216 protein-coding genes and 1 riboswitch are annotated in these 222,177 nt (G+C 72.9%); of the genes, 112 read left to right on the plus strand and 104 right to left on the minus strand.

The window, feature by feature from the left end; translation table 11 throughout:
- Positions 1-383: 383 nt before the first annotated feature.
- Positions 384-965: a hypothetical protein gene (locus tag AC3X7R_RS08350; RefSeq protein WP_489965143.1), complete on the plus strand. Its 582-nt coding sequence runs from the start codon at positions 384-386 to the stop codon at positions 963-965.
- A gap of 123 nt (positions 966-1,088) precedes the next feature.
- Here AC3X7R_RS08350 and AC3X7R_RS08355 read toward each other — a convergent pair whose 3' ends face one another.
- From AC3X7R_RS08355 to AC3X7R_RS08375, 5 genes are read right to left on the minus strand one after another with little or no spacing between them, the layout of a single operon-like run.
- Positions 1,089-1,859, minus strand: coding sequence for an ABC transporter ATP-binding protein (locus AC3X7R_RS08355; protein WP_489965144.1), 771 nt, complete (start codon positions 1,857-1,859; stop codon positions 1,089-1,091).
- Positions 1,856-2,830, minus strand: coding sequence for a FecCD family ABC transporter permease (locus AC3X7R_RS08360; RefSeq protein WP_489965145.1), 975 nt, complete (start codon positions 2,828-2,830; stop codon positions 1,856-1,858). The genes AC3X7R_RS08355 and AC3X7R_RS08360 overlap by 4 nt, the downstream gene beginning before the upstream one ends.
- 11 nt (positions 2,831-2,841) lie before the next feature.
- Positions 2,842-3,831: a FecCD family ABC transporter permease gene (locus AC3X7R_RS08365; protein ID WP_489965146.1), complete on the minus strand. Its 990-nt coding sequence runs from the start codon at positions 3,829-3,831 to the stop codon at positions 2,842-2,844.
- Entirely contained in the window at positions 3,824-4,648 is an 825-nt protein-coding gene (locus AC3X7R_RS08370; protein ID WP_489965147.1) for a siderophore-interacting protein, read from the minus strand. The genes AC3X7R_RS08365 and AC3X7R_RS08370 overlap by 8 nt, the downstream gene beginning before the upstream one ends.
- An 8-nt stretch (positions 4,649-4,656) precedes the next feature.
- Positions 4,657-5,673 (minus strand): TroA family protein, encoded by a 1,017-nt coding sequence (locus AC3X7R_RS08375; protein ID WP_489965148.1) that lies wholly within the window; start codon positions 5,671-5,673, stop codon positions 4,657-4,659.
- Positions 5,674-5,728: 55 nt separating this feature from the next.
- Here AC3X7R_RS08375 and AC3X7R_RS08380 point away from each other — a divergent pair, with 55 nt between their 5' ends.
- A complete protein-coding gene (locus AC3X7R_RS08380; RefSeq protein ID WP_489965149.1) occupies positions 5,729-6,532 on the plus strand; it encodes a helix-turn-helix domain-containing protein in 804 nt (267 codons plus the stop codon).
- Here AC3X7R_RS08380 and AC3X7R_RS08385 read toward each other — a convergent pair.
- The 6 genes from AC3X7R_RS08385 to AC3X7R_RS08410 form a co-directional block, all read right to left on the minus strand.
- Positions 6,520-7,398, minus strand: coding sequence for a hypothetical protein (locus AC3X7R_RS08385; protein ID WP_489965150.1), 879 nt, complete (start codon positions 7,396-7,398; stop codon positions 6,520-6,522). The genes AC3X7R_RS08380 and AC3X7R_RS08385 overlap by 13 nt on opposite strands.
- 99 nt (positions 7,399-7,497) lie before the next feature.
- Positions 7,498-8,769 carry a serine/threonine-protein kinase gene (locus AC3X7R_RS08390; protein ID WP_489965151.1) on the minus strand — a complete coding sequence of 424 codons (1,272 nt, stop codon included), beginning with the start codon at positions 8,767-8,769 and terminating at the stop codon, positions 7,498-7,500.
- Between the two features lie 72 nt (positions 8,770-8,841).
- Entirely contained in the window at positions 8,842-10,242 is a 1,401-nt protein-coding gene (locus tag AC3X7R_RS08395) for a dihydrolipoamide acetyltransferase family protein (protein WP_489965153.1), read from the minus strand.
- Positions 10,243-10,254: 12 nt separating this feature from the next.
- Positions 10,255-11,226 carry an alpha-ketoacid dehydrogenase subunit beta gene (locus AC3X7R_RS08400; RefSeq protein WP_489965154.1) on the minus strand — a complete coding sequence of 324 codons (972 nt, stop codon included), beginning with the start codon at positions 11,224-11,226 and terminating at the stop codon, positions 10,255-10,257.
- A complete protein-coding gene (gene pdhA / locus AC3X7R_RS08405) occupies positions 11,223-12,386 on the minus strand; it encodes a pyruvate dehydrogenase (acetyl-transferring) E1 component subunit alpha (RefSeq protein WP_489965156.1) in 1,164 nt (387 codons plus the stop codon). Before pdhA ends, AC3X7R_RS08400 begins: the two co-directional genes overlap by 4 nt.
- A gap of 91 nt (positions 12,387-12,477) precedes the next feature.
- Complete coding sequence (locus tag AC3X7R_RS08410; protein WP_489965157.1) at positions 12,478-13,479, minus strand: AraC family transcriptional regulator; 1,002 nt, start codon at positions 13,477-13,479, stop codon at positions 12,478-12,480.
- An 18-nt stretch (positions 13,480-13,497) separates the two neighbouring features.
- On the opposite strand from AC3X7R_RS08410, the gene AC3X7R_RS08415 reads away from it, so the two are divergent.
- Genes AC3X7R_RS08415 through AC3X7R_RS08425 form a run of 3 tightly spaced genes read left to right on the plus strand, consistent with a single transcriptional unit; the run spans position 13,498 to position 16,150 of the window.
- Positions 13,498-14,415: a cation diffusion facilitator family transporter gene (locus tag AC3X7R_RS08415; protein ID WP_489965158.1), complete on the plus strand. Its 918-nt coding sequence runs from the start codon at positions 13,498-13,500 to the stop codon at positions 14,413-14,415.
- Positions 14,412-15,425, plus strand: a complete 1,014-nt coding sequence (locus AC3X7R_RS08420) for a family 43 glycosylhydrolase (protein WP_489965159.1) — start codon at positions 14,412-14,414, stop codon at positions 15,423-15,425. The genes AC3X7R_RS08415 and AC3X7R_RS08420 overlap by 4 nt, the downstream gene beginning before the upstream one ends.
- Before the next feature lie 17 nt (positions 15,426-15,442).
- Positions 15,443-16,150: a hypothetical protein gene (locus tag AC3X7R_RS08425; RefSeq protein WP_489965160.1), complete on the plus strand. Its 708-nt coding sequence runs from the start codon at positions 15,443-15,445 to the stop codon at positions 16,148-16,150.
- Here the strand turns inward: AC3X7R_RS08425 and AC3X7R_RS08430 are convergent.
- The gene (locus AC3X7R_RS08430) at positions 16,060-16,902 is read right to left on the minus strand and encodes a DUF72 domain-containing protein (RefSeq protein WP_489965161.1); all 843 of its coding nucleotides are present in this window, start codon (positions 16,900-16,902) and stop codon (positions 16,060-16,062) included. The genes AC3X7R_RS08425 and AC3X7R_RS08430 overlap by 91 nt on opposite strands.
- Positions 16,903-16,934: 32 nt before the next feature.
- Between AC3X7R_RS08430 and AC3X7R_RS08435 the strand changes: the two genes are divergently transcribed.
- On the plus strand, positions 16,935-18,254 hold the full coding sequence (locus AC3X7R_RS08435) for a glycosyltransferase family 2 protein (protein ID WP_489965163.1): 1,320 nt from the start codon (positions 16,935-16,937) through the stop codon (positions 18,252-18,254).
- Here AC3X7R_RS08435 and AC3X7R_RS08440 read toward each other — a convergent pair.
- The 4 genes from AC3X7R_RS08440 to AC3X7R_RS08455 are packed head-to-tail and all read right to left on the minus strand — an operon-like array spanning position 18,251 to position 21,575.
- Positions 18,251-19,228 (minus strand): glutathione S-transferase family protein, encoded by a 978-nt coding sequence (locus AC3X7R_RS08440; RefSeq protein ID WP_489965164.1) that lies wholly within the window; start codon positions 19,226-19,228, stop codon positions 18,251-18,253. The two genes, AC3X7R_RS08435 and AC3X7R_RS08440, sit on opposite strands and share 4 nt — an antisense overlap.
- A 5-nt stretch (positions 19,229-19,233) precedes the next feature.
- The gene (locus tag AC3X7R_RS08445) at positions 19,234-19,860 is read right to left on the minus strand and encodes a DUF402 domain-containing protein (protein ID WP_489965165.1); all 627 of its coding nucleotides are present in this window, start codon (positions 19,858-19,860) and stop codon (positions 19,234-19,236) included.
- Between the two features lie 57 nt (positions 19,861-19,917).
- Positions 19,918-21,003 (minus strand): histidinol-phosphate transaminase, encoded by a 1,086-nt coding sequence (hisC, locus tag AC3X7R_RS08450; RefSeq protein ID WP_489965166.1) that lies wholly within the window; start codon positions 21,001-21,003, stop codon positions 19,918-19,920.
- 14 nt (positions 21,004-21,017) lie between these two features.
- Complete coding sequence (locus AC3X7R_RS08455) at positions 21,018-21,575, minus strand: VanZ family protein (RefSeq protein WP_489965167.1); 558 nt, start codon at positions 21,573-21,575, stop codon at positions 21,018-21,020.
- A 32-nt stretch (positions 21,576-21,607) separates the two neighbouring features.
- On the opposite strand from AC3X7R_RS08455, the gene AC3X7R_RS08460 reads away from it, so the two are divergent.
- The 4 genes from AC3X7R_RS08460 to AC3X7R_RS08475 are packed head-to-tail and all read left to right on the plus strand — an operon-like array spanning position 21,608 to position 24,347.
- Positions 21,608-22,555 (plus strand): EamA family transporter, encoded by a 948-nt coding sequence (locus AC3X7R_RS08460; RefSeq protein WP_489965168.1) that lies wholly within the window; start codon positions 21,608-21,610, stop codon positions 22,553-22,555.
- Between the two features lie 19 nt (positions 22,556-22,574).
- Positions 22,575-22,964: a phage holin family protein gene (locus tag AC3X7R_RS08465; RefSeq protein WP_489965169.1), complete on the plus strand. Its 390-nt coding sequence runs from the start codon at positions 22,575-22,577 to the stop codon at positions 22,962-22,964.
- Position 22,965: 1 nt separating this feature from the next.
- Positions 22,966-23,481, plus strand: coding sequence for a low molecular weight protein-tyrosine-phosphatase (locus AC3X7R_RS08470; RefSeq protein ID WP_489965170.1), 516 nt, complete (start codon positions 22,966-22,968; stop codon positions 23,479-23,481).
- Entirely contained in the window at positions 23,478-24,347 is an 870-nt protein-coding gene (locus tag AC3X7R_RS08475) for a fructosamine kinase family protein (protein WP_489965171.1), read from the plus strand. Before AC3X7R_RS08470 ends, AC3X7R_RS08475 begins: the two co-directional genes overlap by 4 nt.
- Positions 24,348-24,354: 7 nt before the next feature.
- Here AC3X7R_RS08475 and AC3X7R_RS08480 read toward each other — a convergent pair whose 3' ends face one another.
- Complete coding sequence (locus tag AC3X7R_RS08480; RefSeq protein WP_489965172.1) at positions 24,355-25,572, minus strand: glycoside hydrolase family 6 protein; 1,218 nt, start codon at positions 25,570-25,572, stop codon at positions 24,355-24,357.
- 102 nt (positions 25,573-25,674) lie between these two features.
- Between AC3X7R_RS08480 and AC3X7R_RS08485 the strand changes: the two genes are divergently transcribed.
- Genes AC3X7R_RS08485 through AC3X7R_RS08495 form a run of 3 tightly spaced genes read left to right on the plus strand, consistent with a single transcriptional unit; the run spans position 25,675 to position 28,348 of the window.
- Positions 25,675-26,376, plus strand: a complete 702-nt coding sequence (locus AC3X7R_RS08485) for a response regulator transcription factor (RefSeq protein ID WP_489965173.1) — start codon at positions 25,675-25,677, stop codon at positions 26,374-26,376.
- Positions 26,373-27,749: a HAMP domain-containing sensor histidine kinase gene (locus AC3X7R_RS08490; RefSeq protein WP_489965174.1), complete on the plus strand. Its 1,377-nt coding sequence runs from the start codon at positions 26,373-26,375 to the stop codon at positions 27,747-27,749. The genes AC3X7R_RS08485 and AC3X7R_RS08490 overlap by 4 nt, the downstream gene beginning before the upstream one ends.
- A gap of 35 nt (positions 27,750-27,784) precedes the next feature.
- Complete coding sequence (locus AC3X7R_RS08495; protein WP_489965175.1) at positions 27,785-28,348, plus strand: DUF2231 domain-containing protein; 564 nt, start codon at positions 27,785-27,787, stop codon at positions 28,346-28,348.
- Here the strand turns inward: AC3X7R_RS08495 and AC3X7R_RS08500 are convergent.
- The 6 genes from AC3X7R_RS08500 to AC3X7R_RS08525 form a co-directional block, all read right to left on the minus strand.
- Positions 28,341-29,582 carry an anthranilate synthase component I family protein gene (locus tag AC3X7R_RS08500; protein ID WP_489965176.1) on the minus strand — a complete coding sequence of 414 codons (1,242 nt, stop codon included), beginning with the start codon at positions 29,580-29,582 and terminating at the stop codon, positions 28,341-28,343. The two genes, AC3X7R_RS08495 and AC3X7R_RS08500, sit on opposite strands and share 8 nt — an antisense overlap.
- Positions 29,579-30,157, minus strand: a complete 579-nt coding sequence (locus AC3X7R_RS08505) for an anthranilate synthase component II (protein ID WP_489965177.1) — start codon at positions 30,155-30,157, stop codon at positions 29,579-29,581. The genes AC3X7R_RS08500 and AC3X7R_RS08505 overlap by 4 nt, the downstream gene beginning before the upstream one ends.
- Positions 30,154-30,795 (minus strand): NeuD/PglB/VioB family sugar acetyltransferase, encoded by a 642-nt coding sequence (locus AC3X7R_RS08510; RefSeq protein WP_489965178.1) that lies wholly within the window; start codon positions 30,793-30,795, stop codon positions 30,154-30,156. The genes AC3X7R_RS08505 and AC3X7R_RS08510 overlap by 4 nt, the downstream gene beginning before the upstream one ends.
- Entirely contained in the window at positions 30,788-31,411 is a 624-nt protein-coding gene (locus AC3X7R_RS08515; protein WP_489965179.1) for a sugar transferase, read from the minus strand. Before AC3X7R_RS08515 ends, AC3X7R_RS08510 begins: the two co-directional genes overlap by 8 nt.
- Before the next feature lie 11 nt (positions 31,412-31,422).
- The gene (locus AC3X7R_RS08520) at positions 31,423-33,120 is read right to left on the minus strand and encodes a sulfatase-like hydrolase/transferase (RefSeq protein WP_489965180.1); all 1,698 of its coding nucleotides are present in this window, start codon (positions 33,118-33,120) and stop codon (positions 31,423-31,425) included.
- A 112-nt stretch (positions 33,121-33,232) separates the two neighbouring features.
- Positions 33,233-35,182 (minus strand): anthranilate synthase family protein, encoded by a 1,950-nt coding sequence (locus AC3X7R_RS08525; RefSeq protein WP_489965181.1) that lies wholly within the window; start codon positions 35,180-35,182, stop codon positions 33,233-33,235.
- Between the two features lie 120 nt (positions 35,183-35,302).
- Between AC3X7R_RS08525 and AC3X7R_RS08530 the strand changes: the two genes are divergently transcribed.
- The 3 genes from AC3X7R_RS08530 to AC3X7R_RS08540 are packed head-to-tail and all read left to right on the plus strand — an operon-like array spanning position 35,303 to position 38,969.
- On the plus strand, positions 35,303-36,994 hold the full coding sequence (locus AC3X7R_RS08530; protein ID WP_489965182.1) for a glycosyltransferase: 1,692 nt from the start codon (positions 35,303-35,305) through the stop codon (positions 36,992-36,994).
- Complete coding sequence (locus AC3X7R_RS08535; RefSeq protein WP_489965184.1) at positions 36,991-38,355, plus strand: O-antigen ligase family protein; 1,365 nt, start codon at positions 36,991-36,993, stop codon at positions 38,353-38,355. The genes AC3X7R_RS08530 and AC3X7R_RS08535 overlap by 4 nt, the downstream gene beginning before the upstream one ends.
- Complete coding sequence (locus AC3X7R_RS08540; RefSeq protein WP_489965185.1) at positions 38,352-38,969, plus strand: YveK family protein; 618 nt, start codon at positions 38,352-38,354, stop codon at positions 38,967-38,969. The genes AC3X7R_RS08535 and AC3X7R_RS08540 overlap by 4 nt, the downstream gene beginning before the upstream one ends.
- Here AC3X7R_RS08540 and AC3X7R_RS08545 read toward each other — a convergent pair.
- Genes AC3X7R_RS08545 through AC3X7R_RS08575 form a run of 7 tightly spaced genes read right to left on the minus strand, consistent with a single transcriptional unit; the run spans position 38,955 to position 47,612 of the window.
- A complete protein-coding gene (locus AC3X7R_RS08545) occupies positions 38,955-40,127 on the minus strand; it encodes a hypothetical protein (protein WP_489965186.1) in 1,173 nt (390 codons plus the stop codon). The genes AC3X7R_RS08540 and AC3X7R_RS08545 overlap by 15 nt on opposite strands.
- Positions 40,120-41,142, minus strand: a complete 1,023-nt coding sequence (locus AC3X7R_RS08550) for a glycosyltransferase (RefSeq protein ID WP_489965187.1) — start codon at positions 41,140-41,142, stop codon at positions 40,120-40,122. Before AC3X7R_RS08550 ends, AC3X7R_RS08545 begins: the two co-directional genes overlap by 8 nt.
- Positions 41,139-42,341 carry a hypothetical protein gene (locus tag AC3X7R_RS08555; RefSeq protein WP_489965188.1) on the minus strand — a complete coding sequence of 401 codons (1,203 nt, stop codon included), beginning with the start codon at positions 42,339-42,341 and terminating at the stop codon, positions 41,139-41,141. The genes AC3X7R_RS08550 and AC3X7R_RS08555 overlap by 4 nt, the downstream gene beginning before the upstream one ends.
- A complete protein-coding gene (locus AC3X7R_RS08560) occupies positions 42,338-43,492 on the minus strand; it encodes a glycosyltransferase family protein (protein WP_489965190.1) in 1,155 nt (384 codons plus the stop codon). The genes AC3X7R_RS08555 and AC3X7R_RS08560 overlap by 4 nt, the downstream gene beginning before the upstream one ends.
- Complete coding sequence (wecB, locus tag AC3X7R_RS08565; RefSeq protein WP_489965191.1) at positions 43,489-44,682, minus strand: non-hydrolyzing UDP-N-acetylglucosamine 2-epimerase; 1,194 nt, start codon at positions 44,680-44,682, stop codon at positions 43,489-43,491. Before wecB ends, AC3X7R_RS08560 begins: the two co-directional genes overlap by 4 nt.
- The gene (locus tag AC3X7R_RS08570; protein ID WP_489965192.1) at positions 44,679-45,827 is read right to left on the minus strand and encodes a DegT/DnrJ/EryC1/StrS family aminotransferase; all 1,149 of its coding nucleotides are present in this window, start codon (positions 45,825-45,827) and stop codon (positions 44,679-44,681) included. Before AC3X7R_RS08570 ends, wecB begins: the two co-directional genes overlap by 4 nt.
- Entirely contained in the window at positions 45,828-47,612 is a 1,785-nt protein-coding gene (locus tag AC3X7R_RS08575; protein WP_489965193.1) for a polysaccharide biosynthesis protein, read from the minus strand.
- Between the two features lie 119 nt (positions 47,613-47,731).
- Between AC3X7R_RS08575 and AC3X7R_RS08580 the strand changes: the two genes are divergently transcribed.
- From AC3X7R_RS08580 to AC3X7R_RS08595, 4 genes are all read left to right on the plus strand, one after another.
- A complete protein-coding gene (locus AC3X7R_RS08580; protein ID WP_489965194.1) occupies positions 47,732-48,499 on the plus strand; it encodes an enoyl-CoA hydratase-related protein in 768 nt (255 codons plus the stop codon).
- 39 nt (positions 48,500-48,538) lie between these two features.
- The gene (locus AC3X7R_RS08585; protein ID WP_489965195.1) at positions 48,539-49,072 is read left to right on the plus strand and encodes a SigE family RNA polymerase sigma factor; all 534 of its coding nucleotides are present in this window, start codon (positions 48,539-48,541) and stop codon (positions 49,070-49,072) included.
- Positions 49,069-50,391 carry a hypothetical protein gene (locus AC3X7R_RS08590; RefSeq protein ID WP_489965196.1) on the plus strand — a complete coding sequence of 441 codons (1,323 nt, stop codon included), beginning with the start codon at positions 49,069-49,071 and terminating at the stop codon, positions 50,389-50,391. Before AC3X7R_RS08585 ends, AC3X7R_RS08590 begins: the two co-directional genes overlap by 4 nt.
- 80 nt (positions 50,392-50,471) lie before the next feature.
- Entirely contained in the window at positions 50,472-52,712 is a 2,241-nt protein-coding gene (locus AC3X7R_RS08595; protein ID WP_489965198.1) for a HelD family protein, read from the plus strand.
- On the opposite strand, the gene AC3X7R_RS08600 is transcribed toward AC3X7R_RS08595, so the two are convergent.
- A complete protein-coding gene (locus AC3X7R_RS08600; RefSeq protein ID WP_489965199.1) occupies positions 52,696-53,235 on the minus strand; it encodes a GrpB family protein in 540 nt (179 codons plus the stop codon). The two genes, AC3X7R_RS08595 and AC3X7R_RS08600, sit on opposite strands and share 17 nt — an antisense overlap.
- A gap of 59 nt (positions 53,236-53,294) precedes the next feature.
- Between AC3X7R_RS08600 and AC3X7R_RS08605 the strand changes: the two genes are divergently transcribed.
- The 7 genes from AC3X7R_RS08605 to AC3X7R_RS08635 all read left to right on the plus strand — a co-directional run bounded on the left by AC3X7R_RS08605 (position 53,295) and on the right by AC3X7R_RS08635 (position 58,407).
- Positions 53,295-54,800: a molybdopterin-dependent oxidoreductase gene (locus AC3X7R_RS08605; RefSeq protein ID WP_489965200.1), complete on the plus strand. Its 1,506-nt coding sequence runs from the start codon at positions 53,295-53,297 to the stop codon at positions 54,798-54,800.
- 107 nt (positions 54,801-54,907) lie between these two features.
- A complete protein-coding gene (locus AC3X7R_RS08610; protein ID WP_489965201.1) occupies positions 54,908-55,585 on the plus strand; it encodes a fasciclin domain-containing protein in 678 nt (225 codons plus the stop codon).
- 32 nt (positions 55,586-55,617) lie between these two features.
- Entirely contained in the window at positions 55,618-56,208 is a 591-nt protein-coding gene (gene sigK / locus AC3X7R_RS08615; protein ID WP_489965202.1) for an ECF RNA polymerase sigma factor SigK, read from the plus strand.
- The gene (locus AC3X7R_RS08620; RefSeq protein ID WP_489965203.1) at positions 56,205-56,906 is read left to right on the plus strand and encodes an anti-sigma factor; all 702 of its coding nucleotides are present in this window, start codon (positions 56,205-56,207) and stop codon (positions 56,904-56,906) included. Before sigK ends, AC3X7R_RS08620 begins: the two co-directional genes overlap by 4 nt.
- Before the next feature lie 5 nt (positions 56,907-56,911).
- Positions 56,912-57,457, plus strand: coding sequence for a protein-L-isoaspartate O-methyltransferase family protein (locus AC3X7R_RS08625; protein WP_489965204.1), 546 nt, complete (start codon positions 56,912-56,914; stop codon positions 57,455-57,457).
- A gap of 102 nt (positions 57,458-57,559) precedes the next feature.
- Positions 57,560-58,114: a sigma-70 family RNA polymerase sigma factor gene (locus AC3X7R_RS08630; protein ID WP_489965205.1), complete on the plus strand. Its 555-nt coding sequence runs from the start codon at positions 57,560-57,562 to the stop codon at positions 58,112-58,114.
- Complete coding sequence (locus tag AC3X7R_RS08635) at positions 58,111-58,407, plus strand: zf-HC2 domain-containing protein (RefSeq protein WP_489965206.1); 297 nt, start codon at positions 58,111-58,113, stop codon at positions 58,405-58,407. The genes AC3X7R_RS08630 and AC3X7R_RS08635 overlap by 4 nt, the downstream gene beginning before the upstream one ends.
- Before the next feature lie 102 nt (positions 58,408-58,509).
- Here AC3X7R_RS08635 and AC3X7R_RS08640 read toward each other — a convergent pair whose 3' ends face one another.
- From AC3X7R_RS08640 to AC3X7R_RS08700, 13 genes are all read right to left on the minus strand, one after another.
- A complete protein-coding gene (locus AC3X7R_RS08640) occupies positions 58,510-59,679 on the minus strand; it encodes an acyl-CoA dehydrogenase family protein (RefSeq protein ID WP_489965207.1) in 1,170 nt (389 codons plus the stop codon).
- On the minus strand, positions 59,676-61,688 hold the full coding sequence (locus tag AC3X7R_RS08645) for an acetyl/propionyl/methylcrotonyl-CoA carboxylase subunit alpha (protein WP_489965208.1): 2,013 nt from the start codon (positions 61,686-61,688) through the stop codon (positions 59,676-59,678). The genes AC3X7R_RS08640 and AC3X7R_RS08645 overlap by 4 nt, the downstream gene beginning before the upstream one ends.
- Positions 61,689-61,696: 8 nt before the next feature.
- Positions 61,697-63,304 carry an acyl-CoA carboxylase subunit beta gene (locus tag AC3X7R_RS08650; protein ID WP_489965209.1) on the minus strand — a complete coding sequence of 536 codons (1,608 nt, stop codon included), beginning with the start codon at positions 63,302-63,304 and terminating at the stop codon, positions 61,697-61,699.
- Positions 63,301-64,470 carry an acyl-CoA dehydrogenase family protein gene (locus AC3X7R_RS08655; protein ID WP_489965210.1) on the minus strand — a complete coding sequence of 390 codons (1,170 nt, stop codon included), beginning with the start codon at positions 64,468-64,470 and terminating at the stop codon, positions 63,301-63,303. The genes AC3X7R_RS08650 and AC3X7R_RS08655 overlap by 4 nt, the downstream gene beginning before the upstream one ends.
- Positions 64,467-66,239, minus strand: a complete 1,773-nt coding sequence (locus tag AC3X7R_RS08660; RefSeq protein WP_489965211.1) for an acyclic terpene utilization AtuA family protein — start codon at positions 66,237-66,239, stop codon at positions 64,467-64,469. Before AC3X7R_RS08660 ends, AC3X7R_RS08655 begins: the two co-directional genes overlap by 4 nt.
- Positions 66,236-67,012, minus strand: coding sequence for a TIGR03084 family metal-binding protein (locus tag AC3X7R_RS08665; RefSeq protein WP_489965212.1), 777 nt, complete (start codon positions 67,010-67,012; stop codon positions 66,236-66,238). Before AC3X7R_RS08665 ends, AC3X7R_RS08660 begins: the two co-directional genes overlap by 4 nt.
- Before the next feature lie 3 nt (positions 67,013-67,015).
- A complete protein-coding gene (locus AC3X7R_RS08670) occupies positions 67,016-67,651 on the minus strand; it encodes a TetR/AcrR family transcriptional regulator (RefSeq protein ID WP_489965213.1) in 636 nt (211 codons plus the stop codon).
- Between the two features lie 32 nt (positions 67,652-67,683).
- Positions 67,684-68,382, minus strand: a complete 699-nt coding sequence (locus AC3X7R_RS08675) for a response regulator transcription factor (RefSeq protein ID WP_489965214.1) — start codon at positions 68,380-68,382, stop codon at positions 67,684-67,686.
- Positions 68,379-70,907, minus strand: a complete 2,529-nt coding sequence (locus AC3X7R_RS08680) for an ATP-binding protein (protein ID WP_489965215.1) — start codon at positions 70,905-70,907, stop codon at positions 68,379-68,381. The genes AC3X7R_RS08675 and AC3X7R_RS08680 overlap by 4 nt, the downstream gene beginning before the upstream one ends.
- Positions 70,908-70,911: 4 nt before the next feature.
- Positions 70,912-71,496: a potassium-transporting ATPase subunit KdpC gene (gene kdpC, locus AC3X7R_RS08685; RefSeq protein ID WP_489965216.1), complete on the minus strand. Its 585-nt coding sequence runs from the start codon at positions 71,494-71,496 to the stop codon at positions 70,912-70,914.
- Positions 71,497-71,500: 4 nt separating this feature from the next.
- Complete coding sequence (gene kdpB / locus AC3X7R_RS08690) at positions 71,501-73,420, minus strand: potassium-transporting ATPase subunit KdpB (RefSeq protein WP_489965911.1); 1,920 nt, start codon at positions 73,418-73,420, stop codon at positions 71,501-71,503.
- A 119-nt stretch (positions 73,421-73,539) separates the two neighbouring features.
- The gene (kdpA, locus tag AC3X7R_RS08695) at positions 73,540-75,198 is read right to left on the minus strand and encodes a potassium-transporting ATPase subunit KdpA (RefSeq protein WP_489965217.1); all 1,659 of its coding nucleotides are present in this window, start codon (positions 75,196-75,198) and stop codon (positions 73,540-73,542) included.
- Positions 75,198-75,287 carry a potassium-transporting ATPase subunit F gene (locus AC3X7R_RS08700; RefSeq protein ID WP_489965218.1) on the minus strand — a complete coding sequence of 30 codons (90 nt, stop codon included), beginning with the start codon at positions 75,285-75,287 and terminating at the stop codon, positions 75,198-75,200. Before AC3X7R_RS08700 ends, kdpA begins: the two co-directional genes overlap by 1 nt.
- 169 nt (positions 75,288-75,456) lie before the next feature.
- On the opposite strand from AC3X7R_RS08700, the gene AC3X7R_RS08705 reads away from it, so the two are divergent.
- Positions 75,457-76,875 (plus strand): M1 family metallopeptidase, encoded by a 1,419-nt coding sequence (locus AC3X7R_RS08705; protein WP_489965219.1) that lies wholly within the window; start codon positions 75,457-75,459, stop codon positions 76,873-76,875.
- Between the two features lie 4 nt (positions 76,876-76,879).
- Here the strand turns inward: AC3X7R_RS08705 and AC3X7R_RS08710 are convergent, their stop codons facing one another.
- Genes AC3X7R_RS08710 through AC3X7R_RS08725 form a run of 4 tightly spaced genes read right to left on the minus strand, consistent with a single transcriptional unit; the run spans position 76,880 to position 81,877 of the window.
- Complete coding sequence (locus AC3X7R_RS08710) at positions 76,880-77,908, minus strand: LLM class flavin-dependent oxidoreductase (RefSeq protein WP_489965220.1); 1,029 nt, start codon at positions 77,906-77,908, stop codon at positions 76,880-76,882.
- 53 nt (positions 77,909-77,961) lie between these two features.
- Positions 77,962-80,592, minus strand: coding sequence for an ABC transporter permease (locus AC3X7R_RS08715; protein ID WP_489965221.1), 2,631 nt, complete (start codon positions 80,590-80,592; stop codon positions 77,962-77,964).
- Complete coding sequence (locus tag AC3X7R_RS08720; protein WP_489965222.1) at positions 80,592-81,299, minus strand: ABC transporter ATP-binding protein; 708 nt, start codon at positions 81,297-81,299, stop codon at positions 80,592-80,594. The genes AC3X7R_RS08715 and AC3X7R_RS08720 overlap by 1 nt, the downstream gene beginning before the upstream one ends.
- Positions 81,296-81,877 (minus strand): PadR family transcriptional regulator, encoded by a 582-nt coding sequence (locus AC3X7R_RS08725; RefSeq protein ID WP_489965223.1) that lies wholly within the window; start codon positions 81,875-81,877, stop codon positions 81,296-81,298. The genes AC3X7R_RS08720 and AC3X7R_RS08725 overlap by 4 nt, the downstream gene beginning before the upstream one ends.
- A 176-nt stretch (positions 81,878-82,053) precedes the next feature.
- Here AC3X7R_RS08725 and AC3X7R_RS08730 point away from each other — a divergent pair, with 176 nt between their 5' ends.
- Positions 82,054-82,500 (plus strand): DUF4282 domain-containing protein, encoded by a 447-nt coding sequence (locus AC3X7R_RS08730; RefSeq protein WP_489965224.1) that lies wholly within the window; start codon positions 82,054-82,056, stop codon positions 82,498-82,500.
- A gap of 68 nt (positions 82,501-82,568) precedes the next feature.
- Positions 82,569-83,354 carry an SDR family oxidoreductase gene (locus AC3X7R_RS08735; RefSeq protein WP_489965225.1) on the plus strand — a complete coding sequence of 262 codons (786 nt, stop codon included), beginning with the start codon at positions 82,569-82,571 and terminating at the stop codon, positions 83,352-83,354.
- Between the two features lie 10 nt (positions 83,355-83,364).
- Here the strand turns inward: AC3X7R_RS08735 and AC3X7R_RS08740 are convergent, their stop codons facing one another.
- The 4 genes from AC3X7R_RS08740 to AC3X7R_RS08755 all read right to left on the minus strand — a co-directional run bounded on the left by AC3X7R_RS08740 (position 83,365) and on the right by AC3X7R_RS08755 (position 89,177).
- Entirely contained in the window at positions 83,365-84,912 is a 1,548-nt protein-coding gene (locus tag AC3X7R_RS08740; RefSeq protein WP_489965226.1) for a hypothetical protein, read from the minus strand.
- Positions 84,896-85,615 carry an ABC transporter ATP-binding protein gene (locus AC3X7R_RS08745; RefSeq protein WP_489965227.1) on the minus strand — a complete coding sequence of 240 codons (720 nt, stop codon included), beginning with the start codon at positions 85,613-85,615 and terminating at the stop codon, positions 84,896-84,898. Before AC3X7R_RS08745 ends, AC3X7R_RS08740 begins: the two co-directional genes overlap by 17 nt.
- A 108-nt stretch (positions 85,616-85,723) precedes the next feature.
- Positions 85,724-87,928 (minus strand): 3-hydroxyacyl-CoA dehydrogenase NAD-binding domain-containing protein, encoded by a 2,205-nt coding sequence (locus AC3X7R_RS08750; protein WP_489965228.1) that lies wholly within the window; start codon positions 87,926-87,928, stop codon positions 85,724-85,726.
- Positions 87,929-87,965: 37 nt separating this feature from the next.
- Positions 87,966-89,177, minus strand: a complete 1,212-nt coding sequence (locus AC3X7R_RS08755) for an acetyl-CoA C-acetyltransferase (RefSeq protein ID WP_489965229.1) — start codon at positions 89,175-89,177, stop codon at positions 87,966-87,968.
- 155 nt (positions 89,178-89,332) lie between these two features.
- Between AC3X7R_RS08755 and AC3X7R_RS08760 the strand changes: the two genes are divergently transcribed.
- Positions 89,333-90,049: a MerR family transcriptional regulator gene (locus tag AC3X7R_RS08760; protein ID WP_489965230.1), complete on the plus strand. Its 717-nt coding sequence runs from the start codon at positions 89,333-89,335 to the stop codon at positions 90,047-90,049.
- 10 nt (positions 90,050-90,059) lie between these two features.
- Here the strand turns inward: AC3X7R_RS08760 and AC3X7R_RS08765 are convergent, their stop codons facing one another.
- The gene (locus AC3X7R_RS08765) at positions 90,060-91,178 is read right to left on the minus strand and encodes a carboxylate-amine ligase (protein WP_489965231.1); all 1,119 of its coding nucleotides are present in this window, start codon (positions 91,176-91,178) and stop codon (positions 90,060-90,062) included.
- A gap of 130 nt (positions 91,179-91,308) precedes the next feature.
- Between AC3X7R_RS08765 and AC3X7R_RS08770 the strand changes: the two genes are divergently transcribed.
- The gene (locus tag AC3X7R_RS08770; protein WP_489965232.1) at positions 91,309-92,133 is read left to right on the plus strand and encodes a class II glutamine amidotransferase; all 825 of its coding nucleotides are present in this window, start codon (positions 91,309-91,311) and stop codon (positions 92,131-92,133) included.
- 9 nt (positions 92,134-92,142) lie between these two features.
- Here AC3X7R_RS08770 and AC3X7R_RS08775 read toward each other — a convergent pair whose 3' ends face one another.
- Complete coding sequence (locus AC3X7R_RS08775) at positions 92,143-92,574, minus strand: pyridoxamine 5'-phosphate oxidase family protein (protein ID WP_489965233.1); 432 nt, start codon at positions 92,572-92,574, stop codon at positions 92,143-92,145.
- A gap of 52 nt (positions 92,575-92,626) precedes the next feature.
- Here AC3X7R_RS08775 and AC3X7R_RS08780 point away from each other — a divergent pair, with 52 nt between their 5' ends.
- Positions 92,627-93,520 (plus strand): NAD(P)H-binding protein, encoded by an 894-nt coding sequence (locus AC3X7R_RS08780; protein WP_489965234.1) that lies wholly within the window; start codon positions 92,627-92,629, stop codon positions 93,518-93,520.
- Here AC3X7R_RS08780 and AC3X7R_RS08785 read toward each other — a convergent pair.
- The 5 genes from AC3X7R_RS08785 to AC3X7R_RS08805 all read right to left on the minus strand — a co-directional run bounded on the left by AC3X7R_RS08785 (position 93,517) and on the right by AC3X7R_RS08805 (position 99,404).
- Positions 93,517-94,203, minus strand: coding sequence for a CPBP family intramembrane glutamic endopeptidase (locus AC3X7R_RS08785; RefSeq protein ID WP_489965235.1), 687 nt, complete (start codon positions 94,201-94,203; stop codon positions 93,517-93,519). The two genes, AC3X7R_RS08780 and AC3X7R_RS08785, sit on opposite strands and share 4 nt — an antisense overlap.
- A gap of 47 nt (positions 94,204-94,250) precedes the next feature.
- On the minus strand, positions 94,251-94,910 hold the full coding sequence (locus AC3X7R_RS08790; RefSeq protein WP_489965236.1) for a DUF5701 family protein: 660 nt from the start codon (positions 94,908-94,910) through the stop codon (positions 94,251-94,253).
- A 130-nt stretch (positions 94,911-95,040) separates the two neighbouring features.
- Positions 95,041-96,513: a DEAD/DEAH box helicase gene (locus AC3X7R_RS08795; protein ID WP_489965237.1), complete on the minus strand. Its 1,473-nt coding sequence runs from the start codon at positions 96,511-96,513 to the stop codon at positions 95,041-95,043.
- Between the two features lie 228 nt (positions 96,514-96,741).
- Positions 96,742-98,232 carry a flavin-containing monooxygenase gene (locus AC3X7R_RS08800; protein WP_489965238.1) on the minus strand — a complete coding sequence of 497 codons (1,491 nt, stop codon included), beginning with the start codon at positions 98,230-98,232 and terminating at the stop codon, positions 96,742-96,744.
- Positions 98,233-98,252: 20 nt separating this feature from the next.
- On the minus strand, positions 98,253-99,404 hold the full coding sequence (locus AC3X7R_RS08805; RefSeq protein WP_489965239.1) for a CaiB/BaiF CoA transferase family protein: 1,152 nt from the start codon (positions 99,402-99,404) through the stop codon (positions 98,253-98,255).
- Between the two features lie 138 nt (positions 99,405-99,542).
- Here AC3X7R_RS08805 and AC3X7R_RS08810 point away from each other — a divergent pair, with 138 nt between their 5' ends.
- Positions 99,543-100,097 carry a PadR family transcriptional regulator gene (locus AC3X7R_RS08810; protein ID WP_489965240.1) on the plus strand — a complete coding sequence of 185 codons (555 nt, stop codon included), beginning with the start codon at positions 99,543-99,545 and terminating at the stop codon, positions 100,095-100,097.
- On the plus strand, positions 100,094-102,094 hold the full coding sequence (locus AC3X7R_RS08815; protein WP_489965241.1) for an FAD-dependent oxidoreductase: 2,001 nt from the start codon (positions 100,094-100,096) through the stop codon (positions 102,092-102,094). Before AC3X7R_RS08810 ends, AC3X7R_RS08815 begins: the two co-directional genes overlap by 4 nt.
- A 9-nt stretch (positions 102,095-102,103) precedes the next feature.
- On the opposite strand, the gene AC3X7R_RS08820 is transcribed toward AC3X7R_RS08815, so the two are convergent.
- Entirely contained in the window at positions 102,104-102,676 is a 573-nt protein-coding gene (locus tag AC3X7R_RS08820; RefSeq protein WP_489965242.1) for a hypothetical protein, read from the minus strand.
- Positions 102,673-102,807, minus strand: a complete 135-nt coding sequence (locus AC3X7R_RS08825; RefSeq protein WP_489965243.1) for a hypothetical protein — start codon at positions 102,805-102,807, stop codon at positions 102,673-102,675. The genes AC3X7R_RS08820 and AC3X7R_RS08825 overlap by 4 nt, the downstream gene beginning before the upstream one ends.
- Positions 102,808-102,907: 100 nt before the next feature.
- Here AC3X7R_RS08825 and AC3X7R_RS08830 point away from each other — a divergent pair, with 100 nt between their 5' ends.
- Positions 102,908-104,059, plus strand: coding sequence for a nucleotide sugar dehydrogenase (locus AC3X7R_RS08830; RefSeq protein ID WP_489965912.1), 1,152 nt, complete (start codon positions 102,908-102,910; stop codon positions 104,057-104,059).
- An 8-nt stretch (positions 104,060-104,067) separates the two neighbouring features.
- On the opposite strand, the gene AC3X7R_RS08835 is transcribed toward AC3X7R_RS08830, so the two are convergent.
- Positions 104,068-104,835 (minus strand): N-acetyltransferase, encoded by a 768-nt coding sequence (locus tag AC3X7R_RS08835; protein ID WP_489965244.1) that lies wholly within the window; start codon positions 104,833-104,835, stop codon positions 104,068-104,070.
- 91 nt (positions 104,836-104,926) lie between these two features.
- On the opposite strand from AC3X7R_RS08835, the gene AC3X7R_RS08840 reads away from it, so the two are divergent.
- From AC3X7R_RS08840 to AC3X7R_RS08850, 3 genes are all read left to right on the plus strand, one after another.
- Positions 104,927-106,423, plus strand: coding sequence for a hypothetical protein (locus AC3X7R_RS08840; protein WP_489965245.1), 1,497 nt, complete (start codon positions 104,927-104,929; stop codon positions 106,421-106,423).
- A gap of 13 nt (positions 106,424-106,436) precedes the next feature.
- Positions 106,437-107,288 (plus strand): SCO6745 family protein, encoded by an 852-nt coding sequence (locus AC3X7R_RS08845; RefSeq protein ID WP_489965246.1) that lies wholly within the window; start codon positions 106,437-106,439, stop codon positions 107,286-107,288.
- A gap of 156 nt (positions 107,289-107,444) precedes the next feature.
- Positions 107,445-108,245: an endonuclease/exonuclease/phosphatase family protein gene (locus tag AC3X7R_RS08850; protein WP_489965247.1), complete on the plus strand. Its 801-nt coding sequence runs from the start codon at positions 107,445-107,447 to the stop codon at positions 108,243-108,245.
- On the opposite strand, the gene AC3X7R_RS08855 is transcribed toward AC3X7R_RS08850, so the two are convergent.
- The 5 genes from AC3X7R_RS08855 to AC3X7R_RS08875 are packed head-to-tail and all read right to left on the minus strand — an operon-like array spanning position 108,246 to position 115,070.
- Entirely contained in the window at positions 108,246-109,820 is a 1,575-nt protein-coding gene (locus tag AC3X7R_RS08855; protein ID WP_489965248.1) for a glycosyltransferase family 2 protein, read from the minus strand.
- Positions 109,820-111,634, minus strand: a complete 1,815-nt coding sequence (locus tag AC3X7R_RS08860; protein WP_489965249.1) for a hypothetical protein — start codon at positions 111,632-111,634, stop codon at positions 109,820-109,822. Before AC3X7R_RS08860 ends, AC3X7R_RS08855 begins: the two co-directional genes overlap by 1 nt.
- Positions 111,631-112,608, minus strand: coding sequence for a hypothetical protein (locus tag AC3X7R_RS08865; RefSeq protein ID WP_489965250.1), 978 nt, complete (start codon positions 112,606-112,608; stop codon positions 111,631-111,633). The genes AC3X7R_RS08860 and AC3X7R_RS08865 overlap by 4 nt, the downstream gene beginning before the upstream one ends.
- On the minus strand, positions 112,598-113,665 hold the full coding sequence (locus tag AC3X7R_RS08870) for a sulfotransferase family protein (RefSeq protein ID WP_489965252.1): 1,068 nt from the start codon (positions 113,663-113,665) through the stop codon (positions 112,598-112,600). The genes AC3X7R_RS08865 and AC3X7R_RS08870 overlap by 11 nt, the downstream gene beginning before the upstream one ends.
- 37 nt (positions 113,666-113,702) lie before the next feature.
- The gene (locus AC3X7R_RS08875) at positions 113,703-115,070 is read right to left on the minus strand and encodes a GH1 family beta-glucosidase (protein ID WP_489965253.1); all 1,368 of its coding nucleotides are present in this window, start codon (positions 115,068-115,070) and stop codon (positions 113,703-113,705) included.
- A 17-nt stretch (positions 115,071-115,087) separates the two neighbouring features.
- On the opposite strand from AC3X7R_RS08875, the gene AC3X7R_RS08880 reads away from it, so the two are divergent.
- Complete coding sequence (locus tag AC3X7R_RS08880; protein ID WP_489965254.1) at positions 115,088-115,795, plus strand: pirin family protein; 708 nt, start codon at positions 115,088-115,090, stop codon at positions 115,793-115,795.
- On the opposite strand, the gene AC3X7R_RS08885 is transcribed toward AC3X7R_RS08880, so the two are convergent.
- The gene (locus AC3X7R_RS08885) at positions 115,755-116,702 is read right to left on the minus strand and encodes a diacylglycerol/lipid kinase family protein (RefSeq protein WP_489965255.1); all 948 of its coding nucleotides are present in this window, start codon (positions 116,700-116,702) and stop codon (positions 115,755-115,757) included. The genes AC3X7R_RS08880 and AC3X7R_RS08885 overlap by 41 nt on opposite strands.
- On the minus strand, positions 116,699-118,339 hold the full coding sequence (locus AC3X7R_RS08890; RefSeq protein ID WP_489965256.1) for an FAD-binding oxidoreductase: 1,641 nt from the start codon (positions 118,337-118,339) through the stop codon (positions 116,699-116,701). Before AC3X7R_RS08890 ends, AC3X7R_RS08885 begins: the two co-directional genes overlap by 4 nt.
- A gap of 17 nt (positions 118,340-118,356) precedes the next feature.
- On the opposite strand from AC3X7R_RS08890, the gene AC3X7R_RS08895 reads away from it, so the two are divergent.
- On the plus strand, positions 118,357-118,965 hold the full coding sequence (locus AC3X7R_RS08895) for a TetR/AcrR family transcriptional regulator (protein WP_489965258.1): 609 nt from the start codon (positions 118,357-118,359) through the stop codon (positions 118,963-118,965).
- Positions 118,962-120,575 (plus strand): glycerol-3-phosphate dehydrogenase/oxidase, encoded by a 1,614-nt coding sequence (locus AC3X7R_RS08900; RefSeq protein WP_489965259.1) that lies wholly within the window; start codon positions 118,962-118,964, stop codon positions 120,573-120,575. Before AC3X7R_RS08895 ends, AC3X7R_RS08900 begins: the two co-directional genes overlap by 4 nt.
- On the opposite strand, the gene AC3X7R_RS08905 is transcribed toward AC3X7R_RS08900, so the two are convergent.
- The 3 genes from AC3X7R_RS08905 to AC3X7R_RS08915 all read right to left on the minus strand — a co-directional run bounded on the left by AC3X7R_RS08905 (position 120,554) and on the right by AC3X7R_RS08915 (position 124,339).
- Positions 120,554-122,023 carry an NAD-dependent succinate-semialdehyde dehydrogenase gene (locus AC3X7R_RS08905; RefSeq protein ID WP_489965260.1) on the minus strand — a complete coding sequence of 490 codons (1,470 nt, stop codon included), beginning with the start codon at positions 122,021-122,023 and terminating at the stop codon, positions 120,554-120,556. The genes AC3X7R_RS08900 and AC3X7R_RS08905 overlap by 22 nt on opposite strands.
- A gap of 201 nt (positions 122,024-122,224) precedes the next feature.
- On the minus strand, positions 122,225-124,033 hold the full coding sequence (gene glmS, locus AC3X7R_RS08910) for a glutamine--fructose-6-phosphate transaminase (isomerizing) (RefSeq protein WP_489965261.1): 1,809 nt from the start codon (positions 124,031-124,033) through the stop codon (positions 122,225-122,227).
- 27 nt (positions 124,034-124,060) lie between these two features.
- Positions 124,061-124,339: a hypothetical protein gene (locus AC3X7R_RS08915; protein ID WP_489965262.1), complete on the minus strand. Its 279-nt coding sequence runs from the start codon at positions 124,337-124,339 to the stop codon at positions 124,061-124,063.
- Positions 124,340-124,518: 179 nt separating this feature from the next.
- Between AC3X7R_RS08915 and AC3X7R_RS08920 the strand changes: the two genes are divergently transcribed.
- Both AC3X7R_RS08920 and AC3X7R_RS08925 read left to right on the plus strand, forming a co-directional pair.
- Positions 124,519-125,115 carry a YceI family protein gene (locus tag AC3X7R_RS08920; RefSeq protein ID WP_489965263.1) on the plus strand — a complete coding sequence of 199 codons (597 nt, stop codon included), beginning with the start codon at positions 124,519-124,521 and terminating at the stop codon, positions 125,113-125,115.
- A gap of 264 nt (positions 125,116-125,379) precedes the next feature.
- On the plus strand, positions 125,380-128,019 hold the full coding sequence (locus tag AC3X7R_RS08925; protein WP_489965264.1) for an amidase: 2,640 nt from the start codon (positions 125,380-125,382) through the stop codon (positions 128,017-128,019).
- A 100-nt stretch (positions 128,020-128,119) separates the two neighbouring features.
- Here AC3X7R_RS08925 and AC3X7R_RS08930 read toward each other — a convergent pair whose 3' ends face one another.
- Positions 128,120-129,910 carry a DEAD/DEAH box helicase gene (locus AC3X7R_RS08930; RefSeq protein WP_489965266.1) on the minus strand — a complete coding sequence of 597 codons (1,791 nt, stop codon included), beginning with the start codon at positions 129,908-129,910 and terminating at the stop codon, positions 128,120-128,122.
- A gap of 117 nt (positions 129,911-130,027) precedes the next feature.
- Between AC3X7R_RS08930 and AC3X7R_RS08935 the strand changes: the two genes are divergently transcribed.
- Entirely contained in the window at positions 130,028-130,951 is a 924-nt protein-coding gene (locus tag AC3X7R_RS08935; protein WP_489965267.1) for a GNAT family N-acetyltransferase, read from the plus strand.
- On the opposite strand, the gene AC3X7R_RS08940 is transcribed toward AC3X7R_RS08935, so the two are convergent.
- Positions 130,938-132,173: a sulfite oxidase gene (locus AC3X7R_RS08940; protein ID WP_489965269.1), complete on the minus strand. Its 1,236-nt coding sequence runs from the start codon at positions 132,171-132,173 to the stop codon at positions 130,938-130,940. The genes AC3X7R_RS08935 and AC3X7R_RS08940 overlap by 14 nt on opposite strands.
- 109 nt (positions 132,174-132,282) lie before the next feature.
- On the opposite strand from AC3X7R_RS08940, the gene AC3X7R_RS08945 reads away from it, so the two are divergent.
- The 12 genes from AC3X7R_RS08945 to AC3X7R_RS09000 all read left to right on the plus strand — a co-directional run bounded on the left by AC3X7R_RS08945 (position 132,283) and on the right by AC3X7R_RS09000 (position 144,953).
- Positions 132,283-132,531 (plus strand): glycine zipper domain-containing protein, encoded by a 249-nt coding sequence (locus AC3X7R_RS08945; protein ID WP_489965270.1) that lies wholly within the window; start codon positions 132,283-132,285, stop codon positions 132,529-132,531.
- A 91-nt stretch (positions 132,532-132,622) separates the two neighbouring features.
- Positions 132,623-132,835 carry a glycine zipper domain-containing protein gene (locus tag AC3X7R_RS08950; protein ID WP_489965271.1) on the plus strand — a complete coding sequence of 71 codons (213 nt, stop codon included), beginning with the start codon at positions 132,623-132,625 and terminating at the stop codon, positions 132,833-132,835.
- Between the two features lie 24 nt (positions 132,836-132,859).
- Entirely contained in the window at positions 132,860-133,381 is a 522-nt protein-coding gene (locus tag AC3X7R_RS08955) for a metallophosphoesterase family protein (protein WP_489965273.1), read from the plus strand.
- A gap of 87 nt (positions 133,382-133,468) precedes the next feature.
- Positions 133,469-133,861 carry a hypothetical protein gene (locus AC3X7R_RS08960; RefSeq protein WP_489965274.1) on the plus strand — a complete coding sequence of 131 codons (393 nt, stop codon included), beginning with the start codon at positions 133,469-133,471 and terminating at the stop codon, positions 133,859-133,861.
- A gap of 48 nt (positions 133,862-133,909) precedes the next feature.
- Complete coding sequence (locus AC3X7R_RS08965) at positions 133,910-135,448, plus strand: hypothetical protein (RefSeq protein ID WP_489965275.1); 1,539 nt, start codon at positions 133,910-133,912, stop codon at positions 135,446-135,448.
- Between the two features lie 30 nt (positions 135,449-135,478).
- Positions 135,479-137,956 (plus strand): excinuclease ABC subunit UvrA, encoded by a 2,478-nt coding sequence (locus AC3X7R_RS08970; protein WP_489965276.1) that lies wholly within the window; start codon positions 135,479-135,481, stop codon positions 137,954-137,956.
- A 224-nt stretch (positions 137,957-138,180) separates the two neighbouring features.
- A complete protein-coding gene (locus AC3X7R_RS08975) occupies positions 138,181-139,383 on the plus strand; it encodes an SIR2 family protein (protein WP_489965277.1) in 1,203 nt (400 codons plus the stop codon).
- Positions 139,380-141,080: an ATP-binding protein gene (locus AC3X7R_RS08980; RefSeq protein ID WP_489965278.1), complete on the plus strand. Its 1,701-nt coding sequence runs from the start codon at positions 139,380-139,382 to the stop codon at positions 141,078-141,080. The genes AC3X7R_RS08975 and AC3X7R_RS08980 overlap by 4 nt, the downstream gene beginning before the upstream one ends.
- A 107-nt stretch (positions 141,081-141,187) precedes the next feature.
- Entirely contained in the window at positions 141,188-142,579 is a 1,392-nt protein-coding gene (locus AC3X7R_RS08985; RefSeq protein ID WP_489965279.1) for a Shedu anti-phage system protein SduA domain-containing protein, read from the plus strand.
- Positions 142,580-143,605: 1,026 nt separating this feature from the next.
- Entirely contained in the window at positions 143,606-144,181 is a 576-nt protein-coding gene (locus AC3X7R_RS08990) for a tyrosine-type recombinase/integrase (protein ID WP_489965280.1), read from the plus strand.
- Between the two features lie 21 nt (positions 144,182-144,202).
- Entirely contained in the window at positions 144,203-144,478 is a 276-nt protein-coding gene (locus AC3X7R_RS08995) for a tyrosine-type recombinase/integrase (RefSeq protein ID WP_489965913.1), read from the plus strand.
- 160 nt (positions 144,479-144,638) lie between these two features.
- A complete protein-coding gene (locus AC3X7R_RS09000; protein WP_489965281.1) occupies positions 144,639-144,953 on the plus strand; it encodes a hypothetical protein in 315 nt (104 codons plus the stop codon).
- Positions 144,954-145,057: 104 nt separating this feature from the next.
- On the opposite strand, the gene AC3X7R_RS09005 is transcribed toward AC3X7R_RS09000, so the two are convergent.
- Positions 145,058-145,246: a hypothetical protein gene (locus AC3X7R_RS09005; protein WP_489965282.1), complete on the minus strand. Its 189-nt coding sequence runs from the start codon at positions 145,244-145,246 to the stop codon at positions 145,058-145,060.
- Between AC3X7R_RS09005 and AC3X7R_RS09010 the strand changes: the two genes are divergently transcribed.
- The 4 genes from AC3X7R_RS09010 to AC3X7R_RS09025 all read left to right on the plus strand — a co-directional run bounded on the left by AC3X7R_RS09010 (position 145,245) and on the right by AC3X7R_RS09025 (position 147,917).
- Positions 145,245-145,772 carry a hypothetical protein gene (locus AC3X7R_RS09010; RefSeq protein ID WP_489965283.1) on the plus strand — a complete coding sequence of 176 codons (528 nt, stop codon included), beginning with the start codon at positions 145,245-145,247 and terminating at the stop codon, positions 145,770-145,772. The genes AC3X7R_RS09005 and AC3X7R_RS09010 overlap by 2 nt on opposite strands.
- Positions 145,773-145,966: 194 nt before the next feature.
- Positions 145,967-146,263: a hypothetical protein gene (locus AC3X7R_RS09015; protein ID WP_489965284.1), complete on the plus strand. Its 297-nt coding sequence runs from the start codon at positions 145,967-145,969 to the stop codon at positions 146,261-146,263.
- A 156-nt stretch (positions 146,264-146,419) separates the two neighbouring features.
- On the plus strand, positions 146,420-147,196 hold the full coding sequence (locus AC3X7R_RS09020; RefSeq protein ID WP_489965285.1) for a DnaB-like helicase C-terminal domain-containing protein: 777 nt from the start codon (positions 146,420-146,422) through the stop codon (positions 147,194-147,196).
- Positions 147,197-147,284: 88 nt separating this feature from the next.
- Entirely contained in the window at positions 147,285-147,917 is a 633-nt protein-coding gene (locus tag AC3X7R_RS09025; RefSeq protein WP_489965286.1) for a DUF6308 family protein, read from the plus strand.
- A gap of 297 nt (positions 147,918-148,214) precedes the next feature.
- On the opposite strand, the gene AC3X7R_RS09030 is transcribed toward AC3X7R_RS09025, so the two are convergent.
- The 3 genes from AC3X7R_RS09030 to AC3X7R_RS09040 form a co-directional block, all read right to left on the minus strand.
- Complete coding sequence (locus AC3X7R_RS09030; protein ID WP_489965287.1) at positions 148,215-148,877, minus strand: hypothetical protein; 663 nt, start codon at positions 148,875-148,877, stop codon at positions 148,215-148,217.
- A 117-nt stretch (positions 148,878-148,994) separates the two neighbouring features.
- Positions 148,995-150,410, minus strand: coding sequence for a hypothetical protein (locus tag AC3X7R_RS09035; RefSeq protein WP_489965288.1), 1,416 nt, complete (start codon positions 150,408-150,410; stop codon positions 148,995-148,997).
- A gap of 124 nt (positions 150,411-150,534) precedes the next feature.
- Positions 150,535-151,365, minus strand: coding sequence for a nuclease-related domain-containing protein (locus tag AC3X7R_RS09040; protein WP_489965289.1), 831 nt, complete (start codon positions 151,363-151,365; stop codon positions 150,535-150,537).
- Between the two features lie 126 nt (positions 151,366-151,491).
- On the opposite strand from AC3X7R_RS09040, the gene AC3X7R_RS09045 reads away from it, so the two are divergent.
- Complete coding sequence (locus AC3X7R_RS09045) at positions 151,492-151,965, plus strand: VOC family protein (protein WP_489965290.1); 474 nt, start codon at positions 151,492-151,494, stop codon at positions 151,963-151,965.
- Between the two features lie 44 nt (positions 151,966-152,009).
- On the opposite strand, the gene AC3X7R_RS09050 is transcribed toward AC3X7R_RS09045, so the two are convergent.
- The gene (locus AC3X7R_RS09050; protein ID WP_489965291.1) at positions 152,010-152,531 is read right to left on the minus strand and encodes a hypothetical protein; all 522 of its coding nucleotides are present in this window, start codon (positions 152,529-152,531) and stop codon (positions 152,010-152,012) included.
- 293 nt (positions 152,532-152,824) lie between these two features.
- Entirely contained in the window at positions 152,825-155,572 is a 2,748-nt protein-coding gene (locus tag AC3X7R_RS09055) for an ATP-binding protein (RefSeq protein ID WP_489965292.1), read from the minus strand.
- A 399-nt stretch (positions 155,573-155,971) separates the two neighbouring features.
- Here AC3X7R_RS09055 and AC3X7R_RS09060 point away from each other — a divergent pair, with 399 nt between their 5' ends.
- Positions 155,972-156,481 carry a DUF6924 domain-containing protein gene (locus tag AC3X7R_RS09060; protein WP_489965293.1) on the plus strand — a complete coding sequence of 170 codons (510 nt, stop codon included), beginning with the start codon at positions 155,972-155,974 and terminating at the stop codon, positions 156,479-156,481.
- A 92-nt stretch (positions 156,482-156,573) separates the two neighbouring features.
- On the opposite strand, the gene AC3X7R_RS09065 is transcribed toward AC3X7R_RS09060, so the two are convergent.
- Positions 156,574-156,753 carry a hypothetical protein gene (locus AC3X7R_RS09065; RefSeq protein ID WP_489965294.1) on the minus strand — a complete coding sequence of 60 codons (180 nt, stop codon included), beginning with the start codon at positions 156,751-156,753 and terminating at the stop codon, positions 156,574-156,576.
- 29 nt (positions 156,754-156,782) lie between these two features.
- On the opposite strand from AC3X7R_RS09065, the gene AC3X7R_RS09070 reads away from it, so the two are divergent.
- Together AC3X7R_RS09070 and AC3X7R_RS09075 are read left to right on the plus strand one after the other, a co-directional pair.
- On the plus strand, positions 156,783-157,487 hold the full coding sequence (locus AC3X7R_RS09070) for a hypothetical protein (RefSeq protein ID WP_489965296.1): 705 nt from the start codon (positions 156,783-156,785) through the stop codon (positions 157,485-157,487).
- Positions 157,488-157,563: 76 nt separating this feature from the next.
- Positions 157,564-157,905, plus strand: a complete 342-nt coding sequence (locus AC3X7R_RS09075; RefSeq protein WP_489965297.1) for a hypothetical protein — start codon at positions 157,564-157,566, stop codon at positions 157,903-157,905.
- Positions 157,906-157,951: 46 nt separating this feature from the next.
- Here the strand turns inward: AC3X7R_RS09075 and AC3X7R_RS09080 are convergent, their stop codons facing one another.
- The 3 genes from AC3X7R_RS09080 to AC3X7R_RS09090 form a co-directional block, all read right to left on the minus strand.
- On the minus strand, positions 157,952-158,899 hold the full coding sequence (locus AC3X7R_RS09080) for a class II glutamine amidotransferase (protein WP_489965298.1): 948 nt from the start codon (positions 158,897-158,899) through the stop codon (positions 157,952-157,954).
- Between the two features lie 123 nt (positions 158,900-159,022).
- Positions 159,023-159,478, minus strand: coding sequence for a hypothetical protein (locus AC3X7R_RS09085; protein ID WP_489965299.1), 456 nt, complete (start codon positions 159,476-159,478; stop codon positions 159,023-159,025).
- Positions 159,479-159,608: 130 nt separating this feature from the next.
- A complete protein-coding gene (locus AC3X7R_RS09090) occupies positions 159,609-160,175 on the minus strand; it encodes a hypothetical protein (protein WP_489965300.1) in 567 nt (188 codons plus the stop codon).
- Between the two features lie 238 nt (positions 160,176-160,413).
- On the opposite strand from AC3X7R_RS09090, the gene AC3X7R_RS09095 reads away from it, so the two are divergent.
- From AC3X7R_RS09095 to AC3X7R_RS09105, 3 genes are all read left to right on the plus strand, one after another.
- The gene (locus AC3X7R_RS09095; protein WP_489965301.1) at positions 160,414-160,872 is read left to right on the plus strand and encodes a hypothetical protein; all 459 of its coding nucleotides are present in this window, start codon (positions 160,414-160,416) and stop codon (positions 160,870-160,872) included.
- An 80-nt stretch (positions 160,873-160,952) separates the two neighbouring features.
- Positions 160,953-162,251: an oxygenase MpaB family protein gene (locus AC3X7R_RS09100; protein WP_489965302.1), complete on the plus strand. Its 1,299-nt coding sequence runs from the start codon at positions 160,953-160,955 to the stop codon at positions 162,249-162,251.
- 56 nt (positions 162,252-162,307) lie between these two features.
- Entirely contained in the window at positions 162,308-162,814 is a 507-nt protein-coding gene (locus AC3X7R_RS09105) for an alpha/beta hydrolase (RefSeq protein ID WP_489965303.1), read from the plus strand.
- An 11-nt stretch (positions 162,815-162,825) separates the two neighbouring features.
- On the opposite strand, the gene AC3X7R_RS09110 is transcribed toward AC3X7R_RS09105, so the two are convergent.
- Positions 162,826-163,878: a tocopherol cyclase family protein gene (locus AC3X7R_RS09110; protein WP_489965304.1), complete on the minus strand. Its 1,053-nt coding sequence runs from the start codon at positions 163,876-163,878 to the stop codon at positions 162,826-162,828.
- Positions 163,879-164,000: 122 nt separating this feature from the next.
- Here AC3X7R_RS09110 and AC3X7R_RS09115 point away from each other — a divergent pair, with 122 nt between their 5' ends.
- Positions 164,001-165,539: a hypothetical protein gene (locus tag AC3X7R_RS09115; RefSeq protein ID WP_489965305.1), complete on the plus strand. Its 1,539-nt coding sequence runs from the start codon at positions 164,001-164,003 to the stop codon at positions 165,537-165,539.
- Positions 165,540-165,556: 17 nt separating this feature from the next.
- Here the strand turns inward: AC3X7R_RS09115 and AC3X7R_RS09120 are convergent, their stop codons facing one another.
- On the minus strand, positions 165,557-166,249 hold the full coding sequence (locus AC3X7R_RS09120; protein ID WP_489965306.1) for a GAF and ANTAR domain-containing protein: 693 nt from the start codon (positions 166,247-166,249) through the stop codon (positions 165,557-165,559).
- Between the two features lie 149 nt (positions 166,250-166,398).
- Here AC3X7R_RS09120 and AC3X7R_RS09125 point away from each other — a divergent pair, with 149 nt between their 5' ends.
- Positions 166,399-168,009, plus strand: a complete 1,611-nt coding sequence (locus AC3X7R_RS09125; RefSeq protein WP_489965307.1) for a hypothetical protein — start codon at positions 166,399-166,401, stop codon at positions 168,007-168,009.
- Between the two features lie 71 nt (positions 168,010-168,080).
- On the opposite strand, the gene AC3X7R_RS09130 is transcribed toward AC3X7R_RS09125, so the two are convergent.
- Positions 168,081-168,788 (minus strand): 4a-hydroxytetrahydrobiopterin dehydratase, encoded by a 708-nt coding sequence (locus AC3X7R_RS09130; protein ID WP_489965308.1) that lies wholly within the window; start codon positions 168,786-168,788, stop codon positions 168,081-168,083.
- Between the two features lie 162 nt (positions 168,789-168,950).
- Positions 168,951-169,418, minus strand: coding sequence for an SAM-dependent methyltransferase (locus AC3X7R_RS09135; protein ID WP_489965309.1), 468 nt, complete (start codon positions 169,416-169,418; stop codon positions 168,951-168,953).
- Positions 169,419-169,444: 26 nt separating this feature from the next.
- On the opposite strand from AC3X7R_RS09135, the gene AC3X7R_RS09140 reads away from it, so the two are divergent.
- Positions 169,445-169,591 carry a hypothetical protein gene (locus AC3X7R_RS09140; protein WP_489965310.1) on the plus strand — a complete coding sequence of 49 codons (147 nt, stop codon included), beginning with the start codon at positions 169,445-169,447 and terminating at the stop codon, positions 169,589-169,591.
- Positions 169,588-169,725 carry a hypothetical protein gene (locus tag AC3X7R_RS09145; RefSeq protein ID WP_489965311.1) on the plus strand — a complete coding sequence of 46 codons (138 nt, stop codon included), beginning with the start codon at positions 169,588-169,590 and terminating at the stop codon, positions 169,723-169,725. Before AC3X7R_RS09140 ends, AC3X7R_RS09145 begins: the two co-directional genes overlap by 4 nt.
- A gap of 74 nt (positions 169,726-169,799) precedes the next feature.
- Here AC3X7R_RS09145 and AC3X7R_RS09150 read toward each other — a convergent pair whose 3' ends face one another.
- Positions 169,800-171,107, minus strand: coding sequence for a flagellar hook assembly protein FlgD (locus AC3X7R_RS09150; RefSeq protein ID WP_489965313.1), 1,308 nt, complete (start codon positions 171,105-171,107; stop codon positions 169,800-169,802).
- 163 nt (positions 171,108-171,270) lie between these two features.
- Between AC3X7R_RS09150 and AC3X7R_RS09155 the strand changes: the two genes are divergently transcribed.
- A complete protein-coding gene (locus tag AC3X7R_RS09155; RefSeq protein WP_489965315.1) occupies positions 171,271-172,725 on the plus strand; it encodes a hypothetical protein in 1,455 nt (484 codons plus the stop codon).
- Here AC3X7R_RS09155 and AC3X7R_RS09160 read toward each other — a convergent pair.
- On the minus strand, positions 172,687-173,139 hold the full coding sequence (locus AC3X7R_RS09160; RefSeq protein ID WP_489965316.1) for a hypothetical protein: 453 nt from the start codon (positions 173,137-173,139) through the stop codon (positions 172,687-172,689). The genes AC3X7R_RS09155 and AC3X7R_RS09160 overlap by 39 nt on opposite strands.
- A 58-nt stretch (positions 173,140-173,197) precedes the next feature.
- Positions 173,198-174,184 carry an LLM class flavin-dependent oxidoreductase gene (locus AC3X7R_RS09165; RefSeq protein ID WP_489965317.1) on the minus strand — a complete coding sequence of 329 codons (987 nt, stop codon included), beginning with the start codon at positions 174,182-174,184 and terminating at the stop codon, positions 173,198-173,200.
- Positions 174,185-174,317: 133 nt separating this feature from the next.
- Between AC3X7R_RS09165 and AC3X7R_RS09170 the strand changes: the two genes are divergently transcribed.
- Both AC3X7R_RS09170 and AC3X7R_RS09175 read left to right on the plus strand, forming a co-directional pair.
- Positions 174,318-174,989 (plus strand): DUF2238 domain-containing protein, encoded by a 672-nt coding sequence (locus tag AC3X7R_RS09170; protein WP_489965318.1) that lies wholly within the window; start codon positions 174,318-174,320, stop codon positions 174,987-174,989.
- A gap of 24 nt (positions 174,990-175,013) precedes the next feature.
- Complete coding sequence (locus tag AC3X7R_RS09175) at positions 175,014-175,712, plus strand: sulfotransferase family protein (RefSeq protein ID WP_489965319.1); 699 nt, start codon at positions 175,014-175,016, stop codon at positions 175,710-175,712.
- On the opposite strand, the gene AC3X7R_RS09180 is transcribed toward AC3X7R_RS09175, so the two are convergent.
- The 4 genes from AC3X7R_RS09180 to AC3X7R_RS09195 form a co-directional block, all read right to left on the minus strand.
- Positions 175,681-176,970, minus strand: a complete 1,290-nt coding sequence (locus AC3X7R_RS09180; protein ID WP_489965320.1) for an RNA polymerase sigma factor — start codon at positions 176,968-176,970, stop codon at positions 175,681-175,683. The genes AC3X7R_RS09175 and AC3X7R_RS09180 overlap by 32 nt on opposite strands.
- A gap of 39 nt (positions 176,971-177,009) precedes the next feature.
- A complete protein-coding gene (locus AC3X7R_RS09185; protein WP_489965321.1) occupies positions 177,010-177,372 on the minus strand; it encodes a YciI family protein in 363 nt (120 codons plus the stop codon).
- A gap of 154 nt (positions 177,373-177,526) precedes the next feature.
- Positions 177,527-178,237, minus strand: coding sequence for a CPBP family intramembrane glutamic endopeptidase (locus AC3X7R_RS09190; protein ID WP_489965322.1), 711 nt, complete (start codon positions 178,235-178,237; stop codon positions 177,527-177,529).
- A 55-nt stretch (positions 178,238-178,292) separates the two neighbouring features.
- Positions 178,293-179,213 (minus strand): excalibur calcium-binding domain-containing protein, encoded by a 921-nt coding sequence (locus AC3X7R_RS09195; protein WP_489965323.1) that lies wholly within the window; start codon positions 179,211-179,213, stop codon positions 178,293-178,295.
- Positions 179,214-179,297: 84 nt separating this feature from the next.
- On the opposite strand from AC3X7R_RS09195, the gene AC3X7R_RS09200 reads away from it, so the two are divergent.
- The 10 genes from AC3X7R_RS09200 (at position 179,298) to AC3X7R_RS09245 (ending at position 185,897) form a co-directional block, all read left to right on the plus strand.
- On the plus strand, positions 179,298-179,672 hold the full coding sequence (locus AC3X7R_RS09200; RefSeq protein WP_489965324.1) for a VOC family protein: 375 nt from the start codon (positions 179,298-179,300) through the stop codon (positions 179,670-179,672).
- A gap of 54 nt (positions 179,673-179,726) precedes the next feature.
- Positions 179,727-180,107 carry a PadR family transcriptional regulator gene (locus AC3X7R_RS09205; RefSeq protein WP_489965325.1) on the plus strand — a complete coding sequence of 127 codons (381 nt, stop codon included), beginning with the start codon at positions 179,727-179,729 and terminating at the stop codon, positions 180,105-180,107.
- The gene (locus AC3X7R_RS09210) at positions 180,104-181,114 is read left to right on the plus strand and encodes a hypothetical protein (RefSeq protein ID WP_489965326.1); all 1,011 of its coding nucleotides are present in this window, start codon (positions 180,104-180,106) and stop codon (positions 181,112-181,114) included. The genes AC3X7R_RS09205 and AC3X7R_RS09210 overlap by 4 nt, the downstream gene beginning before the upstream one ends.
- Before the next feature lie 25 nt (positions 181,115-181,139).
- Positions 181,140-181,685 carry an MOSC domain-containing protein gene (locus AC3X7R_RS09215; protein WP_489965327.1) on the plus strand — a complete coding sequence of 182 codons (546 nt, stop codon included), beginning with the start codon at positions 181,140-181,142 and terminating at the stop codon, positions 181,683-181,685.
- Between the two features lie 229 nt (positions 181,686-181,914).
- Entirely contained in the window at positions 181,915-182,529 is a 615-nt protein-coding gene (locus tag AC3X7R_RS09220; protein ID WP_489965328.1) for a winged helix-turn-helix domain-containing protein, read from the plus strand.
- On the plus strand, positions 182,526-183,326 hold the full coding sequence (locus AC3X7R_RS09225; protein WP_489965329.1) for an SRPBCC family protein: 801 nt from the start codon (positions 182,526-182,528) through the stop codon (positions 183,324-183,326). Before AC3X7R_RS09220 ends, AC3X7R_RS09225 begins: the two co-directional genes overlap by 4 nt.
- A gap of 66 nt (positions 183,327-183,392) precedes the next feature.
- Positions 183,393-183,974 (plus strand): DinB family protein, encoded by a 582-nt coding sequence (locus AC3X7R_RS09230; RefSeq protein WP_489965330.1) that lies wholly within the window; start codon positions 183,393-183,395, stop codon positions 183,972-183,974.
- A gap of 37 nt (positions 183,975-184,011) precedes the next feature.
- Complete coding sequence (locus AC3X7R_RS09235; RefSeq protein ID WP_489965331.1) at positions 184,012-184,521, plus strand: DinB family protein; 510 nt, start codon at positions 184,012-184,014, stop codon at positions 184,519-184,521.
- Positions 184,522-184,530: 9 nt separating this feature from the next.
- Positions 184,531-185,124, plus strand: coding sequence for a dihydrofolate reductase family protein (locus AC3X7R_RS09240; protein ID WP_489965332.1), 594 nt, complete (start codon positions 184,531-184,533; stop codon positions 185,122-185,124).
- Between the two features lie 95 nt (positions 185,125-185,219).
- A complete protein-coding gene (locus tag AC3X7R_RS09245; protein ID WP_489965333.1) occupies positions 185,220-185,897 on the plus strand; it encodes a superoxide dismutase family protein in 678 nt (225 codons plus the stop codon).
- A gap of 27 nt (positions 185,898-185,924) precedes the next feature.
- Here AC3X7R_RS09245 and AC3X7R_RS09250 read toward each other — a convergent pair whose 3' ends face one another.
- The gene (locus AC3X7R_RS09250; RefSeq protein WP_489965334.1) at positions 185,925-186,800 is read right to left on the minus strand and encodes an AraC family transcriptional regulator; all 876 of its coding nucleotides are present in this window, start codon (positions 186,798-186,800) and stop codon (positions 185,925-185,927) included.
- Between the two features lie 142 nt (positions 186,801-186,942).
- Between AC3X7R_RS09250 and AC3X7R_RS09255 the strand changes: the two genes are divergently transcribed.
- The 7 genes from AC3X7R_RS09255 to AC3X7R_RS09285 all read left to right on the plus strand — a co-directional run bounded on the left by AC3X7R_RS09255 (position 186,943) and on the right by AC3X7R_RS09285 (position 194,442).
- Positions 186,943-188,322 carry an APC family permease gene (locus AC3X7R_RS09255; protein WP_489965336.1) on the plus strand — a complete coding sequence of 460 codons (1,380 nt, stop codon included), beginning with the start codon at positions 186,943-186,945 and terminating at the stop codon, positions 188,320-188,322.
- The gene (locus tag AC3X7R_RS09260; protein ID WP_489965338.1) at positions 188,319-188,711 is read left to right on the plus strand and encodes a hypothetical protein; all 393 of its coding nucleotides are present in this window, start codon (positions 188,319-188,321) and stop codon (positions 188,709-188,711) included. The genes AC3X7R_RS09255 and AC3X7R_RS09260 overlap by 4 nt, the downstream gene beginning before the upstream one ends.
- Before the next feature lie 30 nt (positions 188,712-188,741).
- A complete protein-coding gene (locus AC3X7R_RS09265) occupies positions 188,742-189,200 on the plus strand; it encodes a DUF350 domain-containing protein (protein WP_489965339.1) in 459 nt (152 codons plus the stop codon).
- Entirely contained in the window at positions 189,200-190,465 is a 1,266-nt protein-coding gene (locus AC3X7R_RS09270) for a glutathionylspermidine synthase family protein (RefSeq protein ID WP_489965341.1), read from the plus strand. The genes AC3X7R_RS09265 and AC3X7R_RS09270 overlap by 1 nt, the downstream gene beginning before the upstream one ends.
- A 103-nt stretch (positions 190,466-190,568) precedes the next feature.
- Positions 190,569-191,240 (plus strand): Type 1 glutamine amidotransferase-like domain-containing protein, encoded by a 672-nt coding sequence (locus tag AC3X7R_RS09275; RefSeq protein ID WP_489965343.1) that lies wholly within the window; start codon positions 190,569-190,571, stop codon positions 191,238-191,240.
- A 52-nt stretch (positions 191,241-191,292) separates the two neighbouring features.
- Positions 191,293-192,636, plus strand: coding sequence for a hypothetical protein (locus AC3X7R_RS09280; RefSeq protein ID WP_489965344.1), 1,344 nt, complete (start codon positions 191,293-191,295; stop codon positions 192,634-192,636).
- 88 nt (positions 192,637-192,724) lie between these two features.
- A riboswitch (ZMP/ZTP riboswitch) is annotated at positions 192,725-192,802 on the plus strand.
- A 23-nt stretch (positions 192,803-192,825) separates the two neighbouring features.
- Positions 192,826-194,442 (plus strand): benzoate/H(+) symporter BenE family transporter, encoded by a 1,617-nt coding sequence (locus tag AC3X7R_RS09285; protein WP_489965346.1) that lies wholly within the window; start codon positions 192,826-192,828, stop codon positions 194,440-194,442.
- 27 nt (positions 194,443-194,469) lie between these two features.
- On the opposite strand, the gene AC3X7R_RS09290 is transcribed toward AC3X7R_RS09285, so the two are convergent.
- Positions 194,470-194,988 carry a MarR family winged helix-turn-helix transcriptional regulator gene (locus AC3X7R_RS09290; protein ID WP_489965347.1) on the minus strand — a complete coding sequence of 173 codons (519 nt, stop codon included), beginning with the start codon at positions 194,986-194,988 and terminating at the stop codon, positions 194,470-194,472.
- Between the two features lie 91 nt (positions 194,989-195,079).
- On the opposite strand from AC3X7R_RS09290, the gene AC3X7R_RS09295 reads away from it, so the two are divergent.
- The 6 genes from AC3X7R_RS09295 (at position 195,080) to AC3X7R_RS09320 (ending at position 201,099) form a co-directional block, all read left to right on the plus strand.
- Positions 195,080-195,721 (plus strand): FMN-dependent NADH-azoreductase, encoded by a 642-nt coding sequence (locus tag AC3X7R_RS09295; RefSeq protein WP_489965348.1) that lies wholly within the window; start codon positions 195,080-195,082, stop codon positions 195,719-195,721.
- Between the two features lie 18 nt (positions 195,722-195,739).
- Positions 195,740-197,893, plus strand: coding sequence for an LLM class flavin-dependent oxidoreductase (locus tag AC3X7R_RS09300; protein ID WP_489965349.1), 2,154 nt, complete (start codon positions 195,740-195,742; stop codon positions 197,891-197,893).
- The gene (locus tag AC3X7R_RS09305) at positions 197,890-198,786 is read left to right on the plus strand and encodes an LLM class flavin-dependent oxidoreductase (protein ID WP_489965350.1); all 897 of its coding nucleotides are present in this window, start codon (positions 197,890-197,892) and stop codon (positions 198,784-198,786) included. Before AC3X7R_RS09300 ends, AC3X7R_RS09305 begins: the two co-directional genes overlap by 4 nt.
- Positions 198,787-198,860: 74 nt before the next feature.
- Positions 198,861-199,865, plus strand: coding sequence for an NAD-dependent epimerase/dehydratase family protein (locus AC3X7R_RS09310; protein WP_489965351.1), 1,005 nt, complete (start codon positions 198,861-198,863; stop codon positions 199,863-199,865).
- 4 nt (positions 199,866-199,869) lie between these two features.
- Entirely contained in the window at positions 199,870-200,313 is a 444-nt protein-coding gene (locus AC3X7R_RS09315; protein WP_489965352.1) for a GNAT family N-acetyltransferase, read from the plus strand.
- Positions 200,314-200,619: 306 nt separating this feature from the next.
- On the plus strand, positions 200,620-201,099 hold the full coding sequence (locus AC3X7R_RS09320; RefSeq protein ID WP_489965353.1) for a DUF305 domain-containing protein: 480 nt from the start codon (positions 200,620-200,622) through the stop codon (positions 201,097-201,099).
- Here the strand turns inward: AC3X7R_RS09320 and AC3X7R_RS09325 are convergent.
- Both AC3X7R_RS09325 and AC3X7R_RS09330 read right to left on the minus strand, forming a co-directional pair.
- Positions 201,096-201,542 carry a hypothetical protein gene (locus AC3X7R_RS09325; protein WP_489965354.1) on the minus strand — a complete coding sequence of 149 codons (447 nt, stop codon included), beginning with the start codon at positions 201,540-201,542 and terminating at the stop codon, positions 201,096-201,098. The genes AC3X7R_RS09320 and AC3X7R_RS09325 overlap by 4 nt on opposite strands.
- 3 nt (positions 201,543-201,545) lie before the next feature.
- Positions 201,546-201,887, minus strand: a complete 342-nt coding sequence (locus AC3X7R_RS09330) for a DUF2200 domain-containing protein (RefSeq protein WP_489965355.1) — start codon at positions 201,885-201,887, stop codon at positions 201,546-201,548.
- Positions 201,888-202,435: 548 nt separating this feature from the next.
- Between AC3X7R_RS09330 and AC3X7R_RS09335 the strand changes: the two genes are divergently transcribed.
- Complete coding sequence (locus AC3X7R_RS09335; RefSeq protein ID WP_489965356.1) at positions 202,436-203,113, plus strand: ANTAR domain-containing protein; 678 nt, start codon at positions 202,436-202,438, stop codon at positions 203,111-203,113.
- Positions 203,114-203,131: 18 nt separating this feature from the next.
- Positions 203,132-204,139 (plus strand): GNAT family N-acetyltransferase, encoded by a 1,008-nt coding sequence (locus AC3X7R_RS09340; protein ID WP_489965358.1) that lies wholly within the window; start codon positions 203,132-203,134, stop codon positions 204,137-204,139.
- Position 204,140: 1 nt separating this feature from the next.
- Here AC3X7R_RS09340 and AC3X7R_RS09345 read toward each other — a convergent pair whose 3' ends face one another.
- Positions 204,141-206,282 (minus strand): APC family permease, encoded by a 2,142-nt coding sequence (locus AC3X7R_RS09345; protein WP_489965359.1) that lies wholly within the window; start codon positions 206,280-206,282, stop codon positions 204,141-204,143.
- Positions 206,283-206,387: 105 nt separating this feature from the next.
- Between AC3X7R_RS09345 and AC3X7R_RS09350 the strand changes: the two genes are divergently transcribed.
- The 3 genes from AC3X7R_RS09350 to AC3X7R_RS09360 are packed head-to-tail and all read left to right on the plus strand — an operon-like array spanning position 206,388 to position 210,319.
- A complete protein-coding gene (locus AC3X7R_RS09350) occupies positions 206,388-208,901 on the plus strand; it encodes an ATP-binding protein (RefSeq protein WP_489965360.1) in 2,514 nt (837 codons plus the stop codon).
- A complete protein-coding gene (locus AC3X7R_RS09355; RefSeq protein ID WP_489965361.1) occupies positions 208,898-209,563 on the plus strand; it encodes a response regulator in 666 nt (221 codons plus the stop codon). Before AC3X7R_RS09350 ends, AC3X7R_RS09355 begins: the two co-directional genes overlap by 4 nt.
- Before the next feature lie 48 nt (positions 209,564-209,611).
- Entirely contained in the window at positions 209,612-210,319 is a 708-nt protein-coding gene (locus AC3X7R_RS09360; RefSeq protein ID WP_489965362.1) for a lysoplasmalogenase, read from the plus strand.
- On the opposite strand, the gene AC3X7R_RS09365 is transcribed toward AC3X7R_RS09360, so the two are convergent.
- Positions 210,316-210,552 carry a hypothetical protein gene (locus tag AC3X7R_RS09365; RefSeq protein WP_489965364.1) on the minus strand — a complete coding sequence of 79 codons (237 nt, stop codon included), beginning with the start codon at positions 210,550-210,552 and terminating at the stop codon, positions 210,316-210,318. The genes AC3X7R_RS09360 and AC3X7R_RS09365 overlap by 4 nt on opposite strands.
- Positions 210,553-210,723: 171 nt before the next feature.
- Between AC3X7R_RS09365 and AC3X7R_RS09370 the strand changes: the two genes are divergently transcribed.
- Both AC3X7R_RS09370 and AC3X7R_RS09375 read left to right on the plus strand, forming a co-directional pair.
- On the plus strand, positions 210,724-211,224 hold the full coding sequence (locus tag AC3X7R_RS09370; protein ID WP_489965365.1) for a SigE family RNA polymerase sigma factor: 501 nt from the start codon (positions 210,724-210,726) through the stop codon (positions 211,222-211,224).
- On the plus strand, positions 211,217-212,470 hold the full coding sequence (locus AC3X7R_RS09375; protein WP_489965366.1) for a hypothetical protein: 1,254 nt from the start codon (positions 211,217-211,219) through the stop codon (positions 212,468-212,470). The genes AC3X7R_RS09370 and AC3X7R_RS09375 overlap by 8 nt, the downstream gene beginning before the upstream one ends.
- A 12-nt stretch (positions 212,471-212,482) precedes the next feature.
- On the opposite strand, the gene AC3X7R_RS09380 is transcribed toward AC3X7R_RS09375, so the two are convergent.
- Complete coding sequence (locus tag AC3X7R_RS09380) at positions 212,483-213,259, minus strand: hypothetical protein (protein ID WP_489965367.1); 777 nt, start codon at positions 213,257-213,259, stop codon at positions 212,483-212,485.
- Between the two features lie 184 nt (positions 213,260-213,443).
- Between AC3X7R_RS09380 and AC3X7R_RS09385 the strand changes: the two genes are divergently transcribed.
- Positions 213,444-214,790, plus strand: a complete 1,347-nt coding sequence (locus tag AC3X7R_RS09385) for an HNH endonuclease signature motif containing protein (RefSeq protein ID WP_489965368.1) — start codon at positions 213,444-213,446, stop codon at positions 214,788-214,790.
- Positions 214,791-214,837: 47 nt separating this feature from the next.
- Here the strand turns inward: AC3X7R_RS09385 and AC3X7R_RS09390 are convergent, their stop codons facing one another.
- A complete protein-coding gene (locus AC3X7R_RS09390) occupies positions 214,838-215,305 on the minus strand; it encodes a hemerythrin domain-containing protein (RefSeq protein ID WP_489965369.1) in 468 nt (155 codons plus the stop codon).
- Between the two features lie 214 nt (positions 215,306-215,519).
- Between AC3X7R_RS09390 and AC3X7R_RS09395 the strand changes: the two genes are divergently transcribed.
- Entirely contained in the window at positions 215,520-217,013 is a 1,494-nt protein-coding gene (locus tag AC3X7R_RS09395) for an SDR family NAD(P)-dependent oxidoreductase (protein WP_489965370.1), read from the plus strand.
- Between the two features lie 21 nt (positions 217,014-217,034).
- Here the strand turns inward: AC3X7R_RS09395 and AC3X7R_RS09400 are convergent, their stop codons facing one another.
- Positions 217,035-217,439: an antitoxin gene (locus AC3X7R_RS09400; RefSeq protein ID WP_489965371.1), complete on the minus strand. Its 405-nt coding sequence runs from the start codon at positions 217,437-217,439 to the stop codon at positions 217,035-217,037.
- Between the two features lie 72 nt (positions 217,440-217,511).
- On the opposite strand from AC3X7R_RS09400, the gene larB reads away from it, so the two are divergent.
- Genes larB through AC3X7R_RS09425 form a run of 5 tightly spaced genes read left to right on the plus strand, consistent with a single transcriptional unit; the run spans position 217,512 to position 222,112 of the window.
- A complete protein-coding gene (gene larB, locus AC3X7R_RS09405; protein WP_489965372.1) occupies positions 217,512-218,219 on the plus strand; it encodes a nickel pincer cofactor biosynthesis protein LarB in 708 nt (235 codons plus the stop codon).
- On the plus strand, positions 218,216-219,445 hold the full coding sequence (larC, locus tag AC3X7R_RS09410) for a nickel pincer cofactor biosynthesis protein LarC (protein WP_489965373.1): 1,230 nt from the start codon (positions 218,216-218,218) through the stop codon (positions 219,443-219,445). The genes larB and larC overlap by 4 nt, the downstream gene beginning before the upstream one ends.
- Positions 219,446-219,449: 4 nt before the next feature.
- Complete coding sequence (locus tag AC3X7R_RS09415; protein WP_489965374.1) at positions 219,450-220,067, plus strand: TMEM165/GDT1 family protein; 618 nt, start codon at positions 219,450-219,452, stop codon at positions 220,065-220,067.
- Positions 220,068-220,071: 4 nt separating this feature from the next.
- Positions 220,072-220,848 carry a GNAT family N-acetyltransferase gene (locus tag AC3X7R_RS09420; RefSeq protein ID WP_489965375.1) on the plus strand — a complete coding sequence of 259 codons (777 nt, stop codon included), beginning with the start codon at positions 220,072-220,074 and terminating at the stop codon, positions 220,846-220,848.
- A 10-nt stretch (positions 220,849-220,858) separates the two neighbouring features.
- Positions 220,859-222,112, plus strand: a complete 1,254-nt coding sequence (locus AC3X7R_RS09425) for an arginine deiminase (protein ID WP_489965376.1) — start codon at positions 220,859-220,861, stop codon at positions 222,110-222,112.
- Positions 222,113-222,177: the final 65 nt, after the last annotated feature.

Genomic DNA, 222,177 nt, shown 5'->3' on the forward strand with positions numbered 1-222,177 from the left:
AGTGTCACCACCAAGCACCCCGGTTGTGTCACCGATGTCCTGATACAGAACCGTCACCTACGTCCTGCGACATCACAGTCTCGGCGTCCCAGCACCGCACCATGGTCTCGATCATGTGTTCGATAATAGTCGTCACCGCCGACACTGCTGCTCGTCCTCCACAGGCAGCCCGGTCTCACGGAGTGTGTCTCGCGTCAAACGGCGGGCTCACCTTCCACGACCGAGGTGGTCCCTACGGGCGCACCAACGCCACTACGCTGCGCCATCTGTCCCGTGGGCCTTGCCGCCGAGGCCCGGTCGCGCTCGCAGCTTGACCGATGGAACCGTTCAATCGGACGTAGCGTCCTACTGACGACCGGGAACCGCGCAGATGGGATGGCTAGATGAGCCGCGTCGCCTTGACTGGAGCCTGCCTTGCGCTCCTAGCCGCCGTAAGCGCTTGTGCCGGCGAGGGGACCGCCAGCGACACTGGGGCAGCCAGTCAGGAGGGTGACGCTCGAGTCCTCGACGACTCTGGCCGTGACGGATCGCAGAATCCCACAGTGGATCGTCGCGGACCGCTCCCTGAGGGAGGGGCTGCCTCGTGTGTGGAGTCATACGATCCGAAAACCGTCACGGGGCGCGCGTTCGCGTTCGATGGAGTGGTGGTGGCAGTAGGTGATTCGGTTTCCGACCGCGGTGACGAGGCGGACCTGGAACTACCTGGCGTCACCTTTGAGGTTCGAGAGTGGTTCTCCGGTGGCCGCGGCGACACGGTCACGGTTGACGTGCAACCCCCGACCATCGGTTCCACGGACCCGTCTGACCCGGCGTACGCCTACGGCGTCGGGTCACGGCTACTCGTGAGCGGTGAGGCCCGGTGGGGCGGTTCCCCGCTCGAATCTCCCATCGCCTGGGGCTGCGGGTTCAGTCGGTACTACGACCCTGAAACCGCCACGGCTTGGCGTGACGCCCTCCCGCGCTGAACCGCGACCTGGGAACGTCGTCACGATGGCATCCACGTCAGCGCCGCGGCGTACCTCCCCCGGGCGGTCGAGGGGTTGAGGCCCAGCAGCGCACCCACGCCGGCGCTCATGTCCACACGCTCCCTAGTGCGGCACCACCATCGGCGTCCCGGCGACCGGGTCGGGCACCACGGTGCAGGCGAGCCCGAAGACCTCCTGGATCAGCGCGGCGTCCACCACCTCGGCCGGGGCCCCCTGGGCCACGATCCGCCCCGCCTTCATCGCCACCACGTGGTCGGCGAAGCGGCACGCCTGGTTGATGTCGTGGAGGACGGTGACCACGGTCCGCCCCTCGTCGCGGAGCCGGGCGAGCAGGCCGAGCAGCTCGTACTGGTGGGCGATGTCGAGGAACGTGGTCGGCTCGTCGAGCAGCAGGTACGGCGTCTCCTGGGCCAGCACCATGGCGATCCAGACCCGCTGGGCCTGGCCGCCCGAGAGCTCCTCCACCTGCCGGTCCGCCAGGTCGTCGACCCCCGCGGCCGCCATCGCGGCGACGACGGCCACCTGGTCCTCGGCGGACCAGGCGGAGAGCAGCGACTGGTGCGGGTAGCGGCCGCGGCGCACCAGCGCCTCCACCCGGATCCCCTCCGGCGGGACGAGTCCCTGGGGCAGGAACCCCAGCTCGCGGGCGACGGCGCGCGGCCGCAGCCGGCGCACGTCGGTGCCGTCGAGCTCGACCCGCCCGGCGCGCGGCTGGAGCAGCCGGACGAGCGAGCGGAGCAGCGTCGACTTGCCGCAGGCGTTGGCGCCGACGATGGCGGTGAACGCCCGGTCCGGTACGGCGAGGGAGAGGCCGCTGGAGACGGTCCGCTCCCCGTAGCCGAGGGTCAGGTCGTGGGCCTGCAGACGGGTCATCGTCTCACTTCCTTGACGAGCAGCCAGATGAGGTAGAGCCCGCCCAGGGCGGTGGTGACGACGCCGACCGGCAGCGGCACCGGCCGGGTGAGCACCTGGGCCAGGAGGTCCGCGGAGACCAGGAGCAGGGCGCCGGTGAGCGCGGCGGGCACGAGCGGGACGCCGGCGCTGCCGGTGAGCCGCCGGCCGATCTGCGGTGCCGCCAGCGCGACGAAGACGATCGGCCCGGCGGCCGCGGTGACCGTCGCCGTGCAGGCCACCCCGATCGCCACCATCGCCAGCCGGTGCCGGCCGAGCCGGACCCCGGTGGTGACCGCGACCTCGTCGCCGAGCGCGGCCTGGTGCATGGCCCGGCCCTGGGTGAGGAGCAGCAGCGCCAGCACCCCGACCGCCGCGAACGGCAGACGTGCCTCGTCCCAGTCCATGCCGTTGAGCGACCCGGCGCTCCAGGCGGTGGCCGCGATCGCGACCTCGAGCTCGGCGCGCAGCACGATCCAGGAGTTGACCGCGGTCAGCATCGCGTTGACCGCGATCCCGATCACGATCAGCCGCAGCCCGCTGAAGCCCTGCTTGAGGGAGAGCAGGTAGATGACCAGCGCCGTGGCCGTCGCGGAGATGACCGCGCCGGTCGCCAGCTGGCCCGAGGTGCCGCCGAGCAGGGCGACCACGACGAGCGCCCCGGTCCAGGCACCGGCGTCGAGCCCGATCACGTCCGGGCTGCCCAGCGGGTTGCGGGTCAGGTTCTGGAAGATCGCACCGGCCAGGCCGAGGGCCACGCCGAAGACGACGCCCGCGGCGACCTGCGGCAGCCGCCACTGGGTGATCACGAACGACTTGTCCCCGCGCCCGAGGAGGCCGGCGAGCGTCTCCGACGGGGTGGTCCAGGTCGATCCCTGGCAGAGCGCGGTGAAGGCGACGGCCACGATGGCCGCCGCGATCAGCGCGCAGGCCACCGCCTCGCGTCGCGTCATGCCGGTCGCGATCACAGCGCCACCGCGCCGTACCGGCGGACCACCCAGATGAGCACCGGGCCGCCGAGGAACGCCGTCACCAGGGCGACCGGGACCTCCCCGGTGGGCAGCAGCACCCGCGCCACCACGTCGGAGAGCAGCACGAGCGCCGGGCCGAGCACGAGCGTCAGCACCATCAGCCAGGCGATCGAGCCCCGGGCCGCGCGCCGCGCGAGGTGGGGGACGATCAGCCCGACGAAGCCGATCGGGCCCGCCACCGCGGTGGCCGCCCCGGCCAGCAGGGTGACCAGCGCGATGGTGAGCACCCGGGTCCGCACCACGTGCGCCCCCAGGGTGTGGGCGAGGTGCTCGCCCAGCGCCACGGCGCCCAGGGCGCGGACCAGCAGCAGCGCCCCGACCAGCCCGGCGCCGATCGCCAGCAGCGGCAGGCCGAGCGCGACCTGCTCACGACCGGCGAGCGAGCCCACCGACCAGAAGCGGTAGCTGTCGAAGACGTCCGGCATCGCCAGCCGCACCCCCAGCGTCACCCCGGCCAGCACCGCGGAGAGGGCGACGCCGGCGAGCACCAGGCGCAGCGGCGAGGAGCCACCGACCGCGTAGACCACCACGGTGGCCACTGCCGCGCCGACGAAGGCGGCGAGCAGCATCGCGGCCTGGGAGTCGACGCCCCAGAGCGCCACCGCCATCACGATCGCGAACGACGCCCCCGCGGTGACTCCCAGGATCCCCGGCTCGGCCAGCGGGTTGCGGGTCAGCGTCTGGACCAGCGCCCCGGAGACGGCCAGCGCCGCCCCGACGGCCAGGGCGAGCAGGGTGCGGGGCAGGCGGACGTCCCGGACGACGACGTGGTCGTCGGTGCCGGCGTAGTCGGTGAAGGCGGTCACCACCTCCGAGAGGGGCACCGCACGCGACCCGACGCACAGGCTGAGCACGGCCAGCGCCGCGAGCAGCAGGACCGCTCCCAGGAGCGCCGGGACCCTCAGGCGCGGGGTCTCACTCATCCAGCCCGGCGACCCCGCGCTTCCAGTAGCCGGTGACCAGCGCGTCCGTGGCGTGCTCCTTGCCCCAGGCGCGCAGGGGCTTGACGTCGCCGGCCTCGCCGGCCGCAAAGAGGAAGGTCCGCCCCCGGTCGGAGAGGTCCAGCGCGCCGACCTCCTCGGCCAGCCGCGACCCGGTGCTGCGGTCGAGCCAGCGCACCTGTACGCCGTCCCGCGCGGCCAGCGGGTAGTCCCGCTCATGGGCGTGGTCGACGTCGACGAAGGCGTCGGCCGACACCTCGGCCGGCGACTCCTCGAGCCAGCGGGCCAGCGCCGGGAGCGCGGTGGTGTCGACGGCGAAGACGTAGTGGTCGTAGGTCTGCGCGAAGGCCTTCGCCCCGGGCGGGCCGGCCACCACGACGTCGTCGCCCGGCCGCACCGCCCGCACCCAGTCCGAGGCCAGGCCGCCGTCGTGGACCACGAAGTCCAGGTCGAGCTCGAGGGACTGCGCGTCCCAGCGCCGCACCGTGTACTTCCTCGTCGGCGGCAGCGGCCGCGGCCAGTCCAGCTCGGCGTCGGCGTTGGCGACCGGGTCGTGGCGGGTGCCGTCGGGCATCGCGAAGACCACCTTCACGTGGTCGTCGGCCTGGTAGGTGTGGAACCCGGCCAGTCCGGCGCCGCCGAGGGTGAGCCGCAGCATCGACGGCGTCACCTCCTCGACGCGCACGACCTGGGCGGTCCGCACCCCGATCGGGTAGCCGATCCGGGTGACGCCGTCACCGGGCGCGGGGCGCGCCCCGTGGTGGGCGGCGACCCGCTCGGCGGCGCGGTCGCGTTCCATCGCCCGGCTCACGAGAGCAGCGGCTCGAGCGCGGCGTCGAGGGAGTCGAGCGCCTTGAGCGCGGAGCCGAAGGTGACCGCCTCGGTGTAGCGGATGCCGAAGACGTTGCCCTCCTTGACGGCCGGCAGGTTCTTCCACAGCGTGTGCTCGAGCACGTAGGCCACCGCCTCGGCCGGCTTGCCGTCGGGCCCGACGGTGTAGGTGATCGCGTCGGCCTCGCCGAGCTTCTCGGGGAGCTCCTCGATCGAGGGATACTCGGTGACCGCGTCGGCGCCCTCGCCCGGCTCGCTGGGCTCGCCGTAGTAGTCGACGCCCATGTCGACCGCGATGTTGGTGCCCCACGAGCCGGCGTACTCCCGGTGGAAGCTGCCCGCCGAGACGTCGCCGTAGGCGCCCACGTGGCCGAACTGCAGGTCGGCCAGCACGTCGCCGTACTTCTCGGAGAGCTCCTGGGCCCGCTCCTCGTAGGTGGCACGGGTGGCCTCGAAGCCCTCGCTGGCGCCGGCCGCGTCGGCCTGGCGCTCGGAGAGGTCGCGCCAGGAGTCGGGGGCGGTCGGGCCCAGCACGACCACGGGGGCGATGTCCTCGAGCCGGTCCATGTCGAGGTCGACCAGCGCGGGCGCGGGGACGCCGATCACGATCAGGTCGGGGGACACCTCGGCGATCGCCTCGTAGTTGGTCTCCGCGGCGCTCTCGCCGGCGACCTTCTCCAGCTCCTCGTAGGTGGCCAGCTGCTCGTCGGTCATCATCGCGGTGCCGCGCGACCACTCCGAGATGCCGACGAGGTCGGCGTCGGACTCGATCAGCACGGGCACGGCGTAGCCGGTGGCCACCACGCGCTGCGGGTCGGCGGGGATCTCGATCTCGCCGTTGTCGGCGCTGAAGGTGCGCGTCCCGGACTCCGCCTCGGGGCTCTCCTCGGCACCGTCGTCGCCGCACGCGACGAGGCCCAGGGCGAGGAGTCCGGTGAGAGCGGCGGCGGTGGAGGTCCGCGCCAGGGCGCGACGGAGGGGACGGGCAGTCATGAGGTCTAAGGTAAGCCTTACCTACCGTGGAACCGTGTCGAGGAGAGGACACCTGATGTCGCTCACAGGACACCTTGACAGCTGGGTCGAGGAGTTCGGCCACGGGCTGGGCCCGCCCACCGGTGTCCTGGTGCTCCGCTACCCGTCGACCTGGGGGGTCCCCCACTTCCCGGAGTCGCGCGACGACCTCCGGCACCAGCTCTTCTGGTCCCCCGACGGGGTGCTCGCGGTGCGCCGGGGGGGCCGACTGACCCACATCGCGCCCGGTCAGGCGTTCTGGGCCCGGCGAGGCTCGACCCTGGAGGTGAGCGGCTGCGAGCGGCAGACCGTCCACGTGGTCTGCCTGCGGCAGGCCCCTGCACACCTCATGGAGGTGGCGGCCGCGACCGTCCCGTTCGGCGAGGAGGCCGCCCGGGCCGTCCACACCCTGTGCCGCCCCGGCCTCGACCAGGGACTGGCCATGGAGCTCAAGGAGCAGCTCCTCGCCGGCCTCGGCACCCCGGTGCCGCTGGAGCACTCGGCGCGCGGCACCGGGCTGGCCCGCCAGGTGGCCGCGGCTCTGCTCAGCGACCCCGGCGACCCCACGGAGCTGGCCGCCTGGGCCGAGCGCCTGCACGTGGCGACCAAGACCCTGCAGCGCGACTTCGTCCGCGAGTACGGCGTCCCGTGGTCGACGTGGCGCACCCGGATGCGCCTGGAGGCCTCCCGGGCCCTGCTCGGGCTCCGACCGGTGGGCGAGGTGGCGCGCCGCGTCGGCTACGCGAGCGCGTCGGCCTTCGTCAGCGCGTTCCGCCGCGAGTACGGCGAGACCCCGGCACGCTGGGCGGCCCGGTCAGGCCACCGGGCTCAGCTGCCGTAGCTGAACTCGCAGACCCGGCCGTCGCCGTCCGGGTCCCAGAACCACGACCGGCTGATCTTCACCCAGTAAGCGTGGACGACCTCGTAGCTGTAGCCGGCACGCTTGAGGCTCAGGCAGGTCTGGCCCGACAGTCCGGCCGCGATCTCGGCCGCCGTCTTCGGCGTCGGGGTGGGGGTCGCCGGCGGCGTCGGCTCGGCCGGCGAGGTCGGGGCGGTGGTCGGGGTCGGCGCCTCGGTGGGGGGCGCCGGCGTGGGTGACGGGGTGGTCGGCGGCTCACCGGGCGTCTGGGTGGGCGGCCCCTGGGACGGCGTCGGGGTCTTGGGCGCCTTCGGCTTCGGCTTGCGCGTCTTGGGGGCCTGGGGCGTCGGCTGCGCCGACGGCGTGGGCTGGGCCGACGGGACCGGCGCGGCGCTCTCGCTGGGCTCCTCGGTGGGCTCTTCGGTGGGCTCCTCGGTGGGCTCCTCGCTGGGCTGCGCAGTGGGCGCAGTGGGGGAAGGTGCGAGGGCGGCCTTCCGCGTCTCCCGGCGGTCCTGTCGTCGCGCCTTCCGGTCCTCGGGGCTCTCAGCCGGCGAGCCGGCTGACTCGTCCGGGGAGGGCACCAGGCCGAAGGGCTGCGGCGGAGCGCCGTCGGCCGCGACCTCGTCGTCGCTGGGAGAGATGCCGATCAGCACCATCCCCGCGACGAGCACCAGCACGGCCATCAGCGAGAGGACCCCGGTCCGGGAGGCTCCCGCCGCGGGCCGCGGCACGGGGGTGCCGGCGGTCGCCAGGAGCGAGACGCGCCCGGCCAGCGGCGGGTGGAGCTCCGGCACGAGCTGCTGGAACCCGCAGTCGGCGCACCACTGCGTGCCGCCTCGCACCTGCATGCCACACCTGGGACACCCCATGACGAACCCCCTCCGAAGACCGTGAGCCCGGTCACCCTAGCGCCCCTTGCTACTGGACGGTAACGATTCGGCTCAGTCTCAGGAGAGGCACTCCTGGGTGGCGGCGCCCAGGGACGCCTTGATCTCGGGGTCGACGCGCTCGAGGTCACGCTCCCGGTAGACCATCTCGCCGTCGAGGAAGCCGGCGGCGATGAGCCTGCCCACGCCGACCTCCTCCACCCAGCGCCCCGCGATGCACCGGGCGTTCCCGGGGTCGACCAGGAGCTCGTCGACGAAGGACGCGGCGACGCTGTTGACGGCCCGGGCCTCGGGATTGAGCGCCGTGCCGTCCGAGGCACGCACCCCCACCGAGGCGACCGGCGCGGCGGAGGACTCGCGGTCGATCAGGAGCAGGGTGCCGACGACCCCGACGGCCACGGCCGCGGCCAGCCCCGCTGCGGCCGCGAGGCGCGAGCGCCACGAGCGCCCTCCGGCCTCCGGCGGTACGGCGGCACCGCCGGCGGCGGGGACCGCCACCACCCGGCGCTCGGGCCCTCCCGCCAGCGAGCGAGCCCGGCGCAGGACGTCGACGACCTGGCGGGCGGAGGCCGGACGGCGTCCCGGCTCCTTCGCCAGGGTCCGCTGCAGCAGCGCGTTGAGCTCCAGGACCAGCGGCGAGCCACCGGCGAGCTGGCGCGGCGGCTCGTGCAGGTGGGCGGTGGCCTGCTGGAAGTCGGTGGTGCCCGCGTACGGCGGTCCCCCGGTCAGCGTCGCCCACAGCAGGCACCCGAGGGAGTAGAGGTCCGAGGCCTTGGAGGGGGACGCGCCGTGGTGCAGCTCCGGAGCGGACCAGCGGGCACTGCCCGGGGCGATGGGCAGGTCGCCGTGGGCGGTGCCGAAGTCGGTCAGGCAGGCGCGGAAGGCCTCACCCTCGCGGCGCAGCATCACGTTGGCGGGCTTGAGCGAGCCGTGCACCAGCCCCGCGGCGTGGGCGTCGACCAGCCCTTGGGCCACCTCCAGCACCAGCTGGAGGGCGAGGTCGAGCGGCGGCGGCCCGTGGACGCGGAGCATCCGCTCCAGGTCGCCGTCGGGCACCAGGTCGCTGACGACGTAGAGCTGCCCGGCCTCCTCCCCGAAGCCGCGGACCGGCAGCACGTGCGGCGACTCCAGACCCGCGAGCGTCCGCGCCTCCCGGGCGAACCGGGCCCGGAACTCGCGGTCCCGGGTGAGCTCGCCGGGGAGCAGCTTGAGCGCCACCTCCGGGCCGCGGCCGGAGCGCTCGGGCACCGCCGCGTGGACGATCCCGACGCCCCCGCGACCAAGCTGGCGCCCGACCACGTAGGGGCCGATGCGCGGAGATGACAGGGTCACGCGCGCCTCCTACCCGGGTGGGTGAAGCCGAAACCATTCCGCGGTGAAATTTTCTGCGGGCTCCCGGAGCGCTCAGAAGACCAGGGCGCTGCCGGGGTCGGCGAGGATCCCGGCCACGTCGGCGAGGAACCGCGAGCCCTTCTCGCCGTCGATGTGGCGGTGGTCGAAGGAGAGCGCCAGCGTGGTCACGTCGCGGGCCACGATCTCCCCCGTCCCCTCGTCGACCCAGGGACGGCGGTTGACCGCCCCGAAGCAGAGGATCGCCGACTCGCCGGGGTTGATGATCGGCGTGCCGGCGTCGACCCCGAAGACCCCGACGTTGGTGATCGTGAAGGTGCCGCCCGTCATCTCGGCGGGCTGGGTGCGGCCCTCGCGCGCCGTCGCGACCAGGTCGGCCAGCGCCCGTCCCAGCTCGGCCAGCGACATCGCGTCGGCGTCCTTCACGTGGGGCACGACGAGACCGCGCGGGGTCGCCGCGGCGATCCCGAGGTTGACGTAGCCCTTGTAGACGACCTCCTGCGCGTCCTCGTCCCACCAGGAGTTGATCTCGGGGGTGCGCCGCATCGCGAGCAGGCACGCGCGGGCCAGCACCAGCATCGGCCCGACCCGGACGTCGCTCAGCTCGGGGCGCGCCTTGAGCCGCTCCACCAGCCGCATCGTCTCGGTCACGTCGACGGTGATCCACTCCGTGACGTGCGGGGCGGTGAAGGCGGAGTGCGTCATCGCCTGCGCCATCACCTTGCGCACGCCCTTGACCGGTTCGCGGGTCTCGCGCGCGCCGGCCATCGGGGCGACGCCCGGCCGCGCCGGGTCGGCGGTGGCCGCGGCCAGCACGTCGTCGCGCGTGACCGTGCCGCGCGCGCCGGTGGGAGTCACCTGGGTGAGGTCGACGCCGCGCTCCTTGGCGAGCTTGCGCACCGGGGGCTTCGCCAGGGCGCGCACCCGGGCGGGAGCGGTCTCGGGGACCGGCGGCTCCGGGGCGGCGGTGGTCGCCGGCACCGCGGGCTCGTCGGCGGGCGCCACGTCCTGGGACTGGGCGCCACCGGGGGCGAAGGCACCCTGCAGCTGGAGCTGGGCCTGCGCGCCGGCCTCGGAGGAGGGGGAGGCGGAGCCCTTCCGGGCCCGCCGCTGCGGGCCCCGCTCGGCCTTGTTGCGCCCCACCAACGACTCGCCCTCGCCGCCGCCGCTGGCGGCGGGGTTGGAGAGGTCGATCTCCATCTCGGGCGCCGGCGCGGCGCCGGCCTCGCGGATCGAGATGATCGGGGTGCCGACGTCGACCGTCTCCCCCGCGGCGACCATCAGCGCCAGCACCGTCCCGGCGAAGGGGGACGGCAGCTCCACGATCGACTTGGCGGTCTCGATCTCGCAGATCACCTCGTTGATCTCGACGGTGTCGCCCTCCTTGACCCGCCAGGAGACGATCTCGGCCTCGGTGAGGCCCTCCCCGACGTCGGGCAGCTTGAACTCGGGCATCGGGTCGGCTCCTCAGAAGTCCAGTGAACGGTCGACGGCGTCGAGCACCCGGTCGAGGTCGGGGAGGAACTCCTCCTCGATCCGCGACGCCGGGTAGGGGGTGTCGAACCCCCCGACCCGCAGGACCGGCGCCTCGAGGGAGTAGAAGCACTCCTCGGTGATCCGGGCCGCCAGCTCCGACCCCATGCCGAGGTTGACGTGGGCCTCGTGGGTGACCACGGCCCGGCCGGTGCGGCGCACCGACTCCAGCACCGGGCCCATGTCGAGCGGCGAGAGGGTGCGCAGGTCGATCACCTCCAGCGACCTGCCCTCCCCGGCGGCCGCCTCGGCCGCGGCCAGCGCCGTCTTGACGGTGGGCCCGTAGGCCAGCAGCGTGAGGTCCTCGCCGCGCCGCACCACCCGGGAGGTGAAGAGCGGGTCGGGGGTGAGCGACTCGTCGAGCCGAGCCTTGTCGGCGTGGTACTGCCGCTTGGGCTCGAGGAAGATGACCGGGTCGTCGCAGGCGACCGCCTGCTGGATCATCCAGTAGCCGTCGACCGGGTTGGAGCAGGCCACCACCTTGAGGCCGGGGGTGTGCGCGAACTGTGCCTCCGGCGACTCGCTGTGGTGCTCGACCGCGCCGATGCCGCCGCCGAAGGGGATCCGGATCACCATCGGCATCTTCGACCGCCCCCGGGAGCGGTAGTGCATCTTGGCGACCTGGCAGACGATCTGGTCGTAGGCGGGGTAGACGAACCCGTCGAACTGGATCTCGACGACCGGGCGGTAGCCACGCAGCGCCATCCCGACCGCCGTCCCGACGATCCCCGACTCGGCGAGCGGGGAGTCGATCACCCGGTCCTCGCCGAAGTCCTTCTGCAGGCCGTCGGTGATCCGGAAGACGCCGCCGAGCTTGCCGACGTCCTCGCCCATCACCAGCACCTTGGGGTCGTCCTCCATCGCCTTGCGCAGGCCCATGTTGAGCCCCTTGGCCAGGGTGATCATCGGCGCGCCCCCTCCTCGAAGGTCTCCAGGTAGGCCGCGTAGCCCTCGCGCTGGGCGCGCAGCTCCTCGGTCTCCTCGGCGTAGACGTGGTCGAACATGTCCAGCGGCTGCGGGTCCGGCATCGCCTTGCACCCCTCGCGCAGCCGGTGACCGAGCTCGTCGGCCTCGGCCATGAGCGCGTCGACGAAGTCGTCGTCGACCAGACCGTTGCGGCGCAGGTAGACCTCGACCCGGGAGATGGGGTCGCGCAGCTTCCACCGCTCGACGTCGTCGGAGAGCCGGTAGCGGGTCGGGTCGTCGGTGGTGGTGTGGGCGCCCATCCGGTAGGTGTAGGCCTCCACGAAGGTGGGCCCCTGGCCGTCGCGGGCGCGCTGCAGCGCGGCCTGGGTGACGGCGTACGTCGCGAGCACGTCGTTGCCGTCCACCCGGACGCCGGGGAAGCCGAAGCCGAGGGCCCGCTGGTAGAGCGGGATCCGGGACTGGCGCTCGATCGGCTCGGAGATGGCCCACTGGTTGTTCTGGCAGAAGAAGACGACCGGCGCGTTGTAGGAGGCCGCGAAGATGAACGCCTCGTTGACGTCCCCCTGGCTCGACGCGCCGTCGCCGAAGTGCGCGATCACCGCCGCGTCGCGCGCGGGGTCGCCGGTGCCGACCACGCCGTCGCGCTGCATGCCCATCGCGTAGCCGGTCGCGTGCAGCGCCTGGGCGCCGATGACGATCGTGTAGAGGCCGAAGTTGTGCTCGGCCGGGTCCCAGGAGCCGTGGTCGACCCCGCGGAAGAGCCCCAGCAGCTTGAGCGGGTCGATCCCGCGGCACCAGGCGACCCCGTGCTCGCGGTAGGTCGGGAAGACGTGGTCCTGGGGGCGCAGCGCGCGGCCGGCGCCGATCTGCGCCGCCTCCTGGCCCAGCAGCTGGGCCCAGATGCCGAGCTCACCGTGGCGCTGGAGCGCGGTGGCCTCGGTGTCGATCCGCCGGGTCAGCACCATGTCGCGGTAGAAGCCGCGGAGCTCGTCGGCGCTGAAGTCGCGGTCGAACTGGGGGTGGTGGGTGCGCTCGCCCTCCGGGGTGAGCAGCTGGACCAGCTCGGGCCCTCCGTCGGACTGGGAGGGTCCGAACACTTCGACCAGGTCCGGTCCGAAACCATGGTGGCTCACGTGCACTCCTTCGTGTCGCGCGACCCTCCGGGGTCTCCGCCGGGTCACTCGCCAAGGGTGCCGGTCGGGGTGTGACCCGCACCACAGTGCTCGTAACCTACCGGGGCGGTCCAGCCGAGGACCAGCCGGGTCGGGTGCGCAGCGTCTCGCTCGGCAGCACGCCGAACGCCTCCCGGTAGTGCGCCGCGAACCGGCCCGCCTGGCTGAACCCCCAGCGGGCCGCGACGTCGGCGACGGTCACCGGGCCGTCGGGCTCGGCCGCCGACAGCTCGCGGTGCGCCCCCTCGAGGCGGACCCGACGCAGGTACGCCGTGGGGCTGGTGTCGTGGTGGCGGGCGAACGCCTGCTGCAGCGCCCGGACGCTCGTGTCGGCGGCCCGGGCGATCTCGCCGACCCGCAGCGGGTCGCCCGCGTGGGCCTCGATGAAGGCCACCGCCCGGGCGACGGGGTGCTCGGCGTCCATGCCGCCCGGCGCGTCGAGCTCGGGAGCCGGCTGCACGCGGAAGGTGGTCAGCGCCGCCAGGGCCAGGCGGAGCGCCACGTCGTCGAGGGAGTGGGTGCCGTCCCGGAGGTGCTCGGTGATCTCCCGGTTGGCGCGGCGCACGGCCTGGCGCCACTTCTCGGTGGCCGGCCCGGAGACGACCGGACGACGGGGCAGGGCCAGCTCGTCCACCGGGACGCCGGCCGCCTGCGCCAACAGCTCGCGGCTCAGCGTGACCACCCCGACGTTGACCGACCTGCTCACCGAGAGTGGGCTGCTGGCCTCGTCCAGCACGACCACGTCGCCGGGGATGAGCCGGGTCAGGTCGTCGCCGTCTTCCAGGGTGATGGTGCCGCCGAGCACCTCGACCACCTGGACCGGGCCGGGCACCGGGGTGGTGGTGAAGCGCAGGCTCGAGGTGTGGGCGAGCCGCTCCACCCGGAAGTCCTCGGACCGCACGCCGTTGACCTCGAGGGAGAAGCGCGGGCCGAACTCGACTCGGCCCAGGCTGCCCCAGCGGTCCCGCAGGAACTCCTCCGCGCTCGCCGGGTCGCTGGTCGCGAAGCGGTGTGGTCGGACCTCCATGTCCCGCGCGTACCCGAGGGCGCGAGCCGGCATGCCCTCTACCCTGCTGTCATGGGCTGGGGACACGGGCACGACGGGGGACACGGGGGCGCTCCGGGTCACGCCGGCGCCCGGCACCGCTGGCGCCTGGCCGCCGCGTTCGGCCTCATCGCCACCTTCTTCGTGGTCGAGCTGGTGGCGGGACTGGCCGCCGACTCCCTGGCCCTGCTCTCCGACGCCGGCCACATGGCCGCGGACGTGGTCGCCCTGGGCGCCGCGCTCGCCGCGACGCGGATCGCGGTCCGCCGCGACCGCAGCGGGCTGCGCACCTACGGCTCCTACCGGGCGGAGGTCTTCGCCTCCGGCCTGACCGTGCTGCTGATGCTGGGGGCCGCCGCCTACGTGGCGGTCGAGGCGCTGCGGCGGGTGGGGCGTGACGTCGAGGTCGCCGGCGGCCCGATGCTGGTGGTGGGCGCGCTCGGCCTGGCGGCCAACCTCGTCGCCCTGGCGCTGCTCCGCGGGGGCGCCGGGGAGTCCCTCAACGTGCGCGGCGCCTACCTCGAGGTGGTCGCCGACACGGTGGGCTCCGTCGGCGTCCTGGTCGCCGGCGCGCTGGTCGCCACCACCGGCCGGGCCGGCTGGGACACCGCGGTCGCGGTGGGGATCGCAGCCTTCGTCACGGTCCGCGCCGTGCTGCTGGGCCGGGAGGTCCTGGCGGTGCTGGGCCAGCACGCACCGGCCGGCATGGTGCCCGCCGAGGTCGAGTCCGCCCTCGCCGGGGTGCCGGGCGTGGAGGAGGTGCACGACCTCCACCTGTGGACCCTGACCTCGGGGATGAACGTGGCCACCGCCCACCTCGTCGCCGCCCACTCCCCCGCCGACACCGTGATCGGCGCGGCACGCTCGGTGCTGCTCGAGCGCTTCGGGGTCGAGCACGCCACCCTCCAGGTCGAGACCGACGCCTCCGGCTGCCGCGAGGTCAGCTGGTGAGAGCGCTCCTCCTGGCCGTCCTGGTGACGGCGTCCTTCCTGGTGCCCGCGGCTCCGGCCGCCGCCGGGACGCCGCGCCCGGTCCTGCCGGGCAACTTCGCCGACCCGGCCGTGGAGCGGTTCGGGGGCGGCTACGTCGGGTTCGCCACCGGGGAGCGCGCCCCCCGCGCCTGGACCAGGAGCCGCAACGGGACCTGGCGTCCGCACGGCCCGGCGCTGACCCGGCTGCCGTCGTGGTCGCGACGCGGCGACATCTGGGCCGCCGACGTCAAGAAGGTGCGCGGCTGGTGGGTCCTCTACTTCTCCGCGCCGGTGCGCGGCCTCGGCGAGTACGGCCGCTGCATCGGGGTGGCCCGTTCCCGTCACCCGCTGCGCGGCTTCAAGCCGGTGGGGGAACGCCCCCTGGTCTGCCCGGCGTACGTCCGCCAGGTGCCGACCGCGGGCGACCCGCTGCTGCCCCGGGACCCCACCCTGCCCCGCGCCGGGGTGATCGACCCGTCGCTGCACCTGGGCGAGGACGGACCGGTGCTGCTCTACAAGACCGACCGGATCCCGTCGTCGATCCGGGCGGTGCCGCTGAACCGCCGCGGCACCGCGGTGAAGCGCGCGGCGGTGAGCGTCGAGCTCTACCGCTACCCGGGGGTGGTGGAGAACCCGGTGCTGGTCCAGCGACCGGAGGGATGGGTGCTCCTCCTCTCCGAGGGCGACTTCACCCGGTGCAGCTACCGCACCGTCTGGCTGCGCTCCGCCACGCCCACCGACTGGAGCGCCGCGGAGTCCGGGGTGCTCCTCGACCGGGAGACCACCGGCCTCTGCGGGCCCGGCGGCGCCGACATCGCCGGCAAGCGCCTCTTCCTGCACGGGTGGGTCTGCCACGGGAAGCCGAAGCCGTGCGCCTCGGGCTTCGACTGGTCCAAGAAGGAGCGGCAGCGCGGCGTGCGCGCCATGTACGCCGCCCGCCTGCGCTGGGTCGGCGGCCTGCCCACCGTCACCGGCTGGCTGCGTCGCTGAACGGGTACCCACCCGGCATGGACCTCGTCGCGCCGCTGGCCGCCGCCGCCCGCACCGCCTTCCGGCTCGGCTCCAGGGCCCGCTCGGCCCGCTTCTTCCACCCGCGCGGCGTGACCCTCGGGGCCCGGCTCCGGGTCCGCGGCGAGGGTCCGCTCCCCGTCGGCGAGACCGACTGCCTGGTGCGGATCTCCAAGGCACTCGGCACCCCGGGCGACGCCCCCGACATCCTCGGCCTCAGCCTCCGCTACCAGGGCCGCGAGGGGCCGGTGGACGTCCTGGTCGCCAGCAGCGCCGGCACCCGGGGCTGGCGGCGCTCCACCCTGTGGCCGGCCGCCACGTGGGGCGCGGTGAGCCTGACCTCGCTGCTGGCCTGGGAGTCCGGCGACGGGGTCCGCGCCCGGGTCCTGATGGAGTCGGACGACCCGCGGCTCACCACCCCCGACGTCCGCGACGTCGTCGCGCTCCTCCCCGCCCTGCTGCAGGTGCGGGTCGACGGCGGGGACGGCGTCCTGCAGCGCGGGGAGCTGGAGCTCACCGGTCCGGAGCGCGCGGCCGTCGACTTCGACCCGGTGCTCCACGAGCCGCCAGGGTGGCACTTCGTGCCGCGCTGGGTGGCGCGGGTGCGGGTCGCCTCCTACGCCGGGAGCCGGGAGGGACGCGCGAGCCGCGCCAGCAGCGCCGTCGCGTCGTGCGGGGCGAACCCCTTCGCGTCGTTGTCGAAGTAGACGAAGACGTCCTGCCCCGCCTCGGACCAGTCGCGGCACCGGCGCGCCCAGGCGTCGAGCGCCTCGGCCGAGTAGCCGCTGGTGTAGAGCTCGGCGTCGCCGTGCAGCCGGACGTAGCGGAAGTCGGCGGTGTCCTGCTCGACCTTCGGCCACCGGCCGGCCGTGTCGGCGAGCACGCAGGCCACGCCGTGCTCGCGCAGCACGCCGTAGGCCCGCTCGTCGACGAAGGTCCGGGAGCGGAACTCCAGCGCGTGCCGCACCGGGAGCTCGGCCTCGGCCACGGTCAGCGCCCGGTCGTCGGCGAGCTTGTCGTCGTGCCGGGCGGCGAGCCGCGCCACCTCGGCCGTGGTCCGCGGCAGCCGGGAGAGGAAGTCGTCGAGCAGCTCGGCGTCGAAGGCCAGGTTCTCCGGGAGCTGCCAGAGCACCGGACCCAGCTTGGGCCCCAGCGCCAGCAGCCCGGAGGCGAAGAAGTTGGCCAGGGCGGAGTCGACGTCGCGCAGCCGCTTCAGGTGGGTGATGAACCGCCCGCCCTTGACGGCGAAGACGAAGGCGTCAGGGGTGGCCTCGCGCCATGCGGCGTAGGAGGTCGGGCGCTGGAGGGAGTAGAACGAGCCGTTGATCTCGATCGAGGTCAGCCGGGAGGCGGCGTGCTCGAGCTCGCGCCGCTGCGGCAGCCCGGCCGGGTAGAAGTCGCCGCGCCAGCCGGCGTACCGCCAGCCGCTGATGCCGATCCTGAGCTCGCCGTGTCGCATGACGTGCCTGTACCCCCGTTACCCTCGCCGCCATGACCCCGGCACCTCCGCGCAGGATCGCCCTGGCCGCCATCGCCAAGGATGAGGGCCCCTACCTGGCGGACTGGATCTTCCACCACCTGCGCGTCGGTTTCGACGAGATCGACCTCTTCCTCAACCAGACCAGCGACACCTCGGTGGAGATCCTGGAGGCGATCCGCGCCGTCGAGCCCCGGGTGCACTACCGGCACGCCGACCAGATGCTGGAGAAGTGCCTGCGGACGGGGCGGAACTTCCAGCACCGTGCCTACGCCCAGCTCGCCCGGCGGGCCGAGGAGCGGGGCGCCACCCACCTGGGGTTCCTCGACCTCGACGAGTACTGGGTGCCACGCGACCTGACCGCGCGCATCGGGGAGTTCGTCGGCGACGACGAGGAGGTCAACGTCGTCTCCTTCCCGTGGTGCCTCGACGTGCCCGACCCCGACGCCGTCCCCTTCCGGCATCCCTTCGAGAGCCGGCCCGACCTCCAGCTCGACCCGCACGTCAAGTCCGTGGTGCGGCTCGACGACCGGATCCGTCAGCTCCGCACCCACACCGCGCGCACCCACACCGGCCGCCGGCTGCTGGTCCGCGACCCCTTCCCGCTGCGCGACGAGCAGGCCCAGCAGTGGGGCAGCCTGCTCCCCGCGGAGTGGCTCGCGGAGCACTCCGGGGCCCTGCCCGAGGCCTTCGTGCTGCACGCCGTGCACCGCTCCCCCGTGGAGTACCTCGGCTCGCTCGCCCGCGGGCTCCGGCAGACGGGCAGCGAGATCGCGGTGAAGGCGAACCGCCCCGGGTTCGTCGCCAGCGGGGCGCCCCGACTCCGGTTCCCGGACCTCCCCGGCCCGCGGGCCGACCACGCGGCCGCGCGCGCCGCCTTCCGGGCGCGGGTGGGCGCCGAGGCCGCGATCGCGCAGGCGCAGCGGCAGGCGGTGGCGCGGGCCGACGTGCTGGTCCGGGCCGCCGTCGCCGACACCGAGGTGCTGCAGCAGCTGCGGGGTCCGGCCCGCGGGCTCTCCCTGCCGCTCCTCGACGAGCACCGTCCGGGGTGGGACCGCCGCCTGCCCTGGTGCGTGGACGCCGTGGCGGGGACCGTGGTCACCGGGTGGGCCTACGACGAGCAGGGCCGACCGGTCGAGCTCGCCGTCCGCTCCGCCGGCTCCACGCGCCGGCACCCGGTGACGGCGGCGTCGCTGCCGCGACCGGACGTGGCCGCGGCCCACCCGGGTGCGCCGGCCGACTCCGGGTTCGCGGTGCAGCTGCCCGACGTCGCCGACCCGGTGCTGCTGGCGCGACCGGTCGGCGGCGTCCTCTGGGAGGAGTGGCCGCTCTAGAGCCGCTCGCGCCCGTGGGCGCTGTGCCAGGAGTCCAGCTCGGGTCCCTGGGGGATGATCCCGGAGGGGTTGATGTCGGTGTGCACGACGTAGTAGTGCGCCTTGATCTGCTCGAAGTCGACCGTCTCGCCGAAGCCGGGGGTCTGGAAGAGGTCGCGGGCGTAGCCCCACAGGTTCGGCATCTCGGTGAGCTTGTTGCGGTTGCACTTGAAGTGGCCGTGGTAGACGGGGTCGAACCTGACCAGGGTGGTGAAGAGCCGCACGTCGGCCTCGGTGATCGCCTCACCCATCAGGTAGCGGCGGTCGGCCAGCCGCTCCTCCAGCCAGTCCATCGCGGTCCAGAGCCGGTCGTAGGCGTCGTCGTACGCCGCCTGGGAGCCGGCGAAGCCGCAGCGGTAGACGCCGTTGTTGACCTCGGTGAAGACCCGCCGCATCACCTGCTCCATCTCCTCGCGGAGCTCCTCGGGCCAGAGGTCGGGGGCGCCCGGGCGGTGGTGCTCGCGCCACTCGAAGAAGAGGTCGTGGGTGATCGAGGGGAAGTCGTTGGTCACGACCTGCCTGGTCTCCACCTCGACCATCGCCGGGACGGTGATCCCCTTGGGATAGTCGGGGAACCGGGTGAGGTAGGCCTCCTGGAGCCGCTCGATCCCGAGCACCGGGTCGCGCCCGCCGGGGTCGCGGTCGAAGGTCCACGAGCGCGCGTCGTGGGTGGGGCCGGGCTTCCCGACGCTGATCACGTCGGTGAGGCCGAGCAGCTCGCGGACGATCAGCGACCGGTTGGCCCAGGGGCAGGCGGGCGCGGCGACCAGCCGGTAGCGCCCCGGCTCGACCGGCCAGACCCGGACGCCCTCGGCGAGCTCGTCGTGCGGGTCCCGCGGACGCTCCCCGGCCAGGATCCGGTCGGGGATGTAGTCCATGTCCCGCTCGAACGCCTTCCCCTTCTCGGTGTACGTCGGGGTCAGGTCGTCACTCATGGGTCTCAGCCCGCGGCGCGGGAGCGGGCTCCGCTCTCGGCCCAGCCGCTGGGGAGGGTGGTCGCCGCCCAGCCGGCGGGAGGCGTCCAGGAGGTCCAGGAGCGGTCCCACCACTGGTTGCGCCACGACAGCATCGACTTCACGCCGGCCGCGGTGGCGCGGATCCGCTCCGCCTGGGCCTCGTCGTAGCGACCTTGGGCGACGCGCTGCTCGAAGGTGGTGTCCGGCAGCTGCTTCCAGGTGCCGTCGGGGGCCATCTCGAAGTCGAGTCCGTGGCCGAGGGTGTCGAAGCCGCGCGGGTGGCGGCGGATCGGGTCCTGGAGGAGGATCCGCCAGCCCTCGAACGCGCGCTCCGGGCCCTTCCAGGAGAGCTCCACGGCGTAGGCGTCGTCGGGGCGCTGCAGCACCAGCTTGCCGTGCCCGCTCCACGCCCGGCGGCCGGCGGCCTTCCACGGGTGCTCCCAGCCGAGGGTCTCGGCGCCGCCGAAGCCCAGCTCGGAGCCCGACGGCAGGAAGACGGCGAGCAGGTCGAAGGTGTCCTCGACGACTCGCACCGACCAGCCGACCCACGGCTGGCCGCGCAGCACCTCACGGCGTACCACGACGTCACCGGGCTTCCACGAGGCGTTCATGGCATGACCGTAACCCGCAGGGTGGGCGCGAGGCGAGGCCGGACCCGTACTGACGGGTCACATGCCGGTCCGGGGAGCGACCCGCCGGGCCAGCTCGACGACCCGGTCGCACGCCTCCGCCTCGCCGATGCTCACCCGGACCCCGTCGCCCGCGAAGGGCCGCACCGTGATCCCGATCTCCTCGGCCGCGGCGGCCAGCTCGAGCGCCCGGTCACCCGCGGGGAACCAGACGAAGTTGCCCTGCGTGTCGGGCACCTGCCAGCCGGCCGCCCGGACCCCCTCGACGACCCGCTCGCGCCGGGCGACCAGCTCGTCGACCCGCGCCATCAGCTCCGGCTCGGCGGCCAGCGACGCGATCGCCGCCGCCTGGGCGACGTGGCTCACCCCGAAGGGCAGCGAGACCGCCCGCAGCGCGGCGGCCAGCGGCGGCTGCGCCACGGCGTACCCGACCCGGAAGCCGGCCAGGCCGTAGGCCTTGGAGAAGGTGCGGGTGGTCACCACGTGGGGGTGGCGGCGGACGCACGCGACGCCGTCGACCGGGTCGTCCATCCGGACGAACTCGACGTAGGCCTCGTCGACCACCACCAGCACGTGCGGGGGCACGGCGGCCAGGAAGGCGTCGAGCTCGGTGCGGCTGACCGCGGGGCCCGTGGGGTTGTTGGGGGTGCAGACCAGCACCACCTTGGTCCGGTCGGTCACCGCCGCCGCCATCGCCTCGAGGTCGTGGTGGCCGTCGGCGGTCAGCGGCACCGGCACCGCGGTGGCCCCGGCGACGGCGATCGCGATCGGGTAGGCCTCGAAGGAGCGCCAGGCGTGCACCACCTCGTCGCCGGGGTCGCAGAAGGCGCTGAGCAGCTGGTAGATCAGCCCGACGCTCCCGGTGGCGCAGGCCAGGTGGTCGGCCGGGACGTCGAGCTTCCGCGAGAGCGCCTCGTAGAGGGCCGCGCTGCCCATGTCGGGGTAGCGGTTCATCTGCGCCGCCGCCTCCGTGGCGGCCTCCAGCACGCCGGGCAGCGGCGGGAAGGGGTTCTCGTTGGAGGAGAGCTTGTAGGTCGTCAGGCCGGGCCGGGCGGCGGGCGGCCGGCCGGCGACGTACGCCGGGACGGCGGCGACGGCGGCCCGCGGCAGAGGGGTCCTCGTCATGCCCCTCACCCTAGTCAGCGCCGACGGCGACGCCGCCAGGGCTGCAGGATGAGCGCCAGGGCGAGCCCGACCGCGGCGCCCAGCACCGCCCCGGTCGAGTTGTCGACCACGTCGGTGACGTCGCAGGAGCGGTCGATGCGGGCGAGCTCGAGCTGGGTCAGCTCGATGAGCACCGAGTAGCCGGCCAGGCCCGCCAGGCCCATCGGGACCAGCACCCAGGCGGCGCGCCACCGCGCCAGGCCGAGCACCAGCAGCGCCCCGGCGGGCACGAAGAGCGCGGTGTTGAGCATCCGCTGGGTGCCGCTGAAGATCCAGAACCCGTCGGGCGCCGGCCCGCCGTAGTCGGTGGAGCAGGTGTCGCTGCGGGCCTCGGCGGGCACCAGCGTCGTGGCGCCCGACGGCGGCACCAGGGTGACCAGGGCGATCACCACCAGCGCCCAGACGAAGCCGGTCAGGGCGAAGGCCGTCACCGGCCCCAGCCACCGGGAGAGGAGGAGGCCGACCAGGCCCAGGAAGAGCCCCGAGACCGCGGCCCCCCCGACCATCAGTCCCGCGGCGCCCACCTCGATCATCTTGCCGAGGCTACCTGCGCGACAATGCGCCCATGGCAGCCCCGCGCCGGGTCGGCGTCTCCCTCGTCGTCCTGGGCGCGGCCCTCTTCATCGTCAACTCCGGCGTCTCCCGGATCGCCCTGCGCAACGGCATCGAGTCGCTCGAGCTGACCTCGCTGCGGGTCACCGGCACCTTCCTCACCCTGCTGGTGGTCGCGGCACTGTGGCAGCGCTCCGCGCTCCGGGTGCCGCGGGGCCGCCAGGTGCCGCTGGTGCTCGGGCTGGGCCTGGTCGGGGTGGCCCTGCTCCAGCTCTGCTACTTCGTGGCACTCGACCGGCTGACCATCAGCCTGGCGCTGCTGCTGGAGTACCAGGCGCCGATCCTGGTGGCGCTGTGGGCCAAGTTCGTCCAGCGCGCGCCGGTCACCGCCCGGCTCTGGTGGGGTCTGGGCCTGGCGGTGGCCGGGCTGGCGGCGGCCACCGAGATCTGGGAGGGCGCCTCCTTCGACTCCCTGGGCGTGCTCGCGGGGCTCGGCGGCGCCGTCTGCTTCGCGGCGTACTTCCTGCTCGGCGAGGCCTGCCACGAGGCCGGCATGTCGTCGGTGCAGGTGATGCTCTGGGGCTTCGGCGTCGCCACCGTCGCGATGAACGTCGCCTCGCCGGTCTGGCGCGTGGAGGCCGACTACGCCGCGTCGGTCTCGCTCCAGGGCAACCTCGACCACCTCTCGCTCCCCCTGTGGGTGGTGCTCGCCTGGGTGGTGCTGCTCGGCACCCTCGCCCCGTTCGGGGTCGAGCTGGTGGCGCTCCGCTTCATCCCCGCCACCCTGGTCACCGCGATCGCGATGCTGGAGCCGGTGGGGGCGGCCGCCCTCGGCTGGGCCTGGTACGCCGAGTCGCTGAGCGCCGTGGCCGTCGCCGGCTGCGTGGCCGTGGTCGCCGGCATCCTGCTGGCGCAGACGGCGCGGGCCACCCACCCCGAGGACCCGGTGGCGCTCACCTGAGCCACCCTAGGGTGTGGGCATGCGCTTCCTGACCTGGCTCCTGGCCACGGCCGTCGCGGTGGCGACCGCTGCGTGGCTCTTCGACGGCATCTCCTTCGAGGGCGCCTCCGCCCCCTTCAGCACCGAGCTGAAGGAGAAGATCGGCCCGCTCCTGGCCGTCTCGGTGCTCCTGGGCGCGGTCAACATCGTGGTGGGCAAGCTGCTCAAGCTGCTCTCGCTCCCTTTCATCATCCTGACCCTCGGGCTGCTGCTGATCGTGATCAACGCCTGGCTGCTGATGCTCACGGCGTGGCTGGCCGACGGGCTGGGCCTGGGCTTCGAGGTGAACGGCTTCTGGACCGCGGTGGGCGGGTCGGTGGTCATCTCCCTGGTGGGCTGGTTCTTCGAGACGGCGCTGAGCGACGACTGAGATGCCCCGTCCTCCCCGCCCCCGCACGCCCGGCCGCTACCGCATCGCGGTGGTCTGCCTGGGCAACATCTGCCGCTCCCCGATGGCCCACGTGGTCCTGGAGCAGCAGGTCGCCGAGGCCGGGCTCTCCGGGCGCGTCGAGGTCGTCAGCGCCGGCACCGCCGGCTGGCACGTCGGCAAGTCGATGGACCCCCGGGCCGCCGCCACCCTGACCGCCGCCGGCTACGACGCCACCCGGCACCGGGCCCGGCAGTTCGAGGCCGGCTGGTTCGACGACCTCGACCTGGTCCTGGTGATGGACCGCAGCAACGAGACCGACGTGCGTGCCCTGGCCGACGAGGAGACCACCGCCCAGGTGCGGATGTTCCGCGACTTCGACCCCGTCGATCCCGGCGGCGAGGTTCCGGACCCGTACTACGGTGGTGACGAAGGCTTCACGGAGGTGTTGCGGATGGTCGAACGCACGAGTGCCGCCCTGGTCGAGGCCGTCGGCGACGAGCTGGCGTCCGGACCATGACCCGGCTGCCGGCAGTCGCCCGGCGCGCCGAGGCCCTGCTCGGCGCCGCCGTGGTGAGCACGGCACCCGTGGCCGGGGGCGACATCGCCACCGCGACCCGGCTGCGGCTCAACGACGGCTCGACCGCGCTGATGAAGAGCCTGCCGCACCCGCCGCCCGACTTCTTCGTGGTCGAGGCCCAGGGGCTGCGCTGGCTCGGTGAGGTGGCGGACGGCGCACCGGCCGCCGAGGTGCTGGCCGTCGACCAGGACTGCCTGATCCTCCGGTGGATCGAGCCGGGGCGGCCCAGTGCCGACGGCGCCGCCGACTTCGGCCGGCGGCTGGCGACCACCCACGCCGCGGGGGCCGACGGCTTCGGCGCCAGCGGTGCCGGCCAGCGCGACGGGTTCATCGGCCGGCTGCCGCTGCCCAACCGGACGACGCCCACCTGGGCGGAGTTCTTCGCCACCCGCCGGGTGCTCCCCTACCTCAAGCTCGCCCAGGACCGCGGCGCGATCGAGCCCGACGACGTGCGCAGCGTGGAGGCCCTGGTCGGCCGGCTGCCGGCGCTCGTCCCCGAGGAGCCGCCCGCCCGGCTGCACGGCGACCTGTGGAACGGCAACTGCCTGTGGGGCAGCGACGGGCGGGTCCACCTGATCGACCCGGCCGCCCACGGCGGCCACCGCGAGAGCGACCTGGCGATGCTCGCCCTCTTCGGCCTCCCCCACCTGGCGCGGGTGACCGCCGCCTACCAGGAGGTCGCCCCGCTGGCCGACGGGTGGGAGGACCGCCAGGGGCTGCACCAGCTCTTCCCGCTGCTGGTCCACGCCTGCATGTTCGGCGGCGGCTACGGCTCCCGCGCCGGCGAGGTCGCGCGGCGCTACTAGTGCAGGGCTAGAGCAGCGGGCCGGGCCAGGGGGTGGAGCGGCCCATCTCCACGGCCCGGGAGAGCACGAACGGGTCCGCCTGGTAGTGCAGCCAGGGCCGGCCGAACCAGACGAAGCCGTCGACGTGGCGCCGGGCCAGCCGGCGGATGTCGGCCGGCAGCCCCCACCGGTCGTCCGCGGTCCGGACGGTGGGCGGGATGCCGAGCGTCACGCAGCGGTTCATCCGGTGGCTCCGGCAGGTGCGGGCGTTGTCGTTCTCCTCGCCCTCCGCCGCCGGGACGACCTGCGGCCACATCGTCGGCCGGCCGGACTTGGCGGTGTCGATGATGAAGTGCTTGTGCCCGAAGCCGCGCTTGCGCAGGATCCGCGCGATCTCGCTGCCGTGGAGGATGTTCTCCACCGGGCCGGTGTAGTGGGTGGAGTCCAGCGCGAAGCCGCGGGCGTGCTGGATACCGACCCGGGTCAGCAGGTCGGCGCAGTGCTCGGGCTGCTGCCCGGTGCCCTTCTTGCACCAGTCGGCCGCGCCGGCGTCGAGGTAGACCTCGGTGCGGGGCAGCTCGCTCAGGATCCGGGTCGCGTAGGCGAGGAGCCGGGCCTTCGCGCCCCGGTCGGGAGTGCACCAGAAGAACGGCATGTCCGGCTGCATCACCACGAGCGCCGGCGCGGAGCCGATCCCGGCCGCCACGTTGCGCATCCAGCTCTTGTAGCTGCTCCGCTCCTCGGGGGTGGAGCGCCGCTCGCACGCCTCGTTCTCCCAGGGTGACATCCGGAAGAGCGCCATCTGCACCAGCGCCTCCGGGTCGCCCGCCTGGGAGGTCTCGACGTAGCTCGCGACCTTGGTGGTGATCTCCTCGTCCGGGATCCAGCCCCCGAACCACTTCGTCCGGGGCCGCTGCGCGATCTTGGCCAGCTGCGCCTGCTCCTCGCCGGTGGCCGCGAGGTAGGGGTAGTAGACCTGGTCCTGCGGACCGAGGTAGACGCCCCAGCGGCGGCCGGCCAGCGGGTTGGACGGGTTCTGGGGGTACGCCGCCTCCGGCGTCTGCCACACCTCGGTGGCGGGCAGCAGCCCCGCGCCGGCCTCACGCTGGTCGTAGCCGGCCGCCTGCCGGGTGTAGTCGCGCGTGGTGCTGGAGGAGTCGGGCCCCGCGGCGAGAGTGGCCGGCGCCAGGCCGGTCAGCCCTGCCAGGACGGCCAGGACGGCGACGGGGTGCAGGAGGCGGATCACCCGTCGAGGGTATGGAGGGGGCGCCCCGGTTGTCCCGGATTTCCTCCGAAGCGCCCCGTCGTCGTTCAGCCGGCGCTCAGGAGCGGCTGGCACAGTGGTGCCGTGCAGAACGCCTCCACCCGCCCCCGGGTCCTGGTCGTCGACGACGACCGGGCCGTCCGTGAGTCGCTGCGCCGCTCCCTGGAGTTCAACGGGTACGACGTGTCGCTCGCCTCCGACGGCGCCGAGGCGCTGGCCAGCATCGCCGCCGCCGCACCCGACGTGGTGGTGATGGACGTGATGATGCCCCGCCTCGACGGCCTGGAGGCGACCCGCGCCCTGCGGACCGCGGGCAACGACCTGCCCATCCTGGTGCTGACCGCCCGGGACGCGGTCGGCGACCGGGTGGAGGGCCTCGACGCCGGCGCCGACGACTACCTCACCAAGCCGTTCGCGCTGGAGGAGCTGCTCGCCCGGCTGCGGGCGCTGCTGCGCCGGGTCGGCTCGGGGGACGAGGGCGCCGACGAGGTGCTGACCTTCGCCGACCTGTCGATGGACGTCGCCACCCGGGAGGTGCGGCGCGGCGCGCGGCAGATCGAGCTGACCCGCACCGAGTTCGCCCTGCTGGAGATGTTCCTGCGCCGGCCCCGGCGGGTGCTGGAGCGCTCGTTCATCCTGGAGGAGGTGTGGGGCTACGACTTCCCCACCAGCGCCAACTCGCTGGAGGTCTACGTGGGCTACCTGCGGCGCAAGACCGAGGCGGGCGACGAGCCGCGGCTGATCCACACCGTCCGCGGCGTCGGCTACGTGCTCAGGGAGGCGTGAGCCGGGGTATGGGCGGGTTCCACTACCGGCGCTCGCTGGCCAGCCGGGTGGCTCTGCTGACCACCATGGCGGTCGGCGTCGCGATCGCCTTCATGGCGGCGGGTGCCTTCCTCACCGTGCGGATGCAGCTGCAGTCGAGCCTGGACGACTCCCTCCTCGACCGGGCCACCCGGGCCGCCTCCTACAGCACGCTGGCGGAGATGACCTTCCGTGAGGTGCCCCCGTGGATGCTGGGCGCCGCCGACGTCCGCATCGTCTTCATCACCTCCGACCGGCAGTGGTACACCGCCGACAACGACGGCCCGGCGTTCACCCTGGGCGCCTCGGAGCTGGAGGTGGCCAGCGGCGAGCGGCCCACGTCGGTCCGGACGCTCCGGGCCGAGGGCGGAGTCCGCTACCGGGTGGCGACCGTGCCCGCGGGGCCGGGCCAGGCGCTGGTGCTGCTCCAGCCGATGGCCGACACCGACCGGACCCTGCGCGGGGTCGGCACCGTGATGTCGATCTTCGGCGGCACCGGTGTCCTGGTGGCCGCCCTGGCCGGCTGGCTGGTGGCGCGCAACGGACTGCGCCCGGTGCGCCGGCTCACCGGCGCGGTGGAGCGGATCGCGCGCACCCAGGACCTGCGGCCGATCCGGGTCGAGGGCGACGACGAGGTGGCCCGGCTGGCCCGCGCCTTCAACGAGATGGTGCAGGCGGTCTCGGCCTCCCGGGACCGCGAGCGCCGGCTGGTCGCCGATGCCGGCCACGAGCTGCGCACCCCCCTGACCAGCCTGCGCACCAACCTCGACCTGCTCAGCCAGGCCGGCGACGGGCTGCCCCCGGAGGCCCGGGCCGAGCTGCTCGACGACGTGCGCGCACAGATCGAGGAGCTCTCGACCCTGGTCGGCGACCTGGTCGAGCTGGCCCGCGACGAGCCGCTCTCCCCCGTGGTCGCCGAGTTCGACCTGGCGGAGGTGGTGCTGCGGGCGGTCGCCCGGGTGCGCCGCCGCTCGGCCGCCGAGTTCGCCGTCGAGGTCGAGTCGTGGCCGGTGCGCGGCGAGGCCGCCGCGCTGGAGCGTGCGGTCACCAACCTGCTCGACAACGCCGCCAAGTGGAGCCCGCCCCACGGCACCGTCACCGTCCGGCTGGCCGAGGGCGTGCTCACGGTGGACGACGAGGGGCCGGGGATCGCGGAGGAGGACCTGCCCCACGTCTTCGACCGCTTCTACCGCTCCGACGACGCCCGGGCCCTGCCCGGCTCCGGTCTCGGCCTCTCGATCGTGCGCCAGGCGGCCGAGCGGCACTCCGGAGCGGTCCGGGCCGACACCTCGCCGGCCGGCGGGGCCCGGCTGGTCATGTGGGTCCCCGGGGTCGCCGCGACCCCACCGGACTGACGCTTCGCGACGTCTCCTGGTGGGTACCGGGTGCCATGGCCACCACCTCCTCGAACCCGTTCGTCCGAGCGACCCAGGCGCTGGAGCGCAGCCCGCGCCTCGACCCCCTCGTGGGGCTCTACCAGCCGCTGGTCGACGCCCTGGTCGCCAGCGAGGGGCGACGCCGCCTCCTGCAGGGCGAGTGGCTCGGGCACGCCGTCCATCCCCTGATGACCGACGCGCCGATCGGCATGTGGATGTCGGCGACCGTGCTCGACCTCGTCGGCGGGGAGAGCGCCCGCCCCGCGAGCCGGCTGCTGCTCGGCGGCGGCCTCGCGGCCTCCCTGCCCACCGCGCTCGCCGGCTGGGCGGAGTGGCACCGCACCGGGACGGCGGAGAAGCGGGTGGGCGTGGTGCACGCGATCTCCAACGTCGTCGCGATGGGGCTCTACGGTGCCTCGCTGGTGGCGCGGCGCCGGGGCCACCACGCGCGGGGCGTCGCGCTCGGGCTGGCGGGCGGCACCGCCCTCGGCGTCAGCGGCTATCTCGGCGGCCACCTGGTGGCCGCGCGCAAGGTCTCGAGCCGGCACCCCGACCTCGAGGCCGACGAGCTCACCTGAGCGCCGCCAGCAGCCGCTCGGCCTTCCAGACGGTCTCCGCATGCTCCTCGGCGACCTCCGAGCGCACGGTGATGCCGCCGCCGGTGCCGACCCTCCAGCGTCCGTCGCCCGGGGTGGTCAGCGAGCGGATGACGACCCCGAGGTCCGCGCGGCCGTCGGCGGCCAGCCAGCCGAAGGCGCCCGCGTAGGCGCCCCGCGGAGTCGTCTCGACCGCCTCGATGATCTCCATGGTCCGCAGCTTCGGCGCCCCGGTCATCGAGCCGGCCGGGAAGAGCGCGCGGAGCGCTGCCACGGTCGAGACGTCGTCGCGCAGCCGACCGCGCACCGTGGAGACCAGCTGGTGGACGGACTCGTAGGACTCCACCTCCATCAGCGTCGGGACCTCGACGGTCCCCACCACGCAGACCTGCGCCAGGTCGTGGCGGAGCAGGTCGACGATCATCAGGTTCTCGGCGCGGAACTTCGGCTCCGCCGCCAGCCGCTGGCGCGACTCCTCGTCCTCGGCCGCGGTCGCGCCCCGCGCGGTGGTGCCCTTGATGGGCCTGGTCTCCAGCACCCGGTCCGCGGTGACCAGGGCGTAGCGCTCGGGTGAGGAGCTGAGCAGCCAGGCGCGGTGACCCGCCACGTCGTGCTGCAGGAAGCCGGCGTACGGCGCCGGGTTGAGCTCCCGCAGCCGCAGGTAGACCGCGGCCGGGTCGAGGCCGGAGGCGACCTCGAGGCGGTGGGTCAGGTTGACCTCGTAGGAGTTCCCGGCGTGCAGCTCCTCCTGGACCCGCGCGAAGGCGGCGGCGTACTCCTGCGGGACCGGGCCCGCGCTCCCGGGTCGCGGAGCCCGGGCCCGCCGCGACGGGGGGTCGTGGCGGAAGGCCCGGACGTGGCGCGGGCGCATCCAGACCGCGTCGGGCTGGTGCGGGTCGGGCCGGGCGGGCAGGTCGGGCCGGCTGGCGGCACCCAGGTAGCCGAACCACTGGGCGTCGGCGGGACCGGTGGCCAGCTCGTGGGCCAGCACCGCGAAGACGTCGTCGCCCACCGCCTCCGACCGGGCCGAGGCCCCGGCGCCGGTGTGCCGGTGCACCACCCCGGCGGTCGCGTCGTAGGTCAGGGAGACGTCGTCGGGGTCGAGCCAGCCGATGACCGACCGGCGACCCGACCAGGCCCGCGCCCCGCCGCCGTCGAGCCAGAAGGAGCGCGGCTGGGCCGCCGCGACCTCCGCGAAGGTCTCCTCCGGGGTCACCGGGGCGTCCTGCCGCCGGCGCCCAGGAAGTTGGCGACGAGCTCCTGCCCGTGCTCGGAGAGGATGGACTCCGGGTGGAACTGGACCCCCTCCAGCGGCAGGTCGCGGTGGCGGACCCCCATCACGGTGCCGTCCTCGGCCCAGGCGGTGGCGACCAGCTCACGCGGGACCTCGAGGGCGGCGAGCGAGTGGTAGCGGACGGCGGCGAACCCCTGGGGCAGCCCGGTGAAGACCCCGGCGCCGTCGTGCTCGACCCGGGCGACCTCGCCGTGCGCCGGCCGCACCCGGCCCACCCGCCCGCCGAAGGCGGTGACCAGTCCCTGCATCCCGAGGCAGACGCCGAGCACCGGCCGGGTCCCGGCGCGGAGCACCTGGGCGCCGACGGCGAAGTCGCGGACGCTGTCGGGCCGGCCCGGTCCGGGCGAGAGGACCACGTGCCCGTGGGCCAGCACCTCCTCGGCCGCGACCTCGTCGTGCTGCACGACGCGGGGCAGCACCCCGGTGACCGCGGCGACCAGGTGCACCAGGCTCCAGGTGTAGGAGTCGTGGTGGTCGACCACGACCACGTCGGTCATCGGGCCGGGACGCCCTTGACGACGACCCCGGGAGGCACGTCGCGGACCACGCAGGCCGAGCCGCCGACGGTCGAGCCCCGCCCCAGGGTGAGGCCGTTGAGGATGACGCCCGCGACCCCCACCAGCACCTCGTCCTCCAGGACGCAGTCACCGGAGATCGAGGCGAGCGGGTTGGCGCTCACGTAGTCGCCCAGGGTCGTGTCGTGCCCCACCGTGACGTTGAGGTTGAGGTGCACGTGACGGCCCAGCCGGATGTGGGTGGTCAGCCGGACGCCGGCGCAGAGCACCGATCCGGCCCCCACGCTCACGTCGAACCCGGTGGTGACGCTGGGGTGCACCAGGGTGGCGGGCGTGAGCCCGGCGGCGTCGAGCCGCTCCGCGATCAGCCGCCGCGTCGCCGGGCTGCCGATCCCGACCGCGTAGTGGGGGGCGTCGAGCCCGCCGAGCTCGGCGGTGGTGCCGAGGTAGGCGACCCCGCGCCGGGCCAGCAGGGCGAGGTTCTGCTCGGTGGGCGAGTCGTCGGCCACCCCGGCCACCGTCCACACCGGGGTGCCGGCCGCCGCGTTGACCGCGTCCACCACGTCGAGCACCTCGCGGCCGAAGCCCCCGGCCCCGACCACCACCAGGGGCTCAGGCACGACCGGTCTCCGCCCCGACGCCCTGGAACTCGGCCATCGTCGCCTCCCCGTCGGCGGAGATCCCGTCCCGGCGGACGACCTGGGCCAGGGTCCGCCACAGGATCCAGGCGTCCAGCCGCAGGCTGCGGCGCTCGACGTACTCCACGTCCTTGGCGAACTTGGCGTCCCAGGTGATCGCGTTGCGCCCGCTGACCTGCGCCAGGCCGGTGACGCCGGGGCGCACCTCGTGCCGTCGTCGCTGCTGCGGGGTGTAGCGGTCCAGGTAGCGCACCAGCAGCGGACGCGGACCGACCAGGCTCATGTCGCCGCGGACCACGTTGACCAGGCTGGGGAGCTCGTCCAGGCTGGTCGAGCGCAGGAACGCCCCGAAGGGGGTGAGCCGCTGCGCGTCGGTGACCAGGCCGCGCTCCTCGTCGACCTCGAGCATGGTGCGGAACTTCACCAGCTCGAAGACCTTCTCGTCCTTGCCGGGACGCGGCTGACGGAAGAGCACGGGCGAGCCGAGCCTGGCCCGCACCACGGCGGCGAGGCCCAGCTGCAACGGCAGCGAGAGGACCAGGGCGACGCCGCCGACCACCAGGTCCAGGGCGCGCTTGAGCGGGTCGTAGGGCTTCACGGTCGAGCAGTCTAGGGCTCGTCCCGCCCCTCCCCGGTCAGCCGGCGGCACCGCGCGGGGACCGGGGCGTCGCCCCGGAGCTGGGCGCACCGGTCGAACCGCCGCAGCCGGCGCATCAGCGCGGCCTGCTGCTCGGCGTACCTGCGGACCCCGAACGTGTTCTTCTTCTCCCACGGGTGCTTGTCGTAGGAGTAGAACTCGTAGCCGTGCCGGGTCCGGCCCTCGGCCGGGTCGAGGTCGTGGCGCACCAGCAGGGCGTCGCGGGTGCGGACGGCGACGTAGCTGGGGATCCGCATCAGCTCGCCGCCGGTGAAGGCCCGGTCGGGGTCGCCGCCGGCGGTGCCCGTGGTGTGCTCGAAGAAGACGTGGGTCCGGGTGCGCAGCTGCGGGTCGGTGAGGCTGGGCACCAGCGAGGTGCCCGAGCGGTACGGCGCCGGAGGGAGCCCGGCGAGCTCCTCGAAGGTGGGCGCCAGGTCGATGTTGCTGGTCATCTCGCGTCGCGGGCCGGGGACCACCCCCGGGCCGGTCACCAGGAGAGGGACCCGCACGTCGGTGTCGTAGGCGGTGCCCTTGCCCATCCCCAGGCCGAGCTGCCCGAGGTGGAAGCCGTTGTCGGAGGTGAGCACCACCATCGTGTCGTCGTCGACGGCGCGCAGGATGCGGCGCACCGTGCGGTCGACCGACTGCACCATGCGGGCCCGGTCGCGCAGGTGGGTGACGGCCTCCCGGGCGGGGGTGGTGCGGATGGTGTTCCACGGCCGCGTCCGCCTGCCGCCGCGGGTGCGCGGCACGTTGTCGCGCCGGTCGTCGCCGAAGCCGGGGAGGTCGCGGGTGGTGAGGGAGCCGCAGGCGACCGGCCCGCAGTCGCCGGCCGCCTTCGTGCCGCCGGGGCGGTCGGCGAAGGCCGGCGGGAAGAGGGGGTCCCCGGGGTAGGCGCCGTCGGGGTTGGTCCGGTTGTGCGGGGCGTACGGCGCGACCTGGAGGAAGTAGGGCTGGTCGGAGTCGCGCTGCTCGGCGATGAAGTCGAGCGCGTAGTCCTCGATGACCTGCCCGGCGTAGGCCCGGTCGAGGACCTCGGCCGAGGAGCCCGCGGCGGGTGCCGGGTGGTGGCGCACCTCGGCCCGCCCGTCGACGATCTCGGTGCTGTCGAAGCCCCAGCCGTCGTAGGCGGAGCCGAAGAGCACGTGGAACTGCGACCAGCCGGGCGGCACCGGGGGCATCTCCCGCACCCCGGCGACGTACTCGAACTCGTTGAGGTACTTGCCGACGAAGCCGGTGGCGTAGCCGACCTCCTGCAGCCGCACGTTGAAGCTGCGCGGGCCGTTGCCGTAGCGGTCGAAGGCCGGGTAGCCGCCGTAGGGCAGGGCCCCCTCGGAGGTGTTGGTGCGCACCCCCGTCTGGTGCGGGTACTGCCCGGTCATCAGGCTCGCCCGGGAGACGCAGCACAGCGAGTCGACCGCGAAGTGGTCGTAGCCGGCGCCGGTGCGGGCGAGCCGCGCGGCGCTGCGCATCGTCTGGAGCAGGTCCATGGAGAAGTCGTCCATCAGGACCATGACGATGTCGGGGCGCGAGCCGGCGAGGCCCGGCGCCGCGATCTCGCGGGGCGCCTCGGGCGCGTCGCTCTCCTCGCCGACGGCGGCGCCGCAGGCCGTCAGGGCCACGAGTGCGAGGGCGCTGCCCAGCAGCGTCCTCCAGCGGGATGTGCGCACTCGCACTCGTGACCTCCCCCGGGCTGGTCCACCACCACGGTGGGGACAGCCTAGGAGACGTCCCGGAGGCCCCCGGGGTTGCCGCACCGCGGGAAGTCGGGACGAAGGTCCCTCAGCCGCGGTCGTCCCCCAGCAGCAGGTCGGAGACCAGCTCGTTGATCAGGTCGAAGCCGCGCTCGGTCAGGATCGACTCGGCGTGGAACTGGATGCCCCGGTAGTGCGGCCCCCGGAGCAGGTGCACGTCGCCGCTCTCCTCGTCGGCCTCGACCGTGACCCCGGCCGGCAGTCCGGCGTCGCCGACCCGGCCCACGAAGGTGTTGTAGAAGCCGACCCGCTCGGCCCGGTCGCGGATCCTGACCTCGGCCTGGGTGCCCTGGAAGACGATGTCCTTGAAGGCCAGCGGGACGCCGACCGCGTGGCAGAGCGTCTGGTGGCCGAGGCAGACCGCGAGGAACCGCTGCTCGCGGGCGAGCAGCCGGTCGACGACCGCGCGGACGACGGCGATCTTGGGGTCGTCGCCGTCCCGGGGGTCGCCGGGTCCGGGGCCCACGATCACCAGGTCGTAGTCGTCGAGGTCGCCCTCGCGGTAGGCGTCGTGCCGGACCACCTCGCTGGTCATCCCCATCACCGCGAGGAGGTGGCGCAGCATGTTGACGAAGTCGTCCTCGGCGTCGAGGATCCCGACCCGCAGGCCGGCCAGCGCCGGGTCGGGGGTGGAGCCGGCCTGGTCGGTCAGCCAGAAGGTGGAGAGTCGGCGGTTGCGCGACTGCAGGGCGATCAGGACGTCCTCGTCGCGGGCCAGCTCGGCGAGCCCCTCGGAGGGAGAGCCGGCGGCCGGCACCAGGCCGAACGCCGAGAGGATGCCGCCCGCCTTGGCGTGGGTCTCGGCGACCTCGTAGGCCGGGTCGGAGTCGCGGACCAGGGTGGCCCCGGCCGTCACCTTCATCCGCCCCTGCGGGTCGACGTCGGCGCTGCGGATCACGATGGGGCTGTCGGCCGTCGGCCGGCCCTCGTCGTCGCGGCCCAGCAGCGCGAGCGCCGCGCCGTAGTAGCCGCGGCCGCCCTCCTCGTAGCGGTTGATCAGCCGGACGGCGTTCTCCACCGGGCTGCCGGTCACGGTGGCGGCGAACATGGTGTCGCGCAGGATCTCGCGGACGTCGCGGCGCGACCGGCCGGCGAGGAGGTACTCGGTGTGCACCAGGTGGGTCATCGGCTTCAGGAACGGGCCGAGCACCATGCCCCCCTCGTGGCACAGGTCGCACATCATCTTGAGCTCCTCGTCGACGACCATGAAGAGCTCGTAGATCTCCTTCTCGTCGCGCAGGAAGTCGAGGAGCGCCGGCTTCATCTCGGCCGCGGTGCGCCCGCCCACCCGGAAGGTGCCGGAGATCGGGTTCATCCGCACGTCGCCGCCGTGCACGCTGACGTGACGCTCGGGGCTGGCGCCGACCAGGAAGCGGTCGCCGGTGAAGAAGGCGTAGGTCCAGTAGGCGCCGCGCTCGCGCTCCAGCAGCCGGCGGAAGACGGTGAGCGCCTTGTCGACGCCCCAGTCGGCGACCACCGCCCGGTAGTGGCGGCCGATGACCAGGTTGGCCCCCTCGCCCTGCCCGATCTCGTCGCGGATGATCGCCTCGACGATCTTGGCGTAGTCCTCGTCGGAGGTCTCGAAGCCGCCCCGGTCGGTGAACTCGATCCCGGTGTCGTCGAGGGCGGCGAGCACGTCGGCGACCGGGTGGCGGCGCTCGAGCTCGATGTCGACCACCACCAGGGGCGCGCCGTCGTCGTGGGCCTCGAAGCCGCGCTCGCGGACCTGCCGGAAGGGCACGGCCAGCAGCCGGTCGAACCGGCGCCCCGGCGCCGGCACGCCGTCCTCCAGCGGCACGTCGAGGAGCGACTCGACCTCGCTGCGCGCGCCGCCGACGAAGGTGACCACGTCGGCGTCGCCGGGCTCCTTGCGCGCGAGTCGGATCACGGCCCACGCCTCGTGCCCCTGGAGCTCGGCGAGCGTGGCTCGCACCTCCTGGAGTCGCGCCCCGTCCGGGGCCGGCGTGGGCTGGCTCATGGGGGAACCCTAGTTCGGGGCCCGACCCGTCCGGTACGGCGTCCCAGCCGGCGACCCGGCGCCTAGACTTCGATCCGGCGTTCGCGCCCCACCCGACCCGATCGCCCCCCGAGGAGTCCCATGGCACCGGCCGCCATCACCGTGCAGCTGACCGGGGATCCCTCGTTCTTCACTCAGTCCCACCTCGAGCCGTGGGAGGAGTCCGCCGCCGCGGCGCGGGCCCGGGGGCACGAGGTCTCCGTGCGGCACCTCCCGATGGGCCCCGGCGCCCTCTGGTCCCCCTGGGCCGACGACCACCGCAGCCACCGCGCCCAGGGTGGCGACGACGACGTGCTGGTCCTCGCGCGCCCCCAGGACCGGCCCAGCCGCCACCTGCTCGCCCACCTGACCGAGGCCGTGGTCGCCGGCGCCGCGGCCGCAGCCCCTCGCCCGCTGCCGCTGGCGGCCGGGGAGACCGGCGCGCTCGCGCTGCGGGCGTCCACCCTGCGCTCCCTCGGCGACCTCGGCGACGTCCGCGACCACGACGCCGCGCTGGCGGCCGTCCGGGCGCACGCGGCCGACCGGCCGGGCGGCACCCGGGTCGTCGGGGAGGCGACGCTCTTCCGGGACCGGCGCCTGGGGCCCGACGCGCAGCTGCGCGAGCCCCGCGCCGCGGAGCTGCGGCTCCTCGAGCCGGCGCCCGGCCCGCTGCCCACCGGCCACCCCGGCACCATGCCGGCCACCGCCCTCGCCGGGCTGCTGCGCCAGGTGGGCCTCGACCAGGCCGCCCGGGAGACCCTGCACGAGCCCGTGGTCCGGCCGGGGACGCCGTTCCTCAGCGTGGTCACCCGGACCAGGGCGTCCCGCCCGTTGATGCTGGCCGACACCCTCGCCTCGCTGGCCGCGCAGACCGACCGCGACTTCGAGGTGCTGCTGGTCTGCCACCGGGTGGACGCCGCGGGCCGGCAGGCCGTGCGCGACGTGGTGGCCGACCAGCCGGGCTGGCTGCGCGACCGGGTGCGGCTGCTGGAGTCCGAGCGCCCCGGCCGCAGCGCGCCGCTCAACGACGGGCTCGAGGCGGCCACCGGCCGCTACCTGGCCGTCCTCGACGACGACGACACCGTGCTGGGCCACTGGGTGGCGACCTTCCGCGACCTGGAGCGGCGGGCTCCCGGCCGGGTGCTGCGCGCTGCCACCGCCCGCCAGCACCACACCCAGGTGGGCCCCGACGGCGACCCCGCGGGCACCGGCCTGCCGGTGGCGACCGGGCCGGTGGAGCTGGCCTGGCCGCTGGAGTTCGACCTCGTCTCCCACCTGCACATCAACTCCACCCCCAACATGTCGGCGGCGTTCCCGCGCGGGGTGGTCCACCAGCTCGGGCTCAGGTTCGACGAGTCGCTGCCGACCACCGAGGACTGGGACTACCTGGTCCGGGCCGCGGCCCTCACCGGTGCCGTCGACAGCCCCGAGGTGACGGCCGTCTACCGCTGGTTCACCGCCGGCTCGTCGCGCGAGGAGCACGAGACGGCCGTCTGGGAGGCCGGCCACCGGCGGGTCCGCGAGGGCTTCGACCGGATGACCGTGCTGCTGCCCCCCGGCGGCGTCCGGCACGTGTCGGCCACCCAGGAGGAGCTGCACAAGCTCAAGGTGGAGCTCGGAGAGGCGAACGACCGGCTCTGGCTCATCGAGGGGGCGCCCGACGAGGACCTCGACCAGCACGACGAGGCCTCGCTGGCGGCCACCGCCTCCCGGCTGGCGGCGACCGTGAAGCGGCTCGAGGCCCGGCTGGGGGAGGTCCAGGAGCGCCTCACCGGCCGGCGGGGCGGGGCATGAGCCAGCACGCGCCGACCCTCCCCGGCCGCCGGCGGAAGGAGCCGGAGAACACCTGGCGGAGCCGGGTGCGCGCGGCCCGGCTCGCGCTCGGCCCCGAGCTGCACCGCTGGCGGGCGGTGCCGCCGCCCGGCCGCTCCGGCACCTGGTCGGGCCCGATCTGGGTGGTGGCCCTCGGGGTCGCGTTCTTCTACTTCTCCAACCCCCTGGTCTTCGAGCCGTCCTTCCCCTACGCCTTCGACCGGGCGATCCAGGCGATCCTGGTGGCGGTGCTGCTCACCCTCCCGCGGCTGCGGTTCCCGTCGCTGCCGTGGAGCATCGTCCTCTTCCTGGCGCTGTGCGCCCTCTCGATGACCTGGTCGGTCACCCCGTGGGCCACCGAGGACGCCTTCCTGCTCTACCTGCAGATCGCCTTCCTCGGCGTGGTCGCCGGCTCCAACGTCGACGTCCAGGTGGCCTCCTGGGGGCTCGCCCTCGGCGGTGTGATCACCCTGGCCGCCTCCGAGTACGCCTTCGCCGCCGAGCTCCCCGGCGCGGTCTTCTACGGCTTCGACGGGCCGGTGCTGACCGGGGTCGGGACCAACCAGAACATCCTCGCCTACACCCTCGCCCTCGCCCTGGCGGGCGCCTGCGGGGTGGTCCCGCGGCGGCGCTGGTCCCAGGTGCTGCAGCTCGGCACGATCGCCGTCCTGGTCTACGGGCTCTTCCGCGCCGGCTCGGCCACCGGGCTGCTGACCGGCGGGTGCGTGCTGGCGGTCGCCGGCCTCGCCGTGCTGGCCTCCCGCTTCTCGCTCTCGCGCCGCGCACGGCGGGGCATCGGGGTGCTCTTCGTGGTCGGCCTGGTCGCGGCGCTCTTCCTGGTCGACGTGGTGCTCGGCAAGGACTCCGCGAGCTTCTCCGGGCGGGTCCCCCTCTGGGAGGCCGTCCTCTCCGTGGCCCGCGAGCGCCCCCTGCTGGGCAACGGGTGGGGAGCCGTCTGGGGCCACCCGTGGCAGCCGGCGCCGGTCAACGACGTGGCGAACGAGATCTACGGCGAGGCCGGCCTGGTGCTGACCCACGGGCACAACAGCCTCATCGACGTGCTCCCCGAGCTGGGCGCGGTCGGCGTGCTCCTGGCCGTCGGGATCCTGCTGCAGGTGCTGCGCCGCGCCAGCCGCTCCACCACCCAGGACGGTCGCCTGCTGCTGCCGCTCCTGGTGGCGGTGGTGGTCTTCGGCATCACCGAGCCGCTGCTCACCATCCCGCTCGGCTGGTGGCTGCTGACCGTCGCCCTCACCGCCAGGCCCCGGCAGGCCGGAGCGGCGGACGCCCTAGACTTCGACGCGCCCTCCACCCCACCCCCGCCCCCACGAGGAGACCAGTGACTCTCAGGCAAAGCTGGCAGGCTGTCGCCCGCGGCTGGAAGATCGTTGCCGCCCTGACCGTGGCCGGACTCCTGGTGGGACTCGTGATGGGCCTGGTCGCCGAGCGCACCTACGTCTCCCACGCCCGTCTCTTCGTCGCCGCGGCGGCCGAGGCGGAGGACGCGGAGGAGCTCTTCTACCGCAACCAGGTCGCGGGTCAGCGGATCTCCAGCTATGTCGAGCTCGCCACCGGCGACGCGGTCGCCGCGGAGGCGCTGGCGCTGCTCCCCGACCACACCTTCGACGAGAGCAACGAGCCCAAGATCTCGGCGACCACCATCCCGGGGACGGTCCTCATCGACCTGCAGGCGACCGACACCAGCCCCGAGGACGCCCAGGCGCTGGCCGCGGCCTACGCCGAGGCGCTGCCCAAGGTGATCTCCCAGGTGGAGCGCCTGGAGTACGGCGACCTCGCGGTGCCGGTCGCCCTCACCGTCGTGGACGAGGCGTCGCCCGGCGTGCCGGCGAACCCCGGCCCGGTGCGCAACGTGCTGCTCGGCGGCCTGCTCGGGCTGGTGCTGGGCGCGGTGATCTGCGTGCTCCGCGCCGCGATCCGCGGCTCAGACCCCGCCTGACTCCGGCCGCGGCTCGTCGGCGCTGCGGACCACCAGCAGCCAGATCAGCAGCGACGCCGCCGACATCACGGCGAACGCGACCATCACCCCGGAGAGCCCCGCGACGGCGTACCCCACCAGGATGGCGACCAGCTGGAAGGCGCTGTCCACGACGCGGCCGACCATCAGGTCCCGCGGGCGCGCGTGGCTGCGGGCGACCACGTAGACGAAGCTGCTGAGGAACTGCAGGAGACCCATCACGGCGAGCACCACCGCGTAGGGGCGCAGCGCGGGGAGCACCCCGCCCTCGGCCACGGCCAGCGACGCCAGCACGTGCACCATCACCACGATCGAGGCGCCCAGGACGAGGCCGAAGGCCACGAGCCGCACGGCGAAGGCGGGGACGAAGAGCGTCTGCGGGCTGCGGTGGCTGATCCACCCGCGCAGCGGGCCCAGCACCAGGCGGACCGGGATCAGGGCGCTGGAGGCCGCCCGGACCACGGCGAACTCGGGGGCGACCATCAGCCGGGCCAGGATCAGCGGCGGCACCGCGACGGCCACGTCGAGCACCGCCGACTCCGCCCACAGCGTGGAGATGACCCGGCGGCGCTCGCGGATCCACTCCCAGCCACCGCCGCCGCGGACGACGGCCGTCAGCACCGGCAGGGAGGCCGCCAGGGAGCCCAGCGCCAGCGGCCACCAGACGCTGGTCCACTCCGAGACGCCCGGGTCGAGCAGGAAGACCGCGCCGAACCCGGCGAGGAAGAGCACGTCGGAGAGGAGGGCGGTGCCGGCGGAGTCGCGGGCGACGAGGAAGAGCCTGACCGTGTGCCGCAGCTGGCACAGCAGCAGACCCAGCGCCACCACCAGGACCTCGCCGCCGCCGACGAAGCCGAGGGCCCACGGGACCAGTGCCCCGACCACCGAGAACGTGGGCGCGGAGAGCCGCAGCGCCGCGTAGGGGGCCGGGTGGACCCGAGCGCCGTCGCGCAGCCAGGGGTCGACCACCACGGAGTTCTGGGCCGAGTAGGCCAGGCCCAGGGCGATGAAGAGCAGGCTGAAGATCGCGTACTCGGCGACGGGCAGCAGCAGCAGCGCCACCGCCTGGGGCAGCAGCGTGGCGACGGCGTTGGTGCCGACGCCGGCCACCAGCAGGGCGCCGCCCCGCCGGTCAGCCAACGACCTCCTCCAGGTGACCGACGAGCGAGGCCGCGACCCGGGAGCTGCGCAGCCCGGCGAGTCCCGCGGGGTCCAGGCTGGTCAGCCGCGGGGCCTCCTCGGCCACCAGGCGGGCCAGCGCCTCGGCGTCACCGTCGGGGGCCAGCAGCGCGTGCGGGACGTCGCGCACGCCCTTGACGTCGAAGGCGAACGCCCGGCGGCCGGTGACCACGCCCTCGAGCAGGATCCGCGGCAGGCCCTCCCAGGAGGCGGTGTGGAGCAGGGCGTGGGCGCTGCGCAGGTGCGGCTCGACCGGGCCGCGCCCGGGCAGCTCGACGTGCCCGTCCAGCCCCAGGCTGCGGGCGGCCTCGCGGGTCACCTCGTGGAGCGCGCCGTCGCCGAGCATGGTGAGCGACACCTCGACGCCGCGGTCGAGGAGCAGCCGGACCACCTCCAGGGCGAGGTGGGGACGCTTGCGCTCGGTGAAGTCGCCGGCCCACACGAGCCGCAGCCCGCCGGCGCCGGGCTCACCCGGCAGGGGCGGCAGCTCGCTCCACGGGAAGCGGTCCTCGGGGACGCCGACCCCCTCCCGGAGCAGGCGGACCCGCGAGTGGCGGGCGGACATCCAGGCGTGGTCGTCGGAGTTGATCGTGATCACCGACTCCGTGCGCCGCAGCAGCAGGCGCTCCACCACCTGCGCCGGGTGCCAGGCGTCGTTCCAGTGGAGCCCGTGGCAGAAGTAGACGACGGGGCACGGCATCGGCGCCAGCCTCACCAGCGTGGAGGCGGTGGCGGTGTTGGTGAGCACCACGTCGAGCTCACGGTCGCGCGCCCAGTGCGCCAGTCGGCCCGGGACGGCGGCGTTGCCCGGCGACGGGCGCTGGGTGAGGCCGGGCACGACGTCGGTCGCCATGGTGGCGGCCGGGGTGCCGGAGGCCGGGAAGACCTCGTGACCGGCCGCCTGCCAGTCCGCGACGATCTCGGTGAAGAAGGCGTCGAGGGTGCGTCCGACGCTGGTGAGCAGGCCGATCCTCATGCTGGGGTGGACTCCTTCTCCGTCGAGGGTGCCGGCTTGCGGACGGCCGGCAGCACGCCCCAGACCAGGGGCAGCACCGCGACCACCAGCGTGGCCCGGATCCGCACGACGATGCCGTAGTTGGTGAGAGCGAGGGCGAGGCCGGTCACCAGGACCAGCGAGAAGACCATCACCGCGACGGTGGCGGCGTTGCTCCCCGCGCGGCGGACGGCCAGCCAGGAGAGCGCCAGGACGACCAGCCAGTAGAGCGAGTTGGCCAGGATCCAGCCCCAGACCAGGGCCGGGCGGTACTCCCAGGGCAGCGGGCCCAGGCCGACCCGCACCAGCGAGACCACCAGGCCCACCGGGTGGAAGGGGTCCGAGGGCGCGAAGCCGGTGGTGGAGCTGTCGGCCAGGTAGTCACGGGTGACCGTGAGCACCTCCGGGCCGTAGCCGAAGTAGTCCAGGACCAGCCGGACGAGTCCCTGGGCGGCGAAGGCCCCGCCGACCACGGAGACGAGGGCGGCGGTGCTGCCGAAGCGCCGCCAGACCCAGCTGATCACCACGGCCGCCAACGTCGCCCCCAGCAGGATGCCCGCCAGGGGCGCCCGCATCCAGAAGGCGAGCGCCATCCCCAGCAGGGCGACCGCGGCGCCGCGCCACCACCGCCGCTCGACCAGGGAGAGGAGCCCGTGCAGGGTGATCACCACTGTGAGCCAGGCCCAGGCCTCGCGCAGCAGCGACGGCCCCAGGATCAGCAGGGCCGGGGAGGCCACCAGGAAGGCGCCCAGCCACGGGTTCCAGGACCGTGGACCCCAGATCCGCTGGCCGGCCGCGGCGATCAGGAGCAGCGTGAGGAAGGTGACGACCGCGTTGATGACGAGGCCCAGGTAGGGGTTGTCGTCGCCGGTCAGGAAGTAGGAGGTGCCCAGGATGGTCGGCCACCCCGACTTGCCGCCGGTCAGGTCGAGGTAGTCGGGGTCGTAGCCGCCGGTGAGGATCAGCGAGAGCCGCACGGTCCGGGCCTGGTCGTGGTAGATCACCTCGTCGGTGCCCGAGCCCAGCGGGCGGTCCAGGAAGGCCACCGCGGTGACCACGACCAGGAGCACGCCGGCCGCCCACGGCACCACGCCCGCGATGCCGGGGAAGAGCCCGCACAGCCACCGGGCGAGGCCGGCGCCGACGGCCAGCACCGCCACCACGAGCGCCACCTCGGTCATGCCCGGTCGCCGTCCTCGACGCCGGTCACCCGGGCGTAGACCTCGGCCAGCCGGGCGGCGTTGACCGCCCAGGAGTGGTCGGCGGCGTAGCGGGCGGGGCCCTCCTCGGCGCAGCGGGCGAGCAGCTCGGGGTCGCCGAGCACCTTGGCCAGGGCGGCCATGAACTCGTCGGCGTCGTAGTCGATGACGACACCGAGACCGGTCTCCTCGACGAGCTCGTCGATCGCGGTGCCGCGGCAGACGAGGAGCGGCTTGCCGAGGCCCAGCGCCTCGGCGAACTTGTTGGGGGCGCTGAACCGGTGGTTGGCGACCCCCGGGTCGTAGGTCGCGAACATCACCCGGGAGGCCCGCAGGATGGCGAGGGCCTCGGGGCCGGCGACCTTGCCGACGTAGTCGATGTGCGGAGCCGACCGCGCGATCCGGGCGATCGGCTCCTCCAGCGTCCCGAAGCCGGCGATCCGCATGCTCACCGCCGGGTTCGCGGCCACCTTCTCCACGATCTCCAGGAGCAGCCGGTTGCCGGCGAGGATGCCCACGTAGGCCAGGTCGACCACCGGGAGGTCGGCCCGGTCGGCCCGGTCGAGGCCGCTCAGGTCGGGCGAGTTCTCCACGATCGTGAGCCGCCGGGGGTGGGCCGGCTCGATCTGCGTGCGCCGGGTGCCGGCCGGCAGGATCACCTCGTCCGCGGCCTCCAGCACCCGCGTCTCCAGCCGGCGGACCAGGGGCCGCAGCCGGCCCGGCACCGGGAAGGAGTCGGCGTAGTAGTCGAAGACGTCGTAGACCAGCGGCACCCGCAGCAGGCGGGCCAGGAGCAGACCGGTGAGGCCGGTGGAGAGGTCGCAGGCGTGGATCGCGGCCAGCTCACGGCGCCGGCGGAGCACCCGCACCACCAGGAAGAGCTGGAAGGCCACCAGCCCCGCCAGGTTGGCCAGCCCCCGGCCGTGCGCCGCGCGCAGCCCGAAGCGGACCACCGGGTAGTCGGCGCCGTCGGCCGCCCCGGGCTCGGAGACGTGGCCGTCGCGGTCCCAGCCGAGCACCTCGACCCGCAGGCCGTGGTCGAGGGCGACGTGGGCGGCGCGGTCGACCCGGGGGTCGGGCGCCACGTGGCTGGCGCGCAGGACGACGAGCAGCCGCCGTCCCCGCCGGCTCACGACCCGACCTCGAGCCGGTCCTGCAGGTCGGGGTCGAAGTCGGCGATCCGGGCACCCACGCCGAGCAGCTCGGCGATCGCGGCCACCGACCGCGGTGCCGCGAAGCCGTCGCCGTAGGGGTTCACGGCGCGGGCCATCTCGTCGTAGGTGGCCCGGTCGGTCAGCAGCTCGCGCAGGGCCGCCTCGACCACCTCGGTGCGGGTCCCCACCAGCCGGACGGTGCCGGCGTCGACCGCCTCGGGGCGCTCGGTGTTGTCGCGCATCACCAGCACCGGCTTGGCCAGGCTCGGCGCCTCCTCCTGCACCCCTCCGGAGTCGGTCAGCAGCAGGTGCGCGCGCTCCATCACGTGGCAGAACTCGTGGTAGTCCAGCGGCTCGGTGAGCCGGACCGTCGGCACGTCGCCGAGGCAGTCGGTGATCACCTCGCGCACCACGGGATTGCGGTGCATCGGCACCACCCAGGAGAGGTCGGGGAAGTCGGCGGCCACCCGGCGGACGGCGGTCATCGCCGCGCGCATCGGCTCGCCCCACGACTCGCGGCGGTGGGCGGTGACCAGCACGGTGCGCCCCTGGCCCCGGGCCTCCTGCGCGGCGATCGCCGACAGCACCTCGCTCTCGTGGCCCAGCGGACGGCGCAGCGCGCCGTGCAGGGCGTCGATCACGGTGTTGCCGACGACGGGGACGGTCGCGGGGTCGATCCCCTCGCTCAGCAGGTTGTCGCGGGCCACGCTGGTCGGGGCCAGGTGCAGCCTCGCCAGCCGGGTCAGCATCTGCCGGTTGGCCTCCTCGGGGAAGGGGCTGAGGATGTCGTGCGACCTCAGGCCGGCCTCGAGGTGGACCACCGGCACGCCGCAGTAGAAGGCCGCCAGCGCGCTGACGAACGCGGTCGAGGTGTCGCCCTGGACGACGACGGCGTCGGGACGCTGCTCGCGGATGCACTCGGTCGCGGCGGTCAGCGCCCGGGCGGAGAGCTGGTCGAGGGTGGCGCCCGGGATCATCAGGTCGAAGTCGTGGTCGGGGACGATGCCGAAGAGCCGGTTGACCTGGTCGAGCATCTCCCGGTGCTGTCCGGTCACCACCGGCAGCACGTCGAAGAGCGGCGACTCGCGCAGCGCCATGACCAGGGGCGCGACCTTGATCGCCTCGGGCCGGGTGCCGTAGATGACCATGACCCGCTTGCGCACGCTCATCCCCGCCTCCGCAGGAAGTCCTCGATCGCGCCGGTGACGGCGCCGAACTGCTCCTCGCTCAGCGCCGAGCCGCTCGGCAGCGAGAGCCCGGTCCGGAAGAAGCGCTCGGAGACGCCGTTGACGTAGGCCTGTGCGTCGGCGAAGGCCGGCTGCAGGTGCATCGGCTTCCACAGCGGGCGCGCCTCGATGTCGAGCGCGGCGAGGTGCTGGCGCAGCTCCTCCGAGCTCCACCCGGCCACGTCGGGGTCGACCAGCACCGAGGTGAGCCAGAAGTTGTCGTGCTCCGACGCGTCGTCCACCCCGTCGTCGCCGCCGAAGGGCACGACTCCCGGCACGTCGGCGAAGAGCTCCCGGTAGCGGCGGCGCCAGCCACGGCGACGCTCCAGCATCTCGGGGAGCCGGGCGAGCTGGGCGCGGCCCAGCGCGGCGAGCAGGTTGGACATCCGGTAGTTGTAGCCGATCTCCTCGTGCTCGTAGTGCACGACCGGCTGCCGGGCCTGGGTGGCCAGGTGCCTGATGCGGGCCGCCATCGCGGGGTCGTCGGTCAGCAGCGCCCCGCCCCCGGAGGTGGTCATGATCTTGTTGCCGTTGAAGGAGACGACCGAGGCGGTGCCGTCGGCGCCGGCGGGCCGGCCGGAGCGCACGGCGCCGAGCGACTCGGCGGCGTCCACCAGGTGCGGCAGGCCGTGCCGGGCGGCGAGCCGCCCGATCTCGTCGTGGTCGGCGATCTTGCCGATCAGGTCGACCGGCACGATCGCGGAGACCTGCTCGCCGCGGGCGACCAGGTCGTCGAGCGCCTCGGCCAGCAGCGCCGGGTCCATGTTGCCGGAGTCGTCGGAGTCGACGAAGACCGGGCGCGCCCCGGTGTAGGTGATGGCGTTGGCGGTGGCCGCGAAGGTCATCGTGGAGGTGAGGACCACCGAGCCGGGGGTGACGCCGAGGCAGAGCATCCCCAGGTGCAGGCCGGCGGTGCCGGAGGAGAGCACCACGGCCTCCCGGCGACCGGTGAACTGCGCCAGCTCCGCCTCGAAGGCGTCCACCTCGGGACCGAGGGGGGCGACCCACCCGGACCTGATGGCGCGGACCAGCGCGGCCTCCTCGTCATCTCCCACATCCGGGGACGAGAGGTAGATCCGTGGGCTCACCTATTCTCCTCCGTGACTCTGCTCGGCGGCCTGGGCCGCCTGGGTGCGCATCTGCTCGGGTCCCTCGAGGGCGTGCGGCGCCACCGGCGGGACGGGCACGCTGCGGATCATCTCGTGCTCGGTCGGGGAGGCGACCTCCCCGTCGCTGAAGAGCACCTCGTGCAGCTTCTCGCCGGGACGCAGGCCGGTGAAGACGATCTCGACGCCGTGGGCGCCGGAGTGCCGGATCATCCGCTTGGCCACGTCGAGGATCAGCACCGGGGCGCCCATCTCGAGCACCATCACCTCGCCCGCGCTGCCCATCGAGCCGGCCTGGATCACCAGCTCGCAGGCCTCCGGGATGGTCATGAAGTAGCGGGTGACCTCCGGGTGGGTGACGGTCACCGGGCCGCCGGCCGCGATCTGGGCGTTGAAGGTGTGCAGCATCGAGCCGCGGGAGCCCAGCACGTTGCCGAACCGGACGCTCATGTAGGGCCGGCCCGTCTTCTCGGCGTGCCAGGCGGTCAGCTGCTCGGCGAGCCGCTTGGTCGCCCCGAGCACGCTCGTCGCGTCGGCCGCCTTGTCGGTGGAGACGTTGACGAACCGCTCGACGTCGTGCTCCGCGGCGAGGGTGAGCAGGTTGAGGGTGCCCAGCACGTTGGTCTTCCAGCCCTCGGCCGGGAAGCGCTCGAGCATCGGCAGGTGCTTGAGGGCGGCGGCGTGGAAGACGACCTCGGGCCGGTACTCCTCGAAGATCTTGCGCAGGCTCTGCTCGTCGCGGATGTCGACCAGGACCGTCTCGGGCCCGTCGAGCAGGCCGTGGCCGTGGACGGCGAGCTGCACCGCGTGCAGCGCCGACTCGTCCCGGTCGAGCATCGTCATGGTGGCCGGGCCGAAGGCGTGCACCTGGCGGGCCAGCTCGGAGCCGATCGAGCCGCCGGCACCGGTGATCAGCACCCGCTTGCCGGTCAGGTAGCCGGCGATCGAGGCGAGGTCGGTGGAGACCTGGTGGCGGCCGAGCACGTCGCCGATCTCCACCGGGCGGATCGAGGTGACGTCGACGCTGCCGCCGAGCAGCTCCGCCACACGGGGCAGCACGAAGAACTCCAGGCCGGCGGCGGCGGCGTCGTCCTGGACCCGGCCGATCAGCTCGCCGGGGGCGTTGGGGATCGCCAGGATCACCGCCCGGGCGCCCACCGCCTCCGCGGCCTCGGCGAGGTGCGCCCCGTCGCCCACCACCGGCACGCCCTGGATCCGCAGGTTGCGCTTGCCGGAGTTGTCGTCGAGGAACCCGACGGGGCGCAGGTTCATCTGGCTGCCGCGCTCGGCCCGCAGCAGGTGCAGCACCTGGCGGCCGGCGTCGCCGGCCCCGTAGACCAGCACCGGGGTGGCCCCGCGCTCGTCGAGCGGGTCACCCGCGCGGCTGCGCAGCGACCGGTAGAACCAGCGGCCGGCGGCGGCGAAGAGCAGGGCGATCGGCGGCACCAGCACCGGGACGCTGCGCGGCAGGCTGTCGTTGACCAGCGGCCCGGTCACCAGGGTGACGAACCCGACGACCGCCATGTGGACGGCGAGCCCGAAGGCCTCGTCGAAGGAGCCGACCAGGAACCGGCCGCGGTAGAACTTGGTCGCGTAGCCGACGGCCACCAGCAGGATCGCGCTCAGCACCCAGTAGAGGAGGACCGACTCCCACTGGACCTCGCTGATCGTGAAGTCGTGCCGGACTCCCAGCACCACGGCCGTGGCCAGTGACCAGCTGAGGATGTCGAAGGCGGCCAGCGCTCCGCGCCTCATCCATGGAGACATGCAGCTACTCCCCCTCGGCGGCGTTTCCGACGCACCCGCTTGACGTGACCCGCGATGGTAACGCGCCCGCGCCACCACCCGGAAAGCGCGGGGCGGAGCCGCCACGGCAGACTGTGCGCATGTCCTCGAGCCCCGCCACCGACGCCCCGTTCGTCACCGCCGCGACTGCCGACGGCGTGGCCACGATCACCCTCGACTCCCCGCACAACCGCAACGCGCTCTCCCGCAGGCTGGTGACCGAGCTCCACGACCACCTGGAGGCCGCGGCGGCCGACGACGCCGTCCGGGTCGTCCTCATCCAGTCCTCCGGCAAGGTCTTCTGCTCCGGTGCCGACCTCTCCGAGGCGGCCACCACCAGCATGGAGGAGGGGACCCGCCGGATCATCGCCCTGCAGCGGCTCGTCGCGACCATGCCCAAGGTGGTCGTCACCAAGAACCTGGGCGCCGTCCGCGCCGGCGGCATCGGCCTCGTGGCCGCCGCCGACATCGCGGTCTCCGCCGAGGAGGCGACCTTCGCCCTCACCGAGGTGAAGCTGGGCCTGGCGCCGGCCATCATCAGCCTGACCGTCTTCCACCGGATGAGCCCGCGGGCCGCCGCACTGACCGCGCTGGGCGGCGAGGTCTTCACCGGCGCCCAGGCGGCGGAGTTCGGTCTGGTGACCCAGGCGGTGCCGGCCGCGGAGCTCGACGCGGTCGTGGCGCGCCTCTGCGCCGACGTCGCCACCGGCGCCAACCAGGGCATCCGGGAGACCAAGGGGATCCTCAACGCCGACCTGGTCGCCCGGATCGATGCCCAGGCGGACGACATGTCCGCCCTGAGCACCCGCCTCTTCGGCTCCGACGAGGCGCGCGAGGCGATGACCGCCTTCCTGAGCCGCAAGAAGTAGCAGGCAACCCTTCCCCCCTCCCACCCGGTAGTAGGGGGCATGACTGTCCTGTCTGCCCACGCGACCCGGGAGGGGCCGGTGCCCGAGCCCGTCGACTTCGACGACTTCGTCGCGGCCCGGTCCCCCCACCTGCTGCGGACCGCCTACCTGCTGACCCGCGACCACGCCCTGGCCGAGGACCTGCTCCAGACGGCTCTTACCAAGGCGTGGTTCGCGTGGCGGCGGATCGACGGGCACCCCGAGCCCTACGTCCGGCGCATCCTGGTCACCACCTACTCCTCCTGGTGGCGCCGGCGGTGGAACGACGAGCGACCCACCGGCGAGCTGCCCGAGAGCGGCACCCCGGACACCACCGGAGCCTCCGACGACACCCACGACCTGTGGAGCGCGATGGGCCGGCTCCCCCGCCGGATGCGGGCCGTCGTGGTGCTGCGCTACTTCGAGGACCTCTCCGTCGAGGAGACGGCGGCGCTGCTCCAGTGCTCGGCCGGGACGGTCAAGAGTCAGACCAGCAAGGCGCTCGCCAAGCTGCGGATCGACCCTGCCCTGGACCTGAACGGAGACCCGGCATGAACACTCTCGACGAGCTGCGCACCTCGCTGCGCACCCACGCCCACGACCTCGACCACAGCTCCCCGCTCGACGCGGGCACCCGGACGGCACAGCTGCGCGGCCGGGTCCGGACCGTCCGCCGTCGGCGCGCCGCGGGCGCTGCGGCGGCCGTGTTCGCGGCGGTCGCCCTCGCCGCCGGAGTGCCGGCCCTGGTGACCGACGACCCGCGCCCCGGCCCGGCCGCCGTCCCCGACGAGGAGCTCGCCGGGCACCCGGTGCCGGAGACCATCGAGGCCGCGGGCTGGACCTACCAGTACGCCGGCTCCGTCACGGGCACCGACCAGGTGGAGCTCGACCTGGAAGGCTTGGGCCACCCGATCGTGATCGCCTGGGCCAACGAGGCGGCCCCACCGCCGGGTGAGCTGGAGGCCTGGAAGGTCGCGGAGCCCGACGGGGACGTCTACCAGCCGACGGCGGCGGACTTCTCGCAGTACTGGCGGGCGGACGCGGGCGAGGAAGGGACCTTCGAGTTCCACGGACCGGGCGTGAACGCGCTGGCCTTCTACGAGCTCTCCGACGAGCGTCCGCCCGGCGTGACCGTGGAGGGTCTCACCTTCCGCGACCGGGTCGCCGGTGACCGGTTGATCGTCGCCGACGCGGTGCGGGGGCAGGAGTCGCTGCGGCTCCCCGTGGAGGTGCCCGACGGCGCTCTGCGGTTCGGTGCGGTCTGCTCAGGCACCGAGGAGTCCGTCCAGTACGAGCTCCTGCTCGAGGGTGAGCCCATGGTCTCCGGCGGCAGCTGCACCGACGAGGTCACCTTCGACCCCGGCACCGTCACGTTGGCCACCCTGACCGACGGGGTGGAGACCGAGGCCGGCCGGCTCGCGCCCGGCGAGATCGTGCAGGCGGAGGTGCGGCTCGTCGATGCCGACGGTCGCCCGGTGGAGGGATCCGACGCCCTGCTCGCCGCGGGGTTCTACGAGGTGGCCGAGCCGGCCAGCCTGCTGGAGCCTGCCGGGGTGCCGTTGCCCGAGCTGGTGGAGGTGGACGGGGTGACCTGGACGCTGGCACAGGCCAGCAGTGGCGACCTCGGAAGGCTCCGGACCCGGACCGGGACCGTCGACGAGCCGTCCATGGGATACGCGTTCGCCTCCGGGATTCCGAGGAGGTCCAAGGCCGTCGTCACCGTCGACGGTGAGATCCGAAGCACCATGCAAGGAGGCGGCGGCATGGGTCCCTTCTTCCTCCCCGCGGGCAGCCGGATCGACGTCCGGGTCGATGACCTCCCGGCGGGCGAGAACTCCACCCTGGGTACGGCGGTCTACACCCGGACGCCCTGACGCCCCGCGGGCGCGGGGTCGGTAGTCTTGACGACTTGCCGAAACCGCGTCCGCGGTCGCACAGGAGTGAGGAAGCCGAGTTGTCCGAAGAGCTGGTCGAGCGGGAGATCGCCACCGAGCAGGCGTTCGTCGACCGGGTGTACGTGCAGCTGGAGAAGTCCACCTCCGCCGCCCAGCAGCTGGCCAAGGAGGGCCACAGCCGGGCCCACCTCGGCCACGAGGGCGGACTCGTCGAGCGCGACGCCATGGTCTTCCAGGCCGCCCGGCGGATGGCTCAGCTCGACGCCGCCCACGAGGGGCTGGTCTTCGGCCGCCTCGACCTGCGCGACGAGCTCGACCCGGAGCCGCGCTACGTGGGCCGGATCGGCCTGCGCGACGAGCACCGCGACTCGCTCCTCATCGACTGGCGCGCCCCGGCCGCCGCCGTCTTCTACCAGGCCACGGCCGCCACCCCGCAGGGCGTCATCCGCCGCCGGGTGCTCCGCTCCGACCACCACACCGTCGTCGGCGTGGAGGACGAGCTGCTGGACGCCGAGGCGCTGGCGGAGTCCGGGCGCGACCTGCCCATCGTGGGCGAGGGGGCCCTGATGGCCCAGCTCTCCCGCGCCCGCGACCGCTCGATGCACTCGATCGTGGCCACCATCCAGGCCGAGCAGGACCGCGCGATCCGGGCCCCCGGCAAGGGCGTGGTGGCGATCTCCGGCGGCCCCGGCACCGGCAAGACCGTGGTCGCCCTGCACCGGGCCGCCTACCTGCTCTACTCCGACCGCCGCCGCTACGAGACCGGCGGGGTGCTGGTGGTGGGCCCCAGCGGCGTCTTCATGCGCTACATCGAGCGGGTGCTGCCCTCGCTCGGCGAGACCGCTGTGGCGCTGCGCTCGCTCGGCGAGGTGGTCGACGGGGTGCGCGCGACCCGGCACGACGTGCCGGAGGTCGCCGCGGTCAAGGGAGCGGCCCGGATGGCCGAGGTGCTGCGCCGCGCGGCGCGGCAGCAGGCCCCGGGCAGCCCTCGGGAGTTCCGGATCTTTTGGCGTGACGACACCCTCCACCTCGACGCCGCCGTCCTGCGGCGGGTGCGCGGCCAGCTGATGGGCCAGGGGCGCCGCAACCGGCAGCTCCCCCGGGTCGCCAGCGCCCTGCTCGACGCGATGTGGCGTCAGGTCCGCGGCGAGCGCGGCCGCGAGCGGGGACGCGAGCACTTCGACGACGACCTGCTCTCCACCCCCTCGTTCGTCGACTTCGCCGCCGCCTGGTGGCCGCCGCTGGAGGCCCGCGACGTGCTGGGCTGGCTGCGCGACCCGGCGTTCCTGGCGCGGGTCGCCGAGGGCGTGCTCAGCGCGGAGGACCAGAAGCTGCTGCTGAGGTCCTGGCAGGAGGCGGACCCCGAGGGCCGCGGGCTGCTGCCGACGCGCCCCGGCGCGTCCGAGCCGCTCAGCGTCGAGGACGTCGCGCTCCTCGACGAGCTCCGCTACCTGCTCGGCGACGTGCCCCAGCGCAGCGACGCCGACCACGACCTCGACGACACCCTCGCCTACCGCGACGGCGGCGTCGACCTGCAGGAGCTGACCACCGCCTCCGACCGCGAGTACGCGCCCCGCGGCCGCGCCTGGACGCCGCCGCTGCACCGGCTCGACGACGACCCCTTCGCCCACGTGCTGATCGACGAGGCCCAGGACCTGACCCCGATGCAGTGGCGGATGGTCGGCCGCCGGGGCCGGGCGGCGTCGTGGACGATCGTCGGCGACCCGGCGCAGTCCTCGTGGCCGGTGCGCGAGGAGGCGGACGCCGCCCGCACCGCCGCCCTGGAGGGCAAGCAGGTGCACGCCTTCCACCTGTCGAAGAACTACCGCAACTCCGCCGAGATCTACGACTACGCCGCGGCGTACGCCCGGCGGGCCGGTCTCGGCGCCGACCTGCCGGAGGCGGTCCGCGCCACCGGGGAGGCACCGGTGGAGCGCGAGGCCGGGCCCGACCTGCGCGAGGCCGTGCGGACGGCGGTCGGCGAGATCGCCGCGCGGGTCAGCGGCACGGTCGGCATCGTGGTGCCGGCCGCACGACGCTCGCTGGTCAACGAGTGGCTGGCCTCGTGGCCGGAGTTCGAAGCCGACGCCAAGGGGGCGCGCGCGGCCGTCGCCCCGTCGGTGCCGCCCTCGGGGGACGACCGGGTGGTGGTGCTGACCGGGCTGGACACCAAGGGCTTGGAGTTCGACGGGATCGTCGTGGTGCGCCCGCAGGAGATCGAGACCGAGTCGGCCACCGGGCGCGCGACGCTCTACGTGGTGCTGACCCGAGCCACCCAGCTGCTCACCGTCCTGCGTTGAGCAGCCAGACGGCCCGCCGCTCCTCCAGCGTCAGGTCGGACTCCTCGAGGACCTTCTGCAGCACCGTCGACTTGCCGGCCACGTAGGTCTCGACGTCCATCTCCGGCTGGGCGGCGAGCATCCGCTTGGTCGCGGCGTACTCGTCGCGCAGGTCGTCGCGGGCCCGGAGCACCTCGCGCACGGCGAGGTGGTTGCGCAGGGCGAGGGTGCCGGTCAGGCAGACGTAGACGTTGCGCCGGGGGTCCTGGTCGGGCGCGCTGAACGCCTCCCGCCCGGTGACCCCGAGGTCGCCGCGGTGGAGGTAGCCGATCGACTCCAGGGCGTCGATCGCCGCCTCCGCGTCCGGCCCGTCGACCACCACGTCGACGTCGAGGACCGGTTTGGCGGCCAGGCCCGGCACCGCGGTGGAGCCGACGTGCTCGACCCGGGCGGAGGGCACCTCGCGCAGCGCCTCGCGCAGCACGGCCGCGACCTCCTCGAACTGCACGGCCCAGGCGGGCGACCACGGCACGACCTCGATCATGGCGCCATCCTCCCCTCTCCCCCACCAATCCAGCGAGGCCTCGGCGCCGAACACCTGCCATGTCCCCGTCCAGCCGCGCCCGCTGCGCCCTCGCGGGGGTCCTCGCCGCGCTCACCGGCGCCGCCGCCGGTCACCTCGCCGCCGCCCTCACCGATCCCGCCACCTCGCCGGTGCTGGCGATCGGCTCCCAGGTCATCGACCTCACCCCGACCCCGGTCAAGGAGTGGGCGGTGGCCCGGTTCGGCACCGCTGACAAGCCGATCCTGATCGGCAGCGTCCTGGCCGGCACGCTGCTCCTGGCCGCGCTCGCCGGGGTGCTGGCCGGGCGCCGGCTCCGGTGGGGCGTCGCCGCCCTCGGCGTCCTCGCCGCGATGGCGGGCTGGGTCGCCGTGGCCCGCCCGGGGCAGGGGCCGCTCGCGGTCTTCCCCGCCGTGGTCACGGCCGCGGTGGGGATCCTGGTCCTGGTGCGGCTCACGCCCGCCCCGGCCGGAGCCACCTCGCCGGGCGGGGCGGGACGCCGGGCCTTCCTGGTCGCCGCCGGCGTCGCGGTGGCGCTGGCGGCCGGCGGGGAGTGGCTGGCCCGGGCGCGCACCCGGATCGCCGACGTGGTGCTGCCCGCCGCCGGCCGCCGCGCTCCCCCGCTGCCGGCCGGGCTGGAGGGAGAGATCCCCGGCCTCTCGCCGTTCCGCACCCCCACCCGCGACTTCTACCGGATCGACACCCGGCTCACCCTGCCGGTCGTCGACCTCGACGCCTGGCGGCTCACGATCGACGGCGACGTCGGGCAGCAGGTCGAGCTCTCCTTCGACGACCTGCTGGCGATGGAGCTGGTCGAGCGGGACATCACCATGACCTGCGTCAGCAACGAGGTGGGCGGCCGCTACGTCGGCGCCGCCAGGTGGCTGGGCGTACCGCTGCCGCGACTGCTGGCGAGGGCGGGGGTGCGCCGGCTCTCCGACACCGGGGCCGACCAGCTCCTCTCCACCGACGTGGACGGGTTCACCATCAGCACCCCGCTGGAGGTGGTGCTGGACGGCCGCGACCCGCTGGTCGCGGTGGGCATGAACGGCGAGCCCCTCCCCCGTGAGCACGGCTTCCCCGCTCGGCTGGTCACCCCCGGCCTCTACGGCTACGTCGGGTCCACCAAGTGGCTGACGCGGCTGACCCTCACCTCCTACGCCGACGACGAGGCCTACTGGACCGAGCGCGGCTGGGCCACCGACGGCCCGGTCAAGGTGTCCAGCCGGATCGACACCCCCCGGCCGCTGGCCGAGGTGCCCGCGGGGCAGACGGTCGTCGGCGGGGTCGCCTGGGCGCAGCGGCGCGGCATCGCCCGGGTCGAGCTCCGCGTCGACGGAGGCGCCTGGCAGGAGTGCGAGCTGGGACCCGACGCCGGGGTCGACTACTGGCGCCAGTGGTTCTTCCGGTGGGACGCCGCCCCCGGCTCCCACATGCTGGCGGTCCGCGCGACGACCGTCGACGGGGAGGTGCAGACCGCCGTGCGGGCCGCGCCCTTCCCGCAGGGGTCGAGCGGCGTCCAGGAGATCGCGGTGCGGGTCGGCTGAGCCGGCCGCGAACTTTCCCCGGATCCGACCAATCCGCCCCGCCGTCCGCCCCGAATCCCTCCCGACACCGACCGAGAAGGTCATCCCCCGACCAAAGGACGAGCATCATGCGCACCACCACCCGCTCCATGACCCGCACCGGCGGGCTGGCCGCACTGGCCCTCACCCTCTCCCTGGGCCTGGCGGCCTGCGGCGACTCCGACGACGACAGCGACAGCAACGCCAGCGACACCACCACCTCCGAGACCCCGATGGAGTCGGAGTCGGCGATGGAGTCCCCCAGCGAGTCGATGTCCGGCTCCGCCATGGACGAGGACGTCGCGTTCGGCGAGGCCTGCGCCTCGCTGCCGACCGAGGGCCCCGGCTCGGTCGTCGTGATGGCGGAGGAGCCCGTCGCCACGGCGGCCTCCGGCAACCCGCTGCTCAAGACGCTGGTCACCGCCGTCACCGAGGCCGGCCTGGTCGACACCCTCAACAACGCCGAGGAGCTGACGGTCTTCGCCCCGACCGACGACGCCTTCGCCGCGATCCCGAAGAAGCAGCTCAACGCCCTGCTCAAGGACAAGCAGGCGCTGACCCAGGTGCTCACCCACCACGTGGTCGAGGGCGAGCTCGACCCCGACGAGGTGGCCGGCGAGCACACCACCCTCAACGGCGACACCATCGAGGTCACCGGCGAGGGCGAGATGTGGCAGGTCGGCGACGAGATGGCCCAGGTGCTCTGCGGCAACGTCGAGACCGCCAACGCCAAGGTCTACGTCATCGACACCGTGCTGATGCCCTGAGCGGTCACCGGACCTGCGGTTACATGGATCCCATGAGTCACCTCTCGCCCGTCCCCTCCGGTCCGCCGGGGGGGACGGGTGTCGACCTCGCCGCCTGGCTGCACCGGGCCGCCCGCGGCGACGAGCAGGCCTTCGCCTCGGTCTACGACGCCACCGCGCCGCGCGTGCACGGACTGGTGCTCCGGGTGCTCCGCGACCCGGCGCAGTCGGAGGAGGTCACCCAGGAGATCTACCTCGAGGTGTGGCGCACCGCGTCCCGCTTCGACGCCTCCCGCGGCTCGGCCCTGGCCTGGCTGATGACGATGGCCCACCGCCGGGCGGTGGACCGGGTCCGGGCCGCCGAGGCCAGCACCCGGCGCGAGACCTCGTACCACGAGCAGAACCAGGAGGTGGCCCACGACGCCACCTCCGACGCGGCGACCGCCGCCCTGGACGCCCGCCGGGTCCGGCAGGCGATGGAGTCGCTCACCGACGTGCAGCGCGAGGCCGTCGGCCTGGCGTTCTTCGGTGGCTACACGCACACAGAAGTGGCCAAGCTGCTCGACCTGCCGGTCGGCACGGCCAAGACCCGCATCCGGGACGGACTGATCCGGCTGCGCGACCAGATGGGAGTGGCCTCATGAGCGACATCCACGCCCTCTCTGGTGCCTACGCGATCCACGCCGTCGACGAGCTCGAGCGGGCGCAGTTTGAGCGGCACCTCGAGGGGTGCCCCGAGTGCCGGGCGGAGGTGGACTCGTTCCGCGAGGCCGCCGCCCTGCTCGCCGGGCCGACCGCCGTCGCGCCGGCCACCGAGCTGCGGGACCGCGTGCTCACCGCGACCCGCACCGTGCGGCCCCTCCCCCCGGTCACCGGGCGCCCGGCCGCCGCCGCCCGCTCGCGCTGGATCCCCGCCCTGGTCGCCGCGGCCGCCGTGCTCGCCGTGGGCGTGGGGGTCACCGTCTGGCCCCAGGACGACGCCCCCGGCACGTCGGTGGCGCTGACCGCCAGCGAGCGGGTGCTCGCCGACAGCGAGGCCGACCGGGTCGAGGTGGAGGTCGGCGAGGCCCGCGCCACCCTGGTCCGCTCCCGCGAGCAGGGCCGGGCGGTGCTGGTCACCGAGGCCATGCCGCCGGCTCCCGAGGGCAAGGACTACGAGCTGTGGTTCCAGTCGCCCGAGGGTGAGATGGTCCCCGCCGGGCTGATGCCGCGGCGCAGCGACCAGACGGTGCTGCTGGAGGGCGACGCCACCGAGGCCACCGCGGTCGGGATCACCGTGGAGCCGGAGGGCGGGTCGAAGCAGCCGACCAGCGAGCCGATCGTCCTCTTCGAGCTGGGCTGAGCCGCATGGACGCGGTCGAGCAGGCCTTCGCGGCGTGGCCCCGGGAAGGGTTCCTGCCGCCCGAGGTGCGCGACCGGGCCGGGTACGACGGACCGCTGGTGATCGGCGCCGGGCAGACCAGCTCGCAGCCGCGGACGGTGGCCGACATGCTCCGCCTCCTCGGCGTCTCCCCCGGGCAGCACGTCCTCGACGTCGGCGCGGGCTCCGGCTGGACGACCGCGTTGCTGGCGCACCTGACCGGACCTGGCGGGCGGGTCCGCGGGCTCGAGGTGGTGGACGACCTGGTGGCCTTCGGCCGGGCCAACCTGGACCGCACCCAGCAGCCGTGGGCCACCATCGAGCCGGCTCGCCCCGGGGTGCTCGGCCTCCCCCACCACGCGCCGTACGACCGGGTGCTGGTCTCGGCGATGGCCGAGGAGCTGCCCGCCGCGTTGCGGGCGCAGCTGGCCGAGGACGGGGTGATGGTGGTGCCCGTGGCGGGCCGGATGCTGCGGGTCACGCCGGACGAGGTCACCGAGCACGGCCGCTACCGGTTCGTCCCGCTCGTGTAGGCCGCGCCGGTCTGGACCACCTCGCCGGCGTGCTCCCTGAAATCGGTGATCTGGGGGCCGCGAACCCCCACTCGCCCTTCCGCTTCTCCATGATGGGCGATCATGACGAGGACCCATCCCACCACCCCGTCGGTGGCCGACCTCTTCGGTCGGGTCGAGTACCTGCTGGCGCGCTGCGCCCAGCGCGACCCCAAGTCCCTGGTCCACCTCTACGACCTCACCGCCGCCCGGGTGCTCGGACTCGCCGCCCGCGTCGCAGGTCCCGGACCGGAGGCCGAGGGGGTCACCGTCGAGGTCTACCGCACCCTGTGGCAGGGGGAGCAGGAGATCCCGGAGCGGGCGAGCCTGCCGTGGCTGCTCCAGCTGGCGCACCGGCACGCGGTGGCGCGCTCCCGGACCCGCATCCCGCAGCAGCGCGGCGCCGGCGCCGTCCGTGCCTTCCCCCCGGACCGCGGCTGGCTGCCGGGGCTCGAGGAGGACGAGCGCGAGGCCCTCTCGGAGGTCTACCTGCGCGGTCACAGCGTCGAGGTCGCCGACCAGCGGCTCGGCTGGCCCCGCGGCACCACGGTGGCCACCCTGCACCGGGCCATGCTCCACCTGGCCGAGCTCCACAGCGGTGCGCTCCTCACCGGCGCCGACCGCGAGGTGCCGGCATGAGCATGGTCCACGACATGTCCGTCGCCTACGCCCTGGAGGGCCTTGAGGGGATCGAGCGGCTCCGCTTCGAGGGTCACCTGGCCCAGTGCGGCGAGTGCCAGGAGGACGTGGCCGACCTGCACGACGCCGCCGAGCTCCTCTCCGAGGGCATCGAGCTCACCCCACCGGCGGCCCTGCGCGAGCAGGTGGCCGCCCTCACCCAGCTCCCGGTCACGCCTGCCGCGGTGACCGAGGACGCCCCCGACGAGTCGCCGGCGCCTTCTCGGCGCCGCCGCTGGTTCGGCGGGGGTTAGGCGGGAGCGCCCGCCGGGGATCCACTGGTCCGGCCCCGGCCACGCCTCCTGCCCACGCAGACGGGCCCGCAGCCACCGGCTGCGGGCCCGTCGTCGTCGCGTTCAGTAGGACTTCGGCAAGCCCAGGGAGTGCATGGCCACGAAGTTGAGGATCATCTCCCGGCTCACCGGGGCGATCCGGCCCAGCCGCGCGGCGACCAGCATGTTGGCCAGCCCCAGCTCGGTGGTCAGGCCGGAGCCGCCGTGGGTGTGGACCGCGACGTCGGTGGAGTTGCACGCCACCTCGCCGGCGGCGTACTTGGCCATGTTGGCGTACTCGCCGGCCCCCATGTCGTCGCCCGCGTCGTAGAGCGCCGCCGCCTTCTGCTGGAGCAGCCTGGACTGCTCGAGCTCGATCTTGATCTTGGCCAGCGGGTGGGCGATGCCCTGGTGGCTGCCGATCGGCCGGTCGCGCCAGACCGCGCGGGTCTTCGCGTACTCGACCGCCTTGGCGAGGGCGAAGCGCGACATGCCGTTGGAGTAGGCCGCCCCCATGATCCGCTCGGGGTTGAGCCCGGCGAAGAGCTGGAGGAGGCCGGCGTCCTCGTCGCCCACCAGCGCGTCGGCGGGCAGCCGGACGTCGTCGAAGAAGAGGGTGAACTGCTTCTCCGGGGCGTCGAAGGTCATGTCGATGACCTGCTTCTCCAGGCCCGGGGCGTCGGTGGGCACCACGAAGAGGCACGGCTTGAGGTTGCCGGTCTTCGCGTCGGCCAGGCGACCCACCACCAGGATCCCCTGGGCCTCGTCGACACCGGAGATGTAGGTCTTCGACCCCTTCAGCACCCACTCGTCACCGTCGCGGGTCGCGGTGGTGGTGATGTTGTGGGAGTTGGAGCCGGCGTCGGCCTCGGTGATCGCGAAGGCCATCGTGTAGGAGCCGTCGGCGATGCCGGGCAGCCACCGCTGCTTCTGGTCCTCGGTGCCGAAGCGGCCGATCACCGAGCCGCAGATGGCCTGGGAGACGACCATCATCAGCATCGGGGCGCCCGCCGCGGCCGCCTCCTCGAGGACCGCCGCGAGGTCGCCGATCCCGCCGCCGCCACCGCCGTGCTCCTCGGAGATGTTGACGCCGAGGAAGCCGTGCTTGCCCATGTCCTGCCACAGCTCGGTGACCTTGCCACCGGTCTTCGCCTTCTCGGCGACGTAGCTGTGGCCGTACTTGCTGGCGAGCGAGAAGACCGCCTTGCGCAGCTCGCGGCGCTCCTCGGACTCGGTGAACGGGTTCTCACTCATGACTCTTCCCCCTCCGCGCCGTCGACGACGGCAAGCACGTCCCCGGCCCCGACCTGGGACCCGGTCTTCACGTTGATCTCCGAGACCACGCCGTCGGTCGGCGCGCTCACGGTGTGCTGCATCTTCATGGCCTCCATCACCAGGATGGTCTGGCCGGCGGTGACCTGCTGCCCGAGCTCGACGGAGACGCTCAGGACGCTGCCCGGCATCGGTGCCAGCAGCGAGCCGGTGGCGACCTGCTCCGAGGGGTCCACGAAACGCGGTACCCGGGTGAACCTCACGTAGCCCAGCGGCGAGTCGACGTGCACGACCGGGGCGGTGAGCGAGCTGCTGGTGTCGACGACCACGGCGTACGTCGTGGCGACGCCGTCGTGCTCCAGGGTCACGCTCGTCGAGGAGGCGGCCAGCACGGCGACGTCCCCGTGGGCGTCGCGGTAGCCGTCCCGACCGCCGAACCACTCGACCCGGACCGGGTCCTCGGCGCCGTCGAGGAGCAGCTCGGTGACCTGGGGCGCGGAGACCACGTTGCGCCAGGCGACCGGGATCCCCCGCTGGACCGTCCGCGCCTCGCGGGCCACCTCGGCCAGCGCCACCGTGGCGGCGAACGCCGACCGGGCCACGGCGGTCTCGTCGACCCCGGCGCCGCGGGTGGCGAGCTCCTGGGTCTCGAAGAAGTCGGTCGACACGTCGCCGGCCACGAAGACCGGGTGGCGCAGCACCTCGACCAGCAGGTCGCGGTTGGTGGTGAGGCCGTGCACCTTCGACTTCGCCAGCGCGCCGGAGAGCCGGCGCAGGGCCTGCTCGCGGGTGGGGGCGAAGGCGATCACCTTGGCGAGCATCGCGTCGTAGTGGGTGCCGACCTCGGACCCGGCAACGAAGCCGGTGTCGAGGCGGATCCCGCCGCGAGCGGAGTCGAGGTTCTCGAACTCGGCCTTGACGCCGGGCACCTCGAAGGAGGTCAGCGTGCCGGACTGGGGCTGCCAGTCGTTGGCCGGGTCCTCGGCGTAGAGGCGCACCTCGACGGCGTGGCCCTGGGGCTCGCCGGGCAGGTAGGGCGTGACCGGACGGCCCTCGGCCACCGCGATCTGGGCCTCGACCAGGTCGACCCCGAAGATCGCCTCGGTGACCGGGTGCTCCACCTGGAGGCGGGTGTTCATCTCCAGGAACCAGAAGCGGCTCGGGTCGTGGGCGTCGACCAGGAACTCGACCGTGCCGGCCCCGACGTAGTCGATGGCCGCGGCGGCGTTGCGGGCCGCCTCGTGGAGTGCGGCCCGGGTCTCGTCGGAGAGTCCGGGGGCCGGGGCCTCCTCGACGACCTTCTGGTGGCGGCGCTGGATCGAGCAGTCGCGCTCGCCGTAGACGGCCACGGTGCCGTGGGTGTCGCCGACGACCTGGACCTCGACGTGGCGGCCGTGCTCGACGTACGGCTCGACGAAGACGGTGCCGTCCCCGAACGCCGACGCCGCCTCGGCCGACGCCTTCTCGACCTCCGACGGGAGGTCGGCCAGCGACCGGACGATCCGCATGCCGCGGCCGCCGCCACCGGCTGACGCCTTCACCAGCAGCGGCAGGTGGTCTTGCGTGGCGCTCTCGCCGAGGTCGGCCAGCACCGGGACGCCGGCGGCCTCCATCAGCTTCTTCGACTCGATCTTGGAGCCCATCGAGACGATCGAGGACGGGTCCGGACCGATCCAGGCGAGCCCGGCGGCCGTCACCGCGGCGGCGAAGTCGGCGTTCTCGGAGAGGAAGCCGTAGCCGGGGTGGACCGCGTCGGCACCCGCCTTGCGGGCGGCCTCGATGACCAGGTCGGCGCGCAGGTAGGTCTCGGCGGGGGTGTTGCCGGGCAGCCGCACGGCGGCGTCGGCCTCGGCCACGAAGGGCAGCAGGGCGTCGGCATCGGAGTGGACGGCCACGGTCTCGATGCCCAGCCGGCGGGCGGTGGCGAAGACGCGACGGGCGATCTCGCCGCGGTTCGCGACGAGGATCCTGTTGATGGTGGTGTTGGTCATGGAGTCACTCACATCCTGAAGACGCCGAAGCGGTCGGTGCCCTCGACGGGCACCGTGTCGATGGCTGAGAAGGCGATCCCGAGGATCGTCCGGGTGTCGCGCGGGTCGATGACGCCGTCGTCGTAGAGCATCCCGCTCAGGACGTAGGGCAGGGACTGCTCCTCGACCATCTGCTCGACGAAGGCGCGCATCCCGGCGTCGCCCTCCTCGTCGTACTCCTTGCCCTTGGCCTCGGCGGCGGCGCGCGAGACGATCGACAGGACACCGGCGAGCTGGGCCGGGCCCATCACCGCGGACTTGGCGTTGGGCCAGGTGAAGAGGAAGCGCGGGTCGTAGGCGCGCCCGTTCATGCCGTAGTTGCCGGCGCCGTAGGAGGCGCCGATCAGCACCGAGATGTGCGGGACGGTCGAGTTGGAGACCGCGTTGATCATCGCCGCGCCGTGCTTGATGATGCCGCCCTGCTCGTACTCCTTGCCGACCATGTAGCCGGTGGTGTTGTGCAGGAAGAGCAGCGGGGTGTCCTTGGCGTTGGCCAGCTGGATGAACTGGGTGGCCTTCTGGGCCTCCTCGCTGAAGAGCACGCCCTGGGCGTTGGCGAGGATGCCGATCGGGCGGCCGTGCAGCTGGGCCCAGCCGGTGACGAGCGAGGAGCCGTAGAGCGGCTTGAACTCGTCGAAGGGCACCTCGTTGCCGCTGCTGACGCCGTCGACGATCCGGACGATGACCTCGCGCGGGTCGAAGGGCTCCTTGAGGTCGGTCGGGATCAGGTCGAGCAGCGTCTCGGGGTCGTGCTCCGGCTCCGCGTAGGTGCGCTCCCCCTCGGGACGGGCCTTGCGCCAGTTGAGGCGGGCCACGATGCGGCGCCCGATCCGGATGGCGTCGCGCTCGTCCTCGGCGAGGTAGTCGGCGAGCCCGGAGGTGCGGGCGTGCATCTCGGCGCCGCCCAGCTCCTCGTCGTCGGTCTCCTCACCGGTGGCCATCTTGACCAGCGGCGGGCCGGCGAGGAAGACCTTCGCCTGCTCCTTGACCATCACGGTGTAGTCGGAGAGGCCGGGGACGTAGGCGCCGCCGGCGGTCGAGTTGCCGAAGACCAGGGCGATGGTCGGCTGGCGGCGGCCCGAGGCGCGCGCCAGGTCGCGGAAGATCTTGCCGCCCGGGATGAAGATCTCCTTCTGGGTCGGCAGGTCGGCACCGGCCGACTCGACCAGGGAGACCATCGGGAGGTTGTTCTCACTCGCGATCTGCGCCGCCCGGAAGGTCTTCTTCAACGTCCACGGGTTCGAGGCGCCCCCCTTCACGGTGGGGTCGTTGGCGCTGATCATGCACTCGACGCCCTCGATGACCCCGATGCCGCAGACGGTGGAGGCGCCAACGGTGAAGTCGGAGCCCCAGCCCGCCAGCGGGCTCAGCTCGAGGAAGGCCGAGCCCTCGTCGATCAGCAGCTCGATGCGCTCGCGGGGCAGCAGCTTGCCGCGCGTGTGGTGGCGCTCGATGTACTTCTCGCCACCCCCCGCCACGGCCTTGGCGTGCTCGGCGTCGAGGTCGGTCAGCTTGGCGAGCAGGCTGGTGCGGCGCTGCTCCTCCACGGTCGTCTCTTCCACGGTCGTCTCAGTCACTTCGTGTATCCCAACAGCTTGGCGGCAAGGTCAGTGAGTACTTCGGTGGCTCCGCCCCCGATGGGCAGCAGCCGGGCGTCGCGGTAGTGCCGCTCCACCTCGGTCCCGTGCATGTAGCCCGTCCCGCCGTGCAGCTGGACGGCCTGGTCGCAGACGTAGGTCGCGGCGTTGCAGGCGGTCTCCTTGGCCATGCAGGCGGCGGCGATGACGGCCTCGTTCGGTCCCCCGGCCGCGACGTACTGCGCGGCGACGGCGTGGGTGTAGGCCTTCGCGGCCTCCACCTGCCTCCGCATCTCCACCAGCTTGTGGCGCACCACCTGGCGCTTGATCAGCGGCTCCCCGAAGGTGCTGCGCTGGCGGCAGTAGTCGACGCTGAGCTCCAGGGAGCGCTCGGCGATCGCGTAGCCGTGGATGGCCAGCGCCATCCGCTCGACGACGAACTGCTCGGCGATGTACCAGAAGCCGGCGTTCTCGTCGCCGACCAGGTTGGTCACCGGCACCCGGACGTCGACGTAGCCCAGCTCGGCGGTGTCGGAGCTGTGCCAGCCCATCTTGGCCAGCTTGCGGTCGACGGTGAAGCCGGGGGTGTCGGTCGGCACCACGATCAGCGAGATGCCGCCCGCGCCGGGGCCTCCGGTGCGGACCGCGGTGGTGACGAAGTCGGCGCGGGTGCCGGAGGTGATGAAGGTCTTGGACCCGTTGATCACCCACTCCTCCCCGTCACGCCCTGTCACTCTCTGGGCGGTGGTGGCGATGTTGCCGACGTCGGAGCCGCCGCCGGGCTCGGTGATGCCCAGCGAGCCGATCAGCTCGCCGGCCAGCGTCGGGCGCACCCAGCGGTCGACCAGCTCGGGGCTGCCGTGCGCGGCGATGTGCGGACAGGCGATGCCGTGGGTGAAGAGCGCCGACATCAGGCCGCTCGAGGCGCCTTCGGAGAACATCCCCTCCTGCAGCGCCACGGTGTCGAGCAGGTCGCCGCCGCTGCCGCCGACGGACTCGGGGAAGCTGACGCCGAGCAGGCCGGCGGCCCCCGCCTTGCAGTGGAGCTCGCGCGGCAGCGCGCCGGCGTCCTCCCACTCCTGCAGGTGCGGGGCGATCTCGCGGCGGGTGAAGTCGGCGGCCATCTTCCGCAGCGCGTCGCGCTCCTCGGCGCTCGATCCGGTCACAGCAGGTCTCCTTGGATGTGGACGTGACGGGCGCGGACCCACTCGCCCAGGGCCTTGGCCTGGGGGTCGATCCGGGTGGAGGCGGCGACCCCGGCGCCCAGCAGCCCGTGGATCAGCACGTTGACCGCGCCGAGCTTGGGCAGCGCGAAGACCTCGACCTCGAGGTCGGCGGCCTCCGGCAGCAGCTCCTTGATCCGGGCGGGGGTGACGAACGCGGTGAGCCACTCGACCCGGGCGCGGTGCTTCTCCTCGTCGGTGGAGGCGTCGTCCCGGGCGACCCAGAGACCGAGGTTGGCGTTGCCGCCCTTGTCCCCGGAGCGCGCGTGCACGAAGGTGCCGAGCGGCACCTTGCGGGTGACGGTCTCGGGGGGCGCCTCGGGCGACCCGGTGCTGAGACCGGCCCGCGGCACCGCGGCGAGCTCGTCGGCGGCGAGGTACGTCGCCGGGTCGGCGATCACCTCGCGGGTGCCGTCGGCGTGCACGACCGTGTGCTCGACGGCCGCGCGGTCGACGTACTCCGGGCGGTAGATGCCGTACGGCGTCGCCGGTCCGGGCGGGGCCATCAGGGTCAGGCCGGGGAACGAGCCGAGCGCCACCTCGACCGCGGGGGCGGTGAAGCCCTTGCCCGCGACCTTGGGGTCGGCGTCCAACGCCATCACCCGGAGCACGCAGGAGGCCAGCTCCTGGGAGTCCGGGTCCTCGACGGGCGGTGCGGAGCGGGACCAGGCCACCGTGGCCGGGGCGTTGTCGCCCCAGGCCGCGACCATCTGCTCCTTGACCCACGCCTCCTTGGCGTCGATCTCCAGCCCGGTGAGCAGGATCTCCATGCTGTTGCGCCAGCCGCCGAGCTCGTTGACGCAGACCTTGAGGGTGGCCGGCGGGGCCTCGCCGCGCACGCCGGAGACCGCGACCCGGTCCGGGCCCTGCTGGGTGAGCTCCACGGTGTCGAGCCGGGTGGAGACGTCGGGGTTGAGGTACGTCGTGGACTGGATCTCGTAGACCAGCTGCGCGGTGACGGTGTCGACGGTGACCGCACCGCCGGTGCCCTCGTGCTTGGTGACCACGAACGAGCCGTCGGCGGCGATCTCGGCGAGCGGGAAGCCCAGGGGCTTGGCCCGCAGCGCCGGGTCGATCCCGGTGAACCCGGAGAAGTTGCCGCCGGTGGCGTGCGTGCCGCACTCGATCACGTGGCCGGCGACCACGGCGCCGGCGAGCTCGTCGTGCTGCTCGGGGGTCCAGCCGTGGTGGAAGGCCGCCGGGCCCACGATCACCGAGGCGTCGGTGACCCGGCCGGTGACGACCACGTCGGCGCCGCCGCGCAGCGCGGCGACGATGCCGAAGCCGCCCAGGTAGGCGTTGGCGGTCAGCGCGTTCGGGAAGCCGAGCTCGGCCGCCCTCGGGCGCAGGTCGTCGCCCTCGACGTGGGCGATCCGGGCGTCGAGACCCAGGCCCGTGGCGACCTCGCGGAGCTTCTCGGCCAGCCCGGCGGGGTTGAGCCCGCCGGCGTTGGCGACGACCTTGACGCCCTTCTCCAGGGCCAGCCCCAGGCACTCCTCGGCCTGGCGGACGAAGGTCCGCGCGTAGCCGAGGCTCGGGTCCCTCATGGTGTCCTTGCCGAGGATCAGCATGGTCAGCTCGGCCAGGTAGTCACCGGTCAGGTAGTCCAGCTCCCCTCCCTCGAGCATCTCGCGCATCGCGGAGAGGCGGTCGCCGTAGAAGCCGGAGCAGTTGCCGATCCGCACGGGCTGCTGTGTGGGGGAGGCCGTCATCGGGCGGCCCTGCCTTCCCCGGCCGGGCCGGCGAAGCACTGGGCGAGGTCGAGCCACCGGTCGGCGTCGGCACCGGTGGCGACCAGCGCGGTGTCGGCGCGGTGGATCCGCTGGGTGGCCAGCAGGCAGAGGTCGTACGCCGGACCGGTGACGGTCTGCGCGGCGTCCTCGGGGCCGTAGCTCCAGGTCTCCCCCGACGGCGAGACGAGCTCGACGCGGAACTCCTCGGCCGGCTTCTCCAGCCCGTGCTGGGCGAAGGAGTAGTTGCGGGTGCGGACGGCGAGGTGCGCGACGTGCTTGATCCGGTCGGTCGGCTCGGGCTCGGCGCCCAGCGCCTGGTGCACGTCGAGGGAGTGCGCCCAGGTCTCCATCAGCCGGGCGGTGGCCATCGAGGTCGGCGACATCGGCGGCCCGAACCAGGGCAGCTTCTGCCCCTCGGGGACGTCGCGCAGGGTCTGCGCCAGCGCGGCCCGGGCGGTGCGCCAGCGGGCGAGCAGCTCGGCGGGGTCGACGGCGCCACCGGTGAGCGCCCTCTCGTCGACGTACCCCTCGGGGTTGCCGATCGCGCCCATCACCTCGGCGTCCCAGGCCTCCTTGTCGGTCGCCGCCTTGACGGCGACCTCGTCGGTCCAGGCGAGGTGGGCGACCTGGGTGGCCACGTCCCAGCCGGTGGCGGGCGTGGGGGTGCGCCACTGCTCGGGGGCGAGCGGGGCGACCAGCGCTTCGAGCCGGTCACCCTCCGCGGTGAGGTCGGCCAGAACGTCGTCCAGCAAGGGTCAGGCTCCTTCGGTGGTGGGGTCGGTGGTGGGGGCGGCCAGCGCGGCGTCGAGGGTGACCGCCCACTGGTCGAGGATCCGCTCGCGACGACGGGTGTCGTCGGAGAAGGTGCTGGCCAGGCCCAGGCCGCGCAGCAGGTCGAGGGTCGCCTGGACCAGCTCGCGGGTGCCGGGCGCGCTGCCGTCGACGCCGAGCGCCGCGGCGGTCAGCCGGTGGGTCTCGCGACCGACCCGCTGCTCCAGCGGCTGGACGGCGGCGAGCAGCTGCTCGTCGGTGCGCGCGGCGACCCACAGCTCGAGGGCCGCGGCGAAGACCGGTGAGGTGAAGTGGTCGGCGAGGATGCCCAGGACCGCGCGGGTCCCGTGCTCGCGGCGCGCGTCCTCCCCCAGGACGGCGGCCAGCTCGGAGGCGCGCTTGGCGGTCAGGTGCTCGACGGCGGCGACGACCAGGTCGTTCTTGGTCGGGAAGTGGTGCAGCTGGGCGCCGCGGGAGACCCCGGCGCGCTGGGAGACCAGCGTGGTCGAGGTGCCGGAGAAGCCGCGTTCGACCAGGCACTCGACCGTCGCCTCCAGCAGGCGCGCCCGCATGGCGCGGGTCCGCTCCTCCTGCGGGACGCGGGTCGGCTGGTCGGTCATGTGCTCAGCCTGCGGCACGAACTAACAAACAGTCAAGCCTGACTTTTTGTTGCTTCCTGGATGACGAAGCGATAACCCATCCCCGGCTCGGTGAGGAAGAGCTGCGGATGCGCGGGGTCACGCTCCAGCTTGCGGCGGATGCTGGACATGTGGACCCGCAGGTAGTTGGTCTGCCGGTCGTAGCGCGGGCCCCAGACGGCGTGCAGCAGGTCGCTCTGGCGCACCAGCCGCCCGCGGCGACGGACGAGGTGCTCGACGATCCGCCACTCGGTCGGGGTCAGCCGGACCTCCTGGCCGTCGCGGCGCGCCACGCAGTCGCTGACGTCCAGCGCCAGTCCGTCGACCTCCACCCGGAGCGCCGGGGACTCGGCTCCGGCCCGGCGGGTGGCCGCACGCACCCGGGCCAACAGCTCCTCGATCGAGAAGGGCTTGGTGATGTAGTCGTCCGCCCCGAGGTCGAGCGCTTCCACCTTGTCGTCGGACTCGGTGCGCGCCGAGACCACGATCACCGGCACCTCCGCCATCGCGCGCAGCCGGCCGAGCACGGTCACCCCGTCGAGATCGGGCAGGCCGAGGTCGAGCAGCACCACGTCGGGCACCTGCTCGTCCACCGCCTGCAGGGCCGAGCGGCCGTCTCCGGCGGTCTCCACCTCGTAGCCTCGGGCCCGCAGGTTGACCCCGAGGGTACGGCGGATGGCAGGGTCGTCGTCGACCACCAGGACACGGGTCACGAGAGCTCCTCCTCGAGGTCGGGTGACAGGGCGGGCAGCTCCAGCACGAAGGTCAGGCCGCCGCCGGGGGTCTCCTCGGCGCTCAGCGTCCCACCCATCGCCTCGGTCAGGCCGCGGGCCACGGCCAGCCCCAGCCCCACCCCGTCCTCCCGGGGCACGTCGCCGAACCGCTGGAAGGGGTCGAAGAGCCGGTCCCGGTCGCCGGAACCGACGCCCGGCCCGGTGTCGGCGATCCGGAGCACCACCCGGTCGCCGGCGAGGGCCGTCGCGTCGACCCGGATCCCCGCCGTCGCGGCCGTGTGCTTGAGCGCGTTCTCGCAGAGGTTGGCCAGCACCCGGTCCAGCAGCCCGGGATCGGCCAGCGCCACCAGCTGCTCGTCGACCGCGACCTCGACCCGCGCCGACCCCGGCAGCGGGGCGAGCGCGTCGTGCACGGCGTCCGCGAGGACCACCTCGGCGCTCCGTGGCCGGATCGACCCGGTGTGCACCCGGCTCATGTCCAACAGGTTGGTGACCAGGCCGATCAGCCGGTCGGTCGCCTCCTGGATCGTCGTCAGGAGCTCGCGCTCGTCCTCGGGCGACCACTCCACGTCGGGGCTGCACAGGCTGTCCACCGCCACCTTGACCGCGGCCAACGGAGAGCGCAGGTCGTGCGAGACCGCGGAGAGCAGGGCGGTCCGGGTCCGGTCGGCCTCGGCCAGTCGCAGCCGCTCCCCCTCCCCCTCGGTGGCGCGGCGGCGGTCGGCCATCACGCCGGCGTAGGCGGCGTAGGCGTTGAGCAGGCTGCGCTGGGAGGCGGGCAGGTTGGAACCGGCCAGCGCCAGCGTGCTTCGCTCGTCGATGGCCGCGGTCACGTCGGCGGCCTCGCGGTCCCGCGGCGCCCTCCCCCAGGTGGCCACCGCCACCTCCGCCGTGCCCGTGCCGTCCTCACGCCGGAAGATCGCCGCACCGTCGGCGTTCAGGAGCTCGCACGCCGAGGCGAGCAGCCCGTCGGTGTCGTCGGTGGCGTTGAGCAGGCTGTGGGCGAGCACCGTGAGCGCGTCGGCCTCGGCCCGGGCCCGGGTCGCCTGGGCCGAACGGCGGGCTGCGTCGCCCACCACCGTGGCCACCGCGATGCCCACCATCAGGAAGAGCGCGATCGTGACCGCGTTCTCCGGCTCCGCGATGGTCAGGGTGTCCACCGGCGGGGTCAGCAGCAGGTTGAGCAGCAGGCCGCTGGCGAGGGCGGAGACCAGGGCCGGCGCCAGCCCGCCGATCAGGGCGGTCGCCACCACCACGACCATCAGCACCATCGCCTCGGTGGGCAGCGCGTGCAGGTCCTGGGTCCAGCGCAGCAGCAGGCTCACCAGCAGCGGGACGAGGATCCCGAAGACCAGGCCCACGGCTCTGCGTCGACGTCCCAGGCCCTCGGGCGGGTGCGACCTCGCCACTCCCTGGCGGGCGTGCTCGTGGGCGACGATGTGGACGTCGATGTCGCCGGAGCCGGCGACCACGCGCTCGCCGACCCCGGGGCGCAGCAGCGTGGAGACCCGGCCGCGCCGGCTGGCGCCGATGGTGATCTGGGTGGCGTTCTCGGCGCGGGCGAAGTCCAGGATGGCCTCGGCCGGATCGTCCCCGACCACGGTGTGGAAGGTGCCGCCGAGCTCCTCGGCCTTGCGTCGCAGGCTGATCAGCGTGTCGGGGGAGACGCCGGTGAGACCGTCGTTGCGGGTGACGTAGAGGGCACGCCAGCCCGCCCCCGAGGAGCGCGAGGTGATCCGGGCGGCCCGGCGCATCAGGGTGGTGGACTCCGGTCCGCCGGAGACCGGGACGACGATCCGCTCGCGGGTGGCCCACGTGGAGTCGATCTGGTGCGCGTCGCGGTAGCGCTCCATTCCCTCGTCGACCCGGTCGGCGAGCCAGAGCAGGGCCAGCTCGCGCAGCGCGGTCAGGTTGCCCTCCCGGAAGTACTGCGAGAGCGCCGCGTCGACCCGGTCGGCGCTGTAGATGTTGCCGTGCGCCATCCTGCGCCGCAGCGACTGGGGGCTCATGTCGACCAGCTCGATCTGGTCCGCGGAGCGCACCACGTGGTCGGGCACCGTCTCCCGCTGGCGGACGCCGGTGATCGACTCGGTCACGTCGTTGAGCGACTCCAGGTGCTGGATGTTGACGGTGGTGACCACCTCGATCCCGGCATCCCGCAGGGCCTGCACGTCCTGCCACCGCTTCTCGTGCCTGCTGCCCGGCACGTTGGTGTGCGCCAGCTCGTCGACCAGGGCCACCGCCGGGCGTCTGGCCAGGACGGCGTCCAGGTCCATCTCCTCCACCACGGTGCCCCGGTAGCCGATCGCGCACCGCGGCACCACCTCGAGTCCCGCCGCGGCCTCCGCGGTGCGGGGCCGCCCGTGGGTCTCCACGTAGGCCACCACCACGTCGGTGCCGCGCTCGACCCGGCGGTGACCCTCGTCGAGCATCGCGAACGTCTTGCCCACCCCGGGCGCGGCTCCCAGGTAGACCCGGAGCCTCCCGCGTTCGCCAGGCCTCATGGCGTCAGTCTCCACCCTCGTCCGCCCGCAGCACCGCCAGGTTGAGCTCCAGCACGTTGACGCCCGGCTCGCCCAGGAATCCCAGGCTGCGCCCGTCGGTGCTGGCCTCCACCAGGTCACGCACCTGCTGCACGTCCAGGCCTCGAGCCGCCGCCACCCGGGGCGCCTGGATCGCGGCGTACTCCGGCGAGATGTGCGGGTCCAGGCCGGAGCCGGAGGCGGTCAGCGCGTCTGGCGGTACGTCGTCGGCCTGCACCGACTCCCGCGCCGCGACCTCGGCGCGACGCTCCTCGATCAGGTCGAGCAGGTCGGTGTTGCTGGGTCCGAGGTTGCTGGGAGCGGAGGCCAGGGTGTCGTAGTCGTTGGCCGAGGGACGGGAGTGGAACCACTCCTCTCCCTCGAACTGCTGACCCAGCAGGCGGGAGCCGACGACCTGCCCGTCGTGGCGCAGCGGCTGCCCCTCGGCCCGGTCGCCGAGCGCCTGGCCGGCCGCCCAGACCGTCACGGGGTAGGCGACCCCGAGGATCACGGTGAAGACGAGCAGGGCCCGCAGGGCGGTGAGTGACTGGCGTACGAAGTCGGTGTTCATGTGATCAGCCAATTCCTGGGATGTGGGAGACGACGAGGTCGATGAGCTTGATGCCGACGAAGGGGACGAGGACGCCGCCCAGCCCGAAGACGAGCATGTTGCGACGCAGCACCTGGGTGGCCGAGGCCGCCCGGAACCGGACGCCGCGCAGGGCCAGCGGGATCAGGAAGACGATCACCAGGGCGTTGAAGATCACCGCCGACAGGATCGCCGACTGCGGTGTCGCCAGGCCCATCACGTTGAGGGCGTCCAGGGAGGGGTAGGCGGCCACGAACATGGCCGGGATGATCGCGAAGTACTTCGCGACGTCGTTGGCGATGGAGAACGTGGTCAGGGCGCCGCGGGTGATGAGCAGCTGCTTGCCGATCTCCACGATGTCGATGAGCTTGGTGGGGTCGGAGTCCAGGTCGACCATGTTGCCGGCCTCCTTGGCCGCCGCGGTGCCGCTGTTCATCGCGACCCCCACGTCGGCGGCGGCCAGCGCCGGCGCGTCGTTGGTGCCGTCGCCGGTCATCGCCACCAGCCGTCCCCCGGACTGCTCACGGCGGATGTAGGCCAGCTTGTCCTCCGGAGTCGCCTCGGCGAGGAAGTCGTCGACCCCGGCCTCGTCGGCGATCGCCCGCGCGGTGAGGGCGTTGTCGCCGGTGATCATCACCGTGCGGATGCCCATCGAGCGGAGCTCGGCGAACCGTTCGGCCATCCCCTCCTTCACCACGTCCTTGAGGTGGATGACACCCAGCACCCCCGAGTCGGTGCCCGCACCGCAGCGAGCCACCACCAGCGGGGTGCCCCCGGCGCGGGCGATCTCGTCGACCACGTCGGCCATCTCGGCCGCGGGCCCGGCGCCCAGCCACGCCGCCACCGCGGAGCCCGCCCCCTTGCGGATCTGGGTGCCGTCGGCCAGGTCGACCCCCGACATCCGGGTCTGCGCGGTGAACTCGACGAACGTCGCACCAGCCGGCAGGTCCCGGTCGTCGGCGCCCAGGCTCAGCGCCAGCTCGACCACGGACCGACCCTCCGGGGTCTGGTCGGCGAGGCTGGAGAGCCGCGCCGCGGCCAGCAGCTCCGCCTCGCTCACCCCCGGAGCGGGGATGAACCGGGCGGCCTGCCGGTTGCCATAGGTGATGGTGCCGGTCTTGTCCAGCAGCAGCGTGGAGACGTCGCCCGCTGCCTCGACCGCGCGGCCCGACATGGCCAGCACGTTGACCCGCACCAGCCGGTCCATGCCGGCGATGCCGATCGCGGAGAGCAGGGCGCCGATGGTGGTGGGGATCAGGCAGACCAGCAGGGCCACCAGGACGACCAGGTCCTGGGGCGCCCCGGCGTACTCGGCCATCGGTGCCAGCGTGGCGACGGCGGCCAGGAAGACCAGGGTCAGGCTGGTGAGCAGGATCGAGAGGGCCACCTCGTTGGGCGTCTTGCGCCGCGAGGTGCCCTCCACCAGGGCGATCATCTTGTCCAGGAAGGTCTCCCCCGCGGCCGCGGTGATCCGCACGACGATCCGGTCGGAGAGGACCCGGGTGCCGCCGGTCACCGCGCTGCGGTCCCCTCCGGCCTCGCGGATCACCGGCGCGGACTCCCCGGTGATCGCCGACTCGTCGACGCTGGCGATGCCCTCGACCACGTCGCCGTCGCCGGGGATCACCTCACCGGCCTCCACCACCACGCGATCCCCGACGAGCAGCTGGGTGCCGGGCACCGCGGTCTCGTGGCCGGCCGCGTCGAGTCGCCGGGCGACCGTGTCGGTCCGGGCCGCCCGCAGCGAGGCGGCCTGGGCCTTGCCGCGGCCCTCGGCCACGGCCTCGGCCAGGTTGCCGAAGACGACGGTCAGCCACAGCCACACCGCGAGCGCCGCGGTGAAGACACTGGGCTCCACCACCGCGGCCACCGTGGTCACGATCGATCCCAGCCAGACCAGGAACATCACCGGGGAGCGCCAGAGGTGGCGCGGGTCGAGCTTGCGCAGCGCCTCGGGGAGCTGCGCCAGGCCTTGGGCGACCAGCTGGCGGCCGGAGACGGACTGGGCGGTGGACTGGGCGGTGCTCATGCGAGTGCCTCTGCGATCGGTCCGAGGGAAAGGGCTGGGAAGTAGGTGAGCGCGGTCATGATCACGATCACGCCGACCACGAGGCCCACGAAGAGCGGCTTGTGGGTCGGCAGCGTGCCGGCGGTGGCCGGGACCTTGCCCTGCTCCGCCAGCGATCCGGCGAGCAGCAGGACCATCACGATCGGCACCAGGCGGCCGAGCAGCATGGCGAGCCCGAGGGTGATCTGGAAGAAGTCCGAGGTCACCGTGATGCCGCCGAACGCGCTGCCGTTGTTGTTGGCGGCGGAGGTGTAGGCGTAGAGCACCTCGCTGAACCCGTGCCCGCCCGGGTTGCCCATCGCGTCCGGCGTGGAGTCCAGCGAGATCGCGAGGCCGGTGCCGACCAGCACCAGGGCGGGGGTGGTGAGCGTGTAGAGGGCGACGTAGGTCATCTGCCGCGAGCCGATCTTCTTGCCGAACAGCTCAGGGGTGCGGCCGACCATCAGCCCGGCGACGAAGACCGCGAGGATCGCCATCATCAGGATCCCGTAGAGCCCCGTCCCGACGCCGCCCGGGGTCACCTCGCCGAACATCATGTTCATCAGCACCATCCCGCCCCCGAGCGGGGTCAGCGAGTCGTGGCTGGCGTTGACCGCGCCGGTGGAGGTGCCGGTGGTGGCGACCGCGAAGAGCGCGGAGGCCCATTCGCCCAGGCGGGTCTCCTTGCCCTCCATCGCGGCGCCCGCCGCCTGTGCGGCGTCCGACCGGGCGCCGACCTCGGCGGCGGTCACGACCACGAGCGAGAGGGTGACCAGCACGCCCATCGCGCCGAGCACCGCCAGACCCTGGCGACGGTCGCCCAGCAGGGTGCCCATGGTGCGGGTCAGGCAGACCGGGATGAGCAGGATCAGGAAGATCTCCAGCAGGTTGGTGAACCCGCTGGGGTTCTCGAACGGGTGGGCGGAGTTGGCGTTGTAGAAGCCACCGCCGTTGGTGCCGAGCTCCTTGATCGACTCCTGGCTGGCCACCGGTCCGCCGGTCAGCACCTGGCTGTGGCCGGCGAGGGTCTCCATGCCGGTGTCGGAGAAGCTCTGCACCACTCCGCCGAGGATCAGCAGCAGCGCGCCGACGAAGGCGATCGGCAGCAGGATCCGCAGCGTGCCCCGGGTCAGGTCGACCCAGAAGTTGCCCAGCGACCCGCTGCGCACCCGGACGAAGCCGCGGATCAGGGCGACCGCGACCGCCATGCCGACAGCCGCGGAGAGGAAGTTCTGCACCGCCAACCCGGCCATCTGCACGGTGAAGCCGAGGGTCGACTCGCCGGCGTAGGACTGCCAGTTGGTGTTGGCGACGAAGGAGGCCGCGGTGTTGAAGGACATCCAGAGGGGGACTCCTGGCAGGTCCCTGCTCATCGGCAGGTGCGCCTGGGCCATCTGGATGACCATCAGCAGCGCGACCCCGACCAGCGAGAAGCCGAGCACGCTGACGGCGTAGGAGCGCGGGCTCTGCTCGACGTCGGGGTTCACCCCGGTGAGCCGGTAGACGCCGCGTTCGGCCCGCAGGTGCCGGGCCCCGTCGTAGACGCGGGCCATGTAGTCGCCGAGGGGGACGTAGAGGAGGGCGAGCAGCCCGAGGAGGGTGGCGATCGAGAGGAGGCCGGAGACGGTGTCGGACACTAGAAACGCTCCGGGAGGATCAACGCCGTGAGCAGGTACGCCGCGATCGCGAGGACCGCCGCGATCAGGAGGCCGGTTGCAAGACTCATGCGACCAGCCAAGCCGCGAGCAGAGCTCCGGGCGCCGATGTTGACGCGATCTTGACGCCTCTTGACGCAGTCTTGTCGAGTCACTCCGGCGACCCTGTCGCCGGGCCGCGGACAGGGCTACCGTCGAATCCTCGGGCGTCGTCCACCGGCGTCGGGCAGGAGGCTGGAGATGTCCGTCCGTCACAGGCGCACGATCGTGGGAGCCGTGGTGGCCGCCCTGCTGGTCACGCTGCTGGCCACCCGCAGCGCAGCCGAGTCCCCCGGCGGCCCCGGCGCGGGCGACCCGTACTTCCCGCTGGCAGGCAACGGCGGCTACGACGTGAAGCACTACGACCTGACCCTCGACTACACCCCGCCTCGCGCCGCCCCCGGGCGGCTCAGGGGCCGGCTGGACGCCGTGGCCAGGATCCGGATGGTGCCGACCGAGCGGCTCACCCGGTTCAACCTCGACCTGCGGGGCCTGCAGGCGCGGTCGGTCGAGGTCGACGGCCGCCCGGCGCGGTTCCGCCAGGTCCGCGACCACGAGCTGGTGGTCACCCCGCGCTCCTCGCTGCGCCCGAGGCAGCGGCACACGGTGGTCGTGCGGTACGGCGGCACGACCGGCCGTCCGAGGGACATCGAGGGTGCCCTCTACGGCTGGGTCACCACCCGCGACGGCGCCATCGTGGTCAACGAGCCGGACGGCGCTCCCACCTGGTTCCCGGCCAACGACACGCCTCAGGACAAGGCCACCTACCGCTTCGAGGTCACCGTGCCGAAGGGATTGGCCGTCGCGGCCAACGGGCTGCTGGAGAGCCGCCGCACCCACCACCGCCGGACCACCTGGGTCTGGGACGCCCCGGACCCGATGGCCTCCTACCTGGCCACCGCCACGATCGGTGACTTCCGGATGAGTCGCTCCACCGTCTCCGGCGGCCTGCCGGTGATCGACTTCCTCGACCGGGACCTCCCCGCCGACGACCGGCGGGTGAGCCGGGCGACCCTGGCCCTGACGGGTCCGATGGTGAGGTTCTTCGAGGCCCGGTTCGGCCGCTACCCGTTCGTCGCCTACGGCGCCACCGTCGACGACGACTCGGTCGGCTACGCGCTGGAGACCCAGACCCGGTCGGTCTTCAGCGAGGTGGCACGCGAGTCGACCGCCGCGCACGAGCTGGCCCACCAGTGGATGGGGAACCAGGTCGGCCCGCGCCGCTGGTCCGACATCTGGCTCAACGAGGGCTGGGCGGAGTACGCGTCGTGGCTGTGGACCGAGGCCCGCGGCACCACCACCACGCAGGAGGCGTTCGACGAGGTGCTGGCCAGGCCGGCCGACGACGACTTCTGGACGACCGTGGTCTCCGACCCGGGGCGCGACGACCTCTTCGCCGACGCGGTCTACGAGCGCGGCGCCGCCACCCTGCACGCGTTGCGCCAACGGCTCGGCGACGAGACGTTCTTCCGCCTCGCGAAGACCTGGCTCCGGACCCACGGGGGCGACGTCGCCACGACGGAGCAGTTCCGCCGGCTGGCGGCCCGGGTCAGCGACCAGGACCTGGAGGCGTTCTTCGACACCTGGCTGGACACGCCCGCCAAGCCGACGACCTGGTGAGGCGTCAGCCGACCAGAAGCCGCAGCGTCTCCTCGCGGGCCGGGGTCGCGTCGGCAGGCGTGCCGGCGTAGGAGCCGGCGACCGGGTGGACCATCACCTCGTCGACGCCGAACTGCGCGGCGAGGTCGGCGATCCGGGTGCGCGCGGTGGCGGCGTCGCCGATCACCCACCGGTTCATCATGCCGCGGGCGATCCCCTGCTGGCCCTCGGCGAGCTCGACCTTCTCGGCCTCCTCGACCAGCGCCTGCGGGGTGAGTGTCCCGCCGGTGACGATGGCGAGCATCTGCAGCACCTGCGGGCGCACCAGCCGCCGAGCCTCCTCCTCGGTCTCGGCGACACAGGCGTTGACGGTGAGGAAGGTGCGCGGCTCGGGGAACCGCTCGGAGGGCTGGTAGGAGGTCCGGTAGAGCTCGAGCGCCTCGGCCGTGCCCTGCCCGGAGAAGTGGTGGGCGAAGACGTAGGGCAGCCCGCGGGAGGCGGCCAGCCGGGCGGAGTAGTCGGAGGAGCCGAGCAGCCAGATCGGCGCGACCGACGCGGCCTTCGGCGTCGCCTTGAGCGGGTGCTCGCGGCCCTTGAACGCCATCGCCGCGCCCTGCTCGGACATCAGCACGCCGATGTCGTCGACGTACCGCGGGAACTCCGCCACCGGGTCCTCGCCGCCGGCGCCCTGGCGCAGCGCGTAGCGGGTCAGCTGGTCGGTGCCCGGCGCCCGGCCGATGCCGAGGTCGATCCGGCCGGGGTACGCCGCCTCGAGCAGCGCGAACTGCTCGGCGACCACCAGCGGGGAGTGGTTGGGCAGCATCACGCCGCCACTGCCGACCCGGATCCGCGTGGTCGCGCCGGCGACCATCGCGATCAGCAGCGGCGGGTTGGTCGCGGCGACCGCCGGCATGTTGTGGTGCTCGGCCAGCCAGTAGCGGGTGTAGCCGAGCTCGTCGGCCACCTTCGCCAGGGAGAGCGTGGCGTTGATCGCATCGCCGGTGGTCTGGTCGCTGCGCACCGGGACCAGGTCGAGCACGGACAGGGCAGGCATGGCGGGGTCGGTCACCCCGGGTCAACCCCGTGGACCCGGGGTGACATTCCCCCTCACTCCAGCCGCGCCACCATCGGCAGGCGTGAGCGGGCGCAGAGCCCGACCACCGCCGCGGTCAGGAGCGGCAGCGCCACCACGACGGCGGCGATCATCAGCCACGGGACCTCCACGAACGGACCCACGGAGACCTCCCCGGTGGCGCCGTAGGAGCGGGTCAGCGGGAAGGCGACCGCGATCCCCGGCACCAGCCCGACCAGCGCCCCCAGCACGGCGCCGACGAGCCCGACCACCAGGGCGTACGACGCCGCCACCGCCCGCCGGGTCCGGGGTGCGGCGCCCACCGCCGCGAGCGTCGCGAGGTCGGGGCGCGCGTCGCTGAGGGCCAGGAAGGTGACGGTGAGCGTGCCGCCCACCATCAGCACCCCGCCCAGCGCCGCGAGCACCCAGACGACCCAGCGCTCGGCAGGATGTGGCGCGTAGCCGCGCTCCACGTAGAACCCGGCGTACTCGCCCGTGGCCGCGACCGCCTCGTCGAGGTCGGCGGCGGTCTGCTCCGGGATCGGCGCCCCGGTGACGTGCAGGGCGACGGTCGACACCTCCATGCCCAGCTGCTCGGCCACCTCGGTGGGGACCACGGCCGGGACCGGGTATCCGCGGGTCTCCACCTGGACGAAGGTCGCCGGCAACGTCTCGGGGCCGAAGATCGTCGTCTGCTCCATGGCCTGGTCGTCCCACACGCTGCCCTTGACCCGCACCTGGTCGGCGTCGACCGGGTCGGCCGTGAAGACGACGACGCGCCCCGCGGCCAGCGCCCGGTCGCCGCGCTCACGCTCGGCCCCGCTCAGGTCGCGCAGCACCGCGGGCAGCTCGTCGGCGACCAGGCCCGACGTGCCCAGGTTCCCGCCCGTCCACTCCAGGAACCAGTCCGATCCGCGCTCCCCGGGCAGCCGGTACCCGACCTCGACGTAGCCCTCCATCAGCTCGGGCACCCCGACCACCGGGGTCACCGTCGCCGCCGGCAGCTCCCGGCGCACCACCTGCTCGAGCTGCTGCCACACTGCGGGCGTCGACTCGACGGCGGTGACGATCCCGTCGCCGTGCGGCAGCTGCGGGGCGTAGGTCGCCTCGTTCTCGCGGGCGTCGCTGCTGGTGCTGATGCCCAGGGCCACCACGCCGCAGACGGTGGCGGCGACCGCGGCCACTGCGGGCACGGTCCTGGTGCGGTGACGCACCGCGTCGCGCACGGCGTACCGCAGGGGCAGGGGCAGCCGCCCGCCCACCCGGGAGAGCAGGCCGAGGACCACCGGCACGATCAGCACCATGCCCAGGACCGAGACGATCGCCGACCCCGCGATGAAGGCCTCGCCGCCGGAGTCCTTCCCGGCACCGACGACGGCGCCGGCCACGCCCGCGCCCAGCAGCACCACCCCGAGCAGGGGCGAGCGCGTCGAGGGCGCGGCGTCGCCACGCCGGCCGGCGAGCACCGCCACCACGTCGGTCCGGGAGGCCAGCCAGGCGGGCGTCGCGGCGGCGAGCAGAGCCGCCAGCAGGCCGCAGCCCGCGACGACCGCCACCAGCAGCCACGGCACGTCGAAGGGTCCGAGCCAGGAGCCGCTGTAGTGCTGCACCACGGGGAGGATGCCGCGCGCCAGCGCGATCCCACCCAGCGCCCCGACGGCGGCGGCGAGGCTCCCCAGGACCACCGCGACCGCCAGGATCGCGCCGCGCGCCTGGGCGGGGGTGCCGCCGACGGCGGCCATCAGCGCCAGCGTCCGCGACTGGCGACGGGCGGTCACCGCGAAGGCCGGGCCGGCGAGCAGCACCACCTCCAGCAGCACCATCACCACGACCAGCACCAGCACCGTCATCGCCTCGTCGCCGCTGCCTCCGCGCACCTCGGAGGCGACCGCGGAGTCCGGCGGCGGGTCGTGCAGGACCGCGCGGGAGAGGACCCTGGCGCCGCGCTCGTTGACGGCCCGCACCTCCTCCCACGTCACCTCACCGGCGTCGACCAGCCAGCTGACGGGAGTTCCGGTCGCGGACGGCGGCGCCTCGGGCGTGAAGAACGTCGGGAACTGCTTCGTCACCGCGTCCTCGCCGACGCCGACCACCTCGTAGGTGGTGCCGTCGGCCAGGGTGAGCGTCTCGCCGAGCCCGGGGCCCCGGTCGGCGAGGGCCCGGTTGACCAGCGCCTCCCCAGCCGTGGCGGGCAACCGGCCCTCCTCGAGGGTGGCCAGCCCCTCGGTGAGCGGATCGGCCAGGTCGAGGTAGGAGGCACCTGCCCGGACGACACCGCGGTCGGTCTCCACCCGGAGCTGGGTGCGGCGCCACTCCACGGCCCGGACGTCGCGGTCGAGCACCTGCTCCAGGGTGCCGAGGGTGAACCCGACCCCCTCGCCGTGGCCCTCGCCTGTCCCCATGCCGGTGTCGGGATCGGGGGTCTGGCTGACCCGGGAGGAGTAGCCGTCGAACTCGACCAGCGCGTCGGCCGCGCCGAGCCGGCGCTCCAGCGCCTCGGTCCCGGTCACCTGTGCGGTGGCGGTCAGCACCAGCGCCGTGGTCACCGCGAGCACGGGCAGGGCGATCAGCACCAGCACCAGGGCGCTGCGCGCCCGGGCTCGTCGTACGTCGCGCCAGGCCAGCCGCAGCAGGGGTCGCCAGCTCCGCAGCCACGAGCCCGGCATCAGCGGACCTCGACCAGGTCGGCGGCCGACTCGTCGACGACCATCCCGTCGCGGAGGAAGACCACCCGGTCGGCCCAGGCCGCGTGCCGGGGCTCGTGGGTGACCAGCACCCCCGCGGCGCCGGCGTCGCAGCGCTCCCGCAGCAGGCGCAGGATCTCCTCCCCCGTCTCGGTGTCCAGCGCCCCGGTCGGCTCGTCGGCGAGGATCAGCCGTCGCTCGCCGACGATGGCGCGGGCGATCGCGATGCGCTGCTGCTGGCCGCCGGACATGTCGTCGGGGAAGCGGTCGGCGACCTCGAGGACGCCCACCTCCTCCAGCGCGGCCCGGGCCTGCCGGCGGGCCTGCGCGGAGCGGACCCCGCCGAGCTCGAGGGGCAGGGCCACGTTCTCGGCCGCGCTCAGTGCCGGGATCAGGTTGAAGTCCTGGAAGACGTAGCCCACCGACGTGCGCCGGAGCCTGGCCCGGCCGGCGAGGTCGAGGTCGGCCAGGTCGACGCCGTCCACGGTCACCGTGCCGCCGGTGGGCTGGTCCAGCCCACCCGCGACGGTGAGCAGGGTGGACTTGCCGGAGCCGGAGGGTCCCATCAGCGCCACCAGCTCGCCCGCCTCGGCGTGGAAGCTGACGCCGCGCAGCGCCTGCACCTCGGCGGCGCCGGTGCCGTGGACGCGGGTGACCGCGTCGAGTCGCAGGAACGGTGCGTTGCTCATCTGGTCCCCCGGGTGGTCGGTGCGGCACTGGTCGTGGTGCTGGTGGCGATCCGCCGGAGGCGGGCCTCGCAGTGGTCGAGCCAGCGGATCTCCGCCTCGGCGGCGAAGACCAGCGAGTCCAGGACCAGGCTCCAGGCGAGGTCCTCGGGCGCTGTCGGCTGCGCGGCCCGCCCGCCGCGCTTGAGCCGGGTGCGCTCCTGGAGGGCGGCCATGGTGGCGCTCCGCTGCTGCTGGATCAGGGCCGTGACGTCGACGCCGGGCAGGGTGACGGCGATCGCCAGCTTGATCGCCAGCTCGTCGCGGGGCGGCGGCTGCTCGCGCGGGACCGGCGTGGTGAACCAGTCGCGCGCGGTCTCCCGCCCCTCCTCGGTGATCGTGTAGACCACGTGCCCCTCGTCGTCGGCGGCGCCGTCGCTCTCGACGAGGCGGTCGCGCTCGAGGCGGGCGAGGGTGGTGTAGACCTGCCCGATGTTGAGCGGCCAGGTCGCGCCGGTGCGCTGCTCGAACTCCGTGCGGAGCTGGTAGCCGTACATCGGCCCCTCCTCCAGCAGCGCGAGCAACGCCTGTCGGACCGACATCGCCGTCCTCCCCTCCGTGTGCCTACTGAGTATGCATACCACGTATGCAGAGGCGCGCGGTGAGCCATGAGCGGCGCGTTTCAGCCCGGATGTGCCGGGGCAGGAGGCCCCGCGACCACTACGCTGCGCGCAGCCACATCAGCAGTCCCGGCACCCCGGGGGAAGAGGGAGCATCGATGTCCACCTACGGAAACCCGCCCGAGAACCCGTACGGCCAGGGCGACCCGCAGGGCGGCCAGCCCTACGGCGACCAGCCCACCGCGCCGTACGGCGCCCAGCCCGCCGACCCCTATGCCGGCTACGGCGGCTACGGCGGCGACCCCAACCTGCCGCAGGGCCAGTCGGACAAGGGGTTCTTCGGCAGTCTCTTCGACTTCTCCTTCACCAGCTTCATCACCCCCAAGGTGGTCAAGGTCGTCTACGCCCTGGCGGTGGGCCTGATGGTCCTCTTCTGGCTCTTCTTCGTGCTCGCGAGCTTCGTCCAGAGCGCCGGTGCCGGCCTGGCCGTGCTGGTCCTGGGACCGGTCGTCCTCATCTTCTACCTGTGCCTGATCCGGATGACGTTGGAGTTCTACGTCGCCATCGTCCGCATGAGCGAGGACATCCACGAGCGCCTGCGCTGAGCCGCGGGACGTCCCGGCCCGCGAGTCCCGAGGGGGCCGGGACGTCCCGGTTTGTCACACTGGCGCCCATGACCCAGGCGCGCAGCACCCCGAGGCCCACCCTGATCACCGGCGCCAGCAGCGGTCTGGGCGCCGAGATGGCCCGCCAGCTCGCCGACCGGGGCCACCCGCTCGCCCTCTGCGCCCGCCGCACCGACCGGCTCGAGGAGCTGCGCGACGAGATCCGGGCCGCCCACCCGGGCCACCCCGTCCACCTCCGCGCCCTCGACGTCAACGACCACGACCAGGTCTTCGACGTGGTCCGCGGGTTCCGCGACGACTTCGCCGCCGAGGGCCTGACGCTGGACCGGGTGGTGGTCAACGCCGGCATCGGCAAGGGCGCCCCGCTCGGCACCGGCCGCTTCGACGCCAACCGCGAGACCGCGATGACCAACTTCGTCGGCGCCCTGGCCCAGACCGAGGCCGCGATGGAGCTCTTCCGCGCGCAGGGCAGCGGCCACCTGGTGGTCGTCTCCAGCGTCTCCGCGGTCCGCGGGATGCCGAAGTCGATGACCACCTACGGCGCCACCAAGGCGGCGGTGGCGCACCTCGCCGAGGGGCTGCGCGCCGAGCTCCACGGCACGCCGATCAAGGTCACCGTGCTCTACCCCGGCTACATCGCCTCGGAGATGAACCCGACCGGCCCCGGCTCCACCCCGCCGCCCCTGCTCGCCTCGACCGAGCGCGGGGTCCGCTCCATGGTCTCGGCGATGGAGGCCGAGCGGGCCTCCGCCTACGTGCCCGGGCTGCCGTGGGAGCCGCTGGCGCGGGTGCTGCGGCACGCACCGCTGCCGCTCTTCCGCCGGCTGGTCTGAGCCGGACGCCTCAGGCGGCCACGGTGGTGACCACCAGGGCCCGCGTCGGGGCATCCGCCCACCGGGCCGCCGCGCGGCGCCACCTGACCCCCGACCAGGCCAGGAGCGGGACCGCCACGGCGACGCTCACCCAGCCGGGCGCCGTCCACGACAGCGCGGAGAAGACCATCGCGGTGACCGTGGTGCTGGTCGCCAGCCGGGCGGAGTAGCCGACCATCACCACCGGAGGGGCGGGCGTCGCGCGCGCCGAGCGCAGGTCGACGGAGAACGGCCGCCGGATCGACCAGGTCATCGCCACCGCCACCACCTGCGCGGTCACCACCAGCAGGGCGCAGAGCAGCGCCGTCACCTCGGCGCCGGTGGGAGGGCCCGCGCGCAGGGACGCGAGCAGGACGGTGACCAGCGCCGCGCACAGGAGCCACTCGACCATCACCTGGCTGCGGGCCCGGAAGACCAGGGCCGGCTCCACCGGGAGGCTCTCGCGCCACAGCCCGCCTCGCCCGTCGAGCGACCAGGCGTTGACCCCGAAGAGCAGGACGCCGCCGCTGACCACCAGCCCCGGCAGGATCACCACCATGTCCCAGGAGAGCGCGCCGGCGAGCGCGACCAGGCCGGGGCCGACAGCCAGCACCCCGAGGCCGCGGCGCATCGGGACCGCCCGCCAGACCGAGGCACGGTCGATCCGCACCAGCATCCCCAGCTCGGAGCGCGGGGTGCGGCGGGCGGGAAAGCTCGCGCTCTCGACGCGCTGCTCGTCCCGGGCCTGCCGCCGGGCCGTGGCGTGCGCCGGAACCGCGCCGAGCACCACGGCCAGCACGACGACCGTCGCCTCGAAGGCGACGGCGGCGAGCCACTCCAGGGACCAGCCGCCCACCCCCGCCACCACCAGGGTCAGCGTCGGCAGGGCGTCGAGCACCGGTCCCCACAGGTCCGCGAGCTGGAGCCAGAAGGCGACGCCGGCCACCCCGGCGCCGAGGGCCCGGACCACGCCGACGCCGTGGGGGCGGCGCCGCAGCGCCTCCGTCGTCCAGGCCAGCACCTGGGCGACCGCGGTGGCCAGGGCGAGCCAGAGCAGCAGCACCAGCTGGAGCGGGAGCAGCCCGTCGGGCCCCTTGCCCCAGGCTGCGGCCCCGAGCAGGAACCAGGCCTGGATCAGCCAGGCGATGTTGAGCGGCGCCTGCAGCAGCGCGCCGAGGTGGTCGGTGGTGGGGCTGACCGGGAAGGCGACGGCCTGCGCGTGCGGCAGCAGCTCGCGGCCGCCCCCGGAGGCGACGGCGGAGACCACGGCCAGGGCCAGGAAGCCGGCCATGAAGGTGGGCAGCAGGAGCAGCACGTCGAGGCTGCGTCCCGCCTCCCGGCCCGCGCCGGGGGCGAAGGCGGGGACGACGAGGACCAGCGCGGTGATCCCGAGGAGCACCGTCCAGCCCAACCGCATCGCGCGGGGACGGCGTACCCCGGCGGCCCGGAAGCGGACGAGGTGGCGGGCGTCGGCCACCGGACGGACCACGAGCTCGTCCCAGGCGGCCGCGACCGGGCGGGCCTCAGTCGAGGAGCGCACGGTAGGCATCGGCGCCGACCTCCCCGAGGAGCTCCCCGGCGTCCAGGGTGGCGACCCGCTCGCCGCCGCGCAGCACCAGCGCCGAGCTGCAGACCTCGACGGCGAGCTCACGCAGGTGGGTGGAGAGGAGGACGCTCGCGCCCCGCGCCCGGGCGTCGGCGACCACCTCGAAGGTGGCCTCCACCCCGATGGGGTCGACCCCGTCGAAGGGCTCGTCGAGCAGCAGCACCTCGGGGCGGTGGAAGGCGGCCAGGATCACCGAGAGCCGGCGCCCCATGCCGTGGGAGAAGCCGGCGGTCACCCGGTGGGCCACGTCGCCGAGCTCGAAGCGCTCCAGCAGCTCGCGGGCCCGGGGCTCCCAGTCGGTCATCCGCCGCAGCCGGGCGGCGAGCTGGAGGTGCTCCCAGGGTGTGGCCCGGGGCACCAGGCCACCGACGTCGGGGCAGTAGCCGACCGCCCGCTTCACCGCGAGCGCCTCGCGCGCCACGTCGTGCCCGGCGACGACGACCCGGCCCTGGGTCGGGGGGACGACCCCGGCCAGCACCCGCATGGTGGTCGACTTCCCGGCGCCGTTGCGGCCGAGCAGGGCGGTGGACTGCCCGGCGTACGCCGCGAGCGAGACGCCGGCGACCGCCTCGACCTCGCCGAAGCGGACGTGCAGGTCCTCCACGAGGACGGCGGGCTGGGGGACGGCGTCGGTCACCCGCCGATTCTCACCGACCGCCGCCTCCGGCGTGGCAAAACATGGGACATGCGCGAGGGGAAGCGGGAGCACCGCTCCCGCTTCCCCTCGGCGCGGGTCAGGCGGGGGTCAGGCGGGGAAGGAGTCGCCCTGCTCCGCCATCTCCCGCAGCCGGGCGGTCGGCGCGAAGCGCTCGCCGTACGCCGCCGCGAGCTCGTCGGCGCGAGCCACGAACGCCGCCAGCCCGACGCTGCCGTCGGCGCCCTCGTACCCGGTCATGAACTGCGCCGCCCCACCGGTGCGGGCCGGGAAGCCGATGCCCATGATCGAGCCGATGTTGGCCGCGGCGGCGGAGGTGATGACGTCCTCCTCGAAGCACCGCGCGGTCTCCAGCGCCTCGATGAAGAGCATCCGGTCCTGCACGTCGCGGAACGGGATCTGCTCCGGGGCCGGCGGGAAGGTCTCGGCGAGGCCGGACCAGAGCCCGGCCCGCCTGCCGTCGGCGTACTCGTAGAAGCCGGCGCCCTTGAGCTTGGAGGAGCGGCCGAGCTCCAGCATCTTCTCCACCACCTGGGTCGAGGGGTCGGCGGAGACGTCCTTGCCCGCCGCCTTCCAAGCCGCCTCGTTGGCGATCCGGATCTTCTTCATCAGCTCGAGGTTGAGCTCGTCGCTGATCTGCAGCGGGCCGACCGGGAAGCCGGCCTGGGTGGCGGCCCGCTCCAGGGTCATCGGGCGGACGCCCTCGCCGAGCATCCGCAGCCCCTCGTTGATCTGGGTGCCGATCACCCGCGAGGTGTAGAAGCCGCGGCTGTCGTTGACCACGATCGGGGTCTTGCGGATCTGCTGGACCACGTCGTAGGCCTTGGCCAGCGTCGCGTCCGAGGTCTCGCGACCCCGGATGATCTCCACCAGCGGCATCTTGTCGACCGGGGAGAAGAAGTGCAGGCCGATGAAGTCGGCCGGGCGGTCGACCCCCTGGGCCAGCTCGGTGATCGGCAGGGTGGAGGTGTTGGAGCAGAGCAGCGCGTCGCCGTTGACGTACGGCGCCACCTCGGCGAAGACCTTCGCCTTGAGCGAGGCGTCCTCGAAGACCGCCTCGATCACCAGGTCGCAGCCGGCCAGGTCGGCGGGGTCGGCGGTCGGGGTGATCCGGCCGAGCAGCTCGTCCGACTTCTCCTGCGTCAGCCTGCCCCGGGAGACGGCCTTGGCGTTGAGCTTCTCGCTGTAGGCCTTGCCCTTCTCGGCGTTCGCCTGCTCCACGTCCTTGAGCACGACCTGCATGCCGGCGCGGGCGCAGACGTAGGCGATGCCGGCGCCCATCATCCCGGCGCCCAGGACGCCGACCTTGGTCGCCTTGAACTTCTCGATCCCCTGCGGCCGCAGCGAGCCGGAGTTGATGGCCTGGAGGTCGAAGAAGAACGCCTGGATCATGTTCTTGGAGTTCTGACCGGTGATCAGGCTGGTGATGTAGCGCGACTCGATCCGCGAGGCGGTCTCGAAGTCGGTCATCGCACCCTCGACCGCCGCGGCCAGGATCGCCTTCTGGGCCGGGTAGTCGGCGCCCTTGAGCTGCTTGCGCAGCAGCGCCGGGAAGGCGGGCAGGAACGCCGCCATCGCGGGCGACTTCGGGTTGCCACCGGGCATCTTGTAGCCGGGGCGGTCCCAGGGCTGCTTCGCCGCGGCGTCGTCGTCCTTGACGCCGGCCAGCCAGGCGCGCGCCGCCGGGAGCAGCTCGTCCTGGGTGGCGACCAGCTCGTCGACCAGGCCCTTGGCCTTGGCGTCGGCCGGCTTGAACTGGGTGCCCTGGAGCAGCACGTCCATCAGCGCGGTCTGCAGGCCGAGCATCCGCACGGTGCGGGTGACCCCGCCGCCGCCCGGCAGCAGGCCCAGGGTCGCCTCGGGCAGGCCGATCTTGATCCTGCTGTCGTCGACGGCGATCCGGTGGTGGGTGGCCAGCGCGATCTCCAGGCCACCGCCCAGCGCGGCGCCGTTGATCGCGGCGACCACCGGGCGGGGGAAGGTCTCCAGGCGGCGCAGGGTCGCCTTCATCGCCTCGACCTCGGCGAAGATGGCGGCGGCGTCGTCCTTGGTCGCCTGGCTCATCATCTTGAGGTTGCCGCCGGCGAAGAAGGTCTTCTTGGCGCTGGCGATGATCACGCCGGTGACGGAGTCCACCTCGTCGTGCAGGCGGCTCACGGCCGCCTCCATCGAGCGCTGGTAGAGCTCGTTCATGGTGTTGGCGCTCGACGTGGGGTCGTCGAGGGTGAGGGTGACGACGCCGTCGGCGTCGCGGTCGTAGCGCACGGCGCTCTGGTCTGTCTGGGTGCTGCTCATGTCAGTCGTGGTTCCTTCGCGGAGAGAGTGGGGGAGGTCAGACCAGCTCGACGATGGTGGCGATGCCCATGCCGCCACCGACGCAGAGCGTGGCCAGGCCGCGACGCTGACCACGGCGCTCCAGCTCGTCGATCAGGGTGCCGAGGATCATCGTGCCGGTGGCGCCGAGCGGGTGGCCCATGGCGATGGCGCCGCCGTTGACGTTGGTGATCTCGTCGTTGATCCCCATGTCGCGCATGAAGCGCAGGGCGACCGCGGCGAACGCCTCGTTGATCTCGAAGAGGTCGATGTCGCCCACCTCGAGGCCGGCCTTGGCCAGCGCCTTGCGCGCGGCCGGCGCGGGACCGGTCAGCATGATCACCGGGTCGGCCCCGGAGACGGCCGCGGCGATGATCCGCGCGCGGGGGGTGAGCCCGAGCTCCTGGCCCACCTGCTCGGTGCCGATCGCCATCAGCGCGGCGCCGTCGACGATCCCCGAGGAGTTGCCCGCGTGGTGCACGTGGTCGATCCGCTCCAGCCAGTGGTACTTCTCCAGCGCCACGTCGTCGAAGCCGGCGTCGGCGCCGATCTGGGCGAACGACGGCTTGAGGCCCGCCAGGCTCTCCGGCGTGGTGCCGGGACGGATGGTCTCGTCGCGGTCGAGCACCACCAGGCCGTTGAGGTCGCGCACCGGCACCACGGCACCGTCGAAGTAGCCGTTGGCCCACGCCTTGGCGGCCCGCGCGTGCGACTGCGCGGCGAAGGCGTCGACGTCGGCGCGGGTGAAGCCCTCGACGGTGGCGATCAGGTCGGCGCCGATGCCCTGGGGCACGAAGCCGGACTTCATCGCGGTGGCCGGGTCCTGGGCCCAGGGGCCGCCGTCGGAGCCCATCGGGACGCGGCTCATCGACTCGACGCCACCGGCGAGGATCAGGTCCTCGAAGCCGCCGCGGACCCGGGAGGCCGCCTGGTTGACGGCCTCGAGGCCCGAGGCGCAGAAGCGGTTGAGCTGGACGCCGGCGACGTGGTCGGGGTAGCCGGCCGCGAGCGCGGCGGTCTTGGCGAGATCGGCACCCTGCTCGCCGATCGGGGAGACGACGCCCAGGACGACGTCGTCGACGCGGCCCGGGTCGAGGCCCGGGTTGCGCTCACGCACCGCGTCGAGCAGCCCGACCGCGAGATCGATCGGCTTGACCTCGTGGAGGGTGCCGTTGGCCTTGCCCTTGCCGCGGGGGGTGCGGATGTGGTCGTACACGAATGCTTCTGCCATGACCGTCCTTGCTGGTGCCGTGGTGCCGCTCGGCTCGCCGTACGGCGTCCGTCGTGGCTGGGTGTGCTGCGATTGTGACACTCTTGCTGTCACAATCGTCAAGAGGCGGGGCCTTCCCTGTCCACTGTGATCCACACCACGCGAGGAGCGACCGCATGGAGAGCACCGTGCCGGACCTGCTCACCCTCGAGGAGCTGACCGCCCGGGTGGGCATGAGCGTGCGCAACGTGCGCTTCTACACCACCCGTGGGCTGGTGCCGCCGCCGATCAGGCGGGGTCGGTCCGGCTACTACACCGCCGACCACGTGGCCCGGCTCGAGCTGGTCCAGGAGCTGCAGAGCCACGGGCTCACCCTCTCCGCGATCGAGCGGTACGTCGCCTCGATCCCCGCGACCGCCTCGGCCGCGGACGTCGCCCTGCACCGGACCATGCTCGCCCCCTGGATGGCCGAGCACCCGGTGTCGATGACCCGCGAGGAGCTGGAGGGGCGGGCCGGACGCCCGCTCGGCGACGACGACCTGGCCACCCTGGAGGAGCTCGACATCGTCCGGCCCGGCCCCGACGGCGGCTACACCGTCGCGGTCTCCCAGCTCTCGGTGGGCCTGGGCCTGCTCGAGCTCGGCTACCCGGTCGAGGCCGCCAAGGCTGCCTCCGAGCTCTTCGCCCGGCACGGCCGGGAGATCGCCGAGGAGCTCTACGAGCTCTTCCGGACCATGGTCTGGCCCACGTACAAGGAGTCCGGGATGACCCCCGCGCGGCTCCAGGAGGTGGTGGAGCGGCTCAAGCCGCTCTCGATCACCTCCCTGGTCTCCGCCTACGAGGCGGCGATGGACGAGACCAAGCGCGAGGGCATCCGGCGGCGCAGCGGCTGAGGCGCCCCGCTCAGCCCTCGTCGCCGGCGGTGATCCGGGCCAGCTGGGAGACGACCGCGGCGGGCGCGCGCTCGGCCAGCAGGGCGCGCTGCCGCGCCGAGCCGGTGCCGTCGCGGAAGACCCGCTCGACGCCCACGTGCACCGCGTCCCGGTCGCCGTAGCTCCCGAGCGCGTCGTCCACGTGCGACAGCAGGGCGTCGACCACCTCGCGGGCGGGCTGCGGCCGGCACGAGGTCGGGTCAATCAGGTGACCGGTCAACCCGTAGCGGCCCGCCTGCCAGGTGGCCAGGCGCAGCACCGGCACCTCGGCGCCGGGGGCCGGCCGGCCGTCGGCCCACTCCCGGGCGGCGGTCTCCACCAGCGCCCGGCTCAGCGCGGCGTACAGCACGGCGTCGCGGACGTCGAGGCAGACGTCGGCGACCCGCACCTCCACCGTCGGGTGCCGGGCGGAGATCCGGGCGTCGGAGTAGACCATCCCCTCGTCGAGCAGGACGTCGGTGGCCAGCATCGCGTCGACGTGCGCGCGGTAGGCCTCCACCGAGCCGAAGACCGGGGTCGGCCCGCTGCTCGGCCAGCGGATCATCATCTGCGAGCGGTAGCTCTCGTAGGCGGTGTCCACGCCGCTGCTCCACGGGGAGTTGGCGCTGAGCGCCAGCAGCACCGGCAGCCAGACCCGGATCCGGTCCAGGACGGCGACCCCCTCCTCGTCGTCCTTCACGTCCACGTGGACGTGGCACCCGCAGGTGAGCTGCTCGGCCATGGTCAGGCCGTAGCGCGAAGCCATCGCGTCGAACCGCGGGGTGCGCAGGTGGCTGGTGCCGCCCTCGAGCGGCGAGGTCCCGGTGGCCAGCACCCGGGCACCGACCTCCAGCGCGCTGGCCCGGGTCCGCTCGCGCCAGGCCCGCAGCGCCTTCTCGAGCGCGTCGAGCCCCACCTCGGGGGGCGTGTCGGTCTCCACCTGGCTCTTCTGCACCTCGTGGCCGAGCGAGCCGCCCTTCTCCGTCGCCGGCGCCGGGTCCCGCGCCTCGCGCACCTCGGCCGCTCTCAGCACCTGCGCCGCCCTGGAGGCCGGGGCACCCGTCGTCGGCTCCACCAGCAGCAGCTCTTCCTCGACACCCATGGCTCGCATGCGCCCTTTCCTACCGCGACGCGCCCGATTCCGTACATCCCTGCGACCGGGCATCCGGGCCCATGAGGCACAGTGGAGACGGATCGGAGACGGATCCCACACCCCCGGACGCCAGGAGGAGACGAACCAGATGTGCCGTTTGCTGGGCTACGTGCGCGAGGAGCCGACGTCGGTGGCGGAGCTGCTCGGACCCGAGGGGCTGGAGGGCTTCACCGCCCTCACAGCCGTGCACGGCGACGGCTGGGGGATGGCCTGGCACGACGAGGACGGCAGCACCCGGTCGGTGGCCTCGCCGAGGTCGGCGGGCGAGGACCAGCAGTACGCCGAGCTGGTCGAGCAGCGCTTGGGGCGCGCCGGCTTCGTCCACCTGCGGTGGGCCACCGGAGGCCTCCCGGTCCGGGAGGAGAACACCCACCCGTTCGTGGACGGCGACTACGCCTTCGCCCACAACGGCCACGTCTCCCCCATCGCCGACCTGGAGACGCTGCTGACCCCGGCGACCCGCGAGAAGCTGGTCGGCGACACCGACAGCGAGCGCTACTTCCGGTTCGTCAAGCAGTGCGTCGACGAGCACGGCGACCTCGAGGCGGGGGTGAGGCACGCGCTGGGCATCCTGCTCCGCGACTTCGCCGACTGCAGCCTCAACGCGCTGATGCTCACCCCGACCCACATGGTCGCGATCCACGTCAACAGCCGGGCGACCTCGCCGCGGGAGGGCCTGCGCAACCTCTTCGACGACGAGGACGACGTGCCCCCGCGCCACCTGAGCGAGTACTTCGCGATGGACTACCGCACCGAGGAGGAGGGCCTGACCGTCATCTCCAGCGGGCTCGACGAGCCGGGCTGGACGCCGCTGCCCGACGACATGGCCGTGATGGTCGACCTCGAGACCCGCACCGTCACCCGGCTCGACCCGGTGCTGGCGCTCCAGGAGCAGGCGCTCGACACCAGGTGAGCAGGCGGCTCAGCCGAGGTCGGTGCGCAGGTGGAGCCACGGCCGGCTGAGGAGGAAGCGGCGGCCGCTGAGCTCGGTCGGGGTGATCTCGACGACGTTGTACTTGAGGTCGTCGACCCACGGCCGCAGCGGGACGTTCTCGGCCCGGTGCTCCTCGTCCTCCTCGAGCTTGCGGGCGGTCCCGCGCAGGACCACGCTGGTCGCCTCGCGGTCGTCGTACTCGTCGACCTCGAACGCCACGTCGGGGTTCATCACGATCCCCAGCAGCTTGCTGCCCTCCGCGGTGCGGAAGAGCAGGGTGCCGTGGTCCACCGCGTAGTTGACCGGGGCGATGTGGACCTCGTCGGCCAGGTGGAAGGCGAGGCGGCCGAACTCACGGCGGGTCAGGAACTCCCAGACCTGGGCCTCGTCGAGGGTGCGGGGGGCGGTCTCACTGCTCATGGCGCGAATCTACTCCCCCGTCGGCCCACGTGCGCCTGCCTAGGCTGCACCTATGACCGCCACCACCGTGCTCGTCACCGGGGCCACCGGCTTCGTCGGCAGCCGTCTCGTCCCCGCGCTCCTGGCGGAGGGGTACGACGTGCGCGCGATGACACGCCGCCCCGCCGCGTACGACGGGCCCGGCAGCGCGGTCGGGGCCGACGTCACCGACCCCGAGAGCCTGGCCGCCGCGATGGCGGGGGTCGACGTGGCGTTCTACCTGGTGCACTCCCTCGACAGCGACGACTTCGAGGCCGAGGACGCCCGGGCCGCCCGGACCTTCGGCGAGCAGGCGGCGGCAGCCGGCGTCCGGCAGATCGTCTACCTGGGCGGCCTCGGCTCCGACGGCGCCGACCTCTCCCCGCACCTGCGGAGCCGGCGCGAGGTCGAGGGGCTGCTCGGCGAGGCGGGCTGCCCCGTCACCGTGCTGCGCGCCGCGATCGTGGTGGGCCGCGGCGGCGTCTCGTGGGAGATCACCCGCCAGCTGGTCAAGAACCTGCCGATGATGGTGGTGCCGCGCTGGTCGGCCACCCGCACCCAGCCGATCGCCCTGGACGACGTGGTCCGCTACCTGGTCGGCGTGGTCGACCACGACCTCGCGCTCGGCCGGGTCTTCGAGGTCGGCGGGTCGGAGGTGCTGACCTACCGGCGGATGCTCGAGATCGCCTCGGAGGTGATGCACGGGGACGCCGTCCCGATCGTCCCGGTCCCCGTCTTCACCCCGCGCCTCTCCTCCTACTGGCTCTCCTTCGTCACCGACATCGACGCCACCACCGGCCGCAACCTGATCGACTCGATGAACACCGAGGTCGTGGTCTCCGACCACTCGATCCGCGAGCTGCTCCCGTTCGAGCCGGTCGGCTACGAGGAGGCGGTGCGCCGGGCCCTGGAGGAGGACGGCCGCTAGGCGATGAGCAGCGGCAGCACCAGCAGCATGGTCAGCGACCAGCTCACGTGGGTCAGCGCCGGCGCCAGGATCCCGCCGGAGGCCCGCCGCTGCAGGCCGCAGAGCACCCCGAGGAGACCGGCGGCGAAGGTGAGCATCACGTTGCCGGTCGCCGCCGTGGCGACGACGTAGGCAAGGCTGGTCCACAGCACCGGGTGCCGCGGGATCGCGGCATAGGCGGCACCGCGGAAGAAGAGCTCCTCGGCGACGCCGCTGACGGCGGTGATCAGCACCAGCAGCGGCACCGAGCCCTCGTCGGCGAAGTCGAGGACCGAGCCCACCTGGTCCTCCAGGAACGGGACCCGCCGCACCACCAGGGCCCCCAGGATGAAGATCCCGGCCAGCCCGAGGCCGAGCGCCAGCGGGGTGAGGACCGGCCGGGTCAGCCGGTCCCGGAAGGCGATCCGGCCCAGGTGGAGCCGGCCCGAGACGAAGGAGCCGGCCGTCCAGAGCGCCGCCAGCGCGGCCGTGCCGAGGTAGAAGAGGTCGTCGCCCGGCTCCAGGCGCACCGACCAGCCGAGCAGGGCGGCGCCGAGCAGCACCACGAGGACGACGACCACCTGGCGCCGGCGCAGCGCGGCTGCGGTGTCACGCTGGTCGCGGGGCACCACGTCCCACAACGCACGACGCACCCAGGCGCGCACCGCCCACCAGCCTTCCCTCGGCAGCGTTCCTGCCCTCTCGGACGACTCTACGAGGGCCACGCACGGCCGGCCGCCGAGGCGACGCCCAGCCAGGGGTGCGGGTTGCCGTCCCAGCACCAGCCGAGCTTGGGCGCCCGGTCGCTGATCCACAGCGCCGGCACCCGCCGGTCGCCGGGGAGCCCGGTGCGCCGGGAGCCGGAGAGCATGAAGCACCTGTTCTTCTCCAGCAGGTGCGGCGCCTGGGTCACCAGTGCGATCCCCTCCTCGATGGTCAGCGGGGTGCGCCCCCGCGAGGTGATCACCGGCAGCGCCTCCTCGGGCGCCACCCCGCAGAACTCCTCCCCTCGCTCGACGCCGAGCAGCAGGTAGGGGGTGGTCGGCGTCCGGAGCCCGGCGACGGGGCGGAAGGGGTCGAGACCCTCCTCCCCGTGGTTGCGGTCGACGACGCCCGGCCGGTTGCCGGAGACCAGGCGGAGCAGCGGCACGGTCAGCGCCGGGTCGACGACCTCGCGGGGCAGGACCAGGACGACGGAGACCGCGCCCGGGCCGTCGGCGTACCCGGTCAGGTCGGGGGCGAGCTCGACCAGGGGCGCCACCAGCGCCCGCAGCTCCGCCTCGGAGAGCCCGGCGAGCGGCGGGTAGCCCAGCTCGACGAGGCGGTCGGTCTGGTGCTGGACGGAGCGGGAGGGGTCGGTCGGTGCGGTCACAGGGCTCCTCGGGTCGGGAAGCGGCTCAACGACCGGGGTGCGCGCGGAGTTCCCTCTCCCACGGTCTCACCACGCACGACGACCCCGCACGGCGCCGGGGCGCCGTACGGGGTCGTGGGTGGTGCTGAGGTCAGCGGCGTCCGCTGAACGACGACGCGCTGTGCGAGGAGCCGCCCGTGGAGGTGCTGTAGACCGAGGCGCTGCCACCGCCGGAGCGACGGCGGTTGCCGCCGCCACTCGGCGCGCCGGCCTTGGCACCCGTGCGGGCACCTGCCTTGGCGCCGGTGCGGCTGCCACCCTGGGCGGTGCCGCCCTGGCCACCGGCCTTGACGCCCGAGCGACGCGAGCGGTTGCGAGCGCCGCCGCCGCTGCGGGCCTGGCCCTGCTCGCCGGCGGGGCGCGTACCCGCCGGTGCCGGGGGTGCGTAACCACCCGGCACCAGCGTGCGCTCGCCCGGCGCGAGCTGGACGAGGATCGGGTGACCCAACGAGGTGACCTTGGTGGTGGTCGGCTTGATGCCGGCCAGACGGGTGAGGTCGCGCACGTCGCGCACCTGGTCGTCGGTCATCAGGGTGATCACGGTGCCCTCGGCGCCGGCGCGAGCGGTGCGGCCCGAGCGGTGCAGGTAGGCCTTGTGCTCCGACGGCGGGTCGGCGTGCACCACGAGGGCCACGTCGTCGACGTGGATGCCACGGGCCGCCACGTCGGTGGCCACCAGGGTGGAGGCCTTGCCGGAGTGGAACGCCTCCATGTTGCGGGTGCGGGCGTTCTGCGACAGGTTGCCGTGCAGCTCGACCGCGGTCACGCCCTTGCTGTTGAGCTGGCGGGCGAGCGCCTTGGCGCCGTGCTTGGTGCGGGTGAAGATCACGGTGCGGCCGGGGGCGCTGGTCAGGTCGACCAGGACCGGGACGCGCTGCTCGCGGCCCACGTGGAGCACGTGGTGCGACATCTTCGAGACCGGGGACTGCGCCGAGTCGGCCTGGTGGGTGACCGGGTTGGTCAGGTAGCGCTTGACCAGGACGTCGATTGCCTTGTCGAGGGTGGCGGAGAAGAGCAGCCGCTGGCCCTGCTTGGGGGTCTTGTCCATGATCCGCTTCACGCCGGGCAGGAAGCCCAGGTCGGCCATGTGGTCGGCCTCGTCGAGGATGGTGACCTCGATGGCCGAGAGGTCGCAGTGACCCTGGCCCATCAGGTCCTCGAGGCGGCCGGGGCAGGCGATGACGATGTCGACGCCCTTCTTGAGGCCGGCGACCTGCGGGCCCTGGCCGACGCCGCCGAAGACGGTCAGCGTGGAGAGGCCGGCCTCCTTGGCGAGGGGGGTGAGCGCGTCACGGAGCTGGGTGACCAGCTCGCGGGTCGGCGCCATGATGAGGGCGCGCGGCTTGCGCGACATCGCCGGCATCTTGCTCGCGTCGAGGCGGGCGACCAGCGGCAGCAGGAAGGCGTAGGACTTGCCGGAGCCGGTCCGGCCGCGGCCGAGGACGTCGCGTCCGGCCAGCGAGTCGGGCAGCGTGGCCGCCTGGATGGGGGTGGGGATGGTGATGCCTTGCGCCTCGAGCACTGCGGACAGGTTCGAGGGCACGCCGAGTTCGGCGAAGTTCATGTGTTGATCTTTCGGTTGGTGTCTCACCAACGCGCTTCCGCCGGTGGCGGGGCTGACGGTCTCGGACCGCTGCGTGTGCCTCACGAGTGTGAGGGCGGATCCCGAGCGTGTCGGGCTCCGCAGGACGCTCGAGGCAAGACTTGACGAGGCGTCTGAGGGGGAGACTACTCCTCCGTCCCGATATCCGGAGAATCCCCGGCCTTTCTCACCGCTCGGGCGGCGGCTGGCTCAACGGAAGGCGAGGACGCCGTCGTCGATCGCCCCGCGGCGGATGGTGCGCACGTCGTGGACGTAGTTCTGCCGCAGCTTCCACGGCTCGACCGACCCCTGCTTGGGCAGCCGGTCGAGCGCGCGGAGCACGTAGCCTGCGCCGAAGTCCATGAACGGCTCCTCGCCCACCTCGGGGTCATGGACCGGGACGGCCGCGCCGTACCCGTGCGCGTCGAGGTGCGCCAGCAACCGGCAGACGTACTCGGCGACCAGGTCTGCCTTGAGCGTCCACGAGGCGTTGGTGTAGCCGATCGTGAAGGCGAAGTTGGGGACGCCGGAGAGCATCATCGCCTTGTAGGCCATCGTCTGCGTGAGGTCGACGGGCTTCCCGTCGACGCACAGCTCCATGCCGCCGAAGGCGAGCAGGTTGAGGCCGGTCGCGGTGACCACCACGTCGGCGTCCAGGTGCGTCCCGTCGGTGAGCCGGACGCCGGTCTCGTCGAAGGTCTCGATGGTGCCGGTGGCGACGTCGGCGTCGCCCTGCTTGATCGCGCGGAAGAGGTCGCCGTCGGGGACCAGGCACATCCGCTGGTCCCACGGGCCGTAGGTCGGCTTGAAGTGGACGTCGACCGGGTAGCCCTCGGGCAGCATCTTGGCGTTGAGCTTGCGGATCAGCCGGCGCATCGGGCCCGGCCACTTCTGGGAGGCCTGGAAGAGGATCGTCGCCTGGGCGACGTTCTTCCACCGGGTCACGGCGTACGACGCCTTCTCCGGCAGGAACCGCTTGAAGGCGCGGCCGATCTTGTCCACGCCGGGCACCGGGAGGACGTACGTCGGGGAGCGCTGCAGCATCGTTACGTGCGCCGCCCCGCCCTCCTCGACGGCCGGCAGCGCCATCGCCGGGACCAGGGTCACCGCGGTGGCGCCGGAGCCGATCACCACGACCCGCTTGCCGGCGTAGTCCAGGCCGGCGGGCCAGTGCTGGGGGTGGACGACGGTGCCGCCGAAGTCGGCCAGGCCGGGCAGCTCGGGCAGGTAGCCGCGGTCGTAGTCGTAGTAGCCGCTGCACGCCCACAGGAAGCCGCAGGTGTAGGTCTCGTGCGCGGTGATCGTGCCGCCGCCGACGTCCTCGCGGGTGGTCTCCACGTCGACGGTCCACCGGGCGCTCTCCGAGTCCCAGTCGGCGGCGACGACACGGCGGTCGTAGCGCACGTGCCGGTCCACCCCGTGCTCGGTGGCGGTCTCCTTGACGTACTCCAGGATCGAGGCGCCGTCGGCCAGCGCCTTCTCCCCGCGCCACGGCTTGAACCGGTAGCCGAGGGTGAACATGTCGGAGTCCGACCGGACGCCGGGGTAGCGGAAGAGGTCCCAGGTACCGCCCATCCGCGGGCGGCGCTCGAGCATCAGGTAGCTCTTGCCCGGCAGCTCGCGGCTCAGCTGGCTGGCCGCTCCGACCCCGGAGAGGCCGGCTCCGATGATCAGCACGTCGACGTGCTCAGGGGTACCCATGGCGAGAATCTAGCGCGGGCTCAGGCCTGCACGGCGGCGCCGGAGGCGAGGAGGCCCTCGACGTCGGTGACGCCCCAGGCCTCCAGCGCCTCGCGGGTGCTGCCGCCCACCGCCTGCGGGGAGCGCTGCACGGTCGCCGCGGTCCGGGAGAAGCGCGGCGCCGGGGCCGGCTGCAGCACGCCGTCACGCTCGACGTAGGTGCCGCGGGAGGCCAGGTGGGGGTGGCGCGCGGCTTCGGCCATCGGCACGATCGGGAAGACGCAGGCGTCGGTGCCGTCGAAGACCTCGGCCCACTCGGCCTGGGTGCCCTCCTTGAAGCGGGCGGTGAACGCCTCCCGGATGGCGGGCAGGTTGGCCGGGTCGTCGCGGTCGGGCAGCTCCTCGAGGCCGAGCAGCCGGACCAGCTCGGCGTAGAACTGCGGCTCCAGCGCGCCGACCGAGAGGTGCTGGCCGTCGCTGGTCTCGTAGACGTCGTAGTAGGGGACGCCGCCGTCGAGCAGCGAGGCCGCGCGCTGCTCCCCCAGCACGCCCATCGCCTGGAGGCTGGCGCCCATCAGGTTGAGGTGCGCGGTGCCGTCGACGATCGCGGCGTCGACCACCTGGCCCTGCCCGGAGACCTTCGCCTCGAGCAGCGCCGCGAGCACGCCGATCACCAGGTACGTCGACCCGCCGCCGAAGTCGCCCAGCAGGTTGGTCGGGAAGTGCGGCCGGTCCCGGTCCTGGCCGAGCCCGTGCAGCACCCCGGCGGCCGCCACGTAGTTCATGTCGTGCCCGGCGACCTCGGCGAGCGGGCCCTCCTGGCCCCAGCCCGTCATCCGGCCGTAGACCAGCGCCGGGTTCCGCTCCCAGCACTGCTCGGGCCCGAGACCGAGGCGCTCGGTGACGCCGGGGCGCATCCCCTCGACGAGCACGTCGGCGCTCGCGACCAGCTCGAGGACGGCGGCCACCGCCGCCGGGTTCTTCAGGTCGAGGGCGACGCTGGGCCGGCCCCGGGTGAGCAGGTCGGCCGGCCCGCCACCGAGCGGGTTGCCCCCGGGCCGCTCCACGCGGATCACGTCGGCGCCCAGGTCGGCCAGGATCGTGCAGGCGTGCGGCCCGGGGCCGATCCCGGCGATCTCGACGACCTTGACGCCCGCGAGCGGGCCAGTTCCCTGACCGAGTGCGTAGACCATGCTCGGCATTGTGACAGAACCACTGTCACAATTGCGGGATCACTCGTCCGCCAGCCCGTGCTCCTCGCCCTGCCGAGAGCGGGAGCCGCCCATTTGTGGGGATTGCAACTCGTTGCACTGGTATGCCACTCTTCCGCGGTGGCCCTGGAACACGCCCTGCTGGTGGCGCTCAGCGAGAAGCCCGGCTCCGGACTGGAGCTGGCCCGTCGGTTCGACAAGTCGATCGGCTTCTTCTGGCACGCCACCCACCAGCAGATCTACCGGGTGCTCGCCCGGATGGAGGGCGACGGCTGGCTGGAGGTCGAGGTGGTCCCGCAGGCCGGCAAGCCCGACAAGAAGGTCTACGCCGTGACCAGCGCGGGCGCCGCGGCGCTGGCGGAGTGGCTCGCCCGCCCCACCCCGATGGAGGAGCTGCGCAGCGAGATCGCGGTCAAGATGCGCGGCGCCTCGTTCGGCGACCGCGCCGCCGTGCTCGAGGTGCTCCGCGGCAACCTGGCCGACCACCACCTGCGGCTCGACCACTACCGCCGGATGGAGAAGGCCTACGCCGACCCGGCCGACCTCCGCGGCCACGAGCTCGACCAGTACCTGGTGCTGCGCGGCGGCATCCGGCTGGAGGAGTTCTGGATCGGCTGGCTCGACGACTACCTCGGCGCCCACGGCGCCGCACCCCACCAGGAGGACCACCCGTGAGCGACTACCCGCACCTGCTCTCCCCGCTGCAGCTCGGCCCGCTGGCCCTGCGCAACCGGGTGGTGATGGGCTCGATGCACACCGGGCTCGAGGACGCCCCCTGGCACCTCGACCGGCTGTCGGCCTACTTCGCCGAGCGCGCCCGTGGCGGCGTCGGGCTGATCGTCACCGGCGGCTACGCGCCCGCCAAGCGGGGCTGGCTCAAGCCCCTGGCCTCGGAGATGACCACCCGGCTCCAGGCGATGCGCCACCAGCGGGTCACCGCGGCGGTGCACGCCGAGGGCGGCGCGATCGCGCTGCAGGTGCTGCACGCCGGGCGCTACGCCTACCACCCGTTCAGCGTGGGCGCCTCGACGCGCAAGTCGCCGATCACCCCGTTCAAGCCCGCCGCGCTCTCCACCAAGGCCGTCGACCGGACCGCGACCGACTTCGCCAAGTCCGTGGCGCTGGCCAGGAAGGCCGGCTACGACGCGGTCGAGATCATGGGCTCCGAGGGCTACCTGATCAACCAGTTCCTCGCCGCCCGCACCAACGACCGCACCGACCGGTGGGGCGGCTCCGCGGAGGCCCGGATGCGCTTCCCCGTCGAGGTGGTCCGGCGCACCCGCGAGCTGGTCGGCGACTTCCCCGTGGTCTACCGGATCTCGCTGCTCGACCTGGTCGAGGACGGCCAGACGTGGGAGGAGACCACCGAGCTCGCGCTCCGCCTGGAGGAGGCCGGCGTCACGGCGTTCAACACCGGCATCGGCTGGCACGAGGCGCGGGTGCCGACGATCCTCACCCAGGTGCCACGGGCGGCGTGGCGCTCGCTGACCGCCCGGCTCAAGGCCGAGGTCTCGGTGCCGGTCTGCGCCTCCAACCGGATCAACACCCCGGAGGTGGCCGAGGAGATCCTCGCCTCCGGCGGCGCCGACCTGGTCTCGATGGCCCGCCCGCTGCTGGCCGACCCCGACTTCGTCAACAAGGCCGCCGCCGGCCGCGCCGACGAGATCAACACCTGCATCGCCTGCAACCAGGCCTGCCTCGACCACACCTTCAGCAACAAGACGTCGTCCTGCCTGGTCAACCCGCGCGCCTGCCACGAGACCACGCTGGTGCTGGGTCCGGTGCGTCGTCGCGAGCGCGTCGCCGTCGTCGGCGCCGGCCCGGCTGGGCTGGCCACCGCGGTGAGCGCCGCGGAGCGCGGCCACGCCGTCACCCTCTTCGAGCGGTCCGCCGAGATCGGCGGCCAGTTCCGGCTGGCGCGGCAGGTACCCGGCAAGGAGGAGTTCGCCGAGACGCTGCGCTACTTCGCCCGGCGACTGGAGGTGCTGGAGGTCGACGTGCGCCTCGGCACCGAGGCCCGCGCGGGCGACCTGGCCGGCTTCGACCACGTGGTCGTGGCCACCGGCGTGGAGCCGCGGGTGCCGCGGATCGCGGGGATCGACCACCCCAAGGTCGTCTCCTACGCCGACGTGCTCAGCGGCCGGGTGGTCCCGGGCCGCCGGGTCGCGGTGATCGGGGCGGGCGGCATCGGGGTCGACGTCTCGCACTTCCTCACCCACGACCCGGCCGAGGAGGGGCTCGAGGAGTGGATGTCGCACTGGGGCGTCGGCGACCCCTCGGTGCACCGCGGCGGGCTCACCGAGGCCAAGCCGCGTCACGCGGTGCGCGAGGTCACCCTGATCCAGCGCAAGGAGACCCCGATCGGCGTCGACCTCGGCAAGACCTCCGGCTGGGCGCACCGCGCGGTGCTCAAGCAGTCCGGGGTGCGCCAGGTCCGCGGGGCGACCTACGAGCGGATCGACGACGCCGGCCTGCACCTGGTCGTCGACGGCGACCCGCAGGTGCTCGACGTCGACCACGTGGTGGTCTGCGCCGGGCAGGAGTCGGTGCGCGACCTCTACGACGCGCTGGAGGGGCCCGCGGTGCACCTGGTCGGCGGAGCCGAGGTGGCCGCCGAGCTCGACGCCAAGCGGGCCATCAAGCAGGGCACCGAGGTCGCGGCCGCGCTCTGAGCGTGCCGCTCAGCCGCGGGTGCGGGTGAGCTCGGCGGTGACGTAGTCGTCGTTGCAGGGCTGGACCTTGCCACCGACGATCGGGCAGTGCGGTCCGTGCTGGGCGCCCTTGGTCACCGTGTAGACGTCGAGCCGGGCCTTCCGGTTGAAGGGCTTCGGGTCGTCGGCGCCGTCGAGCTCCATCCGCACCCGGTTGCGGGCCTGGTCCCACTCGGCGTCCACCGGGATCGCGGTCCCCTCGCTCTGGCCCGCGCGGGTGAACGTCCCGCGGGCGACGAGCTGCCCCTGGCGGTAGCGGGTGCGGACCTTCACGCTGCTGCCGTCGGGGTAGTAGACGCTGCCGTAGACCCGCGTCTTGTTGCGGTTGAGCCGGGCTACCTTCGCCACGAAGACGGTGCGCGCCTGCTCGTAGCTGAGCCGCCCCTTGAGCAGCTGGTTGGCCGGCTCCTGGAGCCGCGGGCCCTTCTCGTCCACGACCGAGACGCTCTCGGCGGAGGCCGGCGGTCCCACGGCGAGGAGCCCGGCAGCCAGCACGCCCGCGACGGCGCCCGCCCGCAGCCGGGCGCCGGCGCCTGCGCTCATCGTCCGCCCGCTCGCCTGGCCTTGGCTTTCTCGACGGCTGACTTGATCTTGGCCTGGTTGTGAGGCTTGCGCGCCTCGTCGTACACCTTCTTGGCGACTCCGGCCAGGGCGAGGTTCCGCATGATCTTCATGCCACCCCCGTACCCGTCCTCCCTAGACTCACTCCTCGTGACCACGGACCCGAGCAGCACCGACCCCCGCTCCGCCGCCGACTGCCCCCGGATCGTCGTGGTGGGGCTGGGGTACGTCGGCCTCTCCATCGCGGTGCTGCTCGCCCAGCACTGCGACGTGGTCGGCGTCGAGGTCGACCCGGCCAAGGTCGACGCGCTCAACGCCCGCAAGTCGCCCATCCACGACGCCGAGATCTCCGACTACCTCGCCACCCGCGACCTGCGGCTGAGCTTCACCCTCGACCCGGCCGCCGCCTACGCCGACGCCGAGTACGTCGTGATCGCCACCCCCACCGACTACGACGCCGCGACCAACTACTTCGACACCTCCACCGTCGACTCCGTGATCCGCGACGTCACCGCGGTCAACCCCGACGCGGTGATGGTGATCAAGTCCACCATCCCCGTCGGCTACGTCCACGACGTCCGCGCCCGCCTCGGCACCGACAACGTCGTCTTCTCCCCCGAGTTCCTCCGCGAGGGCAAGGCCCTGCTCGACAACCTCCACCCCTCCCGCATCATCGTCGGCGAGCGCTCCGCACGGGCCCGCCGCTTCGCCGACCTGCTGCTGGCCGGCTCCCTGGAGTCCGACGTCCCGGTCCTGCTCACCGACCCCACCGAGGCCGAGGCCATCAAGCTCTTCGCCAACACCTACCTCGCCATGCGGGTCGCCTACTTCAACGAGCTCGACTCCTTCGCCGTCACCCGCGGCCTCGACACCCGCGCCATCATCGACGGCGTCGGCCTCGACCCCCGGATCGGCACCCACTACAACAACCCGTCCTTCGGCTACGGCGGCTACTGCCTGCCCAAGGACACCAAGCAGCTGCTCGCCAACTACTCCGAGGTCCCCCAGACCCTCATCTCCGCCATCGTCGAGGCCAACCGCACCCGCAAGGACTTCATCGCCTTCGACATCCTCGACCGCCAGCCCCGCGTGGTCGGCATCCACCGCCTCATCATGAAGGCCGGCTCGGACAACTTCCGCTCCTCCTCCGTCCAGGGGATCATGAAGCGGATCAAGGCCAAGGGCGTCGAGGTCGTCGTCTACGAGCCCGAGCTCGGTGACGACACCTTCTTCGGCTCCCGCGTCATCCGCGACCTCGCCACCTTCAAGCACGAGGCCGACCTCATCGTCGCCAACCGCCTCACCGACGACATCGCCGACGTCGCCGACCGCGTCTACACCCGCGACCTCTTCGGCTCCGACTGACGCGTCGCTCAGGCGCCGGTGCGGTGCCGCACCCAGACGTTCGGCTCGACGTAGACCGCCGTGCCGTTCGCCACGTCGCAGTGGACCGGGGTGAGCGCGCCCGGCACCTCGACCGGCCCGGTCCGGTCGAAGGCGAGACCCGTCCAGGAGCGCCACTCCTCGAGCGTCCCGGGGATCACCATCGAACGGGGCGCCACCGAGTCGATCCGGCCTCCGGCGCGCACGTGCACCCGCAGCCACGGGTCGACGGGCAGCCCGTCGTCGCGGACGGCGAAGGCATGCGCGGACATCGGCTGGTGCGGGTCGGTCTTCCCGTTCGGCCGCACCGGCGCCACCAGCTCGGGGTAGCCGAGCCGGGCGGCGTTGTCGCGCAGCGCCACCAGCACCTGGTGGGAGAGGCCGCGTCCCTGCAGGTCCGGCCGGACCGCGATCTCGACCGCGGAGACGGCGTTCGGCTCCCGCCGTCCGGGCAGCCGGCTTGCCAGGCCCCGGCGGATCACCCCGTCCCACCCGTCGGCGGGCAGCTCGTCACCGTCGAGGTGGAAAGGGACGGAGAATGCCTTGGCGGCCACCTCTCCCGACTCGTCGAAGCAGACGAGCACGTGCTCGGGGAACTGGTCCAGCGCGGCGTAGTAGCCGTTGCCGATCGGGTCGTGGAGCATGAACTCCGGCCACGAGCTCGGCATCTCCCAGAGGGCGTCCTCGAGCGAGGGATCGTCCGCCAGGACGGCGAAACGCAGGGTGGGGGCGGGCTGTTCCGAGGCATTCGTTGTCACCTCACCATCCTGCCGGGCCGGTCTGACCATCGCGTGCCCGGGCTGTGGACACGGCTTACTGTTCGAACAGGTGTTCGACTACTCTTGGATCATGGAGCTTGAGGGAGAGACGGCGGGACCGGCCGGGACGGTCGAGGAGAGCGCGGCCGGCGCAGACTGCGGCCTCGACGTCTCCGGGCTCGACGCGCCCGCCGTGCTGGAGCGGGTGCAGGTCGCTCTCCTGGCGCGTCGCCGGGCCGAGGTGGAGGACCTGACGCTGCTCGCGCAGTGGGCGTTGCTCCACGGCAGTGATCCGGGCGACGACCCGAAGGGGTCGGCCTGGGACAGGCTGATCGACGTGGGCGGCGAGGGCACGCCGCGGCTGCGGGAGCTCTGCCTGGCCGAGCTGGCCGTGGTCCGCCAGGTCCACGTGCTCTCGGTGCGCTCGGCGATGGCCGACGTCCTCGACCTGATCCACCGGCTGCCCCGCACGTGGGCGGTCGTCAGGTCCCTGGAGGGCGAGGTCTGGCTCGCCCGGCGGGTGGCCTCCATGTCGCGACGGCTCGCGATGACCGACGTCGGGGTGGTGGACGCCGCGATCTCCCGGTGCCTCGCCGGGGAGGCGCCGGCGCGGGTGCTGGAGGTGGCCGAGGCCAAGATCATCGAGGCCGACCCGGCCGGCCACGCAGCGCGGCTCGAGCAGGAGCGGACCAGGCGGTTCGTCTCGCTCTCCCGCAGCGACGAGCACGGCCTGCGGCACCTGATCGCCCGGGTCGAGGCCGGTGACGCGGTCTACGTGGACGCGATGGTCGCCCGGGTGGCGGAGATCCTCGCCGGCCAGATTGCCGACGTCCCGGCCGAGCAACGCCCCACCGCCGACCAGCTGCGCGCCGAGGCGCTCGGCTGGCTGGCACGCCCCGCCGAGCTGCTCCAGCTCCTGCTCGAGCACGCCGACGGCGGGCCTGGCGAACCCGACCAGCGCACGACCCGGGCGCTGGCGTTCCCCGCCGACCTCCTCACCGCCCTGCGCAGCATCGACCCCGCCTGCCTCCGGCCCCGGGCGACCGTCCACGTCCACCTCACCGACGAGGCGCTCACCGACCCGACGCGCGCCGTGGCCCGGGTCGAGGAGCTGGGCCCGGTCCTGGCCTCGCAGGTCGCGGCGTGGCTGCGGCACAGCCACGTGACGGTGAGGCCGGTGGTCGACCTGGCGGACCACGTCGCCACCACCTCCTACGAGCACCCGGAGGGGCTCAAGGAGCGGGTCTGGCTGCTCACCGGTGGCCGTGACATGTTCCCCTGGGCCACCGGCCGGTCGCGGCGCGTCGACTACGACCATCCCGAGCCGTTCGTCCGCGGTGGACCACCCGGGCAGACGGGCACCCACAACTCCCAGCCGCTCTCCCGCCGCCACCACCGGTTCAAGACCTACGCCGGGTTCCAGGTGCGGCAGGTCGCCGCCGGCACCTACCTGTGGCGGAGTGCCCACGGCCACTACTTCTCCGTCGGGCCCCGCGGGACCACGCCGGTGAGCCCGGAGGTGGGAGCGGTCTGGTTCGCCGCCGACCGGGCCGGGTTCGAATTCGTCCAGGTGCGGCTCGCGGGCTGAGTAGTGTCGCGCCATGACCGACGCCGATGAGCTCGAGCTGACCAAGACCTCCCGAAAGGCCTGGGGCGCGCTGGAGGTGGTCCACGTCCTGGCCCACCTCGCGGCCCCGGTCACCCAGGCCTACGTCGACCTGGGGCTGCGGCCCCGGTTCTCCTACTTCGCGGCGCGCTCCGCCCCCTTCGGCGCGGTCGGGCCGGCGGTCCCGACGGCCACCTTCTACGGCTTCGCCCCGTGGCTCTTCGACAAGACCCTGCCCTCCTCCTGGGAGATCGCCTCGCCGGAGAAGGTGCTCGACGCCCAGCGCCGGGCGATGACCGAGCTGATGGCGCAGGTGACGGGCGAGCTCGAGGAGAGCGAAGTCGCCGAGCTCGTCGGCCTGCTCCGCACGGTCTGCGACGGCCTCACCGCCCCCGGCCGCCCGCTCTACGCCGCCTACGCGGCCCTGCCCTGGCCCGAGGACCAGGGCCTCGCGCTCTGGCACGCGGCCACCCTGATCCGCGAGCACCGCGGCGACGGGCACCTCGCCCTGCTGGTCCGCGCGGAGCTCGACCCGGTGGAGGCGGGCGTCCTCAACGGCCTCTTCGCCGGCACCATGGAGTTCCTCCGGGCCACCCGCGGCTGGACCGACGAGGAGTACGACGCCGGCCGGGCGCGGCTGGAGGCCCGGGGCCTGGTGGCCGACGGAGCGCTCACCGAGGAGGGGGTGCGCTTCCGCCGCGAGCTGGAGCGGGAGACCGACCGGCTGGCCCTCGAGGGCTGGCGCCACCTCGGCCTCGACGGCACCCGCCGGGTCCTGGAGCTGGCGGTCCCGGTGCGCGACGCCACGCTGGCCAGCGGGTTCCTGCCCGACTGGATGACCGGATGACCAGCGGGGTACGGGACGCCATGACCACGACACCAGGCGAGCCCCTGACCGACCCCGAGATCGTCCCGAGCGGCGACCCCGCGCCGATCCCCGACCCCGACTCCCCGGAGACCGAGCCCGCGCCGCTCTAGCGTGCTCTCCGGCGCGCTCCGGCTGGTGACCGCCAACGCCGCCGCCGGCCGCACCGGGGACGGCCCGCCCGACCTCGCGCCGTTCGCGGCGGCCGCGGCGGCGCTGGGCCCTGACGTCCTCGCGGTCCAGGAGGTCGACCACCTGCTGGCGCGCTCCGGGGACGTCGACCAGACCGGACTGCTGGCCCGCACGCTGGCGGCAGGCGGACCGGAGTGGCACGCCCGCTTCGCGGCGGCGGTCCACGGGACGCCGGGGAACGTGACCACGATGCGGTCCGCCCCCACCACCGACCTCGCGGAGCCGTCGTACGGCGTCGCGCTGCTGAGCCGGCACCCGGTGCAGGAGTGGTGGGAGCACCGGATGGCGCCGTCGTCGGTGAGGGTGCCGGTGCGCAAGCCCTCGTGGACCGACGAGGAGCACGTGGTGGTCGGCGACGAGCAGCGGGTCGCGCTGGCCGCCCGGGTCGCGGCGCCGAGCGGTCCGGTCACGGTGGTGACCACCCACCTCTCGTTCGTCCCGTGGCGGGCGGTGGGTCAGCTCCGCGAGCTGGTCGCCTGGGCCCGGGACCTGCCGCGCCCGCTGGTGCTGATGGGCGACCTCAACCTGCCGGCCGGCCTGGTCACCCGGTTGACCGGCTGGTCCCGGGTGCCCTCGGGTCCGACCTACCCGTCACCACGGCCGGTAGCCGCGCTCGACCACGTGCTGCTGCCGGCCGGCTCGCCGCTGCGGCCGGTCGCCGAGGCGACGACCCACCGGATGGCGGGCAGCGACCACCTGGGCGTGCGTGTGGACCTGCGTGTGGAGCTGGGCGCCGGGGGGCGCTGACTACCGGCGCCACCAGGGCCTGCGCCCCGCGTCGCCGCCGGGGGACGGCTCCGGGTCCGCCTCGCCGAGCAGGATGGCCCGCGACTCCTCCGGACTCATGGCGGGCTTCGGCTTCAGCACGAAGCGGGGGACCTCGCGCTCCGCGGTGGGCACGAAGCCGACCTGGGCGGCGTCGTAGGACCCCGTGCCGAAGGCCTGCTCCATCAGCTCGTCGCGGTCGTCGCCGACCTGCGCCACCCGCTCGACCCGGGCGACGGCGGCGATCCGCTCCAGCCGCGCCTCGGCGCCGTCGGGGTAGACGATGACGCGCCGGCCGTGGTGGGTGCGCTCCAGGTCGTCGAGGAGCGCCTGGAGTGCGTGCGGCAGCGGGGCGTGGGAGGTGTCGGGCAGGGTCAGCCGGAACTCCGCGTCGGTGGCGTCGGGCGTGCTCGGCGGCGACGCCCCCACCAGCCCGACCCGCGGCTCGGCGCGGTAGGAGCGGTGCACGATCCGCAGCTCCAGGGTGGGGTCCTCCACCGGCTGGGTGCGCTCCTCGTGCACCCGGCCCCACGGCCCGACGAGGAGCACCCGCAGGTCGGAGAACTCCGCGTCGAGCAGGGCGTCGACGCAGGCGATCACCTCGTCGGCGGCCTGCTCGACCGCGCAGTCGGTGAGCCGCTCGGCGACCGGCACCACGACCTCGACGTAGGGCACCTCGTAGCTGCGCCCGTGCTTGCGGCGCTTGGGCCGCATCGCCGGGACCAGGTTGGCCAGGTAGGGGTCGTTGTAGCGGTTGACCTGGTCGGCGCGGCGGAGCACCTGCGAGCGGCCCAGGTGCCACGACCTGGCCTCCCGCTCGACCACGAAGACGCCGCCCACCTGGGCCAGCTCGTGCCCCAGGGCCATGTCCTCGCCGAGCCGCAGCATCGGGTCGAAGCCGCGCGAGGCGCGGTAGAGGTCCCGGGTCACCGACCCGGTCATCCCGATGTGCACCCGCTGGGCGCGCGGACCGGCCTGGGTGAGGTCGCCGGTACGACGCCAGTACCCCTCCACCCACTTGTGCTCCTCGTGCGGCAGGCCGGGGAAGAAGTCACCCGCCTCGCCGGCGGCCACCCGGTCGCGCACCTGCGCGGGGTCGAGCGCGAAGAGCCACTCCGGGTCCACGAACCGCTTGTCGCCGCCCGGCACCGCGTAGTCGACGAGGTGGTGCCAGCGCATGTGCGCCTCCACCTCCTCGCGGTAGGGCAGCATGTCGGCGTCGTACCAGTGCAGGACGTCGCCGTCGCTGGCCTCGGCGCCCAGGTGGCAGGCGTTGGCCCGCCCCCAGCCGGCCTCCACCCGCACGATCCGGGTGTTCACCGGGCGCACCTCGGGCAGCTCCAGCGGCGGGGTGGACTGGTCGTCCACGACGACCACCTCGAGCAGGTGGGCCGGATAGCTCTGGCCGGCGAGACCGGCCAGCACGTAGGGCAGCGTCCGGTGGTAGTTGAAGGCGGGGACGACCACCGAGACCGACAGGCGCGGCTCCCACTCCCCCAGCCGCGGCGGGCTCAGGGAGCTGTAGTCGTTGTGCCGCACCACCGGCTGTCGTGGCATCAGTCGACTCCCCCGTCGGCTCCTGACTCCAGCTCGCTGCTCGGCCGGAAACCCGGCCACTCCGTGTCGATGATCTCCGGCCGCCGGAACTCGTCGTCGTCCCTCGTCCAGGTGTGGCCGTCGCCGACCCGGCGCAGCACGTAGCCCAGCCCGTGGGTCCGGTAGATGCGTCCCCCGGCCGCCTCCACGCCGCTGAGCAGCTGGGTGTCGACGAACCGGCGGACCCGGCGGAAGCCGCCGAGCGCACCGAGGAGCTCGCGCCCGAGCAGGGTGGTGCCGCCGGCCACGAACCGGTTGAAGAGCTCGGAGGGGTGGTTGCGCCGCACCGTCAGGTCGCGCTCCTGCAGGTAGACGAACTCGCTGGGCATCCCGACCACGTCGGCGCCGGAGAAGCGCCGTGCCATCAGCAGGTCGTGGACGGCGTTCGGGGAGTACCAGTCGTCGTCGTCGATCTTGAGCAGCAGCCCGGCGGAGGCGGCCGACGCGGCGGCGTTGAGCACGTCGCCGAAGAAGGCCTCCTCGGGGATCTCCAGGACCGTGGCCGGCACGTCGCCGAGCAGCTCGCGGACCCGGTCGCGGTCGGGGGAGAAGCCGTGGGCGGCGAGCACCAGCTCCACGTCCGCACCGCGCTGACGGGCGACCTGGCCGAGCACGAACTCCAGCTGGTGGGGCCGGCGGGTGGCGAGCAGGATGCTGACCGGCGGAAGAGCCGACCGGCTGCCCAGGCCCGCCGTGGCGGCCAGCTGCGCGCGCCAGACCAGCGTGGAGTGGGCGTCGAAGGCGGCGCGCCGCACCCGCAGCGCGTGCTCCTCGCGGGCCAGCGGGTCGTCGAGGTCGCCGGCGCCGTCGAGCGTGGCCCGCAGCACCGGGTCGAGCTGGGGAGCGTCGTGCGGCTGCTGGCCGGTGGCCAGCAGCGGGACGCCGGCCATCGCCAGCCGCAGCACCTGGGCGGCGTCGTCACGGGACAGGTCGACCCGGACGCCCTGGTGCGCGCGGGCTGTGGCGACCACGGCCTCGGTGACGCCGGACGGGCCGGGAGCGAGGTCGAAGAGGTCCACGACCGGCTTCTCCCACTGCTTGCGCCAGCCGATCGGGTTGAAGACCAGCTCGTCGACCGGGTCGAGCCCCGGGGAGCGGACCACGGTCGGGGCGCGGTCGATGACGTGGTGGCTGGCCGGCCCCGGCGTGCCCGACTCCACCGAGCCGGACGCCGCCGCGCCCGTCAGCACCACGTCGGGCGGCACGTCGCGTTCCGGGTCACCCGCCTCCGCAGGGTCGCCCAGGTGCAGCGCGCGCGGGTCGAGACCGGGCGCCGGCCCGCGGCCGGCGTAGGCCAGCAGGAGGCCGTGGTGGGTGGGGTCCGCCGCCGGGACGGACTGGCGTGCCAGCTCGGCGATCACCAGGTGGGCACCGACGGGCTCGGCGAAGCGAGCCACCGTGAGGTAGCCGGCCTGGTCCTGCTCGCCCTTCTCACCGTGCAGCGGCCGGGAGTGCAGGCTGGTCATCAGCGGCCACTCGCCGCGCGGGTGGAGCACCAGCGGCGCGCACCCCTCGGTGAGCCAGACCCCGACCGTCCGGCACTGGCCCAGCCGCGGCACCGCGGAGGCGGCGCGGCGCAGCGCCGCCCGGTCCGAGGCCACCAGCAGCACGGTCTTCCAGCCCCGCTTGACCGGCTGCCCGGGCTCGACCTGCGAGAGCGCGAGCAGCGAGCCCTCGAACCCGATGGGCAGCGCCGCCACGACGGGGTCGTCGCCGGCCACCACGAGTACCGGGGCAGGCGAGTTCGCGAAGAAGGAGTCGAGGGGGTGGGTCAACGGGGAGTCCTCTCACGCTGGGCTCGTTCACGCAGGGAGGCGGGCAGGCTGTGCCTGACCAGGGGGCGGGGGGCCTGGCGCAGCCAAGTGTGGGTCACGTGGTCGATCACGTGCACGCCGGGCGGGGCGGTCACCTTGGTGAGCCCGCCCAGCTCCTCGGCGCGGCCCTCCCGGATCGCCCGGTCGACCTCGAACTCGCGCAGCTTGCGGTAGAGCCGGGTGTGGGTGAAGTCGACCCCCTCGGTGCGCCAGTGGGCGTACTCGTCGGCGTCGAGCCACTTCACCTCCACCACCAGGCCCTGGGGCAGCACCACCCGCTCCACGTCGGGCGGGAACTCGCGCAGCTCCCAGTCGAACGCCTTCACGAAGGTGTACTCCGGACCCATCGGGTAGACCCAGGGCTCGAGGAAGCGCAGGCTCAGGTCGAGCCAGCCGGTGGAGTCGTCGACCACGGTGAGCGGGTGGCGGGGCATCGCGACGATCGCCTGCGTCGCCTGCAGCTGCCAGGAGAGGTCGGCCAGGATCTGCGACCCCTCGGGGGTGAGCACCATGTCGCCGTCCCACTTCATCGAGTAGGTGGTGCGGACGTGGCTGAAGGACCAGTTGTAGAAGTGGGTCAGGGAGTGCACCGAGGTGGCCGGGGTGGCGAGGTGCTCGCCGCCGGCGCGGGCGACGCGGTGCGGGTAGTCGAGCACGGTGAGCCTGGCCGCGGCCTCCGCGCCCCACTCCTCAGCGGCGATCCGGCGGGCCACGTCGGCGGTGCCGTCGTCGGAGCCGTTGTCGACCAGGAGCACGTGCTGCACCGCGGCCATGATCGGCGGCAGCACCCAGGGCAGGTTGCGCGCCTCGTTGCGGACCCGGAAGACGCAGGTCAGGCCGGGCTCCAGCGGGCGCGGCCGCCCCTGGTCGTCGTGCCAGGGCCAGTGCACGTCGTACTCCGGGAGGCCCTCCAGGCAGGCGATGTCAGCGGGCACGCCCCATCGCCTTCCGGATCGTGCGCCGCGCGGAGGCCGGCACCATCGCCCGCACCCGGTGCGGCACCCGGTCGAGCCCGCCGCCGGACTGCTCGGCGCGGCCCTCCTCGCGCCCCTGGCGCACCCCCTCGCGGCGGGCGGCCAGCACGCTGGAGGCGGCGAACGCCTCGGCCTCCTCGTACTGCTCGGCGTAGGCGCTGCGCAGCTGGTCGCAGGCCTGGTGCGCCGCGGTCGTGTCCCCGCCGGGGTCGGCCATCCGGTCGAGCACGTGCCAGGTCTCGTCGGCGAGCTCGCGGAGCCGCGCCGGCACCTGGACGTCGTCCCAGGTCAGCGTCACCCGGCGCAGCGAGGGGTCGATGAAGGAGTGCACCGCGGCGATGTCGGTGGCCATCGCCGTCTTGACCGCGTGCAGGTCGAAGGCCTCCCCGAGGGCGAAGACCGGCACGGTCCAGTCGGCCAGCATGTCGGCGTACCGGACGAAGGCCCGCTGCTCACCCCGGGTGGCCCGCTCGGTGCCGAGCATCATGTTGATCCAGGCCGCGGTGCGGGTGACGCCGCCCTGCCGGGCGTCGTAGTACTTCTGCTTGCTGCCGACGACCTCGGTGACCGGCCGCAGCATCGTGACGTAGGAGGTGGTGGCGCCGTTGCGCTCGGCCGCGGCACGCCACAGACCCAGGAACCAGGCGGCGCGCGGGTCCTTGAGCACCAGCTCCTCGGCGCCGCCCGACGAGGCGTCGAGCTGCTCGGCGAGCCAGCCGGTGACCCGCTCGCGGACGGCGTGGTCGGCGCTGACCTTGCCGGCGTCGAGCCAGGCCCGGGGCCGGGCGTCGGAGACCTGCACCCCCGAGCGGCGCAGCAGCTCGTCGTGGAGGTCCACCAGCCACTGCGGCTCCCCGAACCCCTTGGGGTTGGTGGTGTCCGCGGCCACCTCGGGCTGCGGCACGTGCAGGCCCAGGGTGCGCAGGGTGCCGGCCATCGTGCTGGTGCCGCTGCGCCCCGAGCCGACGACGTAGACGACGCGACGGGGGCTGCTCGGCGCACTCGGCTCGGCACTCATGCGGGTCAGCGTAGTGGCCCGGTCGGGCGGACCCGCGTCACCGGTCGACGGGCTGGGAGGCGATCATGTCGGCGTACCAGCGGAACGAGCGCTTCGGCGTGCGCTGCTGGGTCTCGAAGTCGACGTGCACCAGCCCGAAGCGGCGCTCCAGGCCCTTGGCCCACTCGAAGCAGTCGAGCAGCGACCAGGCGTAGAAGGCGCGGACGTCGACCCCGCGGTTGACCGCCTCCGAGACGGCGCGCAGGTGGGCGTCGTAGAAGTCGATCCGCGACTGGTCGTCGACCACGCCGTCCTCGTCGGGACCCAGGTCGTAGGCGCAGCCGGCCTCGGTGATGAAGATCGGCGGCAGCGCGGCCCGGTAGCGGGCGCGGAAGACGATGAGCCACTCGCGCAGCGCGTCCGGCACCACCGGGGAGCCGGCGTCGGTGCGCGGGTAGCCGACGACGTCGAGGAACTCGAAGGGGTTCTCCTGCTCCTCGGGGGCGGCGGCGATGCGCAGCGGGTAGTAGTAGTTGACGCCGTAGAAGTCGAGCGGCTGGCGGATGGTGGCCATGTCGCCGGGCTCGACGACGTCGTCCATCAGCGGCGCCAGGTCCACCGGGTAGCGGCCCAGCAGCATCGGCTCCAGGAAGAGCCCGTTCCACATCTGGTCGAAGATCTTGCTCATCCCGGTGTCGGCCACGTCGTCGCTGGCCGGCCAGATCGGGGCGTGGTTGTTGGCGCAGCCGACGCTCTGCGCGCCCGCGGCCCGCAGCGCGGAGGCGGCCCCGCCGTGGGCCAGGAGCAGGTGGTGGGCGACCGGGAGCGAGTCGAAGAGCAGCCCCTTGCCGGGGGCGTGACGGGTGTCGGCGTAGCCGAGCATGGTGACCACGTTGGGGTCGTTGATCGGCACCCAGTGGGTGACCCGGTCGACGAGGCGCTCGGCCACCACGGCGGCGTACTCGGCGAACCTGTCGGCGGTCGCCCGGTTGAGCCACCCGCCGTCGTCCTCCAGGCTCTGGGGCAGGTCGTAGTGGTAGAGCGTCGCCATCGGCGAGAGGCCCTGCTCCAGCAGGGTGTCGACGAGGCGGTCGTAGAAGTCCAGGCCGGCGGCGTTGACCCGCCCGGAGCCGGTGGGCAGCACCCGCGGCCACGAGACGGAGAAGCGGTAGCCCGGGGCGCCCAGCTCACCGAGGAGCGCGGCGTCCTCGACGACCCGGTGGTAGTGGTCGCTGGCCACGTCGCCCGTGCTGCCGTCGGCCACGTGGCCCGGCTGGTGGGTCCAGGTGTCCCAGACGCTCGGCCCGCGGCCGTCCTCGAAGACGGCCCCCTCGTGCTGGTAGGCGGCGGTGGCGGTCCCGAAGTGGAACCCGGCTGGCAACAGGGGGAACTCCCCCGACCCCCGGTTTTGGTTGGGACTGGTCACCCAGAGACGATATCGGCATGCAGATGAGCGTGTACGCCGGATCCGAAAGGTTCGCCTCCCGGCAACCCGACCGCGTCACCCATCACTCGTTCTCCTTCGGGGAGTTCTACGACCCCGACAACGTCGCCTTCGGCCCGCTGACCGCCCACAACGACCACCACCTCGCCTGGGGCGCCGGCTACCCCGACCACGCGCACTCCGACGTCGAGCTGGTCACCTGGGTGCTCCACGGCACCCTGGTCCACACCGACTCCCTCGGCAACACCTCCGCCCTGCCGGCCGGCACCGTGCAGGTGCAGTCGGCCGGCACCGGGATCACCCACGCCGAGCTCGCCGACACCGCCGCCCAGCCGACCCGCTTCGTGCAGTCGTGGCTGCGCCCCGACGAGCCGGGCGAGCCGCCCGCCCGCTTCACCGCCGCCGGCCTGGCGGGCCCGGGACTGGTCGCCGTCGCCGGCGAGGGAGCGCAGCTGCCGATCGGCACCCGCGGCGCCACCCTGTGGATCGGCCGGCTGCCCGCCGACACCGACCACGGGCTGCCGGTCAGCCCGCGCCACCACCTCTTCGTGGCCTCCGGCTCGGTCCGGCTGCTGCTGCCCGAGGGCGAGCCGACGCTCCTGGAGCCGGGCGACGCGGCCCGGCTGTGGGAGGCCGAGGACGAGCCCGACCTGGCGGTGGAGGCGGTCACCGACTCCGAGATCCTGCTCTGGACCCTGCCGGCCTGAGCAGCTCCAGCGCCTGCGGCCTGACCTCGACCCGCAGCAGCTCGGCGTGGCCGGGGTCCAGGGTGCCGAGCGGCTCACCGTCGCCGCCCAGCGGCACCCCGCCCGGGACGTCGGCGGAGAGCTCCACCCGAACCCCGCGCAGCACCGTGACCTCCGGGAGCCTGACGTGCGCGCCGTCGTAGACCTTGGGCAGGGACCGGATCAGCTGCCACCGTGAGGCGGCCTCGATCACCACCACGTCGAGCAGGCCGTCGTCGACCACGGAGCCGGGCGAGATCAGCATGCCGCTGCCGTAGTAGCCGGAGTTGGCCACCACCACCGTGGCGGCCCGGAACTCGTGGAGCTCCCCGTCGACGCGGACCCGGTGGTGCACCGGGGTGTACGACGCGAGCGCCCGGACGGCGGCCAGCGGGTACTGCGCGCGGCGTGGGACGCGGGTCATCGCGGCCACGTGGGCCGCGGCCCGGGCGTCGACCCCGGCGTAGACCGAGCCCGCGACGACCCGCCGCCCCTCGGGGCCGCAGACCTCCAGCAGATCGACGTGGCGGGCGGGGGCGTGCAGCAGGACCTCGGCGACCGCGGCGGCGTCCGAGGGGAGCCCGACCATCCGGGCGAAGTCGTTGCCGCGACCGACCGGGACGATCCCCAGGGTGCCGCCGGCGTCTGCCACCGGTCCGGCCACGTGGGAGAGCATCCCGTCGCCGCCGACGGCCACCACCACGTCGCCGCGGGTCACCGCGGCGGCGACCAGCGCGCCGGTCGCCTCGGGGCCGGGCGAGTAGGTGACCTCCACCGTGGCCCCGGCCGCGCGGAGCAGGCCCGCGACCGGGAGCACGGCGGCGGGGGCCGCCCCGCCACCGGCCGCCGGGTTGACCAGCAGGCTGAAGCCGCGCCGCGCCCCGCTCACGGGAGCAGCACGCCCGGGTTGAGGATGCCGGCCGGGTCGAGGGCGTCCTTGACGGCGCGCAGCGCCCGCACCCCGACCTCGCCCACCTCGTCGGCCAGCCAGGGCCGGTGGTCGGCGCCGACGGCGTGGTGGTGGGTGATCGTCGCGGCAGCCGCCACCATCGCGTCGGTGGCCCGCTCCTTGGCCGCCTGCCACTGGGCCAGCGGGTCCTCGCCCTGGCGGACGGCGACGGTGAAGTAGAGGGAGGCGCCGGTCTCGTAGACGTGGGAGACGTGGCAGAGCACCAGCGTGCCCTCGCCCAGCGCCTCGGTCAGCGCGGTGCGGACGGCGTCGTGGACCGCGCCGACGCGCGACCAGAAGGTCGCGGTCTCCAAGGTCTCGACCAGCACCCCGGCGTCGAGGAGCGAGTCGCGCAGGTAGGGCGCGTCGAACCGGCCCCGGGCCCACCGCTCGCCGGGCTCGGGCCCCGCCGGCGCCCCGCCGAGCTCCTCGGCGAGCCGGGAGAGCAGCGCGGTGACGGCGGTGCGGCGCGCCGCGACGGAGTCGGCCGTCCCCTCCAGCCCGACCACCATCAGGCACCCGCCGCTCCCCCCGTCGCCGGTGCCGGTCCCGACCGACGCGGGGTCGGCGAGGTTGATCGCGGTCTCGGCCTCGTCGGAGAGCCGGAGGACGGTGGGGGCGAGCCCGGCCTGCACGAGTCGGCGCATCGCCTCGGTGCCGGCGGCGAACGACGGCCAGTGCCACCCCTCGTACTCCTTGACCTCGGGCACCGGGCGGACCCGGACGGTGAGCGAGGTGATCACTCCCAGGGTGCCCTCGGAGCCCAGGACCAGCTGGCGCAGGTCGGGCCCGGCGGCGCTCGCCGGGGCGACCCCGAGCGTGAGCGGACCCGTGGGGGTGATCGCGGTGAGGCCGACGACCAGGGAGTCGAAGCGGCCGTACCCGGCCGAGGACTGGCCCGAGGAGCGGGTGGCGGCGAACCCGCCGAGGGAGGCGTGCTCGAAGCTCTGCGGGAAGTGGCCGATCGTCAGGCCGTGCGCGGCGAGCCGCGCCTCGGCCTCGGGGCCGCGCAGGCCGGGCTCCAGGGTGGCGGTCATCGAGACCGGGTCGACGTCGAGCACGCGGTTCATCCTGGCCAGGTCCAGGGAGAGGGCGGCCACCAGGGGGCCTCCGGGAGCCGCGTCGAGGTCGGCGACCAGGCCGCCGGTCACGCTGGTGCCGCCACCGAAGGGCACCACGGCCACCCGCCGCCTCCCGGCCCAGGCCAGCACGGCGGCCACCTGGTCGGCGTCGGCCGGGCGGACGACGGCGTCCGGCGCCTCCTCGAAGCGGCCGAGCCTGGCCTTGAGCAGGTCGGGGGTCGACTTGCCACGGGTGCGCAGCCGGCGGGTGGCGTCGTCGAGCAGCACGTGCTCGGCGCCCACGAGTGCCCGCAGTTCGGCCACCTGGGTGTGGTCGAGGCGCACCGGTGGGAGGATCGCGGCGTCGGCCCCCGGGTCCGCGCTGGTGCGGTCCTGGTGGCCGAAGGCGAGCTCCACGAGCGCGCGGGCGGAGTCCGGCAGCCCGGCGGCCCGGGCGGGGTCACCCCACCGTGTGGGATGCATCTCACTGGCGCCGACGGGCGGGGGCTGTGTCATGTGACACAATGTGACACATGACGTCACTCCGTCACAACGGGCGACTGGAGGCCGTGCTGGCGCGCGCCGCCGGGCTGGACCCGCGGCACGACCCCTACCTCGACGCCGCGCGTGACTGCATCCTCGACGTCGGGTGGCGGCGTACGACGCTCACCGAGGTCGCCCGCCGGGCCGGGGTGAGCCGGATGACGATCTATCGGGCGTGGCCCGACATGCAGGCGCTGATGGGCGACCTGATGACCCGCGAGTGGGGCGGCGTGGTGGCCGCCGGGGTGCGGACCGGCACCATCGCCGACGGCGTGATCGAGGTGGTGCGCCAGCTGCGCGACAACGAGCTCTTCACCCGCATCGTCGAGCTCGACCCCGAGCTGCTCCTGCCCTACCTGCTCGCCCGCCGCGGCCGCAGCCAGCAGGCGATCCTGGAGTCGCTGAGCGCCCGGATCGCCGAGCAGCAGGCGACCGGCGAGGTCCGCGCCGGCGACCCCCAGGCGATGGCCGGCGCCCTGCTGCTGATGGGCCACGGGTTCGTGCTGAGCCTGCACACGATGGTCGACGACGACGGCACCACGGAGGCGGGGATCCTCGAGGAGCTGCACACCATGGTCACCCGCCACCTGGCACCGTGAACCCGGCCGGCCGCCTCGGCCACGGCACCGCCGGCCTGCCCGAGCGGGTCGACGTGCTGGTCGTCGGCCTCGGGGTCACCGGCGCGGGGTGCGCCCTGGACGCCGCCAGCCGCGGCCTGACCGTGCTCGCGGTCGACGCCCACGACGTCGCCTTCGGCACGTCGCGCTGGTCGTCCAAGCTGGTCCACGGGGGCCTGCGCTACCTGGCCCGCGGGCAGGTCGGCGTCGCCCACGAGAGCGCCGTGGAGCGCGGCATCCTGATGGAGACCACCGCCCCGCACCTCACCACCCCGATGCCGATGCTGATCCCGGTGACCACCGGGACCCCGCGCCTCCAGGAGCGGCTCAGCCGGCTGGGCCTGGCCGCGGGCGACCTGCTGCGCCGCGGCGCCCGCACCGGGCGCGAGACGCTCCCCTCCCCGCGGCGGCTGACGGCGACCGAGACCGCCGCCCTGGCCCCCGGCCTGCGCGCCGACGGGCTCCGCGGTGGGCTCTTGTCCTGGGACGGGCGGCTCGAGGACGACGCCCGTCTCGTGGTGACCCTGGCCCGGACCGCCGCCCAGCACGGCGCGGTGGTGCGGAGCCGGGTGCGGGTCGCCGAGGTCGCCGAGGGCGACGGCTCCGGGGCCGACGGCGCCGTGGCGGCGCGGCTGGTCGACGCCGTCACCGGGGAGCACCGGACCGTGCGGGCCGGCGCCGTGGTCAACGCCACCGGCGTCTGGGCCGCCACGCTGGCTCCCGACGTGCGGCTCCGGCCCAGCCGCGGCAGCCACCTGGTGCTCCGTGGCGAGACGCTGCCCGGGCTCTCCGCGGCGGTCACCGTGCCGGTGCCCGGCAGCCTCAACCGCTTCGTCCTGGTGCTGCCCCAGCCCGACGGCACCGTCTACGTGGGGCTCACCGACGAGCCGGTCGAGGGGCCGGTGCCCGACGTGCCGGAGCCCACCGAGGCGGAGATCGGCTTCCTGCTCGACGTGGTCTCGGCGGCGTTCGTCCGGCCGCTGCGCCGCGAGGACGTGGTGGGCGCCTTCGCCGGGCTGCGCCCGCTGCTGGAGGTGGGCGAGGCCGGGGCCGGCGCCACCGCGGACCTCTCCCGCCGCCACGCCGTGCTGACCGGACCGGGGGAGGACGGCCGGGTGGTGACGGTGGTCGGCGGGAAGCTCACCACCTACCGGCGGATGGCCGAGGACGCGGTCGACGCCGCCGTCCGGGTCGGCGGGCTGACGGCCGGGTCGTGCAGCACCCGGACGCTGCCGCTCGCGGGCGCCGCCCCGCGGGCGGAGCTGGCGCGGCTGGAGTCACCGGCCCGGCTGGTACGCCGCTTCGGCACCGACGCCGGGCTGGTGCTGGCCACCGCGCGGGCGGTCACCGGCCTGGGCGACGAGGAGCTGCTCGCGCCGGCCTCCGCGGCGGTGCCGGTGACCCTGGCCGAGCTGGTCTTCGGGATCACCCACGAGGGCGCCGTCGACGTCGACGACCTGCTCGACCGGCGCACCCGGGTGGGGTTGGTGCCCGCCGACCGGGCCGTCGCGGTGCCGCTGGCCGAGCGCGCGCTGGCCCTGGTGGCCGCAGCCGGGGACCGGGAGGACGGTCAGCGGGGGATGGCCACGTAGGTGGTGTCGAGGTACTCCTCGATCCCCTCGAAGCCGCCCTCGCGCCCGAAGCCGCTGGACTTGACGCCCCCGAAGGGGGCCGCGGCGTTGGAGACGATCCCGGTGTTGAGCCCGACCATCCCGAAGGCGAGCGCCTCGCTGACCCGCAGCGAGCGGTCCAGGTCGCGGGTCCAGACGTAGGCGACCAGCCCGTACTCGCTGGAGTTGGCCGCGGTCACCGCCTCCTCCTCGGTGCTGAACCGGGAGACGGGGGCGACCGGGCCGAAGATCTCCTGCCGGTTGATCTCGGCCTCCGCCGGCACGTCGACCAGCACCGTCGGGGGGTAGAACCAGCCGGGCCCCGCCAGCGGGCTGCCGCCGGTGAGCACCTTGGCGCCGTCGTGGACCGCGTCGGTGACCAGCTGACCGACCGACTCCAGGGCGTCCTGGTCGATGAGCGGCCCGACGTCGACGCCGTCGTCCTGGCCGCGGCCGACGGTGAGCGCGCCCATCCGCGCGGCCAGCCGCTCGGCGAACTCCTCGGCGACGGAGTCGTGGACCAGGAAGCGGTTGGCCGCGGTGCAGGCCTCCCCCATGTTGCGCATCTTGGCCAGCATCGCGCCCTCCACCGCGGCGTCGAGGTCGGCGTCCTCGAAGACCACGAACGGCGCGTTGCCGCCCAGCTCCATCGAGACGCGCTGCAGGTGCTCGGCCGACTGGCCGACCAGACCGCGGCCCACCGGGGTGGAGCCGGTGAAGCTGACCTTGCGCAGCCGCTCGTCGCCCATCAGCGCCGCGCCCACCTCGCGGGAGGAGGTCGTGGTGACGATGTTGACCACGCCCGGCGGGACGCCGACCTCCTGGAGCACCTGGGCCAGCAGCAGCATGGTCAGCGGGGTCTGGCTGGCCGGCTTGACCACGCAGGTGCAGCCGGCGGCGAGCGCGGCGCCGATCTTGCGGGTGCCCATCGCCAGCGGGAAATTCCAGGGGGTGATCATCAGGCAGGGGCCGACCGGCTTCTTCATCGTCAGCATCCGGCTGCCGCCCGCCGGGTTGTCCATCCAGCGGCCGTGGACCCGGACCGCCTCCTCGGAGAACCAGCGCAGGAACTCCGACCCGTAGGCCACCTCGCCCTTCGCCTCGGCCAGCGGCTTGCCCATCTCCAGGCTCATCACCCGGGCGAAGTCGTCGGTGCGCGCCACCACCATGTCGTACGCCGCCCGGAGCAGCTCGCCCCGCTCGCGCGAGGGGGTGGCGGCCCAGGCGGCCTGCGCGCCGGCGGCCGCGTCGAGGGCCTCCAGGGCCTCACCGGTCCCGCCGTCCGCGACCCGCGCCAGCACCGAGCCGTCGGCCGGGTCCAGCACCTCGAAGGTGGCGCCGTCGTCGGCGTCGCGCCACGTCCCGTCGATGAGGAGACGGGTCTCCACGCCCGTCAGGTCGTCGGTGGTTCCGGGCTGCTGCTGCGACATCTTGATCTCCTGGTCCGGACACGTCGGTAAAACCTTCTGTACCACTGCGACGGGCGGGGAGGCCACAGGTAGGGTCCTCCCAGACCCCGTGCTGACCCCATGCAGCACGGGGTCTTTTCCAATCCCTGGCAGCCTAGGCGGCGCCCCGCCCGAGGTCGTCGGGCGCGGCGCACAAGGCTGCCGCTGAGATCGTCAGCAAGGTCACTCGACGGTCACCGACTTGGCCAGGTTGCGGGGCTTGTCGATGTCGTAGCCCAGCACCGACGCGGCGTGGTAGGCCAGCAGCTGGAGCGGGATGGTGAGCAGCAGCGGGTCGAGCTCGGGCTCGGTGCGCGGGACGTCGATGCGGGTGACCTCCAGGTCGCCCAGGTCGACCTCCGCGTGGGTGACGACCACCAGCGGCCCGCCGCGGGCCGCCACCTCGTGGAGGGCGGCCACGTTGCGCTCGGTCAGCTCGTCGTGAGGGACGATCGCCACCGTCGGGAGGGTCGGACTGATCAGCGCCAGGGGGCCGTGCTTGAGCTCGGAGGTCTGGTAGGCCTCCGCGTGCCGGTAGCTGATCTCCTTGAACTTCTGCGCCCCCTCCCGGGCCACCGGGAACCCGCGCACCCGCCCGACGAAGAAGAGCGACTGGGCGGTGGCCAGCTGGGTGGCCACCTCAGTGATCCACGGCTCCTCGGCGAGCACCTCCCCGATCTGGTCGGGCAGCCGCTCCAGACCGTGGACCAGCCTGCGGCCGTCGGCGACGGAGAGGTCGCGGACCCGGCCGAGCTGGAGGGCGAGCAGGGCGAAGCCGAGGAACATGTTGGTCAGCGCCTTGGTGCTGGCCACCGCGACCTCGGGCCCGGCGTGCAGGTAGATGCCGCCGTCGCACTCCCGGGCGATCGCGCTGCCCACCACGTTGACCAGGCCGATCACCCGACCGCCCTTGCGCCGGATCTCCTGCACGGCGAGCAGGGTGTCGAGGGTCTCCCCCGACTGGCTCACGGCGATGTAGAGGGTGTCGAGCTCGATGATCGGGTTGCGGTAGCGGAACTCGCTGGCCGGCTCGGCGTCGGCGGGGATCCGGGCGAGCTCCTCGATCAGGCCGGCCCCCATCTGGCCCACGTAGTAGGCGGAGCCGCAGCCGAGGATCTTGACCCGGCGCACGGCCCGGGTCTCCCGGGCGTCCATGTTGAGCCCGCCGAGGTGGGCGGTGCCGAAGCGCGTGTCGAGGCGCCCCTGCAGCATCCGGGCGGCGGTCTGCGGCTGCTCCAGCATCTCCTTGTGCATGAAGGAGTCGTAGTCACCGGTCTCGTAGGACGCCGGGTCGACGTCGATGTGGGAGGGCACCTTCTTCCCGGTGGTGGTGGTGAAGCCGGTGGCGGTCACCGAGGCCATCTCGCCGTCGTCGAGCATCACCACCGAGGTGGTGTGGCGGACCAGCGCGGCCAGGTCGGAGGCGACGTACATCTCGCCGTCGCCGACGCCGAGGATCAGCGGGCTGCCGTTGCGCGCCACCACGATCTCGCCGGGGTGGTCGACGTGCAGGACGGCCAGGCCCCAGGTGCCGGAGACCTGGGCGAGCGCCTCGCCGACCTTGCCCTCCAGGGTCTTCGCGGTCGAGCGGGCGACCAGGTGGGCGAGGACCTCGGTGTCGGTATCGCTGGCCAGGTCGACCCCCTCGTCGACCAGCCGCTCGCGCAGGTCGTGGGCGTTGTCGAGGATCCCGTTGTGGACCACCGCGACCAGGCCCTTGCCGTCGGTGTGCGGGTGGGCGTTGACGTCGGTGGGCGGGCCGTGGGTGGCCCAGCGGGTGTGGCCGATGCCGACGTGACCGGAGAACCGCTTGGGGAGGGTGGCGGCCAGGTCGCGGACCCGCCCCGCCCGCTTCTCGACCCGCAGCGAGCCGCGGTCACTGATCACCGCGAGCCCGGCCGAGTCGTAGCCGCGGTGCTCGAGGCGGGCCAGTCCTTCGACGAGCAGGGACGGCGCCTCCTGCGGGCCCACGTATCCGACGATTCCGCACATGGTGATTCTCCTAGCGTTGGACGGCGCTCAGCCGTAGACGATCCGGCGCAGCTGGCGCTCGGTGAGCCGCGGGGCAGCCACCACGCGGGTGGCCAGCTCGGCGGCGAGGAGGGGGAAGATCTCGGCGTTCCTGGCGCCATAGGTCTTGAGCTGGGCGTGCCGGCGCCGCACGAGCTCCTCGACGGGCTCGTCGTGGAAGGCGAGCACGTCGCCGATCACCCGGCGCACCTGGGACTCCGGGAGGCCGGTGGTCGCCCTCAGGTGACGGACCAGGGGCTCGTCGTCGTGGTTCTGCGGGGCGGGCACTCCCCCACAGTCCGCGAGGAACCCGGCTCAGGCAACTTCCTGCCCGGAATCGGGCAGAAAGAGGTCGTGATAGAGATCACAATGTGAGATGGAATGCCCCCGAGGGACCCTCGGTTCTACTAGTTGAAGAATTAATCACTCCAGGCTCCGTGCCTGGTCTCACCTCAAGGGAGTCCCGCATGAGCTTCTTCACCCGCAAGTCCGACACGTCCGAGTCCTTCGACGCCCCCACCACCGTCCTCGACGACGTGACCGGCGACTACACGATCGACGCCAGCCACTCGCGCCTCGGCTTCTCGGCCCGCCACGCCATGGTCACCACCGTCCGCGGCGCCTTCAAGGAGTTCGAGGGCACCGCCCACGTCGACACCGCCAACCCGGCCGCCTCGTCGGTCAAGGTCACCATCAAGACCGCCAGCATCGACACCGGCTCCGAGGACCGCGACGGTCACCTGCGGTCGGCCGACTTCTTCGACGCCGACGCCAACCCCGAGATCACCTTCGCCTCCACCCAGGTCGCGCGCGACGGTGCCGACTGGTCCATCACCGGCGACCTCACGATCAAGGGCGTGACCAAGCCCGTCACGATCGAGTTCGAGGAGACCGGCTCCGCGCAGGACCCCTTCGGCAACACCCGGATCGGCTTCGAGGGCGGCACCACCCTCAACCGCAAGGAGTGGGACCTGACCTGGAACGCCGCGCTGGAGACCGGCGGCGTGCTCGTCTCGGAGAAGATCAAGCTCGAGTTCGACATCTCGGCGATCAAGAACGCCTGACGCATCCCCGACTCCCCCGCGGAGTCGCCGACGTCCACCGGCCCGTCTGTTCCCCCGCAGGCGGGCCGGTGTCATGTGCCGGGCACCTGACCGTGCCGGCCAGGCCGTGCCGTGTTGTTTACCTGGCCACCTCGGCGTTCATCACCCGGTAACCCCGGCGACACGGATTTCAGAGGTCCCTCCTCAATCTTGAGTACGCCGTTGCAGTAGACCGGCGCGCATGGGGCGCGTCCGGCACTCGCGGCACCTACCGAGGGAGAGCCAGTGAAGAAGGCACCACACAACGCGCGCCAGGGGTCACGACCGGCGCGCAGAGCCGAGAGGCGGGTGCACGGCAGGCTCCTCGCCTCCGGCGCGGCCCTCGGACTGGGCGTCGCCCTCCTGGCGGGCGTGCCGGTGACCCAGGCCGCCCCGGTCCCGGCCGCGGCCGCCGCCGACGTCTTCGACGTCAACGAGGCGACCATCGCCGAGATCACCGCCGCCCTCGAGTCGGGCACGCTGACCAGCGTCGAGCTCACCGCCATGTACCTGAACCGGATCGCCGCCTACGACCACGGCGGCATCACCCTCAACTCGGTGGTGGTGCGCAACGAGGAGGTGCTCGCGGAGGCGGCACGGATGGACCAGCTCCGGGCCGAGGGCACCGTGCTGGGCCCGCTCCACGGCATCCCCTTCACCGTGAAGGACAGCTACAAGGTCGGGGGACTGACCGTGGCCTCGGGGTCCCCGGCGTTCAAGAACCTCATCGCCAACGAGGACGCCTTCTCGGTCAAGATGATCCGCGACTCCGGCGGCCTGCTGATCGGCAAGACCAACATGCCGCCGATCGCCAACGGCGGCATGCAGCGCGGTGTGTACGGCCGGGCCGAGAGCCCCTACAACCCGCGCTTCCTGACCGCCGCCTGGGGCTCGGGCTCCTCGAACGGCTCCGGCACGTCCACCGCCGCCAACCTCGCCACCTTCGGCATGGGTGAGGAGACGGTCTCGTCCGGTCGCTCGCCGGCCTCCAACAACGGCCTGATCGCCTACACGCCGTCGCGCGGGCTCATCTCCATCCGCGGCAACGCACCGTTGTGGCCGACCCGCGACGTCGTGGTGCCCCACACCCGCACGGTCGAGGACACGCTGACCGTCCTCGACGTCCTGGCCCAGAAGGACGTCGCACCCGACGGCGACTTCTGGCTCACCCAGCCCTTCGTCGACCTCCCCGACGTCGAGGACGTCCGTCCCGACACCTACCACGACCTCAAGGACACCACCGCTCTCGCGGGCAAGCGGATCGGCGTCCCGCGGATGTACCTCAACAAGGACACCGAGTCCACGACCCCGATCGCCACCCGGCCGTCGGTGATCGCGCTGTGGGAGCGCACCGCCGCCGACCTCCGTGCTCAGGGCGCCGAGGTCGTCGAGGTCGACTTCCCGCTGGTGGAGAACTACTTCGAGGACCGCCCGGGCGCCCAGAGCATGTACACCCGCGGCTACGTGCCGGCGGCCTGGCGCAGCCTGGAGACCGGGGACTACTCGTCGTTCTGGATGGAGAAGTTCCTGAAGTCCAACCAGGACAGCAACTACCCGTCGTGGGCGAACGTCGACCCCGCCACCGTCTTCCCCTACCCGAGCCGCCTCCCGGCGAACCCGGAGGGCACGACGAGGTCGTATGCCACCCGCATCGAGGCGATCAAGACCCGGATGCCCGACGACCTGTTCGCCGTCGAGGGGCTGGCCGAGACGGTCGCCGGCTGGGAGCGGACCCGCGAGGAGGACTTCGACTCCTGGCTGGCCGACAACGGGCTCGACCTCCTGGCGTTCCCGTCCGTGGCCGACATCGGCAAGGCCAACGCCGACGTCAACGTCGCCTCCAACACCGCCGCGCACGCCTACGGCGTCGGGCGCTCGGCGACCGACCACGTCATGCGCATCTTCGGCCTGCCCAGCGTCTCGGTGACCATGGGGATGCTCTCCGACATCGCGATGCCGATGAACGTGACCTTCGTCGGGATGCCGTACACGGACAACGAGCTGTTGTCGGTCGCCTACGACTACGAGCAGGCCACCCAGTACCGGCAGCCGGCGCCGCGGACGCCTGCGCTGCCGCAGGACGTCGTCCCCCTCGCGACGGACGCCGCCCAGCGACCCGAGAACCGGGCCGACGTCACCGCACCGGAGCTCGAGGTGGACGTCCAGAAGGTCGACTGGACCGGTTCCAGTCCCCGTCTGGCGGTGACCCTCACCACCGACGGCGACGTCTCGGCCGACGACGTCTGGCTCACCGTCAACGGTGACGAGCTGACCCTGTCCGCGACCGACCAGCCCGGGACCTACCAAGCCACCGTCGTGATGGACCGCTACCAGTACGCCGGCGACACCGGCCCGGTGGACAGCGTCACCGTGCTGGCCCTGGCGCGGGACGCCGCGCGCAACGCCGCGGTCTTCACCGAAGCCGTCGAGGTGTCTGGCCCGGCACCGGAGGAGCCGACTCCGACGCCCACCCCGACGCCCACCCCGACCGTGAGCCCGAGCCCCACGCCGAGCCCCACGCCGAGCCCCACGCCGAGCCCCACGCCGACGCCGGCTCCGACGGTGCCGACCTCCCCGGCACCGGTCCCGCCGAAGACGAAGAAGGCGACGTCGTCGATCTCCGTCGTGAAGCTCGGCGGCAAGGTCAAGGTCGGCCAGGGGGCGAGGATCGCGGTCCTCGTGCACTCCTCCGCCGGGCGGCCCACGGGGACTGTCAGGGTGACCGTCGGGAAGCGCACCGTCACCGGCAAGCTGGTGAAGGGGCGGCTCACCGTGGTGCTGCCGAAGTTCCTCAAGCCCGGCACCAAGAAGGTGAGGATCACCTACGGCGGCGACCGGTCGACGCGGAAGGCCAGCAGGACGGTGAAGGTGCGGATCATCCGATGACGCTCAGCGACAGCTGACGAACGCCACACACCGAGGGCGGCAGGTGGGACCGGAGAGGTCCCACCTGCCGCCCTGGTGCGTCACCGCTCGGCGGAGCGATTCAGTCCTTGTGCCGCGGCTTCTTCCGCTTGTCGAAGTCCCCGCCCGACGAGTGGCCGGGGCCGCCGTCGCGCGGACCCGAGGAGCGCCGGGGGCCGGTGTCCTTGGCCAGCTCGATGAGCTTGCCGGAGATCCGGGTCTCCTTGAGCGCCTCCCAGGTGCCCGGGGGCAGGGTGGCGGGGAGGTCGACCAGCGAGTAGTCGGCGCGGATGTCGATCTTGCCGAAGTCGCTGCGGCCGAGGTTGCCCTCGTTGGCGAGCGCACCGACGATCTGGCGCGGCTCGACCTTGTGCCGCTTGCCGACCGAGATCCGGTACGTCGCGAGGTTGCTGTCGGCGCCCGCGCGGCGGGGGCCCTTCCCGTCGCGGCTGCGGCCGCGGTCGCCCCGGTCGCCCCGGTCTCCGCGGTCGTCGCGGTCGCGGGGGGTGTGCAGCACCTGCGCCTCGGGCTCGAGCAGCAGCGGCTGCTCGCCGTACATCACCGCGGCCAGGGCGGCGGCGACGTCGACCTCGGGCACGTCGTACTCGCCGACGTAGTGGTTGACCACGTCGCGGAAGAAGTCGATCCGCTCGGTGTCGGCCAGCGCGGCGGTGATCTGGTCGTCGAACCGGCTCAGCCGGGTGGAGTTGACGTCCTCGACGCTGGGCAGCTGCATCTGGGTCAGCGGCTGCCGGGTCGCCTTCTCGATCGCCCGGAGCAGGTGGCGCTCGCGCGGGGTCACGAAGGCGATGGAGTCGCCCTTGCGGCCGGCCCGGCCGGTGCGGCCGATGCGGTGCACGTAGGACTCGGTGTCGGTGGGGATGTCGAAGTTGACGACGTGGCTGATCCGCTCCACGTCGAGGCCGCGGGCGGCGACGTCGGTGGCGACCAGGATGTCGAGCTTGCCGTCGCGCAGCTGGTTGATCGTGCGCTCGCGGACCGGCTGGGAGACGTCGCCGTTGATCGCCTGGGCGGAGAACCCACGCGCGCGCAGCTTCTCGGCCAGCGCCTCGGTGACCTGCTTGGTCCGGACGAAGACGATCATCCCCTCGAAGTTCTCGACCTCGAGGATGCGGGTCAGCGCGTCGACCTTCTGCGGGTAGCTGACCATCAGGTAGCGCTGGGTGATGTTGGCCGAGGTGGTGGTCTTGTTCTTGACCGTGACCTCGACGGGGTCGTTGAGGTGCTTCTTGGAGATGCGGCGGATCTGGGCCGGCATCGTCGCGGAGAAGAGCGCGACCTGCTTGCTCGAGGGGGTGTCGGCGAGGATCGTCTCAACGTCCTCGGCGAAGCCCATCTTGAGCATCTCGTCGGCCTCGTCGAGCACCAGGAAGCGGAGCTCGGAGAGGTCGAGGGTGCCCTTCTCCAGGTGGTCCATGATCCGGCCGGGGGTGCCGACGACGACGTGGACGCCGCGGCGCAGCGCGGAGAGCTGGACGCCGTAGCCCTGGCCGCCGTAGACCGGGAGCACCCGGATGTTCTTCTGGTGGGCGGCGTAGCGCTCGAACGCCTCGGAGACCTGGAGCGCCAGCTCACGGGTCGGCGCGAGCACCAGGGCCTGCGGCGTCTTCTGCGCGGGGTCGAGGTTGGAGAGGATCGGCAGCGCGAAGGCCGCCGTCTTGCCGGTCCCGGTCTGGGCCAGGCCGACGACGTCGCGGCCCGCCAGCAGCGGCGGGATGGTCGCGGCCTGGATCGGCGAGGGGCGCTCGTAGCCGACCTCGCGGAGGGTCTTCAGGACCGACGGGTCGAGCCCCAGCTCCTCGAACGTGGGTACTTCCGGGCTCGCCTGATCTGCCGGCACTTCGTCACTCATGGTTGACACGGTAGTCGCACGCGTGCCTGAGTGAGGATTTCGGGGCCGCGCGACCTCGGTCACCACGCGGCGGAAAGGCACGCGACAGCACCTCGGGCGCGGTGGCACGCTGGCCGGATGGAGCTTCCCGACGGACTCACCGCCCGGCCCCTGGTGCGCGACGACGCGCACGCCGTCTTCACCCTGATGGCGGCCCAGGAGCTGGCCGACCTCGGCCGGGTGGAGATCGAGGAGGCCGACATCGTCGCCGACTGGTCGCGCCCCAGCCACGACCTCGCCGCCTGCTCGGTCGGCGTCTTCGACGGCGACCGGCTCGTCGGGTACGCCGAGGTGGTCGGCGCCGACCGGGCCGACGCCGCCGTCCACCCCGACCACCGGGGCCGCAGGCTCGGCACCGCGCTGGCGCTGGAGCTGCAGCGGCTGGGGCGGGCGCGCGGCGCCTCGGCGCTGGGGATGCCGGTGCCGGTCGGATCGCCCGGCGACCGGCTGCTGGCCCGGCTCGGCTACCGGGTGCGGTGGACGTCGTGGGTGCTCGAGCTCCCCGCCGGGGCCGAGATCGCGCCGCGGGAGCTCCCGCCGGGGCACCGCCTCACGACGGCCACCCCCGACCGCTACCGGGAGGTGTGGACGGTGGTCGAGGACGCCTTCCTGGAGTGGGCCGACCGGGAGCGGGAGCCCTACGACGACTTCGAGGCCGCAGTGACCGGCCGGCCGGGGTTCGAGCCCTGGCACCTGCGCCTGGTGCTCGACGAGGAGGACGCCGTGGCGGGCGTCTCGTCCTTCAGCCTCGCCGACGACGGGTCCTGCTGGGTCGAGCGGCTCGCCGTGCGCCGCGACCGGCGCCACCGGGGGGTGGCCCAGGCGCTGCTGGTCGACTCCTTCGCCGCCGGGCGCGAACACGGCGCCACCCGGTCGGTGCTCTCGACCGACTCCCGGACCGGCGCCCTGAGCCTCTACGAGAAGGTCGGCATGGTCGTCTCCAGCACCTGGGTCAACCGCGCGATCAACCTCACGGAGGTTGAGGGCCTCAGAGGACGGTGACCGGGTGCTGGGCGACGGCCCCGAAGAGGTAGCCCTGCTCGTTGTAGGGCACCGCGTCGGGCTGGACGTTGCCCCGGTCGTCGCGGGCGCGGACCCGGATCCGGTGCTCGCCGGGCCGGGCGTGCCACAGGAAGCTCCACTGCCGCCAGGCCTTCTCGTCGTTGCGCCACGACAGCTGCGCCGGGCGCCACGGGCCGTCGTCCACCGAGACGTCGACCCGGACGATCCGGCCCAGGCCCGACCAGGAGCGGCCGCTGAGCAGCCGGAGGCCGCGGCCCACGGTGGCGGGGAACGGCAGCTCCAGGGCGCTCTTGACCACCTGGGTGGTCACCAGCGGGGTGTCGGGGTAGTCGGGGCCGAAGAGGCGGTAGCTGGTGGTGTTCCACTGGGAGAGCAGCGGCGTGGTGGAGACCTCGATCTCGCCGACCCACTTCACGTGGGAGACGCCGACCCAGCCCGGCACCAGCAGCCGCACCGGGTAGCCGTGGTCGGGCGGCAGGGTGCGGCCGTTCATCCCGATCACCAGCAGGGTGTCGGCGGCCAGCGCCTTCTCCACCGGGATGGGGCGGCGGACCGCCATCGAGTCCAGGCCGACGGGCATCACGTCGAGGGCGGCGCGGTCCAGCCCCGCGCGGTCCAGCACGTCGGCGAGCCGGACGCCGGTCCAGGTCGCCACCCCGATCGCGCCCAGGCCCCAGGTGGTGCCGGCGGCCGGCGTGCCCTGCTGGCTGCCGAAGAGGTTGCGGGCGTTGCCGGCGCACTCGACCGCCCGGGTCACGGTGACCCGGGGCAGGCGCAGCAGGTCGTCGTAGGAGAGCGAGACCTCGCGTTGTACGCCGCTGCCGTGGATCCGCAGCCGCCAGGTGGCGACGTCGATCCGCGGGGTGGTGGTGTGGTTGCGGACGAAGAAGCGGTCGGCCGGCGTCAGATAGCCCTGGCCGCGCATCGCCTCCCAGCGCATCTCGGCGTTGGTGCCGCGCGGGGTGAAGAGCTCGGGCGGGACCGGCTTCACGATCCCCGGCACGGGCGAGGGGGTGGGCGTAGGTGTCGGGGTGGGCGAGGGAGCCGGGTGCGACCAGGCCGGCGCCGGGCCGAGCACCGCGGCCGCGGCGACTCCCCCGCCGGTCGCCGCCGCCCAGCCCAGCAGGCCGCGGCGGCTGAGGCCGGCCCGCTCGGCGCGCTCGGCGTCGTACTCCCACTCGCGCATCAGCCCGTGTTCCATGCCGCCTCCGTCCCTAAGTCGCGTAATTGAGTCAAGAATAGGCAGATTTCCTGTCCTGGCAAGGGTGGACGCCTATCCAAGCGGCGCGCGCTGGGTGAGAATCCCGGACATGGCCGACTCGACAGACGACCCGACCCCGGAGGCCGACGGCCCCGACGCACCTGACGAGCCCGGGGAGCAGGAACAGGACCGGAGCAGGCGGATGGCGCTGGGGGTGGCGCTGGGCCTGTTGCTCGGGGTCGCACTCTCGGTGGTGTTCGAGAGCTGGGCGTACCTGGGCTTCGGCATCGCCCTGGGTGTGGCGTTCGGGGCGACCCCGCGGGGGGCGTGGGACGCGAAGGGCGACACCGAGGAGTAGGGGACGGCGGGCCACGCCGCCGTGGGTGATCGCTGCGCATCCTGATCAGGATCCTTGCCCGAGCGGTCGCCCCCGTGCCACCGTCGCGACCATGACGGATGAACAGAGCCACCCTGCCGACGGCGAGAAGAGCGCGGACGACGCGAAGGCGACGAGGGTCGCGATGGGGGTCTCCCTCGGACTCGCATTCGGTGTCGCACTCTCCCTGATCTTCGACAGCTGGGCGCTGCTCGGCGTCGGCCTCGCGCTGGGGCTCGCCTTCGCCGCGGCCCCCTGGAGCGGTAGCTGGAGCGGAAGGAAGTAGCCCTGCTCTAGTTGACTGGGCCTCATGACGACGCGGCTGCTCCTCATCGCGGACACCCACCTGCCCAAGCGCGCCCGGGACCTGCCCGCGCAGGTGTGGGCGGCCGTCGACGAGGCCGACGTGGTGCTGCACGCGGGCGACTGGGTCGACGTATCCCTCCTCGACGAGCTCGAGGCGCGCTCGCGCCGGCTGGTCGGCTGCTACGGCAACAACGACCACGGCGTGCTGCGCGAGCGGCTGCCGGAGGTGGCGCGGGTCGAGCTGGACGGCGTTCGGCTCGGGGTGGTCCACGAGACCGGGCAGGCGAAGGGGCGCGAGGAGCGGTGCGCCGCGGCGTACGACGACCTGGACGTGCTGGTCTTCGGCCACAGCCACATCCCCTGGGACACCACCACCGCGACCGGGCTGCGACTGCTCAACCCGGGCTCGCCGACGGACCGTCGGCGGCAGCCGTTCTGCACCTACCTGACCGCGGTCGCCGACGCCGGTGAGCTGCGCGACGTGGTGCTCCACCGGCTCCCTCCGCGGCACCACGATCCCTCATAGTCGGGAGATGAAGGTCCCGGTGCTGGGAGGCCGCACGAGGACGTCGGCCGGCTGCAGTACGTCGACGCGCGCGACCTCGCCCGGTGGATGCTCGACGCCGCCGAGCGCGGGGTGACGGGCGCGTTCAACACGGTGAGCCGGCCCGGTCACGCCACCATGGGCAGCCTGCTCGAGGCGTGCCGCGCGGCCATCAGCGCCGACCGGCCGGAGCGTGCCGCGGGCGAGCTGGTGTGGCTCTCCCCCGAGGCGGTCGCGGCGGCGGGGGCGACCGGGTGGAACGACCTGCCCATCTGGGTGCCGCCCGGTCGAGGAGACCGTCGCCGACACCTGGCGCTGGCTGCGCACCCTGGGCGGGCTGCCGACGCGCACCGACCGGTCGCCGCTGGGGCTCAGCCCGGAGGTGGAGGCGGCGGTGGCGGCTGCCGCGGGCTGACCGGTCCGGGACGAGACGGTGGCGCCGGCCTCGCGCGTGTGCTCTGATGACTGGCAGCCGCCCGGCCGGGCGGCTGCGAGCACCACGGGGGTCCTGTGAATCGCGCACGTCTTCTCCTGCTTCCGACGGTCGCGCTGGCGACCGTCGTCCCCGCCCTGGCCCTCGGCGGCACGCTCGCCCCGGCCGGCGCCGCCGCGGCGACCACCTGCCAGGGCAAGCCCGTGACGATCGTGGCCTCGAAGACGGTGACGGTCGGCACGGAGGGCGACGACGTGGTCGCGATGACGCCCGGCGACTGGCGGACGTTCGACGCGCTCGGCGGCAACGACACCATCTGCCTCGCGCTCGCCGCCAGCGTCCAGGGCCGCGACATCCTGGCGCCCGTCGGCGAGCTGCATGCGGGTCCGGGTGACGACGTGGTCGTCAACGAGACCGCCCCGGCTGCCTCCACCTCCTGGATGACGGTCTACCTCGGCGCCGGCAACGACACCTACACGGGCAGCGACACGACGGCCAGCGAGGCGGTCTTCACCGACGCCGAGTCCGACCAAGCGCTCATCCCGCCGACCGGCCCCCAGCGGGACGTCGTCGACATGCGGGGCGGCCCCGCCGACCCCGGGCTCCAGCGGGCCGACATCGTGATCACGGCGCCTCCCGCGGGTCAGGTCAACGACGACGTCATCGTCTTCGGTGCGGGTGTCGCCGAGGTCGTCTACGGCGGCGTGATGGCCGCCGAGGGCCGGGTCGACCTGTCCGCGGCGAGCAAGGCGACGGTGGCGCTGCGCGAGCTGCCGGGAGCGGCCGTGCCCGCTGGCGGTGAGCTGTTGATCGATGCACCCGCGGGGCGCGCCAGCGTGGGCGGCGTACCGGTGCTGACGTGGCAGGGTTCGGTCCGCCGGTGGGAGCTCGGCGCATGGGACGCGCCGGCGTGGCACAACCCGTTGACCTTCGTGGGCACCGACGCCGACGAGGTGCTCGACGTCGACGCCGGTCACGTCGTCGACCTGCGGATGGGCGGAGGCGACGACCTCGCGAGCCTGGGCTACGTCGGTGAGCCGCTGCGGGTGCTCGACGGTGGAGCCGGCCACGACCAGGTCTCGTTCTCGCAGTCGTGCACCCACCTGGAGGTGCGGGTCGGCGGCAAGGTCACCTGTGACTGGACGGCCTCCCCGCTCCTCGGGTTCGAGGGCGTGACCGCCGACAACCCGGCTCCGGGCGCGCGGCTGACGATGATCGGCACCGACCGGGCGGACCTGGTCGCCGGCACTGCGCACGAGATCACCTTCCGCGGCGGCCGGGGCGCGGACAAGGCCAAGTTGCAGGGCGAGACCCTGCGGGCCTTCGGCGGGCCGGGCGCCGACATGCTGAGAGCCTTCGGCGTCGACGTGGTGGTCCGCGGGCAGGCCGGCGCCGACCGGCTCGTCCTCACCCGCGGGATGGGCGGGCCCAGCCGGCAGCAGCTGGCCCTCGGCGGCGCTGGGCGCGACGTGCTGATCGGGAACTCGAACAAGGGCAAGGCCGTCGACCGGTTGATCGGTGGTCCCGGGCGCGACCGGGCCGACGGCATGAGCGGTGGGCGCGACTACTGCGACGCCGAGGTCACCCGGCGGTGCGAGCGGGGTCCGGGCGTGTGAGGGTCGCCGCGCTCGGGTAGGAAGTCGTCGATGACTTCCCCCGAACCCGACGGCTGCGTCCGCGTCCGCGGCGCCCGCGAGCACAACCTCCGCGACGTCGACGTCGACCTGCCGCGCGACGCGATCGTCGCCTTCACCGGCGTCTCCGGGTCCGGCAAGTCGTCGCTGGCCTTCGGCACCTTGTACGCCGAGGCGCAGCGCCGCTACTTCGAGTCGGTCGCTCCCTACGCCCGGCGCCTGCTCCAGCAGGTCGGCGTCCCGCACGTGGAGGAGATCACCGGGCTGCCGCCGGCGGTGGCGCTCCAGCAGCGGCGCGGCGCGGCCAGCTCGCGCTCCACGGTCGGCACCATCACCACGCTCTCCAACCTGCTGCGCATCCTCTACTCCCGCGCCGGCGACTACCCCGACGACGTGGAGCACCTGGCCGCCGAGGCGTTCTCCCCCAACACCGCCGCGGGCGCCTGCCCGACCTGCCACGGCCTCGGGGTGGTGCACGACGTCGCCGAGGAACTGCTGGTCCCCGACCCCTCGCTGAGCATCCGCGAGGGCGCGATCGCCGCCTGGCCGGGCGCCTGGCAGGCGCACAACCTGCGGCGGATCGTGAAGAACCTCGGCATCGACGTCGACAAGCCGTGGCGCGAGCTGCCACGCAAGGACCAGGAGTGGCTGCTCTTCACCGACGAGCAGCCGCGGGTGCTGATCCGCCCGCAGGACAAGGACGGCGGCGGGGGCCGCGACTACATGGGCACCTTCCGCAGCGCCCGGCGGCACGTGCGCCAGGTGCTCACCGGGTCGGGCAGCGAGAAGATGCGCGCCGACATGCAGCGGTTCGTGCGCAGCACGCCGTGCCACGACTGCGCCGGCAGCGGGATCCGGCCGGACGCGCTGCGGGTGAGATTCGCCGGGATGTCGATCGCGGAGGCCAACGCGCTCCCGCTGACCGAGCTGGTGGAGCGGCTGCGGCCCGCCGCCGCGGGTCACGAGGACGACGCCGCCACCCGGCTGGGCGGCGACCTGGTGGCGCGGATCGAGGTGCTGCTCGGACTGGGCCTGGGCTACCTGTCGCTGGGTCGCAGCTCGACCACGCTGTCGCCGGGTGAGGGGCAGCGGCTGCGGATCGCCACCCAGCTGCGCTCGGGGCTCTTCGGGGTCGTCTACGTGCTCGACGAGCCGTCGGCGGGGCTGCACCCGGCGGACGCGGAACCGCTGCTGGCGCTGCTCGACGACCTCAAGGCCGCGGGCAACACGCTGTTCGTGGTGGAGCACGACATGGACGTCGTACGCCGTGCCGACTGGGTGGTCGACATCGGTCCGGGCGCCGGGGAGAAGGGCGGTCAGGTGCTCTACTCCGGGCCGGTCGCCGGGCTGGAGGCGGTGGCGGAGTCGGCCACCTCGGAGTACCTCTTCGGGCGGGCGCCCCGCCTGGAGCGGGAGCCGCGCGAGCCGTCGGGCTGGCTTCACCTGGTCGGGGTCTCCCGGCACAACCTGCGCGACGTCTCCCTCGACCTGCCGCTGGGCGCGATGACCGCGGTCACCGGGGTGTCGGGCTCGGGCAAGTCGACGCTGGCCGTGCAGGTGCTCGGCGAGGTCGTGCGCCGCCACCTCGGGATGGCGCCGCTCGCGCTGGCTGCGGACGGGGACGACGAGGAGGAGATCTTCACCGGCGAGGTCGACGTGCGCGAGGCCCGCGGGGTCGACGCCTTCGACCGGCTGGTGGTGGTCGACCAGAAGCCGATCGGCCGCACGCCGCGGTCCAACCTGGCGACGTACACCGGGCTCTTCGACGCGGTGCGCAAGGTCTTCGCGGCGACGCCGCTGGCCAAGGAGCGCGGGTACGGCGCCGGCCGGTTCTCCTTCAACGTCGCCGAGGGGCGGTGCGAGAAGTGCCAGGGCGAGGGGTTCGTCTCCGTCGAGCTGGTCTTCCTGCCCAGCACCTATGCGCCGTGCCCGGAGTGCGGCGGGGCGCGCTACAACCCCGAGACGCTCGAGGTGACCTACCGGGGCCGGACCATCGCCGACGTGCTCGGGATGCCGGTCGACGAGGCCGCTGTGTTCCTCGCGGACGTGCCCGCCGCGGCACGCGGGCTGGCGGCGCTGCAGTCGGTCGGGCTCGGCTACCTGCGACTGGGGCAGCCGGCGACCGAGCTCAGCGGCGGCGAGGCGCAGCGGATCAAGCTCGCCACCGAGCTGCAGCGGGCGAACCGCGGCCACACCCTCTACCTGCTCGACGAGCCCACGTCTGGCCTGCACCCGTCAGACACCGCGCTGTTGGTGCGGCAGCTGCACCGGCTGGTGGACGCGGGGAACACCGTGGTGCTGGTGGAGCACGACCTGGACACGATCGCGTCGGCGGACTGGGTGGTGGACCTGGGGCCGGGTGGTGGGGATGCCGGGGGGCAGGTGGTGGCGACTGGGACGCCGCGGGAGGTTGTGGAGGCGGGGGCGGGGGTCACGGGGAGGTACCTGGGGTCGCGGTTCGCGGGGCGACCTCGGCGGACGTCGGGTTGATAGCCCTTTCCGCCCACTATGACGCGCTACTCCTAGGGTTGCGCGGCGACCGCCTTATCGTTGTAAAGGCACGACCTTCGTTGACGTCAGCAACGGGGACAGGTGCTTTCCTAAGCCGTCGCCGACCGATCGGTGGTTGCATTCATCATTCGTATTTCCTGCGCGGGACGACGGCGACGACTACCGTCGACCCGGGCTAGCAACGGGGGGCTGGAAGCGTGTCAGTGGATAGTTCGGTCGAAGAGACCACGGCCCCGGCGCGCCCTTCGCCGGAAGTCCTCGCGTCGTTTACCGACGGGGCATGGCAGGCCGTCGCGCCGGAGACTCTGGCCAGCGACGCCGATCGCGTCGCTGCGACAGCGACACAAGCCGCGTTTGGTGAGGAACTCGGCAACATCGTGAACGCGGAGACCCTGGTCGTATTAGCCGGCTCCGGCACCTCGCTCGGACTTCAACAGTCGGACGGCTCGACGAAGGCACCTAGCATGGGGGCGCTGTGGGACGACGTGACTCATCTGGCCGAGTTCAAGACCGTGACCAACCGGCTCAATGGCGACCTGGTCGCGAGCAAGAACCTGGAACACGTGCTCTCCGACGCTCAAGCTCGCCATGCTGTCGCTCCAGACGCCGACCTCGAGGCATTCATCAGCGCTGCCGAGGGCGTCGTGCTGGCCCGCTGCTCGTTTGTCGACGACGACACCAACGTCAGCGCGCACGAGTTGTTCCTCCGGACGGTCGCTCGGCGCTCCGTGCGGCTCCAGCGAACCCAACTCTTCACCACCAACTACGACCTCGCCTTCGAGACTGCCGCCCGACGAGCCAGGTTCAATGTCATCGACGGCTTCGGATATGGCGGCCACGTATTCGACGGCGGCTCGTTCGATCTCGACTATGTCCGGCGCCGGCCACACGAGCAACTGGCACTCGAACCGAGTGTGTTTCACCTGCTCAAGCTCCACGGATCCGTCGACTGGTCAGTCACGGGCAGCACGATCGGGAAGGTATCCGGAACGCCCACGAACCCGGTCTTAATCTACCCCTCGGCGGCGAAGTACCAACTCTCCTATCAGCAGCCGTATCTGGAGTTCATGTCACGATTCCAGATCGCTCTCCGCCAGCCAGACGTCGGCCTCATCGTTGTCGGATTCGGCTTCAACGACGAGCACCTCAACGCGCCCATCGAGGCCGCGCTACGCGGCAACATCGGACTCCGCGCCACGGTAGTGACTCCCGGAGCACGTGCCAGTTGGCGCAGCGACTCCATCGCATGGATCGAGGATCTCATCCAGCGAGGCGACCGCCGGCTGAGCATGTTCACCGGCACCTTCGACGACCTTGTGAGACACCTACCCGAGGTGCCCGCCCGGGAAGAGCGTGATGAACACATGGAGCGAGTCTCACGGCCGCGAGGCGGCTCAGCATCGTGAAGCTCCACCCGTTCACGCCGGAACGACAGATCGGCGTCACATATCAGGTCGAGGGCCTCTTCGCCGACGTCACTTTCAGCGCAGCCACCAAGTTGCCCCGCTCCCATTTCGGCGAGCGGCTCAGTCGCGGCGAGGTCGGCGAGTTCGTAGTCATCGACGTAGGCGGAGCGGCTGCCTTCGGCCGACTACTGCGGGTCAGCGCGTCCACCAACAACATCGAGGCAATCACAGAGGAGAAGCGACGCGTCCCGGTGGAGGGACGCATCCAACTCCTTTCGACCCTTCACCTGGACGGCACCGCGACACGCGGGATGCTGAAGTACCCCAAAGTCGGCGACCCTGTCTACGCGGCGAGCACCGAAGCGATCCTTAATGTCCTCGACGGTGGCCTCACTGGACAAGCCACCTCGGTGACACTTGGTCGCCTATCCGTCGATGATTCCGTCGAGGTGGGTGTACCGCTGGGCCGCCTTTTCGGCCGCCACCTCGCCATCGTCGGTGCGACCGGCTCAGGCAAGAGCTGGACGCTTGCCCATCTCGCCGAGAGCGTCGACGAACACCGCGGCAAGATGCTCATCATTGACGCCACTGGCGAATACCACACCCTGGGCACAAGAGCGCGTCACCTGGCGTTCGGGTCCGTCGCCGATGAACCGCATGGGGCCGTGCTCGTCGGCATCCCCCACTACATGATGCGAGAAGCAGACCGCAACGCCTTCTTGAACCCCTCCAGCGGTACCCAACTACCCAAACTGCGAGACGCCGTCCGCTCACTGCGGCTCGCACACGCGATCGCGAGCGACGCGAGCGCAGACCCTGCGCACACCGCGCTCCTTGACCCGGACGGAACCATCCAGAAAAAGGGCCGCGAGATTGCCAAGTACGGTCACGCTGCTCGGACGTACACCGACATCATGGAGGACCCTCAGGCGCCGTTCTCGCTGAGCGGAATTGCGAAGCAGATTCAGTGGGAATGCGTCTGGCCGACCGCCAGGAATGCGCCTGATCGGTACGGCGATCTGGACTACCAACAGATCGGCTACGTCAGCACCTTGGTGAGCCGTCTCAACGATCTCGTCCAGACGCCTGAGGTGATGGGAGTCATCGACCCACCATCCGCAACCACCAATGCCCTTGCCGAGATCGCGACCTGGCTCGCTGACCCTGATGTCCATCTGCTGCGGATCTCTTTGCGTAACCTGACCTTCGCCAACCACCTGCGCGAAATCGTGGTCAACATCATGGGTCAGGCTTTGCTCGCGCGTGCTCGCAACGACGAATTTCGAACGATCCCGCTCGTGGTCGCGATCGACGAAGCCCACCAGTTCTTTGACGTCACCGTGGGGGACGAGTTCGCCAATACTCGTCTCAACGCATTCGACGCCATCGCTAAGGAGGGTCGAAAATACGGTCTCACCGTGTGCGTGGCCACCCAGCGCCCGGGCGACCTCCCAGTTGGCGTTCTCAGCCAAGTGGGAATGACCATCGTCCACCGGCTTGCTGACGGGCGGGACCGCCAACGCGTCGAACAAGCGGCGGCCGAGCTCGACCATTCCGCGACCAGACTGCTGCCGGGACTTGTACCTGGTGAAGCGATCTTGATGGGTGTCGACTTCCCTGTCCCGGTCAGCGTCCGCATGACACCACCCACGGCACGCCCGGCCTCCGATGGGCCGCGCTACGAGAACTGGGGGTAGCTGGTGACCGACCCAGTTGAACCTGCAGGCCGGGCCTGGCAACCACGATCCTCGATGCTGGGCGCGTCATCGATCAGCTCGAAGTGCAGTCAGGAGAAGCCGGGCCAGTGACATACAACTCCGATGAGGGTGCCGTGGAGGTGTCAGAAGACGCCGGCGACACGGTATTCACGTGGATCCCGCATTCGTACTCAGACGATGAGGCGCCGAGACCCGGCGTCGAGATGGTCCGATTCGTCCCTACTTCTCGCTTGTTGCGGATTCGCCCTCGAAAGCGAGACCACGACGGCCTGCAGGACCAGTACGACAGAGTCACGGAACTACAGATCGACACGAACCTCCTACCTGAGTGGCGGGCGGAGGGGCCAAGGGAACCGGTCTCCGACGACACGCGGGACCGACAGCTCTCGCTCGTCGGATTGCCGAAGGGCTTCGGGCACATCTTTGCGGCCGGGCTAGGGATCCAGCGTGACTACCGGGGCCTCATCCGGGCCATCGAAGAAACCACCGGCTGCACCATCGTGCGATTTGGCCCTCCGGACGAAGAAGGACCCTTCGGCGAAGTGTTCCGCATCGCCCTCGAGCGGTTCACTGCCTACCGCGCCGCCGTCGACCGGAATCGTTCCCGCAGCAACACGGTCGCATCACGGGTGAACAAGACCGAAGCAGAGAACGCGATCGGCGAACTGCTCGGTCTACAACCAAAGAAGCCCCCGATTGGCCGGCACCCGATCATTCAGGCGATGACTAGAGAGGTCACCGGCGAAGCGGTCCTGGATGCCGACGAGCGCCGACTCCTTCTCCAGCAAACAGCTGCAGAGTCGCGAGCCGCAGCCATCGAGTCGCCAGCTGCATTTGGACAGCTGCGAAACGATCTAGAACTCGTCTCGCTTGCGGTCTTGATCAACCAGTTCGCAGAAGGCCTAGCTGGCAGCCATGCCAAGGACGAGAGCTATTGGCAGAAGTTCTTCGAGAGCAACGCTTTCGCCCTGCAGCAACTCTTCGCCACGCCTATCACCCTCTACGGGTCACAGTTGCATCTCCGGCTGACCGACATGTACGGCGCTGGCGCGCGGATCGCGGACTTCGTCTTGGCCAACAGCGTGACGCGCAGTGCCCATGTGGTGGAGATCAAGACACCCGGCTCGCCGCTTGTGGCCACGACCGGCTACCGAGGCAGTGGCAGCGCAGAGGTGTTCCCTCCACACCGGGGACTCGTCGGTGCCGTTGCCCAGGTCCAGGCGCAGGTCGAATCCGCGAGGAGCGACTTCCGGGATCTCCTCCGCCAGACAATGGGAGCGGACGCGCTGGATACGTGTGTTGTTCGCGGAGCAGTCATCATCGGCACTGCGAGCATGCTCGACAACAGCATGAAGGCATCCTTCAGTCGGTACCGCGCGGGGCTCAGCGACGTCCAGGTCGTCACGTTCGACGAAGTGCTGGACAGGCTGCGGGGCCTGCACCTACTTCTGACCGAGGCTGCCCAGCGGCCAGATTGAATAGCACGTCGGCCGACCACCTTGACGGCGGCCGCCCGAAGCGGTTTCGTCAAAGGTTCGCCACGGCCGACTCGTCAATCTTGGCTGCATATCGACACCTGTCGGATGCGCTCCAAAGTCCGCGCCCAACGGACGGGGCGAGCGCGTCATTCCGCCGCTAACGGACTTCCCGGTGTGGGCGTTCGGATATCGCAGGTCTACGCCAGGAGAGCAGTAGTCGACGGGCTGAGCAACGCGGCGGTGACGCACCATTCCATCCACGACGCGTACCCGCACCAGCGTCCCGATACGACAGCCGAAGCGCCAGCAATTGCCCACGAACATTGCGACGCTTGCGGACGTGCCTTAGCCGTCTGACGAGGTCGCAACTCCCACCGACTCGCCTGCTTCCGGGGGGTGCGCATCGACCTCTTTCCTGTCACCCCGCTTGATGACGATTACTCCCGCAACCGTCACCACCACGAAGGACCCCACCAACCACCAGACGAGCGCGTCCCACGTGTCATGGCCGTTCAAGCGGGTCCCGATGAAGAGCCCGACGCCAACGGTGGACAGTACGACACCGGGCCAACGGGTCCATGTATCCAGTGCTTGTTCTCCGCGGGTCCTCGGCTTCGGGGCTGCGGTCAACGCAAGGCGTAGGACTAGCGTTCCCAGCCACAGTCCGAGGCACGCTCCTTGAAGCCAGGCGGCCAATTGTGGCGACCACCCGAAAACAACCGCAAGGGCTGCTGCCAAAATGCCAATACCAATCAAGGCCCCGCTTCCGCGCGCCACCCACCGCTTATTCACGGCCACACTGTAAGAGAACTCTTCGGCCAAGACGGTGCGAATCGTCGTCTTCATAGCTCCGAGCGCCGATGACTTGCGTCATTCCACCGCCTGCGGACGCGCTGAGTCCGGCGCCGGACTGGCGTCGCGGACCCAGGAGCTCGGCGCGTTGGCGGCGGGCGGGCTGAGCCAAGCCAGCCGCCGCACGGAGCGTTTCATGTCCGACTCGACCGTCTTCCCGTTCCAGCCATCACCATGACCACTGCGCAGCTCGCAGCCGTCTCCTACCTCGCCCGATACTCGGGACGCACGCACAAGCTCTACACCTACCAACTCCGGCGCTGGTTCACCTGGTGCGAGAACAACAGACTGGATCCCCTCCTCGGGATCCAGCGTGCCCACGTCGAGCTGTACATCCACCAACTCGGCGAAACCGGCCTGATGGACTCCTCCATCGTCACGATGATGCACGGCGTCCGCGGCTTCTTCCGGTTCGCACACATCGACGGTCTGATCACTGCCGACCCGGCCGTCTACGCACGCCTTCCCAAGGTCCAGCACGACGAGTCCCGCACCCAAGGACTCGACCGGCTCGAACTCATCCGCTTCCTCCAAGTCGCCCAGACCCTCACGGTGCACCACGGGGCGCTCGCATTCCTCCTCGGCATCAACGCCCTGCGCGCCTCCGAAGCAGCCGCAGTACGCATCGAGGACTACGCCGACACGCTGCGCGGTCACAGAGTCCTGCACCTCGTCGGCAAGGGCAACAAGCCCGCCACCATGCCGATCACGATCCCAGTGCTGCGTGTCCTTGAGGCCTGCCGAGGATAGAGATCCAACGGGCCACTCGTCCTGAGACCGACCACCGGGAATCCGATCGACCGCCGAGACGTCTACCGGATGGTTTTGAGGATCGCCAAGGTCGCGGGCATCCCTCGGCACATCAGCCCGCACTCGCTGCGTCACGCCGCCATCACCAACGCCCTCGACGCCGGCGTCCCACTCCGCGACGCGCAGATCCTGGCGCGCCACGCCGACCCACGCACGACCGAGCACTACGACCGCGCCCGCGGAAACCTCGACCGACACGGCGTCCACTTCCTCACCGCCTACGTCGCTGGAGTGTGAACGTCTTGCCCACCCTTGCGACCCACGTTGACGCAGCGAGAGAGCCGAGGAGCAACCCGGATCTGCCGCCCTACTTGTAGCCAGAGCGTTCTCCGGGAGCACCGGGCTAGACCCCTGCAAAACGGCCCCTTGAGGGCGGGGGCTCTGGAACGCTGTCTGCATGACCAATGACGCCAGCCGAAAAGCCATGCACGTCCTCCTCGATCTCGTCACCAGTCAGGATGACGAAGCATCGAGCGAGTCCAACACTATTGCCGCGCGGTCGGCCTTCGACGCGTTCGATCTCGACGCCATCCGGGTGACGCAGAATGACGAGACCGGGGAGATTACCCTCGATCCCACCCCGCTGATCACAGCCGCCTGCACGACGATCATCACTCTCGTGGGCCTCTTGGCGAGCGCCAGAAACATCGACACGCTGACGGCTATCAACATCGTCCGTGAGCACATGGACGGTGTGCTTGCAGAAGGCTGAGAAGACCCCCTGGAAAAAGCGTTGATGGTCCGGAAGAACTAGCATGAAGTGTTGTCCCTCCGCCGCGAGCGCCCTATGGGGCGAGCCCGTGTTTGGCCGCCGAATCACTTCTCTGTGATGGAGATCCTCGGCTCTCCTGGATGCCAGGCGTCACTCGGGTTCATAGAGAACCCCTCGACATATGTCATGTGGTCAGTCACCCGGCTTGCGTCGACGAGGGCTGCGACAGCACGGGCGAGCGCTCGCGCGTCGGCTGCGCCACCATCGAACTCGATCGCGATCTTCTTCTTCATGGTGCTGGTCTACCCGAAGGTGGCGGAGATGACCGACGAACGGCCTCAAGAGTCCGGCCACCCGGATGTACGTCACTTCCCCGCCAGTGCGCGACCACACAACGTCCGCTCATGCCGAGTTGAGGGACATCGACGTCGCCGCTCCTGCGATGATGGGCTGGTGCCCGTAGACCGCTTCGCTGACCGTCTCGACGCCGCAACTTACGCAGACGATGACGAGGTCGTGGCCGTCTTCGAGGTCGAGCCGTCCGATGCGGATGCGCTCTGGCTCTCAGCTCGGCTTTTTCGCAGGCTCACCGGTGTGGCGCGAGCGTACGAACTACATGCCCTGCCGTTGCTCGATGACCCAGACCCGGTCCGCCTCAACCGAGCACGTTGCGAGGCGGCACTCGACGAAATCGCGTTCGTCTCCGAGCGGCTCAACGATCCGGTGGTCGTCGGTGTCGCGCAAGCGATCACGGACTACCTAGCCGTGCGCGCGCGCCGCGCGGTGTGGGACGGCTCCGTGACATTCGAGACTGACTGACGGAAGCCACTCATCTGCCGCGACAAGTGCGTCATACCCCCGCCTATCGGCGCAGCGGGAATCATGTCGCGACTGGAGTTCCCTTTCGCCTGCGGATGCCATGCCTACTTGGTTGGATGGGCGGGTCCACGACGCGCGTCACTAAGAGATCAGCGACGACGCACGGTCCCGCGGTGACTACAACAGGAGCAGGAATGGCCAAGTCCGGAGGCGCCGTGAACACGGGGGCCGCGACCCGCTTGGTCTACACGATCGGACTCATCCGCTGGGTGGCGCTTGGCCTTATCGCCCTCGGAGTCTTCGGCGGCACTGCGTTGAGCTTCATGGGTGACGCCTCCTTCGGCGCCGCAGTCTCCCTCTTGGTCTGGGCCTATGGCGCCGTTGCGGCGTTGAGCGTCTACGTCTTCATGGGGTGGCTGCAGCAGACCTTGCTCATGCTCATCGGCATAGCCAAGAACACCGCGACCGACAGCATCTTCAACCGGATCTGACGAACGTCCGCGGATGGCAGCAGGCTCGGCGCATCGGCACTTAGAGAGCCGCTGAGGTTTCGGATGCGTGCGGCGGTGTACGCGTCATACCCGCGCGAATACTGCTCTCGCAGAACCACAAGAACATGGCAGCCAGCGGTGTCGGTAGCTACGAGCATGCTGCTGGTTGTGCTGACCGCCGAACGTCTACTCCGTGTCTACGACACCAACGATGCAACCGCGCCCCTGGCCCCCTCGGGAGTTCCCGCCTTCGACAGGCTTACCGGAGGGATGGCGCCTGGCCGTGTCTGGATCGTGGTCGGGACGCCCGGCCAGGGGCGGACGACCCTCATGGCCCAATGGGCCGCGGCCATCGCTCTCGAAGAACGGCAGCACGCCCATCTGGTCACCCCCCGCGAGGTGCCCGCCGCGATCGCGGCCCGACTGCTCTCCCTCACTGGTTACCTCCCATTCGGACAGCTCGCTGCTCACACCACGAACAGCTCGCACGCGGAGTCGCTCGCTTGGGCGAAGGAGAGGGTGGCCGCAATGTCCCTGAGCCTGTTCGCCAAGGGCGAGGACACCTACGTGCCCGAGGTCCACCCGTTTCGGGCTTCGACGACCCCGACGGCGGTTGTCATAGACGACGCGGACTTAGTGAGTGGAATGACGCCGATCGCAGCCAAGCGATGGGCGGACGCGGGTTTGTTCGTCCTCCTCTCCCTACCTCGGCACCTTGTACTAGCTGATTCATCGCCCGAGGCCGACATCGATCCAACCTGGGCACGCGTGTCGGACGTGGTGCTTGAGGTCCGTCACCGCGGATTGTCGGAGAGCCAAGCCGCCCCTGGGGAGGCCGAGTTGAACATCCATTACAACCGCTGGGGCCACACGCGCACCGTTCCGATCGTGCACCAAGCTCACTTCTCGCGTTTTGTGGATTCGCAACCCTGACCAGTCCTTCCGCGCGCACGACGGGGCGAGAGGGTGCCGGATCACCAGTTTCTGGGACGCGCCCCGACAGCGGTGCCACAGTCGATCCATGCGACTTCCGTCTCTCCTTCAGAATCCTGACGATGGTCCGGCTCTAGAGGCTCTGTGGCGCTACTACGGGCGGGACCCGGGCACGCAGACCAGTCCCTTCACCGGGGCGCGCTTCGACACCTGGGACAGCACCGGAACCAGCTGGGAGGACCGGAACCGCTTCACCGCCGACGACCTCGTGGCGGTCACATTCTTGTCTGTGAACGTCCCCGCAGAAGCCGCGATCAAGCTTCTCGACACCGACGCGCAGCGGTTCACCGATCTACTGGAAGCTCTCGGCGACGACCGCGATCTGGTCGACGAAACCGCACCGTGGCCTGATGACTCGGCGGGATGGCTCCTCTGGAGTGAGCTGATGGACCTGCCTGGCGTCGGCGCCACGACCGCCAGCAAGTTGCTGGCACGCAAGCGCCCGCGTCTCAGGCCCGTCTACGACTCCGTCGTCGCCGAGGTCATCGGTTCGGAGAAGCTGTGGGAACCGCTCCGAGCACTGCTCAGCGCACAGCCCGAGTTGCATGAGCGTCTGCTGCGACTCCGCAAGGAGGCTGGCCTCCCGGAAGCAATCTCGGCGCTGCGCATCTTCGACGTCATCACCTGGATGGAAGGCAAGTACGGGGCAGCCACGGGGTGACTTATGACCGTGGGTGGCCTCGCCTTAGCGCGATAGCCGGGGAGGCATCAATTTCGCCTGGGGTTCAGCGGCACAAGCACTCCGGTGTGGGCTGGCAGATCGCTGCGCGGCGTGAATCTGGGTCGGTGAGGGAGCAACGCGACGCGTAGGGCGTGGGTCACGAGTACCCGGCGCCCATGTATCTGCTGATGGAGCGCCACTTCCAGCACGTCAATCGCAAATTCGATCCAGGCAATAGCTTGCCCGTAGATACGCACGCCGTGTCGAGCTACCCGCCCTCGCGAATCGACTCAGCGGTCAGCGACCCAGATGCCAAGACCAACTGCCCTTGTCCCAGTTGACAGTCGAGGAGAAAACCCACCCCCGGACCTGACCGCCATCGAGCTTCTCGTTAACCGCCAGGCATTCGAAGGTGGTGGTCAGCGCCGTCAAGTCGTCTACAGAGCCTCCACCGAGCGGATCACAAGACGTATAGAAGATCGGCCCCTCAAGTTCGCCGTCAGCGACGCGCTTCTTGGCGTCCTTTGTTATGGACTGTTGCATCTGCCGAATCAGCGACGATCGCAACTCGCGCTCTGCGCGAGCGGCTTCTGCCTTCGCTTCTCTCGCAACCTGTTTCCTCTCCTCCGCAGCCTCCCTGGAGGCTGCTTCCGCCGCCGCAGTCTCCGACCGCCGCTGGCTCTCGCTGTCGCTCTGTTCCTTGAGGACCAATCCGGTGACCCCCAGGGCCACGAGCACGAGCGCTACTGCGGCAACAAGGAGGAATCTCATCCTGGAGCGCGATTCCTTGGCCAAGTAGCTGGCTCCACAATGAGGACAGAACGCGCCACTTGTTTCGGTCTGCACGCTGCACTTGGCGCACACCTTGAATGGCGTCCCGGCGCCTCCTATCGCTGGATCTTCTGGCGCAGCATTGGACGTGTCCGAAAGTTCATCCGTCGTGGGGTTCTCATCGTTCATCGATCGTTAACCTTAAATATCGAGTCAGTGACTGACTATGGATAGGGATCTGGAACGTTGCCCTACGATCGCGACTCGCCGAGGTGGCCCCCGACTCCGACCTGTTACCCCACTGGCTCACTTGCCTGCTGACACCTCGGCACTTGATTTCGTGGGCGCGACGCCGCTGTCGCTTGGCGTCATCGCCGTCTCAACACCGTCCTGGGACGAGTAGTCGGTGGATGCCAAAGCGGCCGGAACGCTGTCATCAATCTCGCGTGGCTCAACGGCTGCAGGCCGGAGCCTGGGTGGAGTTGCCGACCAGGCACGGAGCACGCCCAGCACGTCGGCGTAGAAGCCGTCGACCCCGTTCAGGACTGAGTCGATGAAGGACCCCCGTCCCCGGCCGCGCTTGGTCCCGAGATTGCTCGTCAGCGCCAATCGGAAGGAACGCATCTCCTTCGTCGGGTCAAGAACGAGGACCGCCGGGTTCTCACGCACGGTCGACAGCAGTTCGGCCGCGTGAGAGCCGCGGGCGTGAGCGACGAAGGCCTCCACGCGGGTGGCGTCCGGAGCGCTCTTCAGCTGCCGCACGAGCCAGTTCACCCTCGTCGTGGGGCGCCCTTCGCGGGGAGCGTCGACGTCCACATGGCAGGTCACCTTGCCGGCCCTGAGGTCGGCGGTCACGACCAGGTGTCCGACGGTGTCGGGGATCCGAATGGCACCGGAGAGCTGACCGGTGGAGCAGAGCATCTGAGTGAGTGCTTGCGCCCGGATCACCGGGTCGGCTGCCTCCTTGCGGGAGAGGACAGGCACGACCTCCGTGCCGAGCTGGCGACCGAGCTGCAGGCTTGCGAAGCGCAGAAGGGCGTCGAACCGGGCAACCACTTCGGCGATCCCCTTGTCCGAGGCTCGGAGGGTGCCCGCAACCACCTGGTCCCGGACGCCAACCCAGGCGTCGCCCATGTCCTCGAACTCCAGCGCACCAGACTTCCTGTGCTCGAGATAGCGGATGAGCTCCCCCAGGATCCACGCCTGGTCAGGGTCGGCCACCCCGCGGAACTCCTTCTGCATCACGGCCTCGGCCAGCACCTGCGACCAAGAGATGTGGTGCAGGGCGACCTTCTTGAGCTTGCGCTTGTCGACCTTCGTGGGGTGCTGCCCGGCCACCGCCGGGATCTCGTTCGAGATCGTGATGACCGCGTCGAACTCGTGGTCGCGCGCGATATCCAGGTAGTTCTCCAACTGCTCCGTCGCCAACTGGTTCGCCCCTGTCTTCACCTCCACGAGCGCCGTCCAGGACTTCGCTCCACGGGTCACGCGGATGAGTCCATCGGGATAGAGCCGCTTCTCGCCCAGCACGAACGGCACCTCGATGAAGCACTCCAGCGTGCCCGCGGGAGCGCCGAAGGGCTTCACGAACCCGCGCCCGAACTCCTTGACAGCTGACAACACGGCCAGCAGGGCGGAGGTGGCTCGACGCTCCTGCTCCTCCGCGCCGTTGATCCCCGATGTCGGGATCAGTCGTGCCTCGTGCCAGGACTCTTCAGCCATGTTGCTCCCCCGTTGGCGCCACTTCGTCTGATCGTCGACGAGCGGTGCACGCTGCCGACGGTCGCGACGCTAGCGAAGGAGGCGCTCTTCGGGGGGCGTTTCCGTCCGGGGCTGCGCAGTGCGGTCAGGCGGATGGAAGCCTGGACGCCAGCAACCGGTACGTCGCATCGATCGCCTCCACGTCGAGCGAGCCGTCGGCCTGGAGCAGCGGGACGAGCTTCTTCGGCCACACCACGTGGATCTCGCGGGTGGTGAAGGAGCCTCCGATCAGCGGCCAGTCGGCTGCCACGAAGCACAGCGCCCCTCGCACCGGGACGTCGCCTCCGAGCGCGTCCCTCACGATGTCCATCTGCTTGAGCACGCCGTCGACCACCTTCGTGCAGTCCCGCCGACCGACGAGCAGCTTCTCCACGCGAGGCCGGAGCAGTCCGCCTTCGACCTTGAGCTGGGGACGTCCGGCGTACTTCTTCGCGTCGATGACGAACACGCCCGTCGGGGTGACCGCGAGGTGGTCGATGTTGGCGCGGGTGCCCGGGATCCGACGATCGTGCAGGACACGAAGCCGGTCGGTGGCCAGGGCATTCAGCCGCTGGCCCAACCGCTCCTCCCCGGACGCTCCGGTGCTCCAGGCCGTCGTCGACTGAGGCTCGTCGGACAGGGCGTGCAGCAAGCCGCCGATGCGTGGGTGCTTCTCGCGGATCCGCTGCTCACGCCGTTGCGCACGACGCTCGAACTCCCGGCGGGCCGAGGCCCCAGGTGTCCCCGGATCGATGACGGAGGGCTCGACCACCGCTACCGGGACGACTGCCTCGTCATGCGCGGCGCATCGCACCGTCTTGGTGGCACGCTCATAGACGGCCGTCGTCTTCGCCGGCAGAGCGACGCCGCACACTCGGCAGACACCGTCGAACCGCAGGCGCATGGCCTTCTCGTCCGGCACTGCCTGTTCGCTCACGCCGCGACCGTAGCTCCGGAGAGCACCGCACACAGGCAGTTCGTCGACTTCGACTCTCACAGCAGTCTGCCGTGGTCGGTGCAAGTCTGGCCCGGGTGGCACCAGCGACGGCGCTACCGTGACGGAGTGAGCGAGGAACCTCCCGTACGGGTGGCGCTACGTGTCGAGGACGTGGCCGCCGCCGCGGCGTCGTACGAAGAGCTCGGCTTCGAGCGGGTAGGCACCGTCCCGGGGCCGACCGGTGACGTGCTCATGGCGATCCTGAGGCGGGGGCCGTTGCAGCTGCTGCTCGACGCGGTGGAGGGGATCCCGTTCCCCGACAGTGCGCGCGAGCGACTGACCAAGGCCGGTCCCCGGGGTCTCGGCGTGGCCATCGGCGTCGAGGTCGCCGATGTGGACGAGATGGCCCGGCTGTGCGAGGGGGCGGGATTCAAGATCACGGCCGCACCTGAGTCTGCTCCGTGGGGGGAACGGTACGTCGAGGCCGAGGATCCGTACGGGTACGCCTGGAAGTTCTTCCGTGTGCTGCCCGATCCCCCCAACGACGGTCTTCAAGCGACGGTCGACACGTGGTTCGGTACCGGCCAGAGCCCGGACTGAGAGCTCCTGCGGCTGCTCAGCGCCGGTCGCTCACCCGCGCCGCGTCATGCCTTCCTCCACCTCGTCGCGCTCCCGGAGCCGAACGCGTCCGCCGTGATGACGGCGATCATCCCGATCCCGGCGACCACCGCCGCCCAGGCCGCGGCATCGCCGTACGCCCAGCCGGCACCGAGGCCGACCGCGCCGATCCCCGCCATGACCGCCCCCAGCCTCGTGAACACGGGCGTGGCGAAGGCCGCGGCGAAGGGCAGGAAGTGCAGGCCCACCGCCACCACGATGAGGGCGGGCCGCAGCTCGCCGCGACCAGCCTCGTCCAGGAGCGCACTGCCAAGCCGGATCAGGAGCAGCATCCCGACGACACTGCCCACGTAGACCAGGCCGGCGTACCTGCCGATCGGAGCAGGCGCCTCGAACCACCGCGGGGCGACGAGCACGAACCACAGGTAGGCGGCGAAGGCCACCAGCCAGACCAGGGCCGCGACGATCGCCCACGGGTCGCCCAGCTCGGCGCGGTTGACCATCACGAAGACGGTGCCTCCGGCAGCCCCGATGGTCGTGCCCCACACCCGCGGGTCCCACAGCCGCTGCGCTCCGCGTTGCCGCGTGGGACGAGGGGTGGTCTCCTGTGGAGTGGCTTGGCGCGTCCGCAGAGACTGGCACGCCGACTACGAACGCGGCTAGCCCCGGCCGATGACGACTCGCGTACGCCGCGTGCACACCGCTCTCCGCTCGGCCGCGATCGCCGTGTCGGCCGGGGTGATCGCGGCGGCATTTCCGCCCGTGACGGAGTTGCGGCCTCGCAGGCGTCGAGTCTGGAGGTGACCTACCGGGACCGGACCATCCGCACCGGCGCCACGGGTCAGCTCAGCTTCACCGCGGCGAGCTGGCGGCGCGACGTGATGCCGAGCTTGCGGAAGATGTTGCGCAGGTGGGCCTCGATCGTGCGCGGGCTGAGGAACAGCGCCGCACCGACCTCCTTCGAGGTCGCACCCGTGGCCACGAGTCGGGCGACCTGAAGCTCCTGCTCGGTGAGCGCATCCGCCGCCTGGGCGTCGCGCCGGCGCGGGTGCTCGCCCGTGGCCCGCAACTCGCGCGCGGCCCGCTCGGCAAACCCCGCGGCACCCATCTCCGCGAGCATCCTGTGAGCCGTGCGCAGCTGCTCGCGCGCGTCCTGACGGCGACCCTCCCGACGCAGCCACTCCCCGTAGAGCAGATGGGCGCGAGCGAGGTGGCCGGCCGTCCGCGGCTTGGCCAGGTGCTCGATCGCCTCTCGATAGAGCGCCTCGGCCTCCGATCCGCTGCTGACGAGCGCCCGCGAGCGAGCCGCCAACCCCAGGCCCCACGAGGTGCCGCTGGCCTGAGCTCGCGCGGTGAGCTCAGCCAGCGCCTCGGCGGCGAGCTCTGGCCGGCCCTGGCGGCACGCTGCCTCGACGAGCTCGGTGTGGGGCAGACTGCCGAAGCTCAGCTCGGAAGTCTCGAAGGCCAGCAGTGCCGCCTCGAGTGCCGCCGCATAGTCTCCGTGGCCGTTGTGCAGTACCGACATGGCGTACGTGGTCATGAGGCGCTCGGTGCGCTGGGCGGGGCCTTCGGACCCTCGCTCCACGCTCGCTCGGAGCTCGGACGCCTCCTCGGTGGCCCCGCGCCACGCGGCGAGGATCAGACGGGCGTGCAGCTGCGGCAGGGCTCGCGACGGCGCCAGGATCGAGGTCTGGCCCGCCACCAGTTCGGCGCGGGCCAGATCACCGGAGAGCACCGCCATGAGCGACTGGATGAGCAGGGCAGTCGGCAACGTCGCCAGCGCGCCCGCCTCGCGGGCGAGCGCCACGTGCCGGTCGGCCAGCGCGTTGACGAGGTCGTCGTCGAACAACGCTATGGCCGTCCGGCTGGCCAACCCCAGCCAGCGGCGGCCGCCGTCCAGATCGGCACTCGGCTCGAGCGCGACCATCGCATCCAGTGCCCTGCGGAGCTCGGGGACGCTGGCTTCGTAGCCTTGCGTGTACATGGTCGTCAGCCCGTCGAGCAGCAGGTCCGCCAGCTGCGGTGGCGTCGGCGCAGGTGGAGCATTCAACGCCGCCTCGGCCGCGACCCGCGGGCCCCATCCCGGTTCCACACCACCGGTGACGATCGCTCCGTCCAACGCGTCGAGGTACGTCTCACGGGAGAGCACCGGGTCGAGAGGAGCCAGCCCCGCGGCGACCGCCAACAACGCCTTGGGCGGGCTGCTGTGCCGGGCCTCCTGGTAGTCCATCCGGGTGCGCAGAAGAACGGCGCGAACACGGTCGAGAGGTTCCAGGTTGACGTCGACGGCAACCTCGATCAGTCGCCGGGCCTCGTCGAACGATCCGGCCTCGTACTTGGCGAGTGCCGCGGCGAGAGAACGCTTCGCGCGCAGCACAGGATCCGGCGTCAGCTCGGCCGCGCCCTGCAAGAACGCCGCGGCCGCCGCCAAGCCACCCCGGGATCGAGCGCGAACGGCCGACGCCTCGAGCTCGGCCGCGACCTGCTCGTCGACCCCCTGCACCGCCTGCGCACGGTGCCAGGCGCGGCGATCGGGATCGGACGCTACGGTGGCCTCGGCCAACGCGCGATGCACCCGTCGATGGTCCTGGGGGTTCGCCGCCTGGTACACGGCCGATCGAACGAGCGGATGGGCGAATCGCACCCGGGCCGGGCCGATCTCCAACAGTCCGGCCGATTCGGCTGCCACCGCTGCCTGGACGTCGAGATCCAACCGGGCCGCGGCGCGCTCCAGCAGCGCCGGATCGCCGGTGGGCTCGGCCGCCGCGATCAGCAGCAGCTCCTGCGTCTCGGGAGGAAGGTCCCGGGAGCGTCTCCGGAAGCTGTCCTCGATGCGCCGCGGGACACTCGCGACGTACGGCAAGGCATAGCCTCCGGCCAGCCGCTCGGGTCGCGCGCTGCGGGGCAGCTCCAGCAGGGCCAGCGGATTGCCGCGCGCCTCCGCGATGATCTGATCGCGCACGCTCTTGTCCATCGTCACGCTGGTGACCGTCTCCAGGATCTGGCGCGACTCCGCATCGGAGAGCCGTCCCACGTGGATCTCCGCCAGGCCCCGGAAGGGATCGTGATGGTCCCCTTCGGTCTCGCGGCGGCCGAACAGCAACGCCACTCGCTCGGCGGACAACCGACGCGCCACGAAGGCCAGGACCTGGGCCGAGGCCTGGTCGAACCACTGCACGTCGTCGACGACGCACAGCAGCGGCTGCTCGTCCGCGGCATCGGACCAGAGGTTGAGGACGGCGAGACCGACCAGGAACAGGTCGGGGGCGGGGCCGGTCTGCCCCCCGAGGGCCACGAGGAGCGCCTCGCGCTGCGGATCGGAGAGGATGTCCGCGTGGCGCAGCAGTGGAGCACACAACTGGTGCAACCCCGCGAACGCGAACTCGGACTCGGACTCCACCCCGCTCGCGGACACCACCTGGAACTGCTCAGCACCGAGATCGCGGGCCAGCTCGAGGATCACCGTCTTGCCGATGCCGGCCTCCCCGCGCACCACGAGAACACCGCTCTGGCCGGCGTGAGCGCAGTCGAGGAGCAGCCTCACCGCCTCGTACTCTCGACGTCTACCCAGCAGCCGTTTCAGGATCATCGTCTCCGTCCGTGGGCGGGCGTCCACCGGCTCGCGCTCCAGATCTTTCTGGTGCGCAGACTAACGCAAGTCGGTTCGCCCACCGGCGATCGGACCGCACTGGCCGCTCGCCGATCATGGCCAACGCTCACTCGCCCGGCGACTCACCGATCGACGGGAACCTCGCTGAGCGCCTCGTCGAGGATCCGCCGCGACTGTTGAGCCGCTGCACGTCAGTGCGTGCGCCGCCCTCGAAGCAGTGGGGGCGTGCGCCACCCAGACGAGGTAGGTACGGGGCCGACGGGGCCGCACGCCGAACTCGTCACGCAACATGTGTGTCTAGACGCGGCTTGCCTACGCGGCACACGCCGTGGGTGTGTCTGTCCGCGGGCGGGACTCATGTTCTGTCAGCATTCCGACGTGCACCTGACACAGATCAGCGCCGCTTTCGAGGACGCCGGCACTCCGCTCATCCGCACTGACTTCACCAGCGACTCAGCATGGTCGGTCGTTGTCGAGCAGGTCACCAAGCCGGTCGACTTCGATGACCCCGACAACACTGATCCGGGCGACGAGGGATACGTGCCCTACGTCGTCATCGTCGACGACCCCAAGTTCACAGGCATCGACGGCCCCGCGCTAGCAGAAGCACTCCCCACCATCGAATCGGGCGGGTACGTTCTCTTGGCCGACGCGCGATGCATGGAGGAGGCTACCGCCGGTGGCGAGCTCACCCTTGCCTACGTCGACCTCTCGGTCTCGGATCCGGAAGACGCAGAACTATTCAACTCCTTCATGGGCCGCACTTTCCGGTGCGCGGTCGCCGAGATCGCCTCGATAGAGGCCAATCTCTCGATCGCCAACATGGACTTTCACGAGTTTGCTGACAACGCTGATCCAGACGGCGTCTTCCGCGGCTTCGCCGACTAGCGTCCGCGCGTGCCAATCGGGGCGGGAGGCCAGGGGACGGAGTCATGCTCGGTCACGTCGGTCAACCTAGTCGCGAGTCGGCGCGGGGACGTCTAGCCCGGCGCGGGCTTCTCCTGCTCGATCTCCTCGTACCGCTCGTGCAGACGGTCGCGGACCTGGTCGGGCGTGTACGCCTGCCGCTTCCGCTCTCCGCGGGTGACCACGACACCGGTCGCCACCACACCGGCCATGCCGGCCAGCCCGAGAACCTTCCACCACGTCGCCGCGCGCATACGGGCGACCCTAGCCGCCATGCGGCACGATGCCTCGCGTGAGTGACACGCGCGCCGAGGGCATCTCCGTCGAGGAGGCCGCCGGCCTGACCCGCACCGGCGACCTCTGGCTGTTCCGGGGCCGCACCACCGCCGACCGCGCCATCCGCACCCTCACCAACGCCCCCGTCAACCACGTGGGCATGGCCGTGGTGATCGACGACCTGCCGCCGCTGCTGTGGCACGCCGAGATGGGCAAGGCGCTCGTCGACCACTGGTCCGGTGACTTCCACCGGGGCGTGCAGCTGCACGACCTCGGCGACGCGGTCACCCGGTGGCGCGAGACCTACGGCCAGGCGGCGTGGATGCGCCAGCTCACCCCGGAGGCGGGTCGGGAGCAGGAGGACGGCGCCCTGCGCGCGGTCGCCCGCCTCGACGGGGTCTCGTTCCCCAGCACCGCCCGCCTCGCCGCCCGGTGGCTGCGCGGGCGCGACGCCCACCAGCCGCGCCGCAAACGCGGGCAGCGGGCTCGTCCCGAGGCGGCGTTCTGCGCGGAGGCGGTGGCGCTGACCCTCCAGGAGATGGGGATCGTCGAGGACGACTGGAAGCCGACGTGGTTCGACCCCGGCACCTTCTGGAGCGGCGAGTTCCTGCCACTGCTCCCAGGGTGGTCCTACGGCGCGGAGATCCAGGTCGGTCCGCTCCCACCCAAGGCAGCGAAGGTCCCGAGCGCCCGGCGGCGCTGGCGCTCGTGACATGGCCCGAGGGAACGTGGTGCAATCGGCCATGTCCGACTTGATGGCACTTCCTCCCGGGCTCTACCGCGGAACGGTGAGCGGCCAGGAGAGCGGTGACTGCCAGTGCCGGATCGAAGTCCGCCGCGTGACCGAGCACGCACTGAGCCTCGACTACGAAGCCGTCGGCCTGGACGGTCTCCAGCACGTCGAGCACACCATCGTGACGCCCACGGCTCTGCACGTGGCCGCAAGCGAGTTCCCTGAGGTCGCCATCCTTCGGGCGACGGCTACCGGACACTACGTCGCTGAGGACGCCTTGTTCCCCATGGAGATCCGTGCGGGGTGGGACGGCAGCATCCTGACCTGGGCGTGGCACTGGGCGCTTCCTGGTGAGACCTTGCGGGAACAGTCGCGCGCGACCGCGCAGCCGACGTAGGTGGACACGGCCGCGGCGGTGTTCGTCGTTGAGCTTCGAGTGGGGGCTACACCTTCAAACGGTCGACGGTCTTGGTGATGCTCTCGCCGTCCTTCTCGAGGAACACGATCTCCCCGAACTCCAGCGTCGACCAGTCCTCGGTGTCCTCGCTGAGCGGCTCGGAGGCGAAGATGGCGGACGTCGCGTCCTCGACGTGGCAGTCCTCGAAGCCGTACGTCGAGTCGTTGTGGAAGTTCTTCCCCATCAGCATGTACATCGGCTCCAGGAGCATGCCGAGGGCGAAGTCGTCGGTGCCCGGCTCGGCCTTGCGCAGCTCCCGCCAGTCGCCCTCCGGCTCGGTCTCGCCCTGGTGCCCGGTGCCGACGTTGACCCCGACGATCCGGTTCGGGGAGACGAGGGCCATCTTCAGCTTGGTCAGCGCCGGCAGGTCGAGGTCCTTCATCGCCTGCACGAGCAGCCTCATCAGCTCCTCGAACGCGCGCTTCACGTCCTCGTCGCTGTCGCTCTCCAGCAGGGACAGGAGGAGCACGTAGAGGAACTCCGTGTCCGTGTTGCCCCGCATCTGCTTCAGGTACTCGTCCTTGCAGTGCTTCAGCAGCTCGCGCTGCAGGAGCTGCCAGTTCGGCACGTCACCGTTCTGCGCGACGATCCACGGGGTGCCGGTGTAGGAGAAGGGGTGGCAGTTCTCGTCGGCCAGCACGGTCTTCGCGTTGTAATCCGCCGCCCGCACGTGAGCAAGCATCGTGCTGACCTGGAGGCTCGGCACGATGCCGGCGACGTTGTCGTCGTAGAAGGCGGCCATCGGGCGGTGGTAGAGGAACGGCTCCTCCTTCTTGAGCAGGTGCTCGCCCCACGCTCCGAATCCCCACCCGGCCAGCTGGAGCTGCGGGTGACGCTCCGGGTCGAGGGTCTGGTTGACCAGGCTGTTCTCAGGCTTGAGCAGCAGGTTCTCCAGCGGGATCTCCGACCCGATGTAGGCGAGGACTCGGCACATAGGTTTCCTTCACTGAGCTCGATGCGGCCCGCAGCGGGCGGGCGATGTCGGCGTAGCAGTACCCGTCGACGGCTGGTGTAGCCCTGTGACTCCTACGACCCGAGCGTCTGCAGCCCCACGACGCTAGGCCGGGGCGCCGCCCGACTCGGCGTACCGGTCCAGGGACGAGGCCCACATCCGGGAGACGATCCTCCCCATCGGGCCGCGATGGATCAGGGTCAGCAGCGCCCTCTGCCAGAAGGTGGCGGCGCCAGTGTTCTCCCACTCCACGAACAGGCGGCTGCCACCCCCCTCGCGCGGCACTATCCGGAACGACCCCTCGCCCGCGCCGCCGTAGCTGCTCTCCTGCACCGACAACCGGATCGCCTCCGGGTCTGACCAGTCGTAGCGAGCGATCACCCAGAACGGCGATCCGGGGGTGGCCTCCCGCGCCACCGTCCACGTCTCCCCTTGGTCGAAGACTCCGTACCGCTTCGGGTCGAGCGTGCGGTCCCAGATCTGGAGGCGGCGGCTCGAGAAGTCGGTCAACGCGCGACGCGTCAGCTCCGGCGACGCCTTGGTGTCGACCTCGAAGTGCATCCATTCATTGCAGCACCGCCGCGAGGGTGCGTCCAGAGCTTGGGCTCACGGGGAGTCGCCTCAGCCGCCGCGGCGTCGTGGCCGTCAGCGCCATAGCCGGGTCGCGGTCTCGATGCGACCGCGTGCGGGCTCAGAGCTTCCAGGCGAAGGGCTTCGTGGCCGACCCCAGCGGGTCGAGGGCCCCCGAGGTGAAGGCGAAGGCGGAGGCCTTCCACTTCAGCACCTTCGCGCCCTTCTTGATCTGCTTCCGCTTCACCTCCATCTGGAAGGTCTTCGCGTCGACCTGCGTGAACGACAGCGTGCTGCAGTTCTTCGGCGTCGGGACGTCCTTCGTGCGGGCGTCGTAGGTGCAGACGTTGCTCTGGAGCACGCCGTCGCGGGAGAAGAGGTGCACGGACCGCACGGTCTTCTTCGCGATCGTGAAGTCCACGCCCACCCCGCCGGGGAAGACGAGGTCGTCGGCGGTGACGTCGTTGTGCAGCCCGACCGTGATCTGGATCTTCTGCTTGCCCTTGGTCCGCATCGAGACCTTCGCCAGGTCGAGGTTGGCGGTCGAGTGGCCCATGACGTGGTCCCCGGCCGGGTCCTTCTTGCTCGTCGACGACGCCTGGGCCGGGGCGGCGACGAGCGCCACGGCCATCCCCAGCGCCACCGGTGCGGTCGTCAGCGCGAGCGCGCGACTCTTGATCCGGTTCATGAGATCTCCCCCTCGTGTGTGGTGTCCGGGCGCCTCCTACCCGTCCCGGGCGCTACCCAACCCCGCGGTTTCCGCCGACGACCCGGGCGCTCAGATTCACGTCGACTACCCGAAATCAGCGACTCGCTCCTGTCCCGCGCGGCCCTACCCTCGATCGAGACGTCCGACGCAGCCGAGAAGACGCAGTCGAGGAGGAGCAACCATGGGGCGCACGATCACAGTGACCCGACCCTCTCTGGTGAGCTCCTCGCTCCGGCTCGTCGACGACAGCGGCCACCAGGGGACCATCACGTTCCACGGCGTCCTCACGCGGTCGGCCCACCTGAGCCTGGGGCCCGATCGGCTGACCTTCTCCACGTCGGGCCTGCTCGGCCGCACCGTGCTCGCCGAGACCGCGGAGGGAAAGGCGGTCGGTGAGTTCCGTGAGACCGGCCTGCTGGGCCGAGGTGATGCCGAGGTGGGCGGCCGTCGTTACCGACTCAGGATCAGTGGGGTGTTCGCACGGCAGCTCTCCTGGGAGGACGTCGACGGCACCCAGGCGATGTCGCTGAAGCTCGGCGGCCTGCTGCGGACCAGTGGCACCATCGAGGTCTCCGCCACGGCCGTCCCCGAGGATGTCGCCGTCCTGATCGGTCTGGGAGTGATGGCACACCGCGCCGCGGAGCGGGACTCCTCTGCCGGGGCGGCCGCGGTCTGAGGCGGCCCGCCTGCGCCGTGTCCCGCGCGCGATGCCCCTCCCCCACCTAGGCTGGAGAGCACCGACCGGGAGGAGCGTCCATGACGCAGCAGGCACTGTCGCAGCGAGTCCTGCGGCAGCGGGAGCTGCTCCCCGCCCTGTACGCCGCGTTCGACCCCGAGCACCTGCCCGAGCGCCTCGCGCTGGGGCTCGACGATCCCAACGACCTGGACGACGTCGAGGGCGCGGACCGCGCCGAGCTGCTCGCCGACACCGAGCTGATGGACCTGATGGTGACCGCCACCCGGTTGGGGGACGCCGTCGCCGACGCCTACGCCATGCTCCTGCCCGAGCACGGGATGCGGGGCCTCATCACCATGCTCCAGACGGCGTGCCGCGAGGGCATCGACGCGGTGCCCGACGCCCCGCCGCAGCTGCGCGCCCTGATGGCCGCGATGGAGGAGCGACCCGACTGGATCGACCCCACCCTCCTCGAGGAGGGTGCCCGCTGGGAGCGGATCGACGCCGCCCTGGTGACCCCCTTCGTGATCCGCGGCGCGTTCCTGGCCACCTTCCTCAACGCCTACGCCGCGCTGCCGATGGCGCTCACCGGCGCGCTGACCGGCGAGACCTCGGCACGCCGGGTGAAGGAGACCGCGTCGTTCTTCGCCGCGACCGTGCTGCCCGGCGGGACCGACCGCCGCGGCCCCGGCTTCGAGGCGGCCGCCATGGTGCGGCTCATGCACTCCACGGTGCGCGTCCACGCACTGCGCTCGGGCAAGTGGAACCACGCCACCCACGGCACCCCCATCCCCCAGGTCGACCAGATGCCGGCGGGGCTGATCAGCAGCTTCCTCATCTCGGTCAAGGCGGTGAAGGCCGGCCGCGAGGAGTTCGACGCGCGCGAGCGGGCGATGATCGAGCTGGCGCGCTACCGCTGCTTCCTGCTCGGCCTGCCCGCCGAGCTGCTGCCCGAGGACCCGAAGGGGGTCATCCGGGTCTTCAAGGCGCGCGCCGCGACCCTGCGCAGCTCCTTCGACGACGAGACCTGCGGGGCGCTGGTCCGCTCCACCCTGGCGGCCCGGCTCCACCCCGACGCCGGCCGGTGGGGGCGGACCGTGGAGCGGTTCGAGCGGAGCTTCGCGACCATCACCTTCGTGCGGGCCTTCCTCCAGGGCGACTTCGACCGCGCCGCCCGGATGGGCGTCCACGTGACCCGCGCCGACCAGCTCCGCGCCTCGGTGATGCTGCCGTTCCTGATCGGCCGGGTGCTGCTCGTCCGCCGGATCTCCGGCGTCCCGCTCCTCTCCCGGGTCACCGACCGCTACGTGGTGGCGACCCTGCGACGCCGGCTCCGCGGCTACGGACACCCGGAGTACACCGCCCAGGTCCCCGGCTGACATACATCGCGCGCACGGGTGCTGACACCGGCTGCCCTGGTCCCTACCGTGGAGTGATGCAGGTGCTCCTCATCCACGGCGCGGGCGGGTTCCGCGACGACCAGGCAATCCGCGACGGACTCGGCGACAGCCTGGGAGTGCGGGTGGAGATGCCGCGGTTCGCCGACGAGGACATGGGCGTCCAGGCCTGGGCCAACCCGGTACGCCGTCACCTGGCGTCGCTGGAGCCCGACGACGTGGTCGTGGGCCACTCCTTCGGGGCCACCATCCTCGAGCGGGTGCTGGCCGAGCGGGCGTGGTCCCCGCGGCGGGCGCTGCTGCTGGCGATGCCGGACTGGTCGCCCGACGGCTGGGACGTGCCGCACTACGCCCGCCGCGGTCCGGAGCCGGCGATGGAGGTGGCGCTGCACCACTGCCTCGACGACGAGGTGGTGCCGGTCGACCACCTCGCGCTGCACGCCGCCCGCCTGCCGTCGGCGCGCACGGTCGAGCACCCGAGCGGCGGCCACCAGTTCCACGGCCGGCTGGACGCGATCGCCGCCGACCTGGCGGAGTACAGCTAGCTCCCTCGCGATCAGCGGCTCAACGGCGGGGCGTCCACGGCGTCCGGCCCGTGGCCGCGGCGTGCCACCTCGGCCTGCGCCCGGTCGATGCCGCCGTGCTCGAGGGCGGCGAGGTGCGACTCGCCCTGCCAGACCAGACGTCCACAACGCCGTACCGAGACGCGCATGCTCGCCCCGAGGTGCTCGATCGCCCCGGCGATGTTGCGCCGCTCGGCCGGCAGCGGGACCGGGAGCACGTGGGCCTGGGCCAGGCTGCCGATCCCCTCGATCTCGACCGCCCACTGGGCGCTGCGCCCCCGCAGCAGCCAACGCTCGTCGGTGACCTCGGCGCGGACCGGTGAGACCACCGGGTCGCCCAGCCGGAGGAGCCGCCCGTCCGGCAGGAGGACCACGACCGCCGTCACCGTGGTGCGCAGCGGTCCGGCGCTCACCTCGCCGCCCGCGAAGGCCACGCAGACCGACGGCTCGGCGAAGCCCTGCGCCTGTCCCCACCACCAGGAGTCGGGGAAGCCGCCCTTCCCCCAGTTCTTCTCCGCGTAGACCGACCAGCCGTCGAGCTCCCACGTCTCGTCCCCGACGACCGCCTTGCCGTGCGCGGTGCCGCCGAGGAGCCACGGGTGCCAGTACTGGTTGAGCCCCGGCACGGCCTGGAAGACGCTCGACCCGCCGAAGCTGCGCCGGGGCCACGGGGTGGCGTCACTGATGGTCGCCTCGAGCTGCGCCTGCGGTCCGAGGTCGACGCGGACGCCGTCGGGGGTCCCGTGGAACGCCTCCCCGGAGAAGACGCCCAGCGCGTCCACACCGGCGGCGCCGGTCGGGTGGGCCACCGTCCGCAGGAAGCCGTGGGGGTGCGCCGCGAGACCGATCGTCGACCAGACCCCGTCGGCGGCCCGGTTCACCCCGTTGAGGGTGATCAGGACCCGCCCCGAGGCCGGGTCGGTGAACCGCCAGAAGTAGCCCTCCATCGCCACGCCGTGCGCGGGCAGCGGGTCGCCGAAGGGCCGGTCGGCCCCGCTCGCCCGATAGGCCCGCCGTACCGCCGCCACTGGTCCTGAGATCCGCATGCCCGCACTATGGCAGCCCCGGCGGACAGAAGCCCGGGATCCTTGCCGGGCCCGCGCGGGTGTGGTCGGATGTGGAGCCGCCGGACGACGGCTGCTCGACACGAAGCACCACGGGGGTCCTTGTGAAGCGTGCACGCCTTGTCATCTCGCCGGCGGTCGCGCTGGCGACCGTCGTCCCCGCCCTCGCTCTGGGCGGGGCGCTCGCGCCGGCCGCCGCGAGCGCCGCGACGACCTGCCAGGGGAAGCCGGTGACGATCGTCGCCACGACGGAGGTCACCACCGGCACCGAGGGCGATGACGTGGTGGCGATGACGCCGGGGGCGTGGGAGACGTTCGACGCCCTGGGCGGCGACGACACCATCTGCCTGGCCGTCGGCCGCTCCCGGGTGGGCCGGGAGGGGCCGGGCTCGTTCGGCCTGGTGAACGCCGGGCCCGGCCACGACGTGGTGGTCAACGAGTCGGGCGCCGGCCCGTCCGACTCCATGATGACGGTCTACCTCGGCGAGGGCGACGACACGTTCACCGGCGCCCCGATGGTCGAGACCGTCTACGCAGACTACGAGGATGGGGGGGACGCCGTCACGGCACCAGCGGGCAGCCAGCGCGACGTGATCGACATGGGGGGCGCCCCCCGGCGGGCGGCGCGGGGCGCGGACACGGTCTGGTCTGTCCCACCCGTCGACGGGCTGAACGCCGACGACCTCACCTTCGGGCCCGGCGGCGCAAGCGTCGAATACCGCGGCGCGATGGCCCCGTCGGGGCGCCTGGACGTCTCCGCGGCCACCTCGACCCGGCTGGTCCTCCCGGCCGTCCCGGCCGCGTCGACCCCGGGCAGCGACAGCGAGCTCGTGATCGACGCCGTCGCCGGGCGCGCCACCCTGGACGGCGTCCAGGTGCTGGCGTGGACGGGTCCGGTCCACTCGTGGGATCTCGGCGAGCAGTCAGCCGCGTCGTGGCAGAGCGCCGTCTCCTTCGTGGGCTCCGACGCCGACGAGCACCTCTGGCTGACCTCCGGCGGCTACCGCGACGTGCGGCTGGGAGGCGGCGACGACAGCATGGCGGGCGGGTCCCGCGCCTGGTACCGGGTGCGCTCCCTCGACGGCGGTCCCGGCCGGGACCTCGTCTCCTTCCGACGGGGGTGCTCGCACCTGACGGTCCGCGTCGCGACCCGGATGACGTGCGACGACGACACCATCCCGCTCACCGGTTTCGACAACGTCTACGTCAGCAACATGGCGAAGAACGGCGTTCTGGTCGTCGTCGGGACCGACGCCGACGACCACGTCATCGCGCATGGGGCGAAGGCGACGTTCCACGGGCGCGGTGGGAGCGACAGGGCATTCGTCGGAGGTCGGACCGTCCGGGTCAACGGAGGTCCGGGAGCCGACACCCTCGGCGCCCGCAGCGTGAACGTCGTGCTGCGGGGGCAGGGCGGCGCCGACCGCCTCAGGCTCGAGTCCGGCGCGAGCATGAAACGCCTTCCCGCCTCGTCGTTCCGTCGGGTCGCCCTGGGCGGTCCTGGCCCGGACGAGCTGCGCGGGGCGACCGACGAGCACGGCGACCGACTGGTCGGCGGCGCCGGGCGTGACAGTGCCGACGGACGCGGCGGCGCCCGCGACTACTGCGACGCCGAGGTCGCCCGACGCTGCGAGCGCGGCTGACAAGCGGCCGCGCACCCCTAGTCGTGGGGCAGCGCCCGCGTCTCCAGGATCTGCTCGGCCACCTTGCGCAGCTTCACGTTCCGCTGCTGCGACATCCGGGTGAGAGCGCCGAACGCTCGGTCCGCGGTCAGGTCGAAGCGCTCCATCAGGATGCCGGTGGCCTGGCCGATGATCGTCCGGCTCACGAGCGCCTTCTCCAGGTTCTCGACCTCCTGCGCGCCGGCCAGGGCGACCCCGACGTGCGCGGCCAGCGCGATGCCGTCGTTGATGTCGTCGCTGCTGAAGGCTGACTTCTTCGTGCCGTACAGGTTCAGCGCGCCGAGGCTGCTGCCCGTGGAGAACAGGCGGTAGCTGACGATGCTGAGGTATCCGGACTCCTCGGCGACGCGACTCCCCCAGCGGGGCCACCGCGCGTCGGTGGCGAGGTCGTCGCTGACCACCGTGTCGTGCTCCTGCAACGCGTCGATGCACGGACCCTCCGCCAGCTCGTGCTGCAGCGCGTCGACCCGGCGAAGCGCGTCGGTGCTCGTGGCATGGGTGTCGACACGCTCCCCGCGGTGGACGACACAGACGCCTGCGGCCTCGCAACCGGGCATGATCTCGGTCGCGATCGTCACCGCCCGCTCCATCGCCTGCTGGCTGCTGTCCTCACCCTGCATGCCGCGCGCAGCGGCCGCCAGCTCCCGGTTGAAGTCGTCGTCGTCAGACATGGCCGCATCATGACGGTCGCCGGAGCGCGGGCGCAAAATGGCCTCGGCGTCAGGAGCCCGTGGGCACCAGGCCGAGGGCGCATGCCGAACGTGCGCAGAACGCGCGTCACCGGCCTCCTGTCCCGGAGCCCGACCGCTAGCCTCTCGCCATGACGGGGATCCTGAACGACCTGGCCGAGCGTGTCCTCCTCCCGGCGGTCGCGCTGGCGGCCGTCGTCCCCGTGCTCGCTCTCGGCGGGGCGCTCGCCCCAGCCGGTGCGACGGCGGCGACCACCTGCCTGGGCAAGCCGGTGACGATCGTCGCCTCCCCGGAGGTCACCACCGGCACCGAGGGCGACGACGTGGTCGCCATGACGCCCGGTGCCTGGAACACCTTTGATGCGCTGGGTGGAGACGACACCATCTGCCTGGCCGTCCCCGACAACTTCTCGGGCAGCGAGACGGGGCAAGTCGTCGGGTACGTCGCGGCAGGTGCGGGCGACGACGTCGTCGTCAACGAGTCCAGCCCGACCAGGTCGGAGGTCAACGTCGTCCTCGGCAGCGGGGACGACACGTTCACCGGCAGCAGCAGCACGCTGGTCGTCGAGCACGTGTACGCCGACTCCACCGAGACCGGGTACAACGGGCTGGACAAGCCTCCGCCGGGCAGCCAACGGGACGTGATCCACATGGGTGGCGGCGCGGCCGGTCCGCCCGAGGACCAGCAGGATCGCTCGTGGATGGGCTCGTGGACGGACTGGGAGTTCACGGACACGGTGTGGTCGGCCGCGCCGAAGGGCGGGCTCGATGCCGGCCACATCACCTTCGGGCCGGGGGGCGCCGTCCTCCACCAGCGAGGTGCGATGGCCCCGGAGGCCCGGCTCGACTTCTCCGCCGCGGACTGGGTCGGCGTGCACCTGCCGCACCCCGGCGCAGCGGAGCCGGTCGCCCGCGGGGAGCTGCTCCTCGACGGCGCCACTCGCCGCGCCACCGTCGACGGTCGTGAGGTGATGACCTGGGAGGGACACGTCGACGCGTTCCAGCTCGGGGCGCAGGGCTCCAGGGACTGGCCGCTCCCGGTCTCCTTCATCGGCTCCGACGAGGACGAGCTCCTGACCTTCCCCAACGGCACCTTCGGCGACGTGCGGATGGGCGGCGGCGACGACCGTCTGGGGCGGTCGTACTCGTTCGCGAGCCTCGTCGACACGCTGCCGGCGCGCTCGGTCGACGGCGGGCCGGGCGACGACACCGTCAGCGTCCGCAACCGGTGCGCGTCGCTGACCATCCGCCTCACGGAACGGATGACGTGCGACGGCGACTCCCTCGCCCTTCCGGGGTTCGAGGGGGTCCAGGTGCACAGTCGCGGCGTGCGTCAGCGCCTGAGGATCGTCGGCTCCCGCGGCGACGACTTCGCCGAGGTGCTCTATGCACCTCAGGTGACGTTCCGGGGACGCGGTGGCGCCGACGTAGCCGAGATCTGGGCGGGCACGGCCCGGGCCGACGGGGGTCCCGGCGCCGACCGCCTCACCCTCACGGCAGAGGACGGGGTGGCGCGGGGAGGTCCCGGGGCGGACCGCATCCACCTCGAGCGCCCGGCGTCGTGGCACCCGCCGCAACGTCTCCTCGCCCTCGGCGGGCCTGGGCCGGACGTGCTGCTGGGGCCGCGCCACGCGTACGCCGCCCGGCTCGTCGGCGGCCCCGGCCGCGACCGCGCCGACGGGGGTGGCGGCGGGCGGGACCACTGCGACGCCGAGGTCACCCGGCGCTGCAAGCGAGGCTGAGCCCACCCTCGAAGCCGACGCGGGCGGCCGGACAGTGAGGGGTGAGACGGCGTCTCGGGCGGAGCCGAGGCTCAGCTCTTCCCGGCGGCCGCCGCGTCGATGCAGAGCGCGCCCCGGTTGCCGTCCTGGTCGGCGATCACCGTGACCGAGGGCGCCTCGCTGTCGTCGACGACCGTCCCACCGGCGGCGACGGCGGCGGCGATCCGCTGCTCGACCACCTCGGGGGCCACGTAGACCTCGAGGTGGAACCGCTGACCCGGGGTCACCTCCTCTTCGGCGTCCCCGAACCACAGGTTGGGCACCCGGACGGTGGCGTCGCGGACCTCGTCGCTCGGGGTGCCACGACCCCGGGCGTCGGCGCTGCCGGTCAGCAGCGCAGCCCACACCGGGGCGATGGTGCCGGACTGCGCGGTGTCGAGGCCGAGCTCGATCTCGCTGACCGAGGCCGGGTCGGCGGCCAGCCCGAGCTCGGCGGCGATCTCGGTGATCCGCCGCGCGAGGTCGACGTCCTGCTGGGTCACCCACTCCACGACGTACTCGGTGCCGTCGTCGTCGCGGTAGACGGCGTCGTCGCTGACCAGCTCGAGGTCGACGTACCCCCTGCCGATCGTCACCCGCGGATGGTGGCCGACGGCGTCGCCCGCCTCACCCACCGCGGCGACGAACCGTACGCCCGCGCCGAAGCCGTCCACCACGTACCGGGCGTGGAGGCCCTGGGCGAGCTTGCGCCAGTCGGACAGCTCGGCCTCGGCGATCTGCGCGCCCCTCAGCATCTCCATACCCAGCGACCATAGACCTGCGGTGCCGCGACACGCCCGCGCAGAGGACTTCACCCCACCACGTCGACCACGAGCTCTCTCGCCTCGCTCGGATCCAGTGCCGCCAAGTCGGCCTCGACCCAGTTGAACCGCAGGTCGCCCTGCGAGGGCATATGGGTCGTCTCAGGCTTTGAAGTAGTCCGAGAGCACGGCCGTGACCCAGTCCGGCTGCTCGACGTTCTCCGGCAGGAACTGGGCGATGACGGGCTTGAGGTCGATCACCGGAGTGCCGGAGACCGCGTCCAGGCCCACGACGGTGAGCTCCCGGCCGCGGACCGACTCGATCCGGCAGCACGTCACGCCCAGGCGGTTGGGCCGCCTCGGCCCGCGACCGGCGAAGACGCCCATCGGTGGGAGGTCGGCGATGCCGCGGTAGGGGCGCGGCTCCTGCTGGTCGTCGACCTCGGGGATCTGGTCGAAGACGAAGAGCACCTCGGCGTGGGAGAAGCCGTCCAGGCCCTGGAGGGCCGCGTCACCGAACCGCTCGTCGACGACGATCGTGCTGCGGACCTCGCCCCAGTGGTCTGAGTCCTGGATGTCGTGGCGTGAGTTCTGGACCGTGCCGATCGGGGTGATCTCCAAGGTGGGCATGGCGCGCTACGAGGTCATGCAAGAAGGTGCCGGGCGAGTTCGACGGCGTCGTCACCGTCTCCTCGGTGCAGCGGTTCCCGGCCGGCACCATGGACAGCCGGCTGTCCAGCTTCTCCAACCGCGGCCTCGGCTCCATCGACGTGGCCGCCCCGGGCTCACGCCGGCTCAGATGATCGAGCGGCTGCGCGCGCAGGCCGACGACAAGCCGTGCGGCACCACCACCGCGGGCGCGCCGTGCGTCGGCACGGACGCGGACAACAGCTACTTCGGTGAGGGCATGGTCGACGCCCTCGACGCGGTGAGCTGACGCGGCATCCCCTGCACGCCGACCGGCGTCGATCCCTTCGGGGGTCGGCGCCGGTCGTGCGTTCCGGGCTCCGGCTACTTCTTCTTCTCGACGACCAGGTAGCGCAGGTCCAGGGTGAAGGTGGCGACGTCGAAGGCGTCGTCCCCCTCGGTCCAGAACTCCCACCAGGCGCCGGGAGGCAGACGCTTCGTGCGGCTGCTCCACCCCTGGCCGTCGCCGAAGACCGGGTCCTCGTCCCACTGGGTCTGCGCCGCGCTGCTGGAGGACACCACGGTGGCGTCCGTCCGGGAGGAGTGGACGGTCAGATGTGCGCGGTCGGTCTCGCCGGGATTGGTCGGCTCCCCGGCGAAGGCGACCCGGACGGCATCCACCCCGCGCACCGCCTTCGGCACCGGGACGAAGTAGCTGGACTCCGCCGCCCCGAAGACGTCGTCGTCGGGGTCGGCCCGGTGGGTCAGCCCGCCGGGGAACCGGACGCTGGGCGCCACCTCGCCCTGCGGGAGGTATGCCCAGCACTCCGGCCACGTGCTGCCGAAGCAACCCGGAGCCCAGGCCACCTGCGCGGCCATCGTCCGCGTCTCCTCCCGCCACACCAGCGCGTCTTGGGAGACCCACAGCTTCAGTGGCTTGGTGGCACCCCGGTTGCCGACCCTGTCCGTGCCCGACAGGGTGGCGACGTAGCGCCCCGGCGGCAGCGGGACCCCGCGGGCGTCACGCCCCTCCCACGCCACGTCGGTGTGCCACTTCGGTCGGAAACGGACCTCGCGTCGCAGCACGACCCTGCTGTCGCCGTCGCGGAAGGTCACGACCCCGCGCTTCATGCCGTCGGTCCACCCGCCGGCGCCCAGCAGCACCTGGTCGCGGACGTCGACCGAGCGCGGGTAGACCTTCGGCACCACGTCCTTCTTCTCGCCGTACAGCTCCTGGACGCCGAGGTAGCCGTCGAACTCCAGATCGGCTGAGGCGAGGGCGTCGTCGCGACCCTGCGGCGTGATGACCTCGACGCGGTAGTACCCGTGAGACACCAGCCTGCCCCGCGGGGTGCGACCGTTCCAGGTCCAGGTGTGGCGGCCTGCCGGCTTCCGCCCGAGCACGCGGGTGAACGGCGCGATCTTCTCGTCGGAAGGGGCCACCCGGATCCGCACCGTCGTGGCGACGGGCAGCTCGAACCGGACGGCGAGCCGGTCGCGGACCCCGTCGCCGTTCGGCGAGAACGTCATGCGGCGCTCGGCGAGCACCTGTGGCTCCTGACCCGGCGGAGCCGCGGCCTCGGAGGAGGTCGCCGCGGCGACAGGTCCCCCCAGCGCAGTCGTCACCAGCACCGTCGTCACCAGCGCCGCGGACAGCGCCGCCGCCTTCAGTCCCATCCCCCGTGCGTACATGCACGAAGCGTAGGGGTAGATCGCCCGGACGTGCGTCGACCGGCGGGACGTCTCAGTGACGAGCACGGCACACCGCACCCCTTGCCCGCGCCACCCGGGCGTGGTCGGATGTGACGCCGTCGCACGAGCAGCCGACGGCACGACACGTACGACGGGGGTCCTTGTGAAGCGTCCGCACCTTGCCCTGCTCCCAGCCGTCGCTCTGGCGAGCGTCGCGTCCGCGCTGCCCCTGGCGCCACCGCCGGCCGGCGCCCAGGCCGCCGCGACCTGCCTGGGCAAGCCGGTCACCATCGTCGCTTCGTTAGACGTCCTGACCGGGACGGAGGGGGACGACGTGGTCGCCATGGAGCCGGAAAACTGGGCCAGGTTCGACGCCCTGGGCGGGGACGACACGATCTGCCTGACCCTGCCCTACTGGACCGTCGACTCCCGCGGCTCCAAGCTGCCCTTCGGCTGGGTCGACGCCGGGCCGGGCGACGACGTCGTGGTCAACGAGGCGACCACCTACAGGCACCAGTCCATGTGGGTGGAGCTCGGCACCGGCAACGACACCTTCCAGGGCAACTCGACTCCCGAGACGGTCCACGCGGAGGAGGAGGGGAAGCGGCAGCCCGCCGGTGTCCCCCATCGCGACGTCATCGACACCGGCGACGGGAGGGACACCGTGTCCTCGTTCGTACCCGGCGGGGAGCTCAACGCCGATCGGATCACGCTCGGACGTGGCGGTCTGGCGGTCTCCTACGGCGGCCCGATGGCACCCGACGGGCTGATCGACGTCTCGGCGGCCGCCGATGCCACGCTGTGGCTGGACGCACCGCAGCCGCCGATGACCGGCGAGTTCGTGCTCGACAACACCGCTCGCCGCGGCACCGTGGACGGCGAGCAGGTGCTCACCTGGACCGGCACGGTGCGCCGGTTCCGTTTCTGGTACGCCGCCGCCCCCTCACCGACGATCTCGTTCATCGGCTCAGCGGACCGCGAGGTCGTCGAGATCGACCGGCCCACGATCGGAGACGTGCGACTCGGCGGCGGCAACGACCGGCTCGTGCTGAACGTGAACACCGGCACGAGCCGCGCCGGCCTCCGGCTCCGCTCCCTGGACGGCGGGCCGGGCACCGACGGGATCACCCTGACCACCGAGTGCCGCGACGCGGTCGTCCGGATGGGTCGCGACCTGCGCTGCGCCACCAGCACGGGGCCCCTGCTCGACTTCGAGCGGCTCCGGGTCAAGAGCCTCCGGCCGGGCGGCACCCTCAGGCTGGTCGGCACCCGGGGCCCCGACCGCTTGAGCGCCACCGGCGACTCGGTGACCGTCCACGCCCGCGGCGGGGCGGACGACGTCCAGGTCGTGGCCAGCAGGCGGGTCCTGGTGACCGGCGGCGCCGGCACCGACCGGATCTTCACCCGGGCCCACGCCGCCGCCGTCCGCGGTCAGGCGGGCGCCGACAGCATCACCATGGCCACCCTGAGCAAGAAGGTCTTCGACCACCCGCCGCCCACCCGCACGCGACAGGTCGCCGACGGCGGCCAGGGCCGGGACACCTGCCGTGCCTCGGTGCGTCGCAGCTGCGAGCGAGGGTCAGCGCCGGCGCGCGATCAAGGCCGCGACGCCCAGTAGCCCGGTCAGCGCCGCCCCGCCGCCGACGACCAGCAGCACCAGCCCGACGGCCCACAGGCCGGAGTCGTCGGAGGAGGCGGCCTCGGCCGCCCAGGGCACCGCGAAGCCGAAGACGGCAGCAGGCGAGAGCGCCACGGCCGCCGCGGCTCCTCCGCCCCGCCTGTCCGGTCCGGCCGCTCGCACCCACAGCAGGGCCAGCACCGAGGCGACCGCGATCGAGGCACCGCACCCGATCACCTGCCACGGACGGTAGGGGCCCTGCCGCTCGCCGTCGACCAGGTAGTACTCCTGGTCCCAGCCGAGCCAGGCGAACCACATCCCCGCCGCGACCAGGGCGAGCACCAGCGCCGCCACGCCCAGGCGGGCGGCGTACGAGGAGGTCCTGGTGGGGGTGCTCGTCTGCGGGGAGGTCATGGCACGCAGTCTCCCCGACCGGGCGGATCCGGGCGCCGGGGGTCCGGCTCCGGGTGGCCTACGCCGACTCCGGCGCGGGCGCGACCAGCTCGAAGGAGCGCAGCGTCGCCTCGGTGCTGCGCGCCATCGAGGCGACGATCAGCTCGTCGGCGTCGGCGTGCACCGTGAACTTGTCGAGGTAGTCGCGCACCTCGACCGGGTCGCCCACGGCGGTGTAGTGGCTCATCTGCTTGATCTGCTGGCCCGACGCGGAGTCGAGGACGGCGTCGGCCTCGGCGTCGCTGAAGGTGCGGCCCCGACCGACGAGCTGGGTGACCCGCAGCCGCTGGGACTCGCGCAGCAGCGCGTGCGCCTCCTCGCTCGTGTCGGCGGCGACCACGTTGACGCCGGCGATGACGTAGGGCTCGGCGAGCTGCTCGGAGGGCTGGAAGCTGCGGCGGTAGGTGGCCACCGCCTGGGTCAGGGCCTGGGGGGCGAAGTGCGAGGCGAAGGCGTAGGGCAGGCCCAGGGCGGCGGCCAGCTGGGCGCCGAAGAGCGAGGAGCCGAGGATGTAGAGCGGCACGTTGGTCCCCTTGCCCGGGATGGCGTCCACGCCCGGGATCTTGGAGTGGCCCGTCAGGTAGCCCTGCAGCTCTTGGACGTCGGTGGGGAACGAGTCGGCCGACATCGGGTCACGGCGCAGCGCGCGCATCGTGTTCTGGTCGCTGCCGGGGGCGCGGCCCAGGCCCAGGTCGATCCGGTCGGGGTGCAGCGTGGCCAGGGTGCCGAACTGCTCGGCGATCACCAGCGGGGAGTGGTTGGGCAGCATCACGCCGCCGGCACCCAGCCGGATGGTCGAGGTGTGCGCGGCGACGTGCGCGATCAGCACAGCGGTCGCCGAGGAGGCGATGGTCGGCATGTTGTGGTGCTCGGCGTACCAGACGCGACGGTAGCCGCTGCGCTCCGCGAGCCGGGCGATCTCGACGCTGGCGCGGAAGCTGTCCGCCGCGCTGCCTCCGGCTGCTACTTGGGCAAGGTCGAGGATCGAGATCGGGGTGGCGGTCATGAGGGGCCAACGGTCCGGCGCCGGGGGACTATTCCGGCGCATCCCGGCCGAGTGGCATCCGCCGCGCCGCGCTGGGTGGTGCCGGGCGAGTCGGCGGAGGTCCTATTCGTGGCCCCTGGCTAGCGTGTGCCATGTGAGCAAAGTCACTCCGATCGCGGTCCCGGTCCCCGTGCCCGGTCCCGTCGTCGTCATCGTCCTCGACGTGACGGCCAAGGTGATGCTGGTGGGCTTGCTGATCACCGCGCTCCGGTACCCCGAGCTCGGCCACCTCGAGGGCAAGGGCGCCACCGCCCGGGCGGTCGGCTATCCGCTGGCGGCGTTCGTGATCCCGGCCGCGTGGTACCTGCGCTGGCGCCACTGGGTGACGTTCCCGTGGGTCGTGGACCTGATGGTGACCCTGACCTGCTTCACCGACACCCTCGGCAACCGGCTGGACCTCTACGACACGATCCGGCGCTTCGACGACCTGATGCACTTCGTCAACACCGGCGTGCTGACCGCGTCCTTCATCCTCCTCACCCTGCCCCCGCGGGCGACCCGCGCACAGGTGCTCGAGCGCTCCCTCGCCTTCGGCGTCACCGCGGCGCTCGCCTGGGAGATCGCCGAGTACTACGCCTTCCTCAGCACCTCGGGCGCCGTCGACCGGTACGCCGACACCCTGGGCGACCTCGCGCTCGGTTCGCTCGGATCGGTGACCGCTGGCCTGCTCGTGCACTGGGCCTGGCAGCACCAACGACTCCTGACGGCCGGGCCGCAGCCCCTGCTGCCCGGCGTACATCCACCGGGCTGGCGACCGCGGCGCTGACGCGCAAAGCCCTACGCTCGCGGGGTGACTCTGCGACTGATCGGCGCCGGCCTGCCGCGCACCGGCACCTCGTCGCTCCGCGAGGCGCTGCGGCACCTGCTGGGCGCACCCGTGCACCACATGAGCGAGGTCTTCGCCCGCCCGGAGCAGGCACCCGTCTGGGTCGCGGCGATCGCGGGCGAGCCGCCGGTCTGGGACGACTTCCTCGCGGGGTACGCCGCCGCCGTCGACTTCCCGGCGTCGAGCTGCTGGCGCGACCTGGCCGCCGCCTACCCGGACGCGCCCGTCCTGCTCTCCACCCGCAGCAGCGCGGAGGCCTGGCACCGCAGCATGGCGGCCACCGTCGTCCCACGGACCCGGGAGATCCTCGCGCGGCCGGAGGCGGACCCGATGGTGCCGCTCTTCCGCGCGATCTTCCGCGACCTGCTCCCCGACGCCAGCGACCCGGCCGCCGTGACGGCCGGCTACGAGCGGTGGAACGCCGCGGTCCGCGCGGAGGTGGCGCCCGAGCGGCTCGTCGAGTGGCAGCCGGGCGATGGGTGGGAGCCGCTCTGCCGTGCCCTCGGCGTACCTGTGCCGAACCTGCCGTTCCCGCATAAGAACAGCACCGCGGAGTACCGGTCGCGCGCCGAGCTGCGCACCCGTCGTGACGAGTCGCGCACCGCGTCCGGTCCCGGACGTGAGGGCTGCTTCACGGAGCGCGGGGCCCGCCACGCAGGTTGAGCTGCGCCCGCCCGCGCAGGAGCTCCCGCTCGCGCTCGTTCCGGGTGAGCGCGGCCGCCCGCGTGAACGCCTCGCCCGCCTCGGCGTGGCGCCCCGCGCGCTCCAGCAGGTCGCCGCGGACGCTCGGCACGAGGGCGGAGTCGCCCAGGGCCCCCTCGCCCAGCCGGTCGAGCACGGCCAGGCCGGCGTCGGGGCCGAAGGCGCGTCCGTGCGCGACGGCGCGGTTCACCTCCACGACCGGGCCCGGGGCGGCGTCGGCCAGCACGTCGTACAGGTCGGCGATCCGGCGCCAGTCGGTCTCCTCGGCCCGCTCCGCGCGGGCGTGCTGCACGGCGATCGAGGCCTGCAGGAAGTACCTCCCCACCGGGCTCCCGCGCGCGGCGAGGCGCTCGGCCCGGCGCAGCGCGTCGGCACCGCTGCGGATCAGCGACCGGTCCCATCGGCTGCGGTCCTGCGCCTCCAGCAGGACCGGGGCGCCGGAGTCGTCGAGCCGGGCCGCCATCCGGGAGCCCTGCAGCTCCAGCAGCGCCTGCAGCCCGAGCACCTCCGGGTCGTCGGGCGCCAGCGTCGCCAGCATCCGCGCGAGCCGGATCGCCTCGTGGGAGAGGTCGGGCCGCATCCAGTCCTCACCGGCCGTGGCGGTGTAGCCCTCGTTGAAGATCAGGTAGATCACGGTCATCACGTCGTCGAGCCGCTTGGTCCGCTCCGCACCCGTGGGCAGCTCGAACTCGGCGCGCGCCTCGGAGAGCGTCCTCTTGGCCCGGGAGATCCGCTGCCCCATCGCCGACTCCGTCGCCAGGAACCCGCGGGCGATCTCGGCGGTGGTGAGCCCTCCCACCAGCCGGAGCGTCAGCGCCGCGCGGGACTCGGCCGTGAGGGCGGGGTGGCAGGTGAGGAAGATGAGTCGCAGGACGTCGTCCTCGATGTGGTCGACCTGCGCGTCGAGGTCGGGCATCGCCTCCTCCTCCCCCGCGGCGGCGTGCCCGAGCTCAGTGACCCGGCGACGCAGCACGTCGGCGCGCCGGAAGTGGTTGATGCCGCGCCGCTTCGCGGTCGTCATCAGCCAGGCGCCCGGGTTCTCCGGCACGCCGCTCTCCGGCCACTGCTCGAGTGCGGCGACGAGCGCGTCCTGGGCGAGATCCTCCGCGAGCTCGACGTCGCGGGTCATCCGGGTCAGGGCGCCGACGAGGCGGGCCGACTCGGCCCGCCACGTGGCGACGATGGCCTCGCTCGGGTCGTCCGTCTGCTCTGCCGGCACACCGGCAGCGTAGTGAACCCCGCCGCGACCGAGCCCTGCTCAGGCGCCGGCCTCCTCCGGGCCCGCCGAAATCTGCCGCAGCGTGGCGACCACGGTCGCCTCCGGCCAGTGCTTGGCGTGCAGCTCGGCGAACTCCCGCTGGTCGGCGACCGCCTCCTCGAGGCTGTCGTACTGAAGCAGCGACCAGCCGCCGACGACCTCCTTGGCCTCGGCGTACGGCCCGTCGACCCTGCTGACCTCGCCCTGACGCACCACGAAGTTGACGGCGTCCTCGGTGCCGTAGAGCCCGCCACCGTCGAGGAACACCCCCTTCGCGGCCCGCTCGCCGATGTAGGCGTCCATCGCCTCGAAGAGCGACTGCGGCGGCGCGCTGACGCCCTCCTCCATCCTCACGAACCCCATGAAACGCGGCATCCTGATCACTCCTACTGGTTGCTGGAAGATGCTTCTTGCACACACGTCGAACGACTGACGGGCCCTTCGACATCGATCCTCGAAGTTTTTTCCCACCGCGTCTACGGCAAGGGGCCGGCCCTCGCCCGCGCCGCTGTCCGACCTATCCGCCGACGCGCTGGGCGATCGTCGGGATGAGGATCGGCAGGTTGAGACACAGGTGCAGCAGCATGCAGGCCGGGAGGTTCCGCGTCCGCGCGTAGAGGACGTAGAGCGCCACGGTGCCGACGCCGCTCGTCCAGAGCCACGCGGGGCCGAAGAAGGCGACGTGCGGGGCGATGAAGAGCGGCATCGTGAGCGCGAAGGCGACCCAGCGACGTCCGGTGAGCTCGCTGAGGCGTTCGATCGGATAGCCGCGGTAGACGATCTCCTCGCAGACGGCGGCGGAGACGATCATTGCCAGGACGGCGAGGACCGGCAGCGAGGTGATCGATGCCGTGCCGGAGTCCTCCTCCGGAGGCCAGAAGGTCAGGACGACCCACTGCCACGTCATGGCGAAGCCGAACAGGTAGAGCGCCCACTCGACCTCCTTCCCCTGCGGACGCCGCAGGCCGATCGAGGCGAGGGGACGACGCTCGACGAGCAGCACGTAGGCGAGCAGGCACGCGACTGCCAGCACGTTCCACGGGATCGACGACGCGGGACCGGGTAGCGGTGGCTCGACGCCGACCGCCCGGCTCAGCCGCGGCAGCCACATCGGCGAGTAGGCGATGACGAGGCCCACCGCCCCGACCAACCAGGGCAGCCACCCCCGCCGGCCGGCCGTGCGGCCGGGCGGTGCGGAGGACGGGGTGCTCCCTGCTACCGGATTCATAGAGTGAGCACTCTAGAGTAGTCACTCGCGTGATGCACCCATGATGCTCGACGGCCTACTCGCAGGCCACGCCGTCCCCGTCGCCGTCCAGGTGCGGTCCGTAGCCGGGGTCGCCGCGGCGGACCGGCGCGAGCCCGGCCGCTCGCGCCGCGGTGCAGTTCTCCAGGTGGAGGGCACCCGCGGGGGCGGGCGAGACCGGGGCGCCGGGGTCGGTGAGGTCGTGGTCGACGCGCACCGGCGTCCCGGAGTCCGCGGTCGCGGGCTGGTCGGGGCAGCTGGCGAGCACCCGCTCGATCGCGGCGCGCTCGGCGGGGGTGACCCAGAGCCCGTACTTCGCCTTCACGCTCACCTGACGGGCCACGTAGTCGCAGCGGACGGGCCGGTGCGGCGGCAGCCAGGTGGCGGCGTCGCCGTCCCGCTTCTGCCGGTTCGCCCCGGCGTCGACCGGCAGCAGGTTGAGCGGGTCGTTGGCCAGCGCCGCCCGCTTCCTGACGTCCCAGTCGAAGGCGCCGGTGGCCCAGGCGTTGCCGAGCGCCACCACGTGGTCGACGTCGACCAGGGCGCCGTGGCCGTGGACGAAGTCGATCCGGCTCCCGGTGTAGGGGTCGGCGAGCGTCCCGGATGTGACCACGCAGTCGCGGGTCCCGGGCTCGAGGACGAGGTCGACCAGGTGCGCGGCGAGCACGTCGTTGCGGGTGTCGCACCCGTTGCGGTCGGCGTCGAGCCAGGCCGGGCCGAACCGGGCCCGGTCGTACCCGGTCATCGGCGCCCTGCCCTTGGTCTCCAAGGTCGCCAGCAGCGCCGCCGCCGTGCCGCCAGGGGCCACGGACGAGCTGGGCCGGGTCGGCGCCTGGGTGGCCCTCGACGGCTCCGCCGTCGACGGACCGGGCTCGACGAGGGTGCAGCCGCCCAGCGCGACCAGTGCGACTGCCGCGGCGGCCACCTGCGTCGCGCGTCGCGTCAGCCCCCTCGTCATGGCGTGACCATAAGCCGGGGACCGGCCCGGTCGTGGGCGTTGCGACGGGTCGACGCCGTCTGGGCCCAGGTCTAGCGTGCTGACATGGAGTCGCTCCCGACCAGCCACATCAGCCTCGGCGCCGTCAATGTCGCCGCCGACGACCCCGAGGCCCTGGGCCGGTTCTGGTCCCTCGCCCTCGGCACCCCGTCCACCTCGCCCGCCCCGGGCGTGGTCATCCTGCTGCCGGCCCCGGGCGGCTTCGGGATGATGTTCGTGCCCCGCACCGGGGAGTCCGGCAACACCTTGCACCTCGACTTCGTGGTGCCGTGGGGCAACCGCGCGAGCGAGGTCGAACGGCTCATCGCGATCGGCGCCGAGCACCGCTGGGACGTGCTCGACGAAGTGCCGGGGCTGGAGTGGACGACGCTCGCCGACCCGGAGGGCAACCTGTTCTGCCTCGCCGAGCACCCGGAGTGACCGGGCCAGGACACTCCCTAGCGTCCTATCTAGATATGTTGCATACTTAGATACATGCCCGACATGCCCCGCTGGCCGATGCCCTGGATCCGGGCCGGGCTCGACCTGGCGGTGCTGGGCAGCCTGACCCAGGGGCCCCGGCACGGGTACGCGATCGCCCAGGAGCTGGCCGCGCAGGGCTTCGGGGTGCTGAAGGGCGGGTCCCTCTACCCGGTCCTCAACCGGCTGGAGGAGGCGGGCAGCGTCGAGGCCGCCTGGGTCGAGGGCACGGGGGGACCGGGCAAGCGGGAGTACCACCTGACGACCGCCGGTCGCGCGCGGCTCCACGAGGAGCTGGCGCGGTGGCGCGACCTCGCGGCCACCCTGAGCGAGATGGCGGAGGGCGACACGGGATCGACTGGGACGGGATCGACCAGCACGGGAGGGACACGATGAACGACGCCGACGAGCGCACTCCAGACGTGAAGCGCTGGCTCGACGAGGCCCGCGTCCAGCTGGCGATCGCGCAGGTGGCGGCCCCGGTGCGCGACGAGATCCTCGACGACGCCCGGGTGCTGATCACCCAGACCGGCGACTCCCCCGCCGATCTCTTCGGCCGGCCGCGTGAGTGGGTGGACGAGCAGCTCGCCGAACGCCGGAGCCAGGGACTGCCGTCCGTCGTCCCCGACCCGAGCGCGAGCTGGCGTGACGTGCCCGTGATGGGGATGTACCTCGCCGCCGGGCTCGCGGTCGCCTTCCTCGTCGTGGCGCTGGCCCAGGAGGGCTGGGGGCTCGACTACGACCTCGGACTCCTCGGCTTCCCCGTCCTCGGCGGGCTGGTGATGGTGACCGCCCTCACCGCCTGGGAGAAGACGCTGGCCCGGCGTCCGGTCGGTGTCGCGATCGCGGTGGGTGGGACGGTCATGGCGGGCGGGAGCCTCCTCACCGCCCTGCTGATCTGGTGGAGCCGGGAGCACCCCCTCGGGCAGGCCGGCGCCTGGCAGCTCGTCCTGCTGGTGCCGGCCTGCGCCCTGGCGGGCAAGGTCCTCGACGGCCTGCTCCCCGGGAAGGTGCCTGCCACCTGGCGCGCGCCCCGTGACGACGACGAGTGGCTCGGGGTGCTGGCCGGTGTCCTGCGCCTGCGCGCCGACATGCCCGAGTCGCGGGTGCGCACGATCGTGGCCGAGGCGCAGGCCCACGCCCTCGAGGCCGGCACCACGCTGCAGGAGGAGTTCGGTCGCCCCGAGGACTACGCGGGGCAGTTCCCCGTCGACCAGGCGAACCGCACCCGCCGCAAGGCGTGGCTCTACTCGGGGTTGGCTGTGCTCGCCGCCTTCCTCGCCCTTCCTCCCGACGGCAGCTGGAGCAGCCGGATCCTGACCGTGCTGTGGGCCTCCCTGGCCGCCTGGGAGTGGCGACGGGTGCGGCGCTCCGCGGCGCCGCCCGCGGCGGGGAGACGCTGAGGGCCCGCGCTGCCAGGATGGCGGTATGTCCACCCCCCGTGTCGTCGCCGTGAGTCGCGACGAGACCCACCGCTTCAGCAAGGTGCCGGCCGAGTCGATCACCCTGGTGGCAGGGCTCGGCGTGCTCGGTGACGCCCACGCCGGCGCCCTGGTGCAGCACCGCTCACGGGTGCGCCGCGACCCCCACCAGCCCAACCTGCGACAGGTCCACCTGATCCACGCCGAGCTCTTCGACGACGCCCGCGCGCTCGGCTACGAACTCGGTCCGGGCGACCTCGGCGAGAACGTCCTCACCGCCGACCTCGACCTGCTCGGCCTCCCGACCGGGACGCTGCTCGACCTCGGCGGACCCGTCGTCCGGCTGACGGGGCTGCGCAACCCGTGCGTGCAGATCGACAGGTTCCAACCGGGGCTGCTCAAGGTGGTGCTCGCCCGCGCGGACGGTACGCCGACCGTGATCCGCAAGGCCGGGGTGATGGCCGTCGTGGAGCGCGGCGGCGACGTGGCGCCGGGCCAGCCGATCACGGTGACGCTGCCCGAAGGACCCCGCACGCCGCTGGCTCCGGTGTAGGTCACGGCCAGCCCACGGAGCACCGTGGCGGAGCGCGTCACTGCGTAGCGTCATCGGCAACGGTCGCGCCGGCGACCCCTCGTGATGACGTCCCGCCGTTCAGCGTCAGCGTCGGCCGCAACGTCATCGCCAGCGGTGGCTCCGACGACCCCTCGTGATGACGTCCCGCGGCTCAGCGCCGACGACGGACCCCTTGACAAAAGTTTTTGTCAAGGATCATGCTCGGGTCATGCAAGACGTCGAAGTCATCGAGAGCCCCGAGGCGGCCGCGGCCGCCCTCGACCCGGTCCGGGCCCGGCTGCTCGGCGAGCTGGCCGTCCCGGCCTCCGCCGCCGGGCTCGCCGCCCGCGTCGGCATCGCGCGGCAGAAGGTCAACTACCACCTCAAGGCGCTCGAGGCCCACGGCCTGGTCGAGCTCGCCGAGGAGCGGCGGCACGGCGGCATCACCGAGCGGGTGCTGCGGGCCTCAGCCGCCTCGTACGTCGTCTCGCCCGCCGCGGTCAGCGCCTCCGCCGCCGACCCCGACGCCAACGGCGACCACCTCTCTGCGAGCTACCTGGTGGCTCTGGCCGGCCGGGTGGTCCGTGAGGTCGGCGCCCTGGCCCGCCGCGCCGGAGCCTCCGGCAAGCGTCTGCCCACGCTCACCATCGACACCGAGATCGGCTTCCGCTCTGCCGCCGACCGAGCCGCCTTCGCCGACGAGCTGACCGCGGCCGTGCTCGCCCTCGCCGCCCGCTACCACCACGACGACGGCCGCCCGCACCGCCTCGTCGCCGCCGCCCACCCCCTGCCCGAGCCCAGCACCGAGCCCAGCACCGGCGCCACCCCCGAGGAGAGCTCATGAGCACCAGTCCGCACGTCCCCTACCGCCTCGAGTTCAGCGTCGAGGTCCCCGGCACCGCCGAACAGGTCTGGCAGGCCATCGCCACCGCCAAGGGCATGAGCGCCTGGTTCCTGCCGACCGAGATCGAGGAGCGCGAGGGCGGTGCCCTGCACTTCAGCATGGGTCCCGAGATGGGCTCCGACGGCGAGGTCACCGGCTGGGAGCCGCCGCACCGGCTCGTCTACCAGGAGGACTGGGCCGCCCTCATGGGCAAGGAGCCCGACGAGCTCAGCCCGCTCACCTCGGAGTTCCTCGTCGAGGCCCGGTCCGGCGGCACCTGCGTCGTCCGGGTGACCAGCAGCGGGTTCGGCACCGGCGCCGACTGGGAGTCGGAGTTCTGGGAGGACATGGGCGTCAACTGGATGCCCTTCTTCGACAACCTGCGCCTCTACCTGACCCACTTCCCCGGCCAGGAGGCCACGCTGATGGAGGTCAGCACCGAGCTCCCCGGCACCGCGGACGCAGTCTGGAAGGCGCTCTCCGGCCGGCTCGGGCTCAGCGAGCAGGGCACGGACGTCGAGGTCCGCGGCTCCGCCGGCACCGTCGAGCGGGTGGGCGAGCGGCAGGCGCTGGTCCGGCTCACCGACCCGGTGCCGGGGATGCTCAGCATCTTCGTCCACGACTACGCCGAGAACGCCGGCTCGGTGACCGCCGGGGTGCGCGCCTACCTCTTCTCGGACGAGGCCGCCGACTTCGCGCAGCGCGAGGAGCCGGCCTGGCAGGCATGGCTGGAGGAGCTGGCGACCAGGACGTCGTGAGGCGTCCGTCCGTGGGATCGGGTCCACCCCTGGACAGCGGGGACCCGGTCCGCCACAGTCCCGAGGATGAGCGCTTCCCGTGACCAGGGCGAGGTCCGGCCGGAGTCCGGCCTGACCGACGACGACTTCGCGCCGGCCTGGCCCGACGACGACCGGCCGCGGATCCCCCGGGTCGCCGGCGAGCGCGACGCGCTGGCCGCCTACCTGGACTACTACCGCGCCACGGTCGAGATGAAGTGTCGCGGCCTCACGGCCGACCAGGCCGCGGCCAGGTCGATGCCGCCCTCCACGATGTCGCTGCACGGCCTGGTGCGGCACCTGGCCGACGTCGAGCGGTGGTGGTTCCAGCGGAACTTCGAGCGCCGCGACGTGCCCTTCCTCTTCGACGTCTCCGAGGGCCACGAGTCGGACTTCAACCCGCCCCCGGACGCCGACTTCGCGGCCGACCTCGACCTCTGGCGCACCGAGTGCGCGGTCTCCCGGCAGATCGTCGCCGCGCACGGCCTCGACGACGTCGCCCGACCCCTCGACTGGGACGAGGACGTCGACCTGCGCTGGCTGGTGCTGCGGATGATCACCGAGTACGCCCAGCACTGCGGCCACGCGGACCTGCTGCGCGAGGGCATCGACGGCAAGATCGGCACGTGAGCACCGCCCTGAGCCGCCGACCTGCGAGGATCCGCGGATGATCGCTCCCACCCGCCACGTCGAGGACGTCGTCGACGCGCCGCTCAAGGTCCAGCTCGAGACGTTCTGCGATCAGCACCGGCGCGCCCTCGACGCCTCCCTGGACGGGCTGAGCGACGAGGAGGCGCGCCGCTCCCTGGTGCCCTCGAAGACCACGCTGCTCGGTCTGGTCAAGCACGCGACGTTCGTGGAGCGGGTCTGGTTCGACGAGGCCGTCACCTGCCGCTCCCGCGAGGAGCTCGGCATCGTGGCGGGACCGGACGACTCCTTCGACCTCGCCGACGACGACACCATCGACACCGTCCGCCGGTCCTACCGGGAGGCGTGCGAGGCCTCCCGGCGCGCGGTGGCAGAGCTGGGCGTGGACGACCTCCTGCACGGCAACCGGCGGGGCCCCCTGCCGCTGCGCTGGGTCTACCTCCACGTGCTGCGCGAGCTGGCCCAGCACTGCGGGCACGCCGACATCCTCCGCGAGCAGGTCCTGGCGGGTCGGCCGAGCGCTCCCTAGCCTGCTGGGATGAGCCTGGTCACCGCCGACATCGCCGTCTCCCTCGACCTCGTCGGCGCCGGCCGCGACCAGTCGTTCGAGCACCCCTTCGGCCCGCACGTCGGGCATCGGCTGCACACCTGGATGCTCGAGCACCACGACGACAGCGCGGCCGAGATCGACGCGATCCTGGAGGCCCGTGCCTACGTGATGGGCCGCCACATGTTCGGGCCCGACCGGGGCGAGTGGGACCTGGACTGGCAGGGCTGGTGGGGGCCCGAGCCGCCGTACCACGCCCCGGTCTTCGTGCTCTGCTCCCGACCCCGGGAGCCCCTGGTGATGGGCGGCGGCACCACGTTCCACTTCGTCACCGACGGCTACGACGCCGCGCTGGCCCAGGCCCGGGAGGCGGCCGGCGACGGGAGCGTCTCGATCGCGGGCGGGGTGACCACCCTCAACGCCTACCTGGCCGCCGGGGCGGTCGACGAGCTGCGGCTGCACGTCGTCCCGTTCACCGTCGGCGAGGGCCTGCGGGTCTTCGACGGGGTGGGCGACCTGGCGATGACGCCGGTGGCGAACCGGACGACGCCGCACGTCACCCACCTGGTCTACCGGCGGCGCTGAGCGCTATCTGCGATCCGACCGTTGCGTCGCCGGGCCGGAGGGACCACCGTGGAGAAGGACCGATCAGACCAGACCCTCGGGAAGGTGTGAGGAAGATGCGTGAAGGCTCCACGACACTCAGGCTCGCCCTGGCAGGTGCGGCAGCGCTCGTCCTCGTCGGCGGGACCGCCGCGGCGAGCGGGACGGTGGGCGGCGACGACAGCCGGTCGCGCGGCAAGCAGAGCGGCGAGGATCACGGACAGCACGGCGGCAAGCCCGGCTGGGGTCACCCCGGCCACGGCCACCACCACCGCGGCGGCGTGGAGCGGGTCGCGCTCCGCGGCGTCGACGGCGCCCGGATCGGGTGGGCGACGCTGCGCGAGAGGCGCGGCCACGTGCAGGTCGACGTCATGGCCCAGGGGCTCATCCCGGGCTTCCACGGGTTCCACATCCACAGCACCGGGCTCTGCGAGGCCGACGCCCCGGCCGGGCCCTTCACCACCGCCGGCGGCCACTACACCGGCGACAGCCCCGAGCACGGCGACCACGCCGGCGACCTGCCCCCGTTGCTGGTCACCGACGACGGCCACGCTTGGAGCAGCTTCGTCACCGACCGCTTCACCCTCGACGAACTGCTCGACGAGGACGGCTCCGCGGTGATGGTGCACAGCGGGAGCGACAACTTCGCCAACATCCCCGACCGCTACACCTCCGGCGGCGTGCCGGGGCCGGACGCGACCACGCTCGCCACCGGCGACGCCGGCACCCGCGTCGCCTGCGGGGTGATCGACTGACGGTCGGTGCAACGCTCGGGGCGTCGGCTACTGCGGCTCCACCGGCAGCCAGAGCTCGCACGTCGCCGCCCCGGCGTCGGCATCGAAGGCGAGCATCGCGACGATCTCGGGCCCGGGGCGCAGTCGCCACGGCTGCGACGGGAACCACGTCGTGGCCGTCGCCGCCCACGCGTCCTGCAGCGACTGCGGGTGCGGGCCCTCCGTGCGGAAGACGGCCCAGCTGCCGGCAGGCACGTCGATGACGTCGAGCCCGTCGGGCGGGGTGCTGGTCGTCGCCACGCCGTGCAGGTAGGTGAGCTCGCTACCCTCGGCACGGTCGGGGTCGAGGTCGTCGCTGACGGCCAGCACCCCCGTGGGCTCGGTGTCGTTGAGCGCCTTGAGCCGCCTCGTCTCCTCCGCCGGGATCGCGTCGACGTGCTCGGCGATGTGCGGGTTGACGCCCTGGTGGGTCAACGGCACGCGCGTGGCGTGGCCGACGAGCCGGAGGGCGGGCAGCTGGGTGATGCGCGTGTCCATGGGGATGCTCCCTTCGACGGTCAGGTGGAACCTGATCCGTGGTTGTGTGCGTAGGGGACCGCCGTGCCGACGAACGTCGCCAGGGCTGGTGCCGTGCACCGCACGGAACGCACGCCCGAACGCCTCCGCCGAGCCGTAGCCGTACCGGACCGCGACCCTCAGCAGGTCGTCGCTCGGACCTGTGAGGTCGGCGGCGGCCAACGACATCCGCCGCCGGCGTACGTACTCCGAGAGCGGCATGGCGGCCAGGGAGGCGAACATGCGGCGCAGGTGGTGCTCGGTGGTGCCGAGTCGCGTGGCGAGGCCGGCGACGTCCACCGAGGCGGACGGGTCGGCCGCAAGATGCGACTCGATCTCGTCGACGACGTGGTTGAGAGCGGCGATCATCTGTGGAAGTCCCTCCGTGTGCTCCCCAGCCTGAGGGACGCGGCGCCCTCCGCACCCGATCTTTCCGGGCGGATACGGTCACCTTCGGGGCGTGCCGACGGTCGTGCCCTGGACTACGCTGACCGAGAAGCAAGGACACCCGATGCCCGAGTACCTCGTCCCGCCGGGCGCTGCCCCGCAGGAGCGTCGGCTGGCTCGCGGGTCGGTCGGTCTCTCTGTCTCCACGGTCTTCTCGCTCGCCTCCACCGCGCCGGCGTACTCCCTGGCCGTCACCGTCGGACTGCTCGCCGCCCTGGTCGGCGACGCGGCCCCGCTGCTGCTCGCCGTCGCCGCGATCCCGGTGGTGCTCGTCGTCCTCTCCTTCGGCGAGCTCAACGCCGCCGAGCCCGACTGCGGCACCTGCTACGCCTGGACGTCGAAGCCGTTCGGCCGGCGGGTCGGCTTCCTCGCGGGGTGGGTGGTGATCGCGGCCTGCGTGCTGGCGATGACCAACCTGATGCAGGCGGCCGCGATCTACGCCTACACGGTGGCCGGGCTCGACGGCCTGGCCGACTCACAGGTCGCGCAGGCGGGTGCCGGCATCGTCCTGCTGGTCGCGATGGCGGCCCTGGCGGCGCGCGGCATCACCCTGGCCGCCCGCACCCAGGTGCTGCTCTTCACCGTGGAGGCGCTGCTGCTGGTCGCCTTCGCCGTCCGGGCCGCGCTGGCGGACCCCCTGCCGGCCCTGGCGTCCGCGACCGGGACGACGGGCACCGAGCCGAGCACCTCGAGCGTGGTCGCCGGCTTCCTCGTCGCGGTCTTCCTCTACTGGGGCTGGGACTCCTCCTTCGCGGTCAACGAGGAGTCCGAGGACCCGGCCGGCACCCCGGTCCGCGCGGCCCTGATCGCCCTGGGCGTCCTGGTCGTCCTCTACGCCGGGTTCGCCTGGGCCGTCACCTCCTACGCCGGGGTCGACCGGCTGGTCGCGATCGGCGAGGGGGACGTGCTGGCCGAGTTCGCCACCAGCCTGATGGGCTCGGCCGGGGGCACCGTCCTCGCCGGCGCCGTCCTCGTCTCCGCGCTGGCCAGCGCCCAGACCACGATCCTCCCCTCCGCCCGGGCGATGTTCTCGATGTCGCGGCGCGGCGACCTGCCGCCCTCCCTCTCCCGGGTCACCACCACCGGCTCCCCGGCGTGGGCGACGTGGGTCTTCACCGGCCTCGCCGCCGGCACCTACGCCGTCCTGGTCGTCACCAGCGAGGCGGTGCTCGCCGACTCGGTCGCGGCCACCGCGCTGCTCGTCTCGGCGTACTACGCGCTGACCTGCGCCGCCGTCCCGTTCTACTTCGGCCGCGCCAGCGTCGAGCGCCCGGTACGCCGCATAGTTCTTCCACTGGCCGCAGCGGGTACGTTCACCGCAGCCCTGGTCCTCAGCGTGCGGGACAGCTCCACGACCTCCCTGGTCGCCGCCGCCCTGGTCCTCGGCACCGGGCTCGCCTACCCCAGCCTGACCCGTCACTCCCAGCAGAGGCAGGACCGATGACCACCACGCCACGCCGACGCATGCGCTCCGCCTCGGTCGCGCTCGGCGTCACGGCCCTCGCGGCGTCCGGACTGACCGGCTGCGCCACCACCTCCGCCGACTACGCCGCGGTCTGCGTCGACCCCGACACCCAGGAGCGGGTCGACGACGACAACTGCGACACCAGCCGCGAATACAGCGGCGTCGGCACGGGCTTCTTCTGGTACTACCTCGGTGCCAGCTCGCGGGTGCCCCCCATCGGCGGGCTCGCCACCGGCGGCACCTGGCGCGGCAGCGGCCTCAACGGCACCGTGCAGCGCGGCGGTCTCCCCGCGACCGGCGGCTCCAGCGTGAAGTCCACGACCACCAAGGGCGGGTTCGGGGTCTCCAACCGCGGCTTCTCGTCCTGACCTGCCCCACCCCCTCGACCAGGAGAACCCGTGACCGACCTGCTCAACGCCGTCTTCCACGCCGTCGTCTACGCGCTGGTGTCGGGGGTGATCCTCATCGCCGCCTACTACGTCCTCGACCTGGTCACCCCCGGCCACCTGGGCAGCCACCTGCACGGCACCGACGAGTCCGGCAAGGCCTCGGTCCACCTGCAGTCGCGCTCCGCGGGCCTGGTCGCCTCGGCGTGGATGATCTCCAACGCCCTGGTGCTCTTCACCGCCATCTGGGTCAACGGGGCGACCGACCTGGGGTGGCCGCTGGCCTGGACGGTCTCCTTCGCCCTCCTCGGCGTCGCGCTCAACGCCGCCATGCTCTTCGCGATCGACGCGGTGACCCCGGGCAACCTGCGCCAGATCGTCACCGAGCCGGGCCCGGTCCGCCCGCTGGCCTGGCTGGCCGCCGCCTCGGCACTCTCGGTGGCGGCCATCGTCTGCGCCAGCATCGCCTGATGTGGCGGCACGAGATCAAGCCGCGCCCCGACTGGCAGCGGATCGTCACCGAGCAGGGCCTCGTCTTCCCGGTCACCGAGATGCCCGACGGCACCACACGGCCCTACTGGAACGAGTCCGCCTGGTATGAGGTGACCGGCGACGAGGTCGACGCCCTCGAGGCGGCCACCGAGGAGCTGTGGGCGATGTGCGTCGACGCCGCCGGGCACATGGCCGCGACGATGTCCGACCAGCGGCTCGGGCTGCCGCCGGGCACGATGGACGTCGTACGCCGCTCCATCGCGCGGCAGGACCCCTCGCTCTACTCGCGCTTCGATCTCGTCTACGGCGCCGACGCCTCGATCAAGATGCTGGAGATCAACGGCGACACCCCGACCGGGCTGGTGGAGACCGGCGTCGCCCAGTGGCGCTGGCTCGAGGACCGGATGCCCGAGCTCGACCAGTGGAACAGCGTCCACGAGCGCCTCGTCGGCGGGTGGCAGCGGCTGCGCTCCTCGGGTGCCACCGACGGCGACGAGCTGCACTTCTTCTACGACCTCGGGGAGGGCGACAACTACGACGACGGCGAGATGGAGATGACCGCCCACTACCTGATGGACACCGCCGTCCAGGCCGGCTTCGCCACCCTCGCCCACCCGATGGCCGAGATCGGGTGGAACCCGGACGCCCGCGAGTTCCGCGACGCCCACGACTACCGCGTCCGCAACGCCTTCAAGCTCTACGCCTGGGAGCAGATGCTGGCGGAGCCGTTCGGGCGGCACATCGTCGAGGAGCGCGAGGCCCGTCCGGTCAACTGGTTCGAGCCCGCCTGGAAGGCGATGCTCTCGACCAAGGCGCTGCTGCCGGTGCTGTGGGAGCGCAACCCCGGCCACCGGCTGCTGCTCCCCGCCTACTTCGACGACCCGGGCGACCTCGAGGACTGGGTCGCCAAGCCGCTGCACGGCCGCGAGGGCGACAACATCCGCATCCACCTCGCCGACGCGCTCGAGGACATCGAGATGCCGGGCTCCTACGGCGCCGAGGGGTTCGTCTACCAGGCCTACACCGACGTGCCGGTCTTCGACGGCAACTACGTCGTCATCGGCTCGTGGGTGATCGACGGGGAGGCGGCGGGGATGCTGGTGCGCGAGTCCGACGGCCCGATCACCGACTACTTCGGCCGGGTCTGCCCGCACGTCATCTCCGACGCCCTCTCGCCGGACGACGCGCAGCGCCAGGCGTGGCTGGCCGAGCGGGTGGGACCGAGCGCGCCGACGCTGCGCTGACGGTTCCACCGGAGACGGTGGGAGCGAGTCCGACGGACCGACGGGCGGGTCTCCTCCTCCTGTGGGTATGGACAGCGGGAACCCCCGGCGGCAGGATCTGCCCATGAGCACCGGGAAGCTCCTGCTCACCTCGGGAGGCGTCACCAACCCGAGCATCCACGCGGCGCTCGAGGAGCTCCTCGGCAAGCCGGTCGGCGAGGCGCGGGCCCTGCTGGTGCCGACCGCCCAGTGGGGGCATCCGATGTGCGGGCCGGGATCGGTGCGCGGCCTGGTCGCCGCCGAGCCCACCTGGCAGCACCTCTCGGGGCTCGGCTTCGCCTCCTTGGGCGTCCTGGAGCTCACCGCGCTGCCCAGCATCGGCGCGGACCGGTGGGTGCCCTGGGTCCGCGAGGCGGACGTGCTGCTGGTCGACGGCGGGGACGCGACCTACCTGTGCCACTGGATGCGCGAGTCCGGGATGGCCGACCTGCTCCCCCTGGTCCCCGACCTGGTCTGGGTGGGGGTGAGCGCGGGAAGCATGGTGATGACGCCCCGGATCGGCGACTACTTCGTGGAGTGGCCGGAGGCGCCCGACGACCGGACGCTCGGGGTCGTCGACTTCTCGATCTTCCCGCACCTGGACCTCTTCCCGACCAACACGATGGCTCACGCGGAGCGGTGGGCGGCCGACCTCGGCGTCCCGGCCTACGTCATCGACGAGCAGACGGCCATCAAGGTCGTCGACGGCACCGTCGAGGTGGTCTCCGAGGGGCAGTGGAAGAGGCTCGAACGGTAGTCCGGCAGTCGGTAGGCTCGACGCCTCGCTGCCGACAGTCCACGGGGGACTCATGCGCCGCACGACAGTCCTGACCACCGCGCTGCTGCTGGGCGGGGCCCTGCTCGTACCGACGACCGGGTCCGCCACCAGCTCGGCGACAGGCTCGGCGCCGGGCGAGACCTGCCGCGGGCTGCCCGTCACCCTCCACGCGATCGACCGCGACGTGCAGGGCACGGAAGGGCCTGACGTCGTGCTGCTGGAGTACACCCGTGCCCGCTGGGGGAACGTGCAGACCTTCGGCGGCGACGACGTGGTCTGCATCCGGGGCCACGCCCCTGGATACGACGCCGGCACGGGGAAGAACCTCCTGATCGACGTGGGACCGGGAGATGACGTCGTCGACAGCACGCGGGCTCCGACGTGGAACCTGCTCCTCACCCTCGGCGCCGGGTCAGACCGGTTCGAGGGCGGGTCCGCCCGCAACGAGGTCAGCGCCGGCGACTGGGGTGGCGGCGAAGGAGGACACGTCGACACCGAGCCTGACGTGCTGATCGGCGGGGCTGGCAGCGACTCGTTCGACAGCGGTACCACCGGAGAGCCGAACGGCGACCGCCTGGAGATGGGGGCCGGGAACGACTACCTCGACCTGGAGGGGTACTGGGCGGAAGGCGGTTCGGTCAGCGGCGGACGGGGCGACGACGTCCTCCTGCTGGATCTCCGGGGCCGGTCGGCGACGCTCGACTCCCGCGCCGGGCGCTACACCGAGGACGGGCGGACCATCGCGGTCCTGGACGGTTTCGACGTCTTCTCGGTGTCCGTGCTGAGCGAGGACTCCGACCTCACCTTCCTGGGGAGCGGTGCCGACGAGTCACTCTTCGCGGACGGGCGTCGCCTGACCGCCCGCCTCGGCGGCGGCGACGACGTCGTGGGCACCTCAGGGACGACCGACGCGACCGACCTGGACGGCGGTCCGGGCCGCGACACGATCTCGGTCAACGAGTACGACAAGACCTCGCTCGCCCTCGACCTGCAGGCGGGGACCCTCCGGGTCGACAGGGCGGAGTCGACGCACCGCGTGCGCATGACCCGCTTCGAGGCTGCCACCGTGACCGCGCACCGGGTTCGGCTCTCCGGGACAGGTCGGGCGAACCGCCTCGCCATCTCCTCCTGCTTCGGCTCGGTGCGGGGGCGCGGCGGAGACGACCTGCTGATCGCCAAGGAGTGGGGCAGGCTCTGGCCCAGCCGGGAGTGCCACGGATCCGACCTCTTCGGCGGTCCCGGGGACGACGAGCTCCGTGGCGGCAGTCGAGACGACACACTGATCGGCGGCCCGGGTCGCGACGTCGCCCGGGGGCACAAGGGACGGGACCGGTGTGCCGCTGAGGTCCGCAGCGCGTGCGAACGTCGGGCTTGATCGGCGACGCCGTGGCGCGAAGCCTGATCTACCGCGACGACAATCCGTGAGGCCGGACGCTTCCCACCTGGCCGCTCGCGACGCGTAATCTTGCGAGCGCGACTGGCGTAGCCGGACCTGACCGGCGTGGAGCACGTGAGAGACATCGACCGCCTGGGTGTCCCTCGGTCATCGAGCCGGAGGGACCCCATGCGCGACGCGACGGACGACCGCCCAGCCGCCACCTCCACCGAGACCGCACGCGGCGGCCTGCTCGCCCCTGTCTCCGCCGGGGTGGTCTCGGGACTGGTCGGGTTCACCAGCGCCTTCGTCGTCGTCCTGGCGGGACTCGAGGGGGTGGGGGCCAGCCCGGCGCAGGCCTCCAGCGGGCTCCTCGCGGTCAGCGTCACGATGGGCCTGGCCTCGATCGTGCTCGCCCTCACCACCCGGCTGCCGATCACCTCCGCCTGGTCCACGCCCGGCGCGGCGCTGCTGGCCACCACCGGCGCGGTCGCGGGCGGCTGGCCCGCGGCGGTCGGCGCCTTCCTCGTCACCGGCGTGCTGATCGTGCTCACCGGGCTCCTCCCCCAGCTCGGGGCGCTCATCTCCCGCATCCCGGCCTCGATCGCCCAGGCGATGCTTGCCGGCGTCCTCTTCCAGCTCTGCCTGGGCCCGGTCACCGGACTGGCGGACAACCCCACCGCGGTCGCGCCGATCGTCGTCGTCTGGCTGCTCGGCGTCCGGTTCGCGCCGCGCTTCGCCGCCCCGCTCGCCTTCCTCGCCGCCGCGGTCGTGATCGCGGTCGACCTCGTCGCCTCCGGACGCCAGGTCGACCCGGCGACGCTCGTCCCCCAGCTGGAGCTGACCACGCCGGCGTTCACGCTCTCCGCCCTGGTCGGCATCGCACTGCCGCTCTACCTGGTGACCATGGCCGCCCAGAACGTCCCGGGCGTCGCCGTCATGAAAGGGCTCGGCTACGTGGTGCCGTGGCGGCGCTCCATGCTCGTGACCGGCGTCGGCACCCTCGTCGGGGCGCCGGCCGGCGGGCACGCAATCAACCTGGCCGCCATCAGCGCCGCCCTCGCCGCGGGGCCGGAGGCCGGCGAGGACCGCTCCCGGCGCTGGGTCGCGAGCGTCACCTCCGGCCTCGTGCTCGTCGTCCTCGGCGTCGCCTCGGCCGCCTTCGGCACGCTGGTCTCCTTCGCACCCCTCGGCGTCCTCGCCGCCGTCGCGGGCCTCGCGCTGCTGGGCACGCTCGCCGCCTCGCTGAACGCCGCGCTCGCCGATCCGACCGAGCACATCCCCGCCGTCGTCACCTTCGCCACCGCCGCCTCCGGGATCGCGGTCGCCGGAGTGAGCGCCGCCTTCTGGGCGCTCCTCGCCGGGCTCGTCGTCCGGTTCGTCCTCCACGCCGGGCGGCCCCGCGCTCCTATGGTGGTCGGCATGGCCACCCACTGGACACTGACCGGAGACGCCCTGGATCCCCACCTGCTGGCGGCCTTCTGGGCAGCGGCACTGGGCTACGTGCCGGAGCCGGGGTACAGCGCTCCCGACGGTGCGTCCCTCGTCGATCCCGAGGGAGTCGGGCCGGCGATCGGCTGGCTGCGAGTGCCGGAGGACAAGGTGGCGAAGAACAGGCTGCACATCGACGTCCGCGTCACCGCCGGCGGGCCGTCGGACCCCGGCACCCGCGAACGGGCGATCCGCGCCAAGGTCCCCGAGCTCGTCGCGCTGGGTGCCACCGTCGTGCGCGAGGTGAGCTACGACGGGGCTCTCGGGCACGTCGTCATGCTGGATCCCGAGGGCAACGAGTTCTGCGTGGCCTGAGGGCCCTGCCCGGATGCCCGCCTCCAGTCAGCAGGAGGGCTCCGTGCAGCGGCCGGAGGTCTCCTCGTTGGTCACCGCGGTGACGGCGCGCGCGGCCTCGCCCAGGGCGGCGAACTGCTCGGGGGTGAGCGCGTCGACGACCAGCCGCCGCGCTTCGCGGACGTGGCCGGGGGCGATGCGCTCCAGCTTCTCCTGCCCCGCCGCGGTGAGCCGGGCCTCCATCCGTCGGCCGACCCCGCCGCTGCGCCGCTCCACCCACCCGGCGCGCTCCAGCCGCTTGAGCGCGTGGGAGAGCCGCGACGGGGAGCCCGCGGAGAGGATCGCCAGCTCGGTGAGCCCCCGGGTGGCGTCCTGGGTGTCGCCGAGGACGGAGAGCACCTGGTACTCGTAGAGGTTGACCCCGGCGTCGCGCTTGAGCTGTGCGTCGAGCGCTGCCGGCAGGGTCGCGAGCAGGTGGACCAGGGAGCGCCACTCCACCTGCTGGTCGCTGGTGAGCCACGGGACGTCGTCCGGCGTCCCGGCCGCGGGGTGGGTGTCGATGCTCACGGGCCCATCGTAGCCCCTGTGTTGAATATTCAAGTCGCATCCGGCTACTCTCGATTTGAACATTCAAATTCACATGTCTGGAGATCCTCCCATGACCCTGCTCCGCATCGACGCCAGCATCCAGGGCGACCACTCCGCCAGCAGCGCGCTCGCCGACCTCGTCGTCGACGAGTTCGCCGCCGCCTGCCCCGACGTGCCGCTCGTCCGGCGCCACCTCGGCCAGGAGCCGCTGCCCGCCGATGCCTGGGCCACCGCCATCGGTGCCAGCTTCACCCCGGAGGGTGACCGGTCCGCCGTCCAGCGCGAGGCGATCGGCCTCGCCGAGCAGGTGGCCACCGAGCTGCAGGAGGCGGAGTACGTCGTCCTCGCGATGCCGCTCTACAACTTCGGCGTCTCGCAGCACGCCAAGACCTGGATCGACCTCGCCCTTGCCGGCGCCCCGCAGGGCACCCGGCTGCTCGAGGGGACCCCGGTCACCCTCGTCACCACCCGCGGCGGCGCCTACGGCGCCGGCACCCCGCGGGAGGGCTGGGACCACAACACCGACTACCTGCGCCGGATCCTGGTCGACATCTGGGGTGCCGACCTGACCGTGATCGAGCGCGAGTTCACCCTCGTCGGCGTCAACCCGGCGCTCGACGAGTTCACCGAGCTGGCCGCGACGATGCGCCGGAGCGCCGAGGAAGCGGCGGCCAAGGCCGGTGCGGCACTCGCCGCCCGCCACGCCGCCTGAGACTCTCGAGGAATCCAGGTGACCCACCCCCTGCTCCGCCTCGGCCTCCGGCTCGAGGGTGACGACCCCGTCGCGGCCGCCGCGACCGCGGTCGCCGCCGAGGCGCTCGGCTACCACTTCGTGGTCGCGCCGCGTGCGGTGCTGGGGTGGGTCGCGGGGCGCACCACGCGGCTGGGGCTGGTGGTCGCCGAGGTCGCTGGCGAGCAGCCCCCGACGGTCACCGCCCGGGCGACGGCCAGCCTCGACCTGCTCTCCGGCGGCCGGGCGACCCTGACCCTCCAGGGCGCGCCCGGGCGCGAGGCGGCCGTGACCGAGGCCGTCGGCCTGGTGCGGCGCATGTGGGACACCGGGGCCGGACCGGTGCGCCACACCGGCGAGCACCACCACGCCGCCGGCGCCGAACCGGGCCCGCTGCCCGCCCACGAGGTGCCGATCTGGGTGAGCGGCGACGAGGCGGTCGAGGTTGCCGGCCGGGTGGCCGACGGGTGGCTCGGTGAGCTCGGTGACGGCGGGCCCGACGCCCTGGCCGCACTGGTCGCGCAGCTGCGCCTGCTCGACGAGCACGCCCGGCAGGCCGGCCGGGACCCCCGTGAGATCCGGCGGGTGGTCACCCTCACGCATGGTCCCGGCGCCGACCGGCCCGACACCCTCGCGCCGCTGGTCGTCGAGCACGGCGTGACCGGCTTCGCCCTCCGCGTCGACGACGCCGTGCCCACCGACCGGCTGGAGCGGTTCCTCCGCAAGGCCACCCCCGTCCTGGAGGAGGCGGCGCAGCGGGCGCTGGGCGCCGGCACCGTCTCGGCGCGGCCGCCGCGCCGGGCCGAGGTGCGGGCGCGACGCCGTCCCGGCATCGACTACGACGGGCTGCCCGCCCAGCTGGCCGAGACCGCCGTCGAGCCGGGCGACGTGCGGTACGCCGCGGTCCGCTCGACCTACCTGCGCGGCGGACGCCCCGGCCTGGTGCTCCGCCCCCGGACGGTCGAGGAGGTGCGCGACGCCCTCGCCTTCGCCGGCCGTCACCGGCACCTGCCGCTGGGGGTGCGCAGCGGCGGCCACGGCATCAGCGGGCGGTCCACCAACGACGGCGGTCTCGTCGTCGACGTCGGCGCCCTCAACAGCATCGAGGTGCTCGACGAGAGCGCCCGTCTGATCCGCGTCGGGCCCGGCGCCCGGTGGAAGCAGGTCGCCACCGCCCTGCAGCCCCACGGGTGGGCGATCAGCTCCGGCGACTACGGCGGTGTGGGGGTGGGCGGCCTGGCCACCGCCGGCGGCATCGGCTTCCTCGGGCGCAAGCACGGCCTCACCATCGACCACCTCCGCGCCGTCGAGATGCTCCTCGCCGACGGCTCCCACGTCCGTGCGTCGGCCGACGAGCACCCCGACCTCTTCTGGGCGGTCCGCGGCGCCGGCGCCAACTTCGGCGTCGTCACCGCCTTCGAGCTGGTAGTCGACGAGGTGCCGGACGTCGGGTGGGCGGAGCTCGCCTTCCAGGTGAGCGACGTCGCGGCGTTCCTGGCCGAGTTCGGCCGGGTGGTGGCCGACGCGCCCCGGGAGACGACGCCGTTCCTGGTGATGGGCCGCTCCGGGGTGGCCCGGGTGATGGCGATGGTCGCCTCCGACGACCCCGAGGTCGTCGTCTCCCAGCTCCAGCCGTTCGCCGAGATGGCGCCGATGGTGGAGCAGCGGGTGGTGATCGCGCCGTACGCCGCGGTGATGAACATGTTCCCCGACACCCCGCACCAGGGGCTCGGCGAGCCGGTCGCCCGGTCGGGGCTGGTCACCGCGCTCGACCGCGACGTGGCCGAGGCCAGCGCCCGCCTGCTGGCCAGCGGCGCGACGTACTTCTTCCAGCTGCGCGCCATGGGCGGCGCGATCGGCGACGTCGCCCCCGACGCCACCGCCTTCGCGCACCGCGACGCGGCGTTCGCGATCACCGCGATGGGCGCCAACGCCCAGCGCCTCGACCGGTCGTGGGAGGGGATGCGACCGCACCTCTCCGGCTCCTACCTCAGCTTCGAGACCGACCAGAGCCCCGAGCGGCTCGGTGAGGCGTTCCCGCCCGCCACCCTCGCCCGGCTGCGGGCGCTCAAGGCCGAGCTGGACCCGGCCAACCTGTTCCGCGACAACTTCAACCTCGCCACCACACCCACCCACGCAGGGAGCCACGCATGACCGACTACGGACACGACCTCCTCTTCGGCACCTTCGTCACGCCGACCAACCAGCCCGTCCAGCACGCGGTCGAGCAGGCACTGGTCGCCGAGCGCGCCGGCCTCGACCTGGTCACCTTCCAGGACCACCCCTACGTGGCGAAGTTCCACGACACCTGGACGCTGATCGCCTACGCCGCCGCCCGCACCGAGCGGATCCGCCTCACCACCAACGTCACCAACCTGCCGCTGCGCCCGCCCGCCGTGCTGGCCCGCACCGTGGCCACCGCCGACCTGCTCTCCGGCGGCCGGGTCGAGCTCGGGCTCGGCGCCGGCGGGTTCTGGGACGCCATCGAGTCGATGGGCGGTCCGCGGCGGAGCCCCGGCGAGGCGGTCGCCGCCCTCGAGGAGGCGGTGCAGATCATCCGCGGCATCTGGGACACCGACCAGCCCGGCGGCCTGACCGTCGAGGGCGACCACTACACGGTCCGGGGCGCGAAGCGCGGCCCGGTCTCCGCGCACCGGCCGGGGATCTGGATCGGCTCCTACAAGCCGCGCCTGCTGCGCCTCACCGGACGCGTCGGCGACGGCTGGCTGCCGTCCCTGCAGTACCTGCCGGGCGGGTTCGCCGACCTGGCCGAGATGAACGAGCACCTCGACCAGGGCGCCAAGGCGGCCGGCCGCGACCCCCGCGACGTACGCCGCTTCCTCAACATCGTCGGCCAGTTCTCGACGAGCAGCACCGGCGTCCTGCAGGGACCGCCGGAGCAGTGGGTGGAGGAGCTCACCGACGCCGCCCTGACCTACGGCACCAGCGGCTTCATCCTCGCCTCCGACGACACCGCGACCACCGAGCTCTTCGCCGCCGAGGTGGCGCCGGCCGTCCGCCGGGAGGTCGCGCAGGCGCGCGGCTGACAACGTCGACGAGGGCTGGCTCCCCGCCGTGCGGGCATGGCGCTACTCCCGTGCGGCTGGCTAGGGTCGGCGACATGCGGTTCCTGGTGCTGGGCGGGACGAGGTTCGTGGGGCGAGCGCTCGTCGACGAGGCGGTGCGACGCGGCGACGAGGTCACCGTGGTCAACCGCGGCGCCACCGGGACGCCGCCCGCGGGGGTCCGCACGCTGCTCGCCGACCGGCGCGCGCCGGGCTCCCTGGCGACGGCGCTGGCGGACGGCGAGTGGGACGCCGTCGTCGACACCTGGTCGGCCGAGCCGTTCGTGGTGCGCGACGCCGCCCGGCTGCTGCGCGACCGGGTCGGGCACTTCGGCTACGTCTCCAGCCGCTCGGTCTACCGGTGGCCCATCCCACCGGGGCTCGACGAGAGCGCCCCGGTGGTCGACGGCGATCCGGCCGGCACCGAGGTGGCCGACTACGCCGCGGCCAAGCGGGGGGCCGAGCTGGCGGTGCAGGAGAGCTTCGACGGCCGCTCCCTGCTGGCCCGGGCGGGCCTCATCCTCGGGCCTCACGAGGACATCGGCCGGTTGCCCTGGTGGCTGCAGCGGCTCGGCCGGGGCGGCCCGGTGCCGGCGCCGGGACCGCCGGAGCGCCCGCTGCAGTACGTCGACGCGCGCGATCTCGCCGGGTGGATGCTCGACGCCGCCGGGCGGGGCGTGACCGGGGCGTTCAACACCGTCAGCAGGCCGGGCCACGCCACCATGGGGACCCTCCTGGAGGCGTGCCGGGCGGCCGTCGCCACGGACGGGCCGGCCGGCGAGCTGGTCTGGCTCACCCCCGAGACCGTCGCCGAGGCCGGGGCCACCGGCTGGAACGACCTGCCAATCTGGGTGCCGCCGACCGGGGAGCTCGCCGGCCTGCACGACGGTGACGTCACCGCGGCGTACGCCGCTGGGCTGGCCTGCCGGCCGGTCGAGGAGACCGTCGCCGACACCTGGCGCTGGCTGCGCACCGAGGGGCTGCCGCCGGTCCGCACCGACCGGCCCGCCCTGGGCCTGAGCCCCGCGGTGGAGCAGGCGCTGGCGGCCGCGGCAGGATGAGCCCGTGACCGCCGTGCGCCTCCGCCCCGCTGTCGCCGCCGACGTACCCGAGGTGCTGGCCTTCTGGGCCCGCGCCGCCGAGGACGCCCACCGGCCCTCCGACTCGGCCTCCGCCGTGGAGCGGCTGATCGCCCGCGACCCCGAGGCGCTCGTCCTGGCGGAGGCGGAGGGCGCGATCGTCGGGTCGGTCGTCGTCGGCTGGGACGGCTGGCGCTGCCACCTCTATCGCCTCGCGGTCGACCCGGCATGTCGGCGCCAGGGGATCGGCGCCCGACTGGTCGACCACGCGGAGAGCCGGTTCGCCGCGCTGGGCGGGACCCGCGCCGACGCGATGGTGCTCGACGAGAACGACCTCGCCCATTCGGCCTGGCGGGCGGCCGGCTACGCCCGGCAGGCCGAGTGGTCACGCTGGGTCAAACCGCTCCGCGCACCGGATCAGCCCGCGTAGGCGACCGCCACGTCGAGGACCCAGGTGACCCCGAACCGGTCGGTGACCATGCCGTAGAGCGGCGCCCGCGACGTACCTGGTCGCTCGTTTCCGAGGGTTCGAGCCTGCCGGGCCCGAGACGGGGCCAGGGCCGGAACTCAGTGGCCGCGCCGTGGGGGAGCCGGACCCCTAGACCGGCAGGATTCCCTCGCACCACCGGACAACGGCTACGGTGGGGAGGGACTGCGGGTAGCAGGTCGCAGTCTCGAACAGGGGCGTCCGGGCACCTCACTCGCAGCACTGAGCAGAGGAATCACCTTGTCCGTCATGGATCGAGCAGTCACCGACCACCCCGGCGCCACCCCGCCCGCCGACGCCAACGCCGTCGACCTCCACTACATGGAGCAGACCTACGCGGCGCTGCACGGCGCGATGGCGGCCAGCCGCGGGGCCTCGACCCAGGCCTCCTGCCACGAGGTCCGTTCGCTGGCGCGCGCCGCACTCGCCCAGCAGACCACCGAGCTGGTCTCGATCACCGCCTGCCTGCGCGACTGGGGTCAGCCGGAGGCACTCGGTCCCTACCCGGACGCCGTCGCCCTGCGCGGACTGGAGGGCGCCGCCTTCGACCAGGCCTTCATCGAGGAGCTGACGGCCCACGCGCACGCCTCGAAGGCCGCCGCCCGCACCGAGCTCGACGGCGGCGGGTGCCGTCGGGTGCGGGACATCGCCCAGAACTCCGTCCGGACCCAGGGTCTGCAGCTCGCCGCGGTCGCCCGGCTGGCCCGCGCGACCGCCGCGCGCAACTAGCCCACCTGCGGCCAGCCGCGGCACAGCGCCGCGAGCTGGGTCGTGCTCAGGAACGACGGGTTGCTGCCCGCCGGCATCCGGAGCACCTCGAGCTGCCCGAGCACCGGGTGGGCGCGTAGCTCGTCCCGCGGCACCGGGGTGGCCAGCGGCTCGAGCGTCACCGGCATGACGAGCTGTCCCTCCTCGTCGAGCGAGGCGGGCCCCCGCGTGCGGCCCTGGGCGTAGAGACCCGACGGGTGCCGCCGGTCGCCGCCGCTGACCCAGAGCAGGACGGGCTGGTCTCCGGCGATCAGGTCGGTCCGGTAGGAGCGGCGTACGCACCTGGTGGTGACCTCGGCGAACCCGCTCGCCAGCAGGTCGCCCACGGGGGTGGACCGAGGGTCGGTCTTGAGCAGCCAGGCGCCCAGCGACTCGGTGTCGACCGCGGGCCTCTTCGGGTTCACGCCTCAGCCCCGCAGCACCTTCTCCATCGCCTTGCCCTTGGCCACCTCGTCGACGAGCTTGTCGAGGTAGCGGATCTTCTGCATCAGCGGGTCCTCGATCTCCTCGACCCGGTAGCCGCAGATGACGCCGGTGATGGCGCTGGCGTGGGGGTTGAGCTCGGCCTGGTCGAAGAACTCCTCGAACGTCGTGCCGCTGGCCAGGTGGTCGTCGAGCGCGGCGGCGTCGAAGCCGGTGAGCCACTCGATGACCTGCCTCAGCTCCGCCTCCGTGCGCCCCTTCTTCTCCACCTTCGCCACGTAGTGGGGATAGACCGAGGCGACGCTGGCGGTGAAGATCCGGCTCATGGATCGAGGGTAGACCGGATCCGGCTACCCGCACCTGCACGCCTCGACGGGCGCGAACTCCACGGCGAGGGCGCCTTTCAGAGCATGACCGTCAGGACCCCGCCGGCCGCCCTCGACGCCCAGCTCCAGCGGGACGCCGAGGTGACGCACTTCGAGCACGGCGTCCTCTACGCGCTCGCCGACGCCCCCGACCACACGCTGCGCATAGCGTCCTGGCCGGCTACGCCAACAGCTCGCTCTCCCGGCTCTCCCGCGCGGCATCGAGGCTCGAGGCCAGGGGGTGGCTCCGGCGGATCACCCGGTCGATCGGCGACGAAGGCGGCTGGCAGGCGCCGTCGAACGCGGCCCCGGCACGCTGAGGCGTGGCGCACGCCGTTTCCGGGTAAGGCTCTGACAGACGAACGCCACGGGGCACTATGGCTTCGTCAGGTCCTCCGGGTCGAGCGAACGGACCGGGGGGCCGCACAGGTCGCCGGGAGCGCCGCGTCGAGCCATAGATGGGATAGTGACTTCTTATGGGCCACAGAGACGAGCCAGTGTCGGAGCGGATGGCCTCCGCCGCCCGCGAGCTGCAGGACCAGGGCGACCCGGCCGCGACCGTCAAGCACGCCGTGGAGCTGCTCGTGCGGAACGTCACGGCATGCGACTCGGCGAGCATCTCGCTCGTGTACGGCAAGAAGCGGGTGGAGACCCCCGCGGCCACCGACGACATCGCCGCCACCGGCGACCGGCTGCAGCAGGAGCTCGGGGAGGGGCCGGCCCTGCACACCCTGTGGGAGGTGGACACGGTCTACGTCCCCGACCTCGCCGCCGAGCACCGGTGGCCCAACTGGGGCCCCCGGCTCACCGAGACGACCGGGGCCCGCTGCGTCCTGACCTTCCGGCTGTTCACCCTCAAGGACATCGTCGGGGCCCTGAGCATGTACTCGACCCAGGCCGACGCGTTCGACGCCGAGGACAAGGCCGAGGGCTTGGCGCTCGCCGCCCACATCGCCCTCGCGGTGCTCGCGGCGCAGAAGCTCGATCAGTTCGAGAGCGCCCTCGACTCACGCGCCCTGATCGGCCAGGCCTGCGGCCTGGTGATGGAGCGGTACGACGTGGATGCGCAGCGCGCGTTCGCCCTGCTCACCCGCCTCTCCTCGACGCAGAACGTCAAGCTGCGCCACATCGCGGCAGAGCTCATCCGCACCCGGGAGCTCCCGGGTGCGAGGCCCACCGACTCCTAGTCCCCTACCGCCCTACCCGTGACCCCCGACGACGTACGGCGCCTCGCGCGCCAAGCGCACGCCCGCTGGGCGGAGCTGGAGCTGGTGCACCGCTCGGACTGGGTGAACGTGCGTGCCACCCTCCGTCACGGCGAGCTGGACGGCGTCGACCTCGACGACGGCCACGCCCTCCACGAGCGCGGAGCGCCCCCCTCGTCGTGGGAGGTGCGCCCCCTGGAGCCCTACGCCACCAACTACCAGTGGTCGGCGATGCTCGACCCCCACGAGCTGAGCGCGGGCGTCGAGATCACCGACATCCGGCTCGAGGAGCTCTTCGGACGCCCTGTCGTCGCCTTCGTGGCCCACGCCGTGGACGGCTACGACCCGGTCTGCTCCTGCTGCCCCCTGGTCCTCTCCGAGATCTCCCAGCGACTCGAGCTCGGCGAGGAGTGGACGCCTGCGCCGGGCGAGCTGCCCGACGGCGTCGACCTCGCCCTCGACCTGGCGGCGGGCCTCGTGGTCAGCAGCCGGGACCGGGGTGGGAGCCGGGGTGGCTGGTTCACCAACGAGATCCTGCGGGCGGTGGAGGTCGTGCCGATCGGCGCCGACCAGTGGGAGGAGTTCCGGGAGGTGCGGCTGGCGTCGCTGCGCGACTCCCCGGGCGCCTTCGGGTCCCGGTACGACGACTGGGCCGACGCCCCCGAGGGGCGGTGGCGGGCGCGGCTCGTCGACGTCCCGCTCACCCTCCTCGCTCGTGACGGCGACCGGGTGGTCGGCGTGGCCAGCGGCGCGCCCGACGGCGACAGCGCGGTGGAGCTGATCTCGATGTGGGTCGCCCCCGAGGCTCGCGGGACGGGGGTGGCGGCGACGCTGATCAAGGCGGTCGTCGGGTGGGCCGAGGAGCAGGGCCGCACCACTTTCCTGACGGTCCGCGACGACAACCTGCGGGCCCGGGCGGCCTACGCGCGCGCCGGGTTCGTCGACACGGGTCCGGTCGACACAGCTCCGGCCGACGGACCGGCCGAGCGCCGGATGGAGCGGCGCTGACTCACTCCTCGCCCCCGGGGACCCGCCCGCGGCGCACGTCGCCGGCCTGGATCCGGCGGGTCTCCCGCCGCTTGCGGGTGAGGGCGTGGCGGGACGAGCTGAGCTGGTAGGGCACCGAGATGACCATCACGCCGGGGGTGAAGAGGAGTCGTCCCTTGATCCGCAGGGCGGTCTGGTTGTGCAGCAGCTGCTCCCACCACCGGCCCACCACGTACTCCGGGATGTAGACCGCGACCACGCCGCGCGGGCTGGTGCGCCGGATCTCGGCGGCGTACTCCACGATCGGGCCGATCAGCTCGCGGTAGGGCGAGTAGAGCACCTTCAGCGGCACGCCGAAGTCACGGGAGTCCCACTCGCCGAGCAGCCGCTCGACCGCGCCCTGGTCGCTGCCCACGTGGATCGCCTCCAGCACGTTGGGCCGCGACGCCTTGGCGAAGGCGATCGCCCGCAGCGTCGCCTTGTGGAGCTTGTCGACCAGCACGATGGCGTGCACCCGGGTGGGCAGCACGGCGTCCTCGGCGGTCGTCTCGAGCTCGCCCGCCACCCGGTCGTAGTGCCGGCGGATGCCGCGCATCAGGAGGAAGAAGATCCCCATCGCCAGGATGGTGATCCAGGCGCCTGCCAGGAACTTCGTGACCAGCACGATCACCAGCACGACGGCGGTGAAGCAGAGCCCGACGCAGTTGATCGCCCGCGACCTCACCATCGTCCGCCGGGCGGCCGGATCCGTCTCGGTGCGCAGCTTCCTCGTCCAGTGCCGGATCATCCCGAGCTGGCTGAGGTTGAAGGAGACGAAGACGCCGACGATGTAGAGCTGGATCAGCCGGGTGGTCTCGGCGTCGAAGGCCAGGATCAGCACGATCGCCATCACCGCCAGGAAGACGATGCCGTTGCTGTAGGCGAGCCGGTCGCCGCGCGAGCCGAGTGCCCGGGGGGCGTACCCGTCGGCGGCCAGGATCGAGCCCAGCACCGGGAAGCCGTTGAAGGCGGTGTTGGCGGCCAGCACCAGGATCACCCCGGTCATCGAGACCACCAGGTAGAAGCCGGGCGGGAAGTCGGCGAAGAGCGCGTCGGCGATCTGCGCGATCACCGTGTGCTGGTCGTAGTCGCCCGGCAGCGGCTGCCCGCCGGCGGTCCGGAGCCGGTCCAGCTCGTGGGGGTCGACGTACCTCAGCCCCATCTGCCGGGCCAGCAGGATGACCGACATCATCATCGTCACCGCGATCAGCCCCAGCAGCAGCAAGGTGGTGGCGGCGTTGCGGCTCTTGGGCTTGCGGAAGGCCGGCACCCCGTTGGAGATCGCCTCGACGCCGGTCAGCGCCGCGCACCCCGAGGAGAAGGCGCGGGCCAGCAGGAGCAGCAGGGCCAGGGTGGTCAGCGGCTCGTCGAACCCCTCGGCGGGCACGATCTGCAGGTGCGCGCTCTCCACCTCGGGCAGCGAGCCGGTCGCCCACCGGACGAGGCCGTAGCCGCACATCCCGAGCATCGCGAGCATGAAGGCGTAGGTGGGGGCGGCGAAGAACGCCCCGGACTCGCGGATGCCGCGCAGGTTCATCGCGGTCAGCAGCACCACCAGCAGGCTGGCGAAGACCGCCTCGTGCCCGCTGAGGAAGGGCAGCGCCGCGGCGGCGTACTGCGCCCCCGACGAGATCGAGACCGCGACGGTGAGCACGTAGTCGACCAGCAGCGCGCTGGCCACGGTGACGCCCGCGTTGCGGCCCAGGTTGACGGTCGCCACCTCGTAGTCGCCGCCACCGCTCGGGTAGGCGTGCACGGTCTGCCGGTACGACGTCACCACCGCGAGCAGCACCAGCGCCACCCCCAGCGCGATCTTCCACGACCAGGAGTACGCCGCCACGCCTGCGATGGCGAGCATGATGAAGACCTCGTCCGGCGCGTAGGCCACCGACGAGAGGGCGTCGCTGGCGAAGACGGGCAGGGCGATCCGCTTCGGCAGCAGCGTCTCGGCGACCTGGGAGGTGCGCAGCCGACGGCCCAGGAGCAGCCGCTTGGAGCGGCGCCCCAGCCCCACCTGGCGGGACGGCGGCAGGACCCGGCCACCGGCGCGCCGGGCGGCGGCGACCTCGTCGTCGGGGAGCTCGGCGCGACGGGCGACGAGACGGGCGATGGGGGAGCTGTTCATGTCACCCTCATCGTCGGCCCGCACGACCCGGTCGAGAACGGGTTCGGCCGTCAAGGAAGCGTCAAGAATCGGCCCACCCGGGCCTGCGGCGGTGACAATGGTGAGGTGAACCACGACCGGGGCCGGCTGCGCGTCTATCTCGGGGTCGCGCCCGGCGTCGGCAAGACGCACGCGCTGCTCAGCGAGGGGGCGCGCCGCCGTGACCGCGGCACCGACGTGGTGGTCGCGCTGGCCGAGCCGCGCGGCAGGTCGCCGGTGCTGGCGCTGGCGGCCCGGCTGGAGTCCGTGCCGCCGCTGGTCGACCCGACCACCGGCGCCCGGGACCTCGACACCTCCGGGGTGCTGGCCCGCCGGCCGGAGGTGGCCCTGGTCGACGATCTCGCCCACCTCGACCCGGCCGGCGCCCGCCCGCCGCGGTGGCGGGCCGTGCAGGAGCTGCTCGAGGCGGGCATCGACGTGGTCACCTGCGTCGACATCCACCACCTGGAGTCGCTGGCCGACGTGGTCGAGGGCGTCACCGGGCTCCGCGGCCGCGAGTCGGTCCCCGACGAGGTGGTCCGTGGGGCCGAGCAGGTGGAGCTGGTCGACATGACCCCCGAGGCGCTGCGACGCCGGCTCGCGCACGGCAGCCTGCACCCGCCCGAGCGGGTGGACGCCGCGATGCGCCGGTTCTACCGGCCGGGCAACCTGGCGGCGCTCCGCGAGCTCGCCCTGCTGTGGCTGGCCGACCGGGTCGACGAGGACCTGGAGGCCTACCGGCACGAGCACGGCATCTCGGAGACCTGGGCGACCCGGCAGCGGGTGGTGGTGGCGGTCACCGGCACCGCCGGGAGCGAGGCGCTGGTGCGCCGCGGCGCGCGGCTCGCCTCCGGTGCCGGCGAGCTCCACGTCGTCCACGTCACCGGGCGGCCTCCCGCGGCTCCTGCCGCCGACCTGGCCCGGCTCCGCGCCCTGACCGACGAGCTGGGCGGCCGGTGGCACGAGTCGGTGGCCGACGACCCCGTCGAGACGGTGCTGGGCCTGGCCCGCGGCGTCGACGCCACCCACCTCGTCGTCGGCACCAGCCGGCACGGCCGGTGGCGGGCGCTGCTGCGGCCGGGCGTGGGCGAGCGCCTGGTGTCCAGCGCCGGCGACGTCGACGTGGTCGTCGTGGGGCGGCCCGGCACCCCCTCGACGCTGCCGGCGCACCCGGCACGGCCCGGGGTGGGCCGGGGCCGGGTGCTCGCGGGGCTGCTCCTGGCGCTCGCCGTCCCGCCGGCCGTCGCGGCCGCTCTCAGCGACTCCGCCGGCGACGCCGGGGCCGCGGTCGGCGCCATGGCGCTGCTGGCCAACGCCGTCGTCTGCGCGCTGGTCGGCGGCCGGTGGCCCGCCGTGGCGGGGGCGGTGGTGGGCAGCCTCTCGCTCAACTGGTTCCTCACCTCCCCGCAGCACACCCTCTCGATCGCGGAGCCGGTCGGCGCGGCCTCCCTGCTCCTCTTCCTGGTCGTCGCCCTCGCGGTCGCCTCGGTCGTCGACACCGCCGTGCACCGCGGCGCGCGGGCCCACCGCGCCCGGCAGGAGGCTGACGACCTGACCGCGCTCAACCGGGCCCTGATGCGCGGCGACGATGACCCTCGCCACCTCCTCGACCTGCTCCGGGAGCGGTTCGACCTCGACGCCGTGGCGCTGCTGCGGCGCGACGGGGGGTGGCAGCTGGTGGCCGGCGCCGGGGACGACCCGCCCCGCACCCCCGAGGAGGCCACCGACACGGCCGCGCTCTCCCCCACGCTGGTGGTCGCCGCGCGCGGCCCCGCCCCGCTCCCCGCCCACCAGGCGACCGTGCTGAGCGCGTTCGCCGCCCACCTCGCGGTCGCCCTCGAACGCCAGCAGCTGCGCGCCCAGTCGGCCGACGTCGAGCGGCTCCGGGAGGGCAACCGGGTGCGCACCGCGCTGCTCGCCGCGCTCTCCCACGACCTGCGGACCCCGCTGGCCAGCATCAAGGCCGCGGTCTCGGGGCTGCGCGACGACGAGGTGCGGTGGTCCCAGGACGACGTCCGCGAGCTGCTGGCCGGCATCGAGGACTCCACCGACCGGCTGCACGGCATCCTGGCCAACCTGCTCGACCTGAGCCGTCTCCAGACCGGGGTGGTCAGCCCCACCTCCCACGAGGTCGGCCTCGACGACGTGGTGAGCAGCACCCTGGCCCACCTCCCCGGCGGCGAGGCGGTGGCGCTGCGGTTCGCCGACGACCTGCCCCCGGTCCGCGCCGACGGCGGGCTGCTGGAGCGGGTGGTCGCCAACCTGGTCGACAACGCGCTGCGTCACTCCCCGCCCGGCCGCGAGGTCACGGTCCGCACCAGCCATGCCGCGGGCCACGCGCAGCTCGCCGTGGTCGACCACGGGCCGGGCGTCGGCGACGCGGAGAAGGAGCGGATCTTCCTGCCCTTCCAGCGGCTGGACGACGTCCCCGGCTCCCAGGGCGTCGGCCTCGGCCTGGCGGTCGCCCGTGGCCTCACCGAGGCGATGGGCGGCCGGCTCACCGCCGAGGACACCCCGGGCGGCGGCCTCACCATGGTCCTCGACCTGCCCACCGGCCCGGCGCCTGCCGAGCCCGCCCGCGAGGCGGTGCTCCAGCCGTGACGACCGTCCTCGTCGTCGACGACGACCCGGCCATGGCCCGCGCGCTCTCGATGAACCTCACCGCCCGCGGCTACGGCGTCGTCACCGCCGGCACCGGCGCCGAGGCGCTGGCCCACGCCCAGGACGGCCCCGACCTGCTGCTGCTCGACCTCGGCCTCCCCGACCTCAGCGGGGTCGAGGTGCTCACCCGGCTGCGCCGGACCAGCGCCGTGCCGGTGATCGTCGTCTCCGCCCGCCACGACTCCCACGACAAGGTCGCCGCGCTCGACGCGGGCGCCGACGACTACGTCACCAAGCCCGTCGGGATGGACGAGCTGCTCGCCCGGATCCGCGCCGCCGTACGCCGCGTGCCGGCCGCCGACCCGGTGCTGGAGAGCGGCGACCTGCGCCTCGACCTGACGGCGAAGCGCGCCTGGCGCGGGGAGGCGGAGGTCCGGCTCACCCCCATCGAGTGGCACATCCTCGCCACGCTGGCCGCCCGGCCCGGCGCCCTGGTCGGCCAGCGGGACCTGCTGCAGGCGGTGTGGGGGCCGGCGTACGAGAAGGAGACGAACTACCTGCGCGTCCACATGGCCAACCTGCGCAAGAAGCTCGAGGCACAGCCGTCGCGGCCGCGGCACCTGATCACCGAGCCGGGGATGGGCTACCGCTTCGTCCTCTGAGGGCCCCCGACTGGCGGCCCGCACCCGCCGGCCCCGAGGATGGGCGCCATGCCCTCCCCCACGACACTGCTGCCCGGTGCCGCCTACGTCGCCCTCGCGGTCGCCGACAGCGTGGCGGCCGGCCGGAGCGGCACCGCGGCCCGGCGGGCGAGGTACCTGCTCAAGCCGGCGCTGATGCCGGCGTTGACCGCGGCCTTCCTGGCCGGCACCCGAGGTCACCGTCGCCCGGAGACCCGGCTGCTGCGCACCGGCACCGCCGCGGCCCAGGCGCTCTCATGGGGTGGGGACGTGGCGCTGCTGGGCCACGGTGAGCGGGCCTTCTTGGCTGGGGTCGGGTCGTTCTTCGGCGCGCACGTCGCCTACATCGCGGCCTTCGCCTCGGTGCGCGGGGAGCGCAGCGAGTACGACGTCACGGGCCTCAAGGCGGCGCTCGGCGCCTGGCTGACCCTGGCTCCGGTGATGGGCGTCGTCGCCGGGCGCCGGGACCCGGTGCTGGGGGCCCCGGTCGGCGCCTACGCGACGATCCTGTCGGGGATGTTCGCGAGCTCGCGGATGCTCGACCCCGCGTTGCCGGTGGAGGCCCGCCGGACGCTGCAGGCCGGGACGGCGCTCTTCCTGATCTCCGACACGGTGCTCGGCCTGGAACGGTTCGCCCTCCGCGCGCCACACCCCGCTCTCGGGTCGGTGGTGATGGCGACCTACACCGCCGGCCAGGGCTTGATCGCCCTCGGCGTCGCCCGCGCCACCCGCGACTAGCTCTTCCGCGGCCGCTTCGGCGCCTTGGCCCGGGCCCGCTCGACCGCCGGAGCGACCCAGGCGGTCAGGGCGGCGGCGTCCGGGAGGTCGGCGGCGGAGACCAGCACCACGCCGCCCATGGTCCGCTCCCCCATGGTGGCGCGGCGGGCGCCCCCGGCGAGGGCCGTCTCGACCCCGGCCGCGTCGGCGACCGCCGTCCGGATCCGCTCGGCCAGCTCCTCGTCGTACGCCATCGCGATCCCCTCGCTCTGCGCCCCCGCGGCGCTCTCACGGTAGCGACGGTGGGAGGCGGTGACCAGGGGAGCGTGGGGCCGGCAGAAGTCGCGCCAACCTGGGGCGGTGGCCGCGACGTTCCAAAGGTGACAGGTTGCACGGACAGGTCCCGACCCGAGGCGGAGCAGCGCGTGGATGACCAGGAGTTCACCGAGTGGGCGGTCGGGTGCCAGCGGTCCCTGCTGCGCTCGGCCTACCTGCTGACCGGCGACCTGCACCGCGCACAGGACCTGGTCCAGGAGGCGCTGGTCAAGGTGGCGCTGCGCTGGCCGCGGCTCCGGGACGGCAACCCGACGGCGTACGCCCGCCGGATCCTGGTGCACGACAACGTCAGCTGGTGGCGGCGGCGGCGCCGCGAGACGACGGGCGCGGTGCCCGACGACTCGGTGGCTGAGGAGGTCAGCAGCGATCCGGTCACCAGCCTCGTCATCCGGCGGGCGCTGATGCGGCTCACCCCGGCCCAGCGGGCGGTCCTGGTGCTGCGCCACCTCGACGACCTGTCCGAGCACGAGACGGCCGAGATCCTCGGCGTCAGCCTCGGCACCGTCAAGAGCCAGAACGCCGCCGCCCTGGCCCGGTTGCGCACCGGCGCGCCGGAGCTGCTCGACCTGACCGGAGGACCCCATGAGTGAGCTTCGCGAGATGTTGGCCCGGGCCACCGACCGCCTCGAGAGCCCTCGGCTCGAGCACGCGGCCTGGGAGACCGCGAGGCGTCGCCGTACCCGCCGGCGGGGGGCTGCCGCCGCGGTCGTCACCTCGGCCCTGGTGGTCACGACCCTCGTCGGCCTCCAGGTCGCCGACCGCGGGGAGGGGCTCGGGCCTGTGGCACCGTCGGGGCGGACCCCGACGAGCGTGCCGTCGGCCTCGGCCTCCGCCTCCGCGTCGGCGTCGGCGTCGGCGTCGGCATCCGCGGAGAAGGTGTGGCCGCAGTGGGACCCGCGCGAGGTCGACCTGCTGCCCGCCGCGGACGACCGGATCGCGCCGGCGATCCCGGAGGTGATCGACCCGCCCGCCTCCTCCCCGCCGCTGAGTGGCGACCCGGTCGGAGTGGGGGTCCTGGCGGTCGAGCAGGGCGGTCTGGCGCAGGTGCTCGGCGCGGGCGGCGACTGGCGCACGGTGCCGATCGACGGGAGGTACCCCGTGATCGGCCTCAGTCCCGAGGGCACCCGGCTCGCGGTCCACTACGGCTACGACCACAGGGTCGGGGTGTACGACTACCGCGTGACGGTGCACGACCTGGCCACGGGCGGCAGCCGGACGCTGGAGGCGCCCACCGGGTTCGAGCCCTGGGACGGCGCCGGGTGGATGTTCCTCGACGAGGAGACGCTGCTGTTCAGCAGCGGCCCGCAGAGCTACGCCGTGGCGATCGACTCAGGCGAGGCGGAGGAGATGTCCCTCCCCGCCGGGATGTCCATGACCCTGGATCCCGCGGGCGACTGGCTGTCCAGCGCCGACTTCACGGAGCCCAATGTGCTCACCGACTACGCCGGCGGCGCTCCACGTGAGGTGAGCATGGACCGGACCGGCCGCCTCATGCGGATCCAGGCCGACGAGGACACCGTGGTCGGCACGACGTACGACGACCAGCCGTTCTCGGTGGTGGTCGCCGACCGCCGGACGCTGACCCCGCAGTTCCGACTCCCGGTGCTGGACTACGACGCCAACTACAGCAACTGGGGACTGGGCGCCGTCGCGGTGGCGGACGACGGGACGGTCCTGCTCCGCGTCGCGGCGATCCGGCGCCGGGTCGACGGCTTCCGCCTGGTGGCGTGGGACCCCGCCGAGGGCGGGCTCTCGATCGTCAGCACGACCGCGCTCCCGGTGGGGACGTCGTTCGTCTTCGCCCAGTCCATGCTGCGGGCCGTCACTCCCGACTGAGCGGGTGACGACTCAGCGGGCTCTCGTCGGGACCCTCAGATAGCGCCACGCGGCGAAGGCGCTGACCAGCACGATCACCGCCACCATCACCATCGGCGGCAGCGTCTCCTCGGAGCCGTTGACGGTCATCAGGACCATGGCGGCCACAATGCTCGTCCCCATCAGCACGGAGAACACGAGCAGGGGCGCGACGAAGAACTCGCCCGCGGCCCTCCCTCTCAGCGTCTGGATGCCAGCGATGACGAGCGCGGGCAGCAGGACGGCCAGGTCGATGACGTGGATGGGGTTCACCCACAGGCCTGCGTCGACCACGCTCTGCGGCGGCTCCCCAGTCAGCGTGGCCGGGATCAGCTCACTGAGCCAGAGCAGCCCGAAAAGCACGCCGATGGCGATCGAGGTCCAGCCCGCCAAACTGCGCGACCGGGGCTGGGGCAGGGCCTCGTCCTCGGCGCGCAGTCCGTTGAGACTGAAGATGATCGCGTAGGAGCCCAGCCCGAGCGCGGCCACGTAGACGAGGAAGAGCTCGTTGAAGTGGACGGCCATCGCATAGACGAGGAACGCGTAGACCATGTAGAAGAGCGTGCCGAGCCACACCAGGCCGGCTCTGTGGGAACCCCGGTAGTAGCCATGAGCGCCGAGCAGCAGGACCGCCACGGCGATGAGGTTGCCGATGTCCTGGCCCCGCGCCTGGGTGGCCCAGTTCTCCGTCTCCTCGGCGTAGACATCCGCGTCCACGAGGCCCAGGACGCTCGTCGCGGTCACGAGCGTCGAGATCGCGAGGGTCCACACCCAGACTGACTTCGAGCCTTGCCGACCCATCGTGCCTCCGTGGTGTTGGAAGGTGAGCGTAGCGAGGTCGCACCGGAGGGGCATTCGTCCTAGTTTTAGGCTCTTTTTCGAACGTATGTCCACGACTCGAGACCGGCGGTCCGTCAGGGGCAGAAGTGTCGGCGGGCCCCGGTTGAGTAGGGGCATGTCGACCACCCGCCCCGCCACCTCCGCACCCGGTGCCACCACTGGGTTCGGGGTGCCCTCGCGGGTCGGGGCACTCGTCGCCGCCGCCCGGGAGGCGGTCCGGTCCGCGGGCACCCTCGACCCGGCCACCGTCGCGCTCACCGAGCTCGGCCAGGTGCTCCAGACCGTCGCCGAGCTCGAGTCCGCAGCCACCGCCCTACGGCTGGCACTCTCCGCCGAAGCCGACGCCCGCCAGGTCGCCGACGACCCCGACGTCGGTGGTGCCGCCACCGGCACCGACGCCTGGCTCGCCGGGCTCCTCGGCTCCACCCGCGCCTCCCAAGCCGCCGGAGTGCGACTCGGGGAGCTGCTCAAGACCAAGTACGCCGCCACCCGCGAGGCGTTCGCCGCCGGACACCTCCGCCCCGACCAGGTCCGCGTCATCGTCGAGGCCGCCGAACAAGCCCCCGAGACCGCCACCCCCGACCAGATCGCCCAAGCCGAGGAACACCTGGTCGGCAAGGCCACCGGCCACGCCAACCGGTCCGGCCGGCCGATGAACGCCAAAAGGCTCCGCCAAGCCGCCCGCCGCATGTTCGACCCCGTCGACCGCGACCTCGCCGACGCCCACGAGCACAAGATGCTCACCCGCGAGAAGCACGGCGCCGACCGGGAGACCTTCCTCTCCCTCCACGACAACGGCGACGGCACCTGGACCGGGAAGTTCCGCATCCCCGAGCTCCACGGCAACCTCCTCCACACCGTCCTGGGCCACCTCACCTCCCCCCGCCGACTCGCCACCAAGCACGCCGCCGACGGCACCCGTCAGACCATGCTCGACGAGTCCGCGCCCCCCTCGCAGTCCTACCCGGTCACCCACGGCCACGCCCTGTGCGAGCTGATCGAGCACCTCCCCACCACCGGCCTGGCCACCGCCCAAGCCACCGTCCTGGTCACCCTCAACCTCGACGCCCTCCTGACCGGCATCGGCGCCGCCAAGCTCGACACCGGCACCACCATCACCGCCGGCGAGGCCCGCCGCCTCGCCTGTGAGGCCGGCCTCGTCCCCGCCGTGCTGGGGAGCCGGTCCGAACCCCTCGACCTGGGCCGACTCACCCGACTCCACACCCTCACCCAGCGCCGCGCGCTCTCCCTGGTCTACGACAGCTGCGCCGTCGGCGGCTGTGAACGCCCCTTCGCCTGGTGCGAGATCCACCACCACCAGCTCTCCTGGGGCAACCACGGACCCACCGACCTCGACAACGGACTCCCCCTCTGCGGCCACCACCACCGCAAAGCCCACGACCCCGGCTGGGACCTGAGACGCCATCCCTCGGGCGACTACCGGTTCCACCGGCAGCGGTAGGAGCGAGGCGCCGCGGGCGAGTCAGACCGGGCGAGTCACGCCGGTCCTCACAGCGGGCCGAACGCGGTCTCCGGAGTGATCTCCAGCTCGACCTCGCCCAGCACCCCGAGCAGCTCGCGCTCCTCGTAGCGGAAGTGCGACTCCATGATCGCGGCGATCCCGTCGAGGTGCCGCTGGAGCTCCGCCGGCGGGTCTTCCCGCTCGATCGCCTCGCGCAGGGCCCCGATCAGGTGCGCGATCATCGAGTGGTCCTGCCGCAGGTAGCCCAGCACGGAGGCCAGCTCGGGCCGCAGCTCGGCCAGCCGAGGGAACAGGGCGTCGTCCTCCCCGCGGTGGTGGCCGTCCAGGGCCACACAGAACCCGTGGCAGTAGAGCAGCAGCTCCCGCTCGACCGGCGGGATGTCGCGGCCTTCGCGCAACGACTCCTGGACGACGTCCAGCGCGTCGCGCAGCCGTGCGTGCACGGCCTTCATCTCGTGGTGCCAGGCGATCAGCCTGGTGACGTCCTCACCCACGGGTGAGGAACGAGGAACGGAGCGTCATCGACGTCACCTTCCTGGTTCGGCACCTCCATGCGTGACGCTGTCCGCCACCCGCACGCGATGCTGGGCGCGAGGCTAGCAACTCCTCGTGACCCTGGCCACGGCCCACGCTCCGGCCACGGGTCGGCACCGGCTCGGCACCGGCTCGGAAGCGGGTCCCGGCCCCGGTCCGCCGTAGGATCCCTGCGTGTTGCACCAGCCCGGCCTCGACCCCGACGACCTCGCGACCACGATCCGCGTCCTCGAACGGCTCCACGAGCTTCCCGACGACCACCCCGACCTGATCCAGGTCAAGCGGGCAGCGTCGCACATGTACAAGGCCCTGAAGAAGGAGCGGCGTACCCGCAAGCGCGAGGCCGAGGCCGCGCACGACCGGGCCATCATCGAGCAGACCGCCACCGGCTCGCCGATGCGGATCGACGACGAGACCGCGGGGATCCCGCTGGTCTCCCACGCGCCCGGCGCCTTCGCGGGTGAGCTGCTCACCCCGCGGGGCTGCTACATCTGCAAGGAGGACTTCACCCTCGTCGACGCCTTCTACCACTGGCTCTGCCCCCGCTGCGCCGCCATGTCGCACACCAAGCGCGACCAGCGCACCGACCTCACCGGCAAGCGCGCCCTGCTCACCGGCGGCCGCGCCAAGATCGGCATGTACATCGCGCTGCGCCTGCTCCGCGACGGGGCGCACACCACCATCACCACCCGCTTCCCCAAGGACGCGGTCCGCCGCTTCTCCGCCATGGAGGACTCCGGCGACTGGCTGCACCGGCTCAAGGTCGTCGGGATCGACCTGCGCGACCCGGCCCAGGTGATCAGCCTCGCCGACGACGTCGCCGCCGCCGGACCGCTCGACATCCTGATCAACAACGCCTGCCAGACGGTACGACGTACGCCGGGCGCCTACTCGCGCCTGGTGGAGATGGAGGACGCTCCCCTCCCCGGCGACCGGGAGCTGCCCGAGATGGTCACCTTCGACGGGATCTCCGAGGCCCACCCCGCCGCCATCGCCGGCGCCCTGACCACCACTGCGGTCGCCCACCACGAGGGGGAGCCGACCGAGCTCGCCGAGGCCGCGCACACCGCCGCCTCGATCACCGCCCTGGCCCTCAAGGCCGGCAACGCCTCGCTCGCCGCCCACCTGGACGGCTCGGCCGTCGACGCCGGCGGTCTGCTCCCCGACACCCAGAGCACCAACTCCTGGACCCAGCACGTCGACGAGGTCGACCCGCTCGAGCTCCTCGAGGTGCAGCTGTGCAACTCGATCGCACCGTTCCTGCTGGTCTCCCGGCTGCGGCCCGCGATGCGGCGGGCCGTGGAGGCGGGCGCGCGGCGGGCGTACGTCGTCAACGTCTCGGCGATGGAGGGCCAGTTCTCCCGCCGCTACAAGGGACCCGGCCACCCGCACACCAACATGGCCAAGGCCGCGCTCAACATGATGACCCGCACCAGCGCGGGCGAGATGTTCGAGACCGACCGGATCCTGATGACCGCCGTCGACACCGGGTGGATCACCGACGAGCGCCCCCACCAGGAGAAGCTGCGGATCGCGGCCGAGGGGTGGCACGCACCGCTCGACCTGGTCGACGGTGCGGCCCGGGTCTACGACCCGATCGTGCTCGGCGAGCAGGGCGAGGACCTCTACGGCTGCTTCGTGAAGGACTACAAGCCCTCACCCTGGTGAGGCAGCCGGCCCGGCCAGCCCCTAGGAGAGCGGCGGGTCCGTCGGGCGGTCGGCCCCGGGAGCGCCGTCGGACGGCGTCGGGCCCGTCGCAGGGCCCCCGGTGGACGGGCTCTCCGGGCTCGACGGGCCGTCGATCTCCGCGACCGGGTCCATCCGCCGCCTGGCGGCCAGCTTGTCGAGGCCGCTGAGCAGGCCGGTGCGGACCTTCTCCACCTTGTCCGCGTACTGGCCCTTGGTCTTGGTGTTGACCCGCTCGCTCGCCTTGCCGATCCAGCCCTCGACCTCGTCGCGCCGCTCGTGGGCCAGGCCGCCGGCCTTCTCCACCGTCTCGTTGACCGTCTTGTCGGCCTCGTCGGCGAGCTTCTTCAGACGGCGCTCCACCTCGAGCTCGTCGATCTTCTTCTTCATGTCGTCAGCGAAGGCCATGAGATCTCCCGGGTCACGGTGTCGGAGCACAGCGCGTGGGCGCGTGCGTGACACCAGAGTAGGTTGCAGGGCGTGACGGACGGGAGCGACGAGCAGCACGGGGCCACCGCCGACCTCGGCTTCGCCCGCGTCGACCTGGACCGCCGCCACCGCACCGGCGACCCGGAGGTCGTCTACGGCGCCGGCAAGACCCCCGCCCAGGTGGCCGAGATCCTCACCACCCTGCACGCCGCCCACCCCGACCGGGCCGTGCTGGCCACCCGGCTGACCGACGAGTCGCTCACCGCCTGCGCCGCGATCGGGGCCGACGTGGACGCCGTGGCGCGCACCGCCGTCCTCGGGCCGCTGCCCGCGCCCCGCGGCAGCGTGGTGGTCGTCGCCGCCGGCACCTCCGACGCCCCGGTCGCCACCGAGGTCGAGGTGACCGCCCGGGTCCACGGCGCCGGGGTGGAGCGGATCACCGACGTCGGTGTCGCCGGCCTGCACCGGCTGCTCGCGGTCCGCGACCGGCTCGAGGCGGCCGACTGCCTCGTCGTGGTGGCCGGGATGGAGGGGGCGCTGCCCTCGGTCGTCGGCGGCCTGGTCGGCGTCCCGCTCATCGCGGTGCCCACCAGCGTCGGGTACGGCGCCTCGCTCGGCGGGGTCGCCGCCCTGCTCGGGATGCTCAGCTCCTGCGCACCCGGGGTCACCGTGGTCAACATCGACAACGGGTACGGCGCCGGGGTCGCCGCGGCCCGGATCGCCCGGCAGTCGGTCGCCCCGCAGGGAGAGCGCTCGTGAGCGGGACCGTCTGGATCGACGCCTCCCTCTCCGGTGCCAGCGGCGACATGCTGCTCGGCGCCCTGCTCGCGGCCGGCGTCCCGCTGGAGGAGCTGCAGTCCGCGGTCTCCGCCGTCTCGCCCGAGCCGGTGACCCTGCGTGCCGAGCGGGTGAACCGCGGCGGCTTCACCGCCACCCGCTGCCACGTCGAGGTCGCCGACTCCCAGCAGCACCGCAGCTGGCGCGACATCCAGCAGCTCCTGGGCGACGCCGACCTGGCGGAGCGGGTCCGCGAGCTGGCGCTCCGGGTCTTCGAGCGGCTGGCCGTCGCCGAGGCGACGGTGCACGGCGTGGACCCCTTCGACATCGCCTTCCACGAGGTCGGCGCCCTCGACGCGATCGCCGACGTGGTCGGGGTCTGCGCCGGCTTCGTCTGGCTCCGCGACCGGGCCGACGTCACCGAGGTGGTGGTCAGCCCCGTCGCGGTCGGCTCCGGCACCGTCCGTGGTGCGCACGGGGTGCTGCCGGTACCCCCGCCCGCCGTCGCCGAGCTGCTGCGCGGCGTCCCGTCGTACGCCGGACCCGACGGCGCCCCGGCGACCGAGCTCTGCACCCCCACCGGGGCGGCGCTGCTCACCACCCTCGCCACCGGCTGGGGCGCGCAGCCGGCGATGGTCACCGAGAGGATCGGGGTCGGCGCCGGCGGCCGGGACCCCGCGGGTCACGCGAACGTGCTGAGGCTGCTCGTGGGGCAGCTGTCCGCCCTCGGCCCCCACGAGATCCGGGTGAGCAGCGTCCCGGACCCGCGCCCGCTGCTCATCGAGTCGAACATCGACGACCTGGACCCCCGCCTGTGGCCCCAGGTGATCGCCGCGCTGCTGGCCGCCGGCGCCAGCGACGCCTGGCTCACGCCGATCCTGATGAAGAAGGGCCGGCCGGCGCACACCCTCTCCGTGCTGGTCGCGGCCGAACGGGCCGAGGAGGTCCGGGCGGCGGTCTTCCGGCACACCAGCACCCTCGGCGTGCGGGAGATCCCGCTCGGGAAGCACGCGCTGGAGCGTGAGATGGTGAGCGTCGAGGTCGACGGGCAGACCATCGCGGTCAAGCTCGCCCGGCACCACGGGGACCTCGTCAACGCACAGCCCGAGTTCGACGACGTCGTCCGGGCCGCCAGCGCGCTGGGCCGTCCGGTCAGCGAGGTGCTGGCGGACGCCGCGGCCGCGAGCCGGGCGTTCTTCAAGGAGTAGACCAGTGGACCTCGCGGTCGTCGCGCTGACCTTCGGCGCCCTCTTCCTGGTCGAGCTGCCGGACAAGACCTTCATCGCCACCCTGGTGCTCAGCACCCGGTTCCGGCCGCTGCTGGTCTGGATCGGCGTCGGGCTCGCCTTCGCGGTGCAGACCGGGATCGCGGTCGCCCTCGGCAAGGCGGCGGCGTTCCTGCCGACCGAGGTGGTCCGCGCCGCGGCGATGCTCCTCTTCCTGGTCGGCGCGGTGCTGCTCTTCCGGGAGGCCCGCAGCCAGGACCAGGCCGAGGGCGAGTCCGAGACCGAGCAGGAGTTCGCCGAGAAGGCCGCCGCCCGCGGCGAGGTGCGCGGGGTCAAGGTCGTGCTGACCTCGTTCCTGGTGCTCTTCGCCGCCGAGTGGGGCGACCTCTCCCAGCTGCTCACCCTGTCGCTGGTGGCGAAGTACGACGACCCGGTCTCGGTCTTCCTCGGCGCCTGGGCCGCCCTGTTGACGGTCTCCGGCCTCGCCGTCATCGTGGGTCGGGTGCTGCTGGCCAAGGTGAGTCTCTTCGTCCTGCACTACGCGGGCGCCAGCGTCTGCCTGCTGCTCGCCGCGCTGTCGGCCTACGAGCTGCTCGCGGGGTGAGCCCGTGCCCGCCCCGGACCAGCAGTCGGACCCGCTGACCCGTCAGGCACGGGAGCGGCTGCTGGCCCAGGCCCAGGACGGCGTACGCCGCTTGGAGGCGGACCGCTCGGACCCGGTGGGCCGCGGGCTCCTCGGCGAGGCGGCCGACCAGCTCGAGGACCCGCCACCCTGGGTGGTCGAAGCCCGCCGACGACTCCTGCTCCCCCGGATGCCGGAGCTGCCGCTGCGCACCGAGCGGCTGGTGCTGCGCCGGCTGGGCCCCGAGGACGCCGACGACCAGGTCGCCTACTACGGGCGCGACGACGTGGCCACCTACCTGCCCTTCCCGGCGCTGACCCGCGCCGAGGTCGAGGCCAAGCTGGTGCGGCGCCGCCCGCAGGAGGAGGACCCCGACTCCCCGAGCGTGCTCGGGCTGGGGATGGAGCACGAGGGCCGGATCGTCGGCGACCTGCTGCTGATGTTCAAGCCGCCCACCTGGAGCACCGTCGAGCTCGGCTGGGCGGTCAACCCCGACGTCGCCGGCCGCGGGCTGGCCACCGAGGCGGGCCTGGCGGTCCTCGACCTGGCCTTCGGCCACTACGGCTTCCACCGGGTCGAGGCCTCGCTCGACGCCCGCAACGGCGCCTCCGCCCGGCTCTGCGAGCGGCTGGGGATGCGACGCGAGGCGCACGTGCTGCGCGACTACTGGTCGAAGGGCGAGTGGACCGACTCCTACCGCTACGCCCTGCTCGCCGAGGAGCACGCCGCCGGCTCCGGCTCCGGACGCGGGTCCCGCCACTAGAGTGCCGGGCATGGACGCGACAGAGCCGGCCAGCGCCCCGCCCGCCCGGCACCCGCACGGCGCCGACAGCGAGGTCGGCACGCTGCAGACGGTGATGCTCCACCGGCCCGGGCCCGAGCTCAAGCGGCTGACGCCCCGCAACAACGACAAGCTCCTCTTCGACGGCATCCCCTGGGTGAGCCGGGCGCAGGAGGAGCACGACGCGTTCGCCGCCATCCTGCGCGACCGCGGCGTCGAGGTGCTCTACCTGACCGACCTGCTGACCGAGACCCTGGCCGGCGACGAGGCGCGGGAGCGGGCGATCGAGGGCGTCACCAACACCCTGCACCTCGGCGACACCATGGCGACGTACCTGCGCGAGGCGCTCCACGACCACTCCCCCGAGGAGCTCGCCCTCTTCCTCACCGCCGGGGTCCGCAACGACGAGGTCCGCGGCGGCTTCGGCCTGGTCACCTCGCTGATGGCCAGCGACGACTTCCTCATCGACCCCCTGCCCAACCTGCTCTTCACCCGTGACTCCTCGGTCTGGATCCGCGACCGGGTGGCGATCACCTCGCTGGCGATGCCGGCGCGGCGGCGCGAGTCCCAGCTGACCGAGCTGATCTACACCCTCCACCCGCGGTTCGCCGGCACCGGCACGATCCACGGCTGGCAGCACGAGTACGTCGAGGGCGGCGACGTGCTGCTGATGTCACCGGGCGTGGTCGCGGTCGGCGTCGGGGAGCGGACGACGGCGGCCGGGGTGGAGCGCTTCGCCCGGCACCTCTTCGCCGACGCCCTGGCCCACACGGTGCTGGCCGTGCCGATCACCCAGGAGCGGGCGACCATGCACCTGGACACCGTCTGCACCATGGTCGACGTCGACAAGATCGTGATGTACCCCAACGTCGCGGACTCGCTGCGGGCCTACACCGTCACCCAGGGCGACGCCGACGGCGACGGGACGGGCGACCTGGTGGTCGCACCCGCGGAGCCCTTCCTCGTCGCGGCGGCCAAGGCCATGCAGATCGACACCCTCCACCAGATCGACACCGGGCTCGACCCGGTCACCGCCGAGCGCGAGCAGTGGGACGACGGCAACAACACCCTCGCCCTGGCGCCCCGGGTGGCAGTGGCCTACGAGCGCAACGACGAGACCAACGACCGGCTCGAGGCGGCCGGCATCGAGGTGGTCCGGATCGCCGGCTCCGAGCTCGGCTCAGGCCGCGGCGGGCCGCGCTGCATGAGCTGCCCGATCTCCCGGAGCATTCCCCGCGAGCCCTGACCGGGCCATGATGGGACGACCCGGGTGACGGAGCCGCCCGGGTGGGAGGCGCCCCATGGCGAGAG

The sequence above is a fragment of the Nocardioides sp. Z22_16 genome, assembly GCF_058134365.1.

Excerpts from the sequence above, each read along its gene's own strand:
- AC3X7R_RS08940 (WP_489965269.1), bottom strand. The coding sequence starts at position 132,173 with ATGGAACACGGGCTGATGCGCGAGTGGGAGTACGACGCCGAGCGCGCC.
- AC3X7R_RS08880 (WP_489965254.1), top strand. The coding sequence starts at position 115,088 with ATGCAGATGAGCGTGTACGCCGGATCCGAAAGGTTCGCCTCCCGGCAA.
- AC3X7R_RS08475 (WP_489965171.1), top strand. The coding sequence starts at position 23,478 with ATGACCCGGCTGCCGGCAGTCGCCCGGCGCGCCGAGGCCCTGCTCGGC.
- AC3X7R_RS08370 (WP_489965147.1), bottom strand. The coding sequence starts at position 4,648 with ATGGAACGCGACCGCGCCGCCGAGCGGGTCGCCGCCCACCACGGGGCG.
- AC3X7R_RS08955 (WP_489965273.1), top strand. The coding sequence starts at position 132,860 with ATGACGACGCGGCTGCTCCTCATCGCGGACACCCACCTGCCCAAGCGC.
- AC3X7R_RS09070 (WP_489965296.1), top strand. The coding sequence starts at position 156,783 with ATGCCTCGCGTGAGTGACACGCGCGCCGAGGGCATCTCCGTCGAGGAG.
- AC3X7R_RS09285 (WP_489965346.1), top strand. The coding sequence starts at position 192,826 with ATGCGCGACGCGACGGACGACCGCCCAGCCGCCACCTCCACCGAGACC.
- AC3X7R_RS09230 (WP_489965330.1), top strand. The coding sequence starts at position 183,393 with ATGAGCGCTTCCCGTGACCAGGGCGAGGTCCGGCCGGAGTCCGGCCTG.
- AC3X7R_RS08585 (WP_489965195.1), top strand. The coding sequence starts at position 48,539 with ATGACTGTCCTGTCTGCCCACGCGACCCGGGAGGGGCCGGTGCCCGAG.
- AC3X7R_RS08795 (WP_489965237.1), bottom strand. The coding sequence starts at position 96,513 with ATGAACTTCGCCGAACTCGGCGTGCCCTCGAACCTGTCCGCAGTGCTC.
- AC3X7R_RS09125 (WP_489965307.1), top strand. The coding sequence starts at position 166,399 with ATGACGGGGATCCTGAACGACCTGGCCGAGCGTGTCCTCCTCCCGGCG.
- AC3X7R_RS09385 (WP_489965368.1), top strand. The coding sequence starts at position 213,444 with ATGTCGACCACCCGCCCCGCCACCTCCGCACCCGGTGCCACCACTGGG.
- AC3X7R_RS08460 (WP_489965168.1), top strand. The coding sequence starts at position 21,608 with ATGGCAGCCCCGCGCCGGGTCGGCGTCTCCCTCGTCGTCCTGGGCGCG.
- AC3X7R_RS09295 (WP_489965348.1), top strand. The coding sequence starts at position 195,080 with ATGACCCTGCTCCGCATCGACGCCAGCATCCAGGGCGACCACTCCGCC.
- AC3X7R_RS08800 (WP_489965238.1), bottom strand. The coding sequence starts at position 98,232 with ATGGGTACCCCTGAGCACGTCGACGTGCTGATCATCGGAGCCGGCCTC.
- AC3X7R_RS08355 (WP_489965144.1), bottom strand. The coding sequence starts at position 1,859 with ATGACCCGTCTGCAGGCCCACGACCTGACCCTCGGCTACGGGGAGCGG.
- AC3X7R_RS08870 (WP_489965252.1), bottom strand. The coding sequence starts at position 113,665 with ATGAGTGCCGAGCCGAGTGCGCCGAGCAGCCCCCGTCGCGTCGTCTAC.
- AC3X7R_RS09330 (WP_489965355.1), bottom strand. The coding sequence starts at position 201,887 with ATGAGCCGGATCTTCACCGCCAGCGTCGCCTCGGTCTATCCCCACTAC.
- AC3X7R_RS09220 (WP_489965328.1), top strand. The coding sequence starts at position 181,915 with ATGCAAGACGTCGAAGTCATCGAGAGCCCCGAGGCGGCCGCGGCCGCC.
- AC3X7R_RS08895 (WP_489965258.1), top strand. The coding sequence starts at position 118,357 with ATGACGTCACTCCGTCACAACGGGCGACTGGAGGCCGTGCTGGCGCGC.
- AC3X7R_RS08445 (WP_489965165.1), bottom strand. The coding sequence starts at position 19,860 with ATGAACGCCTCGTGGAAGCCCGGTGACGTCGTGGTACGCCGTGAGGTG.
- AC3X7R_RS08770 (WP_489965232.1), top strand. The coding sequence starts at position 91,309 with ATGTGCCGTTTGCTGGGCTACGTGCGCGAGGAGCCGACGTCGGTGGCG.
- sigK (WP_489965202.1), top strand. The coding sequence starts at position 55,618 with ATGAGTCACCTCTCGCCCGTCCCCTCCGGTCCGCCGGGGGGGACGGGT.
- AC3X7R_RS08400 (WP_489965154.1), bottom strand. The coding sequence starts at position 11,226 with ATGATCACCCTGGCCAAGGGGCTCAACATGGGCCTGCGCAAGGCGATG.
- AC3X7R_RS08720 (WP_489965222.1), bottom strand. The coding sequence starts at position 81,299 with ATGAGCAACGCACCGTTCCTGCGACTCGACGCGGTCACCCGCGTCCAC.
- AC3X7R_RS09320 (WP_489965353.1), top strand. The coding sequence starts at position 200,620 with ATGGATCGAGCAGTCACCGACCACCCCGGCGCCACCCCGCCCGCCGAC.
- AC3X7R_RS08890 (WP_489965256.1), bottom strand. The coding sequence starts at position 118,339 with ATGACACAGCCCCCGCCCGTCGGCGCCAGTGAGATGCATCCCACACGG.
- AC3X7R_RS09190 (WP_489965322.1), bottom strand. The coding sequence starts at position 178,237 with ATGAATCCGGTAGCAGGGAGCACCCCGTCCTCCGCACCGCCCGGCCGC.
- AC3X7R_RS09205 (WP_489965325.1), top strand. The coding sequence starts at position 179,727 with ATGCCCGACATGCCCCGCTGGCCGATGCCCTGGATCCGGGCCGGGCTC.
- AC3X7R_RS08610 (WP_489965201.1), top strand. The coding sequence starts at position 54,908 with ATGCGCACCACCACCCGCTCCATGACCCGCACCGGCGGGCTGGCCGCA.
- kdpC (WP_489965216.1), bottom strand. The coding sequence starts at position 71,496 with ATGAACACCGACTTCGTACGCCAGTCACTCACCGCCCTGCGGGCCCTG.
- AC3X7R_RS09225 (WP_489965329.1), top strand. The coding sequence starts at position 182,526 with ATGAGCACCAGTCCGCACGTCCCCTACCGCCTCGAGTTCAGCGTCGAG.
- AC3X7R_RS08550 (WP_489965187.1), bottom strand. The coding sequence starts at position 41,142 with ATGAGGATCGGCCTGCTCACCAGCGTCGGACGCACCCTCGACGCCTTC.
- AC3X7R_RS09130 (WP_489965308.1), bottom strand. The coding sequence starts at position 168,788 with ATGGAGATGCTGAGGGGCGCGCAGATCGCCGAGGCCGAGCTGTCCGAC.
- AC3X7R_RS08920 (WP_489965263.1), top strand. The coding sequence starts at position 124,519 with ATGAGCTTCTTCACCCGCAAGTCCGACACGTCCGAGTCCTTCGACGCC.
- AC3X7R_RS09135 (WP_489965309.1), bottom strand. The coding sequence starts at position 169,418 with ATGCCCACCTTGGAGATCACCCCGATCGGCACGGTCCAGAACTCACGC.
- AC3X7R_RS08425 (WP_489965160.1), top strand. The coding sequence starts at position 15,443 with ATGGACCTCGTCGCGCCGCTGGCCGCCGCCGCCCGCACCGCCTTCCGG.
- AC3X7R_RS09335 (WP_489965356.1), top strand. The coding sequence starts at position 202,436 with ATGGCCTCCGCCGCCCGCGAGCTGCAGGACCAGGGCGACCCGGCCGCG.
- AC3X7R_RS09280 (WP_489965344.1), top strand. The coding sequence starts at position 191,293 with ATGCGCCGCACGACAGTCCTGACCACCGCGCTGCTGCTGGGCGGGGCC.
- AC3X7R_RS09360 (WP_489965362.1), top strand. The coding sequence starts at position 209,612 with ATGCCCTCCCCCACGACACTGCTGCCCGGTGCCGCCTACGTCGCCCTC.
- AC3X7R_RS08455 (WP_489965167.1), bottom strand. The coding sequence starts at position 21,575 with ATGATCGAGGTGGGCGCCGCGGGACTGATGGTCGGGGGGGCCGCGGTC.
- AC3X7R_RS08575 (WP_489965193.1), bottom strand. The coding sequence starts at position 47,612 with ATGTCTCCATGGATGAGGCGCGGAGCGCTGGCCGCCTTCGACATCCTC.
- AC3X7R_RS08635 (WP_489965206.1), top strand. The coding sequence starts at position 58,111 with ATGAGCATGGTCCACGACATGTCCGTCGCCTACGCCCTGGAGGGCCTT.
- AC3X7R_RS09005 (WP_489965282.1), bottom strand. The coding sequence starts at position 145,246 with ATGAAGAAGAAGATCGCGATCGAGTTCGATGGTGGCGCAGCCGACGCG.
- AC3X7R_RS08600 (WP_489965199.1), bottom strand. The coding sequence starts at position 53,235 with ATGATCGAGGTCGTGCCGTGGTCGCCCGCCTGGGCCGTGCAGTTCGAG.
- AC3X7R_RS09065 (WP_489965294.1), bottom strand. The coding sequence starts at position 156,753 with ATGCGCGCGGCGACGTGGTGGAAGGTTCTCGGGCTGGCCGGCATGGCC.
- AC3X7R_RS08535 (WP_489965184.1), top strand. The coding sequence starts at position 36,991 with ATGAGCCAGCACGCGCCGACCCTCCCCGGCCGCCGGCGGAAGGAGCCG.
- AC3X7R_RS08660 (WP_489965211.1), bottom strand. The coding sequence starts at position 66,239 with ATGACGGCCTCCCCCACACAGCAGCCCGTGCGGATCGGCAACTGCTCC.
- AC3X7R_RS09235 (WP_489965331.1), top strand. The coding sequence starts at position 184,012 with ATGATCGCTCCCACCCGCCACGTCGAGGACGTCGTCGACGCGCCGCTC.
- AC3X7R_RS08855 (WP_489965248.1), bottom strand. The coding sequence starts at position 109,820 with ATGCCACGACAGCCGGTGGTGCGGCACAACGACTACAGCTCCCTGAGC.
- AC3X7R_RS08735 (WP_489965225.1), top strand. The coding sequence starts at position 82,569 with ATGACCCAGGCGCGCAGCACCCCGAGGCCCACCCTGATCACCGGCGCC.
- AC3X7R_RS09145 (WP_489965311.1), top strand. The coding sequence starts at position 169,588 with ATGATCGAGCGGCTGCGCGCGCAGGCCGACGACAAGCCGTGCGGCACC.
- AC3X7R_RS09020 (WP_489965285.1), top strand. The coding sequence starts at position 146,420 with ATGCTGCTGGTTGTGCTGACCGCCGAACGTCTACTCCGTGTCTACGAC.
- AC3X7R_RS08715 (WP_489965221.1), bottom strand. The coding sequence starts at position 80,592 with ATGCCGGGCTCGTGGCTGCGGAGCTGGCGACCCCTGCTGCGGCTGGCC.
- AC3X7R_RS09085 (WP_489965299.1), bottom strand. The coding sequence starts at position 159,478 with ATGCACTTCGAGGTCGACACCAAGGCGTCGCCGGAGCTGACGCGTCGC.
- AC3X7R_RS09165 (WP_489965317.1), bottom strand. The coding sequence starts at position 174,184 with ATGACCGCCACCCCGATCTCGATCCTCGACCTTGCCCAAGTAGCAGCC.
- AC3X7R_RS08645 (WP_489965208.1), bottom strand. The coding sequence starts at position 61,688 with ATGACCAACACCACCATCAACAGGATCCTCGTCGCGAACCGCGGCGAG.
- AC3X7R_RS08970 (WP_489965276.1), top strand. The coding sequence starts at position 135,479 with ATGACTTCCCCCGAACCCGACGGCTGCGTCCGCGTCCGCGGCGCCCGC.
- AC3X7R_RS08625 (WP_489965204.1), top strand. The coding sequence starts at position 56,912 with ATGGACGCGGTCGAGCAGGCCTTCGCGGCGTGGCCCCGGGAAGGGTTC.
- AC3X7R_RS09080 (WP_489965298.1), bottom strand. The coding sequence starts at position 158,899 with ATGTGCCGAGTCCTCGCCTACATCGGGTCGGAGATCCCGCTGGAGAAC.
- AC3X7R_RS08440 (WP_489965164.1), bottom strand. The coding sequence starts at position 19,228 with ATGAGTGACGACCTGACCCCGACGTACACCGAGAAGGGGAAGGCGTTC.
- AC3X7R_RS09215 (WP_489965327.1), top strand. The coding sequence starts at position 181,140 with ATGTCCACCCCCCGTGTCGTCGCCGTGAGTCGCGACGAGACCCACCGC.
- wecB (WP_489965191.1), bottom strand. The coding sequence starts at position 44,682 with ATGAGCGTGCGCAAGCGGGTCATGGTCATCTACGGCACCCGGCCCGAG.
- AC3X7R_RS08760 (WP_489965230.1), top strand. The coding sequence starts at position 89,333 with ATGGAGAGCACCGTGCCGGACCTGCTCACCCTCGAGGAGCTGACCGCC.
- AC3X7R_RS09210 (WP_489965326.1), top strand. The coding sequence starts at position 180,104 with ATGAACGACGCCGACGAGCGCACTCCAGACGTGAAGCGCTGGCTCGAC.
- AC3X7R_RS09105 (WP_489965303.1), top strand. The coding sequence starts at position 162,308 with ATGCAGGTGCTCCTCATCCACGGCGCGGGCGGGTTCCGCGACGACCAG.
- AC3X7R_RS08950 (WP_489965271.1), top strand. The coding sequence starts at position 132,623 with ATGACGGATGAACAGAGCCACCCTGCCGACGGCGAGAAGAGCGCGGAC.
- AC3X7R_RS09200 (WP_489965324.1), top strand. The coding sequence starts at position 179,298 with ATGGAGTCGCTCCCGACCAGCCACATCAGCCTCGGCGCCGTCAATGTC.
- AC3X7R_RS08765 (WP_489965231.1), bottom strand. The coding sequence starts at position 91,178 with ATGCGAGCCATGGGTGTCGAGGAAGAGCTGCTGCTGGTGGAGCCGACG.
- AC3X7R_RS09035 (WP_489965288.1), bottom strand. The coding sequence starts at position 150,410 with ATGGCTGAAGAGTCCTGGCACGAGGCACGACTGATCCCGACATCGGGG.
- AC3X7R_RS09110 (WP_489965304.1), bottom strand. The coding sequence starts at position 163,878 with ATGCGGATCTCAGGACCAGTGGCGGCGGTACGGCGGGCCTATCGGGCG.
- AC3X7R_RS08530 (WP_489965182.1), top strand. The coding sequence starts at position 35,303 with ATGGCACCGGCCGCCATCACCGTGCAGCTGACCGGGGATCCCTCGTTC.
- AC3X7R_RS08360 (WP_489965145.1), bottom strand. The coding sequence starts at position 2,830 with ATGACGCGACGCGAGGCGGTGGCCTGCGCGCTGATCGCGGCGGCCATC.
- AC3X7R_RS08365 (WP_489965146.1), bottom strand. The coding sequence starts at position 3,831 with ATGAGTGAGACCCCGCGCCTGAGGGTCCCGGCGCTCCTGGGAGCGGTC.
- AC3X7R_RS09255 (WP_489965336.1), top strand. The coding sequence starts at position 186,943 with ATGCCCGAGTACCTCGTCCCGCCGGGCGCTGCCCCGCAGGAGCGTCGG.
- AC3X7R_RS09375 (WP_489965366.1), top strand. The coding sequence starts at position 211,217 with ATGAGTGAGCTTCGCGAGATGTTGGCCCGGGCCACCGACCGCCTCGAG.
- AC3X7R_RS08465 (WP_489965169.1), top strand. The coding sequence starts at position 22,575 with ATGCGCTTCCTGACCTGGCTCCTGGCCACGGCCGTCGCGGTGGCGACC.
- AC3X7R_RS09100 (WP_489965302.1), top strand. The coding sequence starts at position 160,953 with ATGACGCAGCAGGCACTGTCGCAGCGAGTCCTGCGGCAGCGGGAGCTG.
- AC3X7R_RS08640 (WP_489965207.1), bottom strand. The coding sequence starts at position 59,679 with ATGAGTGAGAACCCGTTCACCGAGTCCGAGGAGCGCCGCGAGCTGCGC.
- AC3X7R_RS09030 (WP_489965287.1), bottom strand. The coding sequence starts at position 148,877 with ATGAACGATGAGAACCCCACGACGGATGAACTTTCGGACACGTCCAAT.
- hisC (WP_489965166.1), bottom strand. The coding sequence starts at position 21,003 with ATGACGAGGACCCCTCTGCCGCGGGCCGCCGTCGCCGCCGTCCCGGCG.
- AC3X7R_RS09120 (WP_489965306.1), bottom strand. The coding sequence starts at position 166,249 with ATGTCTGACGACGACGACTTCAACCGGGAGCTGGCGGCCGCTGCGCGC.
- AC3X7R_RS08775 (WP_489965233.1), bottom strand. The coding sequence starts at position 92,574 with ATGAGCAGTGAGACCGCCCCCCGCACCCTCGACGAGGCCCAGGTCTGG.
- AC3X7R_RS08725 (WP_489965223.1), bottom strand. The coding sequence starts at position 81,877 with ATGTCGGTCCGACAGGCGTTGCTCGCGCTGCTGGAGGAGGGGCCGATG.
- AC3X7R_RS08930 (WP_489965266.1), bottom strand. The coding sequence starts at position 129,910 with ATGAGTGACGAAGTGCCGGCAGATCAGGCGAGCCCGGAAGTACCCACG.
- AC3X7R_RS08960 (WP_489965274.1), top strand. The coding sequence starts at position 133,469 with ATGCTCGACGCCGCCGAGCGCGGGGTGACGGGCGCGTTCAACACGGTG.
- AC3X7R_RS08525 (WP_489965181.1), bottom strand. The coding sequence starts at position 35,182 with ATGAGCCAGCCCACGCCGGCCCCGGACGGGGCGCGACTCCAGGAGGTG.
- AC3X7R_RS08750 (WP_489965228.1), bottom strand. The coding sequence starts at position 87,928 with ATGAGCAGCACCCAGACAGACCAGAGCGCCGTGCGCTACGACCGCGAC.
- AC3X7R_RS08705 (WP_489965219.1), top strand. The coding sequence starts at position 75,457 with ATGTCCGTCCGTCACAGGCGCACGATCGTGGGAGCCGTGGTGGCCGCC.
- AC3X7R_RS08670 (WP_489965213.1), bottom strand. The coding sequence starts at position 67,651 with ATGACCGACCAGCCGACCCGCGTCCCGCAGGAGGAGCGGACCCGCGCC.
- AC3X7R_RS09160 (WP_489965316.1), bottom strand. The coding sequence starts at position 173,139 with ATGACCTCCCCGCAGACGAGCACCCCCACCAGGACCTCCTCGTACGCC.
- AC3X7R_RS09270 (WP_489965341.1), top strand. The coding sequence starts at position 189,200 with ATGTGGCGGCACGAGATCAAGCCGCGCCCCGACTGGCAGCGGATCGTC.
- AC3X7R_RS08825 (WP_489965243.1), bottom strand. The coding sequence starts at position 102,807 with ATGAAGATCATGCGGAACCTCGCCCTGGCCGGAGTCGCCAAGAAGGTG.
- AC3X7R_RS08605 (WP_489965200.1), top strand. The coding sequence starts at position 53,295 with ATGTCCCCGTCCAGCCGCGCCCGCTGCGCCCTCGCGGGGGTCCTCGCC.
- AC3X7R_RS08755 (WP_489965229.1), bottom strand. The coding sequence starts at position 89,177 with ATGGCAGAAGCATTCGTGTACGACCACATCCGCACCCCCCGCGGCAAG.
- AC3X7R_RS09150 (WP_489965313.1), bottom strand. The coding sequence starts at position 171,107 with ATGTACGCACGGGGGATGGGACTGAAGGCGGCGGCGCTGTCCGCGGCG.
- AC3X7R_RS09185 (WP_489965321.1), bottom strand. The coding sequence starts at position 177,372 with ATGGGGTTCGTGAGGATGGAGGAGGGCGTCAGCGCGCCGCCGCAGTCG.
- AC3X7R_RS08700 (WP_489965218.1), bottom strand. The coding sequence starts at position 75,287 with ATGAGTCTTGCAACCGGCCTCCTGATCGCGGCGGTCCTCGCGATCGCG.
- AC3X7R_RS08710 (WP_489965220.1), bottom strand. The coding sequence starts at position 77,908 with ATGCCTGCCCTGTCCGTGCTCGACCTGGTCCCGGTGCGCAGCGACCAG.
- AC3X7R_RS08415 (WP_489965158.1), top strand. The coding sequence starts at position 13,498 with ATGGGCTGGGGACACGGGCACGACGGGGGACACGGGGGCGCTCCGGGT.
- AC3X7R_RS09055 (WP_489965292.1), bottom strand. The coding sequence starts at position 155,572 with ATGATCCTGAAACGGCTGCTGGGTAGACGTCGAGAGTACGAGGCGGTG.
- AC3X7R_RS08820 (WP_489965242.1), bottom strand. The coding sequence starts at position 102,676 with ATGAGCGCAGGCGCCGGCGCCCGGCTGCGGGCGGGCGCCGTCGCGGGC.
- AC3X7R_RS09305 (WP_489965350.1), top strand. The coding sequence starts at position 197,890 with ATGACCGACTACGGACACGACCTCCTCTTCGGCACCTTCGTCACGCCG.
- AC3X7R_RS09000 (WP_489965281.1), top strand. The coding sequence starts at position 144,639 with ATGACCAATGACGCCAGCCGAAAAGCCATGCACGTCCTCCTCGATCTC.
- AC3X7R_RS09240 (WP_489965332.1), top strand. The coding sequence starts at position 184,531 with ATGAGCCTGGTCACCGCCGACATCGCCGTCTCCCTCGACCTCGTCGGC.
- AC3X7R_RS08470 (WP_489965170.1), top strand. The coding sequence starts at position 22,966 with ATGCCCCGTCCTCCCCGCCCCCGCACGCCCGGCCGCTACCGCATCGCG.
- AC3X7R_RS08590 (WP_489965196.1), top strand. The coding sequence starts at position 49,069 with ATGAACACTCTCGACGAGCTGCGCACCTCGCTGCGCACCCACGCCCAC.
- AC3X7R_RS08945 (WP_489965270.1), top strand. The coding sequence starts at position 132,283 with ATGGCCGACTCGACAGACGACCCGACCCCGGAGGCCGACGGCCCCGAC.
- AC3X7R_RS09345 (WP_489965359.1), bottom strand. The coding sequence starts at position 206,282 with ATGAACAGCTCCCCCATCGCCCGTCTCGTCGCCCGTCGCGCCGAGCTC.
- AC3X7R_RS08680 (WP_489965215.1), bottom strand. The coding sequence starts at position 70,907 with ATGAGGCCTGGCGAACGCGGGAGGCTCCGGGTCTACCTGGGAGCCGCG.
- AC3X7R_RS08435 (WP_489965163.1), top strand. The coding sequence starts at position 16,935 with ATGACCCCGGCACCTCCGCGCAGGATCGCCCTGGCCGCCATCGCCAAG.
- AC3X7R_RS09025 (WP_489965286.1), top strand. The coding sequence starts at position 147,285 with ATGCGACTTCCGTCTCTCCTTCAGAATCCTGACGATGGTCCGGCTCTA.
- AC3X7R_RS08505 (WP_489965177.1), bottom strand. The coding sequence starts at position 30,157 with ATGACCGACGTGGTCGTGGTCGACCACCACGACTCCTACACCTGGAGC.
- AC3X7R_RS08385 (WP_489965150.1), bottom strand. The coding sequence starts at position 7,398 with ATGCAGGTGCGAGGCGGCACGCAGTGGTGCGCCGACTGCGGGTTCCAG.
- AC3X7R_RS09245 (WP_489965333.1), top strand. The coding sequence starts at position 185,220 with ATGCGTGAAGGCTCCACGACACTCAGGCTCGCCCTGGCAGGTGCGGCA.
- AC3X7R_RS08495 (WP_489965175.1), top strand. The coding sequence starts at position 27,785 with ATGGCCACCACCTCCTCGAACCCGTTCGTCCGAGCGACCCAGGCGCTG.
- AC3X7R_RS09015 (WP_489965284.1), top strand. The coding sequence starts at position 145,967 with ATGGCCAAGTCCGGAGGCGCCGTGAACACGGGGGCCGCGACCCGCTTG.
- AC3X7R_RS08905 (WP_489965260.1), bottom strand. The coding sequence starts at position 122,023 with ATGTCGCAGCAGCAGCCCGGAACCACCGACGACCTGACGGGCGTGGAG.
- AC3X7R_RS08555 (WP_489965188.1), bottom strand. The coding sequence starts at position 42,341 with ATGACCGAGGTGGCGCTCGTGGTGGCGGTGCTGGCCGTCGGCGCCGGC.
- AC3X7R_RS09310 (WP_489965351.1), top strand. The coding sequence starts at position 198,861 with ATGCGGTTCCTGGTGCTGGGCGGGACGAGGTTCGTGGGGCGAGCGCTC.
- AC3X7R_RS08580 (WP_489965194.1), top strand. The coding sequence starts at position 47,732 with ATGTCCTCGAGCCCCGCCACCGACGCCCCGTTCGTCACCGCCGCGACT.
- AC3X7R_RS08935 (WP_489965267.1), top strand. The coding sequence starts at position 130,028 with ATGGAGCTTCCCGACGGACTCACCGCCCGGCCCCTGGTGCGCGACGAC.
- AC3X7R_RS08730 (WP_489965224.1), top strand. The coding sequence starts at position 82,054 with ATGTCCACCTACGGAAACCCGCCCGAGAACCCGTACGGCCAGGGCGAC.
- AC3X7R_RS08350 (WP_489965143.1), top strand. The coding sequence starts at position 384 with ATGAGCCGCGTCGCCTTGACTGGAGCCTGCCTTGCGCTCCTAGCCGCC.
- AC3X7R_RS09275 (WP_489965343.1), top strand. The coding sequence starts at position 190,569 with ATGAGCACCGGGAAGCTCCTGCTCACCTCGGGAGGCGTCACCAACCCG.
- AC3X7R_RS08630 (WP_489965205.1), top strand. The coding sequence starts at position 57,560 with ATGACGAGGACCCATCCCACCACCCCGTCGGTGGCCGACCTCTTCGGT.
- AC3X7R_RS08375 (WP_489965148.1), bottom strand. The coding sequence starts at position 5,673 with ATGACTGCCCGTCCCCTCCGTCGCGCCCTGGCGCGGACCTCCACCGCC.
- glmS (WP_489965261.1), bottom strand. The coding sequence starts at position 124,033 with ATGTGCGGAATCGTCGGATACGTGGGCCCGCAGGAGGCGCCGTCCCTG.
- AC3X7R_RS09090 (WP_489965300.1), bottom strand. The coding sequence starts at position 160,175 with ATGAACCGGATCAAGAGTCGCGCGCTCGCGCTGACGACCGCACCGGTG.
- kdpB (WP_489965911.1), bottom strand. The coding sequence starts at position 73,420 with ATGTTCCTGGTCTGGCTGGGATCGATCGTGACCACGGTGGCCGCGGTG.
- AC3X7R_RS09425 (WP_489965376.1), top strand. The coding sequence starts at position 220,859 with ATGGACGCGACAGAGCCGGCCAGCGCCCCGCCCGCCCGGCACCCGCAC.
- AC3X7R_RS08990 (WP_489965280.1), top strand. The coding sequence starts at position 143,606 with ATGACCACTGCGCAGCTCGCAGCCGTCTCCTACCTCGCCCGATACTCG.
- AC3X7R_RS09400 (WP_489965371.1), bottom strand. The coding sequence starts at position 217,439 with ATGGCCTTCGCTGACGACATGAAGAAGAAGATCGACGAGCTCGAGGTG.
- AC3X7R_RS08410 (WP_489965157.1), bottom strand. The coding sequence starts at position 13,479 with ATGCCGGCTCGCGCCCTCGGGTACGCGCGGGACATGGAGGTCCGACCA.
- AC3X7R_RS09260 (WP_489965338.1), top strand. The coding sequence starts at position 188,319 with ATGACCACCACGCCACGCCGACGCATGCGCTCCGCCTCGGTCGCGCTC.
- AC3X7R_RS08380 (WP_489965149.1), top strand. The coding sequence starts at position 5,729 with ATGTCGCTCACAGGACACCTTGACAGCTGGGTCGAGGAGTTCGGCCAC.
- AC3X7R_RS09365 (WP_489965364.1), bottom strand. The coding sequence starts at position 210,552 with ATGGCGTACGACGAGGAGCTGGCCGAGCGGATCCGGACGGCGGTCGCC.
- AC3X7R_RS08840 (WP_489965245.1), top strand. The coding sequence starts at position 104,927 with ATGGAGCTTGAGGGAGAGACGGCGGGACCGGCCGGGACGGTCGAGGAG.
- AC3X7R_RS08780 (WP_489965234.1), top strand. The coding sequence starts at position 92,627 with ATGACCGCCACCACCGTGCTCGTCACCGGGGCCACCGGCTTCGTCGGC.
- AC3X7R_RS09010 (WP_489965283.1), top strand. The coding sequence starts at position 145,245 with ATGGTGCTGGTCTACCCGAAGGTGGCGGAGATGACCGACGAACGGCCT.
- AC3X7R_RS09195 (WP_489965323.1), bottom strand. The coding sequence starts at position 179,213 with ATGACGAGGGGGCTGACGCGACGCGCGACGCAGGTGGCCGCCGCGGCA.
- AC3X7R_RS09250 (WP_489965334.1), bottom strand. The coding sequence starts at position 186,800 with ATGATCGCCGCTCTCAACCACGTCGTCGACGAGATCGAGTCGCATCTT.
- AC3X7R_RS08395 (WP_489965153.1), bottom strand. The coding sequence starts at position 10,242 with ATGCCCGAGTTCAAGCTGCCCGACGTCGGGGAGGGCCTCACCGAGGCC.
- AC3X7R_RS08845 (WP_489965246.1), top strand. The coding sequence starts at position 106,437 with ATGACCGACGCCGATGAGCTCGAGCTGACCAAGACCTCCCGAAAGGCC.
- AC3X7R_RS08430 (WP_489965161.1), bottom strand. The coding sequence starts at position 16,902 with ATGCGACACGGCGAGCTCAGGATCGGCATCAGCGGCTGGCGGTACGCC.
- AC3X7R_RS08620 (WP_489965203.1), top strand. The coding sequence starts at position 56,205 with ATGAGCGACATCCACGCCCTCTCTGGTGCCTACGCGATCCACGCCGTC.
- AC3X7R_RS08805 (WP_489965239.1), bottom strand. The coding sequence starts at position 99,404 with ATGGTCTACGCACTCGGTCAGGGAACTGGCCCGCTCGCGGGCGTCAAG.